This is a genomic window from Streptomyces sp. NBC_00090 (genome assembly GCF_045160815.1).
In the GTDB taxonomy this organism is placed as follows: Bacteria; Actinomycetota; Actinomycetes; order Streptomycetales; family Streptomycetaceae; genus Streptomyces.
Genome location: NZ_CP108224.1, coordinates 2115964 through 2341767 on the forward strand (window position 1 = coordinate 2115964; position 225804 = coordinate 2341767).

205 protein-coding genes, 1 tRNA gene, 2 rRNA genes, 1 pseudogene and 1 riboswitch (2 of these 210 cut by a window edge) are annotated in these 225804 nt (G+C 72.2%); of the genes and pseudogenes, 91 read left to right on the forward strand and 118 right to left on the reverse strand.

Annotated features, from left to right (window positions below):
* The 3 genes from OG361_RS09295 to OG361_RS09305 form a co-directional block, all read right to left on the reverse strand.
* Positions 1-60, reverse strand: a 23S ribosomal RNA gene (locus tag OG361_RS09295); it reaches 3059 nt to the left of the window's first position.
* A gap of 289 nt (positions 61-349) precedes the next feature.
* Positions 350-1875 (reverse strand): 16S ribosomal RNA (locus OG361_RS09300).
* Together the 16S and 23S rRNA genes form the textbook arrangement of a ribosomal RNA operon.
* Positions 1876-2400: 525 nt before the next feature.
* Positions 2401-3063, reverse strand: coding sequence for a DNA-3-methyladenine glycosylase (locus OG361_RS09305; protein WP_405852866.1), 663 nt, complete (start codon positions 3061-3063; stop codon positions 2401-2403).
* Positions 3064-3150: 87 nt separating this feature from the next.
* On the opposite strand from OG361_RS09305, the gene OG361_RS09310 reads away from it, so the two are divergent.
* The 3 genes from OG361_RS09310 (at position 3151) to OG361_RS09320 (ending at position 5202) form a co-directional block, all read left to right on the forward strand.
* A complete protein-coding gene (locus OG361_RS09310) occupies positions 3151-3933 on the forward strand; it encodes a sporulation protein (protein WP_405852867.1) in 783 nt (260 codons plus the stop codon).
* Positions 3934-3989: 56 nt separating this feature from the next.
* On the forward strand, positions 3990-4529 hold the full coding sequence (locus tag OG361_RS09315) for a YbhB/YbcL family Raf kinase inhibitor-like protein (protein WP_405852868.1): 540 nt from the start codon (positions 3990-3992) through the stop codon (positions 4527-4529).
* A 166-nt stretch (positions 4530-4695) separates the two neighbouring features.
* Positions 4696-5202, forward strand: a complete 507-nt coding sequence (locus OG361_RS09320) for an HNH endonuclease (protein WP_405852869.1) — start codon at positions 4696-4698, stop codon at positions 5200-5202.
* 72 nt (positions 5203-5274) lie between these two features.
* Here OG361_RS09320 and OG361_RS09325 read toward each other — a convergent pair whose 3' ends face one another.
* From OG361_RS09325 to OG361_RS09340, 4 genes are all read right to left on the reverse strand, one after another.
* Positions 5275-6048, reverse strand: a complete 774-nt coding sequence (locus OG361_RS09325; RefSeq protein WP_405852870.1) for a sulfite exporter TauE/SafE family protein — start codon at positions 6046-6048, stop codon at positions 5275-5277.
* Between the two features lie 92 nt (positions 6049-6140).
* Positions 6141-7082, reverse strand: a complete 942-nt coding sequence (locus OG361_RS09330) for an SPFH domain-containing protein (protein ID WP_384577441.1) — start codon at positions 7080-7082, stop codon at positions 6141-6143.
* 93 nt (positions 7083-7175) lie between these two features.
* Entirely contained in the window at positions 7176-7607 is a 432-nt protein-coding gene (locus OG361_RS09335) for an NfeD family protein (RefSeq protein ID WP_384577439.1), read from the reverse strand.
* Positions 7608-7683: 76 nt separating this feature from the next.
* A complete protein-coding gene (locus OG361_RS09340) occupies positions 7684-8481 on the reverse strand; it encodes an ABC transporter ATP-binding protein (RefSeq protein WP_384577437.1) in 798 nt (265 codons plus the stop codon).
* Between the two features lie 135 nt (positions 8482-8616).
* Between OG361_RS09340 and OG361_RS09345 the strand changes: the two genes are divergently transcribed.
* Positions 8617-9420: a hypothetical protein gene (locus OG361_RS09345; RefSeq protein WP_405852871.1), complete on the forward strand. Its 804-nt coding sequence runs from the start codon at positions 8617-8619 to the stop codon at positions 9418-9420.
* Positions 9421-9620: 200 nt separating this feature from the next.
* Here OG361_RS09345 and OG361_RS09350 read toward each other — a convergent pair whose 3' ends face one another.
* The 3 genes from OG361_RS09350 to OG361_RS09360 form a co-directional block, all read right to left on the reverse strand.
* Positions 9621-9863, reverse strand: a complete 243-nt coding sequence (locus OG361_RS09350; protein WP_328945375.1) for a chaplin — start codon at positions 9861-9863, stop codon at positions 9621-9623.
* 163 nt (positions 9864-10026) lie between these two features.
* Positions 10027-10671 carry a response regulator gene (locus OG361_RS09355; RefSeq protein ID WP_384577431.1) on the reverse strand — a complete coding sequence of 215 codons (645 nt, stop codon included), beginning with the start codon at positions 10669-10671 and terminating at the stop codon, positions 10027-10029.
* Positions 10664-11809 carry a GAF domain-containing sensor histidine kinase gene (locus OG361_RS09360; RefSeq protein ID WP_405852872.1) on the reverse strand — a complete coding sequence of 382 codons (1146 nt, stop codon included), beginning with the start codon at positions 11807-11809 and terminating at the stop codon, positions 10664-10666. Before OG361_RS09360 ends, OG361_RS09355 begins: the two co-directional genes overlap by 8 nt.
* 431 nt (positions 11810-12240) lie before the next feature.
* Here OG361_RS09360 and OG361_RS09365 point away from each other — a divergent pair, with 431 nt between their 5' ends.
* Complete coding sequence (locus OG361_RS09365; RefSeq protein ID WP_405852873.1) at positions 12241-13023, forward strand: transglycosylase SLT domain-containing protein; 783 nt, start codon at positions 12241-12243, stop codon at positions 13021-13023.
* An 86-nt stretch (positions 13024-13109) separates the two neighbouring features.
* Here OG361_RS09365 and OG361_RS09370 read toward each other — a convergent pair whose 3' ends face one another.
* The gene (locus OG361_RS09370) at positions 13110-15713 is read right to left on the reverse strand and encodes an FHA domain-containing protein (protein WP_405852875.1); all 2604 of its coding nucleotides are present in this window, start codon (positions 15711-15713) and stop codon (positions 13110-13112) included.
* A gap of 265 nt (positions 15714-15978) precedes the next feature.
* On the opposite strand from OG361_RS09370, the gene serB reads away from it, so the two are divergent.
* Positions 15979-17193 (forward strand): phosphoserine phosphatase SerB, encoded by a 1215-nt coding sequence (serB, locus tag OG361_RS09375; protein ID WP_384577423.1) that lies wholly within the window; start codon positions 15979-15981, stop codon positions 17191-17193.
* Between the two features lie 78 nt (positions 17194-17271).
* Here serB and OG361_RS09380 read toward each other — a convergent pair whose 3' ends face one another.
* From OG361_RS09380 to OG361_RS09395, 4 genes are all read right to left on the reverse strand, one after another.
* Positions 17272-17790 (reverse strand): SixA phosphatase family protein, encoded by a 519-nt coding sequence (locus OG361_RS09380; protein WP_405852877.1) that lies wholly within the window; start codon positions 17788-17790, stop codon positions 17272-17274.
* 35 nt (positions 17791-17825) lie between these two features.
* A complete protein-coding gene (locus tag OG361_RS09385) occupies positions 17826-18029 on the reverse strand; it encodes a hypothetical protein (RefSeq protein WP_405852879.1) in 204 nt (67 codons plus the stop codon).
* A 159-nt stretch (positions 18030-18188) separates the two neighbouring features.
* The gene (locus OG361_RS09390) at positions 18189-18305 is read right to left on the reverse strand and encodes an SGM_5486 family transporter-associated protein (RefSeq protein WP_366040753.1); all 117 of its coding nucleotides are present in this window, start codon (positions 18303-18305) and stop codon (positions 18189-18191) included.
* Positions 18306-18322: 17 nt separating this feature from the next.
* Entirely contained in the window at positions 18323-19768 is a 1446-nt protein-coding gene (locus OG361_RS09395; RefSeq protein ID WP_405852880.1) for a CynX/NimT family MFS transporter, read from the reverse strand.
* A 113-nt stretch (positions 19769-19881) separates the two neighbouring features.
* On the opposite strand from OG361_RS09395, the gene OG361_RS09400 reads away from it, so the two are divergent.
* Entirely contained in the window at positions 19882-20595 is a 714-nt protein-coding gene (locus OG361_RS09400) for a FadR/GntR family transcriptional regulator (RefSeq protein ID WP_405852882.1), read from the forward strand.
* Here OG361_RS09400 and OG361_RS09405 read toward each other — a convergent pair.
* The 3 genes from OG361_RS09405 to fabG all read right to left on the reverse strand — a co-directional run bounded on the left by OG361_RS09405 (position 20540) and on the right by fabG (position 22602).
* Positions 20540-20950, reverse strand: coding sequence for a hypothetical protein (locus tag OG361_RS09405; protein WP_405852883.1), 411 nt, complete (start codon positions 20948-20950; stop codon positions 20540-20542). The genes OG361_RS09400 and OG361_RS09405 overlap by 56 nt on opposite strands.
* Before the next feature lie 150 nt (positions 20951-21100).
* Positions 21101-21877: an enoyl-ACP reductase FabI gene (gene fabI, locus OG361_RS09410; protein WP_384577411.1), complete on the reverse strand. Its 777-nt coding sequence runs from the start codon at positions 21875-21877 to the stop codon at positions 21101-21103.
* Between the two features lie 5 nt (positions 21878-21882).
* Positions 21883-22602, reverse strand: coding sequence for a 3-oxoacyl-[acyl-carrier-protein] reductase (fabG, locus tag OG361_RS09415; protein WP_405852884.1), 720 nt, complete (start codon positions 22600-22602; stop codon positions 21883-21885).
* Positions 22603-22896: 294 nt separating this feature from the next.
* Here fabG and OG361_RS09420 point away from each other — a divergent pair, with 294 nt between their 5' ends.
* The 3 genes from OG361_RS09420 (at position 22897) to tyrS (ending at position 27245) form a co-directional block, all read left to right on the forward strand.
* Positions 22897-24420, forward strand: coding sequence for a TldD/PmbA family protein (locus OG361_RS09420; RefSeq protein WP_405852886.1), 1524 nt, complete (start codon positions 22897-22899; stop codon positions 24418-24420).
* 106 nt (positions 24421-24526) lie between these two features.
* On the forward strand, positions 24527-25918 hold the full coding sequence (locus OG361_RS09425) for a metallopeptidase TldD-related protein (protein WP_405852887.1): 1392 nt from the start codon (positions 24527-24529) through the stop codon (positions 25916-25918).
* Between the two features lie 52 nt (positions 25919-25970).
* On the forward strand, positions 25971-27245 hold the full coding sequence (gene tyrS / locus OG361_RS09430) for a tyrosine--tRNA ligase (protein ID WP_405852888.1): 1275 nt from the start codon (positions 25971-25973) through the stop codon (positions 27243-27245).
* 169 nt (positions 27246-27414) lie between these two features.
* Here the strand turns inward: tyrS and OG361_RS09435 are convergent, their stop codons facing one another.
* The gene (locus tag OG361_RS09435) at positions 27415-27690 is read right to left on the reverse strand and encodes a GlsB/YeaQ/YmgE family stress response membrane protein (protein ID WP_384576502.1); all 276 of its coding nucleotides are present in this window, start codon (positions 27688-27690) and stop codon (positions 27415-27417) included.
* 168 nt (positions 27691-27858) lie between these two features.
* Between OG361_RS09435 and OG361_RS09440 the strand changes: the two genes are divergently transcribed.
* On the forward strand, positions 27859-28203 hold the full coding sequence (locus OG361_RS09440; protein ID WP_405852889.1) for a DUF3099 domain-containing protein: 345 nt from the start codon (positions 27859-27861) through the stop codon (positions 28201-28203).
* A gap of 182 nt (positions 28204-28385) precedes the next feature.
* Positions 28386-28601, forward strand: coding sequence for a hypothetical protein (locus OG361_RS09445; RefSeq protein WP_055599883.1), 216 nt, complete (start codon positions 28386-28388; stop codon positions 28599-28601).
* Between the two features lie 12 nt (positions 28602-28613).
* On the opposite strand, the gene moaA is transcribed toward OG361_RS09445, so the two are convergent.
* From moaA to OG361_RS09460, 3 genes are all read right to left on the reverse strand, one after another.
* Positions 28614-29603: a GTP 3',8-cyclase MoaA gene (moaA, locus tag OG361_RS09450; RefSeq protein ID WP_405852890.1), complete on the reverse strand. Its 990-nt coding sequence runs from the start codon at positions 29601-29603 to the stop codon at positions 28614-28616.
* A gap of 164 nt (positions 29604-29767) precedes the next feature.
* Positions 29768-31408: a cation acetate symporter gene (locus OG361_RS09455; protein WP_405852891.1), complete on the reverse strand. Its 1641-nt coding sequence runs from the start codon at positions 31406-31408 to the stop codon at positions 29768-29770.
* Positions 31405-31779, reverse strand: a complete 375-nt coding sequence (locus tag OG361_RS09460; RefSeq protein WP_405852893.1) for a DUF485 domain-containing protein — start codon at positions 31777-31779, stop codon at positions 31405-31407. Before OG361_RS09460 ends, OG361_RS09455 begins: the two co-directional genes overlap by 4 nt.
* A gap of 273 nt (positions 31780-32052) precedes the next feature.
* Here OG361_RS09460 and OG361_RS09465 point away from each other — a divergent pair, with 273 nt between their 5' ends.
* Together OG361_RS09465 and OG361_RS09470 are read left to right on the forward strand one after the other, a co-directional pair.
* Positions 32053-33594 (forward strand): S8 family peptidase, encoded by a 1542-nt coding sequence (locus OG361_RS09465; protein ID WP_405852895.1) that lies wholly within the window; start codon positions 32053-32055, stop codon positions 33592-33594.
* A 94-nt stretch (positions 33595-33688) separates the two neighbouring features.
* On the forward strand, positions 33689-35017 hold the full coding sequence (locus OG361_RS09470) for a CoA transferase (protein ID WP_405852897.1): 1329 nt from the start codon (positions 33689-33691) through the stop codon (positions 35015-35017).
* Positions 35018-35111: 94 nt separating this feature from the next.
* Here the strand turns inward: OG361_RS09470 and OG361_RS09475 are convergent, their stop codons facing one another.
* The 8 genes and pseudogenes from OG361_RS09475 to OG361_RS09510 form a co-directional block, all read right to left on the reverse strand.
* Positions 35112-36155, reverse strand: a complete 1044-nt coding sequence (locus tag OG361_RS09475; protein WP_384576522.1) for a zinc-dependent alcohol dehydrogenase family protein — start codon at positions 36153-36155, stop codon at positions 35112-35114.
* Between the two features lie 18 nt (positions 36156-36173).
* A complete protein-coding gene (locus OG361_RS09480) occupies positions 36174-36845 on the reverse strand; it encodes a lysoplasmalogenase (RefSeq protein ID WP_405852899.1) in 672 nt (223 codons plus the stop codon).
* Positions 36842-37789: a sterol desaturase family protein gene (locus tag OG361_RS09485; RefSeq protein WP_405852900.1), complete on the reverse strand. Its 948-nt coding sequence runs from the start codon at positions 37787-37789 to the stop codon at positions 36842-36844. Before OG361_RS09485 ends, OG361_RS09480 begins: the two co-directional genes overlap by 4 nt.
* Positions 37790-37893: 104 nt before the next feature.
* Positions 37894-38619 carry a VIT family protein gene (locus tag OG361_RS09490; RefSeq protein ID WP_405852901.1) on the reverse strand — a complete coding sequence of 242 codons (726 nt, stop codon included), beginning with the start codon at positions 38617-38619 and terminating at the stop codon, positions 37894-37896.
* Between the two features lie 24 nt (positions 38620-38643).
* Positions 38644-39870 (reverse strand): amidohydrolase family protein, encoded by a 1227-nt coding sequence (locus OG361_RS09495; RefSeq protein WP_405852902.1) that lies wholly within the window; start codon positions 39868-39870, stop codon positions 38644-38646.
* Entirely contained in the window at positions 39867-41153 is a 1287-nt protein-coding gene (locus OG361_RS09500) for an amidohydrolase family protein (RefSeq protein WP_405852904.1), read from the reverse strand. The genes OG361_RS09495 and OG361_RS09500 overlap by 4 nt, the downstream gene beginning before the upstream one ends.
* Positions 41154-41261: 108 nt before the next feature.
* A pseudogene (locus OG361_RS09505) lies at positions 41262-42146 on the reverse strand (SDR family NAD(P)-dependent oxidoreductase); the annotation flags it as partial.
* The gene (locus OG361_RS09510; RefSeq protein ID WP_405852905.1) at positions 42146-42943 is read right to left on the reverse strand and encodes an acetoacetate decarboxylase family protein; all 798 of its coding nucleotides are present in this window, start codon (positions 42941-42943) and stop codon (positions 42146-42148) included. The gene OG361_RS09510 and the pseudogene OG361_RS09505, both read right to left, overlap by 1 nt.
* A 96-nt stretch (positions 42944-43039) precedes the next feature.
* Here OG361_RS09510 and OG361_RS09515 point away from each other — a divergent pair, with 96 nt between their 5' ends.
* The 6 genes from OG361_RS09515 to OG361_RS09540 all read left to right on the forward strand — a co-directional run bounded on the left by OG361_RS09515 (position 43040) and on the right by OG361_RS09540 (position 48627).
* Complete coding sequence (locus tag OG361_RS09515; RefSeq protein ID WP_405852906.1) at positions 43040-43717, forward strand: TetR/AcrR family transcriptional regulator; 678 nt, start codon at positions 43040-43042, stop codon at positions 43715-43717.
* On the forward strand, positions 43714-44706 hold the full coding sequence (locus tag OG361_RS09520) for a DEDDh family exonuclease (protein WP_405852907.1): 993 nt from the start codon (positions 43714-43716) through the stop codon (positions 44704-44706). The genes OG361_RS09515 and OG361_RS09520 overlap by 4 nt, the downstream gene beginning before the upstream one ends.
* Positions 44707-44769: 63 nt before the next feature.
* Complete coding sequence (locus OG361_RS09525; RefSeq protein ID WP_267042895.1) at positions 44770-45003, forward strand: hypothetical protein; 234 nt, start codon at positions 44770-44772, stop codon at positions 45001-45003.
* Positions 45004-45160: 157 nt separating this feature from the next.
* A complete protein-coding gene (locus OG361_RS09530) occupies positions 45161-46036 on the forward strand; it encodes an SURF1 family protein (RefSeq protein WP_405852908.1) in 876 nt (291 codons plus the stop codon).
* Between the two features lie 34 nt (positions 46037-46070).
* Positions 46071-47867 carry a glycoside hydrolase family 15 protein gene (locus tag OG361_RS09535; protein ID WP_405852909.1) on the forward strand — a complete coding sequence of 599 codons (1797 nt, stop codon included), beginning with the start codon at positions 46071-46073 and terminating at the stop codon, positions 47865-47867.
* A gap of 4 nt (positions 47868-47871) precedes the next feature.
* Entirely contained in the window at positions 47872-48627 is a 756-nt protein-coding gene (locus OG361_RS09540; protein ID WP_405852910.1) for an SDR family oxidoreductase, read from the forward strand.
* 80 nt (positions 48628-48707) lie between these two features.
* On the opposite strand, the gene amaP is transcribed toward OG361_RS09540, so the two are convergent.
* The 5 genes from amaP to OG361_RS09565 all read right to left on the reverse strand — a co-directional run bounded on the left by amaP (position 48708) and on the right by OG361_RS09565 (position 51072).
* Positions 48708-49295 (reverse strand): alkaline shock response membrane anchor protein AmaP, encoded by a 588-nt coding sequence (gene amaP, locus OG361_RS09545; RefSeq protein WP_405852911.1) that lies wholly within the window; start codon positions 49293-49295, stop codon positions 48708-48710.
* Between the two features lie 4 nt (positions 49296-49299).
* A complete protein-coding gene (locus tag OG361_RS09550; RefSeq protein ID WP_405852912.1) occupies positions 49300-49983 on the reverse strand; it encodes a DUF6286 domain-containing protein in 684 nt (227 codons plus the stop codon).
* Positions 49980-50324 carry an Asp23/Gls24 family envelope stress response protein gene (locus OG361_RS09555; protein ID WP_405852913.1) on the reverse strand — a complete coding sequence of 115 codons (345 nt, stop codon included), beginning with the start codon at positions 50322-50324 and terminating at the stop codon, positions 49980-49982. Before OG361_RS09555 ends, OG361_RS09550 begins: the two co-directional genes overlap by 4 nt.
* A 6-nt stretch (positions 50325-50330) precedes the next feature.
* A complete protein-coding gene (locus tag OG361_RS09560; protein ID WP_384576569.1) occupies positions 50331-50522 on the reverse strand; it encodes a hypothetical protein in 192 nt (63 codons plus the stop codon).
* 64 nt (positions 50523-50586) lie between these two features.
* Positions 50587-51072, reverse strand: a complete 486-nt coding sequence (locus OG361_RS09565; RefSeq protein WP_405852915.1) for an Asp23/Gls24 family envelope stress response protein — start codon at positions 51070-51072, stop codon at positions 50587-50589.
* A gap of 93 nt (positions 51073-51165) precedes the next feature.
* Here OG361_RS09565 and OG361_RS09570 point away from each other — a divergent pair, with 93 nt between their 5' ends.
* A complete protein-coding gene (locus OG361_RS09570) occupies positions 51166-51891 on the forward strand; it encodes a hypothetical protein (RefSeq protein ID WP_405852917.1) in 726 nt (241 codons plus the stop codon).
* A 35-nt stretch (positions 51892-51926) separates the two neighbouring features.
* Here the strand turns inward: OG361_RS09570 and OG361_RS09575 are convergent, their stop codons facing one another.
* The 3 genes from OG361_RS09575 to OG361_RS09585 form a co-directional block, all read right to left on the reverse strand.
* The gene (locus OG361_RS09575; RefSeq protein WP_405852918.1) at positions 51927-52727 is read right to left on the reverse strand and encodes an enoyl-CoA hydratase/isomerase family protein; all 801 of its coding nucleotides are present in this window, start codon (positions 52725-52727) and stop codon (positions 51927-51929) included.
* Positions 52728-52857: 130 nt separating this feature from the next.
* Entirely contained in the window at positions 52858-53079 is a 222-nt protein-coding gene (locus OG361_RS09580) for a helix-turn-helix domain-containing protein (RefSeq protein WP_024756249.1), read from the reverse strand.
* Positions 53080-53454: 375 nt separating this feature from the next.
* Positions 53455-55053: an ABC-F family ATP-binding cassette domain-containing protein gene (locus tag OG361_RS09585; RefSeq protein WP_384576581.1), complete on the reverse strand. Its 1599-nt coding sequence runs from the start codon at positions 55051-55053 to the stop codon at positions 53455-53457.
* A 265-nt stretch (positions 55054-55318) separates the two neighbouring features.
* Between OG361_RS09585 and OG361_RS09590 the strand changes: the two genes are divergently transcribed.
* On the forward strand, positions 55319-56209 hold the full coding sequence (locus tag OG361_RS09590; protein ID WP_405852919.1) for a neutral zinc metallopeptidase: 891 nt from the start codon (positions 55319-55321) through the stop codon (positions 56207-56209).
* A 68-nt stretch (positions 56210-56277) separates the two neighbouring features.
* Positions 56278-56679, forward strand: a complete 402-nt coding sequence (locus OG361_RS09595) for a VOC family protein (RefSeq protein WP_405852921.1) — start codon at positions 56278-56280, stop codon at positions 56677-56679.
* Between the two features lie 103 nt (positions 56680-56782).
* On the opposite strand, the gene OG361_RS09600 is transcribed toward OG361_RS09595, so the two are convergent.
* Positions 56783-58213, reverse strand: a complete 1431-nt coding sequence (locus tag OG361_RS09600) for a hypothetical protein (RefSeq protein ID WP_405852922.1) — start codon at positions 58211-58213, stop codon at positions 56783-56785.
* Positions 58214-58291: 78 nt separating this feature from the next.
* Positions 58292-59419 carry an alpha/beta hydrolase gene (locus tag OG361_RS09605; RefSeq protein WP_405852923.1) on the reverse strand — a complete coding sequence of 376 codons (1128 nt, stop codon included), beginning with the start codon at positions 59417-59419 and terminating at the stop codon, positions 58292-58294.
* Positions 59420-59861: 442 nt separating this feature from the next.
* Between OG361_RS09605 and OG361_RS09610 the strand changes: the two genes are divergently transcribed.
* The 7 genes from OG361_RS09610 (at position 59862) to OG361_RS09640 (ending at position 68441) form a co-directional block, all read left to right on the forward strand.
* On the forward strand, positions 59862-61133 hold the full coding sequence (locus OG361_RS09610) for an anion permease (RefSeq protein WP_405852925.1): 1272 nt from the start codon (positions 59862-59864) through the stop codon (positions 61131-61133).
* A 12-nt stretch (positions 61134-61145) separates the two neighbouring features.
* On the forward strand, positions 61146-61367 hold the full coding sequence (locus OG361_RS09615; RefSeq protein ID WP_405852926.1) for a hypothetical protein: 222 nt from the start codon (positions 61146-61148) through the stop codon (positions 61365-61367).
* A 105-nt stretch (positions 61368-61472) separates the two neighbouring features.
* A riboswitch (cobalamin riboswitch) is annotated at positions 61473-61625 on the forward strand.
* 32 nt (positions 61626-61657) lie between these two features.
* The gene (locus tag OG361_RS09620; protein WP_405852928.1) at positions 61658-62632 is read left to right on the forward strand and encodes a cobalamin biosynthesis protein; all 975 of its coding nucleotides are present in this window, start codon (positions 61658-61660) and stop codon (positions 62630-62632) included.
* The gene (locus tag OG361_RS09625; protein WP_405852930.1) at positions 62629-64137 is read left to right on the forward strand and encodes a cobyric acid synthase; all 1509 of its coding nucleotides are present in this window, start codon (positions 62629-62631) and stop codon (positions 64135-64137) included. The genes OG361_RS09620 and OG361_RS09625 overlap by 4 nt, the downstream gene beginning before the upstream one ends.
* A gap of 244 nt (positions 64138-64381) precedes the next feature.
* The gene (locus OG361_RS09630; RefSeq protein WP_405852932.1) at positions 64382-66439 is read left to right on the forward strand and encodes a putative cobaltochelatase; all 2058 of its coding nucleotides are present in this window, start codon (positions 64382-64384) and stop codon (positions 66437-66439) included.
* On the forward strand, positions 66439-67047 hold the full coding sequence (gene cobO / locus OG361_RS09635; RefSeq protein ID WP_317594120.1) for a cob(I)yrinic acid a,c-diamide adenosyltransferase: 609 nt from the start codon (positions 66439-66441) through the stop codon (positions 67045-67047). Before OG361_RS09630 ends, cobO begins: the two co-directional genes overlap by 1 nt.
* Positions 67041-68441, forward strand: coding sequence for a cobyrinate a,c-diamide synthase (locus OG361_RS09640; RefSeq protein WP_405852933.1), 1401 nt, complete (start codon positions 67041-67043; stop codon positions 68439-68441). The genes cobO and OG361_RS09640 overlap by 7 nt, the downstream gene beginning before the upstream one ends.
* A gap of 2 nt (positions 68442-68443) precedes the next feature.
* On the opposite strand, the gene OG361_RS09645 is transcribed toward OG361_RS09640, so the two are convergent.
* Positions 68444-69172: a ZIP family metal transporter gene (locus OG361_RS09645; protein ID WP_384570132.1), complete on the reverse strand. Its 729-nt coding sequence runs from the start codon at positions 69170-69172 to the stop codon at positions 68444-68446.
* Positions 69173-69196: 24 nt separating this feature from the next.
* On the opposite strand from OG361_RS09645, the gene cobC reads away from it, so the two are divergent.
* Complete coding sequence (gene cobC / locus OG361_RS09650) at positions 69197-70777, forward strand: Rv2231c family pyridoxal phosphate-dependent protein CobC (RefSeq protein ID WP_405852934.1); 1581 nt, start codon at positions 69197-69199, stop codon at positions 70775-70777.
* 165 nt (positions 70778-70942) lie between these two features.
* Here the strand turns inward: cobC and OG361_RS09655 are convergent, their stop codons facing one another.
* Positions 70943-71965: an SCO1860 family LAETG-anchored protein gene (locus tag OG361_RS09655; RefSeq protein WP_405852935.1), complete on the reverse strand. Its 1023-nt coding sequence runs from the start codon at positions 71963-71965 to the stop codon at positions 70943-70945.
* A gap of 310 nt (positions 71966-72275) precedes the next feature.
* The gene (locus OG361_RS09660) at positions 72276-72995 is read right to left on the reverse strand and encodes a siderophore-interacting protein (protein ID WP_405852936.1); all 720 of its coding nucleotides are present in this window, start codon (positions 72993-72995) and stop codon (positions 72276-72278) included.
* 89 nt (positions 72996-73084) lie between these two features.
* Between OG361_RS09660 and OG361_RS09665 the strand changes: the two genes are divergently transcribed.
* The gene (locus OG361_RS09665; protein WP_405852938.1) at positions 73085-75289 is read left to right on the forward strand and encodes a penicillin acylase family protein; all 2205 of its coding nucleotides are present in this window, start codon (positions 73085-73087) and stop codon (positions 75287-75289) included.
* Entirely contained in the window at positions 75286-75852 is a 567-nt protein-coding gene (locus OG361_RS09670) for a GNAT family N-acetyltransferase (RefSeq protein ID WP_405852940.1), read from the forward strand. Before OG361_RS09665 ends, OG361_RS09670 begins: the two co-directional genes overlap by 4 nt.
* A gap of 87 nt (positions 75853-75939) precedes the next feature.
* Here the strand turns inward: OG361_RS09670 and OG361_RS09675 are convergent, their stop codons facing one another.
* Together OG361_RS09675 and OG361_RS09680 are read right to left on the reverse strand one after the other, a co-directional pair.
* Positions 75940-77025 (reverse strand): amidohydrolase family protein, encoded by a 1086-nt coding sequence (locus tag OG361_RS09675; protein WP_384570151.1) that lies wholly within the window; start codon positions 77023-77025, stop codon positions 75940-75942.
* 52 nt (positions 77026-77077) lie between these two features.
* Positions 77078-78625 (reverse strand): FG-GAP repeat protein, encoded by a 1548-nt coding sequence (locus OG361_RS09680; protein WP_405852942.1) that lies wholly within the window; start codon positions 78623-78625, stop codon positions 77078-77080.
* Between the two features lie 228 nt (positions 78626-78853).
* On the opposite strand from OG361_RS09680, the gene OG361_RS09685 reads away from it, so the two are divergent.
* Entirely contained in the window at positions 78854-79954 is a 1101-nt protein-coding gene (locus OG361_RS09685; protein ID WP_405862165.1) for a pyridoxal-phosphate-dependent aminotransferase family protein, read from the forward strand.
* Between the two features lie 88 nt (positions 79955-80042).
* On the opposite strand, the gene OG361_RS09690 is transcribed toward OG361_RS09685, so the two are convergent.
* Positions 80043-81110 (reverse strand): alkene reductase, encoded by a 1068-nt coding sequence (locus OG361_RS09690; protein ID WP_405852943.1) that lies wholly within the window; start codon positions 81108-81110, stop codon positions 80043-80045.
* A 114-nt stretch (positions 81111-81224) separates the two neighbouring features.
* Between OG361_RS09690 and OG361_RS09695 the strand changes: the two genes are divergently transcribed.
* A complete protein-coding gene (locus tag OG361_RS09695; RefSeq protein WP_405852945.1) occupies positions 81225-81734 on the forward strand; it encodes a MarR family winged helix-turn-helix transcriptional regulator in 510 nt (169 codons plus the stop codon).
* 25 nt (positions 81735-81759) lie between these two features.
* On the opposite strand, the gene OG361_RS09700 is transcribed toward OG361_RS09695, so the two are convergent.
* From OG361_RS09700 to OG361_RS09715, 4 genes are all read right to left on the reverse strand, one after another.
* Positions 81760-82818, reverse strand: a complete 1059-nt coding sequence (locus OG361_RS09700; protein ID WP_405852946.1) for an aminotransferase class V-fold PLP-dependent enzyme — start codon at positions 82816-82818, stop codon at positions 81760-81762.
* Between the two features lie 106 nt (positions 82819-82924).
* On the reverse strand, positions 82925-83629 hold the full coding sequence (locus OG361_RS09705) for a DsbA family oxidoreductase (RefSeq protein ID WP_405852947.1): 705 nt from the start codon (positions 83627-83629) through the stop codon (positions 82925-82927).
* A gap of 65 nt (positions 83630-83694) precedes the next feature.
* Positions 83695-84189 (reverse strand): GNAT family N-acetyltransferase, encoded by a 495-nt coding sequence (locus OG361_RS09710; RefSeq protein ID WP_405852948.1) that lies wholly within the window; start codon positions 84187-84189, stop codon positions 83695-83697.
* A 96-nt stretch (positions 84190-84285) separates the two neighbouring features.
* Positions 84286-85200, reverse strand: a complete 915-nt coding sequence (locus tag OG361_RS09715) for an AraC family transcriptional regulator (RefSeq protein WP_384570166.1) — start codon at positions 85198-85200, stop codon at positions 84286-84288.
* Positions 85201-85301: 101 nt separating this feature from the next.
* On the opposite strand from OG361_RS09715, the gene OG361_RS09720 reads away from it, so the two are divergent.
* On the forward strand, positions 85302-86390 hold the full coding sequence (locus OG361_RS09720) for a zinc-dependent alcohol dehydrogenase family protein (RefSeq protein ID WP_405852950.1): 1089 nt from the start codon (positions 85302-85304) through the stop codon (positions 86388-86390).
* A 46-nt stretch (positions 86391-86436) separates the two neighbouring features.
* Here OG361_RS09720 and OG361_RS09725 read toward each other — a convergent pair whose 3' ends face one another.
* Positions 86437-87990: an aldehyde dehydrogenase (NADP(+)) gene (locus tag OG361_RS09725; RefSeq protein WP_405852951.1), complete on the reverse strand. Its 1554-nt coding sequence runs from the start codon at positions 87988-87990 to the stop codon at positions 86437-86439.
* Between the two features lie 150 nt (positions 87991-88140).
* Here OG361_RS09725 and OG361_RS09730 point away from each other — a divergent pair, with 150 nt between their 5' ends.
* Entirely contained in the window at positions 88141-88911 is a 771-nt protein-coding gene (locus OG361_RS09730) for an IclR family transcriptional regulator (protein WP_405852953.1), read from the forward strand.
* A 7-nt stretch (positions 88912-88918) separates the two neighbouring features.
* Here the strand turns inward: OG361_RS09730 and OG361_RS09735 are convergent, their stop codons facing one another.
* Positions 88919-89416 (reverse strand): cupin domain-containing protein, encoded by a 498-nt coding sequence (locus tag OG361_RS09735; protein ID WP_405852954.1) that lies wholly within the window; start codon positions 89414-89416, stop codon positions 88919-88921.
* Positions 89417-89614: 198 nt separating this feature from the next.
* On the opposite strand from OG361_RS09735, the gene OG361_RS09740 reads away from it, so the two are divergent.
* The 8 genes from OG361_RS09740 to OG361_RS09775 all read left to right on the forward strand — a co-directional run bounded on the left by OG361_RS09740 (position 89615) and on the right by OG361_RS09775 (position 101018).
* Entirely contained in the window at positions 89615-90610 is a 996-nt protein-coding gene (locus tag OG361_RS09740; RefSeq protein WP_405852955.1) for a hypothetical protein, read from the forward strand.
* The gene (locus OG361_RS09745) at positions 90607-91857 is read left to right on the forward strand and encodes a sensor histidine kinase (RefSeq protein WP_405852956.1); all 1251 of its coding nucleotides are present in this window, start codon (positions 90607-90609) and stop codon (positions 91855-91857) included. Before OG361_RS09740 ends, OG361_RS09745 begins: the two co-directional genes overlap by 4 nt.
* Before the next feature lie 50 nt (positions 91858-91907).
* Positions 91908-92522, forward strand: a complete 615-nt coding sequence (locus tag OG361_RS09750) for a response regulator (RefSeq protein ID WP_405862167.1) — start codon at positions 91908-91910, stop codon at positions 92520-92522.
* Positions 92523-92682: 160 nt separating this feature from the next.
* Positions 92683-94131 (forward strand): peptidoglycan D,D-transpeptidase FtsI family protein, encoded by a 1449-nt coding sequence (locus tag OG361_RS09755; protein ID WP_405852958.1) that lies wholly within the window; start codon positions 92683-92685, stop codon positions 94129-94131.
* Positions 94132-94296: 165 nt separating this feature from the next.
* Entirely contained in the window at positions 94297-94680 is a 384-nt protein-coding gene (locus tag OG361_RS09760; protein WP_405862169.1) for a hypothetical protein, read from the forward strand.
* Positions 94681-94789: 109 nt separating this feature from the next.
* Positions 94790-96184 (forward strand): MFS transporter, encoded by a 1395-nt coding sequence (locus OG361_RS09765; RefSeq protein ID WP_405852960.1) that lies wholly within the window; start codon positions 94790-94792, stop codon positions 96182-96184.
* Positions 96185-96213: 29 nt separating this feature from the next.
* Positions 96214-98286: a SpoIIE family protein phosphatase gene (locus OG361_RS09770; RefSeq protein WP_405852961.1), complete on the forward strand. Its 2073-nt coding sequence runs from the start codon at positions 96214-96216 to the stop codon at positions 98284-98286.
* Positions 98283-101018, forward strand: coding sequence for a SpoIIE family protein phosphatase (locus tag OG361_RS09775; RefSeq protein WP_405852962.1), 2736 nt, complete (start codon positions 98283-98285; stop codon positions 101016-101018). The genes OG361_RS09770 and OG361_RS09775 overlap by 4 nt, the downstream gene beginning before the upstream one ends.
* A gap of 46 nt (positions 101019-101064) precedes the next feature.
* Here the strand turns inward: OG361_RS09775 and OG361_RS09780 are convergent, their stop codons facing one another.
* Positions 101065-102198 carry a hypothetical protein gene (locus OG361_RS09780; protein ID WP_405862171.1) on the reverse strand — a complete coding sequence of 378 codons (1134 nt, stop codon included), beginning with the start codon at positions 102196-102198 and terminating at the stop codon, positions 101065-101067.
* Between the two features lie 92 nt (positions 102199-102290).
* Positions 102291-103223, reverse strand: coding sequence for a 5-dehydro-4-deoxyglucarate dehydratase (locus tag OG361_RS09785; RefSeq protein WP_405852963.1), 933 nt, complete (start codon positions 103221-103223; stop codon positions 102291-102293).
* Positions 103224-103464: 241 nt separating this feature from the next.
* Between OG361_RS09785 and OG361_RS09790 the strand changes: the two genes are divergently transcribed.
* Positions 103465-104274, forward strand: a complete 810-nt coding sequence (locus OG361_RS09790) for an NAD-dependent epimerase/dehydratase family protein (RefSeq protein WP_405852965.1) — start codon at positions 103465-103467, stop codon at positions 104272-104274.
* Between the two features lie 305 nt (positions 104275-104579).
* Here the strand turns inward: OG361_RS09790 and OG361_RS09795 are convergent, their stop codons facing one another.
* Entirely contained in the window at positions 104580-105557 is a 978-nt protein-coding gene (locus OG361_RS09795) for an AraC family transcriptional regulator (RefSeq protein WP_405852967.1), read from the reverse strand.
* A 54-nt stretch (positions 105558-105611) separates the two neighbouring features.
* Here OG361_RS09795 and OG361_RS09800 point away from each other — a divergent pair, with 54 nt between their 5' ends.
* Both OG361_RS09800 and OG361_RS09805 read left to right on the forward strand, forming a co-directional pair.
* A complete protein-coding gene (locus OG361_RS09800) occupies positions 105612-105851 on the forward strand; it encodes a hypothetical protein (protein ID WP_384570203.1) in 240 nt (79 codons plus the stop codon).
* A 36-nt stretch (positions 105852-105887) separates the two neighbouring features.
* Positions 105888-107117 carry a TerD family protein gene (locus OG361_RS09805; RefSeq protein ID WP_405852969.1) on the forward strand — a complete coding sequence of 410 codons (1230 nt, stop codon included), beginning with the start codon at positions 105888-105890 and terminating at the stop codon, positions 107115-107117.
* A gap of 48 nt (positions 107118-107165) precedes the next feature.
* Here OG361_RS09805 and OG361_RS09810 read toward each other — a convergent pair whose 3' ends face one another.
* The 4 genes from OG361_RS09810 to OG361_RS09825 form a co-directional block, all read right to left on the reverse strand.
* On the reverse strand, positions 107166-108185 hold the full coding sequence (locus OG361_RS09810) for a 1-aminocyclopropane-1-carboxylate deaminase (RefSeq protein ID WP_405852970.1): 1020 nt from the start codon (positions 108183-108185) through the stop codon (positions 107166-107168).
* Positions 108186-108233: 48 nt separating this feature from the next.
* A complete protein-coding gene (locus tag OG361_RS09815) occupies positions 108234-108989 on the reverse strand; it encodes a GntR family transcriptional regulator (protein WP_405852971.1) in 756 nt (251 codons plus the stop codon).
* Positions 108990-109105: 116 nt separating this feature from the next.
* The gene (locus OG361_RS09820; protein ID WP_405852972.1) at positions 109106-110554 is read right to left on the reverse strand and encodes an alkaline phosphatase PhoX; all 1449 of its coding nucleotides are present in this window, start codon (positions 110552-110554) and stop codon (positions 109106-109108) included.
* Between the two features lie 178 nt (positions 110555-110732).
* Positions 110733-112217, reverse strand: coding sequence for a hypothetical protein (locus tag OG361_RS09825; protein ID WP_405852973.1), 1485 nt, complete (start codon positions 112215-112217; stop codon positions 110733-110735).
* A gap of 228 nt (positions 112218-112445) precedes the next feature.
* Here OG361_RS09825 and OG361_RS09830 point away from each other — a divergent pair, with 228 nt between their 5' ends.
* The 3 genes from OG361_RS09830 (at position 112446) to dapA (ending at position 115903) form a co-directional block, all read left to right on the forward strand.
* Positions 112446-114284 carry an endonuclease/exonuclease/phosphatase family protein gene (locus OG361_RS09830; RefSeq protein WP_405852975.1) on the forward strand — a complete coding sequence of 613 codons (1839 nt, stop codon included), beginning with the start codon at positions 112446-112448 and terminating at the stop codon, positions 114282-114284.
* Positions 114285-114437: 153 nt separating this feature from the next.
* The gene (locus tag OG361_RS09835) at positions 114438-114881 is read left to right on the forward strand and encodes a GNAT family N-acetyltransferase (protein ID WP_405852977.1); all 444 of its coding nucleotides are present in this window, start codon (positions 114438-114440) and stop codon (positions 114879-114881) included.
* Positions 114882-115018: 137 nt separating this feature from the next.
* Positions 115019-115903, forward strand: coding sequence for a 4-hydroxy-tetrahydrodipicolinate synthase (gene dapA / locus OG361_RS09840; RefSeq protein ID WP_405852978.1), 885 nt, complete (start codon positions 115019-115021; stop codon positions 115901-115903).
* On the opposite strand, the gene OG361_RS09845 is transcribed toward dapA, so the two are convergent.
* Positions 115882-116100, reverse strand: a complete 219-nt coding sequence (locus tag OG361_RS09845) for a hypothetical protein (RefSeq protein ID WP_384570229.1) — start codon at positions 116098-116100, stop codon at positions 115882-115884. The two genes, dapA and OG361_RS09845, sit on opposite strands and share 22 nt — an antisense overlap.
* 80 nt (positions 116101-116180) lie before the next feature.
* Complete coding sequence (dapD, locus tag OG361_RS09850) at positions 116181-117164, reverse strand: 2,3,4,5-tetrahydropyridine-2,6-dicarboxylate N-succinyltransferase (RefSeq protein ID WP_405852979.1); 984 nt, start codon at positions 117162-117164, stop codon at positions 116181-116183.
* Positions 117165-117414: 250 nt separating this feature from the next.
* Between dapD and OG361_RS09855 the strand changes: the two genes are divergently transcribed.
* Entirely contained in the window at positions 117415-117972 is a 558-nt protein-coding gene (locus OG361_RS09855) for a TetR/AcrR family transcriptional regulator (protein WP_405852980.1), read from the forward strand.
* 112 nt (positions 117973-118084) lie between these two features.
* Positions 118085-119770, forward strand: a complete 1686-nt coding sequence (locus tag OG361_RS09860) for an alpha/beta fold hydrolase (protein WP_405852982.1) — start codon at positions 118085-118087, stop codon at positions 119768-119770.
* Between the two features lie 107 nt (positions 119771-119877).
* Here OG361_RS09860 and OG361_RS09865 read toward each other — a convergent pair whose 3' ends face one another.
* Positions 119878-120441 (reverse strand): TetR/AcrR family transcriptional regulator, encoded by a 564-nt coding sequence (locus OG361_RS09865; RefSeq protein WP_405852983.1) that lies wholly within the window; start codon positions 120439-120441, stop codon positions 119878-119880.
* The gene (locus OG361_RS09870; protein WP_405852984.1) at positions 120441-120761 is read right to left on the reverse strand and encodes a DMT family transporter; all 321 of its coding nucleotides are present in this window, start codon (positions 120759-120761) and stop codon (positions 120441-120443) included. Before OG361_RS09870 ends, OG361_RS09865 begins: the two co-directional genes overlap by 1 nt.
* Before the next feature lie 63 nt (positions 120762-120824).
* Between OG361_RS09870 and OG361_RS09875 the strand changes: the two genes are divergently transcribed.
* Positions 120825-121868, forward strand: a complete 1044-nt coding sequence (locus OG361_RS09875; protein WP_405852985.1) for an oxidoreductase — start codon at positions 120825-120827, stop codon at positions 121866-121868.
* A gap of 90 nt (positions 121869-121958) precedes the next feature.
* Here the strand turns inward: OG361_RS09875 and OG361_RS09880 are convergent, their stop codons facing one another.
* The 8 genes from OG361_RS09880 to OG361_RS09915 form a co-directional block, all read right to left on the reverse strand.
* The gene (locus OG361_RS09880; RefSeq protein ID WP_351794751.1) at positions 121959-122297 is read right to left on the reverse strand and encodes a metal-sulfur cluster assembly factor; all 339 of its coding nucleotides are present in this window, start codon (positions 122295-122297) and stop codon (positions 121959-121961) included.
* On the reverse strand, positions 122294-122764 hold the full coding sequence (gene sufU / locus OG361_RS09885) for a Fe-S cluster assembly sulfur transfer protein SufU (RefSeq protein ID WP_405852986.1): 471 nt from the start codon (positions 122762-122764) through the stop codon (positions 122294-122296). The genes OG361_RS09880 and sufU overlap by 4 nt, the downstream gene beginning before the upstream one ends.
* A gap of 9 nt (positions 122765-122773) precedes the next feature.
* A complete protein-coding gene (locus OG361_RS09890) occupies positions 122774-124042 on the reverse strand; it encodes a cysteine desulfurase (protein ID WP_405852987.1) in 1269 nt (422 codons plus the stop codon).
* Positions 124039-124806: a Fe-S cluster assembly ATPase SufC gene (sufC, locus tag OG361_RS09895; protein WP_024757174.1), complete on the reverse strand. Its 768-nt coding sequence runs from the start codon at positions 124804-124806 to the stop codon at positions 124039-124041. The genes OG361_RS09890 and sufC overlap by 4 nt, the downstream gene beginning before the upstream one ends.
* 7 nt (positions 124807-124813) lie before the next feature.
* Positions 124814-125131, reverse strand: a complete 318-nt coding sequence (locus OG361_RS09900; RefSeq protein ID WP_351896732.1) for a bifunctional 3-phenylpropionate/cinnamic acid dioxygenase ferredoxin subunit — start codon at positions 125129-125131, stop codon at positions 124814-124816.
* Complete coding sequence (sufD, locus tag OG361_RS09905; RefSeq protein WP_405852988.1) at positions 125131-126312, reverse strand: Fe-S cluster assembly protein SufD; 1182 nt, start codon at positions 126310-126312, stop codon at positions 125131-125133. The genes OG361_RS09900 and sufD overlap by 1 nt, the downstream gene beginning before the upstream one ends.
* A gap of 74 nt (positions 126313-126386) precedes the next feature.
* Entirely contained in the window at positions 126387-127802 is a 1416-nt protein-coding gene (gene sufB, locus OG361_RS09910) for a Fe-S cluster assembly protein SufB (protein WP_405852989.1), read from the reverse strand.
* The gene (locus OG361_RS09915) at positions 127799-128524 is read right to left on the reverse strand and encodes a helix-turn-helix transcriptional regulator (RefSeq protein ID WP_384570259.1); all 726 of its coding nucleotides are present in this window, start codon (positions 128522-128524) and stop codon (positions 127799-127801) included. Before OG361_RS09915 ends, sufB begins: the two co-directional genes overlap by 4 nt.
* A gap of 311 nt (positions 128525-128835) precedes the next feature.
* On the opposite strand from OG361_RS09915, the gene OG361_RS09920 reads away from it, so the two are divergent.
* The 3 genes from OG361_RS09920 to OG361_RS09930 all read left to right on the forward strand — a co-directional run bounded on the left by OG361_RS09920 (position 128836) and on the right by OG361_RS09930 (position 131573).
* On the forward strand, positions 128836-129762 hold the full coding sequence (locus OG361_RS09920) for an ABC transporter ATP-binding protein (protein WP_405852990.1): 927 nt from the start codon (positions 128836-128838) through the stop codon (positions 129760-129762).
* Positions 129759-130526, forward strand: coding sequence for an ABC transporter permease (locus tag OG361_RS09925; protein ID WP_405852991.1), 768 nt, complete (start codon positions 129759-129761; stop codon positions 130524-130526). The genes OG361_RS09920 and OG361_RS09925 overlap by 4 nt, the downstream gene beginning before the upstream one ends.
* Positions 130527-130601: 75 nt before the next feature.
* Entirely contained in the window at positions 130602-131573 is a 972-nt protein-coding gene (locus OG361_RS09930) for a COX15/CtaA family protein (RefSeq protein WP_405852992.1), read from the forward strand.
* A 100-nt stretch (positions 131574-131673) separates the two neighbouring features.
* Here the strand turns inward: OG361_RS09930 and OG361_RS09935 are convergent, their stop codons facing one another.
* From OG361_RS09935 to OG361_RS09945, 3 genes are all read right to left on the reverse strand, one after another.
* The gene (locus OG361_RS09935) at positions 131674-132780 is read right to left on the reverse strand and encodes an amidohydrolase family protein (RefSeq protein WP_405852993.1); all 1107 of its coding nucleotides are present in this window, start codon (positions 132778-132780) and stop codon (positions 131674-131676) included.
* 70 nt (positions 132781-132850) lie between these two features.
* Entirely contained in the window at positions 132851-133171 is a 321-nt protein-coding gene (locus tag OG361_RS09940) for a hypothetical protein (protein WP_376394968.1), read from the reverse strand.
* A 94-nt stretch (positions 133172-133265) separates the two neighbouring features.
* A complete protein-coding gene (locus tag OG361_RS09945; RefSeq protein ID WP_405852994.1) occupies positions 133266-134213 on the reverse strand; it encodes a heme o synthase in 948 nt (315 codons plus the stop codon).
* Between the two features lie 314 nt (positions 134214-134527).
* Here OG361_RS09945 and tkt point away from each other — a divergent pair, with 314 nt between their 5' ends.
* From tkt to pgl, 5 genes are read left to right on the forward strand one after another with little or no spacing between them, the layout of a single operon-like run.
* The gene (gene tkt, locus OG361_RS09950; RefSeq protein WP_405852995.1) at positions 134528-136615 is read left to right on the forward strand and encodes a transketolase; all 2088 of its coding nucleotides are present in this window, start codon (positions 134528-134530) and stop codon (positions 136613-136615) included.
* A gap of 36 nt (positions 136616-136651) precedes the next feature.
* The gene (tal, locus tag OG361_RS09955) at positions 136652-137767 is read left to right on the forward strand and encodes a transaldolase (RefSeq protein ID WP_405852996.1); all 1116 of its coding nucleotides are present in this window, start codon (positions 136652-136654) and stop codon (positions 137765-137767) included.
* A 5-nt stretch (positions 137768-137772) separates the two neighbouring features.
* On the forward strand, positions 137773-139305 hold the full coding sequence (gene zwf / locus OG361_RS09960) for a glucose-6-phosphate dehydrogenase (protein ID WP_384570282.1): 1533 nt from the start codon (positions 137773-137775) through the stop codon (positions 139303-139305).
* Entirely contained in the window at positions 139302-140372 is a 1071-nt protein-coding gene (opcA, locus tag OG361_RS09965) for a glucose-6-phosphate dehydrogenase assembly protein OpcA (RefSeq protein ID WP_405852997.1), read from the forward strand. Before zwf ends, opcA begins: the two co-directional genes overlap by 4 nt.
* Entirely contained in the window at positions 140369-141151 is a 783-nt protein-coding gene (gene pgl / locus OG361_RS09970) for a 6-phosphogluconolactonase (RefSeq protein ID WP_405852998.1), read from the forward strand. The genes opcA and pgl overlap by 4 nt, the downstream gene beginning before the upstream one ends.
* A gap of 38 nt (positions 141152-141189) precedes the next feature.
* Here the strand turns inward: pgl and OG361_RS09975 are convergent, their stop codons facing one another.
* The 14 genes from OG361_RS09975 to uvrC all read right to left on the reverse strand — a co-directional run bounded on the left by OG361_RS09975 (position 141190) and on the right by uvrC (position 158816).
* Entirely contained in the window at positions 141190-142743 is a 1554-nt protein-coding gene (locus OG361_RS09975; protein WP_405862173.1) for a PH domain-containing protein, read from the reverse strand.
* Between the two features lie 98 nt (positions 142744-142841).
* A complete protein-coding gene (locus tag OG361_RS09980; RefSeq protein ID WP_405852999.1) occupies positions 142842-143342 on the reverse strand; it encodes a PH domain-containing protein in 501 nt (166 codons plus the stop codon).
* A gap of 4 nt (positions 143343-143346) precedes the next feature.
* The gene (pgi, locus tag OG361_RS09985) at positions 143347-145002 is read right to left on the reverse strand and encodes a glucose-6-phosphate isomerase (protein ID WP_405862175.1); all 1656 of its coding nucleotides are present in this window, start codon (positions 145000-145002) and stop codon (positions 143347-143349) included.
* A 51-nt stretch (positions 145003-145053) separates the two neighbouring features.
* The gene (locus OG361_RS09990; RefSeq protein WP_405853000.1) at positions 145054-146277 is read right to left on the reverse strand and encodes an MFS transporter; all 1224 of its coding nucleotides are present in this window, start codon (positions 146275-146277) and stop codon (positions 145054-145056) included.
* A gap of 266 nt (positions 146278-146543) precedes the next feature.
* Positions 146544-146879 carry an RNA polymerase-binding protein RbpA gene (locus tag OG361_RS09995; RefSeq protein ID WP_071891222.1) on the reverse strand — a complete coding sequence of 112 codons (336 nt, stop codon included), beginning with the start codon at positions 146877-146879 and terminating at the stop codon, positions 146544-146546.
* 77 nt (positions 146880-146956) lie between these two features.
* Positions 146957-147187 (reverse strand): preprotein translocase subunit SecG, encoded by a 231-nt coding sequence (gene secG, locus OG361_RS10000; RefSeq protein WP_024758014.1) that lies wholly within the window; start codon positions 147185-147187, stop codon positions 146957-146959.
* Between the two features lie 97 nt (positions 147188-147284).
* The gene (tpiA, locus tag OG361_RS10005) at positions 147285-148064 is read right to left on the reverse strand and encodes a triose-phosphate isomerase (RefSeq protein ID WP_405853001.1); all 780 of its coding nucleotides are present in this window, start codon (positions 148062-148064) and stop codon (positions 147285-147287) included.
* Between the two features lie 7 nt (positions 148065-148071).
* Positions 148072-149283, reverse strand: a complete 1212-nt coding sequence (locus OG361_RS10010; protein ID WP_405853002.1) for a phosphoglycerate kinase — start codon at positions 149281-149283, stop codon at positions 148072-148074.
* Positions 149284-149387: 104 nt separating this feature from the next.
* Positions 149388-150398, reverse strand: a complete 1011-nt coding sequence (gene gap, locus OG361_RS10015) for a type I glyceraldehyde-3-phosphate dehydrogenase (RefSeq protein ID WP_405853003.1) — start codon at positions 150396-150398, stop codon at positions 149388-149390.
* A 217-nt stretch (positions 150399-150615) separates the two neighbouring features.
* Complete coding sequence (locus OG361_RS10020) at positions 150616-153567, reverse strand: M14 family zinc carboxypeptidase (protein WP_405853004.1); 2952 nt, start codon at positions 153565-153567, stop codon at positions 150616-150618.
* A gap of 200 nt (positions 153568-153767) precedes the next feature.
* Complete coding sequence (gene whiA, locus OG361_RS10025) at positions 153768-154757, reverse strand: DNA-binding protein WhiA (protein ID WP_017238652.1); 990 nt, start codon at positions 154755-154757, stop codon at positions 153768-153770.
* On the reverse strand, positions 154748-155773 hold the full coding sequence (gene yvcK, locus OG361_RS10030) for a uridine diphosphate-N-acetylglucosamine-binding protein YvcK (RefSeq protein ID WP_384570305.1): 1026 nt from the start codon (positions 155771-155773) through the stop codon (positions 154748-154750). Before yvcK ends, whiA begins: the two co-directional genes overlap by 10 nt.
* Positions 155770-156822, reverse strand: coding sequence for an RNase adapter RapZ (gene rapZ, locus OG361_RS10035; RefSeq protein WP_405853005.1), 1053 nt, complete (start codon positions 156820-156822; stop codon positions 155770-155772). The genes yvcK and rapZ overlap by 4 nt, the downstream gene beginning before the upstream one ends.
* The gene (uvrC, locus tag OG361_RS10040; RefSeq protein WP_405853006.1) at positions 156819-158816 is read right to left on the reverse strand and encodes an excinuclease ABC subunit UvrC; all 1998 of its coding nucleotides are present in this window, start codon (positions 158814-158816) and stop codon (positions 156819-156821) included. The genes rapZ and uvrC overlap by 4 nt, the downstream gene beginning before the upstream one ends.
* Positions 158817-158874: 58 nt before the next feature.
* Here uvrC and OG361_RS10045 point away from each other — a divergent pair, with 58 nt between their 5' ends.
* Complete coding sequence (locus OG361_RS10045; RefSeq protein ID WP_405853007.1) at positions 158875-159639, forward strand: SDR family NAD(P)-dependent oxidoreductase; 765 nt, start codon at positions 158875-158877, stop codon at positions 159637-159639.
* Between the two features lie 332 nt (positions 159640-159971).
* Here the strand turns inward: OG361_RS10045 and OG361_RS10050 are convergent, their stop codons facing one another.
* Positions 159972-160769, reverse strand: coding sequence for a hypothetical protein (locus OG361_RS10050; RefSeq protein ID WP_405862177.1), 798 nt, complete (start codon positions 160767-160769; stop codon positions 159972-159974).
* A gap of 5 nt (positions 160770-160774) precedes the next feature.
* Complete coding sequence (locus OG361_RS10055; RefSeq protein WP_384570317.1) at positions 160775-161362, reverse strand: papain-like cysteine protease family protein; 588 nt, start codon at positions 161360-161362, stop codon at positions 160775-160777.
* A 235-nt stretch (positions 161363-161597) separates the two neighbouring features.
* Between OG361_RS10055 and OG361_RS10060 the strand changes: the two genes are divergently transcribed.
* Positions 161598-162527 (forward strand): hypothetical protein, encoded by a 930-nt coding sequence (locus tag OG361_RS10060; protein WP_384570320.1) that lies wholly within the window; start codon positions 161598-161600, stop codon positions 162525-162527.
* Between the two features lie 216 nt (positions 162528-162743).
* Here the strand turns inward: OG361_RS10060 and OG361_RS10065 are convergent, their stop codons facing one another.
* The gene (locus OG361_RS10065; RefSeq protein ID WP_384578126.1) at positions 162744-163169 is read right to left on the reverse strand and encodes a Rieske (2Fe-2S) protein; all 426 of its coding nucleotides are present in this window, start codon (positions 163167-163169) and stop codon (positions 162744-162746) included.
* 123 nt (positions 163170-163292) lie between these two features.
* Positions 163293-166352, reverse strand: coding sequence for an excinuclease ABC subunit UvrA (uvrA, locus tag OG361_RS10070; protein ID WP_405853008.1), 3060 nt, complete (start codon positions 166350-166352; stop codon positions 163293-163295).
* A gap of 156 nt (positions 166353-166508) precedes the next feature.
* Here uvrA and OG361_RS10075 point away from each other — a divergent pair, with 156 nt between their 5' ends.
* From OG361_RS10075 to OG361_RS10085, 3 genes are all read left to right on the forward strand, one after another.
* Positions 166509-167204 carry a maleylpyruvate isomerase family mycothiol-dependent enzyme gene (locus OG361_RS10075; protein ID WP_405853009.1) on the forward strand — a complete coding sequence of 232 codons (696 nt, stop codon included), beginning with the start codon at positions 166509-166511 and terminating at the stop codon, positions 167202-167204.
* 69 nt (positions 167205-167273) lie between these two features.
* Complete coding sequence (locus OG361_RS10080) at positions 167274-167930, forward strand: MBL fold metallo-hydrolase (RefSeq protein WP_405853010.1); 657 nt, start codon at positions 167274-167276, stop codon at positions 167928-167930.
* Between the two features lie 167 nt (positions 167931-168097).
* Entirely contained in the window at positions 168098-169396 is a 1299-nt protein-coding gene (locus OG361_RS10085; RefSeq protein WP_405853011.1) for an MFS transporter, read from the forward strand.
* A 76-nt stretch (positions 169397-169472) separates the two neighbouring features.
* Here the strand turns inward: OG361_RS10085 and OG361_RS10090 are convergent, their stop codons facing one another.
* The 6 genes from OG361_RS10090 to OG361_RS10115 form a co-directional block, all read right to left on the reverse strand.
* Entirely contained in the window at positions 169473-170498 is a 1026-nt protein-coding gene (locus tag OG361_RS10090; protein ID WP_405853012.1) for a TerC family protein, read from the reverse strand.
* Between the two features lie 231 nt (positions 170499-170729).
* Positions 170730-172661, reverse strand: coding sequence for a TerD family protein (locus OG361_RS10095; protein WP_405853013.1), 1932 nt, complete (start codon positions 172659-172661; stop codon positions 170730-170732).
* A 13-nt stretch (positions 172662-172674) separates the two neighbouring features.
* Complete coding sequence (locus tag OG361_RS10100) at positions 172675-172824, reverse strand: hypothetical protein (RefSeq protein ID WP_405853014.1); 150 nt, start codon at positions 172822-172824, stop codon at positions 172675-172677.
* Between the two features lie 64 nt (positions 172825-172888).
* On the reverse strand, positions 172889-173467 hold the full coding sequence (locus OG361_RS10105) for a TerD family protein (RefSeq protein ID WP_384565514.1): 579 nt from the start codon (positions 173465-173467) through the stop codon (positions 172889-172891).
* A 139-nt stretch (positions 173468-173606) separates the two neighbouring features.
* Positions 173607-175745 (reverse strand): excinuclease ABC subunit UvrB, encoded by a 2139-nt coding sequence (gene uvrB, locus OG361_RS10110; RefSeq protein WP_405853015.1) that lies wholly within the window; start codon positions 175743-175745, stop codon positions 173607-173609.
* 71 nt (positions 175746-175816) lie between these two features.
* The gene (locus tag OG361_RS10115; protein WP_405853016.1) at positions 175817-176719 is read right to left on the reverse strand and encodes an MHYT domain-containing protein; all 903 of its coding nucleotides are present in this window, start codon (positions 176717-176719) and stop codon (positions 175817-175819) included.
* A 240-nt stretch (positions 176720-176959) separates the two neighbouring features.
* On the opposite strand from OG361_RS10115, the gene OG361_RS10120 reads away from it, so the two are divergent.
* Together OG361_RS10120 and OG361_RS10125 are read left to right on the forward strand one after the other, a co-directional pair.
* Positions 176960-177526, forward strand: a complete 567-nt coding sequence (locus OG361_RS10120; protein WP_384565522.1) for a methylated-DNA--[protein]-cysteine S-methyltransferase — start codon at positions 176960-176962, stop codon at positions 177524-177526.
* 138 nt (positions 177527-177664) lie between these two features.
* Entirely contained in the window at positions 177665-178957 is a 1293-nt protein-coding gene (locus OG361_RS10125; protein WP_405853017.1) for an MFS transporter, read from the forward strand.
* Between the two features lie 10 nt (positions 178958-178967).
* On the opposite strand, the gene OG361_RS10130 is transcribed toward OG361_RS10125, so the two are convergent.
* The 4 genes from OG361_RS10130 to OG361_RS10145 all read right to left on the reverse strand — a co-directional run bounded on the left by OG361_RS10130 (position 178968) and on the right by OG361_RS10145 (position 183521).
* Positions 178968-179966 carry a hypothetical protein gene (locus OG361_RS10130; protein WP_405853018.1) on the reverse strand — a complete coding sequence of 333 codons (999 nt, stop codon included), beginning with the start codon at positions 179964-179966 and terminating at the stop codon, positions 178968-178970.
* A 3-nt stretch (positions 179967-179969) separates the two neighbouring features.
* Positions 179970-181364 carry an MFS transporter gene (locus OG361_RS10135; protein ID WP_405853019.1) on the reverse strand — a complete coding sequence of 465 codons (1395 nt, stop codon included), beginning with the start codon at positions 181362-181364 and terminating at the stop codon, positions 179970-179972.
* Positions 181364-182731, reverse strand: a complete 1368-nt coding sequence (locus OG361_RS10140) for a discoidin domain-containing protein (RefSeq protein ID WP_405853020.1) — start codon at positions 182729-182731, stop codon at positions 181364-181366. The genes OG361_RS10135 and OG361_RS10140 overlap by 1 nt, the downstream gene beginning before the upstream one ends.
* 433 nt (positions 182732-183164) lie before the next feature.
* Complete coding sequence (locus OG361_RS10145; protein WP_405853021.1) at positions 183165-183521, reverse strand: cupin domain-containing protein; 357 nt, start codon at positions 183519-183521, stop codon at positions 183165-183167.
* 273 nt (positions 183522-183794) lie between these two features.
* On the opposite strand from OG361_RS10145, the gene OG361_RS10150 reads away from it, so the two are divergent.
* Both OG361_RS10150 and OG361_RS10155 read left to right on the forward strand, forming a co-directional pair.
* The gene (locus tag OG361_RS10150) at positions 183795-184844 is read left to right on the forward strand and encodes a pseudouridine-5'-phosphate glycosidase (RefSeq protein ID WP_405853022.1); all 1050 of its coding nucleotides are present in this window, start codon (positions 183795-183797) and stop codon (positions 184842-184844) included.
* A gap of 4 nt (positions 184845-184848) precedes the next feature.
* Positions 184849-185757: a carbohydrate kinase family protein gene (locus OG361_RS10155; protein ID WP_405853023.1), complete on the forward strand. Its 909-nt coding sequence runs from the start codon at positions 184849-184851 to the stop codon at positions 185755-185757.
* A 102-nt stretch (positions 185758-185859) separates the two neighbouring features.
* Here the strand turns inward: OG361_RS10155 and OG361_RS10160 are convergent, their stop codons facing one another.
* Positions 185860-186495, reverse strand: coding sequence for a uridine kinase (locus OG361_RS10160; protein ID WP_405862179.1), 636 nt, complete (start codon positions 186493-186495; stop codon positions 185860-185862).
* Positions 186496-186568: 73 nt separating this feature from the next.
* Here OG361_RS10160 and OG361_RS10165 point away from each other — a divergent pair, with 73 nt between their 5' ends.
* Both OG361_RS10165 and OG361_RS10170 read left to right on the forward strand, forming a co-directional pair.
* Entirely contained in the window at positions 186569-187321 is a 753-nt protein-coding gene (locus OG361_RS10165) for an SDR family NAD(P)-dependent oxidoreductase (protein ID WP_405853024.1), read from the forward strand.
* Positions 187322-187347: 26 nt separating this feature from the next.
* Positions 187348-187755 carry a MerR family transcriptional regulator gene (locus OG361_RS10170; RefSeq protein WP_405853025.1) on the forward strand — a complete coding sequence of 136 codons (408 nt, stop codon included), beginning with the start codon at positions 187348-187350 and terminating at the stop codon, positions 187753-187755.
* On the opposite strand, the gene OG361_RS10175 is transcribed toward OG361_RS10170, so the two are convergent.
* Complete coding sequence (locus OG361_RS10175; protein ID WP_405853026.1) at positions 187689-188183, reverse strand: cupin domain-containing protein; 495 nt, start codon at positions 188181-188183, stop codon at positions 187689-187691. The two genes, OG361_RS10170 and OG361_RS10175, sit on opposite strands and share 67 nt — an antisense overlap.
* A gap of 150 nt (positions 188184-188333) precedes the next feature.
* Positions 188334-189050 carry a winged helix-turn-helix transcriptional regulator gene (locus OG361_RS10180; RefSeq protein WP_405853027.1) on the reverse strand — a complete coding sequence of 239 codons (717 nt, stop codon included), beginning with the start codon at positions 189048-189050 and terminating at the stop codon, positions 188334-188336.
* Between the two features lie 91 nt (positions 189051-189141).
* On the opposite strand from OG361_RS10180, the gene OG361_RS10185 reads away from it, so the two are divergent.
* From OG361_RS10185 to OG361_RS10195, 3 genes are all read left to right on the forward strand, one after another.
* A complete protein-coding gene (locus tag OG361_RS10185) occupies positions 189142-190353 on the forward strand; it encodes a pyridoxal phosphate-dependent aminotransferase (RefSeq protein ID WP_405853028.1) in 1212 nt (403 codons plus the stop codon).
* A 108-nt stretch (positions 190354-190461) separates the two neighbouring features.
* The gene (locus OG361_RS10190) at positions 190462-190920 is read left to right on the forward strand and encodes a hypothetical protein (RefSeq protein WP_405853029.1); all 459 of its coding nucleotides are present in this window, start codon (positions 190462-190464) and stop codon (positions 190918-190920) included.
* A gap of 13 nt (positions 190921-190933) precedes the next feature.
* On the forward strand, positions 190934-191623 hold the full coding sequence (locus OG361_RS10195; RefSeq protein WP_384565559.1) for a DUF2293 domain-containing protein: 690 nt from the start codon (positions 190934-190936) through the stop codon (positions 191621-191623).
* Positions 191624-191670: 47 nt separating this feature from the next.
* On the opposite strand, the gene OG361_RS10200 is transcribed toward OG361_RS10195, so the two are convergent.
* The 3 genes from OG361_RS10200 to OG361_RS10210 all read right to left on the reverse strand — a co-directional run bounded on the left by OG361_RS10200 (position 191671) and on the right by OG361_RS10210 (position 196898).
* Complete coding sequence (locus OG361_RS10200) at positions 191671-192477, reverse strand: chaplin (protein WP_405853030.1); 807 nt, start codon at positions 192475-192477, stop codon at positions 191671-191673.
* A gap of 138 nt (positions 192478-192615) precedes the next feature.
* On the reverse strand, positions 192616-193917 hold the full coding sequence (locus OG361_RS10205) for an SWIM zinc finger family protein (protein WP_405853031.1): 1302 nt from the start codon (positions 193915-193917) through the stop codon (positions 192616-192618).
* Positions 193914-196898, reverse strand: coding sequence for a DEAD/DEAH box helicase (locus OG361_RS10210; protein WP_405853032.1), 2985 nt, complete (start codon positions 196896-196898; stop codon positions 193914-193916). Before OG361_RS10210 ends, OG361_RS10205 begins: the two co-directional genes overlap by 4 nt.
* Before the next feature lie 217 nt (positions 196899-197115).
* On the opposite strand from OG361_RS10210, the gene OG361_RS10215 reads away from it, so the two are divergent.
* Complete coding sequence (locus OG361_RS10215) at positions 197116-197451, forward strand: hypothetical protein (protein WP_405853033.1); 336 nt, start codon at positions 197116-197118, stop codon at positions 197449-197451.
* Between the two features lie 95 nt (positions 197452-197546).
* On the forward strand, positions 197547-197816 hold the full coding sequence (locus OG361_RS10220) for a DUF6343 family protein (protein WP_405853034.1): 270 nt from the start codon (positions 197547-197549) through the stop codon (positions 197814-197816).
* Positions 197817-197904: 88 nt separating this feature from the next.
* Here the strand turns inward: OG361_RS10220 and OG361_RS10225 are convergent, their stop codons facing one another.
* The 3 genes from OG361_RS10225 to OG361_RS10235 form a co-directional block, all read right to left on the reverse strand.
* Complete coding sequence (locus OG361_RS10225; RefSeq protein WP_384565576.1) at positions 197905-198273, reverse strand: tetratricopeptide repeat protein; 369 nt, start codon at positions 198271-198273, stop codon at positions 197905-197907.
* An 86-nt stretch (positions 198274-198359) separates the two neighbouring features.
* Positions 198360-198965, reverse strand: coding sequence for a dephospho-CoA kinase (gene coaE, locus OG361_RS10230; RefSeq protein ID WP_405853035.1), 606 nt, complete (start codon positions 198963-198965; stop codon positions 198360-198362).
* A 31-nt stretch (positions 198966-198996) separates the two neighbouring features.
* Entirely contained in the window at positions 198997-199935 is a 939-nt protein-coding gene (locus OG361_RS10235) for a PAC2 family protein (protein WP_405853036.1), read from the reverse strand.
* A gap of 220 nt (positions 199936-200155) precedes the next feature.
* Here OG361_RS10235 and OG361_RS10240 point away from each other — a divergent pair, with 220 nt between their 5' ends.
* Entirely contained in the window at positions 200156-201103 is a 948-nt protein-coding gene (locus OG361_RS10240) for a right-handed parallel beta-helix repeat-containing protein (RefSeq protein WP_405853037.1), read from the forward strand.
* 99 nt (positions 201104-201202) lie between these two features.
* On the opposite strand, the gene rpsA is transcribed toward OG361_RS10240, so the two are convergent.
* Complete coding sequence (gene rpsA / locus OG361_RS10245; protein WP_148004571.1) at positions 201203-202717, reverse strand: 30S ribosomal protein S1; 1515 nt, start codon at positions 202715-202717, stop codon at positions 201203-201205.
* A gap of 353 nt (positions 202718-203070) precedes the next feature.
* On the opposite strand from rpsA, the gene OG361_RS10250 reads away from it, so the two are divergent.
* A complete protein-coding gene (locus tag OG361_RS10250) occupies positions 203071-203922 on the forward strand; it encodes a class I SAM-dependent methyltransferase (protein WP_405853038.1) in 852 nt (283 codons plus the stop codon).
* 116 nt (positions 203923-204038) lie between these two features.
* Positions 204039-206630, forward strand: coding sequence for an ATP-dependent helicase HrpB (gene hrpB, locus OG361_RS10255; protein ID WP_405853039.1), 2592 nt, complete (start codon positions 204039-204041; stop codon positions 206628-206630).
* On the opposite strand, the gene OG361_RS10260 is transcribed toward hrpB, so the two are convergent.
* The 3 genes from OG361_RS10260 to OG361_RS10270 form a co-directional block, all read right to left on the reverse strand.
* Positions 206614-207591, reverse strand: a complete 978-nt coding sequence (locus OG361_RS10260; RefSeq protein WP_405853040.1) for a DUF3068 domain-containing protein — start codon at positions 207589-207591, stop codon at positions 206614-206616. The genes hrpB and OG361_RS10260 overlap by 17 nt on opposite strands.
* 10 nt (positions 207592-207601) lie before the next feature.
* Entirely contained in the window at positions 207602-207742 is a 141-nt protein-coding gene (locus tag OG361_RS10265; RefSeq protein ID WP_107105423.1) for an SPW_0924 family protein, read from the reverse strand.
* 192 nt (positions 207743-207934) lie between these two features.
* Entirely contained in the window at positions 207935-209770 is a 1836-nt protein-coding gene (locus OG361_RS10270; RefSeq protein ID WP_405853041.1) for a lytic transglycosylase domain-containing protein, read from the reverse strand.
* A 274-nt stretch (positions 209771-210044) separates the two neighbouring features.
* On the opposite strand from OG361_RS10270, the gene OG361_RS10275 reads away from it, so the two are divergent.
* Entirely contained in the window at positions 210045-211004 is a 960-nt protein-coding gene (locus OG361_RS10275) for a DUF4184 family protein (protein WP_405853042.1), read from the forward strand.
* A gap of 281 nt (positions 211005-211285) precedes the next feature.
* On the opposite strand, the gene polA is transcribed toward OG361_RS10275, so the two are convergent.
* On the reverse strand, positions 211286-214006 hold the full coding sequence (gene polA, locus OG361_RS10280) for a DNA polymerase I (protein WP_405853043.1): 2721 nt from the start codon (positions 214004-214006) through the stop codon (positions 211286-211288).
* A gap of 136 nt (positions 214007-214142) precedes the next feature.
* Between polA and OG361_RS10285 the strand changes: the two genes are divergently transcribed.
* The 7 genes from OG361_RS10285 to OG361_RS10315 all read left to right on the forward strand — a co-directional run bounded on the left by OG361_RS10285 (position 214143) and on the right by OG361_RS10315 (position 223358).
* Positions 214143-216425 carry an FdhF/YdeP family oxidoreductase gene (locus OG361_RS10285; RefSeq protein WP_405853044.1) on the forward strand — a complete coding sequence of 761 codons (2283 nt, stop codon included), beginning with the start codon at positions 214143-214145 and terminating at the stop codon, positions 216423-216425.
* Between the two features lie 68 nt (positions 216426-216493).
* Positions 216494-216997, forward strand: coding sequence for a PaaI family thioesterase (locus tag OG361_RS10290; protein WP_405853045.1), 504 nt, complete (start codon positions 216494-216496; stop codon positions 216995-216997).
* 523 nt (positions 216998-217520) lie between these two features.
* Positions 217521-218762 (forward strand): branched-chain amino acid ABC transporter substrate-binding protein, encoded by a 1242-nt coding sequence (locus tag OG361_RS10295; protein ID WP_405853046.1) that lies wholly within the window; start codon positions 217521-217523, stop codon positions 218760-218762.
* Positions 218763-218860: 98 nt separating this feature from the next.
* Positions 218861-219790 carry a branched-chain amino acid ABC transporter permease gene (locus tag OG361_RS10300; RefSeq protein WP_384565611.1) on the forward strand — a complete coding sequence of 310 codons (930 nt, stop codon included), beginning with the start codon at positions 218861-218863 and terminating at the stop codon, positions 219788-219790.
* A gap of 5 nt (positions 219791-219795) precedes the next feature.
* On the forward strand, positions 219796-221625 hold the full coding sequence (locus tag OG361_RS10305; protein WP_405853047.1) for a branched-chain amino acid ABC transporter permease: 1830 nt from the start codon (positions 219796-219798) through the stop codon (positions 221623-221625).
* Between the two features lie 3 nt (positions 221626-221628).
* A complete protein-coding gene (locus tag OG361_RS10310; protein ID WP_405853048.1) occupies positions 221629-222645 on the forward strand; it encodes an ATP-binding cassette domain-containing protein in 1017 nt (338 codons plus the stop codon).
* Complete coding sequence (locus tag OG361_RS10315; protein WP_384565620.1) at positions 222642-223358, forward strand: ABC transporter ATP-binding protein; 717 nt, start codon at positions 222642-222644, stop codon at positions 223356-223358. The genes OG361_RS10310 and OG361_RS10315 overlap by 4 nt, the downstream gene beginning before the upstream one ends.
* A gap of 96 nt (positions 223359-223454) precedes the next feature.
* Here OG361_RS10315 and OG361_RS10320 read toward each other — a convergent pair whose 3' ends face one another.
* Entirely contained in the window at positions 223455-224108 is a 654-nt protein-coding gene (locus OG361_RS10320; protein WP_056645833.1) for an ANTAR domain-containing response regulator, read from the reverse strand.
* Between the two features lie 93 nt (positions 224109-224201).
* Between OG361_RS10320 and OG361_RS10325 the strand changes: the two genes are divergently transcribed.
* A tRNA-Leu gene (locus tag OG361_RS10325) sits at positions 224202-224284 on the forward strand.
* An 84-nt stretch (positions 224285-224368) separates the two neighbouring features.
* Positions 224369-225157 (forward strand): helix-turn-helix domain-containing protein, encoded by a 789-nt coding sequence (locus OG361_RS10330; RefSeq protein WP_405853049.1) that lies wholly within the window; start codon positions 224369-224371, stop codon positions 225155-225157.
* A gap of 2 nt (positions 225158-225159) precedes the next feature.
* On the opposite strand, the gene pyk is transcribed toward OG361_RS10330, so the two are convergent.
* On the reverse strand, positions 225160-225804 hold the 3' portion of the coding sequence (gene pyk / locus OG361_RS10335; RefSeq protein ID WP_405853050.1) for a pyruvate kinase. The gene runs 783 nt beyond the window's last position; only the last 645 of its 1428 coding nucleotides appear in the window; its start codon lies off the right edge, out of view — the gene reads right to left on this strand; its stop codon occupies positions 225160-225162.

A 225804-nucleotide genomic window follows, 5' to 3' on the forward strand; every position in this document is an offset into this window, starting at 1 on the left:
CACGTCCTTCATCGGTTCCTGGTGCCAAGGCATCCACCGTGCGCCCTTAAAAACTTGGCCACAGATGCTCGCGTCCACTGTGTAGTTCTCAAACAACGACCAGCCACCCATCACCCCACCGGACAAGCCGATGAGTTCACTGGGGCCGGCATCACGAAGGCAACGACCATACGGCCGCACCCTCAGATACCCAACAACGTGCCAAGCGTGAGCCACCCACCGGACTCTTCTTTCCACGCCGAAGCAGTACTCGAAGAACCATCAGGTTCACTCACGCCAACTAATCAACGTTCCACCCATGAGCTGACCGTGCAGAACATTTGCCTGCAATCGGTACTGTGCTCCTTAGAAAGGAGGTGATCCAGCCGCACCTTCCGGTACGGCTACCTTGTTACGACTTCGTCCCAATCGCCAGTCCCACCTTCGACAGCTCCCTCCCACAAGGGGTTGGGCCACCGGCTTCGGGTGTTACCGACTTTCGTGACGTGACGGGCGGTGTGTACAAGGCCCGGGAACGTATTCACCGCAGCAATGCTGATCTGCGATTACTAGCAACTCCGACTTCATGGGGTCGAGTTGCAGACCCCAATCCGAACTGAGACCGGCTTTTTGAGATTCGCTCCGCCTCACGGCATCGCAGCTCTTTGTACCGGCCATTGTAGCACGTGTGCAGCCCAAGACATAAGGGGCATGATGACTTGACGTCGTCCCCACCTTCCTCCGAGTTGACCCCGGCGGTCTCCTGTGAGTCCCCATCACCCCGAAGGGCATGCTGGCAACACAGGACAAGGGTTGCGCTCGTTGCGGGACTTAACCCAACATCTCACGACACGAGCTGACGACAGCCATGCACCACCTGTATACCGACCACAAGGGGGGCACTATCTCTAATGCTTTCCGGTATATGTCAAGCCTTGGTAAGGTTCTTCGCGTTGCGTCGAATTAAGCCACATGCTCCGCTGCTTGTGCGGGCCCCCGTCAATTCCTTTGAGTTTTAGCCTTGCGGCCGTACTCCCCAGGCGGGGAACTTAATGCGTTAGCTGCGGCACCGACGACGTGGAATGTCGCCAACACCTAGTTCCCAACGTTTACGGCGTGGACTACCAGGGTATCTAATCCTGTTCGCTCCCCACGCTTTCGCTCCTCAGCGTCAGTAATGGCCCAGAGATCCGCCTTCGCCACCGGTGTTCCTCCTGATATCTGCGCATTTCACCGCTACACCAGGAATTCCGATCTCCCCTACCACACTCTAGCCTGCCCGTATCGGATGCAGACCCGGGGTTAAGCCCCGGGCTTTCACACCCGACGTGACAAGCCGCCTACGAGCTCTTTACGCCCAATAATTCCGGACAACGCTTGCGCCCTACGTATTACCGCGGCTGCTGGCACGTAGTTAGCCGGCGCTTCTTCTGCAGGTACCGTCACTTTCGCTTCTTCCCTGCTGAAAGAGGTTTACAACCCGAAGGCCGTCATCCCTCACGCGGCGTCGCTGCATCAGGCTTTCGCCCATTGTGCAATATTCCCCACTGCTGCCTCCCGTAGGAGTCTGGGCCGTGTCTCAGTCCCAGTGTGGCCGGTCGCCCTCTCAGGCCGGCTACCCGTCGTCGCCTTGGTAGGCCATTACCCCACCAACAAGCTGATAGGCCGCGGGCTCATCCTTCACCGCCGGAGCTTTTAACCAGCCTCCATGCAGAGGCCGGTGTTATCCGGTATTAGACCCCGTTTCCAGGGCTTGTCCCAGAGTGAAGGGCAGATTGCCCACGTGTTACTCACCCGTTCGCCACTAATCCACCCCGAAGGGCTTCATCGTTCGACTTGCATGTGTTAAGCACGCCGCCAGCGTTCGTCCTGAGCCAGGATCAAACTCTCCGTGAATGTTTACTCGGCCAGTAAATTAATACGGCCGGTGAGACACTCGCGTTGAGCGGGACAGTCATGCCGGAATAGGGCCGACTGTCCACAGCGTCCTCGCTGTAGTGTGCCACCCGGCTAGGGGTGGACTTTTTCAAAGGAACCTCGACCATCCGAAGATGGACGGGGTATCAACTAATCTGGCGTTGATTTTTGGCACGCTGTTGAGTTCTCAAGGAACGGACGCTTCCTTTGTACTCACCCTCTCGGGCTTTCCTCCGGGCTTCCCTTCGTTCTTGCGTTTCCGACTCTATCAGATCTTTCCGATCCGATTTCCTCGGTGCTTTCCGGTCCCATTCGCTTTCGCTTTGGGCCCTTCCGGCGTGGTCACTACTTTAGCTGATTTCCCCGGCGACTCATAATCGAGCCATTCGAAACGAATTTCGGGAATGCCGAAATACGCCCCTGCTGGGGATTCATCGTGAGTTAGTGGGTGGCCGCAACGGGGTGCTTGAACAAGCAGGCCCGTTTCCAGCGGCTCGGGCTACGTTAGGCGTTCGCGGGGCCCGAGTCAAGCCGCCGCTTCCTGGGTGTGTGGGCGCGGTACGGGCTGACCGTCGGGTCCTCCGTGATCCAGAAGCGCCAGGGGTGGGGGGCGCCGTCGCCGCCGACGCCCGTACGGGGGCCGCTGCTGACGCGGTCCGGGGTGGGTGGGGTGCCGGTGAGCAGGGAGAGCGGGGCGTGCGGGCCCTCGCAGGTGTCGGTGCCGTTCAGGGAGAGGGCGACGTCGAGGGCCGTGGCCAGGCGGGCCGGGCCCTTGGCCAGCTCGGTGTCGTAGCGGGCCGAGCGGCGGCGGGCGCGGGCCCGGTCGGTGCCCGCCAGAATTTCACCCGCTCGCAGGAGGACGCCGCTCGCCTCGCCCTCGGGACCGCAGACCAGGTTGAGGCAGTGCCACATGCCGTAGGTGAAGTAGACGTACGCGTGTCCGGGTGGGCCGAACATGACGGCGTTGCGTGCCGTGCGGCCACGGAAGGCGTGCGAGCCGGGGTCGATCGCGCCGGCGTACGCCTCCACCTCGGTGAGACGCAGCTCGATCCGTCCCTCCTCCGAGTTCCGGACGAGGGTGCGGCCCAGCAGGTCGGGGGCGACCTCCAGGACGGGGCGTTCGAAGAAGGCCCGAGGGAGCGGCGTGCGGGAGGGGCTCTCGCTCATGGCGCCCGAGCGTAGTGGGGTACGGCGGGGAACCGGTTACCGTCGTCGCGCGTATGTAGAGGTCAGGACTGAGAAGGAGTGGAAGTCATGGGATTCAAGAAGCTGCTCGCGAGCCTGGGTGCCGGTGGGGCCACCGTGGAGACCGTGCTCTCCGAGGAGAACGTGGTTCCTGGTGGGGTCGTCCAGGGTGAGGTGCGGATCCAGGGCGGCAGCGTCGACCAGCAGATCGAGGCACTCTCCGTCGGCCTGCAGGCACGGGTCGAGGTCGAGGGTGGCGACCAGGAGCACAAGCAGGACATCGAGTTCCTGAAGGTGCGGCTGGGTGGTGCCTTCGAGGTGAAGGCCGGCGCGGTGCACGTGGTGCCGTTCGGCCTGGAGGTTCCGTGGGAGACGCCGGTGACCTCGGTCGCCGGTCAGCAGCTGCGCGGCATGAACATCGGTGTGGTCACCGAGCTGGAGATCGCCCGGGCCGTGGACTCCGGCGACCTGGACCCGATCAACGTGCACCCGCTGCCGGCGCAGCAGGCGATCCTGGACGCCTTCATCGGTCTGGGCTTCCGCTTCAAGAGCGCGGACATGGAGCGGGGGCACATCCGGGGGACGCGGCAGAAGCTGCCCTTCTACCAGGAGATCGAGTTCTTCGCGCCGCAGCAGTACCGCGGGCTGAACCAGGTCGAGGTCACCTTCGTCGCCGACGAGCGCGAGATGGACGTCGTCCTGGAGATGGACAAGAAGCCCGGGCTGTTCGGTGAGGGCAGCGACTCCTTCCGTGCGTTCAAGGTGGGGCTGCACGACTTCCACACCACCGACTGGGCGGCGTACCTGAACCAGTGGCTCGCCGAGGTCGGCGGCCGCCGCAACTGGCTCTAGGCTCGGCCTGGAAAGGCTGCTGAGGCAGTAGCAACGGGCGATACGGAGGTTTCGACGTGTCCGAGGGCAAGAGGGCGCCGCTCCCCCACGACTTCCACCCGCCGGTGGCGGCGTTCACCGTGGTGAGCGACGACATCGCGCCGGGCGGGGTCCTGAAGGACGCTCAGGTGTACGCGGCGGGGAACACCTCGCCGCAGCTGCGCTGGGAGGGATTCCCGGCGGAGACGAAGAGCTTCGCCGTCACCTGCTTCGACCCGGACGCCCCGACGGGCAGCGGGTTCTGGCACTGGGTGCTCTTCGACATCCCGGTGTCGGTGACGGAGCTGCCCGTAGGGGCCGGCTCGGGGTCGTTCAAGGGGCTGCCGGCCGGGGCCGTGCACGTACGGAACGACTACGGCGCGAAGGAGTTCGGCGGCGCCGCTCCCCCGGCCGGGGACCCGGCGCACCGCTACGTCTTCACGGTGTACGCGGTGGACAGCGAGAAGCTCGGTCCCGACGGCGACGTGTCGCCGGCGGCGGTCGGCTTCAATCTGCGCTTCCACACGCTGGGGCGTGCCCAGTTGATCGGTGAGTACGCGGCTCCCGCGGCGGTCTGATCGTTCGTTTGTTGTTTGCCCGCTTCTGGTCTTGGAGAGATCAGAAGCGGGCATCTTTTGTTGCGCAGGAAAATTGCGTTGTCCGACCCCGGCCAGCCCGGCCATCGTTGATCCAGGCCCCACAGCCCCGCTCCGGGGCCGGGCCGGCACACGGGAGGTGGGCACAATGCGGGACACGCTGGTACTCAACGCGAGCTTCGAGCCGCTTTCGACGGTCACACTCAACCGTGCGGTGGTGCTCGTCCTGACGGACAAGGCCGTCGTCGAGCAGGCTCATCCCGATCTTCGGATGCGGGGCGCCGCCGTCGACCTTCCGGTGCCCCGGGTGATCAGACTCTGCCGCTACGTACGGGTGCCGTTCCGAAGACACGCTCCCTGGTCGAGGCGGGGGGTGCTGATCCGGGACCAACACCGGTGCGCGTACTGCGGGAAGAGGGCGACGACCGTCGACCACGTCGTGCCGCGGGCCCAGGGTGGTGGGGACAGCTGGCTGAATACCGTCGCTTCCTGCGCCGAGGACAACCACCACAAGGCCGACCGGACGCCGGAGCAGGCAGGGATGCCGCTGTTGCACGCCCCGTTCGTACCGTCGCCCGCGGACGCCATGCTGCTCGCGATGCGGGCGGGTGAGCGGTCCGAACTGCCGGAGTGGCTCTCCCACTCGGCCGCGTAGCGGACTCGTACGGCATGGGCCCGCCTCCCCCGGTGTGGGGAGGCGGGCCCCTCCGTCGTCCGGGCCGCCGCGCTACTTCAGGGTGAGCTGGAGGATCGCGACGACGCCGACCGCGATGATCACGCCGCGCAGGACGGCGGGCGGCAGCTTGCGTCCGACCTTGGCGCCGATCTGGCCGCCGATGGTGGAGCCGACGGCGATGAGGAGGACGGCCGTCCAGTCGAAGTCGGCGACGAAGAGGAAGAAGACGGCGGCGACTCCGTTGACGAGGGCGCCCAGGATGTTCTTGACCGCGTTGATCCGCTGCAGGGTGTCGTTGAGCAGCAGGCCCATCAGGGAGAGGTAGAGCACGCCCTGCGCGGCGCCGAAGTATCCGCCGTACATGCTGGCGAGGAAGAGGCCGGCGAGGAGGACGGGGCCGCCGTCGGGGTGGGCCTCGGTGCCCGTCTGTTCGCGGCGGCGCTTCACGGCCGCGGCGATGCGGGGCTGGAGGAGGACCAGCACGAGCGCGAGGCCGATGAGGACGGGGACGATCGCGTCGAAGGCGTCGGACGGCAGTGCGAGGAGCAGGATCGCGCCGAGGAGGCCGCCGAGGAGGGCCGCGATGCCGAGGCGGATGATGCGGGACTTCTGGCCCTTCAGTTCGCGGCGGTAGCCGATGGCTCCGCTGATCGAACCGGGCACGAGGCCGAGGGCGTTGGAGACGTTCGCGGTGATCGGAGGGAGTCCGGTCGCGAGGAGGACCGGGAACGTGATCAGCGTTCCCGATCCGACGATGGTGTTGATGGTGCCGGCGCCGATGCCGGCGGCGAAGACCGCCAGGGCTTCCCAGATGGACAACGCCATCTCCTTACATGGTCAGTGAGTCGCCTCCCCGCTCTGAGGTCGTCAGGGTCGAGGGGCTCGCACCGATCATGCACGAGATTTAGGTGTACGTGTCAGTCAACCGGGGGCTCTTCTCGCCGGTCGGACCGGCCGCCGTCCTTGGTGTTGAAGCCGGGGACGCCGCCGCCCATGTTGCCGAAGGCGCCGGAGAGGCCCTTGAGGGCGTCGCCGATCTCGCTGGGGACGATCCAGAGCTTGTTCGCGTCGCCCTCGGCGATCTTCGGGAGCATCTGGAGGTACTGGTAGGAGAGCAGCTTCTGGTCCGGGTCGCCGGCGTGGATGGCCTCGAAGACCGTACGGACGGCCTGGGCCTCGCCCTCGGCGCGCAGCGCGGCGGCCTTGGCCTCGCCCTCGGCGCGCAGGATCGCGGACTGCTTCTCGCCCTCGGCGGTGAGGATCTGGGACTGGCGGGTGCCCTCGGCGGTGAGGATCGCGGCGCGCTTGTCGCGCTCGGCGCGCATCTGCTTCTCCATCGAGTCCTGGATGGAGGTCGGCGGCTCGATCGCCTTCAGCTCGACGCGGTTGACGCGGATGCCCCACTTGCCGGTGGCCTCGTCGAGGACGCCGCGCAGGGCCGCGTTGATGTCCTCGCGGGAGGTGAGGGTCCGCTCCAGGTCCATGCCGCCGATGATGTTGCGCAGGGTGGTGACGGTGAGCTGCTCGATCGCCTGGATGTAGCTGGCGACCTCGTAGGTCGCGGCCCTGGCGTCGGTCACCTGGTAGTAGATGACCGTGTCGATGTTGACGACGAGGTTGTCCTGGGTGATCACCGGCTGCGGCGGGAACGGGACGACCTGCTCGCGGAGGTCGATCCGGTTGCGGATCGAGTCTATGAACGGGACGACGATGTTGAGCCCGGCGTTGAGCGTGCGGGTGTAACGGCCGAAGCGCTCCACGATCGCCGCGCTCGCCTGCGGGATGACCTGGATCGTCTTGATCAGGGCGATGAAGACGAGCACCACCAGAATGATCAGGACGATGATGACTGCTGACATCGTGTTCCCCGTGCCCTTCGATACCGGTTGAGTGCCGGATGGCCTTCGATGATCGAGTTTCCCAGACGGCGGAGCGTCATGGGCGAGGTTCGGTCACATGACGACGGCCGTAGCCCCGTCGATCTCCACGACGTCGACCTGGTCGCCCGGTTCGAAGGTCTGCCCGCTGTCGAGCGCGCGGGCGGACCAGATCTCACCGGCGAGCTTGATACGGCCCCCGCCACTGCCGTCGACCCGTTCCAGGACCACAGCCTGACGCCCCCTCAGGGCGTCGACGCCGCTGGCCAGTCGGGGCCGGTCGTCTCGGTGGCGGGCGGCGATCGGGCGGACCACCGCGATCAACGCCACGGAGACGACGGCGAAGACGATGACCTGGGCGACGACGCCGAAGCCGAGTGCCGCGGTCACCGCCCCGGCGATCGCTCCGACGGACAGCATGCCGAACTCCGGCATCGCGGTCAGGACCAGCGGAATGCCGAGCCCCACCGCGCCGATCAACCACCAGATCCACGCGTCGATGTCCACGTGGTCATGGTAGGGCGGTGGGGTCCCTCCGGGACAGGGCGCGGGCGGCTGTGCGGGACGCCGGCGCTCCGGTCCGCTACTTCAGCGGCAGGCCGTGGGCGGTCCAGCGGTCGCCGACGCGCTCGACGAGGAGCGGGAGGCCGAAGCAGAGCGACAGGTTGCGGGAGGTGAGCTCGGTCTCCACGGGGCCGGCGGCGAGGACCTTGCCCTGACGGATCATCAGGACGTGGGTGAAGCCGGGGGCGATCTCCTCGACATGGTGGGTGACCATGATCATGGAGGGGGCGTACGGGTCGCGGGCGAGGCGGCCGAGACGGCGGACGAGGTCCTCGCGGCCGCCGAGGTCGAGACCGGCGGCGGGCTCGTCGAGGAGGAGGAGCTCGGGGTCGGTCATCATCGCGCGGGCGATCAGCGTGCGCTTGCGCTCGCCCTCGGAGAGGGTGCCGAACTTGCGGTCCAGGTAGTCGTTCATGCCGAGGCGGTCGAGGAAGGCGCGGGCGCGCTCCTCGTCGACGGCGTCGTAGTCCTCGTGCCAGGTGGCGGTCATGCCGTACGCGGCGGTGAGGACGGTCTGCAGGACGGTCTGGCGCTTGGGCAGCTTCTCCGCCATGGCGATGCCGGCCATGCCGATCCGCGGGCGGAGTTCGAAGACGTCGGTGCCGACGCCGCCGAGCTGCTCGCCGAGGACCGTGGCGGTGCCCTTGGTGGGGAAGAGGTAGCTGGAGGCGATGTTCAGAAGGGTGGTCTTGCCGGCGCCGTTGGGTCCGAGGATCACCCAGCGCTCGCCCTCCTTGACCGACCAGGAGACCTCGTCCACCAGAGCCCGTCCGTCGCGGACCACGGATACGTCCACCAGCTCCAGTACATCGCTCATGAGCGCGTTGTCTCCCCTTGCGGTCGAGTCGAGTCGTCGCCTTGCACCGATGGGCGCGGCGTCCAGGGGAAAACCTACGTTATCGGTGGAGCGGGACAGTCCCTAGGGCTTCCTAAGAGTCCTTAGTCTGGGGGGATGCTTTCGGAACCACGCTCAGGACGCCTGGCCGCCTGGGGCAATGCCCTGCTGGCCGGGGCGGTGTCGCCGGACGACGCGGCACTGGCCATTGTCGGGGAGGACGCGGTGCACCGCGTCGAGGGGCTGCCGGGTGAGGCGGCCCCGGTAGGGCTGACGCTGGCGCTCGGCCGGCTGCGGCGGCTCGGGGTGACCGGGTGGCGGGTGGCGCTGCCGGCGCCGGGGCATCCGCTGGGGTTGAGCGGGCCGCCGGAGTTCAACGCGCTCGCCCTGGAGGCGGAGGAGGCCGTGGTGGGCTTCGGCGCGCCGTACGGCCTCGTGCCGGAGGTCTCGGAGGCGGGCCCGGTGGGTGACGTGCACGTCGAGGTGGTCTGGCGCTGCCTCTCGGTGCGGGCGGCCCCGCCGGCGGACGTCCCCTCGCTCGGCGAGGCGGAGCGGGAGCTGGCGGAGGCGCTGCGGGACGCGACGGCGGTGCTGACGCGGCTGGACGTGGCGGCCTCGGGTCCGGCTGCGGACGCGGCGCGGGAGGCGTACCGGGCGCGGGCGGAGGTGGGCCGCGAGGTGCTGGCCCCCGGGTACCCGCCGCGTGCGGTGCGGGTTCTGGAGCTGGCCCAGCGGGTGGGCCTGCTGGTGGACCTGGCGTACGACCACGGGCACGGGGGCGCGGTCAGTGCCTCGGAGATGGCGGCTCGGGGGGAGGCGCTGCGGCCGGTGGAGCGGGTGGCCCGGCGCGCGCAGGTCGCCGCGTACAACGCGTACGTGGAGGAGCGGGAACGCGAACGGGAGCGCGAGCGGGGGTTCTGACCCCTGGCCCGTGTCGCCGCCTCGGCGGACGGAGTCCGGCGCGGCGATCCGAAGCCCGGGAGGCCCGCAAGGGCCGAGCGGTGCGAGGAACGCGTAAGAAGAAGGTGCGCGAGCGGGGGTTCTGGACCCTCGCCCGTGTCGTCCGGGAAGGGGGCCGGCCCCCGGGGGGATCGTCCGGGGGCCGGTGGTTCTGGGGTGGCTCAGCCGTTGAGGGCGTGGTTGCCGAAGGCCGGGTTGAGCAGGCCGATCACGTTGACCGTGTTGCCGGAGACGTTCACGGGGACGTGGACCGGGACCTGCACCAGGTTGCCGGAGGCGACGCCCGGCGAGTTGAGGGCCTTGCCCGTGGCCTCGGCGCCGTGGGCGGAGGCGACACCCGCGCCGGCGGCGACGATGCCACCGGCGACCATGGTGAGGGCAGCGGCCTTCTTGAGGTTCTTCACTTGGTACATCCTCCTGGTCTCGGCTGCGGCCGGTCCGCCGCAGCACGCCATGGAGAACGCCGCCGGCCCCTTCGGGTTGCGCCGAACGGGGGACATACACACGACGGTATGAAGGACTGAACGGTCGTGCGCCCGGCGCGCAAGAGGCCCTCCAGGGGGCGTATCAGTCGGTGAGGCCGTTGCGGACCGCCCAGAGCGCGGCCTGGGTGCGGTCCGCGAGGTCGAGTTTCATCAGGATGTTCGAGACGTGCGTCTTGACCGTCTTCTCGGAGAGGACGAGCGCGCGGGCGATCTCGCGGTTGGACCGGCCGTCCGCGATGAGGCCGAGGACCTCGCGCTCCCGCTCCGTGAGGGTCGAGCCCCGTCCCGTACCGCCCTGGGAGTCGTCCTGGCTGAGGAGTGCGCCGGCGACCTCGGGCTGGAGCAGGATGTGTCCGGCGTGGACGGAGCGGATGGCGCCGGCGAGGGCGTCGGGGTCGACGTCCTTGTATACGTATCCGGAGGCTCCGGCGCGGAGCGCGGGGACGACCGTGCGCTGCTCGGTGAAGCTGGTGACGATCAGGACCCTGGCCGGGTTGGCGAGCTCGCGGAGCCGCTTCAGCGCCTCGATGCCGTCGGTGCCGGGCATCTTCACGTCCATGAGGACCACGTCGGGGCGGAGCTCCTCGGCGCGGGCGACGCCTTCGGCGCCGTCGGAGGCCTCCCCCACCACCTCTATGTCGTCCTGTACCTCGAGGAAGGTGCGCAGGCCTCGTCGGACGACCTGGTGGTCGTCGACCAGCAGGACACGGATCGGCTTGTCAGCCACCGGGAACCTCCATCTCGATCGTGGTGCCCCCGCCCGGGGCCGATGTCACGGTGAGCGATCCGCCGACGCCGCTCGCCCGGTCCCGCATGGAGACCAGGCCGAGGTGGCGTCCCGCACTGCGGACCGTACGCGGGTCGAATCCCTTGCCGTCGTCGGCGACCGTGAGCCGCGCGCCCGGGCCGCTGCGGGTGAGGGAGACGGTGACGAGCTCCGCGTCGGCGTGGCGCAGGGCGTTGTGCAGGGCCTCCTGGGCGACGCGGAGCACCGCCTCCTCCTGGGCGGCGGGCAGTGCTCGGATCCCGGGGCTCTCAAAGGTGACCCGGGCCGTGTGGGCACGGTCCAGGACCTGGATGTGGGTACGGAGGGTGTGGACGAGGCCGTCCTCGTCGAGGGCGGCGGGGCGGAGCTCGACGACGGCGGCGCGCAGCTCGTCGGCGGCCTCGGCGGCGAGTGCGGCGACCTGCTGGAGCTCGCCCTTGGCCCGGGCGGGGTCGCGGTCGACGAGGGCGGCGGCGGCCTGGGCGGTCAGCCGGAGCGAGAAGAGCTTCTGGCTGACGGCGTCGTGGAGCTCGTGGGCGAGGCGGGAGCGCTCCTCGGCGATGGTGAGCTCGCGGCTGCGCTCGTACAGCCGGGCGTTGGTGAGGGCGATGGCCGCGTGCTGGGCGAGGATCGAGAGGAGCTCCTCGTCCTCGGCGGTGAAGCCGCAGCCGCCGGTCTCCTTCGGGCAGCGCTTGTTGGCGAGGAAGAGGGCGCCGAGGATCTCGTCGCCGTCCCTGACGGGGAGGCCGAGGAAGTCGGACATCTCGGGGTGGGCGGCCGGCCAGCCTTCGAAGCGGGGGTCCTCGCGGACGTCGGCGAGGCGCTCGGGCTCGGCCTTGTGGAGCATCGCGGCGAGGATGCCGTGCTGCCGGGGCAGCGGGCCGATCGCCTTCCACTGCTCCTCGCTGACGCCGTCGACCACGAACTGGGCGAAGCCCCCGTGGTCGTCGGGGACGCCCAGGGCCGCGTATTCGGCGTCGAGCAGCTCGCGGGCGGAGGCGACGATCGTCTTGAGGACGTCGCGGACCTCCAGATGGCGGCTCATCGCCAGCAGGGCGGTGCTCACGGCGGCCAGGCCGGAGCTCGGTCGATGGCTCATGTCCTCACCGTACCGGCGACTGGTGACGGTCCGTATCCGTCCGGGGACCGCGTAGGAGGGGGACCGGGGACCTAGGTCGTAGTGCCCGGAGGCCGTTGTCCTCCGCTGGGAGGAGGGGGCTCACCGTGCGCATTGCTGGCGCAACGCCCGGTGAGTTCGTTACGTGGCCGATGTGAGCCCGGGCATAGGACCCAGGTCACTTACGAAGCCCCCTAGTGGACCTCCGGAGGGCGGTCAGGGTGGGGTGAGTCGGACATAAGGGCGCTTCTGTGGTCCGTGCACACGCCCCTGATCCACTACCCGGGATCGTACGTCACACCTTTGCCACGGGATTTTGCTGCCGCTAAGAATTGCCCTCGTCGCCGCCGAAGAAGGCGCAGCGCCGCCCCGGCCGAGCGACGACCCCCAGCGATTCGAAGAGGTAGTCCGTTATGTCTGCGAACACCCCTGGCCACATCCGTGGTCTGAAGAAGACCCACAAGGCCACGATCGCCGGTGTCGCCGCTCTGAGCGCCGCCGCGCTCACCCTCTCCCTGGTACAGGGCGGCGGGTCCACCGAGACCGAGCCGCAGGCTCTCTCCGGTACGCAGCAGGTGGCCTGGTCGTACAACGCCGCCAGCCCGCAGGCGAAGGCCCTCGCGGCCAGCGTGACCGAGCAGCACACCACCGTCGGCCTGAAGGCCAAGCAGGAGGCGGACGCGAAGGCGAAGGCCGCTGCCGCCGCCAAGGCGAAGGCGGACGCCAAGGCGAAGGCCGCCGCGAAGGCCCAGGCGGACGCCAAGGCCAAGGCCGCCGCCAAGGCGAAGGCCGCGGCGAAGGCCAAGGCCGACGCGAAGAAGCGCGCCGCGGCGAAGGCGGCCGCGAGCCGTTCCGTCGCCCGTACCCCGGTCTTCGCGAACAACCTCGACGGCTGGATCCGCGAGGCGCTGTTCATCATGGACAAGCACAACATCCCGGGCACGTACAACGGCCTGCACAAGAACATCATGCGTGAGTCCAGCGGCAACCCGCGGGCCATCAACGACTGGGACATCAACGCCATCAACGGCGTCCCGTCGAAGGGCCTGCTGCAGGTCATCTACCCGACCTTCAAGGCCTACCACATCCCGGGCACCAAGTTCGACCAGTACGACCCGGTCGCCAACCTCGTCGCCGCCGCCAACTACGCGGCCGACCGCTACGGCTCGATCGACAACGTCAACAGCGCGTACTGATCGCACTCGGTCCGCTGTCGTACGCCGAAGGGCGGCACCCCCCGCACTGGGGGTGCCGCCCTTCGGCGTACCGGTCGATCAGTCGGTCACTTGCGCATGACCTCGGGCTCGTGGCGGCGCAGCAGTCGCGCCACGACGACGCAGCAGACGACCGCCATGAGCAGCTGGACGCCGAGGTCGAAGCCCCACTGGCCGGCCGTGTGCTCCCACAGCGGGTCGGTGTCGGTGGGGTTCTTCGGGTCCCACGGCGGCATGAGGCGGGCCAGGTCGAGCGTGGTGCCGGCGCCGGCGATGCCCCAGCGGGAGGGCATCAGCCAGGCGAACTGCTCCAGGCCGGGCGAGCCGTACACCTGGAAGAGGATGCCGGTGAAGACGACCTGGATGATCGCGAACATGACCAGGAGCGGCATGGTCTTCTCGGCGGTCTTCACCAGCGCGGAGATGACCAGGCCGAACATCATCGAGGTGAGGCCCAGGGCGATGACCTGGATGCAGAGCTCGACGGCCGGGGGCATGAGGAGGCCCTCGGCGGGCAGCGCGCGGGTGGAGAAGCCGATGCCGCAGATGATGACGCCCTGGAAGGCCGTGATCACGCCGAGGACGATCACCTTGGACATCAGGTACGCGGAGCGGGAGAGGCCGGTGGCGCGCTCCCTCTCGTAGATGACCCGCTCCTTGATCAGTTCGCGGACCGAGTTGGCCGCGCCGCTGAAGCACATGCCGACCATGAGGATCAGCATGATCGTTCCGGCGTCGCCGTTGAAGCGGGACGGCGGTGTCGGCGAGCCGAGGCCGAAGTCGGCCGGGATGACGACCGAGACCGCGCCGAGGACGGCGGGCAGGATCACCATCAGGCCGAGGAAGCCCTTGTCGGAGGCGATCACCGAGACGTAGCGGCGGATCAGCGTCCACAGCTGGGAGCCCCAGCCCTGCGGCTTCGGCGGGCGGGCCATCGCCTGCTGCGGCATCTGGACGGGCTGCGCGGCGACGGCGTCGATGTCCGCGGCGTACATCTGGTAGTGCTGCGAGCCCTTCCAGCGGCCCGCCCAGTCGTAGTCGCGGTAGTTCTCGAAGGCGGAGAAGACATCGGCCCAGGTGGAGTAGCCGAAGAAGTTCAGCGCCTCCTCCGGCGGGCCGAAGTACGCCACCGAGCCGCCGGGCGCCATGACGAGGAGCTTGTCGCAGAGTCCGAGCTCGGCCACCGAGTGGGTGACGACGAGGACCGTGCGGCCGTCGTCGGCGAGGCCGCGGAGCAGCTGCATGACATCGCGGTCCATGCCCGGGTCGAGGCCGGAGGTCGGCTCGTCCAGGAAGATCAGCGAGGGCTTGGTGAGGAGCTCCAGGGCGACGGAGACGCGCTTGCGCTGGCCACCGGAGAGGGAGGTGACCTTCTTCTCCTTGTGGATGTCGAGCTTGAGCTCGCGCAGCACCTCGCCGATGCGGGCCTCGCGCTCGGCCGTGGCGGTGTCGCCCGGGAAGCGGAGCTTGGCCGCGTAGCGCAGCGCCTTCTGGACGGTCAGCTCCTTGTGCAGGATGTCGTCCTGCGGGACCAGACCGATGCGCTGGCGCAGCTCGGCGAACTGCTTGTAGAGGCTCCGGTTGTCGTAGAGGACGTCGCCCTCGTTGGCCGGGCGGTAGCCGGTCAGCGCCTTGAGCAGGGTGGACTTTCCGGAGCCGGACGGGCCGATGACACCGATCAGCGACTTCTCCGGGACGCCGAAGGAGACGTCCCTGAGGATCTGCTTGCCGCCGTCGACCGTGACCGTGAGGTGGCGGGCCGAGAAGGACACCGAGCCGGTGTCGACGAACTCCTCGAGCTGGCCGCCGACGATGCGGAACGTCGAGTGACCGACGCCGACGATGTCCTGCGGGCCGAGGACGGCCGTGCCGCCCTTGGGGATCGGCTGGCCGTTGACGTACGTGCCGTTGTGCGAGCCGAGGTCGCGGATCTCGAAGCGGCCGTCGGGCAGCGCGTGGAAGTCGGCGTGGTGCCGCGAGACCTGGAGGTCGGAGACGACCAGCTCGTTCTCGAGGGCACGGCCGATGCGCATGACGTGGCCGAGGGACAGCTGGTGGAACGTGGTGGGGCTGCGGTCGGCGTAGGCCGACGACGCCCCCGCGGCGGCGCCGGGGTGGCCGTGCCCCTGGTGACCGTGGGGGCCCTGGTGGCCGCCGCCCTGCTGGTGCGGCACCTGCGGCTGTACGGGCTGCTGGGCCTGCTGCGGCCAGCCCTGCTGCGGCGTCTGGTGCTGCGGCGGGGCCTGGTGCGTCGCCCAGTCGGCCTGGGCGCCGGCCTGCGCCGGTGCGGCCTGGTGGGCGGCGGCGGGCTGGGCCGTCGGAGCCTGCGCGTGGGCCTGCGGCTGGTGCGCCTGGTGCGCGGCCTGGGCTCCGGCGGCGAGATTCAGCCGCGGGCCGTCGGTCGCGTTGCCGAGGTGGACGGCCGAGCCGGGGCCGATCTCCATCTGGTGGATCCGCTGGCCCTGGACGAACGTGCCGTTCGTGGAGCCGTGGTCCTCGATGACCCAACTCCGGCCGCCCCAGCTGATGGTGGCGTGTCGCCACGAGACCCTGGCGTCGTCGATGACCAGGTCACCCTGCGGGTCGCGGCCAAGGGTGTACGACCTGGACGGATCGAGCGTCCAGGTCCTTCCGTTCAATTCCAGTACGAGTTCTGGCACTCCATGCCCCACTACTTGTCCCCCGATGTACCCCCGTCGCAGGGAGTCTAGGGATGGCGAACATCGTGGGGAACTATTTCAGGCCCGGTCCCCTCTCCGAAAGTCGGGCTGTGTGAGGACTCTGGAGAAGGGTCGGCTCGGCCCCTCGGCGGCACCCCGTGCGGGCCCTTCGGGGCACTCGTGCGGGCCTTCCGGGGCAAGGGCGCGACCACTCGGGTGTCCGCTACGCGGGACGGGGAGTCGTGTGGCACGCGGTGCCCGATACGGTGGAAGCACCATGAGCGCATCGCAGACCTCAGACGTTCCCACCCTTCTCGTCAAGATCTTCGGGAAGGACCGTCCCGGGATCACCGCCGGACTCTTCGACACTCTCGCCGCCTACTCCGTCGACGTCGTGGACATCGAGCAGGTCGTCTCCCGCGGCCGCCTCGTCCTGTGCGCGCTCGTCACCGAGCCGACCGTCGCCTCGCAGGGCGAACTGCGGGCGACCGTGCACAGCTGGGCCGAGTCCCTGAAGCTCCAGGCCGAGATCATCTCCGGTACGGGTGACAACCGTCCCCGGGGCGAGGGACGCTCGCACGTCACCGTGCTGGGCAACCCGCTCACCGCCGAGCAGACGGCGGCCATAGCGGCCAGGATCGCGGAGACCGGCGGCAACATCGACCGTATCTTCCGGCTCGCGAAGTATCCGGTGACCGCCGTGGAGTTCGCCGTCTCGGGCTGCGAGACCGAGCCGCTGCGGACCGCGCTGGCGATCGAGGCCCACACCATCGGGGTGGACGTGGCCGTGGTCTCCGCCGGACTGCACCGGCGGGCCCAGCGGCTCGTCGTCATGGACGTCGACTCGACGCTCATCCAGGACGAGGTCATCGAGCTCTTCGCGGCGCACGCGGGCTGCGAGGACAAGGTCGCCGAGGTGACGGCGGCGGCGATGCGCGGTGAGCTGGACTTCGAGCAGTCGCTGCACGCGCGGGTGGAGCTGCTCGCCGGCCTGGACGCGTCGGTGGTCGACAAGGTCCGCACCGAGGTGCGGCTGACGCCGGGGGCCCGGACCCTGATCCGTACCCTCAAGCGGCTCGGCTACCAGGTGGGGGTCGTCTCCGGCGGGTTCACCCAGGTCACCGACGACCTGAAGGAACGCCTCGGGCTCGACTTCGCCTCGGCCAACACCCTGGAGATCGTGGACGGCAAGCTCACCGGGCGGGTGACCGGCGAGATCGTGGACCGTGCGGGCAAGGCGCGGCTGCTGCGCCGCTTCGCCACGGAGGCGGGGGTGCCGCTGGCGCAGACCGTGGCCATCGGCGACGGCGCCAACGACCTGGACATGCTGAACGCGGCGGGGCTCGGGGTGGCGTTCAACGCCAAGCCGGTGGTGCGCCGGGCCGCCGACACCGCGGTGAACGTGCCCTTCCTGGACACCGTGCTCTACCTGCTGGGGATCACGCGCGACGAGGTCGAGGCCGCCGACGGCGGCGAGGACCTGCTGCACTGAGACAGAGGTACGGGAGAGGGCCCGGTCGTCGTAACGACGGCCGGGCCTTTCGCGTACGGGCGGGTCGGGAGCGGGGTGTCAGGCGTGCGGGGTCCAGAAGTCCACGAGCCGTGCCACGCCGTGCTCCACCGATTTCCAGGAGCCGTTGAACGCGAGGACGGCGAAGGCCGAGGTCGGGAAGCCGGTGCGGTTCATGCGCGACAGGACTTCTCCCTCGGCCCCGCCCGCGAGGGCGTCGGCGAGGCCGTGCATCCCGGGGTTGTGGCCGATGACCAGGAGATTGGACACCTCGTCCGAGGTCTCGTTCACCAGGGCGATGAGCTCGCCGAGCGAGGCCTCGTACAGCCGGTCCTCGTACACGGTCCTGGGGCGCTGCGGCAGTGCGTGCACGGCCAGCTTCCAGGTCTCACGGGTCCTGACCGCGGTCGAGCAGAGGGCCAGGTCGAAGCCGATGCCGGTCTCGGCGAGCCTGCGGCCCGCCACGGGGGCGTCCACGCGGCCTCGCTCGGCGAGGGGCCTCTCGTGGTCGGACGCCTCGTTCCAATCTGCCTTCGCGTGTCGGAGCAGCACGATCCTGCGGGGTGTGTCGACGCTCATGGTCAACAGCTTTGCACGAAACGGCTCGCGGTGACTCAGAGAGCGAGCGTTTGCTGGAGGTGCTCCAGGACCCGGTCGACCCCCAGGTCACCAGCGGTCGCGTGGGCCCCACCCGGCCCCGCTATGAGCAGCAGCAGGGCGACGAACGCGGCCACGGGGAGGGCCAGCGCCCACCAGGGCAGCCGGGTGTCGACGCCGGTCGGCAGGGGCCGGGTGCTGGGGTGCGTACGGGCCGACATGGCCGCCTCCGAGGGCTGGGGAACCGAGGGCTGGGCAACTGTTTTCCGCGTTGTTCCCAACGTACGGATCGGGCGTTCTCCGGCCCATCAGGTGATCCACCCAGTTCACCCTGACACTCACCCCCTAGGGGATGCGGGGGTTTTCCCCACCCCGGGGGTTCACGGTGAGGCGAAGGAGGCGATGACGGCGATGACCACCGTGATGCCGAGCATCGCGCCGAGCACGACGAGCAGCTTCTTCTGGCCGTTCTGGGGATTGGGTTCGAGGACTGGCATGGGGCCAGTCTCGCATCTCAGCATTCGTCCTCTACCGTCCGGTCCCTCCCCGCGAGGGTGCCGACGATCATCTGCGGCACCATCAGGCCGCCCATGAGCGCGATGGGGAGTCCCCAGCCGCCGCTGTGCTGGTAGAGCACGCCGACGAGGAGGGGGCCGGGGATGGAGATGAGGTAGCCGACGCTCTGGGCGAAGGCGGAGAGCCTGACGACGCCGGCGCCGGTCCGCGAGCGCATCCCGATCATGGTGAGGGCGAGCGGGAAGGCGCAGTTGGAGACGCCGAGCAGCACCGCCCAGGCCCAGGCTCCGGCGGCCGGGGCGAGGAAGAGGCCGGTGTAGCCGCCGAGGCCGCAGAGGCCGAGCGCGACGACGATCGGTCCCTGGTTCTTCATCCGGGTCGCGAGCCGGGGGATGACGAAGGCGAGCGGGACGCCCATGACCATGGTGACGGCGAGGAGCACGCCCGCGGTGGAGGCGGGGACGCCGGCGTCGCGGAAGATCTGCGGCATCCAGCCCATGGTGATGTAGGCGCTGGTGGCCTGGAGGCCGAAGAAGCAGCCGAGGGCCCAGGCGGTGCGGCTGCGGGTGACGCGCGGCGCGGCGGCGGCGTCGGCCGGGGCGGTGGCCCGGGGGGCGGCCGCAGCGGCGGTGGCCCGAGTGGCGGCCGCAGCGGCGGTGGCGGCCGCCTTCCCCGTACGGGGGGCGGCGGCGCGGTCGCGGTCTCGTACGAGCGGGATCCAGGGCAGGACGGCGAGCGCGGCGACGGCGGCCCAGACGCCGAGGCCGAGCCGCCAGTCCCCGAGGGCCTCGGTCATGGGGACGGTCGCCGCCGCCGCGACGGAGGTGCCGAGGGCGAGCGCCATGGAGTAGAGGCCGGTCATGGTGCCGATGCGGTCGGGGAAGTACCGCTTGACGATCACGGGCATCAGGACGTTGCTGACGGCGATGCCCATGAGGGCGAGGGCGCTGGCGGCGAGGAAGCCGGCCGTGCCGGAGGCGAGGGGGCGGACGGCGAGGCCCACGAAGATCGCCGCCATGCCCGCGCAGACGACGGCGGCGGGGCCGAAGCGGCGGGCGAGGCGCGGGGCGGTGATGCCGAAGACCGCGAAGCAGAGAGGGGGGACGGAGGTGAGGACGCCCGCGACGCTGCCGCTCATGTGGAGGCCCGCGCTGACCTCTTCGAGGAGCGCGCCGAGGCTGGTGATGGCGGGGCGCAGGTTGAGGGCGGCGAGGACGAGGCCGACGGTGACGAGCCCGAGGGTCCAGCGGGAGGCGGTACCGCCAGGGGAGGAGGAAGCGGCGAAACCGGTAAGGGGCGCGCGAGCCGCCGAGAACTCCGAGCCTGCCGGGGACCCCGGTACGGAAGAATTCCGGGCGCCGGCGGTCGGTGCGGAGATGGCTGCCCGCGTGGTGGTCCGGGCCGGTGATGCGGCGGGTTCGAGGGGCTTCGGCTCGTCAGGCATGAGGCCATCATAGAATCATGGGATGATTGGTTGTCCAATCGCGAACGTGTCCGTTTTCGAAGGTTCCGAAGGTTCCTAACGTTCCGACGTTCCGAACGAATGGAAGGTGCTCCATGGCCCTCGGCCACCCCCGGCGCGCAGGACTCTCCGATCAGGTGATCGCCGAGCTGCGGAACCAGATCACCTCCGGCGAGTGGCCGGTGGGTTCGCGCATCCCGACCGAACCCGAGCTGGTCGAGCAGCTGGGCGTGGCCCGCAACACCGTGCGCGAGGCGGTCCGGGCGCTCGCGCACAACGGGCTGCTCGACATCCGTCAGGGCTCGGGGACGTACGTCATCGCGACCAGCGAGCTGGCGGGCGTCATGCACCGGCGCTTCGCCGGCTCCGACCCCCGGCACGTGGCCGAGCTGCGCTCGACCCTGGAGTCCGCGGCGGCCCGCTTCGCGGCGGAGCGGCGGACGGACCGGGACCTGAGGCAGCTCGACGCCCTCCTCGCACGACGCGAGGAGGCCTGGGAGTCCGGTGACGCGGAGCGGTTCGTGACGGTCGACGCGGCCTTCCACCACGCGGTCGTCGCCGCTTCGGGCAACGACGTGCTGACGGAGCTCTACGCGGACCTGGGCGATCTCCTGCGGGAGTGGCTGCGCGGCGACGTCGGGCAGGAGCTGCGCCCGGAGAACCACATGGACCACGCGCGCCTGGTGGACGCGATCCGCGAGGGCGACGCGGGGCGGGCCGGGACGGAAGCGGCCGGCTACCCCTTCATGTGCCTCAAGAGCCCCGAACCGCCGTCGGCTCCGGATCCGGTTCCGCCGGCTGGTGCGTGACCCAGGCGGACCGGACCTCCTTCCAGCAGCGGCCGGTGACCTGGGCGTAGTCCGCGGGGCCGACGTCGACGGGGGCGCTGTCGGTGTCGACGTCCCACCAGCGGTCGCACTCGACGTGCAGCCGGACGCGGTCGGTGCGGGGGTACGGGTTCTGGCAGTGGGCGGTGACGCGGGAGCCCTGGACGACGGTGCGGCAGGAGGCCCCGAAGTTCTCCGGCTCCTCGGCCGCCGGGGCGGCGGCGGGGAGCTCCTCGGCCGGAGCGGGAGCCGCGCGCACCTCGGCGGCGACGGCGATCCCGGTGAGCAGAACGGCGACCGAGGCGAACGCGCCGAACCCGTGACGTATCGCGCGCATGCCCGTACCTCCTCCCCGTCAGCAGCAGAACATTACGCTCTGCCCCAGTCTGGGGTGATTCGCGCGACTTTTCGAGTCGGGGAACGGAGAGGGCCCGCGCGCCCCTCCCACCAGGGAAGACGCACGGGCCCTCGGCCGAGCCGCGAGTGCTTACGCGCCGATCGCGTGCAGACCGCCGTCGACGTGGACGATCTCGCCCGTCGTCTTCGGGAACCAGTCGGAGAGCAGCGCCACGACACCGCGGCCGGCCGGCTCCGGGTCGGCGAGGTTCCACTCCAGCGGGGAACGGCTGTCCCAGACCGCCGCGAGCTCGCTGAAGCCCGGGATGGACTTCGCGGCCATCGAACCGATCGGGCCCGCCGAGATCAGGTTGCAGCGGATGTTCTGCTTGCCCAGGTCACGGGCCATGTAGCGGCTGGTGGCCTCCAGGGCGGCCTTGGCCGGGCCCATCCAGTCGTACTGCGGCCAGGCGTACTGCGCGTCGAAGGTGAGGCCGACGACCGCGCCGCCCTCCGTCATCAGCGGCAGCAGCGCCGTCGTCAGCGACTTCAGGGAGAAGGCGGAGACGTGCATGGCCGTGGCGACGGACTCGAACGGCGTGTTGAGGAAGTTGCCGCCGAGGGCGTCCTGCGGGGCGAAGCCGATCGAGTGGACGATGCCGTCGAGACGGTCGCCCAGCTGCTCACGGACCTGGCCCTCCAGGCGCGCGAGGTGCTCGTCGTTGGAGACGTCGAGCTCCAGGACCTTCACGTTCTCGGGCTTGGGGAGCTTCTTGGCGATGCGCTCGGTCAGCGACGGCCGGGGCCAGGCGGTGAGAATGATCTCCGCGCCCTGCTCCTGGGCCAGCTTCGCGGTGTGGAAGGCGATGGAGGACTCCATCAGCACACCGGTGATCAGGATGCGCTTGCCCTCGAGAATTCCGCTCATGGTGATCAGTGACCCATGCCCAATCCGCCGTCAACCGGGATGACGGCTCCAGTGATGTACGAGGCGTCGTCGGAGGCGAGGAACTTCACCGCGGCGGCGATCTCCTCCGGCTGCGCGTAACGGCCCAGCGGCACCTGGGACACGATGCCCGCGCGCTGCTCGTCGGTGAGGACCGCGGTCATGTCGGTGTCGACGAAACCAGGGGCGACGACGTTGAACGTGATGTTGCGCGAGCCGAGCTCACGCGCGAGGGAGCGGGCGAACCCGACCAGGCCGGCCTTGGAGGCGGCGTAGTTGGCCTGGCCCGCGGAACCCAGCAGACCGACCACCGAGGAGATCAGGACGACGCGGCCCTTCTTGGCGCGCAGCATCCCGCGGTTGGCACGCTTGACGACCCGGAAGGTGCCGGTGAGGTTGGTGTCGAGGACGGACGTGAAGTCCTCCTCCGACATGCGCATGAGGAGCTGGTCCTTCGTCACGCCGGCGTTGGCCACGAGGACCTCGACGGGACCGTGCTTCTCCTCGATCTCCTTGTACGCCTGCTCCACCTGCTCCGTGTCGGTGATGTCGCACTTGACGGGCAGGCAGCCGAGTTCGACCAGGGCGGCCGGCGGCTCGCCGGAGCGGTACGTGATCGCGACCTTGTCGCCGGCCTCGGCGAACGCGCGGGCGATGGCGAGGCCGATGCCCCGGTTTCCTCCGGTGACGAGAACCGAGCGGCTCAACGGATCACCCTTTCGATAGCGGTCTGGTAGCCGAAAACCTATCGGTAAGGCTCCCGACATGAGGAATCGACCTCCGACAGTGGCGTAGGGGCGTCGCTGTCGGATCCCTACAGCTCGGCGGCGGTACGGGTGTGGCCTGCGGGTCCTCCGGGGAGAGCCCGCGGGTCCGGCCGGGAGCAACTCCGCGCGCGGCTCGCGACGCCACTCGAATGGGCCCACCCGGCCACCCGTCCCGTGATTGACTTCCGGGACAGCCCAACCCCCGTCTTCCGATCACCGAGAGCGAGGCCGCTCGTGGTCCATCAGATCGACCCTTCGTTCGTCGCGCTGCCCCTGCGGGCGCTCGCCGACGCGGCGCTCGCCCGGGCGCGCGCGCTCGGCGCCGAGCACGCGGACTTCCGCCTGGAGCGCGTGCGCAGCGCCTCGTGGCGACTGCGGGACGCCAAACCGTCCGGTTCCTCGGACACCACCGACCTCGGCTACGCGGTGCGGGTGGTGCACGGCGGGGCCTGGGGCTTCGCGTCCGGAGTCGACCTGACCATGGACGGGGCCGCGCGGGTCGCCTCGCAGGCGGTCGCCATGGCCAAGCTGTCGGCGAAGGTGATCGCCGCGGCGGGCTCCGACGAGCGGGTGGAGCTGGCGCCGGAGCCGGTGCACGCCGAGCGCACCTGGGTCTCCTCGTACGAGATCGACCCCTTCTCCATCCCCGCCGAGGAGAAGAGCGCGCTGCTCGCCGACTGGAGCACGCGGCTGCTGCGGGCGGAGGGCGTGGCGCACGTGGACGCCTCGCTGCTGACCGTCCACGAGAACAAGTTCTACGCGGACACGGCGGGCACGGTCACCACCCAGCAGCGCGTCCGGCTGCACCCGCAGCTCACGGCCGTCGCCGTCGACGAGACGACCGGTGAGTTCGACTCGATGCGGACGATCGCGCCGCCGGTCGGGCGGGGCTGGGAGTACCTGACGGGCACCGGCTGGGACTGGGACAAGGAGCTGGACGAGATCCCGGGGCTCCTGGCCGAGAAGATGCGGGCGCCGAGCGTCGAGGCCGGGCGGTACGACCTGGTCGTGGACCCGTCGAACCTCTGGCTGACGATCCACGAGTCGATCGGGCACGCCACCGAGCTGGACCGGGCCCTCGGCTACGAGGCGGCCTACGCCGGTACCTCCTTCGCCACCTTCGACCAGCTGGGCAAGTTGGCGTACGGCTCCTCGATCATGAACGTGACGGGCGACCGGACCGCCGAGCACGGGCTCGCCACCATCGGGTACGACGACGAGGGCGTCGAGGCGCAGAGCTGGGACCTGGTGAAGGACGGCACGCTCGTCGGCTACCAGCTGGACCGGCGGATCGCGAAGCTCACGGACCTCGGGCGCTCGAACGGCTGCGCCTTCGCGGACTCCCCCGCGCACGTGCCGGTGCAGCGGATGGCGAACGTCTCGCTCCAGCCGGACCCGGGCGGTCTGTCGACGGAGGACCTGATCGGCGGGGTCGAGCGGGGCATCTACGTGGTCGGCGACCGTTCGTGGTCGATCGACATGCAGCGCTACAACTTCCAGTTCACCGGGCAGCGCTTCTTCCGCATCGAGAACGGCCGGCTCGCCGGACAGCTGCGGGACGTGGCGTACCAGGCGACGACCACCGACTTCTGGGGCTCGATGGAGCAGGTCGGCGGCCCGCAGACGTACGTCCTCGGCGGCGCGTTCAACTGCGGCAAGGCCCAGCCGGGCCAGGTCGCCGCGGTCTCCCACGGCTGCCCCTCCGCCCTCTTCCGGGGCGTCAACATTCTGAACACGACGCAGGAGGCCGGACGATGAGCGCGAGCCACGGAATCTGCCGGGGGTCCGGCCCGCGGCGCAGCCGCAATCAGATGCAGTGTCCCCCGGGCAAGCACAGCCTGAACACGACGCAGGAGGCCGGACGATGAGCCGCGTCAGCAAGCCGTACGAGATCGTCGAGCGGGCACTTGAGCTGTCCCGGGCGGACGGGTGCGTGGTCATCGCCGACGAGGAGTCCTCGGCGAACCTGCGCTGGGCGGGGAACGCGCTGACCACCAACGGTGTCACGCGCGGCCGGACCCTCACCGTCATCGCGACCGTCGACGGCGCCCAGGGCACCGCCTCCGGTGTCGTCTCGCGGTCGGCCGTGACCGTCGACGACCTGGAGCCGCTGGTCCGGGCCGCCGAGGCCGCCGCGCGTGCCGCCGGGCCCGCCGAGGACGCGCAGCCGCTGGTCGAGGGCGTGCCCTCCTCCCCCGACTTCACGGACGCCCCGGCCGAGACCTCCTCCGCCGTCTTCGCCGACTTCGCCCCGGCGCTCGGCGAGGCCTTCGCCCGCGCCCGGGCCGGCGGCCGTGAGCTCTACGGCTTCGCCAACCACGAGCTGACCTCCGCCTACCTGGGGACGTCGACGGGGCTGCGGCTCCGCCACGACCAGCCCAACGGGACGCTCGAACTGAACGCCAAGTCCCCCGACCGTTCGCGCTCCGCCTGGGCGGGACGCTCGACGCGGGACTTCAAGGACGTCGACCCGGCCGCGCTCGACGCGGAGCTGGCGACCCGCCTCGGCTGGGCGGAGCGGCGGATCGAGCTGCCCGCCGGGCGGTACGAGACGCTGCTGCCGCCGACCGCCGTGGCCGACCTGATGATCTACCAGCTGTGGTCGTCCATGGCCCGGGACGCGGTGGAGGGCCGTACGGTCTTCTCCAAGCCCGGCGGCGGCACCCGGCTCGGCGAGACCCTCTCGCCGCTGCCGCTGACCCTGCGCAGCGACCCGAACGAGCCGGGCCTGGAGTCCGCGCCCTTCGTGATCGCGCACTCCTCCGGCGACGACTCCTCCGTCTTCGACAACGGTCTGCCGCTCGGGCCGATCGACTGGGTGAAGGCCGGGAGCCTGGCCCACCTGATCACCACCCGGCACACCGCCGGGCTTACTCACTTGCCCGTGGCGCCCGGGGCGGGGAACCTGATCCTGGACGGCGGCGGTGAGCGCTCCCTCGAGGAGATGGTGGCCTCGACGGAGCGTGGCCTGCTGCTGACCTGCCTCTGGTACATCCGCGAGGTCGACCCCGCGACGCTGCTGCTGACCGGACTGACCCGGGACGGCGTCTACCTCGTCGAGAACGGCGAGGTGGTCGGCGAGGTGAACAACTTCCGGTTCAACGAGTCGCCGGTGGACCTGCTGTCGCGGGCCACGGAGGCGGGCCGTACGGAGAAGACGCTGCCGCGCGAGTGGAGCGACTGGTTCACCCGGGCCGCGATGCCCGCCCTGCGGGTGCCGGACTTCAACATGAGCTCGGTCAGCAAGGGGGTCTGACCCACCTAGACTGAGTCGTCGTACCACCAACAACCTGAGGAGACTGACGGTCGTGACGGACATCGTCGACGAGCTGAAGTGGCGCGGGCTTTTCGCCCAGTCCACCGATGAGGACGCCCTGCGCAAGGCTCTCGCGGACGGTCCCGTCACGTTCTATTGCGGTTTCGACCCGACCGCGGCCAGTCTCCACGTCGGTCACCTGGTGCAGGTCCTCACCGTCCGCCGGCTCCAGCAGGCCGGGCACCGGCCGCTGGCGCTGGTCGGTGGGGCCACCGGCCAGATCGGCGACCCGCGGCCGACGGCCGAGCGCACCCTGAACGACCCCGAGACGGTCGCGAACTGGGTGAACCGGCTGCGCTCGCAGATCGAGCCCTTCCTCTCCTTCGAGGGGGAGAACGCGGCGGTCATGGTGAACAACCTGGACTGGACCGCCGGCCTGTCGGCGATCGAGTTCCTGCGGGACATCGGCAAGCACTTCCGGGTCAACAAGATGCTGACCAAGGACTCCGTCGCCCGGCGTCTGGAGTCCGAGCAGGGCATCAGCTACACGGAGTTCAGCTACCAGCTGCTCCAGGCCATGGACTTCCGGGAGCTGTACCGCCGCTACGGCTGCACGCTCCAGCAGGGCGGCTCGGACCAGTGGGGCAACCTGGTGGCCGGGCTCGACCTGATCCACCGTCTGGAGCCGGGCGCTGAGGTCCACGCGCTGGCGACCCCGCTGATGGTCAAGGCTGACGGCACCAAGTTCGGCAAGACCGAGGGCGGGGCCGTCTGGCTCGACCCGGAGATGACCACGCCGTACGCGTTCTACCAGTTCTGGCTGAACGTGGACGACCGGGACATCTCGACGTACATGCGGATCCTCTCCTTCAAGTCCCGCGAGGAGCTGGAGGAGCTGGAGCAGCAGACCGCCGAGCGGCCGCAGGCACGGGCCGCCCAGCGGGCGCTCGCCGAGGAGCTCACCACCCTGGTGCACGGCGCCGAGCAGTGCGCGGCCGTCATCAACGCCTCCAAGGCGCTGTTCGGGCAGGGTGACCTGGCCGAGCTGGACGGGGCGACGCTCGCCGCCGCCCTGTCCGAGCTGCCGCACGCGCGCGTGACCGAGCTGGGCCAGGTCGTGGACCTGTTCACCGAGGTCGGGCTCGCGCCGAGCAAGTCGGGTGCGCGCCGCACGGTGAAGGAGGGCGGTGCGTACGTGAACAACGTGAAGGTCACCGCCGAGGACGCCGAGGTGTCGGCGGAGGAGCTGCTGCACGGCCGCTGGCTGGTGCTGCGACGCGGCAAGAAGAACCTGGCGGCGATCGAGTTCGCCGGCGCGGAGGGCTGACTCGCCCGGTCCACGCACGGGAGGCCCGGTACGGCACTGAGGTGCCGTACCGGGCCTCCCGGTTTTTCCGGTGTCGCCTTCGGGCCTTCCGGGCTTCCCGGTCTTCCCGTCTCCCGTCTTCCCGTCTTCCCGTCTTCCCGTCGTCCGGTCTTCCGGTCCCCCGGCGGGGTCACGCTCGTTGTCTGTTGCCCTTGATCGAGGCCCAGAGCATGTCGCCCACCCCGACCACGGCGACGGCGCCGATCAGCTGGAGCAGGTGGCGGGTCCAGTCGATGCCCTTGGTCTCGTTGACACCGATCCAGGTTGCGACCGCGTTGCCGAGCACGCTGCCGAGAATGCCGAACACGGTCGTCAGCCAGAGCGGGATCTGCTGCTTCCCCGGCAGGATCGCCTTCGCGATCAGACCGAGGACGAATCCCACGATGATCGCCCACAACCAACTCATCGTCGCCTCCTTGTGCGCATGTGGGCCCAGTCTCGGCCCACCGGCCATACGGCGCATGTCGGGCGGCGCCGTCCGCGCCCCGGCCTCGTCGGCGCGGGAGGGCGGGCGTACGGTGGAGAGAGGTCCGGACCGGGGAGGGTCCGGCATGACCTGCGGGTGGTGACGGCGATGTCGAAGCGTGGTGGATCCGAGGTCTTCCGGATCACGGGGGCCCGTCAGGGGCTCACCGACGACGTGCGGGGACGACAGCGGCGGTACGTCATCTCGATGACCGTCCGAACGCTCTCCGTGATCGCCGCCGCCGTACTGTGGAACGTCGAACGGCACGTGGCGATCGTGGCGCTCGCCCTGGGAATCGTGCTCCCCTACATCGCCGTGGTCATCGCCAACGCGGGACGGGAGTCGACTCCCTCCCTTCCCTCCACCTTCGTCCCGACTCCGACACGCCCCGCTCTGGAGGCCCAGGAGGCTCCGGAGGACGCCACGGCGGAGCCCCCGCACGGCCGGAACTGATCACGGACAGTGGCCAGAAACCTCAGGAAAAGCTCAGATCAATCATGAAGTTCCAGTGCACCGCACCCCATGCTCCGTGACATACTGCCTACGCGCTCCGCATCCCCCGTCGGAGCGACGGACCGATGCCGGGCAGCTCCCCCCGTGGCTGCCCGGCATCGCCCTTGCTGGACAATGATCAGGTGAGCGAAGAGAAGCCGATCTGTTCCGCCAAGGGTTGCCGCGCCGACGCCGTCTGGGTCCTCGCGTGGAACAACCCCAAGCTGCACACGCCCGAGCGACGCAAGACCTGGCTCGCGTGCGAGGAGCACCGCGAACACCTCTCCCAGTTCCTGGGCGTACGGGGATTCCTCAAGGACGTCGTGCCGCTGGCCGACTGGGAGTCCTCCGAGGCCTGAGGCCTTCCTCGCTCAGCCGCCGATCGCCGACATCGGGCGGTCGGGCTGCAGGAAGCTGGGGTCGTCGAGGCCGGAGCCGGCCTTCTTGCCCCACATCGCCTTCTTCCAGATGTCCGCGACGTCCCCGTCCGTGGCGTCCGAGCGGAGCGCGGCCCGCAGGTCGGTCTCCTCGGTGGCGAAGAGGCAGGTGCGCACCTGGCCGTCGGCGGTGAGCCGGGTCCGGTCGCAGGCCCGGCAGAACGGGCGGGTGACGGAGGCGATGACGCCGACCGTGTGCGGCCCGCCGTCGACGACCCAGCGCTCGGCCGGAGCCGAGCCGCGCTCGTCGTCGCCCTCGGCGGTCAGGGTGAAGCGGGTGCGCAGCGACTCCAGGATGTCCCCGGCGGTGATCATGCCGTCGCGCTTCCAGCCGTGCTGGGCGTCGAGGGGCATCTGCTCGATGAAGCGGAGCTCGTAACCCTCCGCGATCGCCCAGGCGAGCAGGTCGGGTGCCTCGTCGTCGTTGAGCCCGGGCATCAGGACCGCGTTGACCTTGACCGGGGTGAGGCCGGCGTCCCGGGCGGCGGCCATGCCGTCGAGGACGTCCTGGTGGCGGTCGCGCCGGGTGAGGGTCTTGAAGACCTCGGGGCGCAGCGTGTCCAGGGAGACGTTGACCCGGTCGAGGCCGGCGGCCTTGAGGGCCGCCGCGGTGCGCTTGAGCCCGATGCCGTTGGTCGTGAGGGACATCCGGGGGCGGGGCTCCAGGGCCGCGCAGCGCTCGACGATCCCGACGAGGCCGGGGCGGAGCAGCGGCTCGCCGCCGGTGAAGCGGACCTCGGTGACGCCGAGGTCGGTGACGGCGATGCGGATCAGCCGGACGATCTCGTCGTCGGTGAGGAGATCCGGCTTCGCGAGCCACTGGAGGCCCTCTTCCGGCATGCAGTACGTGCACCGCAGATTGCAGCGGTCGGTGAGTGAGACGCGCAGGTCGGTGGCGACCCGGCCATAGGTGTCGATGAGCACTGTGGGCCCCCTCCCCGTCTTGCGGATGCGTGTGCTTCGAGACTACGTGAGCCCGACGACAACGAGCAGGGCAGATTGTCACGGGACCGAAGCGGCCGCGTCGTAGAACTCTACGACGCGGCCGGTGGATCGCTGCGGAACGTATACGGCCCGCTGCGCTCCGGTCAGTGCTTGACCGCGGCGGCCACACCGACTCCGGTGAGGGACTTGACCTCCAGCTCCGCGTACTTGCCCGCGTCCGGCTCCTCCTTGGAGAGCAGCGAGCCGAGCCAGCCGAGGAGGAAGCCGAGCGGGATCGAGACGAGGCCGGGGTTCTCCAGCGGGAACCAGTGGAAGTCCACGCCCTTGAACATCGAGGCCGGTCCGCCGGAGACGACCGGCGAGAAGAGGACGAGGACCACGGAGGAGATCAGCCCGCCGTAGATCGACCAGAGCGCGCCCTGGGTGGTGAAGCGCTTCCAGAAGAGCGAGTAGAGGATCGTCGGCAGGTTGGCCGAGGCGGCGACCGCGAAGGCGAGGGCGACCAGGCCGGCGACGTTGAGGTCGCGGGCGAGGGCGCCGAGCGCGATCGACACGATGCCGATGAGGACGGTCGACCAGCGGGCGGCCCGCATCTCCTCCTTCTCGGTGGCCTTCCCGCGCTTGATCACGTTCGCGTAGATGTCGTGCGCGAACGACGAGGACGAGGCCAGGGTCAGACCGGCGACCACCGCGAGGATGGTGGCGAAGGCGACGGCGGAGATGACGGCGAGGAGGATCGCGCCGCCGGTGGAGCCGGCACCGCCGCCGACCTCCAGAGCGGTGAGCGGGGCCGCCGTGTTGCCCGCCTTGTTGGACGCCTTGATGGTGTCGCCGCTGAGCAGGGCGGCGGCGCCGAAGCCGAGGACGATCGTCATCAGGTAGAACGCACCGATGATGCCGATGGCCCAGTTGACCGACTTACGGGCGGCCTTGGCGGTCGGCACCGTGTAGAAGCGGATCAGGATGTGCGGCAGGCCGGCGGTGCCGAGGACCAGCGCGATGCCGAGCGAGAGGAAGTCCAGCTTCGAGAGGGCGGTGGCGCCGTACTTGAGGCCGGGCTCCAGGAACGCGTCGCCCTTGCCGCTGTTGGTGGCGGCGGCGCCGAGCAGCTGCGAGAGGTTGAAGTCGAACTTCAGCAGGATGAGGAAGGTGATGAGGAGCGTGCCCGCGATGAGCAGGACGGCCTTCACCATCTGCACCCAGGTGGTGCCCTTCATGCCGCCGATCGTCACGTAGACGATCATCAGGACGCCGACGAGGGCGACGATCGCGATCTTGCCGCCGTCGCTGGTGATGCCGAGCAGCAGCGAGACGAGCACGCCCGCACCCGCCATCTGCGCGAGCAGGTAGAAGATCGAGACGACGATGGTGGAGGTGCCGGCGGCGGTCCTGACGGGCCGCTGGCGCATCCGGTAGGCGAGGACGTCGCCCATCGTGAACCGGCCGGAGTTGCGCAGCGGTTCGGCGACCAGGAGCAGGGCGACGAGCCAGGCGACCAGGAAGCCGATCGAGTAGAGGAAGCCGTCGTAGCCGTAGAGGGCGATGGCGCCGCTGATGCCGAGGAAGGACGCGGCGGACATGTAGTCGCCGGAGATCGCGAGGCCGTTCTGGAAGCCGGTGAACTGGCCTCCGCCGGCGTAGAAGTCGGCGGCGCTGCGGGTCTGGCGGCCGGCCCAGACGGTGATGATCAGGGTCGCGACGACGAAGGCGCCGAAGAGGGCGATGATCAGCGGCCGGTGCTCACTGGTGGCGTTGCCCGCCGCGAGCAGGACGGTGGTTCTCATGCGTCGCCCTCCATACGGGACTTGATGACCTCGGCCCGGGGGTCGAGGTTCTTCGCCGCGTGCCGCGAGTAGAGCCAGGCGATGAGGAAGGTGGTGAGGAACTGGCCGAGGCCCAGGACCAGGGCCACGTTGATGTTGCCGAAGAGCTTGGTCCCCATGAAGGCGCCCGCGTAGTTGGAGAGCAGCACGTAGAGCAGGTACCAGGCGATGAAGGCGATCGTGACGGGAAAAGCGAAGGAACGGTACGTACGGCGCAGTTCGCCGAATTCCGGGCTTTCCTGGACGTCGACGAACTCCTCCGTCGTGGGCCCGGCGGGACCGCGGTCGGTCTCCGTCCCGTTTCTGGGCGGCGGCGGTGCTTCGGTAGCCACGGAATCTCCTCGTGACGCGGGGGCGGACGGCATGGTCAAGGGGGCCTCACCAGGGGTGCGGGAACCGGGGCTCCGGGCGGAGCTCCTCCCCTGACCAACGGCACGGAGCCGGAAGCGAAGCGGTTCACGCGAGGGATTTCTTCGTACAGATCTCCATGAAGTCTTCTCAACTCATTGAAGGACCGGGAAGATCAGCGATAGCTTCACTCGTCATGCACCTGTCCGCGCGCAAACCCGCGCGTGGGCAGTACATACGGATGATGTGGAGAACCCATGGCTCATCTGGGATCGAGGCGCGGCCGAGCTCTTGCTCTGCCTGCTGGTCTCGCGCTCACGGCCTCGCTCGGCTTCCTTCCCTCCGGCGCCGCCTCCGCCGCGGAGCTGAGCGACGCACCGGCGGCAGCCGTCGTGGCGACGAACGGGCCGAAGCTCTCGTACGTCGTCAACGTCGCGGGTGGCCGCTGGACCGCCGCCTCGGTGAAGAAGGCGATCGCCGCCGCGGGCGGCGAGGTCGTCATCTCGTACGACCAGATAGGCGTGATAGTCGTCCACTCGCAGAACCCCGAGTTCGCGAAGACGATCCGCCAGGCGCGTGGTGTGGTGTCGGCCGGTTCGACCCGTACCGCCCCGCTCTCCGCCCAGACCGACACGTCGGTCGACGAGGGCGCCCAGTCGCTCTCCGCGGCCGAGGCCCAGGCCGCCGCGGCCACGGCGACGGACGCGCAGGACCCGCTGGAGCCCCTGCAGTGGGACCTGCCGGCGATCAAGGCCGACAAGGCCCACGAGAAGACGCTCGGCAGCAAGCGCGTGACCGTCGCGGTCATCGACACGGGTGTCGACGACACCCACCCGGACCTGGCGCCGAACTTCGACGTCGAGGCCTCCGCCAACTGCGTGTCCGGCAAGCCGGACACCACCGCCGGTTCGTGGCGCCCCAACCCGGGCGAGAGCGACCACGGCACGCACGTCGCCGGCACGATCGCCGCCGCCAAGAACGGCATCGGCATCACCGGTGTCGCCCCGGGCGTCAAGGTCTCCGGCATCAAGGTGGCCAACCCGGACGGCTTCTTCTACACCGAGGCCGTGGTCTGCGGCTTCGTGTGGGCGGCCGAGCACGGTGTCGACGTCACGAACAACAGCTACTACACCGACCCGTGGCTGTTCGCCTGCAAGAACGACGACGACCAGAAGGCCCTCATCGAGGCGGTCACCCGCGCGACCCGCTACGCGGAGCACAAGGGCACGGTCAACGTGGCGGCGGCCGGCAACTCGAAGTTCGACCTCGCGGCCGACTCGATCGTCGACAACAGCAGCCCGAACGACACCACGCCGGGCGACCGGGTCATCGACCCGAAGGTGTGCCTCGACTACCCGGGCATGCTGCCGGGTGTCGTCACGGTCTCCGCGACCGGAGCCAAGGACCTCAAGGCGTCCTACTCCAACTACGGTCTCGGTGTCATCGACATCGCCGCCCCCGGCGGTGACCGTACCGAGTACCAGACCCCGGACGCCCCGGCGGTCAACGGCCGCATCCTGTCGACCACGGTCAACGGCGGCTACAACTACAAGGCCGGTACGTCGATGGCGGCGCCGCACGCGGCGGGCGTCCTCGCGCTCATCAAGTCGACGCACCCCTACGCGAGCCCGGCGGCCCTCAAGGCGCTGCTGTACGCGCAGGCCGACGACCGCGCCTGCACCAACCCGTACGACATCGAGGGCGACGGCAAGATCGACGCCGTCTGCGAGGGTGGCAAGAACAAGAACGGCTTCTACGGGGCCGGTCTGATCGACGCGCTGGACGCCGTCCGCCGCTAGTCGCGACGGTCGGATGAACTCCGGTGCGTGAGGGCCCTGGTGTGGCGTGCCACACCAGGGCCCTCTGCATGGCACTGAGTGCCATAGTGCGGTCATGGAGAACGACATGGACAACACGGTGCGCACCGGTACGGAGTTGTTGTGGTCGGCCCTCGGCGGCGATCCCGCCCTGGTGGACCGCGTGACGTACGGCGGGACCTCCGGGCTGCTGCCCGCGCGGCTGCCCGTGATGGACCTGGCCCGGGCCTCGGTCGCGGTGGCCGGACTCGCGGCCGTGGAGCGGGCGGGGCTGCCGGGTCCGGTGCGGGTGGACGACGGTGCCGTCGCCACCGCCTTCGTGAGCGAGCGTCATCTGCGGGTCGACGGGCGGGCGCCGGTGAGCTTCGCGCCGCTGTCGCGGTTCTGGCGGGCGGCCGACGGCTGGGTCCGTACCCATGCCAACTACCCGCACCACCGGGCGGCGTTGCTCGCCGCTCTCGGGGCCGATGACTCCGCCGACTCCGCCCGCTCCGTCGAGGCGGTCGCGGCGGCGATCGGCGAGCGGAGGGCCGTCGAGGTCGAGAGCGCGGTGTACGCGGCCGGGGGCCTGGCCGTCGCCCTGCGCACGCCCGAGCAGTGGGCGGCGCACGAGCAGGGCCGGGAGGTGGCGGCGCGGCCGCCGCTGACCCGGGAGCGGCTCGACGAGGCCCCGCCCAGGCGCCGCTCCGGTCCCCTGCGGGTGCTCGATCTGACCCGGGTGATCGCCGGTCCCGTGGCGACCAGGACGCTCGCGCTGCTCGGCGCCGACGTGCTGCGGATCGACCCGCCGGGCAACCCCGAACTGCCCGACCAGCACGCCGACACGAACGTCGGGAAGCGGACGTCGGCGCTCGATCTGGACAGCCCCGCGGACCGCCGCGCCTTCGGCGAGCTGCTGGACGCGGCCGACGTCCTGGTGACCGGCTACCGCCCCGGCGCACTCGACCGCTTCGACCTCCACCGGCCCGGCCTGGTCACCGCACGGCTCTCCGCCTGGGGCGACTACGGCCCCTGGGGCGGGCGACGCGGCTTCGACAGCCTGGTGCAGGTGGCGACCGGGATCGCCGTGACCGAGGGCTCGGCGGAGGAGCCGGGGACGCTGCCCGCGCAGGCCCTGGACCACGGCACGGGCTATCTGCTCGCGGCGGCCGTGCTGCGCTCGCTGACCGAGCAGGACCGGGAGGGCGGGACCAGGCTCGTACGCCTGGCGCTCGCGCAGACGGGGCACTGGCTGACGCACGCGCTGCCGCGGTACGAGCCCGAGCGGTACGTCACCGAGACGGACGGCCCGCTGGGGCGGCTGCGGCACGCGCTGTCGCCCGTCGCGTACGAGGGCGGCCCGGCGGGCTGGTCGCGCCCGCCGGGCGTCGCGGGGGCCGACGCCCCCGCCTGGCTCACGGCCTGACGAGGGCTACGGATCGGCGAGTGCTCCGGCTCGACGAGTCGCTACGGCTCGACGAGGACTGCGGCTCGACGAGTCGCTACGGCTTGACGAGTCGCTACGGCTTGACGAGGACCTTGAGGGCGGTGCGCTCGTCCATGGCCTTGTAGCCGCCGGGGACGCCGTCGAGGCCGACGGTCAGGTCGAAGACCGGGGACGGGTCGATGGTGCCGTCGAGGACGTCCGGGAGCAGCTCCGGGATGTACGCGCGGACGGGCGCGACGCCGCCGCGCAGCGCGATGTTCCGGTCGAACATGACCGAGAGGTCGAGTCCGGTGCCGCTGCCGTGCGGGACGCCGACGTAGCCGATGGAGCCGCCGTCGCGGGCGATGGCGACGGCGGTGCGCATCGACTGCTCGGTGCCGACGGCCTCGATGACGGCGTGGGCGCCCTGGCCGCCGGTGAGCTCGCGGACGGCGGCCTCGGCGGCCTCGCCGCGCTCGGCGACGACGTCGGTGGCGCCGAAGGCGCGGGCGATATCGGTACGGGCGGTGTGCCGGCCGAGGGCGATGATCCGCTCGGCGCCGAGGCGCTTGGCCGCGAGGACGCCGCAGAGGCCGACGGCGCCGTCACCGACGACCGCGACGGTGGAACCGCGCGTCACGCCCGCGCCGAGGGCGGCGTGGTGGCCGGTGCCCATGACGTCGGAGAGGGCGAGCAGCGCGGTCAGCAGGTGGTCGTCGGAGGCGGCGTCGGCGGGGAGCTTGACGAGGGTGCCGTCGGCGAAGGGGACGCGGACGGCCTCGCCCTGGCCGCCGTCGGAGCCGACCGAGCCCCAGAAGCCGCCGCTCGGGCAGGAGGTCTGGAGCCCCTCGGCGCAGTACTCGCAGGTGCCGTCGGACCAGACGAAGGGGGCGACGACGAGGTCGCCCGCGGTGAAGCCGGTGACGTCGGAGCCGGTCTCCTCGACGATGCCGAGGAACTCGTGGCCGATGCGCTGGCCGGGCTGCCGGGCGGACTCGCCGCGGTAGGCCCACAGGTCGCTGCCGCAGATGCAGGCGCGCAGCACGCGCAGGACGACGTCGGTGGAGTCCTTGATCACGGGGTCGGGCACGTCCTCCACGCGCATGTCGAACGGAGCGTGGATGGTGGTGGCGCGCATGGCGGACGGTCCTTGCTGTCAGACGGTTGTACGACGTTCACCGTACATCGCGCCGAGCACTCCCGCCGTCAGCAGGTACTGCGCCGCGATGTAGGTCAGCATGACCCAGAAGTCGGGGGCCGGCAGCTGGGGCCACTCGGCGACACCGGTGGCGATGAGGGTGTCGGACAGCAGGAACAGGGCGCCGCCGAGGCCGGCCAGGAGCCCGAGGGAGCTCGCGCGGTAGGCCATCGCGGTGAGCAGCAGGGAGTACCCGGCGACGGGGATCCGCAGCTCGGCGGGGAGGTCGGGCCAGAGGAGCGCCACGGTGCCGACGAGGGCGGCCGCGTATCCGGCGCCGAGGAGTGGCGACGTACGCCGGCGCCCGAAGTGGACCAGGTAGCAGACGTGTCCGCCGGCGAAGGAGCCCATGCCGACGAGGAAGGCCCAGTCGGCGTCGGAGAGCAGGAAGACGTCGCCGCCCCAGCCGAAGAGGAGCGCGGCGGTCAGGAGCTTGGGGGCACCCCTGGTGACGGCGTACGCGGCGAGCAGGGGCATCAGGAGCGGTTTGGCGAGCTGGTGGCCGAGGTCGGCGCCGGCGAGCAGGGAGACCAGGTCGACGGCGGCGGCAAGCCCGAAGGCGGCGAGCAGGACGCGGGAGGCGGTCGGGACGGCGCCGGCGGCACGGACGGCCGTGGGGTCGGCGCTCACGCGGCGGCCTCCGGAGCGGCGCCGCCCTGGGGGGCCTGGGACTGGGGGGCCTGGGAGTGGGTGGCCTGGGAGTGGGTGGCCTGGGAGTGGGTGGCCTGGGGCTGGGTGGCCCGGTGTCCCGGCTGCCAGCCCGGGCCGCGGAAGACCCGTCCGGCGCGCTCGCGCCAGCCGCTCGCGGCCCGGAGGTCACGGGCGATGGCGGCGTACTCGTGGGTGGCGACGCGGAGCGGGTTGTACGTCTCGATGTTCTTGGTGAGGCCGTAGACGGGCCGGTCGGTCTCGCCGACCCAGGAGCCGAACATCCGGTCCCAGAGGATGAGGATCCCGCCGAAGTTCCGGTCCAGGTAGCCGCCCTGGGAGGCGTGGTGGACGCGGTGGTGCGAGGGGGTGTTGAGGACGTACTCGAAGGGGCGGGGCAGCTTCCCGACCCGCTCGGTGTGGATCCAGAACTGGTAGACGAGGTTGAGCGAGTAGCAGAAGGCGACGGCCGCCGGGTGCACGCCGAGGGCGATCATCGGCAGGTAGAACGGCCAGGAGGTCACGCTGGTCCACGGCTGGCGCAGGGCGGTGGTGAGGTTGAACTTCCGACTGCTGTGGTGGACGACGTGGCAGGCCCAGAGGATGCGGATGACGTGGTGTCCGCGGTGCTGCCAGTAGTAGAGGAAGTCCTGCGCGAGGAGCATCAGCGGGATCGTCCACCACAGGGCGGGGACGCGGAGCGGAGTGAGCTCGTAGACGGCGGTGTAGATCGCGACCACGGGGATCTTCCACAGCGCGTCGAAGGCGAGGCTCCCGAGCCCCATGCCGATGCTGGTGGCGGCGTCCTTGGTCTCGTATCCGGCGGCGTTCTCGTCGGGGTGGATCCGGTGGCTGACCATCTCCAGGACGGTGAGCAGGACGAACGCCGGTATGGACCAGAGCACGACATCGGGCAGGTTCGGCATGCCGTCGACGGTAGGCGCGGCGGGCGGTCACCCGCTAGACGTTGTTACCGACAAGTATGCGAGACGGCTTGTCAGCAAGCTTTGGCACCTTCCGACAACGGCTCCTACACCCCGGCCGCGCCGAGGAGCGAGCCCGCACCGTAGGTGATCGCCATCGCGAGGGCGCCGCCGCCCACGTTGCGGAGGATCGCGCGGCCCGCGGGGGCCTTGCCGAGACGGGCGCTCCACCATCCCGTGAGGGCGAGGGCCCCCAGGACCGAGACGACCGTGACCCAGAGGCGGGCCCAGGCCGGCGGCAGGACGATCGCGAGGAGGGGGAGCAGGGCGCCGACGGTGAAGGCGAGGAAGCTGGCGCCCGCCGCGTGCCAGGGGTTGGTGAGGTCGTCGGGGTCGATGCCCAGCTCCACGCGCGCGTGGGCGCGCAGCGCGTCGCGCTCGGTGAGCTGCTCGGCGGCCTCGCGGGCCACGTCCGCGGAGAGCCCGCGGGCGGCCAGGAGGCCGGCCAGTTCGTCGAGTTCGGCCTCCGGCCGCTCGCGCAGCTCGCGCTTCTCCTCGGCGAGCGCGGCCTTCTCCGAGTCGCGCTGGCTGGAGACGGAGACGTACTCCCCCGCCGCCATCGACATCGACCCGGCGAGCAGCCCCGAGAGGCCTGCGGTGAGCAGGGCCGCCCGGGACTCCGTCGCGCCGGCGACGCCCACGACGAGGCCCGCGGTGGAGACGACCCCGTCGTTGGCTCCGAGCACCGCGGCCCGGAGCCAGTTGAGACGGGAGCCGAGCCCTCCGCCGTGGGCCTCGTCGTGTGCCTCGTCCGGCACGGGGGGTGCTGTCACGTCAGGAGGGTCGCACCCGGCGGGTCACCAGACGCGCACCGACCCGCCCGTGGCGAAGGCCGGGCTGGTCGCGCCCGCCGGGATCTTCTCCAGGGGTGTGGCGACCTCCGCGACCTCCGGGCCGTGGACGGCGGCGAGCGGGTCGAGGAGGGCGAGGTCGAAGCCGTAGACGCGGGCCGCGTTGCCCCCGACCATGGCGGCGACCTCCTCCCTCGGCACGCCCGCGTAGGCGATGCGGAGGCCTTCGCGGGAGTACGGGGTGGTGCCCTCGTCGTGCGGGTAGTCGCTGCCCCACATGATCTTGTCGAGGCCGATCCGGTCGCGCAGCGGCACCTCGTGCGGGCGCATGAAGCTCGCCCCGACGAAGCAGTTGTCGCGCCAGACCTCGCTGGGGCCCTTGCCCATGGACTCCGCGAGCCCGGCGCCGAACTTGGACTCGGCGGTGGCGGCCCGCGAGGCCGCGGCGACCAGGCGTCCGTGGTAGTAGTCCAGCATCTCCAGGATCCCGGGAATCCAGCCGGAGCCCTGTTCCGTCAGGACGAGCCTGAGGTCCGGGTGACGGCGGAAGGCGCCGCCGAAGACGAGGTGCCACAGGGCCCGGTGGGAGAACCAGGTCGTCTCCACCATGAAGACGGCGCGGGCCGCCGGTTCGTCGCCGAGCGGTGGCGAGGCCGAGCCGCCGTGGTGGTTGACCGGCACGTCCAGCTCCGCGCAGACCGCCCAGATCGGGTCGTACGTCTCCGAGTACAGCTCGGGCACGCCCGAGCCGGGCGGGGTGCCCGGCAGCAGGATCCCGCCGGTCAGACCGGCCTCCTTGGTGCGGCGGATCTCGCGTACGGCCTCGTCGACGTCGTTGAGGAGGATCTGCGCCACGCCCGCCCGGCGGCCCGGCGCGTCGGCGCAGAAGTCGGCGAGCCAGCGGTTGTGCGCGCGCAGCCCCGCCCAGCGGAGCTCGTACTCCTCGCGGCTCGGCGCCGGGGCCATCAGGGAGGCGGAGGGGAAGAACGGCGGGATGGTGTTCGGGAAGACGACCTCGGCGACGATCCCGTCCGCCTCCAGTTCGCGCAGACGGCGCTGCGAGTTCCAGTTGCGGTCGGCGGTGTCCGCGAGCAGGTCCTCGTACGGGTTGACGTACGTGGCCGCCCAGGCGTCGAAGGCCTCGTGGTGCTTCTTCTCCAGGTACGGCCGGTAGTCGAGGAGGTCGGCGCCGGCGTGGCAGTCGGCGGAGATCACCGTGTAGCGGTCCGTCATGAGGTCACCCCGAGTACCGGGAAGTCGTGCTCCGTCAGCCAGTGGCGGCCGACCTCGCGGGACCGCGCCCAGGAGGCCTCCACGGCCGCCTGGTCGGCCGGCTGCCCCAGGTCGGCGGGGGTCGGGCCGATCCGGCGGGCGATCGGCTCGAGCGCGGGGACGTCGAAGCCGAAGACCTCCGCCGCCGCGAGCCCCAGCATCCGCCGGGTCTCCTCCACCGGGATGTCGTGGAAGGTGTTCCGCAGCCACGCGCGCGTGGCGGGCCAGGTCCCCTCCGGGTGCGGGAAGTCCGAGCCCCAGAGGATGTTGTCGACGCCGATCTCGTACCGCTGGGCGAGCTCGCGCCGCTTGGTGTTGGTCGCGCAGACGAAGACCTGCCGGTCCAGGTACTCGCTCGGCGGCCGCTTCAGCTCCGCGAACGGGGACAGCTTCTTGCCGCCGTGCGCGCCGAGGTAGAGCCGGTCCATGAACCAGAGCAGGTTGGGCAGCCACCAGCAGCCGGACTCGGCGACGCCGAACCGCAGACCGGGGTGGCGCTCGAAGACCCCGGACCAGAGCAGGAACCAGAGCGGCCTGGCCGGCCAGAAGGTGACCTCGGAGACGTAGATCCCGAGGTGGTCGCCGTACTCCTCGCGCGGCGCGGCGCCGGAGTGGGTGAGCACCGGCATGCGGGTCTCGGCGGCGGCCGCCCACACCGGGTCGTACCGCCGGTCGTGGTAGGGGGCCTTGTCCACCCACATGGAGGGGATCATGAGCGCGCCGAGGCCGGACTCCTTGGCCCGGTGGATCTCGGCGACGACCTCGCCGGGGTCGGCGGTGACGGGGAGCAGCGCGACCCCGCAGTGCCGCTCCGGATTCCGGCCGACGAACTCGGCGAGCCAGCGGTTGTGCGCCTTCGCGCCCGCCATGCCGAGCTCCGGGTCCTGGTCGCCGGAGAGACCGAGGCCGACGCCGAAGGGCGCGGCGGTCTGGCTGTCGACGGCGTCCGCGTCGGGGAAGACGACCTCGGCGGCGACCCCGTCGCCGTCGAGCTCCTTGAGCCGCTGGGCGGCGTCCCAGCCGCCGCGCAGGCCCTCCTCGTTGTCGTGGAACCACTTGTCGGCGAAGGCCTCGTTGCGCACCCCGAGCCGGGTCATCGCCTCCCGGCGCGCCTCCCGCCCGGCGAGGAACTCGTCGAAGGCCCGGTGGTGACGGGATTCCAGATAGGGCCGGTACTGCTCGGTGGGCAGTCCGGCATGACAGTCGGAGGAGATGATCAGATACGGATCCTCGTACGTCGTCATGTCCTGCGTCCCTCAGTCTCGGTCTCGGTCTCGGTCTCGGTCTCGGTCTCGGTCTCGGTCTCGGTCTCGGTCTCGGTCTCGGTCTCGGTCTCGGTCTCGGTCTCGGTCTCGGTCGAGGATGAAGCTCTCCAGGTAGGACGGGTTGGCGCGGTCGAGCATCGACCGCGAGCGCGCCCGGATCTGGCCGTCGCTGTGCTCGCTCTCCGGCAGCATCCAGAAGCGGTCGGCGCGGATGCCCTCGACGACCAGCTCGGCGACCTCCTCCACCGGGGTGAAGGCCACCTCCTGTCCGGCCTCCTTCATCGCCGCCTCCCACTGGTCGAGGCTGCGGTACGGGCTCCGGCGCGGGCGCTGTTTCGCGTACCGCTCGGGCCGGTTGCGGTGCGACTCCCACAGGCCGGTGCGGAGCATGTGCGGGCCGGGGAAGAGCACGGAGGCGCCCACGCGCGCGTGCTCGGCCCGGAGGTGGGCGTAGAGCGACTCGGTCATGGTGACGACGGCCGCCTTGGTGACCGCGTACACGGAGGCGGTGGGCAGCGGGGCGATGCCGCCGTCGGCGGAGGAGGTGTTGACGACGTGGCCGGGCTCACCGCTCGCGATCATGCGCGGGACGAAGGCCTGGATGCCGTGGAAGACGCCCCAGACGTTGACGGAGAAGGCCCACTTCCAGTCGTTCGGCTCGTGCTCCCACATCCGGCCCTCGGCGCCGGAGCCCACGCCCGCGTTGTTGCAGAGGACGTGGACGGCGCCGAAGGTCTCGTACGCCGCGTCCGCGAACGCCCGGACCTCGTCGGGGTCGGATACGTCGACCGTCCGGGCGAGGATCTGCGCCCCGCCCGCCATCAGCTCGTCGGCGGCCTCCGCGAGCGCGCCCGGCTCGACGTCCCCGAGGACGACGGCCATGCCCTCGGCGGCGAAGCGGCGGGCCATGGCGAGCCCGATGCCGCTCGCCGCGCCGGTGACGACGGCGACCTGTCCCGCCCGCAGCTCCATCAGACGCTCCCTTCCGGGGGGCCGTCGAGGATCTGCAGCGGGTCGTCGTACCGCTGGTGGATGTAGGGCAGCAGCGCCTGCGCGGAGACGCGTTCGGCGACCGTGCCCTTCTGGTCGGTGGTCTTCTCGCCGATCGTGATCTCGACGAGCCTGCGTACGGGGAGGTCGGCCACCGGGTCGTACATGGACTCGCGCAGGATCACGTCACCGGTGACCCGCTCCAGCTTCCGCACCTTCTCGTTGCGGACGCAGTGGACGAGGACCGGGTCGGCGTCGAAGCCGGAACCGTCCACGCCCGGAAGGAACTTGAAGTAGAAGTCGGTCTTCTCGACGGGCTCCGGCAGGGGCAGCGGGCCGGAGACCGCGCCGCGCACCTCGACGAAGGCGATGCCGTGCCGGGCGAGGGCCGCGCGGACGACGAGCCCGTCGCGCTCGACGGTGACCTCGCCGAGCTTCTTCGGTTCGCCGAAGACCTCGCGTCCGCCGATCAGGGCCCGCTCGTGGGTCATCGGCATGACCAGCGGGTACCAGCCCTCGCGGTCGCCGTAGGCGGCGGCGACGGCCACCGAGCCGGCGCCGAGGGGGTAGCCGGGCAGGTCGACCTGGCTGATGTTGGCGCGGACGAGCGGGCGTGCGGTGGGTTTCAGCGGGGGCGGCAGGACCGCCGCGACGACGTCCGGATCGGTCTCCCAGACGGCGACCACTCCGGTGGACCAGATGTCGGGAAGACGGGAGCTCCGCTCGCGGGCCGCCGCCGCCTCGGCCTCGCCGCGCGCCCCGTACCGTACTCGTGCCATGACGTACCACCCTTCAGGACAGTCGGTCTGTAACACAGTTACACCGTCACCGATGAAGGGTAAAGACCCGTGCACGCAGAGGAGTTGGGGGAAGCGATGGCACGCTCGGCGCTCAGCCGCGACGAAGTCCTGGACGCCGCGGCCGCCCTCGTGAGGGAGCACGGACCCGACGCCCTGACCATGCGCAGGCTCGCCGGCGAGCTGGGCACTGCGGTCACCTCGATCTACTGGCACGTCGGCAACCGCGAGTCGCTCCTCGACGCGCTCGTCGCCCGTACGGTCACCGACCTCGGCACCATCCACCCGCGCGGGACGACCCCCGCCGAGCGGATGGTCTCGGTCGCCCGCACCCTCCGCCGCGCGCTGCGCGAGCGCCCGCACCTGGTGGCGATGGTCCACGAACGGGGCCTGACGGAGCGGATGTTCCTGCCGGCCCAGCGCGCCCTCGTCCACGAGGCCCACGCGGCGGGCCTGCGCGGGGCACACGCGGCGCGGGCCGTCCGGGCGCTGCAGTTCCAGGTCGTCGGCTACGTCCTGGTGGAGCGCAACCGCGAGCGGGCGCCCGCCCAGTCCCCCGGCGAGGAGGAGCTGTGGCGCGAGGAGACGGCCGAGTCCGACCCCGGCCTGGCCCACGCCCTGGCCGCCCCGATCGACACGGAGGCCCTCTTCGTCGACTCCGTACGGGCCCTCGTGGACGGGCTGCTCGCCGGGGCGTCCGGGGACGGCGGGGACACCGGGGACGGCACTGTCGGTCGCGGGCCGTATTCTCATTGACCATGCTCGACGACCGTACGACAGCAGCGACGTGGCCGGCCGCCTACCCACAGGGGTACGCGGTCGTCGACGTGGAGACCACCGGCCTCGCCCGCGACGACCGGATAATTTCTGCTGCCGTCTACCGGCTGGACGCCCAGGGGAACGTCGAGGACCACTGGTACACCCTGGTCAACCCCGAGCGCGACCCCGGCCCGGTCTGGATCCACGGGCTGACCAGCGACGTCCTGGAGGGCGCCCCGCTCTTCCCGGAGGTCGCGGCGGAGTTCGCCGCCCGGCTCGACGGCCGGGTCCTCGTCGCGCACAACGCGATGTTCGACTGGCAGATGATCGCCAGGGAGTACGCGCGCGCCGAGCGGACCGCGCCCGTGCGGCAGCGCCTGTGCACGATCGCGCTCGCCAAGGAGCTGTCGCTGCCGCTGCCCAACCACAAGCTGGCGACGCTCGCCGCGCACTTCGGCGTCGTCCAGCAGCGCGCGCACAACGCGCTGGACGACGCGCGCGTCCTCGCCGAGGCGTTCCGGCCGAGCCTCCACGCGGCGGCCGAGCGGAACGTCCGGCTGCCGCTCCTGGAGTGCCGGCCGCTGACCGAGTGGGCCTCGTCCCCGGCGCAGCCCCGGGTCGGCCACCAGGGCGCGCACCCGGGCTCGGGCGCGTACCGCATGAACAGCTGGCGTCCCTCCCGGAAGCGCCCCGCCTGCCCGTACCCCAACCCCGGCCGGTACGCGATCGACAGACCGCTCAAGCAGGGCATGCGGGTGGCCTTCTCCGGTGACACCTCCATCGACCGCGAGCTCCTGGAGGACCGCACGGTCGAGGCCGGGCTGCACGTCGCCACCAGCGTCTCCCGGCTGACGAGCCTGCTCGTCACGAACGACCCCGACGCGGCCACCTCCAAGACGATCAAGGCGAAGTCCTTCGGCACACCGGTCGTCGACGAGGCGGCCTACACCCAACTGCTGCGGGACGTGGCCCCGGCAGACGGGTGACGCGCACGGCCAGGTGGGCGTGGCTCGCTGCGCCCGCCCGCCGGGAGCTCCACCCTGTGGCGCATGGCACGTTGTGAGGTCTGCGGAAACGATTACGGCATGTCCTTCGAGGTGCACGCGCAGGGCGCCGTGCACGTCTTCGACTGCTTCTCCTGCGCCATCCACCGCATGGCGCCCATCTGCGAGCACTGCCGGGTCCAGATCATCGGACAGGGCGTCGAGGTCGAGGGCAGCTGGTACTGCGGCGCCCACTGCGCCCGCGCGGAGGGAAAGGTGGGCATCGTCGACAGGGTGTGACCGGTCCGGGACTCCGGACCGCTGTACCGAGGCTGTACCGAGGTACCGCTCTACCGCCGTACCGAGGTGAGGAAACGATCCTGGCGGGGTGAGGCTCCCCCCGAGCGAGCCGAACCCCGCCGCGTGCACCCCATCGACCGAGTTGTACGGTCATGGGGTGTACCGCTTCCTGTTGTCCCGGCAGTGGGTGATCCTCACCCTCATCGCCCTCGTCCTCATCCCCACGATGATCGAGCTGGGCTTCTGGCAGTTCCACCGGCACGAACGCCGGGTGGCCCAGAACGCCCTGATCGCGGACAACCTCAAGGCGGAGCCGGTCCCGGTCGAGGAGCTCACCTCCCCCGGCCACACCGTCCCGCGCGCCGACTTCTGGCGGCAGGCCACCGCCACCGGCACCTTCGACACCGCCCACGAGGTGGTCGTCCGCCGTCGCACCAACTCCGACGACCGGGTGGGCGTGCTCGTCCTGACGCCGCTGGTCCTCCGGGACGGCCGGGTCGTCCTGGTCAACCGCGGCTGGGTGCCGGCCGCCGCCGACCAGCACTCGTACCCGCCGGTGCCCCCCGCGCCCAAGGGCGAGATCACCGTCACGGGCCGCATGAAGGCGGACGAGACGACCGGCGCCAGCGGCATCAAGGACCTGAGGGGCCTGCCGGACCGCCAGGTGATGCTGATCAACAGCGAGCAGCAGGCCGCGCTCATCGGCCGCGAGGTGCTCGGCGGCTACCTCGAGCAGATGACGCCCGCGCCCGCCGGAGACACCCCCGAGCTGATCCCCGAGCCCGACCACGACTCGATCGGCGCGCACATGGCGTACGCCGTGCAGTGGTGGCTCTTCACGGCCGGCGTGCCCGTCGGCTGGGTGATCCTCGTACGGCGCGAGAAGCGCGACCGGGAGGCCGCGGCGCGCGCCGGATCCGCGGAAGACGGCGGAGACGGCAGCGGGAACGGGGACCAGGACGGCGACGCCTCCGGAGCCCCTGTGGCCACGGCCGGGGACACGACTGCGGTCCGGGCCACACCGTCCCTTTGATTGACGGGCACCGCTTGCGGGAACAGCCCAAAGCGTGACGCAACGTATCGACGACTACGCCCTCATCGGCGATCTCCAGACCGCCGCGCTCGTCGGCCGTGACGGGTCGATCGACTGGCTGTGTCTGCCCCGCTTCGACTCGGCCGCCTGCTTCGCCGCGCTGCTCGGCGACGAGGACAACGGCCACTGGCGCATAGCTCCCAAGGGCGCCACGACCTGCACCACCCGCAGGTACGTCGAGGACTCCCTCGTCCTGGAGACCTACTGGGAGACCCGGACCGGCACCGTCAAGGTCGTCGACTTCATGCCGCAGCGGGACAGGTCCCCCGACGTGATGCGGATCGTGGAGGGCGTCAGCGGCACCGTCGAGATGAGCGCCGTCCTGCGGCTGCGCTTCGACTACGGCTCGATCGTGCCCTGGGTGCGCCGCTCCGACGGCCACCGGGTCGCGGTCGCCGGACCGGACTCCGTCTGGCTGCGCAGCGAACCGCCCGTGAAGACCTGGGGTCAGCAGTTCGCCACCTGCTCCTCGTTCACCGTCTCCGCCGGGGAGAAGGTGGCCTTCGTCCTGACCTGGCACCCCTCCCACGAGCCGCGCCCGGAGCTCGTCGAACCCTTCGAGGCCCTGGAGCAGTCCCTCGCGGACTGGCGGGAGTGGGTGGCCCGCTGCACCTACCGCGGCCCCCACCGGGAGGCGGTGCTGCGCTCCCTGATCACCCTCAAGTCGCTCACGTACGCCCCGACCGGAGGGATCGTCGCCGCCCCCACCACCTCCCTGCCGGAGGAGCTCGGCGGCGTACGGAACTGGGACTACCGCGCGTGCTGGCTGCGCGACTCCTCCCTCACCCTCGGCGCGCTGCTCGCCGCCGGGTACGTCGAGGAGGCCGCCGCCTGGCGGGACTGGCTGCTGCGCTCGGTCGCGGGCGATCCGTCCGACCTCCAGATCATGTACGGCCCCGCCGGGGAGCGGCGGCTGCCCGAGACGACCCTGCCCTGGCTCCGCGGCTACGCCGACTCGGCGCCGGTACGGACCGGGAACGCGGCCGTGGAGCAGTTCCAGCTCGACGTGTACGGCGAGGTCATGGACTCGCTCCACCGGGCGCGTGAGGCCGGGATCCCGGCGGAACGGCACTCCTGGAACCTCCAGTTGAGCCTGCTCGGCTTCCTGGAGTCGACCTGGCGGGACCCCGACGAGGGGCTGTGGGAGGTGCGCGGGCCGCGCCGCCACTTCACGCACTCGAAGGTGATGGCCTGGGTGGCCGCCGACCGGGCGGTGCTCACCCTGGAGGCGGACCCCTCGCTGCCGGGGGACGCGGCGCGGTGGCGGGCGATGCGGGACGAGATCCACGCCGAGGTGTGCGCGAAGGCGTACGACCCCGATCGGAACACGTTCACCCAGTCGTACGGCTCCCGGGAGCTGGACGCCGCCACCCTGCTCATCCCGCAGGTCGGCTTCCTGCCGCCGGACGACCCCCGGGTGGTCGGGACGGTGGACGCGGTGCGGGCCGAGCTGCTGCACGGCGGCTTCCTGCGCCGGTACAGCACTGCCGACGGCACTGGCACGGCGGCGGTGGACGGGCTGCCGGGGCAGGAGGGGACGTTCCTCGTCTGCTCCTTCTGGCTGGCGGACGCGCTGCTGCTGACCGGCAGGACCGAAGAGGCGCGCCGGCTCTTCGACCGGCTCGTCGCCCTCCGCAACGACGTGGGGCTCCTCGCGGAGGAGTACGACCCGGTGGCCGGCCGCCAGCTGGGGAACTTCCCGCAGGCCTTCAGCCACATCGGCCTGGTGGGCACCGCCCTCGCGCTGGCCGCCGAGGAGGCGGCAGGATAGGTCCATGGATCTTGGACTGAAGGACCGTGTGTACGTGGTGACCGGCGCGACGCGGGGGCTCGGCCGGGCCTCGGCGGAGGCGCTGCTCGCCGAGGGCGCGAAGGTACTGATCACCGGGCGCGAGGAGAAGACGGTCGCCCGGGCGGTGGCCGAGCTGGGCGCGGGCGCGGCCGGAGTCGCCGCCGACAACACCGACCCGGAGACCCCGGCCCGGCTGATCGCCGAGGCGCGGTCCCGGTTCGGCGGCTTCGACGGCATCCTGATCAGCGTCGGCGGCCCGGCGCCCGGCTTCGCGGCGGACAACACCGACGAGCAGTGGGCGGCCGCCTTCGACACGGTCTTCCTGGGGGCCGTGCGGCTGGCCCGCGCGGCGGCCAGGACGCTCACCGAGGGCGGCGTGATCGGCTTCGTCCTGTCCGGTTCGGTCCACGAGCCGATCCCGGGCCTGACGATCTCCAACGGGCTGCGCCCCGGCCTCGCCGGCTTCGCCAAGTCCCTCGCCAACGACCTGGGCCCGCGCGGGGTCCGGGTCGTCGGTCTGCTGCCGGCCCGGATCGACACGGACCGGGTGCGGTCCCTGGACGAGCTCTCCGGCGACGCGGACGCGGCCCGCGCGGCGAACGAGGGAACGATCCCGCTGCGCCGCTACGGCACCCCGGAGGAGTTCGGGCGCACGGCGGCCTTCCTGCTGTCGCCGGCCGCCTCGTACCTGACGGGGCTGATGCTCCCGGTGGACGGCGGGGCCCGCGGCGGCTTCTGACGCCGGATCGGGCGCGGCTGCCGAGTCCGGATCGGATCGGGGCGGGCCGGTTCAGGTTCAGGTCACGCGGCGGCCCCGGTTCAGGTGACGCGGCGGGCGCGGTGCTTCACGGCCCGCAGGCGTGCCTCCGTCGGCAGCGCGGTCAGGCCCGTGGACGTGCGGGCGTGCGCGAGCGCCTCGGTGCTGAGGGTGGTCAGGGCGCTTCCGGGGGAGGCGTACGGCTCCAGGAGGAGCGCGACGCGGGTACGGGGGGCGCCGCGGCGGCCCGTGAGGGAGACCTTGGCCCGGGCGACGCCGTCCAGGGCGCCGGCGTCCGCCTCCAGGACGGTCTCCAGCGCCCGGCCCCGGAGGATCGCCTCCTCGCCGTCGCCGGTGTCGACGACGACCTCGGCGAGCCGGGCCCGCCGGAACTGGACGAGCAGCCACCACAGGGCGAGCAGGACGACGAGCCCGAGGACCGCGATGACCACCGGCCACCACCAGCTCTCCTCGCGCCAGCGCTGCCGGTCGGCGGCGGAGAGCAGGACGTCGGAGGGGCCCGACCAGGGCCACCAGGTCGGTACGGGCAGGTCGAGGGCGGCGGCGAGGACGGCGCCGCCGCCGAGGACCAGGAGCAGTCCGGCGAGACCGAGCAGGACGCGGTTGACGCGTCGGAGGACGACGGTCACGGGTTCACCCCTTCTTGGGCGGCCGGGTCACCCGTACCGTCAGCGCGGGCGGATGGGCGAGGCCGAGTTCCTCGACACCGGTGGCGAGGACGGTCTCCACGTCGCCGCGGACCTCGTCGAGCTCCCGGAAGTGCGATTCCGCGCGGACGGCGACCTTGGCGCGGCCGACGCGCACCCGGACGGACCGCACGCCGGAGACCTCCATGGCGCGGTCGCGCAGGGCGAGGGCGGCGGCCTCCCGGTCGAGCCCGGCCCGGACGTCGGCGTGCTCGCGGCGCATGGGGAGGACGGCGCGCAGCCCCGGGGTGGTGGCCAGGATCAGGAGCCAGACGCCGATGAGGACGGCGAGGACGGCGCCGATGACGACCGTGGCGCCGTCGAGCGGCCGGGTCGCGAGCGCGTCGGCGAGCTCCCGGCGCCAGGCCATGGCGGAGCGTTCGGCCCGTACGGCCGACACGTCGTACAGCAGGAGCCCAGCCCCGCCGAGGACGACGGCCGCGAGCACGGCGGCGGGGATGCGCCGGACCGCCCAGAAGCGGCGTACGGGAGGCCCCGCGGTGTCGGCGAGGACGGGTACGGAGTCGGGGGTCGGGGCATCGACGGCGGTCGGGGCGCCGGACGGGCTCGGGGCCCCGGGGCGGGGCCGGTCGGGGTCCGGGGCCGCGCCGGGGGCCGGGGTGGTGGTCATGAGAGGCGGCCCCTCGGCGTGGTCTGGCGCGTGTGCGCGGAGTGGAGGCGTTCCACGTGGACGGCGACCTCGTGGACCTCCATGCCGACGAGGTGCTCCACACGGCTGCGGACCCGGCTCCGGACGGCCCCGCACTGGCGGCCGATGTCGGAGGGATAGTCGAGTTCGAGGCTCACCGAGACCCGTGCGACGTCCCGGTGGACGACGACCGAGGCGTGCGGCGCGGAGCCGCCCCGGGGGACGGCGTCCAGCGCCTCGCGCGCCGACCGGGCGGCGATCTTCGCGACGACCCGGTCGGCGATCGTGGTCGCCCCGCGGTCGCGTACCGGGCCCGCTGCCACCCCGGGTCACCGCCGCCGGTCGCCGCGCTCGCGGCCCCGGAACAGGTCGCCGGGTTCGAGGTCGCCGTCGAGGAAACGGCCGGCCACGAAGCCGATCACGCCCAAGGCCGCGACCAGGACAAACGCCCCGAAGCCGCCGAAGTACCCGGCGAAGCCGAGGGCCATGCCGGCCACGAGGCCGACCACCGCCATGCTCATTCCTGTCCCCTTTCGAGGCTTTTCGACGAATGTCGAGGCCGCTCGACGAACCGGCCGCCGAGGGCTACTGGAGCCTCGACTCCGGCTCGTCCTCCTCTTCGTCCGGGAGCTTCACATCGCTGACCGCGATGTTGACCTCGACGACTTCGAGGCCGGTCATCCGTTCCACGGCGGTGATGACGTTCTCCCTGACATCGCCGGCGACATCGGCGATGGAGACGCCGTAGTCGACGACGATCTCCAGGTCGAGCGCCGTCTGTACCTCGCCGACCTCGGCCTTCACCCCTCGGGTGGCGTTCGCCTTGCCGCCGCCTCCGCCCGGTACCCGGTCGCGTACGGCGCCGAAGGTGCGGGAGAGGCCGCTGCCCATGGCGTGGACGCCGACGACATCGCGTGCGGCGAGGCCGGCGATCTTCTCCACGACTCCGTCGGCGATCGTGGTCCGACCCCTGGAGGCCGGGGCGCCGCCACCGCGTTTGGTCACGGAGGTACGGCGCGGTTCTCGCGACTCGCCGGTCGTGATGTCGTCCGAGCGTGCGGTGTCCGTCATCGTGTTTCGCCCCTTCCGGGATATTTCGGGGTTCTTCGCCCACATTAAGGGCGGCTGCCCGTTCCCGCCCCAGGGATGCGGCAGGCTGGGGGAATGACGACGGGTGAGAGTTGGGCGGCGGCGGTGCGGGACCGCCTCGCGCCGGGCAGGCTGCTGCCGCTCGGGGCAGCGGCGGACGGGGCGTGGATCACGGAGCGCGCGGCGCGGAGGGTCTTCGACGCGGCCGCCGCGGCGGTACGGGGAGTGGTGCCGGGCGAGCTCAGGATCGGGCCCGATCCCGGCACCGAAGCGGAACAGGGGCCGGAGACGGTCTCGGAGAGCGAAACGGAGACGGCCCCGGTCCCGGAGACGTTTCCGGTGCCGCCGGGCGGGCTGCCGCCGGGGCCGCTGCGGATCTCGGCGAAGTTCGGCGCGGTCGCCGGGCACCCGCTGCCGGAGCTCGCCGCCGAGCTGCGCGCGGCCCTTCTCGCGGCGGCCGAGGACGGGCTCGGTCTCGTGGTGGCGGCCGTGGATCTGCGGGTGACGGAACTGGTCGACGCGGCACCGCGGAATTCCGGGCCCGCCGATCCGCCACCCGGGCGACCCTCCCCCGCGACGGACGAGCCCGCCGCGCTGGCGGCGCTGCGGGTCGAGGGCGTGGCGGGCGTGACGGACGCGCTGGGCCCGCCCGTCCACCGGGCCCCCGGCCGGGTGCGGGTAGAGCTGGCCGTGACGGCGGGCCACCGCCCCCTGGACGTGGCCCGCGCCGTACGCAGAGCCGTGACCGCCGCCGCCCAGGAGGCGACGACGGTCACGGTGGTGGTCTCGGAACTGCGGTAGAGCGCGGTGGGGAGCGGCGGGACGTGGTGAGGGCGTCAGTCGCCGAGGCCCGCGAGGTCGCGCAGGCGGCGGGCCTGGGCGGCGCGCTCGGCGGCGCGCTGCTCCTCGTACGAGCGACCGGAGACACCCTGGAGGAGCGCCTTGGTCTCGTTGACCGCGGCGCGCGGCGCCGCGAGCAGGGCGGCGCTCAGGTCGCGTACCGTCGCGTCGAGTTCGTCCGCGGGCACGGCGATGTTGGCGAGACCGATGCGCTCGGCCTCCTCCGCGTGGACGAAGCGGCCGGTGGCGCAGATCTCCAGCGCGCGGGCGTAGCCGACGAGCGAGGCGAGCGGGTGCGTCCCCGTGAGGTCCGGGACGAGACCCAGGCTGGTCTCGCGCATGGCGAACTGCACGTCCTCGGCGACGACCCGGAGGTCGCAGGCGAGGGCGAGCTGGAAGCCCGCGCCGATGGCGTGCCCCTGCACGGCCGCGATCGACACGAGGTCGCTACGGCGCCACCAGGTGAACGCCTCCTGGTACTCGGCGATCTCCGCGTCGAGGTCCTCGTCGGAACCGCGCGCGAGATCGAGGAAGGACGGCTCTCCGTCGAAGCCCTCGGGCGTGAACGCCTGCCGGTCGAGCCCTGCGGAGAAGGACTTTCCCTCGCCGCGCAGGACGACGACCCGCACGCTGCCGGGCAACGACCGGCCGGCTTCTGTCAACGCCCGCCACAGAGCGGGAGACTGAGCGTTGCGCTTCGCCGGGTTGGTCAGGGTCACCGTGGCAACGGCGTCCTCGACGGTGAGCCGTACACCGTCCTTGTCGAATACGAGCTCAGAGTCGTCGAGCGTAGTCATGGGGCGCCTCCGGTTCCGGTGCAGCACTTGAGCCGATGCTAAGTGACTGCACAGTAACCACCTGGCCGACCGCGAGGTCGACCGGGTGGCCACCGAGAGACCCGGTGGCCCTGTCGAGCCGCCCCGATGATCAGACCGAGGCCGCCTTCTTGCCCCGTGTCGCTCCGCCGCGTCCCCGCAGCGTGACTCCGGACTCGCTCAGCATCCGGTGGACGAATCCGTAGGAGCGGCCGGTTTCCTCGGCCAGCGCCCGGATGCTCGCACCGGAGTCGTACTTCTTCTTCAGGTCTGCCGCGAGCTTGTCGCGCGCGGCGCCGGTCACCCGGCTGCCCTTCTTCAGAGTCTCGGCCACCCGTGCCTCCTCATGGGAAGTGCGCTCTGGACTTCTCATGATCACCCCTCCCCGGCGTCCTGGCCACCCATTCGACAAGGTCCGTGCCTCCGGGTTTGTGGAGGAGTACGAGCTGGCCACTGCCGGAACCGTAGATTCCGCCCGGGTCGGAAGACGTCCACGAACCGCCGGGCGCGGGAAGTGCCAGGTCAGCGACGCGAGGGGAACACACGTACGGCGCGGGTCTGCCGGAAGGATTCGGCAGAGCACCGCGCCGGGGTGTACGAGACGCCCTCACTCAGATGAAGGATCACCCATGAGCCGAATGATCCAGCCCGGAATGATCACTTCGGGCTCCCGGAGGCCCCTGGGGCGCCTCCGGAGCCGTGAGCCGGGTCAGGCCAGGGCGACCAGGTCCGCGTAGTCCGCGCCCCACAGGTCCTCGACGCCGTCCGGGAGCAGGATGATCCGCTCCGGGTCGAGCGCCTCGACCGCGCCCTCGTCGTGGGTGACGAGGACGACCGCGCCCTTGTACGTCCGCAGGGCGCCGAGGATCTCCTCGCGGCTCGCCGGGTCGAGGTTGTTGGTCGGCTCGTCGAGGAGGAGCACGTTCGCCGAGGAGACGACGAGGGTCGCGAGCGCGAGACGGGTCTTCTCACCGCCGGAGAGCACCCCGGCCGGCTTGTCGACGTCGTCGCCGGAGAAGAGGAAGGAGCCGAGCGTCTTACGGACGTCGACGAGGTCGAGGTCGGGCGCGGCGGAGCGCATGTTCTCCAGGACGGTCCGCTCGGGGTCGAGCGTCTCGTGCTCCTGGGCGTAGTAGCCCAGCTTCAGGCCGTGGCCCGGGGTGACCTGGCCCGTGTCGGGCGTCTCGACACCGCCGAGGAGGCGCAGCAGGGTCGTCTTGCCCGCGCCGTTGAGGCCGAGGATGACGACGCGGGAGCCCTTGTCGATGGCGAGGTCCACATCGGTGAAGATCTCGAGCGAGCCGTAGGACTTGGAGAGCCCCTCGGCCGTGAGCGGGGTCTTGCCGCAGGGCGCGGGGTCCGGGAAGCGGAGCTTGGCGACCTTGTCGGAGGCGCGCACGGCCTCCAGGCCGGAGAGCAGGCGCTCGGCGCGCTTGGCCATGTTCTGCGCGGCGACGGTCTTGGTGGCCTTGGCGCGCATCTTGTCGGCCTGCGAGTTGAGGGCGGCGGCCTTCTTCTCGGCGTTCTGGCGCTCGCGCTTGCGGCGCTTCTCGTCGGCCTCGCGCTGCTGCTGGTAGAGCTTCCAGCCCATGTTGTAGACGTCGATCGTGGAGCGGTTGGCGTCCAGGTAGAAGACCTTGTTGACCACGGTCTCGACGAGGTCGACGTCGTGGGAGATGACGATGAAGCCGCCGCGGTAGGTCTTCAGGTAGTCGCGCAGCCAGATGATCGAGTCGGCGTCGAGGTGGTTCGTCGGCTCGTCGAGGAGGAGCGTGTCGGCGTCCGAGAAGAGGATCCGGGCGAGCTCGACGCGGCGGCGCTGACCGCCGGAGAGGGTGTGCAGCGGCTGGCTCATGACCCGGTCGGGCAGACCCAGGGCGGCGGCGATGGTGGAGGCCTCGGCCTCGGCCGCGTAACCGCCCTTGGTCAGGAACTCGGTCTCCTGGCGCTCGTACTGCCGCATGGCCTTGTCGCGGGTGCCGCCGCTGCCGGTCGCGATGCGCTCCTCGTTCGCCCGCATCTTCTTGAGGAGGGTGTCGAGGCCGCGGGCGGAGAGGATCCGGTCGCGGGCCAGGACGTCGAGGTCACCGGTGCGCGGGTCCTGCGGGAGGTAGCCGACCTCGCCGGAGCGGGCGATGGCGCCGGCGGCCGGCTGCCCCTCGCCCGCGAGGCACTTGGTGAGGGTGGTCTTGCCCGCTCCGTTGCGGCCGACGAGGCCGATGCGGTCGCCCTTGGCGACGCGGAAGGAAGCGGACTCGATGAGGACGCGGGCGCCGGCGCGCAGCTCGATGCCGGTGGCGGTGATCACGGACAGACTCCAGGGCGGTGGGAAACGGCGGAAGGACGACTGGTGAAGGGCTTCGACGCCGCTAATGCACGGGGAGAATGGCCATACGGCCAGTCTAACGGGCGCCTGCAACTGCTTTTAGGCCATGCGGGGTCCGGAGCCGAGATCGGAGCTATCTCACATTCCTCCGCATGATCCACAAAAGGGGCGAGAGGGGTTGGATCGGCAGATACTCGGCGCAGGGCGGCGGCCACTGCCGCGGCGGTGACGCGGAGGGTGGTGGACCGTGCGGTTCGACGACGACGCCGACCTGGACACCTCGGAGGTCAAGGACGTCCGGAGCGGCCGCGTCCCGGGCGGCAGGGCGACCGTCGGCGGCGGCATCATCGGCCTCATCGCGCTGATCCTGGGGGTGCTCTTCGGGGTCGGCCCGGACCAGCTGGGGCTCTCCTCCGGCGGTGACGAGCCGGTCGCGACCTCCTCCTCCGCGAACCAGGTGAACCAGACCTGCAGGAAGGGTTCGGACGCCAACACCCGCGAGGACTGCCGGATCGTCGCCGTCGTCAACAGCGTCCAGGACTTCTGGCGGAGCGAGTACGCCCGCCGGGGCGGGACCTACGGGAGCGCCGCCACCGTGATGTTCAGCCGGCGGGTCGCGACCGCGTGCGGCTCGGCGAGCTCCGCGGTCGGGCCCTTCTACTGCCCCGGCGACCGGCAGGTCTACCTGGACCTGGGCTTCTTCGAGGAGCTGCGCACCACGTTCGGCTCGACCGGCGGACCCTTCGCCCAGGCCTACGTGGTGGCGCACGAGTACGGCCACCACGTGCAGAACCTGATGGGGACGCTGAGCCGCGCGCAGGACGGGCGGACCGGCGCGAACTCCAACGCCGTACGGGTCGAGCTCCAGGCCGACTGCTACGCCGGGGTGTGGGCCCGGCACGCGACGGCCACTCCCGACGACAGGACGGGGCGGCTGCTGCTGACCCGGCTCACGGACGAGGACATCCGGGACGGCCTGGACGCGGCGGCCGCGGTGGGCGACGACCGGATCCAGGAGCGGTTCCAGGGCCGGGTGACCCCGGAGAACTGGACGCACGGCTCGGCGCAGCAGCGGCAGCAGTGGTTCCACCAGGGCTACCGGACCGGCGACATGGCCCAGTGCAACACCTTCCGCTGAGTTGTCGGCGGGGACTGCCAGACTGAGATCCAGGTCACATTCGGCTGAATCGAGAGGAAGTGATCGGGATGACTGAGGCACCCCACATCTGTCCGACGCTGACGTACGAGGACGCGAAGGGCGCGATCAAGCTGCTCACGGAAGCCTTCGGCTTCACTGCGAGCGCGGTGTACGAGGCCGAGGACGGGCGGATCGCGCACGCCGAGCTCACGTACGGGAACGGCATGGTGATGCTGGGCAGCAGAGGCACCGGCAGCGAGTTCGACAAGCTGATGACCGGCGCGGGCCCGGTCGGCGTCTTCGTGCACGTGGACGACGTGGACGAGCACCACGCGCGGGCCGTCGGCCACGGCGTCGAGATCGTGATGCCGCCCACGGACCAGGAGTACGGCTCGCGGGACTACATGGCCCGGGACGGAGAGGGCAACATCTGGAGCTTCGGGACGTACACGCCCGGCGCCGCGGAGTAGCCGGGCGCCGGGCCTGCCGGTCTTACGAGCTTCTTCCGGTCTTGCGAGCTTCTTCCGGGATTCCGGTTTCCGGTTTCCGGGATTCCGCCTGGCGCCCTCCGGGTCAGGCGCCGCCGGTGTGGACCTGGAAGGCGGCCCGGCGGACCGCCTTGGACAGCGCCGGGTCCGGATGGGCGGCGGCCAGGGCGACCAGGACCTGGACGGTCCGGGGGTGGCCGACGGCCCTGACCTCGTCGAGCAGCGCCGGGACGGTGCCCTGGACGGCGGATTCGAGGTGGCGGACGAGCAGCGCGCTCTCGCCGTGGTCGGCGACGGCCGCCGCGGTGTCCACCCAGAGCCAGGTGGCCTCCTCGCGGGTGAGCACCTCCTGGGCGTCGTCGGGGTCGGCGCCCTCGTACTCCGCGAGCCAGAGCAGCGCGTACGGACGCAGGGAGGGCTCGGCGACCGTGGCCCGCACCTCGGGCTCGGCGGGGGCCCCGACGACCCGGAGCGCCTCGAAGGCGAGGCCGCGCAGCAGGGCGTCCTCGCCCCGGGCGACGGCGAGGAGCTCGGCCACCGCGCTGGAGAGGGTGCGGGCCGCCAGCCAGGCGCGGTACTCGTCGCGGGCCGGGCCCGGGGTGAGCCGGGCGCAGCCGCGGAGCATGTCCTCCGCGGACTGCTCGATGTTGCCCGCGGGGCTCTGCGCGGCGACGCAGATCTGCTCCAGCTTGACCCAGACCGCCCAGTTGCCGAGCGGGGTCAGGGTGGCGTGACGCGCGTCCGCGCCGGGGTCGAGGGTGAGCGCGCCGACGGCCGCCAGGCCGTCGAGGGCCCAGTCGAGGAGGGCCGGGAGCCCGTCCGTGGCGGGGGCGTCCGTCGCCGTGGCGGTGACCTCCGCCGGCTCGGGGGTCGGTCCGGCCACGGGGACCTCGCAGCGCTCCTCGCGCAGCTCCTCGACCCGCTGGCCGAGCAGATCGAGGAGGGCCGGTACGAGGACCGGGCCCTGGGAGAGCTGGAGCAGCGAGAGCACCTGCGGGACCGCCTCGACGACCTCGGCGACGGCGCTCGGCGCGACGCCCTCGGGTGCCGGGTGGACCAGGGACCAGGCGTCGAAGAGGGCGACCCAGCCGCGCAGGACGGCGGAGTCGTCGCGGTCCCAGGCGTGCAGCCGCCAGCCGGGGCGGGCGGTGTCGCCGTGGAGCTCGACGAGCCCCGCGAGCCGGGCGCGGTCCCAGCCGGCCCGGATCTGGCCGGGTGTCAGGTCCAGTGCCGCCGCGGCCCGCTCCTGGGCGGGGACGGCCGGGGCAGCGGTGCCGAGGGCGGATTCGGGACCGCGCTCGACGGCGGCCCAGCGGGCGATCCGTACGGCGTCGGCGAGGACGTGCCGGGCCTGGCGGGCGAGCTCCGCGCGGGGCGGAGTGCCCTCGGGCGGCCGCGGCGCCGGCCGGGTGCGCCGGGTCGTCACGGCCCGTCGGGCGGTGGCCAGCGCCCGCGGGCGGACGAGTCGGAGTCTGGAGTTGCGCGCCAATGGTTCATCGGGCTTTCGAGACGTCACGGGGGCAGTCTTCCCGCTGACGGCCCGAAAGCCCAATCGGAATCCGCAGCCCCGTCAGAACGGCCGTCGGAGCGGCCGTCAGAGCAGGGGGGTGAGGAGGCGGCGCAGGGCCTCCTCGTACCGGACGGGGTCGGCGTTCCACATCGCCGCGTGCGGGGCGTGCCGGACCGTATGGAGGGTGACCAGATCGGGGCGGCGGGCGGCGAGTTCGACGGACGACTCCCAGGGGGCGATCGTGTCGTCGGGGCCGTGCAGGAGGAGGACCGGAACGCGCAGGGCGCTCGGTTCGGAGGCGGCCTGGAGGAGGTCGCCGTGCGGCCCCGTCCTGCCCTTGGCGGCGCGGACGGCGAGCGGGAGCAGCAGGCGGGGGACGTGCCGGGCCGCCGCGAGGTTGCGGAGGGTGGCCTCCCAGTCCAGCACCGGGGAGTCGAGGACGAGGCCGCTGATCCTGTCCCGTACGCCCGACTCGGCGGCGGCGCGCAGGGCCATCGAGGCGCCGGTCCCCCAGCCGTGCAGGACGACCTTGGACGCGCCACGGCGGACGGCGTAGCGGATGGCGGCGTCGACGTCCCGCCACTCGGAGTCGCCGAGGTGGGCGAGGCCGTCCGGGGAGGCGGGCGCCCCTTCGTCACCGCGGTAGGCGGGGACGAGCACCGGGATCTTGCGCCGGTGGAAGAAGGGGACGAGGTTCAGCGGGTGCTCGCGGGTGGTGCCGAGGCCGTGCAGCGCGATCACCCACGTGGTGCGCGGGCCGGCCACGAGCCAGGCGGGCAGGGGGCCGAGCTCGCCCGGGATCTCCACGTCCTCGTGGGCGAGCCCGAAGGCGCTGACCGGCGTGCCGACGTGCAGTTGCGGGGTGAGCCGGACGCGGGCGCCGGGGCCGAGGACGCCGAGCTCGACCCGTTCGAGGCGGCGGACGACGCTGTCGGCGGTGTGCGGGACCCGGTCGAGCACGGGTCCGAGGACGGCGTGCAGGCCGGGGGCCTCCACTCCGTACGTACCGGGGCGCAGCGAGGCGAGGCTGCGGGTGAGGGTGATCCGTTCGGTGCCCGTGGCGTGCACGGTGAGTCTGGGGTCTCCGGGCAGTGGTCGTCCGGACGGCGCCCTGAGGGCGACATCGCTGGCGTACCGGCCGGCCGCTACCGCGGCCGCGCCGACACCGATCAGAGTGGTGACGGCCGCTGCCGTCGCTGTAGCCGGGCGCACGCTTTCAGTGTCGGCAGGTCGGGGGCGGGCTGCCACCGGGCGGACCCGGCCGGGGGGTGTTCGCACCGGGGAGGGCGTCCGCACCAGGGGCGTTCGAGCCGAGGGGTGTCCGCCCTGGGGGCGCACCGCGGGAAGCGAGTCCCGTGACCCCCTGGCGAGTGACAAGGGTCTCCTCGGCGGGGTCCCCCGGTCGGATGGTCCGGTCCAGGGAACGGAACGGGGTGGCGGGGGAGGAACCGGGGCGGGTCGCCAGTACCCCTTGACAGCCCGGATTACCCGGGGCCCCGGGGTGACCGCATCGTGGACGCCATCCCGTCCGGGCCATAAACGGAATCCCTTGACACCGGATGGGGACACCATGCCGCCCGGCCCAGTTCACCTTCCGTTCACCCAGGTTGCTTACGTTCGTCGAGCCAACGACGTCAAACGATTGCCTGGGTAAATGGAACACATCACGCTGCTGCTCGCCATTGTGGTCGTGACAGCTCTAGTGTTCGATTTCACGAACGGTTTCCACGACACCGCCAACGCGATGGCCACGACCATCTCGACCGGTGCACTCAAGCCCAAGACGGCGGTGGCCATGTCCGCCGTGCTGAACCTCGTCGGAGCGTTCCTGTCCGTGGAGGTCGCCAAGACGATCTCCGGCGGGATCATCAACGAAGAGGGCATTCGTACAGAAGTGATCTTCGCGGCGCTCGTGGGCGCCATCCTCTGGAACCTGCTGACCTGGCTCCTGGGTCTGCCGTCCAGCTCCTCCCACGCCCTCTTCGGCGGCCTCATCGGCGCCGCGGTCATGTCGGCCGGCTGGTCCGCGGTGAACGGCTCGACCATCGTCACCAAGGTCCTCATCCCCGCGATCGCCGCGCCGATCGTCGCCGGCCTCGCCGCGATGCTGGCCACGAGGCTGACGTACAGGATCGGCGCCAAGACCGACGAGAAGCACACCGCCAAGGGCTACCGGGTCGGCCAGATCGCCTCCGCCGGTCTCGTCTCCCTCGCCCACGGCACCAACGACGCCCAGAAGACGATGGGCATCATCACCCTCGCCCTGGTCACCGGCGGCGTCCTCGCCCCCGGCTCCAACCCCCCGATGTGGGTCATCGTCGCCGCGGGCGTCGCGATCGCGCTCGGCACCTACCTCGGCGGCTGGCGCATCATCCGCACCATGGGCAAGGGCCTCACCGACCTCCGGCCGCAGCAGGGCTTCGCCGCCCAGACCAGCGCCGCCACGGTCATCCTCGCCTCCTCGAACCTCGGCTTCTCCCTCTCCACCACCCAGTCCTGCTCGGGTGCCGTGATGGGCGCGGGCCTCGGCCGCAAGGGCGGTGTCGTCCGCTGGTCGACCGCCACCCGGATGTTCGTCGCCTGGGGTCTGACCCTGCCCGCCGCGGGCCTGGTCGCCGCCGCCGCCGAGTTCCTCACCAAGCAGGGCCCCTGGGGCATCGCCGCCGTCGCGGTCCTCCTCGTCGCCGGCTCGGCCGTCATCTGGGCGCTCTCCCGCCGCAAGCCGGTCGACCACACCAACGTCACCGACGACGACCTCGACGCCCCGGCCGAGCCCGCGGGCGTGGTGACCACCGCGATCGCGGCCGTCACCCCGCCGCCGGCCGGTTCCGTCGCCGCCGTCGCGGACGAGGACCTCAAGACCACCATCCCGTCGCCGGCTCCCACCGACCCGGCCGCTCCCCCGGCCCCCGCCGCAGCGGTGTAAGGAACGAACGACATGAAGATCGACTGGGCAGCTCTCGGCTCCGTCTTCGGAGTCAGCCTCGTGGCGACCGTCGCCCTCGTGGGCCTCTTCACCCTCGGCATCGTCGGCCTCTCCAAGCAGGAGCAGGCCGCCGCACAGGGAGGCTCCGCCACCCTGGCCCGGACCGGCGCCTACGCCTGCTTCGCCCTGTGCGTGGCGGCCGTGAGCTACGGCATCTACCTGATCGTCGTCTGACGGTCCTCCCTTCCACGGCGGCCGGGCGGTCCGCACCCTCGGGTGCGGGCCGCCCGGCCGCCGTGTTTGTGGTGCTTCGCACAGTGACCTGTCGCAGGTCAAGGGTGAGTTGACGGGTGTTCGCGGGCCGTGGTGGACTGCCGAGGCCATTACGGCGGTAGCAGAGGAAGTCCGGTGTGAATCCGGCGCGGTCCCGCCACTGTGACCGGATCCGAAGGGTCCGGGAGTCAGGAACTCTCGCCGCCGGTCACGTCGACCCAGGGCGCGGACCCTGAGTGAGGACATGCGCCATGCCCGGTCGCATCAGAGCCAGCCGCCTTTCCCCGGACGGATTCGCGTACGGCGCGGCCCTCGGGCTCGCCGTCGACCAGCTCATCGGCGATCCCCGCCGCGGACACCCCGTCGCCGTCTTCGGCCGCGCGGCCGCCGCGGTCGAACAGCGCCTCCACCGCGACCACCGCGGGTGGGGCGCCCTGCACACCGCCGTCTGCGCCGGCACCACCGCGGCCGTGGGCGCGCTCGCCGCACGGGCCGTCCGGGACCGGCCGGCCGCCGCCGTGGCGCTGACCGCCGCCTCCGTCTGGGCCGTCGTCGGCGGTACGACCCTGGGGCGGGAGGCCCGCGCGATCGGCGGGGCGCTCGCCGTCGGGGACCTGGAGGTGGCCCGCGAGCGGCTGCCGCACCTCTGCGGGCGCGACCCGCACTCCCTGGACGGCCCCGCGATGGCCCGCGCGGTCGTCGAGTCGGTCGCCGAGAACACCTCCGACGCCGTCGTCGGCGCCCTCTTCTGGGGCGCGGTCGCGGGCGTGCCCGGTCTCGTCGGCTTCCGGGCCGTCAACACCCTGGACGCGATGGTCGGCCACAAGTCCCCGCGCCACCGCCGCTTCGGCTGGGCCTCGGCCCGCCTCGACGACGTGGCCGGCTGGCCCGGAGCCCGGCTGACCGCCGTGGCCGCGACGCTCGCCGGAGGGAATCCGCGCGGGGCCGTACGGGCCTGGCGGGCGGACGCGGCCCGGCACCCGAGCCCCAACGCGGGGCCCGTCGAGGCCTCCTTCGCGGGCGCCCTCGGCGTACGGCTCGGGGGGACCCTCTCGTACGGCGGGCGGGTCGAGCACCGGCCCGTGCTCAACGGGGACGGGCGGCCCGTCGAGGTCGCCGACATCGAACGGGCGGTCCGGCTCTCGCGCCGGGTGACCGCGCTGACCCTGGCCGCCTGTGTCGGCGGCCGCATGATCATCGGTGCCGTGAAGCGGAGGAACGCATGAGGGGTGGGGGGCTGCTCGTCGCCGGGACCACGTCCGACGCGGGCAAGAGCGTCGTGACGGCCGGCATCTGCCGGTGGCTGGTCCGCAAGGGGCTGAAGGTGGCGCCCTTCAAGGGACAGAACATGTCCCTCAACTCCTTCGTGACCCGCGAGGGAGCCGAGATCGGGCGGGCCCAGGCCATGCAGGCGCAGGCCGCCCGGGTCGAGCCGACCGCGCTCATGAACCCGGTCCTGCTCAAGCCCGGCAGCGACCGCTCCAGCCAGGTCGTCCTGATGGGCAAGCCGGTGGGCGAGCTGTCCGCCCGGGGCTACCACGGGGGGCGGCAGAAGGAGCTCTTCGAGCCCGTCCTGGCGTGCCTGGAGGAACTCCGGGGCATGTACGACGCCGTGATCTGCGAGGGGGCGGGCAGTCCGGCCGAGATCAACCTGCGGCGCACGGACATCGTGAACATGGGCATCGCGCGGGCCGCGCGGCTGCCCGTCGTGGTGGTCGGGGACATCGACAGGGGCGGGGTCTTCGCCCAGTTCTTCGGCACGACGGCGCTCCTCGCGCCCGAGGACCAGGAGCTGATCGCGGGCTACCTCGTGAACAAGTTCCGGGGCGATGTCACCCTGCTCGAACCGGGCCTCGACATGCTGCACGGGCTCACCGGACGGCGGACCTTCGGCGTCCTGCCGTACGCGCACGGGCTCGGCATCGACGAGGAGGACGGGCTCCGGGTCTCGCTGCGGGGCACCGTGCGCGAGTCCGTCGTCGCCCCGCCGGTCGGCGCGGACGTGCTGCGGGTCGCCGTGTGCGCCGTACCGCTCATGTCGAACTTCACGGACGTGGACGCGCTGGCCGCCGAGCCGGGCGTCGTCGTCCGGTTCGTGGACCGGCCGGAGGAGCTCGTCGACGCGGACCTGGTCGTCGTGCCCGGCACACGCGGCACGGTCAAGGCGCTCGCGTGGCTGCGGGAGCGGGGGCTCGCGGACGAGCTGGCCCGCCGCGCGGCCGAGGGGCGGCCGGTGCTCGGGATCTGCGGCGGCTTCCAGGTGCTCGGTGAGCACATCGAGGACGAGGTCGAGTCGAAGGCCGGGGCCGTGGACGGGCTCGGGCTGCTGCCCGTACGGGTGCGGTTCGCGCGCGAGAAGACCCTCGCGCGGCCGGTCGGCGAGGCGCTCGGGGAGCGGGTCGAGGGGTACGAGATCCACCACGGCGTCGCCGAGGTGGGCGGTGGGGAGCCGTTCCTGGACGGGTGCCGGGTCGGCTCCGTCTGGGGCACACACTGGCATGGCTCGCTGGAGAGCGACGGGTTCCGCCGGGCGTTCCTGCGGGAGGTCGCGGCGGCGGCGGGGCGGCGGTTCGTGCCGGCCCCGGACACGTCGTTCGGCACGCTGCGGGAAGAGCAGCTGGACCGGCTCGGCGACCTGATCGAGGAGCACGCGGACACGGACGCGCTGCTGCGGCTGATCGAGGAGGGGGCCCCGGCGGGGCTGCCGTTCGTGCCGCCGGGTGCGCCGTGACGGGGCGCGTGCGCGGCGTGGGCGGGGCGTTGCGTGGTGCGCGGGCGGGCCGCGCGGGACGTGTGCCCGGCCTCCGGCCGGGCTCGGGTTCCCACCCGCACCACCTGTGCGGATTTGAGAGTCATGTGCGGGTGGCCCCTGTGGGTGGTCGCTCGCCGTCGGCGGCCGTCGGGCCTGTGGGACACACCCCGGGCCGACCGGCCCGCTCGCATCAGCTGATCGAACTTGAAGGAGTGACCGCCCGATGAGCACCCGGTATCCGTTCACCGCCGTCGTCGGCATGGACGATCTGCGGCTCGCGCTGCTGCTGAACGCGGTCAGTCCGGCGGTGGGCGGTGTGCTCGTCCGGGGCGAGAAGGGGACCGCCAAGTCCACGGCCGTCCGGGCGCTCGCCGATCTGCTGCCGGCGGTACCGGTGGTGGCGGGCTGCCGCTTCAGCTGCGACCCGGTCTCGCCCGACCCCGGCTGCCCGGACGGGCCGCACGCCGACGTCCCCGGGACCGAACGGGGCGCTCGGATGGTCGAGTTGCCCGTCGGCGCCTCCGAGGACCGGCTCGTCGGCGCGCTCGACATCGAGAAGGCGCTCGCCGAGGGTGTGAAGGCCTTCGAGCCGGGGCTCCTCGCCGCCGCGCACCGGGGCATCCTCTACGTCGACGAGGTCAACCTGCTCCACGACCACCTCATCGACCTGCTGCTCGACGCCGCCGCCATGGGCTCCTCCTACGTCGAGCGCGAGGGCGTCTCCGTACGGCACGCGGCCCGGTTCCTGCTCGTCGGCACCATGAACCCCGAAGAGGGCGAGCTGCGGCCGCAGTTGCTCGACCGGTTCGGACTGACCGTGGAGGTCGCCGCCTCCCGCGTGCCCGAGCAGCGCGTGGAGGTCGTCCGGCGGCGGCTCGCCTTCGAGGACGACCCGGCCGCGTTCGCCGCGCGCTGGGCGGACGAGGAGAGCGCGCTGCGGGACCGGATCGTCGCCGCCCGCACCCTGCTGCCGAAGGTGGCCCTTGGCGACGCCGCTCTGCTCCAGATCGCCGCGACCTGCGCCGCTTTCGAGGTGGACGGCATGCGCGCCGACATCGTGATGGCGCGGGCGGCGACCGCCCTCGCCGCCTGGGCCGGGCGGACGGAGGTCACCTCCGAGGACGTGCGGCAGGCCGCGCTCCTGGCCCTCCCCCACCGGCGGCGCCGCAACCCCTTCGACGCGCCCGGCCTCGACGAGGACAAGCTCGACGAGACCCTGGAGCAGTTCAAGGGCGAGGAGCCGCGGACCGACCCCGACGAGGACCCCGAGCCCGACGGTCCGGGTGACGGTGGTCCCGGCGGGGGTGGCGGCATCCCGCCGCAGGGCGAGGGCCCGGCCCCCGAGACCGACGGCGTCCCGGAGGAGACCCCCGCCGAGGCCCCCGCGCCCGCCGAGGCCCCGGCCCCCGCTCCCCAGCGCTCCGGCGCCGGTGAGCGCGCCGCCGTCCAGGCGGCCGAGCCCTTCCGTACGAAGATGCTGAGCGTGCCCGGTCTGGGCGAGGGCGCGGCCGGGCGCCGTTCCCGGGCCCGTACCCAGCACGGCCGTACCACCGGAGCCGTCCGGCCCCGGGGCACGCTGACCAAGCTGCACCTGGCGGCGACCGTGCAGGCCGCCGCCCCGCACCAGAAGGCCCGCGGGCGGACCGGCACCGGTCTCGTCGTGCGGCGGGACGACCTGCGGCAGGCGACCCGCGAGGGGCGCGAGGGAAACCTCGTGCTCTTCGCCGTGGACGCCTCCGGGTCGATGGCGGCCCGGCAGCGGATGAGCGCCGTGAAGGGTGCCGTCCTCTCCCTGCTCCTCGACGCCTACCAGCGGCGCGACAAGGTCGGCCTGATCACCTTCCGGGGCCGTACCGCCGACCTAGCGCTGCCGCCGACCTCGTCCGTCGACGCGGCCGCCGCCCGCCTGGAGAAGCTTCCGACGGGCGGCCGCACCCCGCTCTCCGCCGGGCTGCTCAAGGCCCATGACGTCCTGCGGATCGAGCGGCTGCGGGACCCCTCGCGCCGCCCGCTGCTCGTCGTGGTCACCGACGGCCGGGCGACCGGCGGCGGCGCCGACCCGGTGGCCCTGGCCGCCCGGGCGGCACGGCTGCACGCCGCCGAGGGCACGGCCTCGGTCGTCGTGGACTGCGAGACCGGACCGGTGCGGCTCGGGCTCGCCGGGAGCCTCGCGCGGGAACTCGGCGGCACCGCCGTCACCTTGGACGAGCTGCGGGCCGACTCGATCGCCGGCCTCGTCAGGGACGTACAGGCAGAACAGACAACCAGGAGGGCCGCTTAATGCCGCAGGGACAGCCGACCGTCGTTCCCGACGACGGTCTCACCACCCGTCAGCGTCGTAACCGCGCACTGGTGATGGTGCACACGGGCGTCGGCAAGGGGAAGTCGACCGCCGCGTTCGGCATGGCGCTGCGCGCCTGGAACCAGGGCTGGCCGATCGGGGTGTTCCAGTTCGTCAAGTCCGCCAAGTGGAAGGTCGGCGAGGAGAACGCCCTCAAGGCGCTCGGCGAGACCGGCAAGGGCGGCACGGTCACCTGGAACAAGATGGGCGAGGGCTGGTCCTGGATCCAGCGCGAGGTCGCCGAGGGCGAGCAGTCGCACGAGGAGAAGGCCCGCGAGGGCTGGGAGCAGGTCAAGCGCGACCTCGCCGAGGAGAAGTACAAGTTCTACGTCCTCGACGAGTTCGCCTACCTGCTGCACTGGGGCTGGATCGACACCAAGGAGGTCGTCGAGGTGCTCCGCGACCGTCCCGGGCACCAGCACGTCGTCATCACCGGGCGCAACGCGCCGCAGGAGCTGGTCGACTTCGCCGATCTCGTCACCGACATGTCCAAGGTCAAGCACCCGATGGACGCCGGTCAGAAGGGCCAGCGGGGCATCGAGTGGTAGCACGTCTCGTCATCGCCGCGCCCTCCTCGGGCGCGGGCAAGACCACGGTCGCGACCGGTCTGATGGCCGCGTTCGCGGGCCGTGGGCTGGCCGTCTCCCCGCACAAGGTCGGCCCCGACTACATCGACCCGGGCTACCACGCCCTGGCGACCGGCCGGCCCGGCCGCAACCTCGACGCGTACATGTGCGGTACGGGGCTGATCGGGCCGCTCTTCGAGCACGGGGCGCGCGGCTGCGACCTGGCCGTGGTCGAGGGGGTCATGGGTCTGTACGACGGGGCCGCCGACCAGGGCGAGCTGGCGTCCACCGCGCAGGTGGCGAAGCTGCTCAAGGCGCCGGTGGTGCTCGTCGTGGACGCGTCCTCGCAGTCGCGGTCGGTGGCCGCGCTGGTGCACGGGTTCGCGTCGTGGGATCCGGAGGTGCGGATCGGCGGGGTGATCCTCAACAAGGTCGCGACGGATCGGCACGAGCATCTGCTGCGGGAGGCGCTCGGGGAGTCGGGTGTTCCCGTGCTCGGGGTGCTGCGGCGGGCGCCGGCCGTCGCGACGCCTTCGCGGCATCTGGGGCTTGTGCCGGTTGCCGAGCGGCAGGCGGCGGCGGTGTCCGCGGTGGCGGCGCAGGCGGAGCAGGTTCTGGCCGGGTGCGATCTGGAGGGGCTGCTGGCCCTTGCGCGGTCGGCGCCGCCGTTGCGCGCCGAGCCGTGGGTGCCTGAGGTCGTGGGGCGGCTGCACGCCGGTGGTCCCGTGGTGCCCACCCGTCCCGCCCTGCGGGACGATTGCCCACCACGGCGGGTCGCCGTCGCCGGTGGGGCGGCGTTCACGTTCTCGTACGCCGAGCATGCCGAGTTGCTGACCGCGGCCGGGGCCGAGGTCGTGACCTTCGATCCGCTCCGGGACGAGGCGCTGCCCGAGGGGACCTCGGGGCTCGTCATAGGCGGCGGGTTCCCCGAGATGTACGGCTCCGAGCTGTCCGCCAACGAGCCGCTGCGGAAGGCCGTCGCCGCGCTCGCCGCGACCGGGGCGCCGATCGCCGCCGAGTGCGCCGGGCTGCTGTACCTGGCGCGGTCCCTCGACGGCACGCCCATGTGCGGTGTCCTCGACGCGGACGCGCGGATGTCGGAGCGGCTCACGCTCGGGTACCGGGACGCCGTCGCCGTGAGCGACAGCGTGCTCGCTCCGGCCGGGGCGCGGATGCGCGGGCACGAGTTCCACCGGACCGTGATCGAGCCGGGCGCCGGGGCCACGGCCGCCTGGGGGCTGCGGCAGCCCGAGCGGCGCGTCGAGGGCTTCGTCCAGGGAGGTGTGCACGCCAGTTACGTGCACACGCACTGGGCGGGTGCGCCCGAGGCCGCCCTGCGGTTCGTCGAGCGGTGCGCGGGCGGTCCGGTCGCGTGAGATCAACCGCCGGAGGCACCCACCACGAGCCAGATGAAGGCCACGCCCGCGACCGTGCACAGCAGGGTCGAGCGGGCGGGGTGTTCGTGGTGGGCCTCGGGCAGGATCTCGGCGGCGGCGAGGTAGAGCAGGGCGCCGCCGAAGAAGCCGAGATAGCTGCCGAGGAGTTCCTCCGGAAGGGTGAACAGCAGAGTGGACGCCGCTCCGAGGACCGGGGCGACGGCGTCGGCGACGAGCATCCCGATGGCCTTGCGGCGGGCGTTCCCGTAAAGGCTCGTGATCGTGTACGTGTTGAAGCCGTCGGCGAAGTCGTGGGTGATGACGGCGAGGGCGACGGTGGCGCCCATCCCGCCGCCGACCTGGAAGGCGGCGCCGAGGGCGATGCCGTCCATGAGGCTGTGCAGGACCATCGCCGCGGCGGCGGTGAGGCCGACCTGCGGGACCCTCTCGTCGGCCCCGACCCCGTGTGCCGCACGGCGGACGGCGAGGAGCCGCTCCACCACGTGGGCGAAGAGGAAGCCGCCGACGAAGAGCAGCAGGGCCTTCGGGACGCCGAAGACCTCGTCCCCCGCGGCCTCCAGGGCCTCCGGCAGGAGGTCGAGTCCGACGACGCCGAGCATGAGTCCGCCGGCGAGGCCGAGGACGAGGTGGCGGCGGTCGGTGACGCGTTGCGCGACCCAGCCGCCGAAGAGCGTCATGAGGAACGCGCCGAGCGCGACGACCACAGCCATGGGCCTTTGCTATCGGATGGGGCGGTGTGCGCGCACCTCGGTGTCGGGGCCCGCTCGGGGGTTCCGGTGGACGAGGTGCTCGCGCTGGTCGACGCGGTGCTGCGGGAGGCGGGGCTGACCCGCGCGGCCGTGCGTTCGCTGGCCACGCTGGACACGCGGGCCGCGGAGCCGGGGGTCGCGGGCGCGGCCGGGGAGCTGGGGGTTCCGGTACGGGGGTTCACGGCGGAGGCGCTGGCCGCCGTCTCCGTACCGCATCCGTCGGCGCTGCCGCTGGCCGCGACGGGAACGGCGTCCGTGGCGGAGGCGGCGGCTCTGCTCACGGCGGAGGCGCGCCCCTGCCGGGGTGGTCCCGGTGCGGACGCGCGGCTCGTACTGCTCGTACCGAAGCGGAAAACTCGGCACGTTACGTGTGCGGTTGCCACCTGCGTCCCGGTTCGTCCGAACGAAGATGCCCCAGGCGCACGGTTGTTGCACCTGGCTCACGGGTACATCGCTGGCGAGCCTGGCTCACCCCCCACCATCCCCACCCCCCACACGACGGCGGCCATGGACACGCACACGCATTCCGACGCCCACGACCTGCGCCACCACGGTGACGCCGAGGTCCGGGACGAGAAGTTGATCGATCTCGCGGTCAACGTCCGGACGAACACACCCCCCGACTGGCTGCGGGAGCGGATCGCCGATTCGCTGACCGGCCTCGCCGCCTATCCCGACGGCCGGGCCGCGCGGGCCGCGGTCGCCGAGCGGCACGACCTGAGACCCAACCGCGTGCTGCTCACGGCCGGGGCCGCGGAGGCCTTCGTGCTGCTCGCGCGGGCGCTGCCGGCGCGCCGCCCGGTCGTGGTGCACCCGCAGTTCACCGAGCCGGAGGCGGCGCTGCGCGACGCCGGGCACGAGGTGGGCCGGGTGCTGCTGCGCGCGGAGAACGACTTCCGGCTGGATCCGGCGGCGGTGCCCGAGGACGCGGACCTGGTGGTGATCGGGAACCCCACGAACCCGACCTCCGTGCTGCATCCCGCCGCCTCGATCGCCGCCCTGGCCCGGCCCGGGCGGACGCTGGTGGTGGACGAGGCGTTCATGGACGCGGTGCCGGGCGAGCGGGAGTCGCTGGCCGGGCGGACCGACGTGCCGGGGCTCGTGGTGCTGCGCAGCCTCACCAAGACCTGGGGGCTCGCGGGCCTGCGGATCGGGTACGTGCTGGCCGAGCCGGAGACGGTCGCGGCGCTGGAGCGGGCGCAGCCGCTGTGGCCGGTGTCGACGCCGGCGCTGGTGGCGGCGGAGGCCTGTATGTCGCGGGTGGCGCTGGCGGAGGCCGAACACGCGGCGCACCGGATCGGGGTGGAGCGGGCGCATCTGCTCGCCGGCCTCGCGGAGTTCGACGAGGTGCGGACGGTGGCGGGGGCGGAGGGCCCCTTCGTCCTGGTCAGGATCGACGGGGCGGACGCGATCCGGGACCGGCTGCGGCTGCTGGGCTTCGCGGCCCGCAGGGGCGACACGTTCCCGGGGCTCGACCGGAACTGGCTGCGGCTCGCGGTCCGGGACCGGGCGACGACGAACCGATTCCTCCAGGCATTGGACCAGGCGCTCCTGCTGGGCGGCTGAGCCCCGAGCGGGACGCGTACACCCGGACTCGCACGAGGGGCGTGGGGTGGGCGATGTCGTCACCATCGCCCACCCCACTCCCCCGCTCCCCCCCGTTCCCCCACACCCCCGCTTCCCCCTGCTCCCCTACTCCTCCGGCGCCCCCGGCGCCTCCCCCTCGGGCTGTCAGCCGCGCGAGCGGGCACGCGAGCGGGTGAGCGCCAGTGCGCCGCCGCCGGCCACCAGGAGGGCGAGCGCGCCCGCCGCGATGTACGAGGTGGCGGAGGAGCCGCCGGTCTCGGCGAGGTTCTCGGTGGGGGTGGTGCCGCCGTTGTTGGTCTTCACGCCGCCGTCGCCGCTCGGCTGGGCGGAGGGCTGCTGCGAGGGCTGCTCGGAGGGCCGCTCACTCGGCTCCTGCGTGGGCTGCTCGGTCGGCTTCTCGGTCGGCCGCTCCGTGGGCTTCTCGGTGGGCTGCTCGGTCGGGGCCGGGCCCTTCGGCGTCTCGCAGGTCGCCTCGGCGAGCGTCACGGTGCCGTTGACCTCGGCCACACCCAGCTTCAACGGGTCGACCTCCACCTTGAGTTCGAGGGCCGTGGCCGCCGCGGTGCGGGAGGTCGTGGAGGTACGGGAGAGGTCCAGGGTGACCTTGCCGACGCCGGGCACGCTCACCTGGGTCCGGCCGCCGGCGGACAGGGTGGTCTTCTTGCCGAAGACGATCACGTGCCCGAGGACGTTGGACTCGGCGACCGGCTTCTTCCCCACCTCACACAGCGCCTTGGAGGTGACCTTCTGGACCTCGACGAGGGAGAGCGCGGGAATGCCGGGGACGTGGACCTGGGCCTTGACCAGGTTGACGTACCCCTCGGCCTTCCTCTCGTCCACGGTGGCCGTCGAGGTGGCGACATCGGCGGCGAGGATGTCGATCGGCTGACCGCCCTCGGCCCCCTGCACCTTCACGGTGAGCGCGGTCTCGCTCTCGCTCTCCGGCGCCTTGACCTCGTTGAGGGAGGCGCGCACCGGCACGTTCACCGTCTTGCCGAGGAGGGAGACGTCGAGACCGGTCCGCAGGACGACTGCGGTGGCGCGCCCTTCGCCGCCCGTGGCGTGCGCCGCCGGGGCCGCGAGCAGCACGGGACCGACGGCCAGGGCGGCGACGGTCGCGGCGGCGGCGGAGCGGCGTACGGGCGTGCGGAAGGTGTTGCTGTTCAAGATGGTGGAACCCCCACAAGAGACATGGCGTCGCCGGCCGCTCACCACGGGGACGGTGGGTCGGCGCGGCCTCGGCGACTTGAGACACCGGAATCTTTACGCACGGAGAGTGAACCCACAGTCGCCTGACGTGAGTTCACTCCAAAGGGGGGTTTCCGTGTTCATTTTCGAATCTTCTCGACACAACCGTTCCCGCACGCCCCGCGTCTTTCGTACGAGCGGACGCGTGCGGGAACGCGCGCGAGAGGTGAGAACGACCGGTCACGGGTCCGGGTAACGGATCGTCAACATGCCGCCGTCCCGGCCGCGATCAGCTCGCGCGCCAGTACCCGAGGGCGTGGACGCGCTCCTTGGGGAGGGCCAGCTCCTTGCGGGCGTACGTGGCGAGGGTGCGGGTCGTCGCCGTGTCGCAGGCGATCCAGACGTAGGAGGCCGCGTCCGCGAGCTCGGGCAGCTCGGCCTTGACCCGGGCGACGAGTTCGGCGCCGCCGCCCTGGCGCGGGACCCGGCGCAGCTCGTGGCACGCGGGGTCGAGCCGGACCGGCAGCTCCTCGTCGGAGGCGTGCTGCGTCTCGAACCAGACGGTGGCGGGCACCCCCGGGAGCGCGTCGAGCAGGGAGTTGACGGCGGGCAGCGAGGCCGGGTCGCCGACGACGAGCAGCCGCCCGGGGGTCGGGTCGGGGGCCTCGAAGCCGGTGCCCTGGAGCGTGGCCTCCACGGTGTCGCCGGGGGCGCAGGCGCGGGCCCAGCGGCTGGCGATGCCGTCGTGGAGGGCGAATTCGAGGCTGAAGGTGCCCGCGGCCAGGTCGGGGTCGACCAGGGTGTAGGCGCGCTGGTGCGGCTTGCCCGCGTCGTCGAACCAGAGGCGCACCCACATCGTCGGGTGGATCCCGGCGGCGGCGAGCAGGCCGCCGTCCGTGAAGTGCACCCTGCGGTAGTCCTCGGTGACCTGCTCGGCCCCCGTCACGGTGAACGTGAAGTCCTTGCCGCGAAACAGCTTGAGGACCGCCCCCTGCCAGCCATGACCCACTGTGATCTCCTCCCCTGGACTCCTGTAGATTTACTTAGGTCAGCCTAACCTAAGGTTCTGGAAAAGATACGGACGGGATCGGGGTCTCCGTGAGCATCGAGGTCTACCGGGACGCCTGGGGCGTCCCTCATCTGCGCGCCGCGGACCCGGAGGAACTCGCCTTCGCCCAGGGGCGCGTCACCGCCCGCGACCGCGCCTGGCAGCTGGAGGTCGAGCGGCACCGGGCGCGGGGCGGCACGGCCGCCTTCCTCGGCGCCGCCGAACTCGGCTGGGACACCTTCGCCCGGCGGGCGCGGCTCGCCGACACCGCCCGCCGCTGCTACGAGCGGCTCGAACGCTCCGACCCGCCGACCGCCGCCTGGGTCCGGGCGTACGTGGACGGCGTCAACGACGGCATGGCCGACGGGGCGCGGCGGGCGCCCGAGTTCACGGAGACCGGCCTCACGCCCGGGCGGTGGGAGCCGTGGACCCCGCTCGCCGTCTGGCTCTCCACCCACATCCTCTTCGCCGGCTTCCCCACCAAGCTGTGGCGGGAGCAGGTCGCCACGCGGCTGGGCGAGGAGTGGACGGAGCTCTTCGCCACGGACGGCCCCGGCACCGCGGGCTCCAACGGCTGGGTGGTGTCCGGCGAGCGGACCGCGAGCGGCGCGGCCCTGGTGGCCGGCGACCCGCACCGGTTCATCGAGGCGCCGGGCGTCTACCAGCAGATCCGGCTCGCCTGCCCCGCGTACGACGTCGTGGGCATCGCCGTGCCCGGCATCCCCGGACTCGCCCACTTCGGCCACACCGGCTCGGTGGCCTGGGCGATCACCAACGCCATGGCCGACTACCAGGACCTGTACCGGGAGCGGCTCCGCCGGCTCCCCGGAGGCGGCGTCGAGGCCCTCGGCCCCGAGGGGTGGCGCCCCGCGGCGACGCACACCGAGACGATCGAGGTCGCGGGCGGGGAACCCGTCGTGATCGAGGTGGTCGAGACGGAGCGCGGTCCCGTGATCATCGGAGCGGACGACGAGCCCGGGAGCGGCTCCCCCGAGTGGGAGGCCGTCGCCCTCCGGTACCCGCCCCGGGTCACCGGGGAGCTCGGCTTCGGCGTCCTGCCCGGGCTGCTGCGCGCCCGGACCGTCGCGGACGTGGACGCGGCCCTCGACGGCTGGGTCGAGCCCGTGAACGTCGTCCAGGCCGCCGACACCCGGGGCGGGCTGCTGCACCGGGTCGCCGGCCACGTACCCGTACGCCACCGGGCCAACTCCCTGCGCCTCGTCCCCGCCTGGGAGCCCGCGCACGCGTGGGAGCCGGAACCGGCTCCGCTGCCCCGGGCCGAGGTCCGCGGCCACGCCGTCATGGCCAACGCCCGGGGGCTCGCCGCGCCCCTCGGCGTCGAGTTCGCCCCGCCGCACCGGGCGGCCCGGATCGACGAGCTCCTCGGCGCCTCGGCGGACTGGACCCCGGAGACCACCGCCGCCGTCCACACGGACACCGACAACCCCTCGGCGGCCCGTCTCCTCGCGAAGGTGGAGCGGGCCGGGGGCGGCCTCGACGGGGGCGGCTTCTCCGGAGACGGCGTCGACCGGGACGGCCTCGACGGAGACGGCCTCGGCCGGGGCGGCCTCGACCTGAGCGGCCTCTCCCCCGCCGCCTCCGCCGTGCGCGAGCGGCTCCTCGCCTGGGACCGGCGGATGGCGGCGGAGAGCACCGACGCCGGCCTGTACGCCGCCGTGCGCGGGGCCGTGGTGCGCCGGCTCGCCGGACACGAGGCCTTCGCGGCGCTGCGCGAACCCGCCCCGTACCCCGAGCTGTTCCGCCCCTGGCTGGCCCTCGGGCCGCGCGTCGCCTTCGCCCTGGAGACCCTCCTCACGGCCGGACCCGTGCCGGCCGCGGACGTCGACCGGATCGTGCGCGAGGCCCTGGAAGAGGTCGGGGCAGGTGAACCGCCCGCCGCCTGGGGCGTGACCCACCGCCTCGCCCCCTGGCAGGCCCTCCCCGACCCCGACGACGCCCAGTGGCCGGGGCTCGCGGGGGACCACGACTGCGTCCTGTCCACCTCCAGCGTGCCCGGGTGGACCGACCGCAGCGCGCGCGCCTCCGCCGCCCGCTACGTCTGGGACCTCGCCGACCGCGAACGGAGCCGCTGGATCGTGCCGTTCGGGGCGTCCGGGGTGCCCGGCGATCCGCACCACCGCGACCAGCTCCCCCTGTGGCTGCGGGGCGAGCTCGCCCCCGTCACGACCGACTGGAACCTGCTCACCGAAGAGCGCACCGAGAAGCACACCGAAAAGCACGAGGAATCACGATGACCACCGCCACCGCTGTGTACGAACAGGCCGTCGAGGGCTTCGGCACCGTCCGCGTCGTCCCTGTCGACCCCGACCGGGACGCCCCCCTCATCCACGCCTGGGTGAACGAGGAACGGGCCCGCTTCTGGGGCATGGGCGGGACCAGCGTCGAGCAGGTGCGCGAGATCTACGCGCACCTCGACTCGCTCACCACCCACCACGGCTACCTGGTCAGCCGGGACGGGGAGCCGGTCGCCCTCTTCCAGACGTACGACCCCGAGGCCGACCGGGTCGGCGAGTGCTACGAGGTGCTGCCCGGCGACATCGGCGTGCACCTGATGCTCGCGCCGATCGCCTCCCCCGAGCCGGGCTTCTCGGGCCGGCTGCTCGGGACGCTGGTGGAGTTCGTGCTGCGCGACCACACCCGGGTCGTGGTCGATCCGGACGCCGCCAACGAGAAGGCGATCGCCCGGATGGTCCGGGCCGGGTTCGAGCCGGGCCCGGAGGTCGTCCTGCCCGAGGTGGACCTTCCGGAGGTCTTCATCCCGGAGAAGAAAGCACGGCTCGCCTTCCTGACCCGCTGACCGGCCCGTCGGTCGGCCGGGTGGTCCGCTGACCTGACCGGCCCGTCAGGTCGGCCGGGTGGTCGGCTGGCCTGACCGGCCCGTCGGTCAGCCGACCACCCTGCCGTTGACGACGACCCGGCGCGGCGCCGCGAGGACGCGGACGTCCGCGCGCGGGTCCTCGCCGTAGACGACGAGGTCGGCGGGGGCGCCCTCCTCCAGGGAGGGGCGGCCCAGCCAGGACCTGGCTCCCCAGGCGGTGGCCGAGAGTGCGTCGATCGGCGGGATGCCGGCCCGGGTGAGCTCCTCGACCTCCTCGGCGACGAGTCCGTGGGCGAGGGAGCCGCCCGCGTCGGTGCCGACGAAGACGGGGACGCCCGCGTCGAAGGCGGCGCGGACGGTGTCGTAGCGGCGCTCGTACAGCCTGCGCATATGGGCCGACCAGCGCGGGAACTTCTCCTGGCCGCCGTCGGCGAGGTGCGGGAAGGTCGCGATGTTCACCAGGGTCGGGACGATGGCCACGCCCCGCTCGGCGAAGAGCGGGATCGTGTCCTCGGTGAGGCCGGTGGCGTGCTCGATGCAGTCGATGCCTGCCTCGACCAGGTCGCGGAGCGAGTCCTCGGCGAAGCAGTGCGCGGTGACCCGGGCCCCGAGCCGGTGCGCCTCGGCGATGGCCGCCTCGACCTCGGCGCGCGGCCAGCAGGCGGTGAGGTCGCCCGCGTCGCGGTCGATCCAGTCGCCGACGAGCTTGACCCAGCCGTCTCCGCGCCGGGCCTCCCTGCCGACGTACGCGACGAGGTCGGCGGGCTCGATCTCGTGGGCGTAGTTGCGGATGTAGCGGCGGGTGCGGGCGATGTGCCGGCCGGCGCGGATGATCTTGGGGAGGTCCTCCCGCTCGTCGATCCAGCGGGTGTCGGAGGGCGAGCCCGCGTCGCGGATGAGCAGGGTGCCCGCGTCCCGGTCGGTGAGGGCCTGCTTCTCGCTGGTCGCCTCGTCGACGGGGCCGTGCCGGTCGAGGCCGACGTGGCAGTGGGCGTCGACGAGTCCGGGCAGCGCCCACCCCTCGACGGTGACCGCCTCGGCGGCGGGCCGGTCGAAGGTGATCCGCCCGTCGACGCACCACAGTTCGTCCCGTACGTCCTCGGGGCCGACGAGCACCCGTCCCTTCACATGCAGCACCGCGCGATCGCTCATGTGTGCACTGTACGAGGGCGGGTGCCCGGCCGGGACCCCCGATCGGGGGGGGTCACTCGTCGATCGCGGCCCCGTAGCGGGCGTCGAGGTACGGGCCGCCGAAGGTGCCCGCGTTGACGGTCCACGAGCCGGTGGCGGTGAGTCCGCCCGTACCGGCCGAGAAGACCCAGACGCAGCCGTCCTCGGTGTCCTCGCCGGGGGCGGCGGTGAGGAGGCCGAAGCGGCCGTCGGCGTTGGGATCGACGAGCCGGACCTGGCCGCCGAACTTGTCGCCCTTCTCGACCGTGCCCGGTACGGAGGGCGAGTTCTGGGTCCAGGAGGCGGCGCCGGTGCCGGTCAGGCCCCGGGCGGTGCCGCGCAGGACGGTGACCATGCCGGCGTCGGCGACGGTGCCGTTGTCCTCGCCGGGGGCGCCGATCGCGAGGTCGGCGTAGCCGTCGCGGTCGGTGTCGCCGAGGGAGAGGTCGGCGCCCCAGCCGTCACCGCGCTCGGAGTCGCCCGGCACTCCCGGGGAGTTCTGGGTCCACCACTGCGGCGGGGTGCCGACGCCGGTGGCTCCGGCGGGGCCGTTCGGGCCGCCCCGGTAGACGCCGACGAGGCCGCCGGTCATGGTCTCGCCGCCGTCGTCGGGGCTCTGCGGCTCGCCGGTGACGAGGTCGTCGTAGCCGTCGCCGTCGATGTCGCCGGAGGCGGCGACGGGGCCGCCGCGCAGCTCGCGCTGGTAGACGAGGGAGTCGGTCTGCCCGGCGAGGTACCAGGACCAGCCGTGGCCGGGTTCGGCTCCGGTGGTGACTCCGGTGATCACCAGGTCCGCGAAGCCGTTCTTGTCGTAGTCGCCGGTGGTGACGGACTTCGCGACGAGGTCGCGGGGCGGCGGCGGCTCCTCGGCGGTGCGGGCCCCGCTCCGTACGACGGCGGTGCGGTCGAGCGCCCTCTTGCTGTGCGAGCGGGGGTGGGTGTCGATGCGGGGCTCGCCGGGCCGGGGCAGGGAGCCGAACTGGTGCCACTCCGTGTACCGGCGGTCGAGGACGACGAGCTGGTCCCCGGGCGTCTCGGCGGTGAACCGCGCGGCAGCGAGGGCGGAGCCGAAGCGGGCCCCGGCCACCGGGCCGAGGAGGCTGTCGACCCAGAGGCTGTCGGTGCCGACGAGTCCGTGCGGGGAGCCCCACAGGATGATCACGCCGCCGACGTCGGCGGCGGTGCCGATGTCCTCCCCGGGGGCGCCGATCACGGCGTCGTCGTAGCCGTCGCCGTCGAGGTCGCCGGTGGCGACGGCGGCGCCGAAGGAGTCGCCGGTCTCGGCGGCGCCGGGCACCCCGGTGGTGTTCTGGCTGACGACCGTGGCGGCGCGGGTGTCGATGCCGTGCGGCGAGCCGTACTGGACGGTGACGAGACCGGCGCCCCGTTTGCCGCCGACGGCCGCGCCGGGCGCGCCGACGAGGACGTCGTCGAAGCCGTCGCCGTCGAAGTCGCAGTTGCGGTCGTCGGCGCGGGTGCCGCCGGGCACCCCGGCCCAGGCGGCGGGGGCGGTCGCGGTCCCCGCACCGGTCAGAAGGAGGAGCGTCGCCGCGGCGAGGGCGGCGGAACGGTGCTTGCGCATGGAGCGGCTCCTGGTGTCGGAGGGTTCCGGGCGGCTGCGGGGGGTGCGCCGGACGGGGCCCGTGCCCGGTCCGTCGTCCTGTTGGACACCTGATGTCCCTTGACGGTTGTACCGGAACGAAGATCCCTTTTGTGCAGGTGGTACAAGGGGTGGCGGGGTCGCCCGTCGGTAACCTGATCGGGAGTTTCGCCCGCACCGAACCGAGTCGAAGAAGGCACCGCCGTGACCGTGACACATCCGCTCCTGGACCTGGCCCCGCTGACCGCCGCGCACTTCGCGTCCATCGAGCGACGGGTGGCAGCGCTGCTCTCCACGGAGCAGGACGTGGTGATCACCCAGGGCGAGGCGCTGCTTCCGCTGGAGGGGTGCATCCGCAGCGGGGCGCGGGCCGGTTCGACCGCGCTGAACGTCGTCACCGGTCCGTACGGGCAGACCTTCGGGAACTGGCTCCGGGACTGCGGGGCGACCGTCGTCGACCTGGAGGTGCCCTTCCACACCGCGGTGACGGCCGCCCAGGTGGAGCGGGCGCTCGCCGAGCACCCGGAGATCGACTTCGTGTCGCTCGTCCACGCGGAGGCGGCGACCGGGAACACCAACCCGGTCGCGGAGATCGGCGAGGTCGTGCGGGCGCACGGCGCGCTGTTCTACCTGGACGCGGTGGCCTCGATCGGCGCGGAGCCGGTGCTGCCGGACGCGTGGGGCGTGGACATGTGCATCATCGGCGCGCAGAAGGCGATGGGCGGTCCCGCGGGCGTCTCGGCGGTGTCGGTGAGCGCGCGTGCCTGGGAGCGGTTCGCCGCGAACCCGGCCGCGCCGCGCCGCTCGTACCTCTCCCTCCTGGACTGGAAGGAGCGGTGGATCGACGGCGGCCGGAAGGCGCTGCTGCACGCTCCGGCGCAGCTGGAGATGCTGGCCCTGGAGGCCTGTGTGGAGCGGATCGAGGCGGAGGGTCTGGACGCGCTGATGGCCCGGCACGCCTCGGCCGCGGCGGCGACCCGGGCGGGCGCGCTGGCCCTGGGCGGCGGTCTGGAGCCGTACGTGTACGAGGCGAAGGACGCGGCTCCGGTCGCGACGACGCTGCGCGTACCGACCGGGGTGGACGCCTCGGAGCTCGTGTCGAAGGCGCTGGCCGCCGACCCGTCGCTGCCGCTGATCGCGGGGGGCGGGGCGCTGGCCAAGGAGATGATCCGGGTCAACCACTACGGGGTGGACGCGACCCCGGGCGCCGTGCAGTCCTCGCTCGCGGCGCTGGGCGCGGCGCTCGGCGACGCGGGCCGCACGGTGGACCCGGAGGGCGCGCGGCGCGCGGTCACGGAGACCTGGAAGTAGGGCGGTCGGCGTGTGCGAGGGGGCGGGGGGCCGGGTGCCGGCCCCCCGCCCCCTCGCGCATCTCTCTTCCCTCTTCTCTCTTCTTCTCTTACAGCGCCGGGTAGTCGGTGTAGCCGCGCTGGTCGCCGCCGAAGTAGGTGGCCGTGTCCGGGGTGTTGTACGGGCCGCCGGCCTGCAGCCGGGCGGGCAGGTCGGGGTTGGCGAGGAACAGCGCCCCGTACGCGACGAGGTCGGCGGTGCCGTCCTCGATCAGGGCCAGGGCGTCGGGCCCGGTCGGCCCTTCGGTGGCCGGGTTCAGGATGAAGGTGCCGGAGAAGGCCTTGCGGAGTGCGAGGGTCAGCTCGCGGATCTCGGGCGCGGGCTCGGTGACGTGCAGGTACGCGATGCCGATCGGGTCGATCGCCTCGACGAGGGCGGGGTAGATCTCCGCGGTGTCGGTCTCGGTGATGTCGTTGTAGGTGTTGGCCGGGGAGATGCGCAGGCCGGTGCGCTCGGGGCCGATCTCGGCGGCGACGGCCTTGACGACCTCGACGGCGAGGCGGATGCGGTTCTCGACCGGGCCGCCCCACTCGTCGGTGCGGTGGTTGGAGCCGGTGGCGAGGAACTGCTGGATCAGGTAGCCGTTGGCTCCGTGGATCTCGACGCCGTCGAAGCCGGCCTCGACGGCGTTGCGGGCGGCCGCGGCGAAGCCGGCGATCGTCTCCCGTATCTCGTCGGCGGTGAGCTCGCGCGGGGCGACGAAGTCGATGAGTCCGGAGCCGGCGAAGAGCTGTCCGGCCGGGGCGACCGCGGAGGGGCCGACGGGGTGGAGGCCGTCGCCGAGGACGGTGGGGTGGCTGATCCGGCCGGCGTGCATCAGCTGGACGAAGATCCGGCCGCCCCGCTCGTGGACGCCGTCGGTGACCTCGCGCCAGGCGGCGATCTGTTCGGCGCTGTGCAGGCCGGGGGTGTTGGGGTAGCCCTGGCCGACGGCGGTCGGCTGGGCGCCCTCGGTGATGATGAGGCCGGCGGAGGCGCGCTGGGCGTAGTACTCGGCGACGAGCGCGGTGGGGGTGCGGCTGGTGCCCTCGGCCCGGCTGCGGGTCATGGGGGCCATGGCGATGCGGTTGGCGAGACGGGTGCCGGCGAGGTCGACGGGGTCGAAGGCGGTGGTCATGGCGGTTCCCTCACATCATTATGTGGTCGGCCAACTAAATGGGCCGTTGTCACTGTAACCCATTGATTGGCCGACCAAGGTAATCTGGGGGAACACCCTCAGGAGGAGCCCGCGATGTCAGGAACCGACCCCGTCTGTACCGAGGCGGTGACGTCCGCCGCCCACGGCGGGCCCGTCGGCGTCGCGCTGGCCCGCGTGGCCCGGCTGCACCGGATCGCCGCCGGACGGCGGCTGCGGGAGCTCGGCCTCTACCCGGGCCAGGAAATGATGATGATGCGGCTCTGGAACTGCGGGCCGGTCCGCCAGTCCGAGTTGATCCGCTCCCTGGGCCTCGACGCCTCCACGGTGACCAAGATGCTCCAGCGCCTGGAGCAGTGCGGCCATGTCCGCCGCGGACCGGACCCGGCCGACCGGCGCGCGGTCCTGGTCGAGGCGACGGACGAGGGACGGTCGCTGCGCGAGGGCGTCGAGGGCGTCTGGTCGGACCTGGAGCGGCTCTCCCTGGGCGGGCTCTCCCCGGACGACCGGGCGGAGCTGGCCCGGCTGCTCGGCCTAGTGGCGGAGAACCTGCACGAGGAGACGGACGAGGCGGGCGACTGCCCGCCGCCGCCGGGAGTCTGCTGAGGGCGGCGGGCCCGCTCGGACCGGATCAGCCCGCCAGCACGTCCAGGACCCGGTCGACGTCCGCCGCCGTGTTGTACAGGTGGAACGAGGCCCGCAGGTTGCCCGCGCGCGAGGAGAGCAGCACGTCGGCCTCCCGCAGCGCGTCCGCCCGGTCCCCGAGGCCGGGGACCGCGACGACCGTCGAGTCGTCCATGACCGGCGTGTGGCCGAGCGCGACGAGCCCGGCGCGGAAGCGGGCCGCGAGCCCCTTGTCGTGGGCCTCGATGCGGTCGATGCCGATCTCTTCGAGCAGCGCGAGCGAGCGGGCCGCGCCGTGGTACGAGAAGAAGGCCACGGGCTCGTCGAAGCGGCGCGCTGAGCGGGCCAGTTCGCGGACCGGGCCGTAGCTGTTCACCCACAGCTCCTCGCCCGTGACCCAGTTGGCGTGGATCGCGAGGAGCGAGTCCTGCGCCTCCTCGGTGACGGTGAGGAAGGACGCCCCGCGCGGGCAGAGCAGGTACTTGTACGCACCGGCGACCGTGTAGTCCCACTCCCCCGCGTGCAGCGGCAGCCAGCCCGCCGACTGCGTCGCGTCCAGGAGCGTCCGGGCGCCGTGGGCGGCCGCCGCGGCCCGTACCGCCGCGAGGTCGGCCGTGCGACCGTCCGCCGACTGCACGGCGGAGAAGGCGACGAGCGCGGTCTCGGGGCGCACGGACTCGGCGAGCTGCTCCAGGGGCACGAAGCGGGTCTTGAGGTCGCCGCGGATCGTGAAGGGGGTGATGACGGAGGAGAAGTCGCCCTCGGGGAAGAGGATCTCGGCGCCCGCGGGCATCGACTGGGCGATCATTCCGCAGTGCACGGCGACCGAGCTGCCCACGGCGACCCGCTCGTGCGGGACGTGGGCCAGCCGCGCGAAGGCGGCCCGGGCCTCATCGACGATCGTGAAGCTGCCCGCGCCGTCGGAGCGGCCGTCGGCGGTCTCCTCCGCGAGGAGCGTGACCGCCTCGATGGTCCGGCGGGGCAGCAACCCGCAGGCGGAGGTGTTCAGATAGGTCTTCTTCGGCGCGAACTCGGCGCCGCCGAGCGGCTGGTCCAGGGAATCCATGCCCCCACCCTGGATTCCCCACGATCACCCGTCAATGGGGATAGATCGCGGGGAAACCCCAAGCAGCACTTATCTCCGCAGGTCAGCGCGGTGACGATGGAGGGCGTCAGGCCTGCGGGACCTCGCAGCCCTCCGGACCGCAGCCCTCGGCGTCCCCGCCGACCGGCTGGAGGGCGCGGCCCTGCCAGGCCTGCTCCAGGGCCTGGGTGAAGACCTCGGCGGGCTGGCCGCCGGAGATGCCGTAGCGGCGGTCGAGGACGAAGAACGGCACGCTGTTGGCGCCGAGTTCGGCGGCCTCGCGCTCGTCCTCCCGTACGGCGTCGGCGTAGGCCGATCCGTCGGCGAGGACGGCCCGGACCTCGGTCTCGTCGAGACCGGCCTCGACGCCGAGCGTCACCAGGGTCTCGGCGTCGAAGACGGAGCGCTCCTCGGCGAAGTTGGCGCGGTAGGCCAGGTCGAGCAGCTCGTTCTGGCGGCCGCGCTCCTTGGCGAGGTGCAGCAGCCGGTGGATGTCGAAGGTGTTGCCGTGGTCGCGGCCGTCGGTGCGGTAGCCGAGGCCCTCGGAGTGCGCGTTCGAGGCGACGTGCGCCTCCATGGCGCGGGCCTCGTCGAGCGTGCGGCCGTACTTCTTGGCGAGCATCTCCAGGACGGGGCCGGTGTCGCCCTTGGCGCGGTTCGGGTCGAGCTCGAAGGAGCGGTGCACGACCTCGACGTCGTCGCGGTGGGCGAAGGCCGCGAGGCCCTTCTCGAAGCGGGCCTTGCCGATGTAGCACCACGGGCAGGCGATGTCGCTCCAGATCTCGACGCGCATGTGACTTCTCTCCGAGGGGTTGCCGGTGCGGGTGTTCGTCGACGGGAACGCCCCACCCGCCCGGTTCATTCCGTTTCCGGCCCCAGTGTGAGGCGGAGCACCAGGTGGTTGCCGGAGCGCGGGGACTCCGGGTCCGGGGTCCAGCCGTGGGCCGCGTAGAAGGCCTGGGCGCGCTCGTTCTTCTCGAAGACCTCCAGACGGGCGGTGGTCACGCCGGCCGCCCGCCAGGCCTCGGCGCAGGCGGCGTGGAGGGCGCCGCCGACGCCCCGGCGCCAGTGGGCGGGGGCCACGTGCAGCTGGCTGAAGTACATGAGGCCGTCGCGTTCGCCGTACGCGGCTATCCCGGCGACCTCGCCTTCGACCTCGCCTCCGAGCTCGGCGCAGAGCACGGCCCCGCGGTCGATCGCGCCCGCCCAGCCGGTCCGGGAGCGGGCCAGCTCCTCGGGGCCCGCGTAGTCGGACTCGGGGAGGTGGCCGCGGTAGTAGGTGGCCCGCGCCTCGGCGTGGAGGACGGTGACGGCGTCGAGATCGTCGGCGGTCGCGTATCGGATCCTGATCATGAACCTTCAGGACGCGGCGGCCCGGTCGCCGGTTCCGGCGGCCGCGGTCCGGCCCTGGCCTCGCTGCGCCTGCCGGGCCGCCGGGCCCGACCGAGCTCAGGCGCCCTTGCGGTACTGCCCCGGGGCCACCCCGTACTCCCGCTTGAAGGCCTTGGCGAAGGCGAACTCCGAGGAGTATCCGGAGCGTTGGGCCACCACGCGGAGCGGGAGGTCGTCCGAGCGGAGGAGGCGGCCCGCCGTCGTCATGCGCCACCAAGTGAGGTATGCGAGGGGGGAGCGGCCGACGAGGGCGGTGAAGCGGCGGGCGAAGGCGGCGCGGGAGAGGCCGCCGAGGGCGCCGAGCTCCTCGACCGTCCAGGCGCGGGCCGGGTCGTCGTGGAGGGCGCGGAGGGCGCCGGCGACCACCGGGTCGCTCAGGGCGGCCGACCAGCCGGTGGACCGGTCGGCGCACTCGGTGAGCCACCAGGTGCGCAGCAGGTAGAGCAGCAGGGTGTCGAGCAGGGCGGGCACGATGGCGTCGGAACCCGGCTGGGGTTCGGCGAGTTCGGCGCCCAGCAGGTCGACGGCGGCCCGGAGCCGGGGGTGGGCGCCGACCCGGGCGGGGAGGTGGACGTACGGGGGGAGTTCGGTGAGCAGGGGGTGCGCGCGGGCCCGGCTGAGCTGGTAGGCGCCGCAGAGGAGCAGGGTCTCCTCGGCGCCGACCGGCCCCCGGTCGGGCGCCGTGGGCCAGGAGCCGTCGGGGGCCGGCAGTGCTTCGACGAGCGGGGTGTCGGGACGGTCGGCGAGGCCGTGGCCGGTGCCGTGGGCGAGGAGGAGGACGTCGCCGGGGCAGAGCCGGACGGGGGCGCCGTCGTCCGGGGGCAGCAGCCAGGCGGTGCCCTGGAGGACGACGTGGAATCCGGCGCCCCTGCTCGGGGGGAAGCGCAGGCCCCAGGGCGCGAAGCGGACCGTGCGGGAGGAGTGCGGGCGCCCGGTGCGCATGGCGGCGATGGCATCGCTCAGTACGTCCATTCCGTCACCGTACCGCTCGCACCTCCCGTCGAGACGATCGGACATGACGGGGAGCCAGACGGATATGGATCGTCTCACCGCCCGCCCCTACGGTCGAAGACATGACGACGAACACGACGACGGACACGACCACGGGCACGACTACGGGCACGACTACGGACACGCCGACGGGCACGGCCACAGGCACGGCAGCAGGCCGGACGACCAGGGCGGTTCTCTTCCACGAGACCGGCGGCCCCGAGGTGCTGACCGTGGAGGAGGTGCCGCTCCCGGCCCCCGGGCCCGGGGAGGTGCTCGTACGGGTCGAGGCGATCGGGCTCAACCGCGCCGAGGCGCTGTTCCGCACGGGCACCTACTACTACCCGGCGACGCTGCCCGGTTCGCGGCTCGGCTACGAGGCGGCGGGGGTGGTCGAGGCGGTCGGCGCGGGGGTGACCGCGTACGCCCCGGGCGACCCGGTGATGGCGGCGGCCAACTTCGACTTCGGGATCCACGGCGTGTACGCGGAGCGGGTGGTGCTGCCGGAGGAGTACGTGGTGGCCCGGCCCGAGGGCGTGGACGCGGTGACGGCGGCGGCGGTCTGGCTGACGTACTTCACCGCGTACGGCGGGATGGTCCTGACCGGCGGACTGCGCCCCGGCGACCACGTGGTGATCACGGGGGCGTCGAGCGGGGTGGGGACGGCCGCGATCCAGACGGCGCTGCGGATCGGGGCGGTGCCGATCGCCACCACGCGCGGCGAGGCCAAGCGGAAGCGGCTCCTGGAGCTGGGGGCCGCGCATGTGATCACCACGGACACCGAGGACCTGGTCGGCGAGGTGCGCCGGATCACCGGCGGGGCGGGCGCGGAGCTGGCCTTCGACGCGATCGGCGGGCCCGGTTTCGCGCGGCTCGGCGACGCGCTGCGGCCCGGCGGCACGGCCGTCCTGTACGGCTGGCTGGACCCCCGGCCGGTCGAGCTGTCGATGAACTGGCCGCAGACCGTGCACACGTACGCCAACGGGGCGCTCGCGCGGACCGAGGAGGGCCGGCGCCTTGCGGCCGGGTTCATCGGCTCCGGGCTGCGCGACGGCTCCCTGGCGCCGGTGATCGCCGAGACCTTCGAGGGTCTGGAGCGGATCACCGACGCCCATCGGCTGATGGAGTCCAACGCGCACCTCGGGAAGATCGTGGTGCGCGTGCGGCACTGAGCCCCGGGGAGGGGTCAGCGGGTCAGCGGGTCAGCGGGTCAGCGGGTCAGCGGCGGGGTACCCCGAGCGGGTTGCCGTCGCGGAGCTCCGGCGGGAGGAGGTGCTCGGGGGTCGACTGGTAGGTGACCGGGCGCAGCCAGCGCTCGATCGCGGTCGCGCCGACCGAGGTGGAGGTGGAGGTGGTGGCCGGGTAGGGGCCGCCGTGGTGCTGGGCGGCGGCGACGGCCACCCCGGTGGGCCAGCCGTTGACGAGGACGCGGCCCGCCAGCGGGGTGAGTTCGGCGAGGAGCGAGGCCGCGTCGCCGTCCTGGTCCCGCTCGGCGATGTGCAGGGTGGCGGTGAGGTTGCCGGGCAGCAGGCCGAGGGCGGCGGTGACCTCCGCGCGGGAGGAGTAGCGGGCGACGACGGTGACGGGTCCGAAGCACTCCTCCAGGAGGAGGCGGTGGCCGCCTCCGGCACCGTCCCCGGCACCGCCCGCGTCCCCGGCACCTTCCCCGCCGCCGCTCCCGATGAGCCGCTCGGCGTCGACGGCGAGGACACCGGCGCTGACCGTGTGCTCGCCGCCCGCGCCCGGGGTGACGGGGGTCCGCACCCCGTCGAGCGCGGCGCGCTCGGCGACCCCGGCGACGAAGGCGTCCCGCATGCGGTGGTCGAGCATCACGCCCGGTTCGGTCTCGCTGACCCCGGCGGTGAGCGCGGCGAGGAAGCGGTCGCCCGCCTCGCCCCGGGGGGCCAGGACGAAGCCGGGCTTGGTGCAGAACTGGCCCGCACCCAGGGTCACGGAGCCGGCCAGGCCGGTGCCGAGGTCCTCGGCGCGCTCCTCGACGGCGGCCGGGGTGATCACGACCGGGTTGAGGGAGCCGAGCTCGCCGTGGAAGGGGATCGGTACGGGCCGGGCGGCGGCCGCGTCGAAGAGCGCCCGCCCGCCGCGTACCGAACCGGTGAAGCCCGCCGCCGCGACGAGCGGGTGCCGGACGAGCTCCACGCCGGCGTCGAAGCCGTGGACGAGGACGACGACGTCCTCGGGGAGGCCCTCCTTGGCGGCGGCCCGGCGCAGCAGGGCGGCGCAGAGCTCGGCGGTGGCCGGGTGATCGGGGTGGGCCTTGATCACCACGGGGCAGCCGGCCGCGAGGGCGCTCGCGGTGTCGCCGCCGGGGACCGAGAAGGCGAGGGGGAAGTTGCTGGCCGCGTAGACGGCGACGACGCCGAGCGGGATCTTCCAGCGGCGCATGTCGGAGCGGGGCGGGGTGGCCCCGGGGTCGGGGAGGTCGATCCGGACGTCGAGGTAGGAGCCCTCCGTGACGACCTCGGCGAAGCTCCGCAACTGGGCGGTGGTCCGGGCGAGTTCGCCGGTGAGGCGGACGGGGCCGAGGGCGGTCTCGGCGTCGGCGGCCTCGATGACGTGCGCGCGCGCCTCGTCGAGGAGGTCGGCGGCGGTACGGAGGAAGGCGGCCCGCACCGTGCGGTCGGCGAGGGCGTCACGGGCGGCGTGCGCGGCCCGGACGGCCCGGTCGACCTCCCCTGCTGTGGCCTCCACCGCAACCTGCTCGCGCGGCTTCCCCGTCCGGGGGTCCACACTCCACACTGGTTCTGCCGCCACCGCTACGCCCCTGTTCGCTATTCTGAACGTTGTTCCCGTAGATGAACGATCTGCGAGGGACTCTATTGACGGCCCGGCCGTCTCCACAAGGGGCCCCGCTCAGCCGGGGCGGCCACCGGACGGCCGGACAACGGAAGAGGGGCGAGGGTCATGGTGACTGCTGACGCGGGTGGGGCACAGGTGAAGTCCGCGGTGCGGACCGTGGAGCTTCTCGAGTACTTCGCGGGGCGGCCCGGGATGCATTCGCTCGCCGCCGTGCAGGAGGCCGTCGGCTACCCCAAGTCCAGCCTGTACATGCTGCTGCGCACCCTGGTCGAGCTGGGCTGGGTGGAGACCGACGCCACCGGCACGCGGTACGGCATCGGGGTGCGGGCGCTGCTCGTCGGCACCTCGTACATCGACGGCGACGAGGTCGTGGCCGCCGCCCGGCCGACCCTGGACCGGCTCTCCGACGACACCACGGAGACCATCCACCTCGCGCGGCTCGACGGCACCAACGTCGTCTATCTGGCGACCCGTCAGTCCCAGCACTACCTGCGGCCGTTCACCCGGGTCGGCCGCCGGCTGCCCGCGCACTCCACCTCGCTCGGCAAGGCGCTGCTCGCCACCCACACCGACGAGCAGGTGCGCAAGCTGCTCCCCGAGACCCTCCCGGCGCTGACCGAGCACACGATCACCGACCGCGAGAAGCTCATCGAGGAGCTGCACGTCATCCGCGAGCAGGGCTTCTCGGTGGACCGCGAGGAGAACACGCTCGGGCTGCGCTGCTTCGGGATCGCGATCCCCTACCGGACCCCGGCGCGGGACGCGATCAGCTGCTCGGTGCCGGTGGCGCGACTCACCCCGGCGCACGAGCAGATGATCAAGGACGCGCTCTTCGACGCGCGGGACCGGCTGACGCTGGCGACCCGTCGCCTCTGATCGGCGATCAGCCGCGCTCGGCGAGGGCCTTCTGCCACACCGGGCTGTCCACGTAGTGGTTGTCGTACTGCTCCGAGGAGGCCTTGATCTCCTCGAAGCTCGCCTCGCCGCGCATGACCCGGCCGAGCAGTCGCAGGTAGTCGAAGCGGGCCATGCCCGGGGTGAAGACGAAGAGGACGTCGGCCTCGGCGCCGGGCGCCGCCGCGAAGGCGTGCGGGGTGTGCGGCGGGACGAGGAGGAAGTCGCCCTGCTCCAAGACGGTCAGCTCTTCGCCAACGAGAACCTGAAGCGAGCCACCGAGGACGAAGAACATCTCCGAGGCCTTGGTGTGGAAGTGCGCCGGGGCGCCGACCGCGCCCTTCGCGAACGAGGAGCGGTAGCTCGTGAGCTGCCCGCCGGTGGTGTCGGAGTCGGCGAGGAGCGTCATCACGCTGCTCGGGTCGGCGGTGGTCTCGGCGGTGGCGGCGCGGGTCAGGAGCGGGGCGAAGGTCGCGATCTCGTTCATGATCACTACTGTAGTGGGCCATTGACCCGGGGAAATGGGTCAATCGATCACAGGAATCATGGGTCAATTCCGCTCCGGCCGAGGCGGGAGGATGCCCTCCCGGCCGAGGCGGGGAGGAGGCCCTCTCCCCCGCGCGGCGGAGACGGTTCACCACACGGCAGGACGTGGCACCGGTGCCCCGCGCGGGAGCGTGGAGCCATGACATCGACCGCGCACTCCCTCACACCGGCGCCCTCCGCCGCGTACCGTCCCACCGTCCTCCGCCGGGTGCTGCGCGTCCTCGCGATCCTCGCCTGCCTCCCGTACATCTCGCTCAAGGTCGTCTGGGTGGCGGGCGGCGAGATCGGCATCCCGGCCGGGAGCGTGCTCCTGGAGCACCGGACGCTGCTGGCCGTCGCCAACTCGCTCTCGGTCCTCGCCGACGCCGCCGTCATCGTCCTCGCCCTGCTGCTCACCCAGGCGTGGGGCCTCCGGGTACGGGCCTGGCTGCTCGCCTTCCCCATGTGGGCGGCGACCGGACTCCTCGCCCCGATCATGGCCGGGTACCCGGCGCAGCTCGCGGTCGCGCTCCTCACCGGTGACGATCGGGCGGCCGCCCCCAGCGAACCCTTCCTGGACGGCTGGGTCTTCGCCGTCGTCTACGGGGGCTTCATCCTCCAGGGCCTCGCCCTCGGCACCCTCTTCGTCCTCTACGCGCGGGACCGCTGGGGCCGTGTCTGGCGCGGCCGGCTCGGCGAGGTCGCCGCACGCGTCTCCGGGCCCGGCGTACGGGCCGTCGCCCTGGCCGGCGCGGTGACCGCGCTCCTCCCCGCCGCGGTCCAGCTGATCTGGCTCTCCGGCTCGGCCAGGGGTCTCTCCGCCCAGCGGGCCGCCGAACGGGACGCCGACTTCTACGTCCTGAGCGCCATCCAGCTCGCCTTCCTCGTCGCCGCCGTCGTCTTCACCCTCGTCCTCGTCCTGCGGCGGCCCGCGCGGCTCGGGGTGCGGCCCGTCCTCGCCCTGGCCTGGGTCTCCACCGGCGCGGCGGGCTGCTGGGGCGCGTACATGTCGCTGGTCGCCCTGATGCCGGAGACCGATCCGGCCAAGCAGGTCACGGGCCTCGCACAGCTGTCCTACGCTGGCGAGATGATCACCGGGTTCCTGCTGGCCGCGTGCGTGGCCGTCTTCCTGCGGCGGCGGAGCGCCGAGGCGTGAGGCGGTGCGCGGCCGCCCTGTTCGGGCAGCGCGCCAGGCTGCGCTGGGTCCATCTGATCCTGGGCGGCGCCCTGTTCATGCCGTACTGGCTGGTCGGCACCGTCGTCCTCGGGGTCTTCCTCGACTCGCCGGGCATGTTCGCGGGCAGTCTCACCGTGCAGTTCGGGGCGTACGCGGTCGGGCTGCCGCTCGCCGCGGTCACCGCGCTGTTCCCGCTGGCCCGGCCGATGTCGGTGGCGGTGGCGAGGGCGCTGTGCGGGGTGGCGGCGGACCGGTTCGCGGACGGCCCGGCCCGCGGCCGGGACGCGAAGGCCCGGACGGCCGGCTGGTTCGTCCTGCACGTGGGCGCGGGGGCGCTGGTCAGCGGGGCGTCCCTGGCCCTGCCGCCGTTCGCCGTGTCCGTGATGGCCCTGCCCTTCTCGTCGGCGCTCCGGGAGTCGGAGCTCGGCCGGTACTGGGGGCTCGACCGGGCCTGGTGGGTCTGGGCGGCGCTCCCGGCGGGCCTGCTCATGCTGCTGGCGCTCGCCGCCGGTGCCGCCGCGGCCGGGGCGCTGCTCGCCGGTCTGGCGCCCCGGCTGCTCGGGCCGAGCCCGGCGGACCGGCTCGTGGCGGCCGAGCGGCGCGCGGCGGAGGCCGAGTCGCGCAACCGGCTCGCCCGCGAGCTGCACGACTCGGTCGGCCACGCCCTGAGCGCGGTCACCCTCCAGGCGGGCGCGGCGCGCCGGGTCCTCGGCACCGGCGACCCGGCCGACCTGGACTTCGTCCGGGAGGCGCTCACCGCGATCGAGGAGACCACCCGGCGCACGGTCGGGGAGCTGGACTGGGTCCTCGGCCTGCTGCGGCAGGGTGAGGAGGCGGTCGGGGCGGCGCCGGGCCCCGGGCCGGGGCTCGACGCCCTGGACGCCCTCGTGCGCGGCGCCGGACCGCGGGTGGCGCTGACCGTGAACGGGGCCCTCGACCCCGTACCGGAGGCGCTGTCGCGGGAGGCGTACCGGATCGTCCAGGAAGGGCTGACGAACGCGGCCCGGCACGCGGGCGGCACGCCCGTCACCGTACGGCTCGACGCCCGTACCGAGGAGTTGGAGATCACCATGGAGAACCCCCTGCCCGAGCGGCCCCCGGTCGCCCGCCCGCACGGCGGGCGCGGCCTGCGCGGGATCGGCGAACGGGCCCGGCTGGTCGGCGGCACCGCCGAGGCGGGTCCGGTGGACGGCGTGTGGCGCCTCGCGGTCAGGATCCCGCGGTGAGCGCGGGGGTTCGCACGGCGATTCGGGTGGTGCTCGCCGACGACGAGCGGATGGTGCGGACGGCCCTGCGGGTCATCCTGGACGCCGAGCCCGACCTGGAGGTCGTCGGCGAGGCCGCCACCGGCGCCGAGGCGGTGTCGGTGGTGCGGGCGACGCTGCCGGACGTGGTGCTGATGGACGTGCGGATGCCGGAGATCGACGGGATCCAGGCCACCGAGCAGATCCTCGCGGGGATGGCGGAGCCGCCCCGGATCGTGGTCGTGACGACCTTCGAGAACGACTCCTACGTGTACGACGCGCTGCGCGTGGGCGCGGCCGGGTTCCTGCTGAAGCGGGCGGCGGCGGAGGAGCTGGTGGGCGCGGTCCGGCTGGTCGCGCGGAGCGACTCGCTGCTCTACCCGGCGGCGGTCCGGGGCCTGGCCGCCGAGCACGCCCGGCGCGCTCCGGCGGCGGCGCCCTGGGTGGCGCGGCTCACCGAGCGGGAGGCGGAGGTGCTGCGGCAGATGGCGACGGGCCTGACGAACGCCGAGATCGCCGAGCGGATCGGCGTCGGCCCGGCGACGGTCAAGTCCCACGTGGCGGCGGTCCTGGCGAAACTGGGCGCCCGGGACCGGACGCAGGCGGTGATCCTGTCGTACGAGTCGGGGTTCGTGCGGGCGGGCTGAGTACCGGGCGGGCGGGCTGAGTACCGGGACGGACGGGGTCGGCCCCGGCCGAACGGTCGCCGCCCCCTGTCCGGCGCGCCTCCCGCCGAGATGAAGGTTCACTGAGAAACGGACCACATCCGGAACGTCCCCCACCGGCCCGTTCGTCCCCCCAAGTGCGATGAACAAGACGATCAGGCACACGTCGGTCTTCGTCCTGGTCCTGGTGCTCGCCCTGCTGGGCCGGGCCACCTGGGTACAGGCGTACGAAGGCAAGGCGCTCGCGGACGACTCGAAGAACCGGCGGAAGACCATCGCGCAGTACGCGCAGCCGCTCGGCAACATCGTCGTGGCCGGCTCGCCGGTCACCGGCTCGAAGAGGACGGAAGGAGGCGATCTCGCGTACAAGCGCACGTACACGGACGGCGAGCTCTACGCGGCGGTCACCGGTTACAGCTCGCAGGCGTACGGCGCGACGCAGCTGGAGGGCATCTACGACAGCGTCCTCGACGGCACCGACGACCGGCTGAAGAACCCGGTCGACGCCGTCACGCGCAAGCAGCAGGAGCCGGGCACGGTCGTCACCACGATCGACCCGGACGTGCAGAAGGCCGCCTACGAGGCGCTCGGCGACACGAAGGGCGCGGCCGTCGCCGTCGACCCCGCCACCGGCCGGATCCTGGGCATGGTCTCCACCCCGTCCTACGACCCGTCGAAGATCGCCGGGACGACCGACGGTGCCGCCTGGAAGGAGCTGACCACCGACGAGGACAAGCCGATGGTCAACCGGGCCCTGCGCCAGCCGCTCCCGCCCGGCTCCACCTTCAAGCTGGTCGTCGCGGCGGCGGCCCTGGAGGACGGCCTGTACGGCTCGGTGGACACGGCGACGAAGAGCCCCGACCCGTACACGCTGCCGAACACCCGGACCGTCCTGAAGAACGAGAACGCCTCGGCGCCCTGCGAGAACGCCACGATCCGCACCGCGCTCCAGTACTCCTGCAACAACGTCTTCGCCAAGATGGCCGCCGACCTGGGGCAGGACAAGGTGAAGGCGATGGCGGAGAAGTTCGGCTTCAACGACGACGAGCTCGACGTCCCGGTCCGCGCCTACCCGAGCGTGTACCCCTCCGGCATGGACAAGGCGCAGACGGCGCTCACCGGCATCGGCCAGTTCGACGTGACCGCCACCCCGCTCCAGATGGCCATGGTGTCGGCGGCGATCGCCGCCGACGGCCTCCTGGCGGCCCCGCACATGGTCTCGGAGGTCGTCGACTCCGACGGCGACGCCCTGACCACCTACGAGGACGGGGACACCACGCGGGTCGTCTCCTCCTCGACGGCGGAGCAGCTGCGCAGCGCCATGCGGACGGTCGTGGACAAGGGCACCGGCACCAACGCCGCGATCGCCGGGGCCGAGGTCGGCGGCAAGACGGGCACGGCGCAGCACGGCGAGAACAACAGCAAGACGCCGTACGCCTGGTTCACCTCCTACGCGAAGGACCCGACGACCGGGAAGCAGGTCGCCGTCGCGGTGGTGATCGAGGACTCGGGCGCGGCCCGCTCCGAGGTCAGCGGCAACGGCCTGGCCGCTCCGGTGGCGCAGAAGATGATGGCGGCGGCGCTGAAGTGACGCGTCCGGGGGCCCGATTGGCTCTGGGCCCCCGGCACGCGATATGCAAGGTCACGCTCACGTCCGAGCACGTATTCGAGTCACGTCACGACTCGCGTCACGCCCTGAGCTACGACCTCGCGGAGGACCGCCGTGCGCCTGCCCCGTTCCCTGTCCGGCTGGACCATGGCGGTCTTCGGCGTGCTCGCCGCCGCGCTCGGCGTGGTGGGCCTGGTCGCCCCTGACGCCCTGCTCACGGTCATGGGCTTCCGGCCGGTCCCCGAGGGCGGGCGGGCGGACGGCGACCACACCCTCGTCTTCCTCACGGCCTCCTCGATGGCGGCGCTCAACATGGGCGTCTACTACGTCCTCGCCGCGCTCGCCGACTGGAAGCCCTTCTTCCGCTGGACGGTTCCCTTCCGGCTCCTCACCTGCGCGGTCTTCACCCTCGCGGTCGTCACCGGCCGCGCCCCGGCCGGCTTCCTCGGGGTGGGCCTGTGGGAGGGGCTGGGCGCGGTGGTGACGGGGGCGGCGCTGCGGTACGAGAAGCGGGGCGGCGAGCGCGGCTGAGCCCGCCGGGACGCCTCCCTCCACGTCCGGTCCCTCACCCCGCCGGACATGCCCTCCCTAAGGCAGGTGACCGATCCGCGGGGGCCTCCTCAGAGGTCAGGCTGCGTCCATGCGTTGGTATCTGACAGGCATCGTCGTGTCCGGATTCGGGACGACGGCCATGTGGCTGGTCTCCGGAATCTGGGTGAAGTCCCTGACCGGGTCGGACAGTCTGGCGGCGCTCGCCGCCTTCGCCCTGTGGGCGCCCGTCCTCCTCGGGCCGCTGCTCGGCACGCTCGCCGACCGGGTGCGCCGGCGGCCGCTCCTCGTCGCCCTGAACGCGGCGATGGCGCTCCTGCTGCCGCTGCTCCTGTGGGTGGAGTCGGCGGACCGGGTGTGGCTGCTCTTCGCGGTGCTCGTGCTGTACGGGACGCAGGGGACCGTCCACGAGGCCGCCGAGCAGGCGCTCGTGGCGACGGCGCTCGACGAGCGGCGGCTCGGCACCCTGAACGGGCTGCGGATGACGGCGAACGAGTCGATGAAGCTGATCGCCCCGCTGGTGGCGGCGGGGCTCTTCGCCCGGTACGGGGGCGGCCCGGTCGCCCTCCTGGACGCGGCGAGCTTCGCCGTCGCGGCGGCGGTGTTCGCGCTGATGCCGGTCCGGGAGGCCCGCCCCGTCCGGTCCGCGGACCGGCACTGGTGGCGGGAGACGGCCGAGGGCGTACGGCTGCTGCGGGGCTCGTCGGTGCTGCGGCCGCTGGTGGCGACGGGCGCGTTCACGATGCTGCTCGCCGGGATGAACGGGGCGGCGATCTACGCCGTGGTGGACCGGGGGCTCGGGCACGACCCCGCGTACGCCGGTGTGCTGTACGCGGTCCAGGGCGCGGGTTCGGTCCTCGCGGGCCTCGTCGCGGGCCCCCTGCTGCGGAAGGTCCCGGAGCGGGCCGTCGCCGCCGTCGGCCTCGCGCTGTTCGCGGTGGCGGTGGGGGTGCGGGCGCTGCCGTACGAGGCGACGGCCCTGGCGGCGAGCGCGGTGATCGGGCTGGGGCTGCCGTGGGTCCTCGTCGCCACCGTGACGGCGGTCCAGCGGGAGGCTCCGGCGGAGGCGCTGGGCCGGGTCGCGGCGACCGCGAACACCCTGGTCCTCGCCCCGAACGCGCTCGCCCTGGCACTCGGCGCCGGGCTGGTCGCGGTGATCGACGTCCGGGTCCTGCTGCCGGTCCTCGCGGTGGCGGGGACGGCTTGGGCGGCCGGGCTCGCGATCCGTAGCCGCCGCACGGGCGCGGGCGCGGCCACGGAACCGGGCGATCCGGGCGCGGCCATGGAGCCGGGCGGGGACAGGGATCCGGGCGACCCGGGCCGAGCCACGGAGCCGGGCGCGGCCACGGAACCGGGCGACCCGGGCCGAGCCACGGGCCCGGGCGGGGACAGGGATCCGGGCGGAGCCACGGGACCGGGCGGGGAGACGGACACGGGCGCGGAGCTCGCGGTGCGGGGCGGGCGGGGGGCGGGGAGCATGGAGTAAGGCGCTCAGCGCGGCGGGAGGAGGGCAGTGTGACGGCAGGTTCCTTCCCGGGGACGGTGGGGCGGGCCGGTGTGCCGTTCGACGGCAAAGGGCTCCTCGACGTCCTCGGGGTCGCGGCCGTCGTCATCGACGGACGCGGCCGTATCGTGCTGTGGAGTCCGCAGGCGGAGAACCTCTTCGGCTACCGCGCGGACGAGGCCCTCGGCCGGTACATAGCCCGCCTGATCGTCGGCGCGGAGCACCGCGAGGAGGCGATTCGCCTCTTCGGCGAGGTGCTGCGCGGCGGCTCGACCTGGGCGGGCATCTTCCCCGTACGGCACAAGGACGGCACCACCCGGGACGTGGAGTTCCGCAACATGCGGCTCACCGACGACCTCGGCGGTCTGTACGCGCTGGGGATCGCCGCCGACCGCTCCGTCGTCGAGCGCGTCGAGACGGAGCTCGCCCTCTCCGACCGGCTGGTCTCCCAGTCCCCGATCGGTCTCGCCGTCCTGGACACCGCGCTGCGCTACGTCCTCGTGAACCCGGCCCTGGAACGGATCAACGGCGTCCCGGCCGCGCTGCACCTCGGCCGGCGGGTCGGCGACATGCTGCCGCGGGTCGACGGCGAGGCGCTGGAGGCGGCGCTGCGCACGGTCCTCGCCACGGGTGAGCCGCTGCTCAACCACCAGACGGTGGGACGGACCCCCGCGGACCCGGACCGCGAACACGCCTGGTCGGTGTCCTTCTACCGACTGGAGGGGGCCGAGGGCCGGGTCCTGGGGGTCGCGGCCTCGGTGATCGACGTGACCGAGCGGCACGACGCGGACACCGAGGCGGACCGGTCCCGGCGGCGGCTCGCGCTCGTCGCGGACGCCTCGACCCGGGTCGGCACCACCCTGGAGGTGGACCGGACGGCCGCCGAGCTGGCCGGGGTCGTGGTGCCGGAGCTCGCGGACATCGCGGCCGTCGACGTCCTCGACTCCGTCCTGGCACTGCGCAGGCCCGGTGCCCCCGTGGAGGTGGAGGGCCCCGAGCTGTTCCGCGCGCTCGCGGTGAAGGCCTCGGGCCCGACGGAGGCGCTGCCGGCCGCGGACCCGCCCGGGGCGGTCGCGATGTACGGGGCGGACCGGCTGGTCACCCGCTGTGTGCACACCGGTCGGCCGGTCCTGGTGGAGCACATCGGCCCCGGCGACCTGTCCCGGATCGCCCGCAGTCCCGAGGCGGCGGAGCTCCTCGGGCGGGCCGGGGTGCACTCGTACCTGGCGGTCCCGCTGATCGCGCGCGGCGAGGTGCTCGGCGCGCTCGACCTCAAGCGGGACCGCAATCCGCTCCCCTTCGACGGGGACGACGTGCTGCTCGCGACGGAGCTCGCGGCCCGGGCGGCGGTGAGCATCGACAACGCGCGCTGGTACCAGAGCATGCGGAACTCGGCGGTGACGCTCCAGCGCAGTCTCCTGCCGGGCACGCCGCCGGAGCGGCCGGGCCTCGAGGTCGCGGTCCGCTACCAGCCGGCGCAGGCGTCGAGCGAGGTCGGCGGCGACTGGTACGACGTGATCCCGCTCCCGGACGACAAGACGGCGCTCGTCGTCGGGGACGTGATGGGCAGCGGGATCGACGCGGCGGCGACGATGGGGCGGCTGCGCACGGCGACCATCGCGTTCGCGGACCTCGACCTCCAGCCGGCCCAGGTCCTGCGGCATCTGGACCGGATCACGGCGGGTCTTGAGCACTACATCGCGACCTGTCTCTTCGCCGTGCACGACCCGCACCGGGGCAGGTGCCGGATCGCGAACGCGGGCCATCTGCCGCCCGTGCGGGTCCCGGCGGACGGGCCGGCCGAGCTGGTGCGGCTCTCGACGGGAGTGCCGCTGGGCGTGGGCGGCGGCACCTTCCGGACGGCCCGGGTCCCCTTCCGCCCCGGGGACACGCTCGTGCTCTACACGGACGGTCTGGTCGAGACCCGTGACGCGGCGATCGACGACCGGCTCGCGGTGCTCGTGGGCCTGCTCGACAAGGCGCGGGGGCCCCTGGAGGAGACCTGCGACCTGCTGCTCCGGGCGCTGCGGCGGCCCGGTGCGCAGGACGACGTGGCCCTGCTCATCGCCCGGAGCACGGGATGACGGCCCGGGACCGCAGGACGGGGCTGCGGAGCGTAGCCGGTCAGGTGTTCGCCCTGGAGGCGTTGATCGCCCTCCTGGTGATCGCGGCGGCGGTCTTCGTCATCTTCCACCAGGCGCAGCGGGACACCGAGCGGGACGCCCGGATCCGTTCGCTCGCGGTCGCCGAGGCCTTCGCGAACGCCCCGGGCGTCGACGACGCGCTCACGTCCCCCGATCCGACGGCGGCGCTCCAGAACCGGGCCGAGGCCACCCGCCGGGCGACCGGCGTCGACTTCATCGCGGTCCTGAGCCCGGCCGGGGTGCGGTACACCGACTCGGAGCCGGAGCTGATCGGCCGCACGGCGACCGGGGACCTCACGCGCGCGACGGTGGACGGCGAGTCCTTCACCGAGCTCTTCCGGGGCGCGCCGAACGACGCGGTACGGGCCGTGGTCCCGGTCGTGAACGAGCAGGGCCGGATCGTCGGCCTGGTCAGCAGCGGCATCGAGGTGCAGAGCATCTCGGACGCGGTGCAGGGGCGGCTGCCGCTGCTCGCCGGCGCCGCGGCGGGCGCGCTGGTGCTCGCCGTGGGCGGGGCGGGTCTGGTGAGCCGGCGGCTGCGGCGGCAGACGCACGGCCTCGGCCCGGCCGAGATGACCCGGATGAAGGAGCACCACGAGGCGGTCCTGCACGCCGTGCGCGAAGGGGTCCTGATCGTGGGCCCCGACCACCGGCTGCTGCTCGCCAACGACGAGGCGCGCCGGCTGCTCGGTCTGTCGGCGGAGGCGGAGCGGCTGCACGTCTCGGAGCTCGGCCTCGACCCCCGTACGGTCGAACTCCTCACGTCGGGGCGGTCGGCCACGGACGAGGTGCACCCGGCGGGCGACCGGCTGCTCGCGGTGAGCGTGCGCCCCACGCTCCCCGACAACGACGAGTCCGGATGCGTCATGACGATGCGGGACACCACCGAGCTGGCCGCCGTGACCGGCCGGGCGGCGGTGGCCCGCGGCCGGCTCCAGTTGCTGTACGAGGCGGGGGTGCGGATCGGGACGACGCTGGAGGTCGTGAGGACCGCGGAGGAGCTGGCGGAGGTGGCGGTGCCGCGGTTCGCGGACTTCACGACGGTGGAGCTGCTCGAACCGGTGCTGCGCGGGGAGGAGCCCCCGCAGGCGACGGCGGAGATGACGGAGATGCGGCGGACGGCGCTGAGCGGGCTGCGGCCCGACCAGCCGCTCCAGCCGGTCGGGGACACGATCCGCTTCGAGGTGGCCGGCGCCCCGATGGCGACGGCCCTGTCGGCGGGGCACGCGGTGGAGATGGAGCTGGCCTCGGCGAAGGGCTGGCGGGCGCAGGACCCGGAGGGCGCGGCGCAGGCGCTCGCGTACGGGATGCACTCGCTGCTCACCGTGCCGCTGCTGGCCCGCGGGGTGGTCCTCGGCATGGCCAACTTCTGGCGGGCGGACACCCCGGAGCCCTTCGGGGAGGAGGACCTGTCGTTCGCGGAGGAGCTGGCGGCGCGGGCCGCGGTGGCGATCGACAACGCGCGCCGGTTCACGCGGGAGCACGCGATGGCGGTGACGCTCCAGCGGAGCCTGCTGCCCCGGGTGCTGCCGGAGCAGAGCGCGGTGGACGTCTCGTACCGCTATCTCCCGGCGAAGGCGGGGGTGGGCGGCGACTGGTTCGACGTGATCCCGCTGCCGGGGGCGCGGGTGGCGCTGGTGGTGGGCGACGTGGTGGGGCACGGGCTGCACGCGGCGGCCACGATGGGGCGGCTGCGCACGGCCGTGCACAACTTCTCGACGCTCGACGTGCCCCCGGACGAGCTCCTCGGGCACCTCGACGAGCTGACGGGCCGGATCGACCACCGGGACGCGGAGGGCCCGGAGGTCGACGGGCGTCGGCGGGACGAGGGCATCACGGGCGCGACCTGTCTGTACGCGATCTACGACCCGGCTTCCGGGCGGTGCACGGTGGCGAGCGCGGGGCACCCCGGTCCGGCGCTGGTGGGTCCGGACGGCCGGGTCGAGTTCCCCGAGCTGTCGCCGGGGCTGCCGCTGGGTCTCGGTCTCGGCGACGTGCCGTTCGAGACGACGGAGCTGTGGCTGCCGGAGGGAAGCAAGCTGGTGCTCTTCACGGACGGGCTCCTGGAGGACCGGGACCGGGACCTGGACACGGGTCTCACCCTGTTGCGGTCCACGCTGGCGCGCCCGGACCGGAGCCCGGAGCAGACCTGCGCGGACGTGCTGGCGACGCTGCTGTCGCCCTCGCCGCGCGATGACATCGCGCTGCTCGTGGCGCGGACCCGGCTGCTCGACCGGGAGCGGATCGCGGAGTGGGAGGTGGCGCGCGATCCGTCGGCGGTCGCGCCGGTGCGGAACGCGGCGGCGGAGAAGCTGGCGGACTGGGGGCTCGACGGGCTCGCGTTCAACGCGGAGCTGGTCCTCAGCGAGCTGATCACGAACGCGGTGCGGTACGGGGCCGATCCGGTGCGGGTGCGGCTGCTCCACGACCGGGCGCTGATCTGCGAGGTCTCGGACGGCAGCAGCACGTCCCCGCACCTGCGGCACGCGGCGATCACCGACGAGGGCGGGCGCGGGCTGTACCTGGTGGCGCAGTACGCGGAGCGCTGGGGCACGCGGTACGGCCGGCGCGGCAAGACGATCTGGGCCGAGCTGCGGGTGGACGACGCCGGGGAGGCGCCGCAGGCGGTGGCCGTGCCGGATCTGGACGCGCTGGAGGATCTGGCCTGGTGAGGGCCGTCCCCAGGGGGTGTCCCACGACACCCCCTGGCCCACCTCCCTAACCCAGCTTCCGCAGGGCCGTGCGGACCGCGTCCAGGTCACCGTCCGAGGCCAGTCCCGCGTGGTAGAGCCGCAGCTCGGTCGCGCCCGCCTCGCGGGCCCGTTCGGCGTCGCGGGCCAGGTGCTCGGGGGCGCCCCCCATGCCGGTGACGACGGACAGGTTGGCGGCGACGACCGTGTCGGGGCGGGCGTGGGACGCGAAGGCGGCGACCTTCGGGGGGCGGGCGACCACGCCGTCCGCGAGGGCCAGGACGTGTGCCGGGTCCGTGCCGGCGTCGGCGCCGCAGCGGTACGGGTCCGGGTCGGCGTGCAGCAGGACGCGGAAGCCGGGCGGGGCGGCGGCCCGTACGGCCGCCACGGCGGCCTCCTGGAAGGAGCGGGCGGTCCCGGCGCGCCAGGCCAGGGCGGGGGCCTCCAGGTCGCCGAGCCCGCCCGCCGGGCCGGAACCGGCCCAGACGGGTTCCAGGGCCCGGCGGACGGCGGCGGCCAGTTCGTCGGGGTCGGCGCCCCCGTTCCCGTACCCCTCGCGGCAGGAGGGGCAGAAGCAGAGGGACATCAGGTACTGCTCGCGGTCACCGAGCGGGATCCCGGAGGTCTTGTCGTGGGCGTGCAGGTGGGCGAGGCCGTACCAGCCGCAGGACTCCAGTTCGGTGCCGGCCGCGCCGGGGCGTACGGCGGCCTCGGCCGCCAGGTCGACGAGGAGGGCGCGGACGTCGGGGCGGGCGACGCAGGGGGCCCAGGGGTAGCGGTCGCCGTACGCGTTGACGACGGAGGTCTCGGGGTGTTCGGCGCCGAGGCGGGAGTTGTGGGCGAGGGCGACCCAGCTGTGGACGTCGAGTCCGGTGCCGGCGAGGGCCTCGGCGGCCCGGCCGTAGGAATCGCCTGGGGCCCACTCCCCCGCCGGGTACGGGCGGAGCGCGCGGCCCGCCCAGCGGTCCGGGTCCGGCGGGTAGAGCACGGCGGCGTGCTCGGCGGTGACGATCCGGTGGGCCGGGTGGCGGGGGCTGAGCGCCCGGGTGGAGTGGTAGGCGGCGGCGAGCGTGACCTGCGCGACGCCCAGTTCAGCGAGGAGTCCGGGCGCGGCGGGATCGCCGTCGACGTCCCAGGGGTAGAGGAAGACCCCGGCCCGCAGGCTCCGGGCCTCCGCGCTCCCGCCGGCGCCCGGGGTCTCCGCGCCCTGCCCTGCCACGCTCCCGCTCACGCCCCGGCCTTCCGCGCTCCCGCTCACGCCCCCGCCTCCTTCAGGAGGGCCCGGCCGCGCTCGATGAGCAGGGCGAGTTCCGCGAGGTGTTCGGGGGCGGGCTCGCTCAGCGGCGGCCGTACCTCTCCGACCTCCAGTCCCCCCATCCGTACCGCCGCCTTGACGAGCGAGACGGCGTACCCCCGGCCCTGGCCGCGGAGCTCGACGAGCGGCCGGTAGAAGCCGTCGACGAGCAGGTCCACGGTGGTGTCGTCGCCGGTGGCGAGGGCGCGGTGGAAGGCGAGGGCGAGGTCGGGCGCGAAGCAGAAGACGGCGGAGGAGTAGAGGGTGACGCCGATGCCCCGGTAGGCCGCGCAGGTGAGCTCGGCGGTCGGCAGGCCGTTGAAGTAGAGCAGGTCGAGGCCCTCGGTGCGGACGGCGCTGACGATGCGCTGCATGAGGTCGAGGTCGCCGAGGCCGTCCTTGAGCCCGATGATCCCGTCGGTGCGGGCGAGGGCGACGGCGGTCCCGGGGGTGAGGATCGCGTTGTCTCGCTGGTAGACGATCACGTCGAGCGAGGTGGCCGCGGCGAGCTCGGTGTAGTGGCGGAGCAGCCCCGCCTGGTCGGCCACGACGAGGTACGGGGGCATGGCGAGGAGTCCGTCGGCGCCGGCCTCCTCGGCGAGTCGCGCGTACTGGATCGCGAGCGCGGTGCCGTAGCCGGCTCCGGCGACGACGGGGACGCGGCCGGCGGTCTCCTCGACGGCGGCGGCGACGCAGACCCGGAACTCCTCGGGGGTGAGTGCGTGGAACTCGCCCGTGCCACAGCAGGCGAACACGGCCGCGGCGCCCGCGTCGACGCCGGCCCGGACGTGGGCGCGGAAGGCGTCGAGGTCGAGGGAGTCGTCCGGCCCGAAGGCGGTGACGGGAAAGAAGAGCAGGCCGTCGAGCCGGCCGGCGAGCGGGGCAGTGGTCACGGGCGCTCCCAGGGAAGTCCGTCGCGTACAGCCACCACCATGCACGGTCGTGCACGGTTCTGACTGTCATCCATATTCTTGAACACCGACGTGCTGCACGCTAGAACAGCGCGGAAGGGCCGGTCAAGGAGGGAACACGCCGCATCGCACACTCTTGACGCTCCATCGACCCGCTCCCTACCGTGTCCACGGTTGTGAACAGCGCTCAGCTCCATGGCACTCGACGGAGGAGAACCACTCCATGTCCGCACCCCGCACCGTCCTGCTCACCGGCGCCGCCGGCGGCGTCGGCACGCTGATGCGGGAGCTGTTGCCCCCGTACGGCTACGAGCTCCGCCTCCTGGACGTCGCCCCCGTGCAGGGCGCGCCGGACGCGATCGTCGCCGACCTCGCGGACCGCACGGCGCTGCGCGAGGCGGTCCGGGGCGTCGACGCGATCGTGCATCTGGCGGGCATCTCCCTGGAGGCCGACTTCGAGAAGATCATGGCCGCCAACATCGCCGGGACGTACAACCTCTACGAGGCCGCCCGCGAGGAGGGCGTCCGGCGCGTGGTCCTCGCCTCCAGCAACCACGCCGTCGGGTTCACCCGCCGCCCGCGCGAGGGCGAGCCGGTCGTCCCGGTCGACACCCCGCACCGCCCCGACACCTTCTACGGCCTCTCCAAGTGCTTCGGCGAGGACCTGGCCCAGCTCTACTGGGACCTGCACGGCATCGAGACGGTCTCCGTGCGCATCGGCTCCTGCTTCCCCGAGCCCACCTCGGTGCGGATGCTCTCCATGTGGCTCAGCCCCGGGGACTGCGCCCGCCTCCTGCACGCCTCGCTCACCGCCGGGTCCGTGGGCCACACCGTGGCGTACGGCTCCTCCGCCAACACGCGGCTCTGGTGGGACCTCTCCACGGCCCGCGCGCTCGGCTACGACCCGCGGGACGACTCGGAGGTCTACGCGGAGAAGCTGATCGCGGACCGGGGCCTCCCGGAGGAGGGCAGCGCCGACGATCTCTACCTGGGCGGCCACTTCTGCGTGGACCCGCCGCGCTGGCCGCACTGACCCGGTCGGACCGCCACGACAGAACTGCCCCGGCCGGACGGAGCGGGCGTCCGGCCGGTCGGCCCGGGCAGGGCTGCGCAGGACCCGGCCGGACTTAGTACGGGGGAGCCGGCCGGGGCCCGGGTCACGGGTGCGCGCTGGCAGACCGGACGAGTCCACGGTAGGCGCGGACGAAGATCATCGCGAGCCGCGGAACGCGGTGTCTGTCCGGATTGCGCGACGGGTTGGCGCACGGAAGCACGAGACCGCGCGCACCGGACGCGAGCACCGGCACGCGTCACGCGCGCGGCCGCTCACAGACCCGCTCACCCGCCCGCCCGCAGGGTGCGGGACGGGGACTCGCCGAACTTCTCCCGGTAGCGCGCCGCGAACCTGCCCTGGTGGGCGAAGCCCCAGCGCCAGGCCACCTCGCTCACGCTCACCTCGTCCGGCGCGGCCGCCCGCAGCTCCTCGCGGACCCGGTCGAGGCGGACCTCCCGTACGTACGCCATCGGCGACATCCCCACGTACTCCCGGAAGGACTCCTGGAGGCGGCGCACGCTCACCCGGGCGAGGACCGCGAGTTCGGTGGTCGTGAACGGGTGCTCGGGGCGCTCCCGCACCGCGTCCATCGCCCGCTTGACCGGGGCCGGGCGGCGCGCCTCCCCCGGGTGGGCGAGCGCCTCGCGCCAGGGGTGCTCGGCGGCCAGGAGCAGCCCGTTGAGCAGCGCCTCCTGGAGGGGCCGCGCGACCAGCTCGTGCTGGGCGAGCCCCTCCCCCGCGAGCGCCTCGTAGGCGACCTGGCGGGCGAAGCGGACCCAGCTCAGGCCGGGGCCGCGCGAGATGTCCAGCCGGGGCGCGAAGGTGAGCGGGCCGCTCACCGGCCGGCCGAGCAGCCGCTCCAGGCGGTCGCGCAGCTCGGCCGCCCCGACCTTCACGGACAGGGTCCGGCAGTCTCCGCTCCAGCGGTCCAGGAAGGTGTCCCCCGCCGGGTCGAGCAGCAGCGCCTCGGTGGCCGTCGCGACGACCGGGGGGCCGCCGCCCTGGCGCATCTCCATCGTTCCGCTCAGCGGCGCGTTCAGGTGGTAGGCGCCGAGCTCGCCGAAGCTCATCCGCACGTCGGCCCCGCAGCTGAGGTCCCCGATGACCAGCGGCCCGAGCCCGACGGTGTCGAAGCGCGCCTCGAAGGGTCTCCGCTGCCGTTCGACGACGTCCATCCGGTTCGCGTAGTAGCGCGCGTCGAGCTCCTCACGCGCCTCGTCGACGTCCCCCGTGCGGAACGAAACCCCACCCACTGCACCCATGGCCGAAAGAATATTCATATGACGGATCTGACCGGGAACGGCAGGATGCCCGCCATGCCGAGACCCCAGGGATTCACGTACGAGCGGCGCCGTGACGGCTCCGTCGCCCTCACCCACCACGGGCGCGCCGCGGGTGTGCTGCGCGGCGGCCGCGCCGAGAAGTTCCTCGCGGAGGTGGAGTCGGGGGACGCCCAGCTGGTCATGGCCCGCTGGACGGGCGCGTACCGCTTCGGCAACGAACGGCAGGCCAGGAACCATCCGCGTAACCAAGGTGGCCGAACCGGGCGAGGGTAAGGGAACGGCAAAGCCGTCCGGATCGTTACCCCTGGCATGACCGCTATGACCCCCGGCTCGAACATCCCTCTCACCGCCGCGCGCGTGGCGGTGGACGTCGCCGCCCCGGTGCGGCTCGACGTCTCGGGCCTGCTGCTCGGCGCCAACGGCAAGGTGCGCTCGGACGACGACTTCATCTTCTACAACCAGCCCGCCGGGCCCGGTGTCACCTACCGCTCGGGCGGCGGCACCGCGCCCGACGCGATCGTGGTGGACACGGGCGCGCTCCCGGCCGGCATCGAGAGGATCGTCGTCACGGCGAGCCCCGACGCCGCGGGCCAGACCTTCCAGGGCGTCGAGCCCACGGCGACCCTTCGCAACGCGGACGACGGCACCGTCCTCGCCACCTTCACCCCGCCGCAGCTGGCCACCGAGACCGCCCTGGTGGTCGTCGAGATCTATCTGCGCAACGGCGCGTGGAAGGCCCGCGCCGTGGGCCAGGGGTACGCGAACGGGCTGGCCGGCATCGCGACGGACTTCGGCGTCTCCGTGGACGACGAGCCCGCCGCCGCCCCGACGCCCGTCGCCGCCGCCCCCGTCGCGCCGCCGGTCCCCCCGGCGCCGCCCGCCGCGGCTCCCGTGGACCCGCGGATCGCGGCCTCGTCGACCCCGGCACCGTCCGCTCCCCCCGCCGCCCCCGCCCCCACCGGCAAGATCAACCTCGACAAGGGCCGGGTCAGCCTCCAGAAGAACCAGACCGTCTCCCTGGTCAAGGGCGGCCGGCCGCTGCTCTCCCAGGTCAAGATGGGCCTCGGCTGGGAGCCCGCGTACCGGGGCAAGGACATCGACCTGGACGCCTCCGTCATCGCGTACGGGCCGCAGCGCAACCACCTGGACAGCTGCTACTTCGGCAAGCTGTCGATCCTCAACGGGTCGATCAAGCACTCCGGCGACAACCTCACGGGTGAGGGCGCGGGCGACGACGAGGTGATCGTCGTCGACCTCGGCCGGCTGCCCGCCGACGCCACCGGCCTGGTGTTCACGGTCAACTCCTTCTCCGGGCAGAAGTTCACCGAGGTCGCCAAGGCCTACTGCCGGCTGATGGACGCCGCGACCGGCGAGGAGCTGGTCCGCTTCGACCTGACCACCGCCGAGCCGCAGACCGGCGTGATGATGGCCAAGCTGATCAAGCAGTTCACCGGCGAGTGGGAGATGACGGCGATGGGCGAGTTCGTGAAGTCGCGGACGGTCCGGGGCATGGTGAAGCCGGCCGCCCAGTCGCTCTGAGCGGCGAGCTCCCCCGCCCGGCTCCCCCGCCCTCAGCTCCCCCCGCCCTTACGAGAACAGGGCGCTGTAGGCGTTGAGGGCGGGCTGGCCGCCGAGGTGGGCGTAGAGCACGGTCGAGTCCCGGCCGATCTCGCCCCGCTCCACCAGGTCGACCATGCCCGCCATCGACTTCCCCTCGTACACGGGGTCGGTGACCATGCCCTCGGTGCGGGCGGCGAGCCGCATCGCGTCGAGGGTGGCCTCGTCCGGGAGGCCGTACACCCCGGCGTGGTAGCGCTCGTCCAGCTCGACGTCGGCCGCCGTCACCTCGCGCTCGACACCGATGAGGGCGGCGGTGTCCCGGGCGATCCGGGTGATCTGCTCGTGCGTCGGACCGGGCTTCGCCGAGGCGTCGATGCCGACGATCCGGCGGGCCGGTCCGCCCTCCTCCGCCAGTGCGGCGAAGCCCGCGACCATGCCGGCCTGGGTGGAGCCGGTCACCGAGCAGACCACCACGGTGTCGAAGAAGACGCCGAGCTCGCGCTCCTGCTCGGCCACCTCGTACGCCCAGTTCGCGAAGCCGAGACCGCCGAGCCGGTGGTCGGAGGCGCCCGCCGGGATCGCGTACGGCTTGCCGCCCGCCTCCTCGACCTCCCGCAGGGCCTGCTCCCAGCTCTCCTTGAAGCCGATGCCGAAGCCCGCCCGCACGAGGCGCACGTCGGCGCCGGCGAGGCGGCTGATCAGGATGTTGCCGACCTTGTCGTAGACGGGGTCCGGCCAGTCGACCCAGCTCTCCTGCACGAGGACGCAGCGCAGTCCGGCGCGGGCGGCGACGGCGGCGACCTGGCGGGTGTGGTTGGACTGGACCCCGCCGATCGAGACGAGGGTGTCGCAGCCCTGGGCGAGGGCGTCGGCGACCAGGTACTCCAGCTTGCGGGTCTTGTTCCCGCCGTACGCGACACCGGAGTTGCAGTCCTCGCGCTTGGCCCAGAGCGTGGCCCCGCCGAGGTGGTGGGTGAGCCGTTCGAGGGGGTGGACCGGGGAGGGTCCGAAGAGGAGCGGGTAGCGGTCGAAGTCGTTGATCGGCAAGGCTGCTCCCGGTGGATGAGGGCTGCTGGTCGGCGGTCCTGGACGCGCTTACGGGACGGTGGACGCCGTGACCGCGGGGACCGAAATGCCGATGACCTCGGGGACCGAAATGCCGGTGACCTCGGGGGCCGGGATGCCGGTGACCTCGGCCACCTCGACGGCCTCGTCCGCGAGCTGTTCGAGCGCCGCCCAGATCTCCGTGGTGATCCGTACGGCCGCCTCCGCGTCCCCGCTCGCGCACGCGTCGATCAGCCGGGCGTGCAGCTCGGCCGATCCGCAGCTCCCGGCGTCGCCGAAGAGCCGTCGCTCGACGCGGCGGATCAGCGGGGTGTAGCGGGCGATGGTGGCGGCGGCCGCGTGGTTGCCGCTGGCGACGACGAGGACCTGGTGGAGCTCGTCGTCGGCGCGCAGGGCGGCCTCCACGTCGTTGGCGCGGACGGCTTCGGAGAAGCGCTGGTTGGCCTCGCGCATGGCCCGGACCCCGTCGGGGCCGAGCAGCGGCACGCCGGTGCGGGCGGCGAGTTCGTGCATCACGCGTACGACCGACGCGGCGTCGCGGACCACGCGGCTGACCGGCCGGGTGACCCGGGTGTAGCTCTGCGGCTTGGTCTCGACGAGCCCCTCGTCGCAGAGCCGGGCCAGGGCCTCGCGCACGGGTGCGCGGGAGAGCCCCAGCGCGTCGGCGAGGTCGGCGTCCTTGAGCGCGGCGCCGGGGGCGAGGTCGCCGCGCACGATGGCCTCGCGCAGCGCCTCGTACGCGCGGTCGCGCAGCAGGGTCCGGCCCACGGGCTGTAATGCGTCCATGGACTGACATGTTAGATGTCAGTCCATGGAGCTGACCAGGGGTCAGAAGGGCAGTCCCGGACGGGCCGGAAGGGCAGCCCCGGTGGGGGCCCGTCCGGTGGGGCCCGTCCGGTGGCTCAGCGGCGGGGCTGGCGGCGCCAGGGGCCGGTGATCGCGACGAGGATGCCCGGGTCCTGGATGCTGGCGAACAGCGTGTCGCCGTCGGGCGAGAAGCAGACGCCGGTGAACTCGCTCCCGTTGAGGTCGTTGCGGGCGATCGGGTACGTACGGCCGGAGTCGGTGGCGCCGAAGAGGTGCTGGACGCCCTCGCCGTCCTCGGCGATGACGATACCGCCGTACGGCGAGACGGTGATGTTGTCGGGGCCGTCGTAGGCGCCGTCCTCGTCGGGGGCCGCGTTCACGCCGAGCAGCACCTTGAGGGTGAGGGTGCGGCGCTTGGGGTCGTAGAACCAGACCTGGCCGTCGTGCGCGGCGCCGGGGCTCTCCTCGCGGGCGTAGGAGGAGACGACGTAGGCACCGCCGTCGGCCCACCACATGCCCTCCAGCTTGCGGGCGCGGGTGACCTGGCCGTCCGTGAACTGCTTGCGGACGGACGTGGTGCGGCCGTCCCGGTCGGGGACGTCGACCCAGTCCACGCCGTAGACGGTGCCGATCCGGCTCGCCCGGGAGAGGTCGTCCACGAAGCGGCCCGAGGAGTCGATGCACTTGGCGGCCTGGAGGACGCCGGCGTCGTCGGCGAGGGTACGGAGCTTGCCGCGGCCGTGCTCGAAGCCCTTCGGCGGCACCCAGCGGAAGAGCAGCCCGTTGGGGTTGGAGGCGTCCTCGGTGAGGTAGGCGTGGCCGCGCCGGGGGTCGATGACGACGGCCTCGTGGTCGTACCGGCCGAAGGCCTTGATCGGCTTCGGGTCGCGGTTGGCGCGCCGGTCGCGCGGGTCGACCTCGAAGACGTACCCGTGGTCCTTGGTCATGCCGTTGACGCCGGCGCGGTCGGAGTTCTCCTCGCCGGTCAGCCAGGTGCCCCAGGAGGTGCTGCCGCCCGCGCAGTTGGTGGAGGTGCCGGCGATGCCGACCCACTCGGCGACGGTGCCGTCGCGGTGGACCTCGACGACGGTGCAGCCGCCGGCGGCGGCCGGGTCGTAGACGAGGCCCTCGGTGAGCGGGACCGGGTGCGCCCACTTGGATCGGGCGCCCTTGAGCTCGTGGTTGTTGACCAGGTACGTGGTGCCGCGCGGGCCGGCGAAGGCCGCGGTGCCGTCGTGGTTGGACGGCGTGAACTCGCCGCTCTCCAGGCGGGTGACACCGCTGTGCGTGATGACGCGGTACGAGAACCCCGCCGGCAGGGCGAGGACCCCCTCGGCGTCGGCGACGAGCGGCCCGTACCCGAGCGCGTGGCCGTGGCCGTGCCCGTTGCCGTGCCCCTGGCCGTCACCGGCCCCGTACGCCTCCGGCTCGTCGGAGGCGAGCGCCTCGGGCGCGGTGGCGAGAGCGCCGACGACGCCGGTGAGGGCGAGCCCCGCACCGGCGACTGCGGACTGCTTGGTGAACTCTCTGCGGTTGAGAGGCATGGTGTGCGGGTCTCCCTGTGACGGCCGGATCTCGCCGGTCACCCTCCCGTGCCCCCACGAACACCAGCTGAACGGCGCGGGAACGCCCGCCGGGCAACACGGGATCGGGAGCCGGCCGACGGACGTCGGCCGCTCGGGTGCGGGGGCGCCGGCGGAAGGAGCCCGGGGTCCTGGGCGGTCAGGAGCCCTGCCGCGAACGGGCCTTGAAGGCCGACTTGCGGGCCTCCTTCGCCGCCGTCTTGTCCCGGTGCAGCCGGCCCATCGCCTCCAGGACCTCCGCCGTCGCCGGGTGCTCCACCCGCCACGCCGCCTCGAAGAAGCCGCTGTGGCGGCCCGTGAGGCCCTCGATCAGCTCCTGGAGCTCCTGCAGGTCACCGTCCGCGTCGAGCTGCGCCGCGATCGTGTCGATCGCCAGCCAGAAGATCATCGACTCCGGCGGCGCGGGCACGTCCGCCGCGCCCCGCTCCGCGAGCCAGACCCGCGCCAGGCCGCCGAGCTCCGCGTCGTCGAGGACCTCCCGGACCGCGGGTTCCGCCTCCGCGCCCACGAGGGAGAGCGCCTGCTGGCAGTGGAGGCGGCGGAGCGGCGAGCCCGCGTCGGCGCCCCGGGCCGCGTGCAGCAGCTCCCGTGCCGCGGTCACCGCGTCGCGGCCGGCGAGCCAGCCGGCGGTCTCGGCGCGCGCGGCGGACTCCGGGTAGCCGGCGATCCCGCCGAGCAGTGCGTCGGCGCCCTTCTCGGCGAGGTCTCCGACGGCGGGCGCGTCCACGCCGGCCTCCAGCATCCGGGCCCGGACGCCGTAGAGCCCGAGCGGGGTGAGCCGGACCATGCCGTACCGCGTGACGTCCTCGTCGTCGACCGGCGGTGCGGGCTCCTCGCCCTCCTCGGCCATCAGGGCCTCGTCGACGGGCTGGTACTCGACGAGTCCGAGCGGCTCAAGGAGCCGGAACTGCTCGTCGAGCCGCATCATCGCGTCCGAGACCTGCTCCAGGACGTCGTCGGTGGGCTCGCCCATGTCGTCGGGGACGACCATCGACGCGGCGAGCGCGGGCAGCGGCACGGGCCCTTCGCCGGCTCCGCCCTCGCTGACGGTCAGCAGGTAGAGGTTGCCGAGTACGCCCTCAAGGAACTCGGCCTCCGCCTCCGGGTCCCATTCGAGCGACTCGAAGTCGATCTCGCCGTTCTCGCCGACGATCGCGTCCAGGTCGTCGAGGACGGGGGCGACGGCGTCGGCGAAGACCGCGTCGAAGCCGTCCAGCCAGAGCCCGAGGACGTCCTGGGGGGAACCGGCCGTGATCAGCGCCAGGTTCTCGCCGGGCGCGGCACCGCCGGGGGTGTCGTCGTCCGCCCCGTCCTCGACCTCGACGAGGCCGGTGTCGACCGCGAGCCGCCAGGCGTCGCCCGCCAGGATCTCGGCCTCCTCGACGGCTTCCTCGACGGCCTCGGCGTCCTCGCCGTCCGTCGTCACGAGGAGGTCCAGGACGTCCACGGCGTCCGGGAGTTGCTCGTCGACGAGCTCGCCGCCCGTGCCGACCCGGGTCTCGGGCCCGGCCCAGCGGGCGAGCCGTACGGCACGGGCGAGGAGGGGGGCGGCCAGGGCGTCCCGCGCCAGCTCCGCGTCCGCGGGAAGCCGAACGGGGGGAAGGGTGGGCTGCTCCGCTGACATGTGGGCTGTCTCCTCGACGCGAACGGGTGTGACGGGGGGCGGGTGAAGTGGCGGGGGTGAGGCGAAAGAGCGGTACTCAGCGTAGACGCATCCGGGCCCACGTCCGCCGGTTCACGGATCCGTCAGCCTTCGTACACCCGTCGACTCTTGACAAGTTCCCCACTCTCACAAGAGATTGACGCGCGTAGATTCATCTGCCGATCCTCCAAGCACCCCCCGGAGTCCCTGATGCCTTCCTCCATACCGAGATTCGCCGCCGTCTCCGCCGTCGTCGCCGCCGCACTCGCCGCCGGGCTGCTCGCCGGCTCGTCGAGCGCCGCCGCCGAGGACAGCGCCGCCGGCGTCCGCATCCACGACATCCAGGGCACGACCCGCGTGTCCCCCCTCGTGGGCAAGCAGGTCACCGGCGTCACGGGCATCGTCACCGGCGTCCGCACCTACGGCTCGCGCGGCTTCTGGATCCAGGACACCGAGGGCGACGCGAACCCGGCCACCAGCGAGGGCCTGTTCGTCTTCACCAGTTCGGTCCCGACCGTCGCCGTCGGCGACGCGGTCAGCCTGAACGGCACCGTCACCGAGTACGTCCCGGGCGGCCTGAACTCCGGCAACCAGTCCCTGACCCAGCTCTCGAAGCCGGTCGTCACGGTGGTCTCGAAGGGCAACCCGGTCCCGGCCCCGGTGACGATCTCCGCCTGGTCCGTCCCGGACGCGTACGCGCCCGAGGGCGACCCGGCCGCGGGCGGCTCGGTCAACGGCCTGACGCTGGACCCGGAGACGTACGCCCTGGACTACTACGAGTCCCTGGAGGGCACCAACGTCCGGATCGGCTCCTCGCGGGTGGTCGGCGCCACCGACCCGTACGCGGAGCTGTGGGTGACGGTGAAGCCGTTCGAGAACCGCAACTGGCGCGGCGGCACGGTCTACGGCTCGTACGAGTCCCAGAACACCGGCCGGCTCCAGATCCAGTCCCTGACCCCGCTCGCCCAGCAGCCCTTCCCGAAGGCGAACGTGGGCGACCGGCTGACCGGCACGACCGAGGGCCCGCTCGACTTCAACCAGTTCGGCGGCTACACGCTGACCGCGCGGACCCTGGGCACGGTCGAGGACTTCGGCCTGGAGCGCGAGACCACGGACAAGCAGCACAAGAACGAGCTGGCCGTGGCCACGTACAACGTCGAGAACCTCGACCCGAGCGACCCGCAGGAGAAGTTCGACGCGCTCGCGAAGGCGGTCGTCGAGAACCTCGCCTCGCCCGACGTCATCGCCCTGGAGGAGATCCAGGACAACAACGGCGCCAAGAACGACGGCACGGTCGCCGCCGACCAGACGGTGAAGAAGTTCACGGACGCGATCGTGGCGGCCGGCGGCCCGGCGTACGAGTGGCGCTCCGTCGACCCGGAGAACAACAAGGACGGCGGCGAGCCCGGCGGCAACATCCGTCAGGTCTTCCTCTTCAACCCCGAGCGGGTCTCCTTCACGGACCGCACGGGCGGCGACGCCACCACCGCCACCACGGTGACGGGCGAGAAGGGCCACGCCGCGCTGACCCTCTCCCCCGGCCGGATCGACCCGGCGAACACCGCCTGGGAGAGCAGCCGCAAGCCGCTCGCGGGCGAGTTCGTCTTCCGCGGCCGGACGGTCTTCGTGATCGCCAACCACTTCGGCTCGAAGGGCGGAGACGAGTCCATCGTCTCCCACCACCAGCCGCCGAACCGTTCCTCCGAGGCGAAGCGACTGCTCCAGGCGCAGGCCGTCAACGCCTTCGTGAAGGAGATCATCGCCGTCGAGAAGCAGGCCGACGTGCTGGTCGTCGGCGACATCAACGACTTCGAGTTCTCCGGGACGACGCAGGCGCTGACGGACGGCGGCGCGCTGTACCCGGCGGTGAAGTCGCTGCCGCGCGGCGAGCGCTACTCGTACGTCTACCAGGGCAACAGCCAGGTCCTCGACCAGATCCTGACGAGCCCCGGCGTGCACCACTTCGAGTACGACAGCGTGCACATCAACGCGGAGTTCGCCGACCAGGACAGCGACCACGACCCGCAGGTGCTGCGCTTCCGCCCGTAAGCGAACCCACCCCCGGTACACGCCCGCGCCGAGACCCGGCGCGGGCGTGTACCGCCGCACCGGGCTGCGGACGGACCCGGGGAAGCGGGTCGAGGACGCGGGTGCCGTCGGTGGAGACGTGGGTCCGCACGAAGTCCTGCGAGACTCGGCGTCGTGATCCTTCGCCCCGCCACCCGCACCGAACTGCCCGCCGTCCTCGCCCTGCTCGCCGACGAGGAGAAGGTCGTGGACCCCGGCTCGGTGGTCGTCACCGAGGCGTACGAGCGGGCCTTCGCGGACATCGCGGGCGACCCGCGCAACGAGCTGCTGGTCCTCGTGGACGGCGAACTCGTCCTGGGCTGCCTCCAGGCCACGTACATTCCGGGCCTGGGCAAGGGAGGCGCCGAGCGGGCCCTGATCGAGGCGGTACGGATCAGGGCCGACCGGCGGGGCGGCGGTCTCGGGCGGGACCTGATGGAGCGGGCCGTGGCGCGGGCGCGCGAGCGCGGCTGCGCGCTCGTCCAGCTGACCAGCGACAAGCGACGGACGGATGCCCACCGCTTCTACGCCTCGCTGGGCTTCGCGCGCAGCCACGACGGCTTCAAGCTGCCCCTCTGAGCTCATGCCGTAGTGCTCTCCATGCCCCCTGTCGCGCCCGCCGATCACACCGGACGGCCATCGTTCAGCAGAACTGAATTCTCCGGCCAAGAAGAAATAAGTGGACCTTCACGGACATGCGCGCACAGACTTTCCGGATGAGCACTGAACGCCCTTTCGGCCGCGCACTCTGCGCCATGATCACGCCGTTCTCCCCCTCCGGCGAGCTCGACCTCGACCGGGCGGGCGAGCTGGCCGCGCACCTGGTCGCGGAGGGCTGTGACGGACTCGTCCTCAGCGGTACGACGGGCGAGTCCCCGACCACCTCCGACGCCGAGAAGGCCGCCCTGGTCCGGGCCGTCCGGGCGGCGGTGGGTCCGGGCCCGTCGCTCCTCACGGGCGTCGGCACGGCCGACACCCGGCACACGGTGGAGCTGGCCCGGCAGGCCGAGGAGGCGGGCGCCGACGGACTGCTCGTCGTCACCCCGTACTACAGCCGTCCGCAGCAGTCGGCCGTCGAGGCGCACTTCCTCAAGGTCGCGGACGGGACCGGCCTTCCGGTGATGGTCTACGACATCCCGGGCCGCACCGGGACCCGGATCGAGCCGGCGACGATGCGGCGCCTCGCCGAGCACCCGCGGATCGTGGCGGTGAAGGACTGTTCGTACGACCTCCTGGCCTCGACCCGGCTGATCGCGGAGACCTCGCTCGCGTACTACTCGGGCTGCGAGGAGACGAACCTGCCGCTGTACGCGGTCGGCGGCGCCGGCTACGTCAGTACGGTGGCGAACGTGGTGCCCCGTCAGCTGCGCGCGGCCCTCGACGCCTTCGACGCCGGGGACACCGCGGGGGCGGCCCGGCTCAACGCCCTGACGCTGCCGCTCGCCGAGCTGATGATGGCCTCGGGCCTGCCGGGCACGGTCACCGCCAAGGCGCTGCTCGGCGGGCCGGTCCGGGAACCACTGCAGCCCGCCGACCGGGAGACGGTCGACGGGCTGCGTACCGCGCTGGAAGCGCTGCTTCAGGCGGAGTCGGTCGTGTAGGTCCGGCCCAGGATCGCCGCGTGCTCCAGGACGTCCTCCAGCGGGTCGTCGATCTGCCCGGTGTGGAGCGAGAGGCTGGGTCCGTTCGTGACGGTCGGTCCGTTGTGCGTGTGCGTCTCGTCCGCCTGGGCGGTACCGGCCGGCAGCAGCACCGCCACCGCCGTGAGCACTCCGGCGATCGTGGGCTTCGTCCTCATGTCGACTCCTCGCCTTGTCTGCGTACAGTGACTCTGCGTTCTGTTAACGCAGAGTCACCGCATCAGTTGTGGCTACCGGGTCAGTTGTGGCTGTGGAGGATGTCGTTCAGCCCGCCCCAGACCGCGTTGTTCGGGCGGGCCTCGACGGCGCCGGTCACCGAGTTGCGGCGGAACAGGATGTTCGAGCCGCCGGAGAGCTCGCGGGCCTTGACGATCTGGCCGTCGGGCATGGTGACCCGGGTGCCGGCCGTGACGTAGAGACCGGCCTCGACGACGCACTCGTCACCGAGGGCGATGCCGACGCCCGCCTCCGCACCGATCAGGCAGCGCTCGCCGATCGAGATGACGACGTTGCCGCCACCGGAGAGGGTGCCCATGGTGGAGGCGCCGCCGCCGATGTCGGAGCCGTTGCCGACGACGACGCCGGCGGAGATCCGGCCCTCGACCATCGAGGTGCCGAGGGTGCCGGCGTTGAAGTTGACGAAGCCCTCGTGCATGACGGTGGTACCGGCGGCGAGGTGGGCGCCGAGGCGCACGCGGTCGGCGTCGGCGATGCGGACCCCGGCGGGCACGACGTAGTCGGTCATGCGCGGGAACTTGTCGATGCTCGTCACGGCGAGGTGCAGGCCCTCGGCGCGGGCGTTGAGCCGCACCTTCTCGATGTCGTCCACGGCGACCGGGCCGAGCGAGGTCCAGGCGACGTTGGTGAGGAGGCCGAAGACGCCGTCCAGGCTCTGGCCGTGCGGCTTGACCAGCCGGTGGCTGAGCAGGTGCAGGCGGAGGTAGGCGTCGTGCGCGTCGAGCGGCTTCTCGTCGAGCGAGGCGATGACGGTGCGGATGGCGACCACCTCGACGCCCCGGCGGGCGTCCACGCCGAGGGCCTTGGCGGCGCCCTCGCCGAGGGCGTTCACGGCCTCGTCGGGGGTGAGCCGCTCGGTGCCGGCGGGGCCGGGCGCGTCGGTCAGCTCGGGGGCGGGGAACCAGGTGTCGAGAACGGAGCCGTCACCGGCGATGGTGGCGAGGCCGGCGGCGACGGCGCCGGTGGTGCGAGGAGCAGTGGTCATGACGGAAAACCTAACGGGCGCGCCCCCGCGCGGGCCAACCGGTCTCAGGTGCCGGTCGAGTCGCGGGCCGGTTCCGGCGGAACGGCCGAAGGCGAAGGCGATGCGGTCGGAGGTTCCCACCGGGCATCGGGGGTCCCACCGGGCATAGGGGGTTCCCGCCGGGCATCGGGGGTTCCCTCCCGGCATCGGGGTTCTCACCCGGATCCGGAGAGGGGTTGAAAGAATATGTAGATCGGTCTACTTTGACGTCATGGGACAGAAGGGCGCCGAGACGCGGGACCGACTGCTGGACGCGACGCAGGAGCTGGTGGAGACAGCGGGGTACTTCGGCACGGGGCTCAACCAGGTCGTCGCGGTCAGCGGCGCACCCCGCGGCTCGCTCTACTTCCACTTCCCCGGCGGCAAGGACCAGCTGGTCGGCGAATCCGTCCGGCGGGCGGGACAGGCGATCGGCGACGCCCTGGGAGAGGCGGCCGGCACCAGCCCCTCGCCGGCGGAGTTCGTCGAGGGAATGCTGCGCCAGCTGGGCGACCGGCTCGCGGAGTCGGGCTGGCGCAAGGGATGCCCGGTGGCCACGGTGGCCCTGGAGACGGCCGCCGTCAACGACCCGCTGCAGGAGGTGTGCTCGGAGGTCTACGCCTCCTGGGAGGCGGCTCTGCGCACACGGCTGGCGAGCCGTCCGGACGCCGACGACCTCGCCGTCACGGTCCTGGCCCTGGTGGAGGGGGCACTCCTGCTGGCCCGCGCGCATCGCAGCAGGGACCCGCTGGAGCGCGTCGCCCGCCAGATTCACGCCCTCCTGGGCTGACCCAGGGGGCGACCCCGGCCACGATCCGCCGGACACCCCCGAGGCCCGCCGGTCGACGGCGGGCCTTCTTCCTGCCCAAAAAATATGTAGACCGATCTATTTAAGGAGTCCCATGGACGCGATCGTCTTCGGCGCGACCGGCTTCATCGGCCGCTCCCTCGTCGCCGAGCTGCTCACCCGGGGCCGGCGGGTGGCGGCAGCCGTACGCAAGGACACCCTCACCCCCTGGCTGGCCTCCCAGGGCGTGGACACCGCCGGGCTGGAGATCGTCACCGCCGACATCACCCGACCGCTTTCGGGGCTGCCCGAGGTGCGGGACGTCTACAACGCCGCCGCCCGCTTCGCCTTCGGCCTCGGCGCGGAGGAGGCGCGGGCGACCAATGTCACCGGGGCGCTCCACGTGCTCGAATGGGCCGCCTCGCTGCCCGGGCTGCGGCGCCTGGTGCACATCAGCGGCTATCGGGTGAGCGCGGCCGGCGGCCAGGCCGACTACGCCGCTCTCGGCGCCTACGAGGCATCCAAGTTCGAGGCCGATCTCGCGGTGCGCGCCCGGGCCCGCGAGCTGGGGGTCCCGCTGACGATCGCCAATCCCAGCACCGTGATCGGGCCGGGCCAGTACGTCGGCCTCGCCTCCCTCGTCGAGGACCTGTGGCGGGGGCGGCTCCCCGCGCTGCCCGGTGGCCCCGACACGTTCCTGCCGATCGCCACGATCGACTACTTCGCGCGGTTCCTGGCGGAGGTCCCCGCGGCGCCCGCGGGTGAGCACTACTGGGTGCTCGACGACAGCACGCCGCTCCTGCCCGACCTGATCCGTACGATCGCCGAGCACACCGGCGTACGCGCCCCTCGCCGGACCGTCCCCGTCGGCCTGCTGCGGCGCCTGCCGCGCACGCTGACCGGTGCCGATCCCGAGACGCTGTCCTTCCTGTCGAGCGACCGCTACCCGACGGCGTCCGCCCGCGCCTTCGCCGCGAGCGCCGGCCTGGAGATGCCTCCGGCCGCCGACGCCCTGCGCGCGTGGGCCGACGACCTGGTGGCGGCGCGATTCGGTGGGGCCTCGCCCTGGCTTCGCCCGTACGGCTTCCACGCCGTGGCGGGCAGCCGTACCTGGGTGACCGGAGAGCGGCACCGCCCCGCCCACGTCCTGCTGCACGGACTGCCGATGAACGCCGACCTCTGGGCGCCCCTCGCCGCCCACCTCCCCGGCCCGGTCCTCGCCCCCGACCTGCCGGGCCTGGGTCGTTCGGCCGCCACGGACCGGCCGGTGGACGCGTGGCTGGCCGACCTGTTGAGCCCGGTGGCGACCCGCCCCGTGCTGGTCGCGCACTCCGCGGCCTGCGGACCCGCGCTCCGCTTCGCCGTCGACCACCCGGAACGCCTCAGCGGGCTCGTCCTCGTCTCCCCGGCGTTCCTGCAGGCACCCGCGGCGCGGCTCGCCCGCTCGGGCCTGGCCGCGCCGATGCTGCGCCGCGTGTCCGCCGCTCGGCTGGCCCGGACGCTGGGTGTTCCCGAGGGGGCGGAGGTGGAGAGCGCGGCGGCCGACCTGGGCCGTCGCGGGGTGGCGCGCCGGGTGGCCGCGGCGCTGCGCACGGACGTCGCCGAGCGCCGGCGGTCGCGGACGCTGCTGGACCGGGTGGAGGTCCCGGTCCGGATCGTCGTGGGCTCGGCGGACCCGCTGGTCACGGCCGTCGATCACCCGGTGACCGAGATCGCCGGGGCCGGCCACTACCCCCAGCTGACGCATCCCTCCCAGCTGGCCCACCACCTCGGCGCCGACTCCGCCCCGGACCGCGGATGAGCCGAGGCGGATGAGCCGACCACGGATAAGCCGACGGCGGATGAGCCGACGGCGGGGTCCCGCACGGTGGAGTCCCGCACAGCGGGGTCCCGCACAGACACGCGCACCTACAGGGGCGGGCCCTCCGCCGGTCCCAGGATCCGGGCCAGCATCTCGCGCGCGTACTCCTCGTCGTACGTGCCGTCGGTGAGCAGCACCTGGAGGCAGATGCCGTCCATGAGGGCGACCAGGGCCCGCGCGGTGGCGGGGTCGGTCCGGGCGGAGAGCGCGGCGACGACGGTCTCGGTCCACTCGGCGGCGACCGGGCGCAGGGCGGGGCGGCGCAGGGCGGCGAGGTAGAGCTCGTACTCCAGCTCCACGCCGGAGCGTTCGCCGCCCAGCCACTCCCCCAGGAGCCGGGCGAGCGCGGCGGCGGGGTCGCCGGCCGGTGCGGCGAGGGCGGGGCTCTCGCGGAGCTTCCGCCCGAAGCCCTCGTTGGCCTTGCGCAGGGCGGCGACGAGGAGTTCGTCGAGGGAGGCGAAGTGGTACGTCGTGGAGCCGAGCGGCACGTCCGCCTCGGCGGCGACGGTGCGGTGGCTCAGCCCGGCGATGCCGGACCGTCCGACGACCCGGAGGGCCGCGTCGACGATCCGCTCGCGCCGCTCGGGGTCGTAGCGGCGGGCGCGGGCCATCAGTGCGCGCCGCCGAGGTTGAGGACGGCGACCCCGGCGACGATGAGGACGATCCCGGCGACCTTGGCGAGGCTGAGGGTCTCGCCGAGGAAGAGGATGCCGATCGTGGCGACGGCGGCGGTGCCGACCCCGGACCAGATCGCGTACGCGGTGCCGACCTGGAGCGTCTTGAGCGCCTGGGCGAGGAGGGCGAAGGCGACCAGATAGCCCGCGCCGGTGATCAGCGAGGGCCAGAGCCTGGAGAAGCCTTCGCTGTACTTCATCGAGGTGGTGGCGAGGATCTCCGCCACGATGGCGCCCGCCAGCAGTCCGTATCCCATGCGTACAAGCGTACACAGCACTGCGTACGACCGTACACAACGGCTACCGATACGGTGTCCCGCATGACGTTTCCCCCTGGCCCGCCGCCCTACGGCTACGGCTATCCGCCACCGCCCCCGAGACCCGGGGTCATACCCCTGGCGCCGCTCACCCTCGGCGCGATCCTCGGCGGCGCCTTCAGCGCCCTCGGCCGCCACTGGAAGCAACTGCTCGGCGTCACCGCCTCCGTCTACGGCACGGCGCTCCTGTTCGTGGGAGCGGCGATCGGCATCGCGTACGCGGCCGTCGGCGACCTCTTCCCCGCCGTGTTCGACCTGCCACCCGGCCAGAAGCCGCGCTGGGACGACGTCCAGCCGCTGATCGTCGCGTTCGTCCTCGTCTGGATCGCCGGCCTGATCGCGATCCTCAGCGCCAACGCCGTGATGGCCGCGGCCTGCCCGGCCGTGATGCAGGAGGCCGTCCTCGGCCGCCCGACCACTTTCGGCGCCCTCTGGCACCGCGCCTGGGCCCGGATGCCGGCCGTCCTGGGCACGGTGATCCTGACGAGCCTGCCGATGCTGCTCATGGTCGTGGTGTTCGCGGCGACGTTCATCGCCCTGCTGGCAAGCTTCAATGGCGGCAGCCCGATATCCCTGGTGATCACGGCCTTCGTCGGCGCGGGGCTCGCCGCTCTGCCCCTCACCCCCCTCGTGCTCTGGCTCTGGGTGAAGTTCAGCCTGGCCCCGGCGACGGCGGTGATGGAGGGTCAGGGCGTGATCGCCTCGATGCGCCGCTCCTCGGCCCTGATCCGCGGCTTCTGGTGGCGCTCCTTCGGCATCCTCCTGCTGGTCGGACTGATGGCCACCGTCGTCGGCTGGGTGATCCAGCAGGTCCTCTCCATGCTGATGTCGGCGCCGCTGGCGGCCATCGACTTCACCGCCGGCGACGAGGGAGCGGTGATCGCCGCCTTCGCGGTGATCTTCGCGTTCCTGCTCGCCGGACAGCTGGTCAGCCAGATGGTCGTCGCCGTCTTCCCGCCGCTCGTGGCGGCGCTGGTCTACGTCGACCTGCGCATCCGCAAGGAGAACCTGGCTCCGGAGCTCACCCGGGCCGCCGGCCTCCTCTGAGGACGCCGCCGGGCACGCGAACACGTACCCGAGCGCATACGCGAAACGGCCGTGCCCCGAAGGGCACGGCCGTTCACACGTGGTCGGATCTCAGACGTTGAAGCCGAGCGCGCGCAGCTGCTCGCGGCCGTCGTCCGTGATCTTGTCCGGACCCCACGGCGGCATCCAGACCCAGTTGATCTTCAGCTCGTTGACGATGCCGTCCGTCGCCGACCTCGCCTGGTCCTCGATCACATCGGTCAGCGGGCAGGCCGCCGACGTCAGGGTCATGTCCAGCGTCGCGACGTTCGAGTCGTCGATGTGGATGCCGTAGATCAGCCCGAGGTTGACCACGTCGATGCCCAGCTCGGGGTCGACGACGTCGTACAGCGCCTCACGGACTTCTTCCTCGGAGGCCGGCTTCATCGTGGCCTCGGCGTTCTCGGTCATGCCGACTTCCTCACAGACTTGTCGGAGTCTCCCAGCGCCTGGGCGGTCGCGTCCTTCCACGCCATCCAGCTGAGCAGCGCGCACTTCACACGGGCGGGGTACTTGGAGACGCCCGCGAACGCGACCGCGTCCTCCAGGACCTCCTCCATCGCGTCGTCGGGCTCGATCTGGCCCTTGGACTGCATCAGCTCCAGGAAGGTGCCCTGGATCTTCTGCGCCTCGGCCAGCTCCTTGCCGACGAGCAGCTCGTTCAGGACCGAGGCCGAAGCCTGGCTGATCGAGCAGCCCTGACCCTCGTACGAGACGTCCGCGATGCGCGTGCCCTCGTACTTCACGCGGAGCGTGATCTCGTCGCCGCACGTCGGATTGACGTGGTGCACCTCGGCATCGCCGTCCCGAAGACCGCGCCCGTGGGGGTGCTTGTAGTGGTCCAGGATGACGTCCTGGTACATCGAATCCAGCTTCACGACCAACCCCTACCCGAAGAAGTTCCGTACGTGCTCCAGACCCGCGACCAGGGCGTCGACCTCGGCCGGGGTGGAGTACAGATAGAACGACGCCCGCGTGGTCGCAGGAATTCCGTACCGCAGGCAGACCGGCCGCGCGCAGTGGTGGCCGACCCGGACCGCGATGCCCTCCTCGTCGAGCACCTGACCCACGTCGTGCGGGTGGATGTCGCCGAGCGTGAAGGAGATCGCCGCGCCGCGGTCCTCGGCCGTGGTGGGGCCGATGATCCGCAGGTCCGGGACCTCCTGGAGGCGTCGGACGGCGTACTCGGTGATCGCGTGCTCGTGGCGCGCGATGTTCTCCATGCCGATCGCCGACAGGTAGTCCACGGCCGCGCCGAGGCCGACGGCCTGGGCGATCGGGGGCGTACCCGCCTCGAACTTGTGCGGGGCCGGAGCGTAGGTCGAGGAGTGCATCGAGACGGTCTCGATCATCTCGCCGCCGCCGAGGAAGGGCGGGAGGTCCTCCAGGAGCTCCTGCCGTCCCCACAGCACGCCGATGCCGGTCGGGCCGCACATCTTGTGACCGGTGAAGGCCACGAAGTCGGCCTGGAGCGCCTGTACGTCCAGGACCATGTGCGGGGCCGCCTGGGAGGCGTCGATGCAGACGAGCGCACCGACCTCCTGGGCGCGGCGGATGATCGTCTCGACCGGGTTGATCGTGCCCAGCAGGTTCGAGACCAGCGTGAAGGAGACGATCTTGGTCTTCTCGGTGATGACCTCTTCGATGTTCGAGAGGTCGAGACGGCCGTCGTCGGTGAGGCCGAACCACTTCAGCTTCGCGCCCGTGCGCTGCGAGAGCAGCTGCCACGGCACGATGTTGGAGTGGTGCTCCATCTCCGTGATGGCGATCTCGGTCTCGTGGTCCACGCGGTAGGGCTCGTCGGCCCAGCCCAGCATGTTGGCCACGAGGTTGAGCGACTCCGAGGCGTTCTTGGTGAAGATCACCTCGTCGCGGCTCGGCGCGTTGATGAAGGCCGCGACCTTGTCACGGGCGCCCTCGTAGAGCGCCGTCGCCTCCTCGGCGACCGTGTAGACGCCGCGGTGGACATTCGCGTTGTGCCGCTCGTAGTACGTGTTGAGCGCGTCGAGCACCTGGCGCGGCTTCTGCGAGGTCGCCGCGGAGTCCAGGTACACGATCTTCTTGCCGTCGTGGACCACGCGATCCAGGAGCGGGAAGTCCTTGCGGATCGCCTCGGTGTCGAGGAGGCCGGAGAGCCCCTGATGGGCAGTTGTCACGCGGATGCGCCACCCTTCGTGCTGTAGGCCTCGTAGCCCTCGTTCTCCAGCTTGTCGGCGAGCTCGGCGCCGCCGGACTCGACGATGCGGCCCTCGGAGAAGACGTGAACGAAGTCGGGCTTGATGTAGCGCAGGATGCGCGTGTAGTGCGTGATCAGCAGGGTGCCGACCTCACCGGTCTCGCGGACGCGGTTGACGCCCTCGGAGACCTGGCGCAGCGCGTCGACGTCCAGGCCGGAGTCGGTCTCGTCGAGGATCGCGATCTTCGGCTTGAGGAGCTCCAGCTGGAGGATCTCGTGGCGCTTCTTCTCACCGCCGGAGAAGCCCTCGTTGACGTTGCGCTCGGCGAAGGCCGGGTCCATCTGGAGCTGCTCCATCGCGGACTTGACCTCCTTCACCCAGGTACGCAGCTTGGGGGCCTCGCCGCGGATGGCGGTGGCGGAGGTGCGCAGGAAGTTGGAGACCGAGACACCGGGGACCTCGACCGGGTACTGCATGGCCAGGAAGACACCGGCGCGGGCGCGCTCGTCGACCGACATCTCCAGGACGTCCTCGCCGTCGAGGGTGACGGTGCCGCCGGTGACCGTGTACTTCGGGTGGCCGGCGAGCGAGTACGCCAGGGTCGACTTGCCGGAGCCGTTGGGGCCCATGACGGCGTGGGTCTCGCCCTGCTTGATGGTCAGGTCGACACCCTTGAGGATCTCGCGGGGGCCGTTCTCGGCCTCGACGGAGACGTGCAGGTTGCGGATTTCAAGCGTTGCCATGGGTGACTCAGGACTCCTGGGTGACGGAGACGAGCACATCGTCCCCTTCGATCTTGACGGGGTAAACGGGCACGGGGCGCGTCGCGGGAAGGCCGGAGGGCTTCCCGGTACGGAGGTCGAAGCTCGACCCGTGCAGCCAGCACTCGATGGCGCAGTCCTCGACCTCGCCCTCCGAGAGGGAGACGTTCGCGTGCGAGCAGATGTCGTTGATCGCGAACACCTCGCCCTCGGTGTGCACGACCGACACCGGCGTGCCGTCGACCTCGACCCGCTTCGGGGTGTCGGCCTCCAGCTCGCTCAGTGTGCAGACTCGGACGAAGGCCATCAGACGGAGGCCTCCAGCTCGGCCTCGATCTTGGCGAGGAGGCGCTCCTGGACGTCCGGCAGACCGATCTGCTGGACCAGCTCTGCGAAGAAGCCGCGGACGACGAGGCGGCGGGCCTCGGTCTCCGGGATACCGCGGGACATCAGGTAGAAGAGCTGCTCGTCGTCGAAGCGACCGGTGGCCGAGGCGTGACCGGCGCCGGCGATCTCGCCGGTCTCGATCTCCAGGTTCGGCACGGAGTCGACCCGGGCGCCGTCCGTGAGGACCAGGTTCCGGTTGAGCTCGTACGTGTCGGTGCCCTCGGCGGCGGCCTGGATGAGCACGTCACCGATCCAGACGGCGTGCGCGTCCTGGCCCTGCAGCGCGCCCTTGTAGGCCACGTTGGACTTGCAGTGCGGGGTGTTGTGGTCGACCAGGAGGCGGTGCTCCTGGTGCTGGCCGGCGTCGGTGAAGTACAGGCCGAAGAGCTCGGCCTCGCCGCCGGGGGCCGCGTACGACACACGGGGGTGGATGCGGACGACGTCGCCGCCGAAGGTGACGATGACCGACTTGAAGGAGGCGTCACGGCCGACCAGCGCGTTGTGCTGGGCGACGTGGACGGCCTTCTCGTCCCAGTCCTGGACGGAGACGACGGTCAGCTTGGCGCCGTCACCGAGGACGTAGTCGACGTTGGCGGCGAGCACCGCGTCACCGGTGTGGTCGATGACCACGACGGCCTCGGCGAAGGCGCCGAGCTCGATCACCTGGTGGGCGAAGGCGACCCCGCCCTCGCCGTGTACCGCGATGCGGATCGGCTCGGTGAGGACGGCCTCCTTGGCGACGGTGACGACCGAGGCCTTCTCGAAGGAGGAGTACGCCTGGGCGGCGACGCGGTCGACGGGCGTGCCGGCCTTGCCGAGACGCTCGTCCTCGCGGCCGACGGTCTCCACGGTGACGCCCTCGGGGGCCTCGATCTCGACCTTGACGCCCTCGCCGGACGCGACGGCGGTGCCGTCGTGGAGGCCGCGCAGTCGCGCCAGCGGCGTGAACCGCCACTCCTCCTCGCGGCCGTGCGGGACGGGGAAGTCCGCGACGTCGAAGGACGGGGGCGCGCTCATGCGCGTGGCGACGGTGGACTCGGCGGCCACCGCGATCGAGCCGGCGGTGGTGGAGCCCGCCGGGATGTTCTGAGCCTCAGCCATGGCTGTCGTGTTGCTCTCTTCCTGCGTACGTGGAAATCGGTCGCTGCGGGTGCGGGGGCGGGGCCGGGAAGGCCTTAGCCGACCGCGCCTTCCATCTGCAGCTCGATCAGCCGGTTGAGCTCAAGGGCGTACTCCATCGGGAGCTCCTTGGCGATGGGCTCGACGAAGCCGCGGACGATCATCGCCATGGCCTCGAACTCGGTGAGGCCGCGGCTCATCAGGTAGAAGAGCTGGTCCTCGGAGACCTTGGAGACGGTGGCCTCGTGGCCCATGGAGACATCGTCCTCGCGCACGTCCACGTAGGGGTACGTGTCCGAGCGGGAGATCGTGTCGACGAGCAGCGCGTCGCAGAGCACGTTGGACTTGGAGCCCGGGGCACCTTCCCCGATCTCGATGAGACCGCGGTAGGAGGTGCGGCCGCCGCCTCGCGCCACCGACTTGGAGACGATGTTCGAGGAGGTGTTCGGGGCCATGTGCACCATCTTGGCGCCGGCGTCCTGGTGCTGGCCCTCGCCCGCGAAGGCGATGGACAGGGTCTCGCCCTTGGCGTGCTCGCCCATGAGGTAGACGGCCGGGTACTTCATGGTGACCTTGGAGCCGATGTTGCCGTCGACCCACTCCATGGTGGCGCCCTCGTAGGCGACGGCGCGCTTGGTCACCAGGTTGTAGACGTTGTTCGACCAGTTCTGGATCGTCGTGTAGCGGCAGCGGCCGCCCTTCTTCACGATGATCTCGACGACGGCGCTGTGCAGCGAGTCGGAGGAGTAGATCGGGGCGGTGCAGCCCTCGACGTAGTGGACGTAGGCGTCCTCGTCGACGATGATCAGCGTCCGCTCGAACTGGCCCATGTTCTCCGTGTTGATACGGAAGTAGGCCTGGAGCGGGATCTCGACCTGCACGCCCTTGGGCACGTAGATGAACGAGCCGCCGGACCACACGGCCGTGTTCAGGGAGGCGAACTTGTTGTCGCCGACCGGGATGACGGTGCCGAAGTACTCCTTGAAGAGCTCCTCGTGTTCCTTCAGCGCGGTGTCGGTGTCGACGAAGATGACGCCCTGCTCCTCCAGGTCCTCGCGGATCTGGTGGTAGACGACCTCGGACTCGTACTGGGCGGCGACACCGGCGACGAGGCGCTGCTTCTCCGCCTCCGGGATGCCGAGCTTGTCGTACGTGTTCTTGATGTCCTCCGGCAGGTCCTCCCAGGACTCGGCCTGCTTCTCGGTGGACCGCACGAAGTACTTGATGTTGTCGAAGTCGATGCCGGAGAGGTCGGAGCCCCAGGTCGGCATGGGCTTCTTGGCGAAGAGACGCAGACCCTTGAGACGCAGCTTCAGCATCCACTCGGGCTCGTTCTTCTTCGAGGAGATGTCGCGGACGACGTCCTCGTTCAGACCGCGCTTGGCGGTGGCACCGGCCGCGTCCGAGTCGGCCCAGCCGTACTCGTACCGACCCAGGCCCTCAAGCTCGGGGTGGCTGATCTCGGTGGTCATGCGGGGTTCCTCCCGGCCGTACTGACGGATGCTGATGGTGTGGTCTGTGGGGCGCTGTGCGGGATGAACGTCGTGCAGACGCCGTCACCATGCGCGATGGTGGCCAGACGCTGGACGTGCGTTCCCAGGAGGCGGGAGAAGAACTCCGTCTCCGCCTCGCACAGCTGTGGGTACTGCTCGGCGACGTGGGCGACCGGGCAGTGGTGCTGGCAGAGCTGCTCGCCGACCGGCGCGTTCCGCGCAGTGGCAGCGTACCCGTCGACTGTCAGGGCCTTGGCAAGCGCCTCGGTCCGCCGGGCGGGGTCCGCCGACTCGACGGCCTCCCGGTACGTGTCGCCCTGGGCCTCGATCCGATCGCGGGCGAAGGCCGCGACGGCCGCCTCCCCTCCCGCGTTGCGCTCGATCCAGCGGAGCGCCTCGACGGCCAGGGAGTCGTACGACTGGTCGAACTCGTCCCGGCCGCAGTCGGTGAGCGCGAAGATCTTCGCGGGGCGGCCACGGGCGCGGGTCCCGTAGACGCGCTTCTCGCGGGCCTCGACGACGTTCTCCGCGACCAGCGAGTCCAGGTGGCGGCGGACGGCCGCCTGGGTGAGGCGGAGCCGCTCGGCCAGATCGGCGACGGTCGAGGGACCGTGGTCCAGGATCGACCGCGCCACCCGGTTGCGCGTGGAGCGCTCACGGGTCGCGAGTTCCTCCACCGGAGCCGCGCCAACGTTTTTCACAACGCCATTGTTGCGTAATTAATCGAGGAGTGACAAGCGGCGTCCACGGAGGCGACGGTGCCGTGCGTCACTCAGGTAAGGCTTACCTGACCTGCGGAAATGATCATTCGTAGGACGAATCCAAGCCCCTCGGCCGGGCCGGCCCGGACCGCCCCGCGAACCCGTACGCGCAGGCCACGAGCCCTCCACGGCCCACGACGACACCGCCGAAACCATGCCCACCGCCACGGGTGAAGCGCACGTGACGTCCCGGTTCGAGGGACCCCGCCCCGCGCCGGAAGGACCTTCCGCGCCTCTCTAGACTTCCGCCCATGGGAAATGAGTCCGTCGTCCAGGTCCGGGGCCTGGTCAAGCGGTACGGAAAGAAGACCGCCGTCGACGGCCTCGACCTCGACGTGCGGGCGGGCACCGTCACCGCCGTCCTCGGCCCGAACGGGGCCGGCAAGACCACCACGATCGAGACCTGCGAGGGCTACCGCCGGCCCGACGGCGGCACCGTCCGCGTCCTCGGCCTCGACCCGGTCGCCGACGCCGCCGCCCTGCGCCCCAGGATCGGCGTGATGCTCCAGTCCGGCGGCGTCTACTCCGGCGCCCGAGCCGACGAGATGCTCCGCCACATGGCGAAGCTGCACGCCCACCCGCTGGACGTGGACGCCCTGATCGAGCGACTCGGCCTCGACTCCTGCGGCCGCACCACCTACCGCCGGCTCTCCGGCGGCCAGCAGCAGCGCCTCGCGCTCGCCATGGCCGTCGTGGGCCGCCCCGAGCTCGTCTTCCTCGACGAACCGACCGCCGGACTCGACCCGCAGGCCCGCCGCGCCACCTGGGACCTCGTACGGGAACTGCGCGCCGACGGCGCGACGGTCGTCCTCACCACCCACTTCATGCACGAGGCGGAGGAGCTCGCCGACCACGTCGCCATCGTCGACGCCGGCCGGGTCGCCGCCCAGGGCAGCCCCGAGGAGCTGTGCCGCGGCGGAGCCGAGAACACCCTGCGCTTCACCGGACGCGCCGGGCTCGACCTGGGCTCCCTGCTCAAGGCGCTGCCCGACGGCACGGCCGCGGCGGAGCCCCTCCCGGGCACGTACCGGATCACCGGCGCCGTCGACCCGCAGCTGCTCGTCACGGTCACCAGCTGGTGCGCCCAGCACGGCGTCATGCCCGAGGGCATCTCCGTCGAGCGCCACACCCTCGAAGACGTCTTCCTGGAACTCACGGGCAAGGAACTGCGGTCATGAGCACGGGTACCTACTCCCCCAAGCCCGGCGCGGCCCCCGTCGGCCGGATGATCGCGGCGCAGACGGCCCTGGAGACCCGGATGCTGCTGCGCAACGGCGAGCAGCTGCTCCTCACGGTGATCATCCCCTCGCTGCTCCTCGTGCTCTTCTCCACCGTCGACATCGTCGACACGGGTGCCGACGAGGCCGTCGACTTCCTCGCCCCCGGCGTCCTCGCGCTCGCCGTGCTCTCCACCGCCTTCACCGGCCAGGCCATCGCGACCGGTTTCGAGCGGCGGTACGGGGTGCTCAAGCGGCTCGGCGCCTCACCGCTCCCCCGCTGGGCGCTGATGACCGCCAAGACGCTCGCCGTCCTCGTCACCGAGGTGCTCCAGGTCGCGCTCCTGACCGCGATCGCCCTGGCGCTCGGCTGGTCCCCGCAGGGCGGCCCCTTCTCCGTCCTGCTGCTCCTGGTCCTCGGCACGGCCGCCTTCTCGGGCCTCGGGCTGCTCATGGCGGGCACGCTCAAGGCGGAGGCCACCCTGGCCGCCGCCAACCTGGTCTTCCTGCTGCTCCTGGTCGGCGGCGGGGTCATCGTGCCGCTGGAGAAGTTCCCCGAGCCTGCCCGCTCGCTCCTGGAGCTGCTCCCGATCTCCGCCCTCTCGGACGGTCTGCGGGACGTCCTCCAGAACGGCGCGGCGATGCCCTGGGGCAACGCCCTGATCCTGGCGGTCTGGGCGGTGCTCGGCCTGGGAGCGGCGGCGAAGTTCTTCCGCTGGGAGTAGTCGAAGAGGTTCAGAGGGTGACGTTTCCTGACAAGACACCCCCCTCGTGAAAGCGTGCACAAGCCCCGTCCTACGATGGGGCGCGTGCTGACCCCCCTCGCCTACATCGCCCAGCGCTGGACCCCGTCCCCCCGGACGCTCCGGCGCGCCGCGCTCTCCGCCGTCGTGATGAGCGTGTTCATCATCGTCACGGGTGGCGCGGTCCGGCTGACCGGTTCCGGTCTCGGCTGCGACACCTGGCCGAAGTGCACGGAAGACAGCCTCATCGTCACGCCCGAGCAGGGCTACCGCGGCCTGATCGAGTTCGGCAACCGGCTGCTGACGTACGTCCTTTCGGCGGCCGTCGGCTGGGCGATCATCGCCGCCCGGTCCACCAAGCCGTGGCGCCGGAACCTCACCCGCTGGGCCTGGGCGCAGTTCTGGATCGTGATGAGCAACGCCGTCATCGGTGGCATCACGGTGTGGATGGGCCTCAACCCGTGGACGGTCGCCGGCCACTTCCTGGCCGCGAACGCCCTGCTCACGGTGGCGGTCATCACCTGGCACCGGGCCGGCGAGGGCGACACCGCCCCCCGGCCGCGCGTACCGGGCCCGGTCCGCAAGCTGTCCTGGGCGATCACGATCACCTCGGGTCTGCTCATCGCGCTCGGTACGACGGTGACCGGCGCCGGCAAGCACGCCGGTGACAGCAGCGAGGTCCCGCGCATGCCGTGGGACTGGACGAACGCCGCCCACGTCCACGCCATCGCCGCCTGGGTCGTCTGCGCGCTCGCGCTCGCCATGTGGCTGGTCCTGCGCGTGGTGGACGCCCCGGACGACACCCGGGCCCGCGCCCGCGACCTGCTGATCGTGCTGCTCGCCCAGGGCGGGATCGGCTACGTCCAGTACTTCACGGGGGTCCCCGAGGTCCTGGTCGCCGTCCACATGCTCGGCTCCTCGCTGATGTGGATCGCGGTGCTGCGCCTCGCCCTGAGCATGCGCGAGCGCCCGGTGCCCACCGCCGGCATCCCGGCCCAGGCCGACCCGGAGCTCACGACCACGGTCTGACCGGCCAGCGACCGCAGGCCGGTCCGGGACCGTCGGCCCATCCAGGAGCTCCGGCCGATCGAGGACCTCCGGCCGGTCCGAGCCCCCCGGCCGGTCCGGGCTACCGGCCCAGCCCGTAGACGCGGCGGGCGTTGCCCGCCGCGATCATCGTGGCGACGCGCTGGGCGTCCGCGTGGGACCAGGCGCCCTCCACGACCCACTCCCCGAGCACCCGCGTGAGCGCCGAGCGGAAGACGCCGGCGGCGACCACATGGAGCTCGGGCAGCCCGCGCGCGCCGCTGGAGAACAGCAGCTTGCCGAACGGCGCCAGTTCCAGGACCTCGGCGAGGACGGCCGCCGCGCGGGCCCCGGTGTGGGCGAGGACCGGGCCGAGGTCCGCGTAGACGTGCGGATGGAGGCCGGTCAGGCGCGCGGCTCCGCGGTGGTGCGGGTAGCCGTGCAGCAGGACGAGGTCGGTGCCGAGCCCCGTGGTGGCGGCGGCGAAGCCGGCGAGGACCGCCGGGTCCCGGTCCCCCGTGTGCAGCTGGAGCGGGCGCCCGGCGGTGACCGCGATCCAGAGCAGGTGCCGCAGCAGGACGGGGTCGGTGAGCCGCCCGCCCGCCGGGCGTCCTGCCAGCCAGCGCCCAGCGGCCCCGCGCACCTCCCCCGGTCCCGGTGGTTCGGGCGCCGTCGCGAGCCCCCGGCCCACCCCCGCCACCGAGGTGAAGGCCACGGCGTCGGCGGCGGCCCCGTGGACGGCCTCGGCGAGGTTGGCGAGGAAGGCCTCGACGGTCCCCGAGGTGTCGGCGACCTGCTCGGCGAGGGGTTCGAGGCGGACGATCTCATGGGCCTCGGCGTCACCCGCGGCGGCGATCTCGGCGGGCCGGGTCAGGTCGCCGGTGAGCCCGGTGTCGACCAGATAGGTGGAGATCCCGGAGGCCCGGAGGAGCCGGCGGCCCGCCTCGGCGACGCCGAGTTCGCGGCGGCGGGCGAGGTAGCGGGCCGGCGGGCAGTGCGGTTCGAGGCCGAGGAGCGGCGGGCACCAGCGGCGTACCGCGAAGCCCGTCTGCGTGTCGAAGAAGGTCGTACCGGCGGCGGGCAGCACGGGAGGCCCACCGGGCCGGTCGCCGAGGTGCGCGCCGAGGTGGGTCTCGAAGGTGCCGAGGCCGAGCTCCGTACGGAGCACCCCGTGGCAGTACTGGTCCACCAGGCTCGGCATGTCGATCATCTCGGGGGGCTCCCTGTGTGGACGTGTCTCCACACGTCCTAACGGGTGAGCCCCTCGCGAGGTTGTCCCCTCAGCTGTTGGAAGGGCCGCCGATCTGGATGCCGGCCATGCGGCTCCACTCGTACGGTCCGGTGACGACCTTGGCGGCGAACTCGCCGTCGAACTCGTCGTGGAGGGTCAGACCGGCCTTCTCGGCGGCCTGCTGCGCGATCGGGTATGTGGGGGCCACCAGGTCGCCCCAGCCGCCGTCCGTGCCGACGAGGACGATCCGGGTGCCCGCCTGGCCGATGTGGGCGAGCTGCCCCTCGGCGCCGCCGTGCTCCGCGGAGAACGCCCGGATCTGCTTCGCGAGCCTGGCCGCCCTGCGCTCTTCCTGCTTCGTTTCTGCCATGACAACGATGCTACCGAGGGGTAGATGTACTGGCGACGGCCGGGCCACGTGGTCTTTCCCACGTGGCCCGGCCGTCGTCCGTACGTCGTGTCCTCTACCTGAGGAAGGGGTCCACCGCGACCGCCACGAAGAGCAGCGAGACATAGGTGATGGACCAGTGGAAGAGGCGCATCTCCTTGAGCTTCGCGCCGGTCGCGCCGGACTTCGCGCGGTTGAGCAGCGCGTGCGCCTCCCAGAGCCACCAGCCGCCGGTGAGCAGCGCCACGGCCAGGTAGAACCAGCCCGTGTAGCCGAGCGGGGTCAGCAGCAGCGAGACGGCGACCATCACCCAGCTGTAGGCGACGATCTGCTTGGCCACGACCTTGTTGGAGGCGAGGACCGGGAGCATCGGCACGCCGGCGCGCGCGTAGTCGTCCTTCACCTTCATCGACAGCGGCCAGTAGTGCGGCGGCGTCCAGAAGAAGATGACGAGGAAGAGGATGACCGCGGCCCAGGACATCGAGTTGGTCACGGCGGACCAGCCGATCAGCACCGGCAGGCAGCCGGCGATGCCGCCCCAGACGATGTTCTGCGCGGTCCGCCGCTTCAGGATCATCGTGTAGACGACCACGTAGAAGAGGAGCGCGCCGAGCGAGAGCGCGGCGGAGAGCCAGTTGACCAGCAGGCCGAACCAGAGCGTGGAGACCACCGCGAGGGTGAGGCCGAAGACGAGGCCCTCACGCGGCGTGAGCACGCCGGTGACCAGCGGGCGCTGGGAGGTGCGGTCCATCAGGGCGTCGATGTCGCGGTCGATGTACATGTTCAGCGCGTTGGCGCCGCCCGCCGACAGGTAGCCGCCGAAGCAGGTGGCGAGTACCAGCCACAGGTTCGGCACACCCTGTTCGGCGAGGAACATCACCGGAACGGTCGTGATGAGCAGAAGCTCGATGATCCGCGGCTTGGTCAGTGCCACGTATGCCTTGACGCGGGCCCCGAACGGCCGATGGCCCCCCGGGCTGGGAGTCAAGACGACCCCTGCGGGTCGGGACTCGACGGCCGTCACGCACACCCCTGACAGAGAAATTCCCAGCAAGCTCCCCGGATGAAGACGGGGTGAAGCTTGCGCGTACCACGCCACTGTAGACGTTGCCCAGACGCCGATCTTCGCGGGGGTGGGGTCGTGTTGGAGGGGTGTGTCCCAAGGCGTGGACACCGTTCGGGAGGCGAACTCACACAGCCACCGGCACTCTTGCTCTGTCCGCTCATTTGAGGGGCCTGCACACGAAAAGAGGGGGCTCCGACGGGGGTAGGCTCGACACCGCCGGTACACCCTCAGTCACCGGCTTCAGAACATGTGGAGAGGAGCCCTGACTCAGGGTGAGCACTAAGCCGACCACCACAGACCTCGAGTGGACCGAATTGGACCAGCGGGCTGTCGACACCGCCCGCGTCCTGGCCGCGGACGCCGTACAGAAGGTCGGCAACGGCCATCCTGGTACGGCGATGAGCCTTGCGCCCGCCGCGTACACCCTCTTCCAGAAGGTGATGCGGCACGACCCGGCCGACCCCGAGTGGGTCGGGCGCGACCGGTTCGTCCTCTCCGCGGGCCACTCGTCCCTGACCCTCTACACCCAGCTCTACCTGGGTGGCTTCGGTCTCGAGCTGGACGACCTGAAGGCCTTCCGCACCTGGGGCTCGAAGACCCCGGGCCACCCGGAGTACGGCCACACCGCCGCCGTCGAGACGACCACCGGCCCGCTGGGCCAGGGTGTCGCCAACGCCGTGGGCATGGCGATGGCCGCCCGCTACGAGCGCGGTCTGTTCGACCCGGAGGCGGCCCCCGGCACCTCCCCGTTCGACCACCGGATCTACGCGATCGCCGGTGACGGCTGCCTGCAGGAGGGCATCTCCGCCGAGGCGTCCTCGCTCGCCGGCCACCAGAAGCTCGGCAACCTGATCCTGCTGTGGGACGACAACCACATCTCGATCGAGGGTGACACCGAGACCGCCGTGTCCGAGGACACGATGAAGCGGTACGAGGCGTACGGCTGGCACGTCCAGCGCGTCGAGCCGAAGTCCAACGGCGACCTGGACCCGGCCGCGCTGTACGCGGCGGTCAGGGCCGCCGAGGCCGAGACCGAGCGCCCGTCGTTCATCGCGATGCGCTCGATCATCGCCTGGCCCGCCCCGAACGCGCAGAACACCGAGGCCTCGCACGGCTCGGCGCTCGGCGACGAGGAGATCGCGGCCACCAAGCGTGTCCTGGGCTTCGACCCGGAGCAGACCTTCGAGGTCACCGACGAGGTCATCACCCACACCCGCGCGCTCGGCGACCGTGGCCGTGAGGCCCGCGCCGCGTGGGAGAAGTCCCTCGCGGAGTGGCGTACGGCCAACCCGGAGCGGGCGGCGGAGTTCGACCGCATCCAGGCGAACGAGCTGCCGGCCGGCTGGGAGGAGAAGCTCCCGGTCTACGAGCCGGGCAAGGGCGTCGCCACGCGTGCCGCCTCGGGCCAGGTCCTCCAGGCGCTCGGCGCGGTCATCCCCGAGCTGTGGGGCGGCTCGGCCGACCTGGCGGGCTCGAACAACACGACGATCGACAAGACCTCGTCGTTCCTGCCCGAGGGCAACCCGCTGCCGGAGGCCGACCCGTACGGCCGCACGATCCACTTCGGCATCCGCGAGCACTCGATGGCCGCCGAGATGAACGGCATCGCGCTCCACGGCAACACGCGCGTCTACGGCGGCACCTTCCTGGTGTTCTCCGACTACATGCGGAACGCCGTTCGTCTGTCGGCCCTGATGCACCTGCCGGTGACGTACGTCTGGACGCACGACTCGATCGGTCTGGGCGAGGACGGCCCGACCCACCAGCCGGTGGAGCACCTCGCCTCGCTGCGCGCCATCCCGGGCCTGAACGTGGTCCGGCCGGCCGACGCCAACGAGACGTCGATCGCCTGGCGCGAGATCATGAAGCGTCACACCAAGGTCTTCGGCAAGGGTGCCCCGCACGGTCTCGCCCTCACCCGTCAGGGTGTGCCGACCTACGCGCCGAACGAGGACGCGGCCAAGGGCGGCTACGTGCTCTTCGACGCCGAGGGCGGCCCCGCGGAGCTCGTGCTCATCGCGACCGGCTCCGAGGTGCACCTGGCCGTCGAGGCCCGCGAGCAGCTCCAGGCCGCCGGTGTCCCGACCCGCGTGGTCTCGATGCCGTCCGTCGAGTGGTTCGAGGAGCAGGACCAGGCGTACAAGGACTCCGTCCTGCCGCCGTCGGTCAAGGCCCGGGTCGCGGTCGAGGCCGGCATCGGTCTCACCTGGCACCGGTACGTCGGGGACGCCGGCCGGATCGTCTCGCTGGAGCACTTCGGTGCCTCGGCGGACGCGAAGGTCCTCTTCCGCGAGTTCGGGTTCACGCCGGAGGCCGTTGTCGCCGCCGCGCGGGAATCTCTCGACGCCGTCGCGCGCTGACGCGAATACGTACGACTTAATGGAGATGCAACTCTCATGACAGACGCTCTCAAGCGCCTCTCCGACGAAGGCGTCGCGATCTGGTTGGACGACCTCTCGCGTCAGCGGATCACGTCCGGCAACCTGGCCGAGCTCCTCGACCAGAGCCACGTGGTCGGCGTGACCACGAACCCGTCGATCTTCCAGAAGGCGATCTCCGAGGGGCACGGCTACGACCAGCAGCTCGCCGACCTCGCCGCCCGCAAGGTGACCGTCGACGAGGCCATCCGCATGATCACGACGGCGGACGTCCGTGACGCCGCCGACATCCTGCGGCCGGTCTTCGACGCGACCGACGGCCAGGACGGCCGGGTCTCCATCGAGGTCGACCCCCGTCTCGCCCACGAGACCACCGCCACCATCGCGGAGGCCAAGCAGCTGGCCTGGCTCGTGGACCGCCCCAACACGCTCATCAAGATCCCGGCCACCAGGGCGGGTCTGCCGGCGATCACCGAGGTCATCGGCCTCGGCATCAGCGTCAACGTCACGCTGATCTTCTCGCTGGAGCGCTACCGCGCGGTCATGGACGCCTACCTGGCGGGTCTGGAGAAGGCCCGCGAGCGCGGCCTCGACCTCTCGAAGATCCACTCGGTGGCCTCCTTCTTCGTCTCCCGCGTGGACTCGGAGATCGACAAGCGCCTGAACGGCATCGGCACCGACGAGGCCAAGGCGCTCAAGGGCAAGGCCGCTCTGGCCAACGCCCGCCTGGCCTACGAGGCGTTCGAGGAGACGTTCAGCGGCGAGCGCTGGGCGGCCCTCGACAAGGCGCAGGCCAACAAGCAGCGTCCGCTGTGGGCCTCGACCGGCGTCAAGGACCCGGCGTACAAGGACACGCTGTACGTCGTGGACCTGGTCGCCCCGGGCACCGTCAACACCATGCCGGAAGCCACCCTGGAGGCCACCGCCGACCACGGCGAGGTCACCGGTGACACCGTGCGCGGCACCTACGACCAGTCCCGCGCGGAACTGGCGGCCATCGCCGAGCTGGGCATCAGCTACGACGACGTCGTGCAGCTCCTCGAGGACGAGGGCGTCGAGAAGTTCGAGGCGTCCTGGAACGACCTTCTCAAGTCGACCGAGGCGGAGCTCGCGCGCCTCGCACCGGAGGCGTAAGCACATTGAGCGCAGTCGACGGAGCCAACCCGCTCCGTGACGCAGCAGACCGACGGCTCCCGCGTATCGCGGGGCCGTCGGGCCTGGTGATCTTCGGCGTCACGGGCGATTTGTCCCGTAAGAAGCTGATGCCCGCCGTCTACGACCTGGCCAACCGCGGCCTGCTGCCGCCGGGCTTCTCGCTCATCGGCTTCGCCCGCCGCGAGTGGCAGGACGAGGACTTCGCGCAGGAGGTCCACGAGGCCGTCAAGCAGCACGCGCGCACCCCGTTCCGCGAGGAGGTGTGGCAGCAGCTGATCCAGGGCATGCGGTTCGTCCAGGGCGACTTCGACGACGACGAGGCCTTCGAGAAGCTGAAGTCCACCGTCGAGGAGCTGGACAAGGCGCAGGGCACCGGCGGCAACTTCGCCTTCTACCTCTCCGTGCCGCCGAAGTTCTTCCCCCTGGTCGTCCAGCAGCTCAAGAAGCACGGCCTGGCCGACCAGAAGGACGGCTCCTGGCGCCGCGCGGTCATCGAGAAGCCCTTCGGCCACGACCTGACCTCTGCCAAGGAGCTCAACGAGGTCGTCCACGAGGTCTTCCCGCCCGACGCGGTCTTCCGCATCGACCACTACCTCGGCAAGGAGACCGTCCAGAACATCCTGGCGCTCCGCTTCGCCAACACCCTCTTCGAGCCGATCTGGAACCGGTCGTACGTCGACCACGTCCAGATCACCATGGCCGAGGACATCGGCATCGGCGGCCGCGCCGGCTACTACGACGGCATCGGCGCCGCCCGTGACGTCATCCAGAACCACCTGCTCCAGCTGCTCGCGCTGACCGCGATGGAGGAGCCCGCCTCCTTCGACGCCGACGCGCTCGCCGCCGAGAAGACCAAGGTCCTCGGCGCGGTGAAGCTCCCCAAGGACCTGGGCGAGACCACGGTCCGCGCCCAGTACGCGGCCGGGTGGCAGGGCGGCGAGAAGGCCGTCGGCTACCTCCAGGAAGACGGCATCGACCCCCAGTCGAAGACCGACACCTACGCGGCCGTGAAGCTGGAGATCGACAACCGCCGCTGGGCGGGCGTCCCCTTCTACCTCCGTACGGGCAAGCGACTGGGCCGCCGCGTCACCGAGATCGCGGTCGTCTTCCAGCGCGCCCCGCACTCCCCCTTCGACCACACCGCGACCGAGGAGCTCGGCCGCAACGCCATCGTGATCCGGGTCCAGCCGGACGAGGGCGTGACGGTGCGGTTCGGCTCCAAGGTGCCCGGCACCCAGATGGAGATCCGGGACGTGTCGATGGACTTCGCGTACGGCGAGTCCTTCACGGAGTCCAGCCCCGAGGCGTACGAGCGGCTCATCCTCGACGTCCTGCTCGGCGACTCGAACCTCTTCCCGCGCGTCGAGGAGGTCGAGCTGTCCTGGAAGATCCTCGACCCGATCGAGCAGTTCTGGGACAAGCACGGCAAGCCCGCGCAGTACCAGGCCGGGACCTGGGGCCCGGTCGAGGCGGACGAGATGCTCGCACGAGACGGACGGAGCTGGCGCCGGCCATGAAGACCGACCTGACGGACACCACGTCATCCAAGATCAACAAGGCGCTGGTGCTCGGGCGGCGGGCGATCGGCACGCCGGCCGTCGGCATGGTGCTCACTCTCGTCATCGTCACCGACGAGGAGAACGCCTACGACGCGCTGAAGGCGGCCAACGAGGCGTCCCGCGAGCACCCCTCGCGGACCCTCGTCGTCATCAAGCGGGTCTCGCGCTCCCCGCGGGACCGTGCCAAGGCGCGGCTCGACGCCGAGGTCCGCCTCGGCGCCGACGCCAGCACCGGCGAAACGGTTGTCCTCCGGCTGTACGGCGAGGTCGTCGACCACGCCCAGTCGGTGGTTCTGCCGCTGCTCCTCCCGGACGCCCCCGTCGTCGTCTGGTGGCCGGTGAACGCGCCGACCGACCCGGCGAACGACCCGCTGGGCGCGCTCGCCCAGCGTCGGGTGACCGACACGTACGCCGCCGAGCAGCCCATCCAGGAGCTGACGGCACGGGCGGACACGTACACCCCGGGCGACACGGACCTCTCGTGGACCCGGATCACCCCGTGGCGCTCGATGCTCGCCGCCGCGCTCGACCAGGTCGTGTGCGAGGTCACCTCGGCCGAGGTGGAGGGCGAGGAGTTCAACCCGAGCGTCGAGCTGCTCGCGATGTGGCTGTCCGAGCGGCTGAAGGTGCCGGTGCGGCGCTCGAAGTCGACGGGGCCGGGTCTCACCTCCGTACGGATGGAGACCAGCTCCGGACCGATCGTGCTCGACCGGCCGGACGGCTCGCTCGCGACGCTCTCCATCCAGGGGCAGCCGGACCGCGGCGTGGCGCTCAAGCGCCGCGACACGGCCGAGCTGATCGCGGAGGAGCTGCGCCGGCTCGACCCGGACGACACCTACGCGACGGCGCTCAAGTTCGGTCTCGAACGGCTCGACGAGGAGGCGGCGACCACCGCACCCGAGCCGGAGACCGTCGTCGAGGCGGTCGCGGAGCCGGCCGTGGAGCCGGCCCAGGCCGAGAAGACCGCCGCGGCCGAGAAGCCCGCCGCGAAGAAGGCCCCGGCCAAGAAGGCGGCGACCAAGTGAGCACCCCTCAGCTGGTCGTCCACCGCGACAAGGAACTGATGGCGCAGGCCGCGGCGGCCCGGCTGATCACCCGGATCGTGGACGCCCAGACCGCCCGCGGCTCCGCCTCGGTGGTGCTGACCGGCGGACGCAACGGCAACGGCCTGCTGGCGGCGCTCGGTTCGGCGCCCGCCCGGGACGCGATCGACTGGTCGCGGCTCGACCTGTGGTGGGGCGACGAGCGCTACCTCCCGGAGGGCGACCCCGAGCGGAACGTCACCCAGGCCCGTGAGGCGCTGCTCGACGGGGTGCCTCTCGACCCGGCCCGGGTGCACGCGATGCCCGCCTCGGACGGACCGTACGGCGCCGATGTCGACGCCGCCGCCGCCGCGTACGCGGAGGAGCTGGCCGCCGCCGTGCGTCCCGGTGACCACGGCGGGGTGCCGACCTTCGACGTGCTGATGCTGGGCGTCGGCCCGGACACGCACGTGGCCTCGCTCTTCCCGGAGCTGCCCGCGGTCCGCGAGACCGAGCTGACCGTGGTCGGCGTGCGCGGCGCGCCCAAGCCGCCGCCGGTCCGGATCTCACTGACCCTTCCGGCGATCCGGGCGGCGAAGGAGGTCTGGCTGCTCGCGGCCGGTGAGGACAAGGCGAAGGCCGCGGCGATCGCGCTGTCGGGCGCGGGCGAGGTGCAGGCCCCCGCCGCGGGCGCCTACGGCCGCTCGCGCACGCTGTGGCTGCTCGACTCGGCAGCCGCCTCGGAGCTGCCGCGGAGCCTGTATCCGCCGGCTTCCGCCTGATTGCCTGATTCCGCGACCCGCACGCCCGGAGGCCCGGTTCACCCCTCGGTGGACCGGGCCTCCTGCGTGGGTACGGGCTCAAGGAAGGGCGCGAGGAGCTCCGGTACGGCCTCGGCGGCGAAGCTCAGGCCCTGGCTCTCGCCCGCGTCGTAGATGTCGTACGCACCCGCGCCGGCCGCCGTCGTGGCGGTCAGCGTCAGGATGCCGGCGCGGCGCTGGAAGTACGACTGCTTGACGGTCCAGCCGATGACACCGGAGCGCTGGAGGGCGACCGTGGCGCGCCGGACCGTGCCCGAACGGGTCACCAGATAGGCGCCGCTGACGCCGTGTCCGAGTCCGCGGTAGGCGTCGAGGGCGAGGAGCACGGCGACCGGGGTGAGGACGACGGCGCAGCCCGCCGCCACGTAGAGCAGGACCGGGGTGACGAGGAGTCCGAGGACGGCGAGGACGGCGACCGGGACGGCGACGGACCACAGGGCCCAGGCAAGTCGGCGGGTGCGGGCGGCGCGGGGGTGGGCGGCGAGCGGCGCCCCGGTGGGCGGCTCGGGCTCGCGCAGGACCTGGGCGGCGACGCGGTCGGCGATCTCCCGGGGCGCGGCCGGCAGCAGGGTCTTGAGGTCGGAGTGCTTGTCCCCGTCGTCCTTGGCGAGGCCGGTGGCGACGGCGTCGACGCGGGCGGCCCCGACCAGGCGCACCCCCAGCGGCTCGACGACCTCGATCCCGCGCAGCCGGCGCTCCTCGATGGAGACCGAGCGGGCGGTGAGGAGGCCGCGGCGGACGCGCAGGGTGCCGCCGGGCTCGCGCTCCAGGCGGTGGTTCCACCACATCTCGACCCAGAGGCCGAGGGCGCCGACGGCTCCGACGACGGTGGCGATGAGGATCAGGTCGACGATCATCCAGGTGACGGAGACGTCCCGGAAGCGGTCCCCTATCCAGTCGATGACCTCCGCCTGGGCGCCGAACCACTCGCTGACCTGCATGACGGCTCCGGCCGCCGCTCCGCCGAGGGCCGGGGCGACGAAGGAGACCGGGGCGTAACGGATCCAGCGCGGGTCGACGGCGGCGAGGGCGCCCTCGTGCGGAAGGTCCCCGGGGTCGGTGGCGCGGGCGAGGAGCTCGTGTCGGAGACGCTCGCCCTCGGCGCGGGTGACCAGGTCGAGTTCGAGGGTGGACTCGTCGCCGCCGGTGCTCTCGCCGGTGCCGATGCGGACCTTGACGAGGCCGAGGACGCGCTGGAGGGGGTTGGCGGTGAGGTCGACGCTGCGGACGCGCTCGCGGGCGAGGGAGCGCCGTTTGATCAGCAGGAGCCCGGTGTGGAGTTCGACCCGCTCGGGGCCGATCCGGTAGCGGGTGCGACGCCAGCGGACGTAGTCGACGACGGTGCCGCCGAGGACGAGGAGGAAGGCTCCGGCGAGGACCCAGGCGAGGGCCTGCCACAGCGGCCTGGATCCGGCGAGGCCGGCCGTCGTGGGCAGACCGGCGCCTCCGGCCACGCCGCACAGGACGGCGGCGGTGGCCAGGAGCATCCGCCGGTCGAGACGCCGCCACTCCTCACCGGGGCCCTCCACGGCCGGCCCGCCGGCGCCATGCATGTCCGCGGCACGCGGGGCCTCGCCCCGTATGTCCCCGGTGCGCGGGTCCTCGGCTTCCATGTCAGCCGTGCGCGGGGCCTCGCCGTGTCCGGCCCCGTTCACGTGGCGTCCCCGGGGGTGGCCTGGGTGAGGGCCGTCAGCCGCTCGCCGAGCTCGGCGGCGAGCTCGTGGTCGAGGCCCTCGATCCGGATGGCGCCCTTGGACGAGGCGGTGGTCACGGTGACCGTGGCGAGCTTGAAGAGCTGCTCCAGCGGGCCCCGTACGGTGTCGACGGTCTGGATCCGGGACATCGGGGCGATCCGCCACTCCTGCCAGAGGGCCCCGGTACGGACGTAGACGGCGTCGTCGGTGACCTCCCAGCGGTGGACCCGGAACCACCAGCCGGGGAAGAACGCGGTGCAGGCGAGGCCCAGGGCCGCGACGGTCCCGGCCACGAGCAGCAGCCAGAACCGGGCGGGCCCGATGAGCGCGCCGAGGACGGCGAGGACCACCACCGGCACGGCGGTGGTCACCAGGAGCTGGCTCCGCCACCAGGCGACGGCCCGCTCGTCCACGGCGTTCCTCGGCGGCCTGAGCCGCACCGCGTTCTCCCCCGTCATGCGGTCAGCCCCGGTCGCGCAGTGCGCGGTAGGCCGACACGAGCCCTGCGGTCGAGCTGTCGAGCCGCTCGGCGCCCTCGCCCTCCGTCAGGACCGGTTCGATCCTCTTGGCGAGGACCTTGCCGAGCTCGACGCCCCACTGGTCGAAGGAGTCGATGTTCCAGACCGCGCCCTGGACGAAGACCTTGTGCTCGTAGAGCGCGATCAGCTGGCCGAGGACGGACGGGGTGAGCGCGTCGGCCAGGATCGTGGTGGTCGGGTGGTTGCCCTGGAAGGTCTTGTGCGGGACGAGCTCCTCGGCGACTCCCTCGGCCCGTACCTCTTCGGGCGTCTTGCCGAAGGCGAGTGCCTGGGTCTGGGCGAAGAAGTTGGCCATGAGCAGGTCGTGCTGGGCGACGAGGCCGGGGAGCAGGTCGGCGACGGGCCGGGCGAAGCCGATGAAGTCGGCCGGGATGACCTTGGTGCCCTGGTGGATCAACTGGTAATAGGCGTGCTGCCCGTTGGTGCCGGGGGTGCCCCAGACGACGGGGCCGGTCTGCCAGTCGACCGGGTTGCCCTCGCGGTCCACCGACTTGCCGTTGGACTCCATGTCGAGCTGCTGGAGGTAGGCGGTGAACTTGGACAGGTAGTGGGAGTAGGGCAGGACGGCGTGCGACTGGGCGTCGAAGAACGCGCCGTACCAGACGCCGAGGAGACCGAGCAGCAGCGGCGCGTTCTCCTCGGGCGGGGCGGTGCGGAAGTGCTCGTCGACGAGGTGGAAGCCGTCGAGCATCTCGCGGAAGTGCTCCGGGCCGATGGCGATCATCAGGGAGAGGCCGATGGCGGAGTCGTAGGAGTAGCGGCCGCCGACCCAGTCCCAGAACTCGAACATGTTGGTGGTGTCGATGCCGAACTCCTCGACCTTCTCGGCGTTGGTCGAGAGGGCCACGAAGTGCTTCGCGACGGCCTCCTGGCCGGCTCCGAGACCGGCGAGGAGCCAGTCGCGGGCGGAGGTGGCGTTGGTGATCGTCTCGATGGTGGTGAAGGTCTTCGAGGCGACGATGAAGAGGGTCTCGGCCGGGTCGAGGTCGCGGACGGCCTCGTGGAGGTCCGCGCCGTCCACGTTGGAGACGAAGCGGAGCGTCAGGTCCCGCTGGGTGAAGGAGCGCAGGACCTCGTAGGCCATGGCGGGACCGAGGTCGGAGCCGCCGATGCCGATGTTCACGACGTTCTTGATCGGCTTGCCGGTGTGGCCGGTCCACTCGCCCGCGCGGACCTTGTCGGCGAAGGCGCCCATCCGGTCGAGGACCGCGTGCACGGCGGGGACGACGTTCTCCCCGTCGACCTCGACGACGGCCTCGCGAGGGGCGCGCAGCGCGGTGTGGAGGACCGCGCGGTCCTCGGTGGTGTTGATCTTCTCCCCGCGGAACATGGCGTCGCGCAGCTCGGCCACGCCGGTGGCCGCGGCCAGTTCGCGGAGCAGGGTCAGCGTCTCGTCGGTGACGAGGTGCTTGGAGTAGTCCAGGTAGAGGTCGCCGACCCGCAGGGTGTGGTCGGTGCCGCGCGCCGGGTCCGCGGCGAAGAGCTCGCGCAGGTGGGTCTCGCCCAACTGCTCACGGTGCTTGCCGAGGGCAGCCCACTCGGGCAGCCGGTTCAGCCTGGTGCGGCCTTCGTTGTTCATCTCGGACATCGCCCACTTCTTCTCGTATGTCTGCCCCGCTGCCCCTCCAACTTAATTGATCAGAGGAGTCAACGACGCTACGGCTAGCGCGAACAACGCCGCCGCGAGGAGGGCGGGGGTGTGCGGTCCCCAGCCGGCGGCCGCGGCGCCGCCGAGAAGGGCCCCGAGCGGAGCACCCGCGACGGCGAGGGTGCGGAAGGCCGCGGCGATGCGGCCCAGCATCCCCTCGGGTGCGCGCTCCTGCATGAAGGTCGTCTGGTTGACGTTCCACACCGTCCCCATGAAGCCGAACGCCGCCATGGCCGCGATCGATACCGCGAGGGCGGGGACGGCCCCCATCAGGACCAGACAGCCCGTCTGGACCGTCCCGGCCAGGAGCACCGCGCGTATCCGTCCCGTCCGCTCGGCGATGCGGCGGGCGAGGAAGCCGCCCGCGACGCCGCCCACCGCGAAGGCGGAGATCGTGGCCGCATAAGCCGTGTTTCCGGCGGTTCCCACCGGGCGGCCGTCCGTGACGTGGACGACGAGGGTGGCGATGAGGGCGCCCATGCCGATGTTGCAGAGGGTGGTGGCGGTGCAGAGCCACCGCAGGGTCCGGTCGCGCCGGAGGGTGGCGAGCCCTTCGGCCATCTCCTTGCGGAGAGTTGACCCGCCCGGGCGGGGCGGCCGCTCGGGCGCCCCGGTCCGGAGGGAGGCGATGAGGAGCGCGGCGAGGGCGTAGGTGGCGGCGTCGGCCACGTACGGCACGGCGTCCCCTGCGAGGAGCAGGGCGGGCACCAGGGGCGCGGCGAGAAGGCCGCCCGCGAACTGCTGACCGGTCATCAGGCGGGCGTTGGCCGCGGCCAGGGCCTCGGCGGGGACGAGGGCGGGGAGGAGCGCGGTGGCCGCGTTGTCGAAGAGGGTCTGCAGGGTCGTGAGGGCGAAGGCGAGCACGAGCAGCAGGGCGATGGTGGCGTGTCCGAGCGCGACGGCGACGGCGAACGAGGCCATGAGCGCGCCGCGGAGGAGGTCGACGGCCCACATGGCCCGCCGTTGGTCGACCCGGTCGGCGACCGCGCCGCCGAGGAGCCCGAAGAGCAGCCAGGGCAGGAAGCCGCAGGCGGTGACGGAGGCGATGAGGAGGGGGTCGTCGGTGAGCGAGGCGGCGAGCAGGGGCAGGGCGGCGGTACGCAGCGAGTCGCCGAACCGGGAGACGACCGCGGCCATCCACAGCCGCCCGAAGCCGCCCCGCCAGTCGGGTACGGCCTTGGCCGCCACTGCTTGCGTCGCCGTCACGGCGCCCCCCTGCGTCGGTGATCCCCCTGCCCGACCGACCGTAGAGGACGCCTCTGACAACGCCGGTTCGCACGAGTCCAGTCCTGCTGATCGTGGACTGCCTCTACGCGCGTATGGCACAGCTGACGTACGGGAGGCGACCTCCCTCGCGCTCACCGACGGCCACCGCCGACGAGCGGCTAGGGGGTGTCCGGAGACGACGAAAGGGCCTCGTCCGCGAACCGGGTTCGCGGGCAAGGCCCTTCTGTCACATCGTCACACCACGCTCAGATCTCGCCGCGCAGTTTGGCCAGCGCCTCGGCGAGGATCGCCTCGCCGTCCGCGTCGCTGCGCCGCTCCCGCACATAGGCGAGATGGGTCTTGTACGGCTCCGTGCGCGGCGGGTCCGGCGGGTTGTCCCGGTCCTGACCGGCCGGGAAGCCGCACCGGGGGCAGTCCCAGGTCTCCGGGATCGCCGCGTCGCTGGCGAAGCTCGGCTGCGTCTCGTGCCCGTTCGAGCACCAGAAGGAGATGCGGGCTCGCGGCGCCGATTCGCCCCGCTCGGCCTCGCCCATCGGCCCCGCGCCGACCCGGCTTCCCCGGATCGCGTTGCCACTTGCCACGGTCGTAACTCCCTGCGTGATGGTGCTCGAAGGTGCCCCAGTCTACGTAAGGCCCAACGCGCGTCCAGTGATTGGAGTTACCCGTCCAACTTCATCAGCAGACCAAGTACGACAATGCAGGCGAACCAGAGCAGACCGACCACAACCGTGATCCGGTCCAGGTTGCGCTCGGCGACCGAGGAGCCGCCGACGGACGACTGCATGCCACCACCGAACATGTCGGAGAGACCGCCGCCCTTTCCCTTGTGCATCAGTACGAGCAGCATCAGCAGCCCGCTGAAGACGAGCAGGGCGATCGAGAACCCCATAACCACGGCTGGACCAACTTCCTCGGACTTATACGGACGGGGGCCGGGCACCTGCCCGACCCCCGCAAGGGTACGACGTAACTCCGCTACCGCATACTCACTGGTCGCGGAAGCGCGCGATCTTGACGAACTCGTCGGCGTCCAGCGCCGCGCCGCCCACCAGGGCGCCGTCGACGTCCGGCTGCGCCATGATCGCGGCGACGTTGCCGGACTTGACCGAGCCGCCGTACTGGATGCGGACCTTGTCGGCCAGCTCCTGGGAGTACAGCTCCGCGAGACGGCCGCGGATCGCCCCGCAGACCTCCTGCGCGTCCTCGGGGGTGGCGACCTCGCCGGTGCCGATGGCCCACACCGGCTCGTACGCGATCACGATGGTCTCGGCCTGCTCGGCCGGGACGTCCTTCAGGCCGCCGTCGAGCTGGGCGAGCGTGTACTCGACCTGCTGGCCGGCCTTGCGGATGTCCAGGCCCTCGCCGACGCAGAGGATCGGGGTGATGCCGTGCTTGAAGGCGGCCTTCACCTTGGCGTTGCAGACCTCGTCGTTCTCGGCGTGGTACTGGCGGCGCTCGGAGTGGCCGACGGCCACGTAGGCACACTTCAGCTTGGACAGCATGAGGCCCGAGATCTCACCGGTGTAGGCACCGGAGTCCTGCGCCGAGAGGTCCTGGGCGCCGTACTTGATCTTGAGCTTGTCGCCGTCGACGAGGGTCTGTACGGACCGCAGGTCGGTGAAGGGGACCAGGACCGCGACCTCACAGGCGTCGTAGTCCTTGTCGGTCAGGGCGAAGGCGAGCTTCTGGACGTGGGCGATGGCCTCGAGGTGGTTGAGGTTCATCTTCCAGTTGCCCGCCATCAGCGGGGTGCGGGTGCTGCTCATGAAAGGGTCAGTCCTCCAGTGCGGCGAGGCCGGGAAGCGTCTTGCCCTCGAGGTACTCGAGGGAGGCGCCGCCGCCGGTCGAAATGTGGCCGAATGCCTTCTCGTCGAAGCCCAGGATGCGCACGGCGGCGGCGGAGTCGCCACCACCGACGACCGTGAAGGCCGGGGAGTCGACGAGCGCCTGGGCGACGGCCCTGGTGCCCTCGGCGTAGTCGGGGTGCTCGAAGACGCCCATCGGACCGTTCCAGAAGACGGTCCCCGCGTCGGCGAGCTTCGAGGCGTAGAGCTTACGGGTCTCCGGACCGATGTCCAGGCCCATCTGGCCGGCAGGGATGGCGTCCGCGGCGACCGCCTCCGGGTGTGCCGGGGCCTTGGTCTTCATGTCGGGGAATTCGGCCGAGACCAGGACGTCGACGGGGAGCACGAACTCCACGCCGCGCTTCTTCGCACGCGCCAGATATTCCTGGACCACCGGGATCTGGTCCTCCTGGAGCAGCGAGGTGCCGACCTCGTGGCCCTGGGCCTTGAGGAAGGTGAAGACCATGCCGCCGCCGACGAGGATGCGGTCGGCCTTCTCCAGGAGGTGGTCGATCACGCCCAGTTTGTCGGAGACCTTGGAACCGCCGAGCGCGACCACGTACGGCCGCTGGACGTCGTCCGTGAGCTTCTTCAGGACGCCGACCTCGGTGGCGATGAGGTAGCCCGCGGCGTGCGGCAGGCGCGCCGGGAGGTCGAAGACCGAGGCGTGCTTGCGGTGCACGGCGCCGAAGCCGTCACCGACGTAGACGTCGGCGAGCGCGGCGAGCCGGTCCGCGAAGGCGCCGCGCTCGGCGTCGTCCTTCGAGGTCTCGCCGGCGTTGAACCGGAGGTTCTCGATCACGGCGACCTGGCCGTCGGCGAGGCCCGCGACGGTGGCGGTGGCGGAGTCGCCGACCGTGTCGGTCGCGAAGGCCACGTCGGCACCGAGCAGCTCGCCGAGGCGCGCGGCGGCCGGGGCGAGCGAGAACGCCGGGTCCGGGACGCCCTTGGGGCGGCCCAGGTGCGAGGCGACCACGACCCGGGCGCCGGCGTCGGCGAGCGCCTTGACCGTGGGGACGACGGCGCGGATGCGGCCGTCGTCGGTGATGGTGGTGCCGTCGAGCGGCACGTTGAGGTCGGCGCGGACGAACACCCGCTTGCCGGCGACGCCTTCGGCGAGAAGCTCGTCGATCGTCTTCATCTGTCACAGACTCCTTGGTACGCGGTGGAGCACACAAACAGGGCTCGCACAGCGCCGCGTTGCGCTGCCCGAGCCCTGCTCACATCGAAAGCCCGCCCTGAAGTCTAGAGCTGGCCGCCGACGAAGACGGTGAGGTCGACGAGACGGTTGGAGTAGCCCCACTCGTTGTCGTACCAACCCAGGATCTTCACCGTGTTGCCTTCCTGGACCATCGTCAGGGAGGCGTCGAAGGTGCAGGAGGCCGGGTCGCCCACGATATCCGAGGACACGATCTGGTCCTCGGTGTAGAACAGGATGCCCTTGAGGTCGCCGTCGTCGGCGGCCTTCTTGAACGCGGCGTTGACCTCGTCCTTGGTGACCTCGCGGTCGAGCGTCACGACCAGGTCGGTGGCGGAACCGGTCGGGACCGGGACGCGCATGGCGATGCCGTCGAGCTTGCCCTTGAGCTGCGGGAGGACCAGGGCGGTGGCCTTGGCGGCACCCGTCGTGGTCGGGATGATGTTCTCCGCGGCGGCGCGGGCGCGGCGCAGGTCGGAGTGCGGGAAGTCCAGGATGCGCTGGTCGTTGGTGTACGCGTGGACCGTGGTCATCAGGCCCTTGACGATGCCGAAGTTCTCGTCGAGAACCTTGGCCATCGGCGCGACACAGTTGGTCGTGCAGGACGCGTTCGAGATGACGTGGTGCTGGGCCGCGTCGTACTTGTCCTGGTTGACGCCCATCACGATGGTGATGTCCTCGTCCTTGGCCGGAGCCGAGATGAGGACCTTCTTGGCGCCACCGGCGATGTGCTTCTCGGCGTCGGCCTTCTTGGTGAAGATGCCGGTCGACTCGATGACGATGTCGACGCCCAGCTCACCCCAGGGGATGTCGGCCGGGTTGCGCTCGGAGAGCACCTTGATGGTGCGGCCGTCGACGGTGATGGTGTCGGCGGTGTGGGTGACCTCGGCCTTGAGGCGTCCCAGGATGGTGTCGTACTTCAGCAGGTGGGCCGTGGTCGCGGTGTCGCCCAGGTCGTTGACAGCCACAATCTCGATGTCAGCACCCTGCTCAAGGAGTGCGCGAAAGTAGTTCCGGCCGATGCGGCCAAAGCCGTTGATGCCTACGCGGATCGTCACGAACCGATCTCCTCGTTAGGTACGCCGGTGTGTTCGACGCCGGCGAGATTTTTGTTTTAGGGATGTCCCCGACCGCTTACGACCCTACCTCCCCAGGGGCCCCCGAGTGACATCCAGCGCAGCCGCGCGAGCCCGGAAAGTGAGGGAAAACGGCCGACGGCCCGTACCTACCAACGGGTACGGGCCGCCGTGGGACCTTTGTCCCCACTACTCTCCGTCAGCGGCGGAGCGCCGCGAGGGCGCGGCCGAGGAGCCGGCCCCGCTCCGTCGCACCGGGCACGTGCTCCAGGCCGTAGCCGAGGAGGACGGTGTCACGCGTGGTGACCGCGGCCTGGGAGTGGAAGAGCGCCGGGGAGCGCGTCCAGTCCGCGCCGTTGCCGGGGCTGCCGGCGGGCGCGCCCGGTACGGACCAGGCGCCGAGGCCGGTCTCGAAGCCCTCGGCCTCGGTGGTGGTGCCGGTGACGAGACGGGTGTCGTCGACGAAGGCGCCCGTCTCTCCCGTACCGGGGTCGGAGACGTACGAGATCGAGAGCTCTACCCGCTTGCCCGCCCAGGCGCTCAGGTCGACGGAGGCCTGCCGCCAGCCGTTGGAGGGGCCGGTGAAGGCGTTCCAGGAGCCGGTGGTGCCGGTGGCGGCGCAGCCGTCCTCGCCGACGGTGAGGTAGTGGGAGAGGAAGGGGTGGCCGCGAACGTAGTAGCCCTCGCCGCAGTCGGCCGGCGGCGCGGTGGAGGTGCCGCCGTTGCGGTCGGGCAGTGTCGTCCAGTCGTCCTGGCCGACGGTGTGGGCCTCGACGACGAGGTTGTCGTAGCCGGGCTCGGTGTCGTAGCTGACCTGGAAGTCGAGGCGCGGCGCGGCCGCGGCGCCGACGCCGGTGAGGTCGACGGTCCTGCTGAGCCGGGCCCAGGTGCCGTCGGCGTGCTTGACGGCCGCGAAGGTCGTGCCCTCGGCCGGCTCGAAGGGGGTGCGGATGCCCGGGTAGTCACCGGCGGAGGCGCTGCTCGCGAACTGCGGGAACTCCTCCGGCTTCAGCGTGTCCGAGGTGACGGTGTACGCACCGGCGTTGTCGAGCGGGTTGCCGGCTGCGGCGCCGAGGCTCGCGCCGACGCCCGCGAAGGCGCCGGTGCCGGCGAAGGCGGGCGGCTGCCCGAGGCCGGCCCGGTGGTAGGCGCCGAGGTAGTACTGGGCGAAGTCGTTGGTCTCGGCCCGGCCGACCTCGGTGAGTCCGCCGGACTTCTCGCCGGCGTTGATCAGCTTGCCGCCCTCGTTGAGGTAGGCGCGGACCGCGAGCTGGGTGGCGCCGGAGGGCCGCTCGGCGCCGGTGTACCAGATGACGATACGGAAGTGGGAGAGCACGCCGAGGGCGTCCGGGGTGCCCTGGGTGGCGACGTCCCAGACAGCGGCGGAGCGGCCGTTGTCGGCGAGCGCCTTCACGTACGCGGCGGTGTGGCGTGCCGCGGTGGTGCCGCCCTCGTCGGCGAGGACGAGCACGTCGCCGCGGGGGCGCTCGGCCACCTTGTAGGTGAAGGGGGCGGAGGCGGTGGTCCGGCCCTCCCGGGTGCGGGCCGTGAACCAGACCTCGACGGAGTCGCCGGGCCGGGCGTCCTCGACCTCGGCACGGTACTCGTCGAAGTAGAGGTTGTCCTCGCCGCCGTAGGTCTCGCCGCCCTTCCAGGCGTCGAGCTCCTCGCTGTGGGTGCGGCCGCCGTTGATCCGGTACTTCAGGGTCTTGCCGCGCAGGGACTTGCGCGCGGTGACGGCGACCTCCTGCTCCCCGCCGCGGGCGTAGGAGGTGGTGAAGGCGGCCGGGGTGAAGTCGGGGGCCTCGATGCCGACCGGGGAGACGGGCCGGTCCGGGCGGGCGGCGCTCTCGGCGACGGCGAGCGCGAAGGGGATGTTCTTGGCGAACTCGGCCTGGATCAGCTTCTCGTCGTCCGGGAAGGTGAAGACGGAGGCGCAGTCGGCCGGGTTCCAGGCGTCGTTCGGGTCGACCCGGGACGCGGTGGCGCAGGTTGACATCTCCGGGGTGAACATCTGCATCCCGTTGACGTTGGCCGCGTGTCCGTCGGCCTCGCCGTTGGTGATGTACAGCTCCGAGGAGACCTGCGGCCGGTAGCCGGGCACGGCCGAGTTCTGCGGGGTGCCGGCGAGGGACCTGAGGGCCACGTCGTCGGGGGTGTCGGTGGCGACCTGCCAGCCGACGCCGTACAGCAGGAGCTGGGCGGCCGAGTGGTAGTTGATGCCGTACGAGAAGCCGATGCGCTTCTGGAAGGCGTCCAGGGCCTTGGTCTCGGGCTCCGACATGGGGCCGGTGCCGCGGAAGGTCTCGTCGGCCGGGTCGGGGGACGAACCCTCGTTGTCGTAGCCCCACTTGTAGGCGAAGTTACGGTTGAGGTCGACGCCGTCGCCCGGCGCGATCCGCCCGTCGCCGTCGTTGTCGCGGAGGTTCTTGCGCCACTGCCGGTTGTCGGGGTCGGCGTGGGTGAAGTCGTAGCCGTCCGGGTTGGCGGAGAGCACGAACCACAGCTCGGTGGTGTCGACGATCCGGGTGATCCGCTCGTCCTTGCCGTAGCCGTCGACGTAGTGGTGGAGCAGCCTCCGGGTCATCTCCGGGGTGATCCACTCGCGCGCGTGCTGGTTGGACAGGTACAGCGTGGCGGGCTTCGATCCGTCCTTGACCCGGGTGGCGCCCTTGCTGACCTTGAGGGCGAGGATGTCCTGGCCCTTGAGGGTCTTGCCGATCGAGACGACCTTGGTGATGCCGGGGTTGGCCCGGGCGGTGTCCAGGATCTCCTGCTTGAGGCCGTTCGGGCCGCTGTACGGCCGGAAGACGCCGTCCCCCGCGGCGGCGACCCGCTGCTCGGCCCGCTCGGTCAGCGTGTGCTCGGTGAGCTCGACGCCCTGGCCGCGCAGCTGCCCGGCCTGCCTGTCGGTGAGGAAGAGCTCGACCGTCGCGGAGCCCTGGTCGGGCACCTGCTCGGTCATCTCGTGGGCGTCGGCGCCGGCCTCGAGGAGCAGCGGAACCTGCTCCTTGCTGACCTCGGCACGCCATACGGTGAGGGCGTCGCCGCCGTCCCGGTCGTTCGGCTGCGCTCCGGCGACGGGTGCCGCCGCCACGCCGGCGATCAGCAGTGAAGCCGCGGCGAGGATCGATCTCGTTCTGCGTCTCATGAGCCCCCCTTGCTATTGCCTGTCACGAAGGTGATCAGACGCCAGGCTCATGGGCGCCCATGGACCTGTCAAGGGTGCCTCCGGCGCGTCGCGCGAGTCGGGAAGGGAACCCCGAAGGCAGCCGGGAAACGGAACTGCCGGTACCTCAGAAAGGCACCGGCAGTTCGGAGTTGACGAGCGACACCGACGAGCGGGACGGCTCAGCCGACGAGGCTGTCGTCGAGCTCCTCGGTCAGGTTGGACTCGGTCCCGGGAATGCCCAGGTCCTGTGCCCGCTTGTCGGCCATCGCGAGGAGACGACGGATCCGCCCGGCCACCGCGTCCTTCGTCAGCGGCGGGTCGGCGAGCGCGCCCAGCTCCTCCAGCGAGGCCTGCTTGTGCTCCATGCGGAGCCGGCCGGCGGCGGCGAGGTGCTCGGGCACCTCCTCGGCAAGGATCTCCAGGGCGCGCTGCACCCGGGCCCCGGCCGCGACCGCGGCGCGGGCCGAGCGGCGCAGGTTGGCGTCGTCGAAGTTGGCGAGGCGGTTGGCGGTGGCGCGGACCTCGCGCCGCATCCGCCGCTCCTCCCAGGCGAGCACCGACTCGTGCGCGCCGAGCCGGGTCAGCAGGGCGCCGATCGCGTCGCCGTCGCGGACGACGACCCGGTCCACGCCCCGTACCTCGCGGGCCTTGGCCGCGATGGAGAGCCGGCGGGCCGCGCCGACCAGCGCCAGGGCGGCCTCCGGTCCCGGGCAGGTGACCTCCAGGGACGAGGACCGGCCGGGCTCGGTCAGCGAGCCGTGGGCGAGGAAGGCGCCGCGCCAGGCCGCCTCCGCGTCACAGGTCGCGCCTGAGACCACCTGCGGGGGAAGACCCCGGATGGGGCGGCCCCTGCCGTCCACGAGACCCGTCTGGCGGGCCAGCTGGTCGCCGCCTGCCACCACGCGCACCACGAAGCGCGAGCCGCGCCGCAGCCCGCCGGGGGCCATCACGATCAGTTCGGAGCTGTGCCCGAAGATCTCCAGGATGTCCCGCTTGAGGCGACGCGCCGCCATCGCCGTGTCCAGCTCCGCCTCGATCACGATGCGGCCGCTCACCAGGTGCAGCCCGCCCGCGAACCGCAGGATCGACGAGACCTCTGCCTTCCTGCAGCAGGTCCGGGTGACGGGAAGCCGGGAGATCTCGTCCTTCACCGCTGCCGTCATCGCCATGGGCCGATCCTTCCATGCATCCGAAAAATACGGTCGTACGCGGCGGCCAACAGCTCCGGGTCATGCTTCGCGGAGCCGTCGGGCCCGGCCACCGGCGCCAGCTCGACCGCGGCACCGAGCCGCTTGGCGGCTTCGGCGAGGGACTCGCGGTCGGGCACGGCTGCCTCGTCGGCGAGCACCACGTCCAGGGCGAGTTTAGGGGCGTGTCGTCCCAAAACCTCCAAATGACGCTGCGGAGAGAAGCCCTCTGTTTCTCCGGGTTGCGGAGCGAGGTTCAGCGAGAGCACCTTCCGGGCCTTGGTCTCGGCCAGGGCGTCGAGGAGTTCGGGCACGAGAAGGTGCGGGATCACCGAGGAGAACCAGGAGCCGGGACCCACGACGACCCAGTCCGCGTCGAGCACCGCCGCGACGGCCTCGGGCACGGCGGGCGGGTCGTGCGGCACGAGGTGCACGGACTGCACCTCGCCCGGGGTGAGCGCCACCGTCGCCTGGCCGCACACGGTGTCCACGTCGTCCGGGCGCTCCGGGTCGTGCCCCTTGACCAGGGCCTGGAGCTCCAGCGGTACGGCGGACATGGGCAGCACGCGGCCCTGGGCGCCGAGCAGCCTGCCCACCAGGTCCAGGGCCTGGACGGGGTCGCCGAGCTGCTCCCAGAGGGCGACGATCAGCAGATTGCCGACGGCGTGGCCGTTGATCTCGCCCTTGGACTGGAAGCGGTGCTGGATCACCCGGGCCCAGGTCTGGCCCCAGTCGTCGTCCCCGCAGAGCGCGGCGAGCGCCTTGCGCAGGTCGCCGGGGGGCAGCACGCCGAGCTCCTCCCGGAGCCGGCCGCTGGAGCCCCCGTCGTCGGCGACGGTGACGACGGCGGTGAGGTCGCCGGTGATCCGACGGAGGGCGGCGAGGGAGGCCGACAGGCCCATTCCGCCGCCCAGCGCGACGACCTTCGGCTGGGCGCCCCGTCGACGGAGCGTGCGCCGCACGGACAGGGTGGAGGCGCGGCGACGGTACGGCTTCACTCGCGCCCCATGTCCCTGTGTACGACGACGGTCTCGACCCCTTCGGCGGCGATGCGGGCGGCGAGCCGCTCGGCGGTCGCGACGGAGCGGTGCTTGCCGCCCGTGCAGCCCACGGCGATGGTCACGTACCGCTTGCCCTCGCGGCGGTAGCCCGCGGCGATCAGCTGGAGCAGCTCCGTGTAGCGGTCCAGGAACTCCTTGGCACCGGGCTGGTTGTAGACGTAGTTCGACACCTCCTCGTTGAGGCCGGTGAAGGGGCGCAGCTCGGGGACCCAGTGCGGGTTCGGCAGGAAGCGCATGTCGACGACGAGGTCGGCGTCGACCGGCAGGCCGTACTTGAAGCCGAAGGACATGACGGTGGCCCGGAGCTCGGGCTCCTCGTCCCCGGCGAACTGGGCGTCCATCTTGGCGCGCAGCTCGTGGACGTTGAGGCTGGAGGTGTCGATCACCAGGTCGGCGTCGCCGCGCAGCTCGCGCAGCAGGTCGCGCTCGGCGGCGATGCCGTCGGTGATCCGGCCGTCGCCCTGGAGCGGGTGCGGCCGGCGGACCGACTCGAAGCGCCGGACCAGGGCGTCGTCGGACGACTCGAGGAAGACGATCCGGCGGGTGACCTGCTTGGAGTCCAGATCGGCGAGGGACTCTCTGAGGTTGTCGAAGAACTGCCGGCCGCGGACGTCCACGACGACGGCGATCCGGGCGACGTTGCCCTGGGAGCGGGCGCCGAGCTCCACCATGGTGGGGATCAGCGCGGGCGGCAGATTGTCCACGACGAACCAGCCGAGGTCCTCCAGACACTTCGCCGCGGTGGACCGGCCGGCTCCGGACATGCCGGAGATGATCACCAGCTCGGGAATGGCCGCCTCGGCGCCGTTGTCGCCGGGGGTCTCCTTCGTGCCCGTACTCACGTGTCCTGCTCCGTCTTCTCGGTCGTGCTCGTCTTGCGGGTGGTGCTGGTCGCTCTGGTCCTGCTGGTCGGTCTGGCCCTGCTGGTCGCTCTGGTCGGTCTGGTCGTGCTGGTCGGTCTGGTCGTGCTGCTCGTGCGCGGTCATGCCGTGCCGCCCCCGTCGTCTTCCATGATCTCTCCTGTCGCCGTGTTCACGGCGGGTGCGGCCGGGGCCGCCTGGGCGAGGGCCACGACGACCGCCTCCGCGGTCTTCCGGCCCATGCCGGGGACCTCGCAGATCTGCTCGATTGTCGCCTGTCGGAGCCGCTTCACCGAGCCGAAATGCTTGATCAACACCTGTTTCCGGGTGTCACCGAGGCCGGGGACCGCGTCCAAGGGGCTGGTCCGGATGCGTTTCGTCCGCTTGGAGCGCTGGTAGCGGATCGCGAAGTCGTGAGCCGTATCACGTACCCGCTGGAGCAGGTACAGGCCCTCGCTGGAGCGGGGCAGCACCACCGGGTCGTCGTCACCCGGCAGCCACACCTCCTCCAGGCGCTTGGCGAGCCCGCAGACCGCGATGTCGTCGATGCCGAGCTCGTCCAGGGCGCGCCGGGCGGCGGCGACCTGCGGCTGCCCGCCGTCGACCACGACGAGCTGCGGCGGGTACGCGAAGCGCTTGGGCCGGCCGTCGTCCTCACCCGGGGTCTCGGCGGGGACCTCGCCCCCGGCCGCGTCCCCGTCGACCCAATCGCCGGTCTTCTCCTTCTCGGCGAGATAGCGCTTGAAGCGGCGGCCGATCACCTCGTGCATCGAGCGGACGTCGTCCTGGCCCTCGAAGCCCTTGATCTGGAAGCGGCGGTACTCGCTCTTGCGGGGCAGTCCGTCCTCGAAGACGACCATCGAGGCCACGACGTCCTCGCCCTGGAGGTGCGAGATGTCGAAGCACTCGATCCGCAGCGGCGCCGAGTCCAGGTCCAGGGCCTCGGCGATCTCCTCCAGCGCCCGGGAGCGGGTGGTCAGGTCGCTGGCGCGCTTGGTCTTGTGCAGGACGAGCGCCTGCTGCGCGTTGCGCGCGACCGTCTCCATCAGGTCCTTCTTGTCGCCGCGCTGCGGGATCCGCAGCGAGACGTTGGACCCGCGGCGGCCGGAGAGCCACGCGGTGACGGCTTCGGCGTCCTCCGGCAGCGCCGGGACCAGCACTTCCTTGGGGACCGCGTCGCCGCTCTCCTCCCCGTACAGCTGCTGGATCGCGTGCTCGACGAGCCCGGCCGTGTCGACGGCCTCGACCTTGTCGGTGACCCAGCCGCGCTGGCCGCGCACGCGTCCGCCGCGCACGTGGAAGATCTGGACGGCGGCCTCCAGCTCGTCCTCGGCGAGGGCGATCAGGTCGGCGTCTGTGGCGTCGGCGAGGACGACCGCGCTCTTCTCCATGGCCCGGCGCAGCGCCTCTATGTCGTCGCGGAGCCGGCCGGCCTTCTCGTACTCCATGTCCGCGGCGGCGATCATCATCTGCTTCTCGAGGCGGCGGATGTACGTGCCGGTGCGGCCGGCCATGAAGTCGCAGAACTCCTCGGCCAGTTCACGGTGCTCCTCGGGCGTGACCCGGCCGACGCAGGGCGCCGAGCACTTGCCGATGTAGCCGAGGAGGCAGGGCCGGCCCGCCGAGGCCGCGTTCCGGAAGACGCCGGCCGAGCAGGTGCGGACGGGGAAGACCCGCAGCATCAGGTCGACGGTCTCGCGGATCGCCCACGCGTGCGCGTACGGGCCGAAGTAGCGCACGCCCTTCTTCTTGTGGCCGCGCAGGACCTGGACGCGCGGGATCTCCTCGTTCAGCGTGACCGCGAGGTACGGATAGCTCTTGTCGTCCCGGTACTTGACGTTGAACCGGGGGTCGAACTCCTTGATCCAGGAGTACTCCAGCTGGAGCGCCTCGACCTCGGTCGAGACGACGGTCCACTCCACGGAGGCGGCGGTGGTCACCATGGTGGCCGTGCGTGGATGCAGGCTCACGAGCGGCTGGAAGTAGTTCGCCAGCCGCTGTCGCAGGGACTTCGCCTTCCCCACGTAGATCACCCGGCGGTGCTCGTCGCGGAATTTGTAGACCCCCGGCGAGTCGGGGATCTGCCCCGGCTTGGGGCGGTAGCTGGAGGGGTCTGCCATGGTCCCCACCCTACTGGCGGGGACCGACACTCCGGCCTCGCGCGCTCGTTGGCGAAGCATGGCGAATCAGGTGGCGGGACGGGCCGCGGGGCGGCTGGCGGACCGGGTGTGCGTGATCACGGGCGCGGCGAGCGGGATCGGGCGGGCGACGGCGGAGCGGTTCCTCTCCGAGGGGGCGCACGTGGTGGCCGCGGACCTCGACGGGGAGCGGCTGGCGACGCTGGCGGGCGCGGTTCCCGTGGTGGGCGACGTCTCCCGGGAGGAGGACGCCCGGCGGATGGTCGCCGCGGCGGTGGAGCGCTTCGGACGGCTTGACGTGCTCGTCGCGAACGCGGGGGTGATCCCGCTGCTCGACATCACCGAGGCGGAGCCGGCGGACTTCGACGCGGTCATGGCCGTCGACGGCCGGGGCATGTTCCTGACCTGCAAGTACGCGATCGAGGCCATGCTCGTCTCGGGTGGCGGGGCGATCGTGTGCACGTCGTCGATCTCGGGGGTGGCCGGTCAGGCCCGGCAGGCGGTCTACGGCCCGGCGAAGTTCGTGGCGACGGGGCTCACCAAGCACCTGGCGGTGGAGTGGGCGGAGCGCGGGATCCGGGTGAACGCGGTGGCCCCCGGCACGATCGAGACGGAGCGCGTCGCCGCCGCCCGTGTGGAGCCCGGCGGCCCGGAGTACCTCTCCGACATCGTCCGGGCCCACCCCATGGGCCGCTTCGGCACGCCTGAGGAGGTGGCCGCGGCGATCCTCTTCCTCGCCTCCGACGAGGCGTCCTTCATCACGGGCGCGGTCCTGCCGGTGGACGGGGGGTACCTGGCGCGGTGACCGCGCCCCCGCCCCGCCGGAGTCGGCGCCCCGCCGGGCGTTGCCCACCCCCGTGCGGGCAATCGTCCCGCGCCCCCGCCCTCCGTTGTGGGCATTCGTTCCGCTGGGGCGGAACGGGTGGGCACAACGGACGGCACCCTTGCGGGTGCCTCCGCCCCCTGCCCCTACCCGCACCACCGGCACGGCGCACGAGTGGTGCGGGTCCAGGCCCGGAAACCTAGGCCCGGCAAGGGGCGCCGTCCCGTTGTGCCCACCCGTCCCGCCCAGCGGGACGATTGCCCACACGGGCGGGGGGAGGCGACGCGGCCCGTGCCCGGCCACGGGGTGGCGGCTCAGGTCTCCCGGGCGACGCGTCGGCGGCGTATCGCCGTCGTGGCGATCAGGGCGAGGGCCACGCCGGCACCCACGCCCGCCGCGGTGGACGCCACCGTGACGGCGGGCTCCTCGTGGGCCGTCGCCGCACGGGGCGCGGGCGCCGGTACGGAGGCCTGCGGTGCGTAGCCGCCCGCCGCGCCCTTCTTCGCGTACGCCGTGCCGGGGAGCTTGTCCCCGTACGCCTCGGCGACCCGCTCCCGGTACGCGGCGAGGCTCGTCCCGTTCCTGCCGACGGCCCGTACCGCGTCCTCGTCCAGCGGGAGCACCTTCGCGCCCTTCTGGACGTACCAGGCGTCGATCTGCGGCTCCCGGAAGACGAGACCGCCGGGCAGCACGCGCCCGCCCTGCTCGGCGTACCGGATCTCGTCGTCGCCGGTGGCGATGTTCACCACCTGCCAGCCGCCCGGCTGCTTCACCGTCCACAGCGAGGCCTTCCGGCCGTCCGAGGCCACGGCCCTGCTCGCCCGGAACTCGACGCGGGCGACCGGCGCCCCCGCCTTCCCGGCGACGAAGTCCGGGGAGAGGATCCGTACCGGCACGGACCCGCCCTCGATGCGCGGGGCGGCCGCCGAGCGGGCGAGCGCCCCGTCCCGGGCGAAGAACCGGGAGAGGGTGTCCAGGGTCTGCGGCGCGGAGGCGGCCTGTTCGGGGGTGGGCGCGGGCGGCAGGCTCTCCGCGGCGGCGGCCGGGAGCGCCCCGAGGGCGACGAGGGCGGCGGTGGTCGCGAGACCGGCGCCGATGGCACGTCCGTTCATCGTCGTCACGCCCCGATCCGGTAGAGCGAGTGGGTCCAGGAGAAGGAGTTGTTGTTGACGTACCAGGCGTGCGAGGCCCAGTTGTAGCGGTCACTGGAGGGCCAGGGGTCGCCCCAGTAGACCCAGCTGTCGGCGTCGTCGTAGCCGTAGATCACGTGCATGTGGCCGCCGCCGCTCGACCACTGGATGCGGGTCTCGATCGGCCTGTCGGCGTTGATCTCGGTCTGCACGGTCGAGTAGCGCAGCCAGCCGGTGACGTACGAGCCGGGGCTGACGCCGGCCCAGCTCAGTCCGGTCTGGACGTTGCCGAGGGTGGCCTGGTTGTTGGGGCAGTCGTAGCCCTGCTGGCGGTTGAAGGCGGCGTTGCAGAACTGGTTCTGGCTGTAGTTGCGGCCGAACCAGGTGGCGATGGTGTTGCCGGCCGCCGCCCAGCACCAGTTGGTCTTCTGCTGGGCCTGCATGGTGATGTTCAACCGCTTGGAGCCGAGGGCGGCGGCGTCCTCACCGGCGGGCGCGGCGGACGCCGAGGTGGTGGGGACGAGGAAGAGGGCGGCTGCGGCGAGTGCCGCGAGGGACAGTCTTCTGCTGCGCATCGCGTTCCTCCCATGACGGGGGGTGGGGATGTGGGGAGTGGAGGAGCGCGTCCGGACGCTGGTCAGGAGCATCGGCCGTTGTCGGGATCGGGTCAACACGCTTCAATGCGGGGTGACATCGGACTGTGAACGGTGTGACCCGGGTGTGAACGGACGCCCTCGGCCCACCTGCCCGCCCACCGCTCGCGGCGCGACGGTCCGCTCCCCCGTCGTGAATGTTCACTGAGGAGCCCTCGTGAGCCACACCGAGGCCGATCTGGTGCAGCTGCTGCACACCGGCCCCTTCCACCTGGCGCTGCGCACCGCGCTCGCCGTGCGCGGGCTGCCGCTCCAGCGGGTCCAGCACCATCTGGCGCACCGGGGCATCAGGGTCGGGGTGACGAGCCTGAGCTACTGGCAGCAGGGCGCCCGCCGCCCGCAGCGGCCGGAGTCCCTGAAGGCCGTGCGGGCTCTGGAGGAGGTGCTCCAGCTGCCCGGGAACTCGCTCCTCCGGCTCCTGACGGAGGACGCGGCCGGCCGGGCCGACGTGGAGCGCCCGGCGGCCCGCTCGTACCGCTCGCTGGTGGAGGCGTCCGGCTCGGTCGAGGAGCTGCTGGCGGAGCTGGAGTCCCCGGCGGACGGCGGGCTGCACACGGTGGGGCACCACGAGCGGGTACGGATCGGGGCGGCGCGGGAGCTGGTGGGGCGCGAGTCGCAGCACATCGTGCGGGCGCACCGGGACGGCGTCGACCGCTATCTGGCCATCCACCACGGGGACCCGGGGTGCGATCCGTCCCGGGTGGTGGTGCGGGCCGTGGAGAACTGCCGCACGGGGCGGGTGCGGTGGCACTCCGGGACGGGGGTGGTGGTCGCGGAGCTGCTCTTCGACGCGCGGCTGCGCGCCGGGGACACGCATCTGTTCTCGTACGGGTTCGAGGACGGCACGGCGGGGTCGAGCGGGGAGTACGTGCGCGGGTTCAGCTTCGCCGGCGGGCAGTACGTGCTCCAGGTGCACTTCGACGAGGCGGCGCTACCGGTGCGGTGCCGGAGGTTCGCCCAGTCCTCGGCGGGGGCGCCGCGCGGAGGCCGTGCGGAGCTGACGCTGAGCGGCCGGCACCGCACGGTCCACGTCGTGGAGCAGGGGGTACGCCCGGGGATCCTGGGGATCGACTGGGACTGGGCCTGAGGGCCGGGGCCAGGGGCCCTGGGATCAGAGGCCGGGGGCTGGGCCCCGGGGGTCAGAAGCCGGGGTCCCGGGGCTTGGGGTCCCGGGGCTTGGGGTCAGAAGCCGGGGTCCCGGGGCTTGGGGTCCCGGGGCTTGGGGTCAGAGGGCTTGGGGTCAGAAGCCGGGGTCCCGGGGCCTGGGGTCCCGGGGCCGGTGGTCAGAGGCCGGGGGCCGGGGTTACGCCTCCGGGCCGGCGACCAGCTTGCCGTTCTCGACGCGGACCGGGACCTCGGGAAGCGGGACGGTGGCCGGGCCCTTGAGCGCCTTGCCGGTCGTCACGTCGAAGCGGCTGCCGTGGCAGGGGCAGTTGCCCTCGTTGTCCTCGATCTTGTCGAGGACGCAGCCGGCGTGGGTGCACTGGGCGCTGAACGCCTTGTACTGGCCCTTGGCCGGGCAGCTCACCAGGACCCGCTGCTCGCGGTAGAGCTTGGCCCCGCCGACCGGGATCTCGTCCGGGGCACCGAGCGCGACCGGGACGGTCGGGGTCGGGACCCCGGCGTGACCGAGCTTCGACTCGGTGGAGCAGGCGGCGACTCCCAGCCCGGCGGCACCGGCGAGGGCGGCACCCTTCAGTACGGTGCGGCGGCTGGACTGGCCGGACATGAGCACTCCACGGTGGGATCGGGGCAAGGCATGACCGAACCGACGATACCGGCGGGCTTCCGTGGGGCGTCGCCCGGGCCCGACGCGAGGCGGGGCCCCCGGTACTGGGACCCCGCCTCGGCGTCACGCCTTGCGGGCGCGGGTGGCCGTCTTCTTGGCCGTGGCCTTGGTGGCGGTGGCCTTGGTGGCCGCCGCCGCCGTGGCCGTGGCCTTCGTGGCCGCCGCCTTCGTGGCCGTCTTCTTCACCGGGGCGGCGGTCTTCGTGGCGGGGGCCTTCTTCGCCGCCGTCTTCTTCGCTCCGCGTGCCGCCGGGATGCTCCCGGCGGCGTCGCTGATCCGGTCGGCGCCGAGGATCTCGCGGAGGAACTTGCCGGTGTGGCTGGTCGAGACCGAGGCCACCTCCTCCGGCGTGCCCTCGGCGACGACCAGACCGCCGCCGTTGCCGCCCTCGGGACCCATGTCGATGAGCCAGTCGGCGGTCTTGATGACATCGAGGTTGTGCTCGATGACGATCACCGAGTTGCCCTTGTCGACCAGGCCGGAGAGGACCTTGATCAGCTTCGAGATGTCCTCGAAGTGCAGACCCGTGGTCGGCTCGTCCAGGACGTAGACCGTGCGGCCCGTCGAGCGCTTCTGGAGCTCGGAGGCGAGCTTCACGCGCTGGGCCTCACCGCCCGAGAGCGTCGGCGCGGACTGTCCGAGGCGGACGTAGCCCAGGCCCACCTCGTTGAGCGTGCGCAGGTGGCGGGCGATCGTCGGGACGGCCTCGAAGAAGCCGAGGGCCTCCTCGATCGGCATGTTCAGGACCTCGGCGATGGACTTGCCCTTGTAGTGGACCTCCAGGGTCTCCCGGTTGTACCGGTCGCCGTGGCAGACCTCGCACGGGACGTAGACGTCCGGGAGGAAGTTCATCTCGATCTTGATCGTGCCGTCGCCGGAGCAGTTCTCGCAGCGGCCGCCCTTGACGTTGAAGGAGAACCGGCCGGGCAGGTAGCCCCGGACCTTGGCCTCCATCGTCTCGGCGAAGAGCTTGCGGACGTGGTCGAAGACGCCGGTGTACGTCGCCGGGTTCGACCGCGGGGTGCGGCCGATCGGGGACTGGTCGACGTGCACGACCTTGTCGACGAGGTCGTCGCCGTCCACGCGCGTGTGGCGCCCGGGCACCGACTTGGCGCCGTTCAGCTCGCGCGCCAGGTGGGTGTAGAGGATGTCGTTGACCAGGGTCGACTTGCCGGAGCCGGAGACGCCCGTGACCGCCGTGAGGACACCGAGCGGGAAGGAGACGTCGATGTCCTGCAGGTTGTTCTCACGGGCGCCGTGCACGGTGAGCCGGCGCCCGGGGTCCACGGGGCGGCGGAGGTCCGGCGTGGGGATCGCCCTGCGGCCGGAGAGGTACTGCCCGGTCATCGACTCCTTGTTGGCGAGGAGCTCCTTCAGGGGCCCGGAGTGGACGACCTTGCCGCCGTGCTCGCCCGCGCCGGGGCCGATGTCGACGACCCAGTCCGCGACCTTGATGGTGTCCTCGTCGTGCTCGACGACGATGAGCGTGTTGCCCATGTCCCGGAGGCGGACGAGGGTCTCGATGAGGCGGTGGTTGTCGCGCTGGTGGAGGCCGATGGAGGGCTCGTCGAGCACGTACAGCACACCGACCAGGCCGGAGCCGATCTGGGTGGCGAGCCGGATGCGCTGGGCCTCACCGCCGGAGAGGGTGCCGGCGGCCCGGTTGAGGGAGAGGTAGTCGAGGCCGACGTCGACGAGGAAGCGCAGCCGCTCGTTGACCTCCTTGAGGACCCGCTCGGCGATCTTCTTGTCGCGGTCGTTGAGCGTGAGCCGGGAGAGGAACTCGGCGCAGTCGCTGATGGACATCGCGGAGACCTCGGCGATGGACCGGTCCATGACCGTGACCGCGAGGACGATCGGCTTGAGGCGGGTGCCCTCGCAGGTGGGGCAGTGCACCTCGCGCATGTAGCCCTCGAAGCGCTCGCGGCTGGAGTCGCTCTCGGCCTCGCCGTGCCGCCGCTTGACGAAGGAGACCGCTCCCTCGAACGCGGGGCTGGTCCAGGCGCGCTCCCGCCCGTACCGGTTGCGGTAGCGGACCTCGATCTGGGTCTTGTGGCCGTACATGAGGGCCTTCTTGGCCCGCTGCGGAAGACCGGCGAACGGAATGTCGGTGCGGAAGCCGAGGGCCTGGGAGAGGCCGTCGATCATCCGGCCGAAGTACTCCTTGGTGTGCCCGTGCGACCAGGGGTGGATGGCGCCCTCGTCGAGGGACTTCTCCTCGTCCGGGACGATCAGCTCGGGGTCGACCTCCATGCGCGTGCCGATGCCGGTGCAGTCGGGGCAGGCGCCGAAGGGCGAGTTGAAGGAGAAGGAGCGCGGCTCCAGCTCCTCGAAGGAGAGGTCGTCGTACGGGCAGTAGAGGTGCTCCGAGTACATCCGCTCGCGCTCGGGGTCGTCCTCGGCGAGGTCGACGAAGTCGAGCACGACCATGCCGCCGGAGAGTCCGAGCGCGGTCTCGACGGAGTCGGTGAGGCGTCGCTTGGCGCTGTCCTTCACGGTGAGGCGGTCGACGACTACCTCGATCGTGTGCTTCTCCTGCTTCTTCAGCGTCGGCGGTTCGCTCAGCTGTACGGTCACGCCGTCGACCCGGGCTCGGCTGTAGCCCTTGGTCTGGAGGTCGGCGAAGAGGTCGACGAACTCGCCCTTCCGCTCGCGCACGAGCGGGGAGAGGACCTGGAAACGGCTGCCCTCGGGGAGCTCCAGGACCCTGTCGACGATGGCCTGCGGCGACTGCCGGGAGATCGGCCTGCGGCACTCGGGACAGTGCGGCTTGCCGATGCGGGCGAAGAGCAGGCGGAGGTAGTCGTAGACCTCGGTGATGGTGCCGACCGTCGAGCGCGGGTTGCGCGAGGTCGACTTCTGGTCGATGGAGACGGCGGGCGACAGACCTTCGATGAAGTCGACGTCCGGCTTGTCCATCTGACCGAGGAACTGCCGGGCGTAGGAGGAGAGCGACTCGACGTACCGGCGCTGCCCCTCGGCGAAGATCGTGTCGAACGCGAGGGAGGACTTGCCCGACCCCGAGAGCCCGGTGAAGACGATCAGGGAGTCACGCGGGAGGTCGAGCGAGACGTTCTTGAGGTTGTGCTCACGAGCGCCACGGACGATGAGACGGTCGGCCACGCCGGTCCGCACCTTTCTTGAGAGAGCGGATGTGCCTGACACACCCAACAACCAAGGATGCCGGATGCTTCCGTCGAGCCTATAGCACGCACATTCGATTTCCGGCCTCGCGGAGACCGCTTCACCCGAATGAGTGGCGGCGCTAGGGTCGGCGCCATGATCGACCACGAACGTGATCTCGCCTCCGTACAAGAAGCGACCGATCGGCTGCTGAACGCCGCCGCCTCCTGGGACAACGCGGTGACGGCCGAGCCGTCACGGCTTCCCGGCTGGTCGCGTGGCCATGTGCTGGCCCACATCGCCCGCAACGCCGACGCTCTGGTGAACGTCCTCCAGGGCCGACCCATGTACGCCGACGCCGCCACCCGCGACGCCGACATCGAGCGCGACGCCGACCGCCCTCTCGCCGTCCAGCTCGCCGACGTGCGCGAGAGCGCCGAGGGGTTCCGTGCCGCGGGCGCGGAGCCCGCGGACTGGAGCCGCACCGTCGAGCTCCGCAACGGCGTCACGGACAGCGCCTCCCGGATCCCCTTCCGACGCTGGGTCGAGGTGGCCCTGCACCACGTCGACCTGGGTGTCGGCTACGAGCTCGAGGACCTCCCCGAGGAGTTCGTCCTGCGGGAGATCGACTTCCTCGCGGAGCGCTTCACGGGCAACGCGGGCGTGCCGCCGACCCGGGTCGTGGCCGCGGAGGGCACGGGGACCTGGACCACCGGCTCGGCCGAGGGCACCGGGGCGGCCGTGACCGTGACCGGCCCCGCCCCCGAGCTCCTCGGCTGGCTCGCCGGCCGCCGCGACGGCTCCGCGCTCAAGACCGAGGGCGGCCCGCTCCCGGAGCTCCCGCCGCTCTAGGGAGTGTCCGGCCGACGTCCAGCGGCCGGACACGCGCCCGCTGTCGGCGGGCGGAGCTAGGCTGAGCGCATGACGTACAGCGGAGTGGTGAAGGTCGGCGGAGCAGCGGACGTGCACGAGCTGACGGACCTGATGATCTCGAAGGTCGCGGTCGGCCCGATGGACAACAACGCCTATCTGCTGCGCTGCCGGGCGACCGGCGAGCAGTTGCTGATCGACGCGGCCAACGACGCCGACACCCTGCTCACGCTGATCGGTGACGACGGCATCACCGCCGTCGTCACCACCCACCGGCACGGCGACCACTGGCAGGCCCTCGCGGAGGTCGTCGCCGCGACCGGCGCCCGCACCTACGCGGGGGCGTACGACGTGGAGGGCATCCCGGTCGCCACCGACGTGCCGGTCGCGGACGGCGACACGGTCCGGGTGGGCCGGGTCGAGCTGACCGCCCGCCACCTGGTGGGCCACACCCCGGGCTCGATCGCCCTCGTCTACGACGACCCGCACGGCCACCCGCACGTCTTCACCGGCGACTGCCTCTTCCCCGGCGGGGTGGGCAACACCTGGAAGGACCCGGAGGCCTTCGCGAGCCTGATCCACGACGTGGAGACCAAGCTCTTCGCCGCCCTGCCGGACGAGTCCTGGATCTACCCGGGGCACGGCAAGGACACCACGCTCGGTGACGAGCGCCCGCACCTCGCGGAGTGGCGCGAGCGCGGCTGGTGACCCACGCCGTACCGACGGCGCGCGGTCCACGGGCCGCGCGCTTCCGCACGCCCCCGTAACCGGGACGGCCGGCGGGTAGTTGGCGCCACATGTGCCCCAGTAACTCTCCGTCGCCACCCGCTCCTCCGGCCTTGCCGGCTCCCCCCGTTTCCCCCTCTCCCCCTTCGATGACCCGGCTCGCCACCGCCTCGCTCGTCGGCACCGCCATCGAGTTCTTCGACTTCTTCGTCTACGGGACCGCCGCCGCCCTGGTCCTCGGGCCGCTCTTCTTCCCGACCTTCTCCCCGCTCGCCGGGACCCTGGCCGCCTTCGGCACCTTCGCCGTCGGCTTCGTCGCCCGGCCGCTGGGCTCGGTCCTCTTCGGCCACGTCGGCGACCGGTACGGCCGCCGACCGGTCCTCTTCGCCTCGCTGCTCCTGACCGGCTGCGCCACCGTCGCGGTCGGCTGCGTCCCCACGTACGCGACGCTGGGCATCGCCGCGCCCCTGCTGCTGCTCGCCCTCCGCTTCCTCCAGGGCCTCGGCCTGGGCGGTGAGTGGGGCGGCGCCGTCCTGCTGACCGCCGAGCACGCGCCGGCGCACCGGCGTGCGCTGTGGGCGAGCTTCCCGCAGATCGGACCGGCGGTCGGCTTCCTCCTCGCGAACGGGGTGATGCTGGCGCTCACGGCGGGCCTGAGCGACGCCGAGTTCCGCTCCTGGGGCTGGCGGGTGCCGTTCTGGGCGGCGGGACTGCTCGCGGCGGCCGGGCTGCTGCTGCGCTCCTCGCTGGCGGAGACCCCGCAGTTCGAGGAGCTGTCGGCCTCGGGGCGGCGGGCGAGCGCTCCGCTGGCCGAGGTCGTGCGCGGCCACTGGCGGCTGGTGCTGCTGACGGCAGGGGCGCTCGCCGTCGGGTACGCGGTGTTCTACACGGTCTCCACCTGGGCGCTGACCTACGGCACGGAGCGGCTCGGGGTGAGCAGCACGGTCATGCTGACCTGTGTGATGGCGGCGGTGGCGGTCAAGGGCGCGACCACCCCCTTCGTGGCGCTGCTCGCCGACCGCTGGGGCCGGCGCCCGCTGTGCCTCGCGGGGTGCGCGGCCTCCGCGCTCTGGACGTTCCCGATGGTGGCCCTGCTGCACACCGCGGAGCCGCTGCTGATGTTCCTCGGCTTCCTGGGCTCGCTGCTCGCCTTCATCACGATGTTCGCGGTGGTCGCCGCGTACCTCCCGGAGCTCTACGAGCCCCGCGTCCGCTGCACCGGCGCGGCCGTCGGCTACAACCTCGCCGGGGTCCTCGGCGGCGCCCTCACCCCCATCGTCGCCACCACCCTCTCGGACGGCGGTTCGGGCCCGCCCTGGGGTGTCGCGGCCTATCTGACGGTCGTCGCCCTCATCAGCCTGGGCTGCTTCGCGCTCCTCCCGGAGACCCTGCCGGCCCGCTCGGAGGCGGCGGATGCGGTGGAGGCGGTGGAGGGGGCGGCCGTCTAGGGAGGCGGGAGGGCAGGGAACGGCGAGGGCCGGCCCGGGGCGGTGCCCCCGGCCGGCCGTCGCCGTGTGTGACGCGTCAGGCGCCGATGCTGTCCTTCTCGGCACCGTCCGCGTCGGCCACACCGTCCGCGTCGGCCACGCTCTCGGCCGCGGCTCGCTCCGACTGCCTCTTGGAGGCGATCAGGCTGGTGATCGTGGTGATGACCAGGACGCAGCCGATGAACGCGAGCGAGAACGGGATGGAGATCTCCGGGACGTGCACCCCGGACTCGTGCAGCGCGTGCAGCACGAGCTTCACGCCGATGAAGCCGAGGATCACCGACAGGCCGTAGCTGAGGTGGACCAGCTTCTTCAGCAGGCCGCCGATCAGGAAGTACAGCTGCCGCAGACCCATGAGGGCGAAGGCGTTGGCGGTGAAGACGATGTACGGGTCCTGGGTCAGGCCGAAGATCGCCGGGATGGAGTCCAGGGCGAACAGGACGTCCGTGGTGCCGATGGCGAGCATGACGACCATCAGCGGGGTCATCACCCGCTTGCCGTTGACGCGGATGAAGAGCTTCGTGCCGTGGTACCTGTCGGCGACGCCGAACTTCTTCTCGACAGCCTTGAGGAGACGGTTCTCCTCGAAGTCCTCCTCCTCGTCGCCGGAGCGCGCCTCCTGGATGAGCTTCCAGGCGGTGTAGATCAGGAACGCGCCGAAGATGTAGAAGACCCACGAGAAGCTCGCGATGATCGCGGCGCCGGCGGCGATGAAGATCGTGCGGAGGATCAGGGCGATCACCACACCCACGAGCAGCACACGCTGCTGGAGGTGCGAGGGCACCGCGAACTTCGCCATGATCAGGACGAAGACGAAGAGGTTGTCGACACTGAGTGACTTCTCGGTGATGTAGCCGGCGAAGAACTCCCCGGACGCCTGGCTGTTCCCGGACAACAGCAGGCCGAGTCCGAAGAGCACGGCGAGCACGATCCAGACGATCGTCCAGATGCCGGCTTCCTTGACCGAGACGTCATGGGGCTTCCGCCCGATGAAGAAGTCGGCTCCGATGAGGGCGACCAGACCAAGAATGGTCAGCACCCACAGGGTCATTGAAACGTCCACTGCGCCTCCGGCGTCGTACGGCTACTGATCAGCGTCGTCGCTGCCGGAGGTCTCTTCCACCCGAGCGGCTCGCACCGCGGCCGGGCCGACGCCCCGGGATCGGATCGATGATGATCCGTCCGTATTGACGGGTACGCCGCACATGGGGAGTACTCCCCTCCGCGCCATGAACACTACCCGAAAGACCAAGAGAAGGTAAAGGAGAGGGTAAAGGGCCACCAAGAGGCCAGGTCAGGGCCGCTTCGCCGGGCCGGCGTCCGCGACCTCCGCGAGGACCTGACGGAGGATCCGGCTGCCCGGCGGGAGGAGCGGGGGCTCGTACGACCACGCGTGGCCGACCCACGGGTCGGCGAGGTGGTCGTCGGGTACGGGAGTGAGGCGCAGCAGCGAGCGCCACAGGGGGTCGAGCACGGGCCCGTACGCGGCGGCGTCCTCCCGGTCGGCCACCATCAGCAGATGGACGCCGACGCCGGGCCCCTCGTCCGCCAGGTACCGGAGCCGGGTGACCGCCCGGTCGTCGAAGCCGTGCGGGAAGTCGTGCACGATCAGGAGCTGCCGGGCCGTGTCCAGGCCGGGCGGCAGCGCGTCGACGGCGCCGTTCCGCAGCGCCATCTGGAGCAGGTCGACCCGCTCGGTGAGCTGCTCCAGCACCGCGGAGACACCGGCCGCACCCCGGGCCGGCGGGGCGGCGAGCACGCCGGTGTCCACGAGCGGCGCGAGCGCGGCGGCTCCGGCACCGGCCGCGTCGACGACGTGGACCGCGAACCCGCCCGCCGGGTGGACCGCGAGCAGCCTCGCCGCGTGCGCGACCGCGCTGTCCAGGGCGAGCCGTCGCAGCTCGGTCTCGTCGAGGAGACCGGCCGCCTCCGAGCGGCCGCGGCCGCTGTCCACCCAGAGTCCGCGCTCCAGCGGAAGCCGGACGAGCATGGGGATCCGCAGGTCGGCGCGCTCGGGCAGGTGGAGGTCGCCGAGGCGTACGGCCATCGGCTCCTCCGTCGGGGGGCGGTAGGCGTGCCAGACCGGGTTGTCCCAGCGGGCGTAGGCGGGCGGCAGGGCCGGCTCGACGACCCCGGACTCGACGGCGAGCTGGGCGAGGTCCCGGTCCAGGACCTCCTTGGCCCGCTCCACGAGTTCGTCGTGGCGGACACGGGCGGCCGACCGGGCGGCGTCGCCCGCGCCGCCGATCCGGGCGCGGGGGTCGGAGAGCACCTCGTCGAGCTCCCGGTCGAGCCGGGACTCGGCGAAGTCGCAGGCGCTGCGGTAGGCGGCGGCGGTACGGGCCAGGTCCTCGAACATGCCCCACACCTGGTTGTACAGGCGCTCGTCCATGGACCAGCCCGCGGCGTCGCCGGCGACGGGGACGGGCGGGCCCTGCGGGGGCTGTGTCGGCCTGGGCGCCTGCGCGGGCGCCGGATCCGGGGTGGTGGGCCTACGCCGGGGGTGGGCGTAGTTGATCGGGCCGCCCGAGCTCGGCGCCGGGGTGGAGGCCTCGGCAGGCGGTGGTGTCACGGGCACGACGGGCGCCCGGACGGCCGGGGCCGGGGCCGGGTCGGCGGGCGCCTGGGCGGCCGGATCCGGCATGGTCGCCGGTGCCGGGTGGAGTGCCCCCTCCGCCTTCGGGATCGACGCGGCCAGGATCGACGCGGCGAGGTCGGCGGGACACTCCAGGCCCTGGTCGCCGAGCAGGGCGGCGAGTCCGCCCTGGTACCCCTGGCCCATGGCGCGGACCTTCCAGGCGCCCTGGCGGCGGTACAGCTCCACGGCGACGACGGCGGACTCGCTGTCGAGTCCGGTGATCGTGTAGCTGGCGATCTCGGCGCCGTCGGGGCCGGTGACGGCGACGAAGGGCGCGGCGACCGTGCCGAAGGAGGTCGGTCCGCCCGCGCCCACGGGCAGCGCCAGGAGGACGGAGACACGGTGGACGGCCTCGGGGACCGCCGCCAGGTCGACGGCGAGGTGCTGGTCGGCGGCGGCCTGTCGGGGGACGTCCACACCGGGGAGTGAGGGCGAGACGGGGTGGGCGATCCACTCCACGCCCGGGACTCTGCCCCGTTCGTCGCCGAGGGTGGCTCCGGCGACGACCGGATGACCGGCCGACACCCTGATCTCCAGTCGGGTGTCGGGCAGGGGGTGGTTCTGCCCCCGGACCAGCTCGGCCGTCATCGGCTCTGTCCCCTCAGCGATCCCCGGTGCGGGTGATGCGAATGATGCGAATGGTGTGGGTGGTGCGCGTGGTGCGGATGGTGTGGGTGGTGCGCGTGGTGCGGATGGTGTGTGCGGTGCGGATGGTGTGCGTGGTGCCGATCGCGCGGTGGGCGCGGATCATGCGGGACAGCTCCCGGCGGCCTGCTGCCTCCGGGAGCTGTGGGTGCGTACCGCGCCGGGCCTGCCTACAGGTGCGGCAGGATCGCGGGCATCAGGTCCTGGAAGGTGCGCCCGTTGGCCGGGTTGCCCAGGGCGGTCATCTGCCAGCCGGAACCGACCCGGTGCACCTTCGCCATGATCTGGGCGGTGTAGTTGCCGCCGCCGTCGAGGGTGTAGCGCGCGAGCTCCTGGCCGTTCGTCTCGTCGACGAGACGGCAGAAGGCGTTCTGCACCTCCTCGAACGTCTGACCGGTGAAGGAGTTCACGGTGAAGACGATCGTGTCGATGTGGACCGGAATCCGCTGCAGGTCGACGAGGATCGCCTCGTCGTCCCCGCCCTGCCCCGCGCCGCCGACCAGGTTGTCGCCGGTGTGCTTGACCGAGCCGTCGTCGCTGACCAGGTGACGGAAGAAGACCACGTCGACCGGCTGCTTGTCCGCGAAGAGGACGGCCGAGGCGTCCAGGTCGATCTCGCGGGTGCGCTTGCCGAAGAGACCGCGGCGCGGCGCCGCCTGCCAGCCGAGCCCCATCCGCACCTGGGTGAGGCTGCCCCCGCCCTGCTTCTCCAGGCTGATGGCCTGACCCTTGGTCATGTTGACCGTCACGCGTTTGCCCCTCTCGTTACGTTCCCCGCGCCCGCTGTCTCGTGCGTGCGGTTGTCCAGCACCTTACGCAGAGGCACGGACACCACAGGGCCGCGGTCCGGATTTGTGTCGGTCTTGCAACACACCGGACCGCGTCCGGTCAGGCGATTCCCGCCTCCTTCATCTGGCGCAACTCCTTCTTCAGCTCTCCCACTTCGTCGCGGAGCCGGGCCGCCACCTCGAACTGCAGCTCGGCGGCGGCGGCGCGCATCCGCTCGGTCATCTCCTCGATGATCGCGGCCAGTTCGGTGGCCGGCCGGTCGCCGAGCTGGACCGTCGAGCCCGCCTGACCCGCCCTGCCCCGGCCCTTGGTGCCGTGCGCGGCGAGCGCGGGGACCGGCGCCTTGGCGGCCTTCCCGTCCTTCGTCTGGCGGTAGCCGCTGCCGAGCAGTTCCTCGGTGTCGACCTCCTCGCGCGCGATGGTCGCGACGATGTCGTTGATCTTCTTGCGGAGCGGCTGCGGGTCGATGCCGTTGGCCGTGTTGTACGCGACCTGCTTCTCACGGCGCCGGTTGGTCTCGTCGATGGCCTGGGCCATCGCCGGGGTGATCCTGTCCGCGTACATGTGGACCTGGCCCGAGACGTTTCGGGCGGCGCGGCCGATGGTCTGGATCAGGGAGGTCCCGGAACGCAGGAAGCCCTGCTTGTCGGCGTCGAGGATGGCGACGAGGGACACCTCGGGGAGGTCGAGGCCCTCCCTCAGGAGGTTGATGCCGACGAGGACGTCGTACTCCCCGGCGCGCAGTTCGCGCAGGAGCTCGATGCGGCGCAGGGTGTCGACGTCGCTGTGCAGGTAGCGCACCTGGATGCCGAGCTCCAGGAAGTAGTCGGTGAGGTCCTCGGCCATCTTCTTGGTGAGGGTGGTGACGAGGACCCGCTCGTCCCTCTCGGTGCGCAGCCGGATCTCGTGGACCAGGTCGTCGATCTGGCCCTCGGTCGGCTTGACGACGACCTCGGGGTCGACGAGCCCGGTGGGGCGGATGATCTGCTCGACGAAGCCGTCGCCGCGGGAGAGTTCGTACGTCCCGGGGGTCGCCGACAGGTAGACCGTCTGGCCGATCCGCTTCTGGAACTCCTCCCACTTCAGCGGGCGGTTGTCGAGGGCGGACGGGAGCCGGAAGCCGTGGTCGACGAGGGTCCGCTTGCGGGAGGCGTCGCCCTCGAACATGGCTCCGATCTGCGGCACGGTGACGTGCGACTCGTCGATGACGAGCAGGAAGTCCTCGGGGAAGTAGTCGATGAGGGTGTTGGGCGCGGAGCCGGGCTCGCGGCCGTCGAAGTGCATCGAGTAGTTCTCGATGCCGGAGCAGGAGCCGATCTGGCGCATCATCTCGATGTCGTACGTGGTCCGCATGCGCAGGCGCTGGGACTCCAGGTGCTTGCCCTGCTTGTCGAGCTCGGCGAGCCGGCCCTCCAGCTCGCGCTCGATGTCGTTGACCGCCCGCTCCATGCGCTCGGGGCCCGCGACGTAGTGGCTGGCGGGGAAGACGTACAGCTCCCGGTCCTCGCTGATGACCTCGCCGGTGAGCGGGTGGAGCGTGGAGAGGGCCTCGATCTCGTCGCCGAACATCTCGATGCGGACGGCCAGCTCCTCGTACACCGGGAAGATCTCGATGGTGTCGCCGCGGACCCGGAAGGTGCCGCGGGTGAACGCCAGGTCGTTCCGGGTGTACTGGATGTCGACGAAGCGGCGGAGCAACTGGTCGCGGTCCATCTCCTCGCCGACCTTGAGCGGGACCATCCGGTCCACGTACTCCTGCGGTGTGCCGAGGCCGTAGATGCAGGAGACGGAGGCGACCACGATGACGTCCCTGCGGGTGAGCAGGGAGTTCGTCGCGGAGTGCCGGAGCCGCTCCACCTCCTCGTTGATCGAGGAGTCCTTCTCGATGTAGGTGTCCGACTGCGGGACGTACGCCTCGGGCTGGTAGTAGTCGTAGTACGAGACGAAGTACTCGACCGCGTTGTTCGGCAGGAGCTCGCGGAACTCGTTCGCCAGCTGGGCGGCCAGGGTCTTGTTCGGCGCCATCACCAGGGTGGGGCGCTGGAGCTTCTCGATCATCCAGGCGGTGGTGGCGGACTTGCCGGTGCCGGTGGCGCCGAGGAGCACGACGTCCTTCTCGCCCGCGCGGACGCGCCGCTCGAGCTCGGCGATCGCCGTGGGCTGGTCGCCGCTGGGCTGGTAGGAGCTGACGACCTCGAAGGGCGCCACCGAACGTTCGATCTTGGAAACGGGCCGCATGCAACCACCGTACGACCCGGCACTGACACTCGGGCGGTGATCGGCTCACCGCCGGGTCCCCGAGTGTCCTCTCACCAGTCCTGGGAGCGGTGACCGCCCCGGGGGACGCTGCGGCGGGCGGCGCGGCCGGCGGGTCGGGCCGTCCAGTTGGCGGGCTCGCCGTAGGACGGCACGTGGCGCGGGGCGGGTACGCCGGGGCGGTGCACGCTGCGGGCGGCGGGCCGCTGCCAGTCCGGGTCGCCCATCACGAGCAGCGGGTCGAACATGACGACCACGGCGGCGAGGATGAGGAAGACCGCCGGGCCGATCAGCATCGGCAGGAGGAGCGAGGTCGCGGTGTCGCCGGTGCCGACGGCGGCTCTCTCGGTGGCCTGGAGGTGGACGCTGACGGCGGCCATGGCGGTGTAGTGCATACCACTGACGGCGCCGCCCATCACCAGGCTGGCACCGAGGCTGGCCAGAAATCCATGGACGGAGACGGCTGCCCAGAGGGCGGCCGTGGCGGCCACGACGGCGATGACCACGGAGAGCGCGACGGTGAGCGTGTCGTACTCGATGCGGCCGTGGAGGCGCATTCCCGCCATGCCGAGGTAGTGCATCGTGGCGACGCCGAGGCCGGTGATCGTGCCGCCGGTGACCAGGGTGAGGGCGGTGGCTCCGCGGTAGCCGACGATGAAGATCCCGATGCCGACCATGAGGACGGCGACGCCCAGGCTGGCGAAGGTGATGGGGCGGTCGTAGGTGACGGGCGCCTGCTGGACCGAGAAGCCCATCATGGCGATGAAGTGCATCGTCCAGATGCCGGTGCCGATGGAGGTGGCGCCGAGGGCGAGCCAGCCCGCCTTGAAGGAGTCGCGGTGGCGGAGCGACCTGGTGGTGCACCTCAGACCGAGGGCGCCGCCGAGACAGGCCATGATAAAAGCGGCCACCGGCGTGACGAGCCCGTAGCTGAATCCGTCGACCGTGCCCTGCATGAGCGTATGCCCTCCACCCCTGGTGCAACGTCGTCCGAAAACAGTCGGTACCGCTGGGTAGTACTACCGGGCGAGATTATGGCGCGCCGGGGGGTCCGCGACCACGTGACCGGGGAATTTCCGCTCGTGAGACCGGAGCGAGACCGGTCCGTGATCTTGGCGGCGGCTCTCCGCCCCTCTTCGTGACCGGCGGACCCGTTCCCGACCGCGCTGTCGGTGGCGGGTCGTACCGTGGGCGGCATGGACATCGAAACGGAGCCGACGGGCGGGGAGCCGGCCGTCGCGGTGGAGTGGACGGTCGTGGAGAGCGACATCGGTCCGCTCTTCCTCGCCGCGACCGGGCGGGGCCTGGTGCGGGTCGAGTTCCACGCCGACCCGGCGCGGCGGGAGCGGATGCTCGACCGACTGGCGGGGCAGCTCGGGGCGGAGCCGGTGGAGTGCGCCTCCGGGCTGCTCGCGGAGGCGATACGCCGGCTGGACGGGTACTTCGCGGGCGACTCGCGCGCGTTCGACCTGCCGCTGGACTGGAGTCTGACGACCGGCTTCAACCGACAGGTCCTGCGCGAGCTGGCGACCGGCGTGCCGTACGGCACGGTCGTCGGGTACGGGGAGCTGGCGCGGCGCGTGGGGCAGCCGGGCGCCGCACAGGCCGTCGGAGCGGCGATGGGCGCCAATCCGCTGCCGGTGGTGGTGCCGTGCCACCGTGTGGTGGAGAGCGACGGCGGACTCGGCGGGTTCGGGGGCGGGCTGGAGACCAAGCGGCAACTGCTCGCCCTGGAGGGCGTGCTGCCCGCGCCGCTGTTCTGAGCAGGGGCGGGCGAGTGTGCCGAACAGGGGCGGGCACGTGTTCCGAACGGGGGCCCGCGAGCGGGAATGACGAGGGTGGGGGGTGTTCCGCCGAGGTGGGCGTTCCCATGGGGTGGGACGACTGGCAGACTCACGTAAGTGACACACACCCCCGGTGCCCCTGACGCCATCCTGCCCGACGAGATAACCTCCCCCGTCACCGCCGCCGAACTGCCGGCACTGCGGCGGCGGATCCAGGCCGTCCTGATCACCACACAGATCCTCGGCGGCCTCGGCATCGCCATCGGCGTCGCGCTCGCCGCCGTCCTCGCGAAGGACGTCAGCGGCACGGAGGCGCTCTCCGGACTGGCCTCCACGGCGACGGTGGCCGGTCCCGCGCTGCTCGCCATGCCGCTGGCCGCCCTGATGGCCTCGCGCGGGCGCCGGGCGGGGCTCGTCCTCGCGTACCTGCTCGGGGCGCTGGGTGCCGTCGTGGTGGTGCTCGGCGCGGCCCTCGGCAGCTTCCCGCTGCTCCTCGTCGGACTCGTCGGCTTCGGCGCCGGGTCCTCGGCCAACCTGGCGGCCCGCTTCGCCGCCGCCGACCTGGCCGAACCGGACCGCAGGGGCCGGGCCATCTCCACCGTGGTGTGGGCGACCACGATCGGGGCGGTGCTCGGACCGAACATCGCCGCACCCGCCGGGAAGAGCGTCTCGGGTCTGGGCATACCGGCCACGGCGGGCCCCTTCGTCTGGGCGGCCGGCGTCTTCGTCGTCTCGGCGGTCGTGGTGGCCCTCCTCCTCCGCCCGGACCCCCTCCTCACCGCCCGCGCGCTCGCGGATCCCGGGGCGGGCGAGCAGGCGGAGAGCCGCTCCCTGCGCGCCGGCATGCGGGCGGTACGGGAGTCCCCGCAGGCCCGCCTCGCCCTCGTCACCGTCGCCGCCTCGCACACCGCCATGGTCTCGATCATGTCGATGACGCCGGTGGCGCTGACCCACCACGGCGCGGGCATCCAGCTGATCGGTCTCGTGATCAGCGGGCACATCGCGGGCATGTACGCCTTCTCGCCCCTGATGGGCTGGCTGTCCGACCGACTGGGCCGGCTGTCGGTGATCGGGCTCGCGGTCGGTCTCATCTCCGTGGCGGCGCTCATCGCGGGCACGGCCGGACCGAGTCACACCCAGACCGCCCTGGGGCTCTTCGTCCTGGGTCTCGGCTGGTCGGCCGGGCTGGTGTCCGGCTCGGCGCTGCTCACGGACTCGGTGCCGCAGGCCGCGCGGGCGGCCGTCCAGGGCCTCTCCGACTTCGTCATGAACACGGCCGCCGGGCTCGGCGGGCTCGCGGCGGGCCTCATCGTCTCGCAGGCGGGCTACGGGCCGCTCAACGCGATCGCCGCGTGTCTGCTGCTGCCGATGGCGGCGCTCGCGGTACGGGGCGCCCTGCGGAAGGCCTGAGCGTCATCCGTCAGCGCGGCGCCGCCGGGGACGAGGCCCCGGCCGCCAGCCGTCGCGGGGCTCCCTTGCCGTCGGCGGGTACGGACCAGACGGCTCCCCCGTATCCGTACGCGAGCGTGTCCGGGTCCGTCCACAGCGCCTGGTCGTCGATACCGCGCCGCTCGGCGACCGGGTGTTCGCGGCCGGAGCGCAGGTCGTACACGTACAGCCGCCACGGTTCGCGCGGGCCGTCGGACACCCGCTTCTTGAAGGCGATCCGGGTGCCGTCCGGGGAGAGCGAGGGGCATTCGACGTTCTCCCGCAGGGCCTTGGCCGACCAGTTCCTCATGTCGCCCTCGACGAGATGCGTGCGCCCGCCCGTCGAGACCGTGGCGAAGAAGCGGTTGTCGTCGGCGGCGAAGGAGACGCCCCAGTAGTTGACGTCGGGTGCGTGGTACCTGTGTCCGCCGAGGGTGAGCGGGATCTGCTCCATGTTCTTCACCAGGTACCCGGTGCGCAGGTCGAGGATGGACGTGCGGGTCGAGAAGGACGAGCGCGCGTAGGAGTCCCCGGTCGCGAACATCGTCCAGGAGAGCATCTGTCCCGAGGCGGAGACGCGGGCCCTGCTCGGGATGCCCGGCAGGGAGATGCGGCGCACCTCGCGCAACCGCCGGTCGAGCACGAGGGCGTACGAGCGGGCCGGGACGCCCGGCCTGCGGCGGAGGCAGAGGGCGGTGGGCCCGGCCGCGTGGAAGCGGTCGCAGGAGGGCCCGCCCGCCACGCGGCCGCCGGGCGCGGACGGGTCCACGCGCGCGACGCGCCCGGTCGCGGTGTCCCTGACGTGGAGCGCGCCGGGCCGGCCGCCGTCGAGGGTGAAGCCCGGTTCCGCGGTGCCGGTGGCCCCGGCCTGCCGCCCAGAGGCCGCCCGCAGGGTGTAGGCGGTGGCTCCGCCGCCCAGGAGCAGGAGGGCGAGAACGAGGATCCACGCGCGCGCGTGGCGGGACAGGCGGACATCGGTCACGGCGTGCATGGGTCAGTCCTCTCGGAGGGACGAGGGTGCGGCGGGCGGGACACGGGGGTCGGGGTGGGCTCGGGTGGCGGGCCGGACACAGGGGTCGGGGAGGGCTCGGGCGGCGGGCAGCAGACGGGCGGCGGCGCACAGGGCCGCCGCGAGGGCCAGGAGCGCCGCCACGAGAGCCGTCCGGGGCCCGCTCGCCGTCCAGACGGCACCGAACGCGACGGCCGCGCCGAGCCGGGCGAGCGCCTGCGCCGTCTGCACGACCGCGAGGCCGGCGGCCTGGCGCCCCTCGGCGAGGAAGGGGCCGGTCAGCGCCATCAGGACGCCGTCGGTGGCGGCGTAGAAGGTGCCGATCAGCACGAGGACGCCCGTGAGGAGCAGGGCGTCCGGTGCGGGGGCGAGGAGCAGTCCGTAGGCGAGGAGCAGCGCCCCGTGCCCGTACAGGAGCGGCCCGCGCCGCCCGGTGCGGTCGGCGAGGCGACCGGCGGGGACGGCGAGCAGCAGGTAGACGGCCGCGGCGCCGAGCGGCAGGAACGGGAACCAGGTGGCGTCGAGTTCGAGCCGCTGCTGGAGCAGCAGGTACAGGAAGGCGTCGCCGACGGTGGCGGCTCCCAGGAGGGCGGCGCACAGCAGGATCCGCCGGTACGCGGGCGAGTTCAGCGCCGCGAGGACCCCGCCACGCGCGCGTGGCGCCGCTTCGGCGGCCGGCCGGGCATCCGGTGCCTCCGGCCGCCCCCGCCCCACCACGCGTCCCCGCCCCGCCGCACTTCCCCGCCCCGCCGCACGTCGACGCCCCGGGACGAGCAGCACCCACAGCAGGACGCCGAACACCCCGACGCAGAAGCTGACGGCGAAGACCGCCTCGTACGCCTCGGCCGTCGCCCACAGCAGGGCGAAGGCGGCCAGCGGGCCGAGGAGGGCGCCGGTGGTGTCCATGGCACGGTGGGTGCCGAAGGCGCGGCCCAGCTCCTCCGGCGGGCTGTGCAGGGTGATGAGCGCGTCGCGCGGGGCCGTACGGACGCCCTTGCCGAGCCGGTCGGTGGCGAGCGCGGCGGCGATCCCGCCGGCCGAACCACCCGCGAGGAGGAGACCGAGCCGGGAGCAGGCCGAGAGGGCGTAACCGAGCCCGGCGACCTGTTTGTGGCGTCCTCCGCGGTCGGCGGTGGCGCCGCCGAGGATCCGGACGAGCGCGGTGGCGCCGGTGGAGACCCCGTCGAGCAGCCCGAACTGGAGCGGGGAGAGGCCGAGTCCGACGACGAGGTAGAGCGGCAGCACGGCGGTCACCATCTCCGAGGAGACGTCCGTGACGAGGCTGACCGCGCCGAGCGCGAGGACGGTGCCGGGGACGCGCCGCCCACCCCGTGAGGGGGCGGGCGGCGCACCGCGGCGACCGGTGGTCGCGAGGTACATCAGTGGCAGGTGTAGGTCGGACCGGAGTCCTTGACCTGGTCGTCGGTACCGACGTACTGCCAGGTGTAGGTGGTGTCGGTGAGGTCCAGCTTCAGCACGCCGTACGGGCCGCTGATCCGCTTCTGGCTGTTCGGCTGGACCGTCTCGATGTCGTAGGGCTCGGCTCCGCCCATGCCGCCGACGATCTCGACGATGCCGTCGGCGGTGGCGCGCCCGTTCGGGTCCTGTGGGGCGAACCGCTCGTAGTGGTGGTCGTGTCCGTTGAGCACCAGGTCGGCCTTGGCGCCGTACAGGATCTGCCAGACCGGCCGGGAGACGGGGTCGTTGCCGTGGCCGCCGGAGGAGTACAGGGGGTGGTGGAAGTAGGCGGCGAGGCAGCCCTTGGTGTTGCGCGCGAGGTCGTCCTTGAGCCACTGGATCTGGGCGGGGTCGTCGAAGGAGTTGGAGTCGAGGGCGACGAAGTGCCAGTTGCCCTGGTCGTAGCTGTAGTAGGGCTTGCCCTGCGGGTAGGCGATCGCGCCGAAGTACGCCTTGTAGCCGGCGAGGGAGCCGGCCGGGTCGTAGGTCTCGTGATTGCCGGGGACCGGTCGGGTCTTCGCCTTGAAGGCGCCCCAGGTCTTGTCGTAGTAGGCGCGGAAGTCGGAGAGCAGGGCGTCGTCGTACTGGTTGTCACCCATCGTCAGGTAGAAGGACGGGGCGATCCGCTGCGCCAGGGCGGCGGTCCTGGGATGGGCGCAGGAGCTGCTGGAGGCCGTGCACTGGGCGGCGATGTCCCCGGCCGCGACGACGGTGAAGGCGCCGGTGGGCGGGGGCGTGGTGCCGGTCGTGCCGTACACCTCCACCGCGAAGAGTGAGTAGCCGTACGAGGTGCCGCGCGCGGTCCCGTACACGCGCAGGTGACGGCCCTTGCCGGTGAGGCCGGTCCAGTCGTCCGTGCCTCCGTTCCCCGCGGTCTCGGTGGCGAGGCGGGTCCAGGTGGTGCCGTCCTCGGAGATCTCGACGCGGTAGGCCTTGGCGTAGGCGGCCTCCCAGACGAGACGGACGCGGGAGACGGTGGCCGCGGGGCCGAGGTCGACCCGGATCCACTGGGGGTCGGAGCCTTCGGCGCTGGCCCAGCGGGTGGTGGAGACGCCGTCGAAGGCTTTCTCCGGGCCGAAGGTGCTGTCCTCGACGGAGGAGGACGTGGCCGGCCGGCCCTGTGAGATCAGCGGATCGGCGGCGGCGCCTGCCCGGTCCGGGTGGGCGAGCAGCAGTCCGCCGACGAGCAGCAGGACGGCGGTGAGGACGAGGGTCAGTCGGGTGGTGGTGCGGGGGGTGGTGGAGTCGGTGGGGGTGCTGCGCGGTGGTGTGGAGGCGTACAGGCGCATACCTGGGCTCCCTGGCCTGAGGGGTCGGCGAGAGCTGGACACCGGTGCGGAGCACGACGGCCCGGCCGCGCGGCACGGTCCGGGTGCCCGCGCCGCGTGACGCGGCCGGGGGAGACCGCGCCACGTGGTGCGGTCACGGGCGGCCGGCCGGGTGGCGATTCGGGCGCCACGCGGCGGGGTGGTGCTCAGCGGCCGGGTCAGAGCTCTCGCTGAGCGCGTCACACCCGTGGGGACGGGTGCCGCGCCGAGCCGCTGCCCGGATGCTAGCCGATAGGAAGGTTTCCTACCAGACTTTCAACTCCCGTCGAGCCCCATGGAGTTCGGCGGACCCACCGAGTTCGGCGGACCCACCAATTCGGCGAGCCCTACGGAGTTCGGCGACCAGCGGAGCTCGGGACCTCGTACCCCGGAACCAACCTGGGGCGACACGGCCTCAGAGGCTGATGTGGTACGCCTTGCGCAGGGTCTCGTGCACGGTCCAGGTCGTCCGGTCGCCCTCGCGCAGCACGCAGGCGTCGCCGGGGCCGATCTCCAGCGTCTCCCCGCCCTCGACGGCGACCGTCGCCCGCCCGCTGACCACCACGAAGAGCTCGTTGGCCTCGGTGTCGGTGACGACGCCGGGCGTGATCTGCCAGATGCCGCGCAGCTGCTTGCCGTCGGCGGACTCCCACAGCACCTTGCCCGTCACCTCGGGCGTGCCGGAGACGATCTGGGCGGGGTCGAGGGGCTCCACTTCGAGCTCCGCGTCGGAGATGTGCACGGCGAAGGAAGGCACGTCATGTGTCGTCATGGGCGGTGACTGTAGCGGGGGTCCGGAGCGGCCCGAGGGCCGGGACCAGGTGGAATTGTTCACTCCGCTTCGGCTCCTACCAGGCGACTTACCCGAACGCGACGGCGACGACGAATTCCGCACCCCGCTCCGGGCGAGGTGCGCCAGGGGCCCGCGACCCCCTTCGGCGGCGGGACCGGAGACACCGTCACGGATTCCGCAGGAGCCCCCGGGAGCGTGGCAGGAGGTCGCCGGCGAGGTTTGCGGGGCACGCGGTCGCGCCAGGAATGGGACATGTCCACACAGGTGTCCGAAGAGGTACGGGAGGCGCTCCACGAGGGCCGCCCCGTCGTCGCGCTGGAATCGACGATCATCGCCCACGGCCTGCCGCGCCCGCGCAACCTCGCCGTGGCCCTGGAGCTGGAGCAGCTCGTCCGGGCCGGCGGCGCCGTCCCCGCGACCGTCGCGGTGATCGACGGCACCGCCCGGGTGGGCCTGGACCGGACGGCGCTGACCCGGATCGCGGAGGACCCGACGGTACGGAAGCTGGGACACCGCGATCTGGCTCCGGCCCTGGCGACCGGGGCGACGGGCGCGACGACGGTCTCGGCGACGGCCTGGCTGGCGGACTCCGCGGGCGTACGGGTGTTCGCGACCGGCGGCCTCGGCGGCGTGCACCGCGAGTGGAGCGAGACACAGGACGAATCCGCCGACCTGCGGCTGCTCGCCCGGGTCGGGGTCACGGTGGTGTGCGCCGGGGTCAAGTCGATCCTCGACGTGCCGGCGACGCTGCAGCGCCTGGAGACGCTGGGGGTGACGGTCGTCGGCTACGGTACGGAGCACTTCCCCGGTTTCTACCTCTCCTCGTCGGGCGAGCCCGTCGACTGGACCCTGCGGAGCCCGGAGGAGGTGGCGGGGGTGATACGGGCGCAGGACGCGCTCGGCGGGCCGAGGACGGCGCTCGTCGTGGCCAACCCCGTACCGGAGGCGGAGCAGTTGGACCCCGCGCTCCACGACCGGGTCCTCGCGCGGGGGCTCGCGGCGGCGAGGGAGAAGGCGATCACGGGGCAGGCGGTGACGCCGTTCCTGCTCGAATACCTGACGGTGCACACGGACGGTGCCTCCCTGGAGGCGAACCTCGCGGCGGTGCGGGGCAACGTGCGGCTCGCGGCCCGGATCGCGGGGGCGTACAGCTCGGGTGCGTCCGGCTCGGGTGCGTCCGGCTCGGGTGCGCACGGCCCGGGTGCGCACGGCCCGGGTGCGCACGGCTCGGGTGCGTCCGGCTTGGGTACGTACGGCCCGGGTACGTACGGCGCCGGGGCACCCGGCGCGGGCGGCCGGTGAGCCGGTGAGCTCGCGGAGGCGCGCGCTGTTGGTCGTCGGGGACGTGGTGACCGACGTCGTCGCCCGGCACCGGACGCCCCTCGCACCCGCGACGGACACGGCGGCGGAGATCCGGACCCTCCCGGGTGGCGCCGGGGCCAACGCGGCCTGCTGGGCCGTGCGTTCCGGATGCGAGGACGTGCGACTGCTCGGCCGGGTCGGGACGGACGCGGCGGACTGGCACGAGCGGGCGCTGCGGCGGGCGGGGGTGCGCCCGCTGCTTGTGACGGACGCGGAGGCGCCGACGGCCACCGTGATCGCGCTGGTCGACGCCTCGGCGGAGCGGACCTTCCTCACCGACAGCGGCGCGACGCTGCGCCTCTCCCCCGCCGACTGGTCGGCCGGGCTGCTCGACGGCGTGGCCGCGCTGCACCTGTCCGGCTATTTGTTCTTCGCCCCGGCGAGCCGCGAGACGGCCGCCCGGACCCTGCGGGACGCACGCGAGGCGGGGATCCCGGTGAGCGTGGACCCCGCATCCGCCGGGTTCCTCGCGGGGCTGGGCATGGACGGGTTCCTGGCCGCGACGGCGGGCGTCGAGGTGCTGCTGCCCAACGCCGACGAGGCCCGGATGCTCACCGGCGGGCGTGAACCGGAGGCGGCGGCCGCGGAGCTGAGCCGACGCCATCCGCTGGTGGTGGTCACCCTCGGAGCGGCGGGCGCGCTGGTCGCCGAGGGCGGCGCGGTCACGGCGCGGGTGGCGGCGCCCCCGGTGCCGCCGGCGAAGCGGGTGGACTCCACGGGTGCGGGCGACGCGTTCACCGGGGCGTTCCTGGCGGCCCGGCTCGCGGGCGCGGACGCGGTGCGGGCCGCGGAGGCGGGCTGCCGCGCGGGCGCGGAGGCGGTCACCGTCGTGGGCGGCAGACCCCCGGCCTGACCGAAGGAACGCCCCTGGACCGGCAGCACACCCCGAGAAACCCCAGGAACCCCCAGGAACCCCAGGAACCTCAGAAGCCCCAGAAGCCCTAGAAGCCCCGAGTTAGCCCGCGAGCCCGGTCCAGGCCGGGTGGCGCGGGTCGTCGGCGCGTACGACGGCGTCGGCGCTCGCGGCCGGGTCGACCTCCGTCTCGTACCGGGCGAAGGCGGGAAGCGTCCAGGACTCCTCGGTGCGCCGGGCGAGGGCACCGGCCGAGAGCCGCAGGTGCACGGTGAGGTCGAAGGGGAACCAGTGGCCGAGGAGGAACGGCCCGTGCACCACGAGCACCCCACCGGGCGGCAGCGTGACGTACGGGCTGCGGGTCGCTCGGTCCGTGGCCGGATCCCACAGATCGGGCAGTACGCGACCGGTGCCGCCGGGCTCCAGCGGGCCGAAGACCTCGCGCCAGAGGGCCCCGGTATCGGTCCACCCGTCGTAGTACGCGTCCGGGTCCCGCTTCCCGTACTCGTACCGGAGCGATGCCGGCCGCAGGAAGCCGCCGGTACCGACCACATGGACCGCGCGCCCGCGCGCCCGCAGCGCCTCGGCGAGGAGCCCGGCGAGTTCGCCGCCGGGTGCGGCGGGCGGCCCGTCGATGCCGACCTTGAGCCATGCGCCGCCGTCGCCGGGCGTGGCCGCGTCAAGGTGCCCGGCGAGCGTGCCGGCCAGCCGTTCCCAGGTGATCGCCTCGTATCGCATTCCGCTCATCCTGCCCCCTTCCCGCGCCACGGCTTGACCTTGCCACTGGCGTCACTGTTCGACCATCCGACGCATGGACATCACCACACCCACCAGGGTCGTCGTCGTCACCGGCGCGGGCACCGGCATCGGCCGGGCCACCGCGCGCGCCTTCGCCGGACAGGGGGCGACCGTCGTCGCCGTGGGCCGCAGGAAGGAGCCGCTGCTGGAGGCGGCCGAAGGGCACCCCGGGATCCGTCCGTTCGTCGCGGACGTGACGGCGGAGGGCGCCGCCGAGGAGATCGTCCGGGCCGCGGTGACCACGTACGGCCGCCTCGACGTCCTCGTCAACAACGCCGGGATCTCCACCGGCGGCCCGCTCGGCACCCTCGACCGCTCCGTGATCACCCCGCTCCTGGAGACGAACCTCGTCGCCCCCGTCCTCCTCACCCAGGCCGCCGTCCCCGCGCTCAGGGAGTCCAGGGGCGTGGTGGTGAACGTGTCGACGGCGATCGGCCAACGCGGCTGGCCGGCCAACTCCGTCTACCCGGCGACCAAGAGCGCCCTGGAGACCCTGACCCGCTGCTGGGCGCTGGAGCTCGCGCCCGACGGCGTCCGGGTGGTCGCCGTCGCTCCCGGCGCGATCGAGACGCCGATCGCGGAGCACCTGGGCCTCTCCCCCGAGCGGCTGGCGGCGCTGCGGACATGGCAGCTCGCCCACACCCCGCTGGGCCGCATCGGCAGGCCCGAGGAGGTCGCCTGGGCGATCACCTCGCTCGCCGCGCCGGACGCCGGCTTCCTGACGGGCACCGTCCTGCCCGTCGACGGGGGCGGGCTGGTCACGTGATACGACTGCGTGAGGAGGTGGCGCCCTTGCGCATCGGTGAACTGGCCCGGCGGACGGGGGCGTCGCCCCGCGCGCTGCGCCACTACGAGCAGGCGGGACTGATCACGTCGGGCCGCGCGGCCAACGGATACCGGGTGTACGAGGAAGGCGCCGTCGCGCGGGTGGCGAACATCCGGTACCTGCTGGACGCCGGGCTCACCCTGGACGACGTGTCCGCGTTCCGCTCCTGCCTCGACGGGGACGTCCCCTCGGCCGCGCCGTCCGACCTCGGGCTGCGGATCGCGCGCGAGCGACTGGCCGTCCTCGACGCGCGGATCGCGGCGCAGACCGCGGCCCGGGACCGGCTGGCGGCGGCCCTTGCGGGCGCTCAGCCCTGGGCGCAGGCCGGGGCGGGCTCGTCGACCGAGAACGGCGCCCCCTTGGGCATCAGGTAGGTCACGTACAGGACGACCGGCTCCGTGCCGAGGTTCCGTCCGACGTGGACGTGCTTCCCGCCCGAGGGCTCGACGAACGCCTGGCCCGCCGAGTTCACTTCGACCGAGCAGTCGCCGAAGGTCCGGGTGAGCGTGCCGGTCTGGACGACGCCGATGAGCTGTCCGGGGTGGTGGTGCCAGCCGGTGGAGCCGCCGGGGGCGATCGTGATGGTCCGGACGACCACGTCGGTGTCGCCCGTGGGCGGCTCGATCCTCAGCCTGCCGTCCGAGGTGCCCCTGGCGAGCACGTTTCCGCTCACTCCGCTGCCGGGCGTGGCCGGCGCGGCGGACGGCACGGCCGCCACCGTGGCGACCGCGCCCGCGACGGGAAGTGTTCTGCGCCGTCGCGCGCCGCGCGCCGCCTCACGTATTCCCAGCCCCAGCCCCATGGACATCCCCTCCGCGTTCGTGGAGCGGCCGTACGTTCCACGGCCGCCGAAACGGCCATACGCTACCCGGAAGGGGGAGGCCCCGGACGGGAATTCGATCAAGGAACGTGATCAAGGAACTCGGTCGAGGAACTCGGTCAAGGAACTCGGTCAGTGGGCCTCCGCGGCCAACGCCGGGCGCGCAGAAGCGGATCGCTCCAATCCGAGGGTGGCGCGCCCCTCTTCGAGGGTGGCCCGCCCCGACTCGATCGCCTCGGCCAGCGTCAACTCCCCCTCGGCGACGGCGCGGCAGGTCGCCGTGTCGGTCCGCAGCCGGGCGTCGGGACCACCGGACCCGCCACCCTCGTACGCCCCACCCTCGTACACGCCGTCCCCGTACACCCCGTCCCCGTACTCCACGCTCCCGTCGCCACCGACCCGTACGTGGAACTCCCCCTCGTCCAGGCTCACCTGGACCACCCCGGCGCCCAGCTCCGCGAGCGCCCCGAGGAGCGGGATCGCGTACCAGTGCGCGCGGACGGCGTCGGTCGGCCGCGGTTCACCCAGGTCGGGCGCACCCCAGGCGGCGAGCGAGCGCAGCACGGGCAGCAGATCCCGGCCGCGCGGGGTGAGTTCGTACACGGACGCCGAGGCGGGCGGCGGGAGCCGGCGCCGGGTGACGAGCGCGGCGCCCTCCATGTCCTTGAGCCGGCCGGCGAGCATGTCCGTGCTGACGCCGGGCAGGTCGGCGTGGAGGTCGGTGTAGCGGCGCGGCCCGGCGAGGAGTTCGCGGACCACGAGCAGGGTCCAGCGGTCGCCGACGAGGTCGAGGGCGCGCGCGGCGGCGCAGTGCTGGTCGTAGCTGCGGCGGCGTGGCTGACGTGGCATGCGACGCAGTCTAGACATGTTGTTGGACTTTCCAAGCTCTAACTTGGTAAAACCAAGCAACACTCATTCCGGGGACCTGGGGAGGTCGGACATGGAGTTCCGGCAGTCGAGCAAGCTGAGCGAGGTCTGCTACGAGATCCGCGGCCCGGTGATCGAGCACGCCAACGCACTGGAGGAGGCGGGCCACAGTGTCCTGCGCCTCAACACCGGCAATCCCGCGCTCTTCGGCTTCGAGGCGCCCGAGGAGATCGTCCAGGACATGATCCGGATGCTCCCCAGGGCCCACGGCTACACGGACTCCCGCGGCATCCTCTCCGCCCGCCGCGCCGTCGCCCAGCGCTACCAGGCCATGGGCCTGCCCGAGGTCGACGTCGACGACGTCTTCCTGGGCAACGGCGTGTCGGAGCTGGTCTCCATGGCCGTCCAGGCGCTCCTGGAGGACGGCGACGAAGTCCTGATCCCCGCCCCCGACTTCCCCCTCTGGACGGCGGTCACCACCCTCGCGGGCGGCAAGGCGGTGCACTACCTCTGCGACGAATCGGCCGACTGGTACCCGGACCTCGACGACATGGCGTCGAAGATCACCGACCGGACCCGGGCCGTCGTCATCATCAACCCCAACAACCCCACCGGGGCGGTCTACCCGAAGGAGATCGTCGAGGGCATCCTCGATCTCGCCCGCCGTCACGGCCTGATGGTCTTCGCCGACGAGATCTACGACCAGATCGTCTACGACGAGGCCGTCCACTACCCCGCCGCCTCCCTCGCCCCCGACCTGGTCGTCCTCACCTTCGGCGGCCTCTCCAAGACGTACCGGGTGGCGGGCTTCCGCTCCGGCTGGCTGGTCGTCAGCGGCCCGAAGCAGCACGCCAGGAGCTATCTGGAGGGCCTCACCATGCTGGCCTCCATGCGGCTGTGCCCCAACGCCCCCGCCCAGTACGCCATCCAGGCCGCGCTCGGCGGCCGGCAGTCGATCCACGAGCTCACCGCCCCCGGCGGCCGGCTGCGCGAACAGCGCGACCGGGCCTGGGAGAAGCTCAACGAGATCCCCGGCGTCTCGTGCGTGAAGCCCAAGGGCGCCCTGTACGCCTTCCCGCGCCTCGACCCCGCCGTGCACAAGATCCACGACGACGAGAAGTTCGTCCTCGACCTGCTGCTGCGGGAGAAGATCCAGGTCGTCCAGGGAACGGGCTTCAACTGGCCGCGCCCGGACCACTTCCGCATCCTGACCCTGCCGTACGCCGACGACCTCGACGCCGCTATCAGCCGCATCGGCCGCTTCCTGAGCAGCTACCGCCAGTGACGTCCCACCCTCCGGCTGTCATGATCTGAGGGTCCGAAGGATCTTCGGGTACGGACGAGCGAATCGGCCGAGGACTTCGGCCGAGGAAACGGGGAGGGCCGACCGGTCATGGATGTGGCGCTGATAGCCGTGATGGGAACGCTGTTGGGTGTGGTCGCCACGCACTGGTTCCAGGGCCGGGCCACCGAGCGCACGGCCGCGCTCGCCCGGACCGAGCAGCTCCGCCAGGAGCGGATCGAGACGTACAGCGCCTTCGCGGGCGCGGTCGTCGACTACCGGCACAGCCAGAACGACCGCTGGTTCCGGGCCGCCGCCAAGCCCGGATCGAAGGAGGCGGAGGAGTCGCGCCACGCCTCCTACCGGCAGCGCACCGCCGCCCGACAGGCCCTCTTCCGCGTCCAGTTGGTCTGCGACGAACCGGAGACCCGGCGCCTCGCCGAGGCGGCCTTCGTGGAATCCCACTGCATGCACGACGCGGTGGACGAGGCTGACCGCGCCCGCCGGTCGGAGAGGGCGAAGGAGGCACTCGCCACCTTCATCGCCGCCGCCGCGCCCGGCGTCCGCTGAGGGGAGACCGGACGTGGACCTCGTCGCGCCCGTCGTCGTCGAACCGCTCCGGCGCCGCCGCTGTTCCGAGTGTCACCGGGGGCCGCTGGAGCGGATGGTCGTCGAGTACAACGCGCCGGTCTGTCTGGACTGCGCCGATCTCGGACACCTGGTCTTCCTGCGCCGCGGCGACACGGCGCTCACCCGGCGGGCCAGGGAGGGCAGCACCCTCTGGGCCGTGGTGGTACGGCACAACCGGCGCCGTACGCGGTACGAGCGTCAGGGACTGCTCGTCGAAGAGCCGGCGCTGGCCCGGGCTGAGGCGGCCTGCCTGGCGGACGCGGAGGCGCGGGCCAGGCGGCGGGCCAGGGACGCGGTGCGGCGCGCGGCGCTCGACGCCGAGATCACCGCGACGCTGAGGGCCGAGATCCTCCGCCTCTTCCCGTCCTGCCCGGACGACCGGGCCACGGAGATCGCCGAACACGCGTCGACGAAGGGCAGCGGCCGGGTGGGGCGCACGGCCGCGGGCCGGTCCCTCGACCGGGGCGCCGTCACCGCCGCCGTACGAGCCTCCGTACGACATGTCGACACCCCGTACGACGGCCTGCTGATGCAGGGGGTTCCCCGGCACCAGGCCCGGACGACGGTCGCTCCCGCCATCGAGACGGTGCTCCGGGCCTGGCGCCACGGCGCCGAGAACACGCGCGGCCCGGGACGCCGCTGACAGCTCGGGCGTCAGCGCGCGTCGGTCGGTACGCGAAGGCAGGACCCTCAGGCCTGGTCTCCGGCGCGGCGGGCGCGACGGTACATCAGAGCGCCGCCGAGCAGCAGCGCGGCGCTCGCCGCTCCGGCGTATCCGATGGTGTCCGCGCCCGTGGCGGCCAGCGCGACCGACTCGGACTCGCCCTGCGGCGCCGGGGCCGGGGCGGGTACGGGGGCGGGCTTCTCGGTCTCGTCGGTGCGCGGAACCGGCACGTTCCGCACGGGGGTCTGCGGGCGCGGCGTCGGCTTCTCGATCGGCTGCGCGGGCTTGCCGGGGCCGTTGACCGCGGTGTTGCCGATGGCAGGGTTCCCGACGCCGACCACGTTGACCGAGTTCCCGGTGAGGTTCACGGGGAGGTCGATCGGCAGCTGGAGGCCGTTGCCGGAGAGGATGCCGGGGGAACCCTCGGTGTGGGTCTCGGCCGTGGCCCCACCGCCGTTGGAGGAGCCGCCGGTTGAGGAGCCGCCGCCGTGGGAGCCGCCCTGCTCGCCGCCCCGCGGGGTGCCGGGCAGGTCCTTGTGGGAGCGGCCGCCGCCGTCCTCCTCGCCGTAGCCGCCGGGCTCGGGCGCGGCCGACTTGTTGGCACAGCTGTTGCCGGCCGCCGGGTTGAGCAGTCCGACGACGTTGACCGTGTTGCCACAGACGTTGACCGGCACGTGGACGGGCAGCTGGACGGTATTGCCGGAGATCACTCCCGGCGAACCGACCGCGGCGCCCTGGGCGCCGGCGTCGGCGTGCGCGGCGCCCGCCGAGAGTGCGAGCGCTCCACCCGTGACCATCAGTGTGGCCAGACCACTTCGGCGAATCTGCCTCATGGCTTCCTGCCTTCCGGAGTTGTACACGGGCAAGCGCCCGTACCGGAATCAACGCGACAAACACGAATGCCGGATCCGGCGGTGGCGGGATTCACTCCTTCGAGTGGGGAGCCGTTCGAGTGTCGGTTCACGCTCTGCTCACCTTCCCAGCAGGTCGGTGAGGGTGCCGACCGGGTCCGGGTCGGGGTCGCCGCGCGGCCACCAGTCCTCGCGCCCGGTGTCCGACTCATAGCCGTACCAGAGGCCGTCCCGGCCGAGCCGGAGCTGGAGGGATTCGGTGGAGAGACGGTTGCGCCAGGGCCGGAAGGCGGGGAAGTCGGCGGCGAGCAGCGCGGGCCGGGCCCGGTCGAACGGGCCCGCCGGCGGGTCCCAGGGCTCCTCCAGGACGGCGAGGCCCGCGGCGCCGCCCTGCCGCCAGGCCGCGACGGCACGGGCGAGGTCCGTGGGCGTGCGGTCGAGCGCGTACGCCAGGTCGCGGTAGAGCGCGCGGGTCGAGGCGGTGAGCCCGGAGCCGGGGTGCGCGGCGGCCAGCCGTACCGCGTCCTGCCAGGGGGTGAGCGCGGCGACCGGGTCGTGCCCCGTCGCGAGGAAGGTGTGGGCGCGGACGGCCGCCTCGCTCGCGAGGAGGTCGAGGGCGAGCGGGTCGGGGGCCTCGGGGTCGGGCGGGAAGACGGCAGGCCTGCCGGGCCGGTCGGGGAGCGGCAGTGGGGGCGGCAACGCAAGCAGCCCCGCACCGGGCGCACCGGACGCACCGGGCACACCGGGCGCCGTCGCGGCGAGCGCGGCGCGGGCCGGGACCGTGGGCATCGGCGGTGCGGCGGCGGTCGTCTCGGCGGCGGAGCGGGCCGCGTTGCGCCGGGTGAGCTCGGCGAGCAGCTCCTGCTCGCCGCGGCCGCGCATCAGGAAGAGGACGAACGGGTCCTCGTCCAGGAGCCGCGCCGCCTGGTAGCAGAGGGCGGCCGCGTGCTTGCAGGGGTAACCGTCGTCCGGGCAGGAGCAGTCGGGGACGAGGTCCCCCGGCGCGGGCAGCAGGCCGGTGACGGCCTCCAGGGCGTGCGGCACGTCCTTGTCGAGCAGGGCGGCGATGTGCTCGGGGCGCGCGGTGGCCTCGTCGAGGAACCGCTCCCAGCCGTCGTCGCCGAGGGTACGCATCCTGATCTCGGTGCGGTACGGGCGGGTGCGGCTGCCGTGGACGTAGGCGACGACCCGGCCGGGGGTGACGGTGATCGCGTCGACGTGCCCGCGCCCGGCGTACGCCTTGCCGCGGGCGAGGCGGGCCGGGTCGAGGGCGGTGTCCTCCAGCGCCTCCACCCAGGCGTTGCCCCACCAGGTGGCGGCGAACCGTCCGTCGGGTGCCTCGCGGGGCGCGACCTGCGGGAAGCTGCGGCGGCGGTCGTCGTGTCGGGGGGCGGCCCCGCGGGTGCCGCGTGCGTGGTTCACGAGGGCCTCCTCAGGGACACCAGATCGGCCAGCTCACGGTCGGTCAGTTCGGTGAGGGCCGCCTCGCCCGAGCCGAGGACGGCATCGGCCAGGGCCCGCTTGGCGCGGAGCATCTCGGCGATGCGGTCCTCGACCGTGCCCTCCGCGACGAGGCGGTGGACCTGCACGGGCTGGGTCTGTCCGATCCGGTAGGCCCGGTCGGTGGCCTGCTCCTCGACCGCCGGGTTCCACCAGCGGTCGTAGTGCACGACATGGCCGGCCCGGGTGAGGTTGAGGCCGGTGCCCGCGGCCTTGAGCGAGAGCAGGAAGACGGGGATCTCGCCGGCCTGGAAGCGGTCGACCATCCGCTCGCGCTCGGCCACCGGGGTGCCGCCGTGGAGCAGTTGGGCCTGGATGCCGCGCGCGGCCAGGTGGTCGGCGAGGAGCCTGGCCATCGACACGTACTGGGTGAAGACGAGCACGGATCCGTCCTCGGCGAGGATCGTGTCGAGGAGCTCGTCGAGCAGGGCGAGCTTGCCGGAGCGGCCGGACAGCCGGGCGGTGCCGCTGCCGCGCGGGGCCTCCTCCTTGAGGTACTGCGCGGGGTGGTTGCAGATCTGTTTGAGGGAGGTCAGCAGCTTCATCACGAGGCCGCGGCGGGCCATGCCCTCGGCGTCCTCGATCTGCCCCATGGTCTCGCGGACGACCGCCTCGTAGAGCGAGGCCTGTTCCCTGGTGAGGGAGACGGGATGGTCGGACTCGGTCTTGGGCGGGAGCTCGGGGACGATGCCGGGGTCGGACTTGCGGCGGCGCAGCAGGAAGGGCCGTACGAGCCGGGCGAGCCGCTCGACGGCCTCCGCGTGCTCGATCTCCTCGTTGTTCTCCACGGCCCGGGCGTGGCGGGAGCGGAACGCCTTGAGCGGGCCGAGGAGACCGGGGGTGGTCCAGTCGAGGAGCGCCCAGAGTTCGGAGAGGTTGTTCTCCACGGGTGTGCCCGTCAGGGCGACCCGCGCGGGTGACGGGATCTCGCGCAGCGCCCTCGCGGTCGCCGAGAACGGGTTCTTGACGTGCTGGGCCTCGTCGGCGACGACCATCCCCCATTCCTGCGCGGCCAGCCGGGCGGCGCTGGTGCGCAGGGTGCCGTAGGTGGTGAGGACGAAGCCGCCGTCCCCGTCGAGGTCCCGGTCGGCGCCGTGGAAGCGGCGCACCGGTGTGCCGGGCGCGAACTTCTCGATCTCCCGCTGCCAGTTGCCGAGCAGGGAGGCCGGGCAGACGACGAGGGTGGGGGCGCGGCGGGCACGGCGCAGATGGAGGGCGATGAGCGTGACGGTCTTGCCGAGGCCCATGTCGTCGGCGAGGCAGCCGCCGAGGCCGAGCGAGGTCATCAGGTCCAGCCAGGCGAGGCCGCGGAGCTGGTAGTCGCGCAGGGTGGCGGTCAGGCCGGGCGGGGCCTGCACGGCCTCGGGGCCGGCCATGAGCCGGTCCCGGAGGGCGGCGAGCGCCCCCACGGGAACGGCGGGGACGGTCTCGCCGTCCACCTCCGCGGTGCCGGTGAGGGCGACGGCGAGGGCGTCGACCGGTTCCAGCAGGCCCAGTTCGCGCTTGCGGGCCTTCCGGACGAGGTCGGGGTCGACGACGACCCACTGGTCGCGCAGGCGCACGACGGGCCGGTGGGCCTCGGCCAGTTGGTCCATCTCTCGCTCGGTGAGCGGATCGCCGTCGAGTGCCAGCTGCCAGTTGAACCGCAGGAGCTCCTCGCTGTCGAAGAAGGCCGTCCCCTCGGTCGCGGAGCCGGGCGCGGTGAGGGCGGGGCGGACGACGGCCGAGGCGCTGAGCGAGCGGGCGAGTTCGCGCGGCCAGTGGACGGCGACCCCGGCGTCGGCGAGCCGGGCCGCGGCGGGGCCGAGGAGTTCGTACAGCTCGTCCTCGGAGAGGGAGAGGACGTCGGGGACGTCCCGCTCCAGGAGCCGGGCCAGCGGGGGCCAGACGCGGGCGGCCCGGCGCAGGGCGAGGACCGCGTCGATCCGGGCGCGCGGCCCGAAGTGCTCGCCCTCCCCCGCCCAGAGGGCCAGGGCGTCGATGACGAGGGTCGGGTCGGCGAGGCTGTGGATCTGAAGGATCGCGGCGGCGGCCCGGCGCGTGTCGCCGCCCTGTCCGGAGGCGGTGTCCTCTCCGTTCCCTCCGGAGGCGGTGTCGGTGGTGTCGGCGGTGTCGAAGAGTTCGTACCCCGACAGATCGAGGCGGAGCGAGACCCGTACCCCCGCGTCCATGCCGGCCGCCGCCTCCGCGGCCCAGGCGCGCGCTCGGGGCAGGTGCTGGGGGGCACGGGCCGCGAAGGGCGCGCCGACCGCGTGGGCCGCGGCCGGCGTACGGGGCAGGGTGTCGGCGACCGCGTCGAGGAAGGCCCGCACGAGGGCCTCGGGCTCGGGCAGCCGGAGGGGGCCGCGCCCGGGGACGGGCACGGCGTGCGCCTCGTACGGCATGGCCGCGGCGACGGCCCGCAGGTGGGCGATGTCGTCGGCGTCCAGCGGGCCGGCCCGCCAGGCGTCCAGGTCGTCGGCGGTCAGTCCGGGCAGCAGTCGGCCTCGGGCGGCCAGCTGCAGGGCGTGCAGCGCGGCGGCTCCCCAGCAGGCGGTGGCGGGGTGCGCGGCCGCGTGGTGGCGGGCCGCGACCAGATGGGGCAGGGCCTCGGCGACGGGGAGGGCCACGGCGGGGACGACCCGGGTGCGCACCCCGCTTCCGTGCCGCCGGACGACGGTCAGCTCCACACGCTCCGGGCCTTCGGGGGCGCCGGGATCCGCATCGGCGGAAGAGGACGCGGAATCGAACTGAGGCTGGGGTTGGGGCTGGGGTTGGGAGGCACCGCCGCCTCCGGAGGCACCGCCGGACGTGCCCAGGTCCGGCAGCGCACCTCCGTCGGGGGCCCAGAAGGCGACCCGGCCCTCGCGGGGAAGGGCGGCCGGGAGGAAGACGGCGGCGCTGGTGATCCAGGTGTGGGGCACGGCTCTCCTCTCCTCCCGCTGGGTGACGGTCTTGGGCGGGTTCTCCGCCTGGATCTCCGACCTTACGGGTGGGGTCTGACAACGGGGCTCAGGTCCGTTCGCCCGGGCGGCCCATCAGCGGATGACAGGGGTTCCGGCAGACGGCATGGTGGCCTGGACCGGGGTGGATCCGGGGTGCTGCCGACCGCCGCCTTCGTACGACAGAAGAGGAACCGCCATGTCCGTTCGCCGGCGTCTCACGACGGCCACCGGGGCCGTCCTGCTCACTCTCGCGGTCGCCGGCTGCTCGGGCCTCGGCCGCAGCGCCGTGGGCACGATCTCGTACGAGACGGAGCGCGAGTTGGTGGTGTCCGTGACGAGCCCCTCGGTGAACGGCTGCCACCGGCTGGCGCCGTCCGGTGTGACCAGGATCGTGAACGACACCCTGAACGACCTCAGGCTGTACACGACCCGCGACTGCCGGGGACAGTCCAACATCTACCTGCCCAGCAACACCAACGACGAGATCGTGCCGGACACCCTGCCCTGGCGCAGCTACACCGTCGTCCACTAGGCACACCCGGCCTCGGCGCCTGAGCCCTACCCCTTCGCCCGCCGTGGGTCCATGCTGGAAGTGGATCGGGGGCCCCGACGGGAGGGCCGACCGTCATGCGTACCGGGAACGAGCCGGCCAATGCGCGCAGTGCCCTGCGGCTGCGGTTCTGGCTGAGTGTGTGGGGGCTGGTCTGGGCCGTCTTCGGCACGACCGTGTTCTCTCTGGTGGGCCGCCCGGGCTGGGCCGCGGCCTGCGGGGTGCTGTTCCTGGTGGTCACGGTCGATCTGGCGATGGTGCTGCGCCATATCCACCAGGGCCCGCACTGGCAGCCGGGCCGGGACATCCCGCCGTACGAACCCGACCACGGCGGCACGGGCCGCTGAGCGGTCGTCCCCGAACCGCCCCGCGGTCCTCGGCCCTGCGATCGGCCCTCGGCCGGCCTTGTGGTCAGCCCCGCGACCGGTCCTGCCGTCAGCCCCGCGAGTCGAAGCCCGCCGCCTGGAGGTACTCGGGCTTCGGGTCGAGCGCGGCGGCGAGCCGGAAGTGGCGGGTGGCCTGGGCGGTGAGTCCGGAGCGCTCGAAGGTGCGGGCCAGCGCGAAGTGGGCGAACGCGTTGTCCGGCTCGCGCTCCAGGACCAGCTCGAACTCCAGCTGCGCCGGACGCAGCTGGGCGGCGGCGAAGAACGCCCGGGCGCGCAGCAGGCGCGCCGCCGTGTTCTCGGGATGGGCGGCGATCACCGAGTCCAGCAGCTTCACGGCGCCACGCGGGTCCCTCGCGGCCAGCAGGTGCTCGGCGGCGCGGAAGTCGATGACGTGCGTTTCCGGGTTCCTGTCGGCCACGATGGCATCCTTCCCTCGTTCCGCTGAAGGAACACCGAACCCGGCGACGGCATTCCGCCGACGGCGGCCGGGCGTCCGGGGACCTCTCAGGCGGCGGACGCGGCCAGGCGCTCCAGCTCGTCCCAGACCTTCCGCACCTGCGGTTCCAGCGCTTCGAGCGGACCGTCGTTGTCGATCACGAGGTCCGCGACGGCCAGCCGCTGTGCGCGCGTGGCCTGGGCCGCCATCCGGGCCCGGGCCTCGGACTCGACCATGCCCCGGAGCCGTACGAGCCGGTCGAGCTGGGTCTCCGGGGAGGCGTCCACGACCACGACCAGGTCGTAGAGCGGCGCAAGCCCGTTCTCGGACAGCAGGGGTACGTCGTGGACGACGACGTCCCCGGCGCCCGCCCGGCTCTCCAGCTCCGCCGACCGTGCCCCGACCAGGGGGTGGACGATGGCGTTCAGGGTGGCCAGCCGGTCGGCGTCGGCGAACACGATGGTGCCGAGCTTCGGCCGGTCGAGGGCCCCGCTCCTGGTCAGGACGTCTTCCCCGAAGGCCTCCACGACGGCCGCGAGCCCCGGCGTGCCGGGCTCGACGACCTCACGGGCGATCCGGTCCGCGTCGATCAGCACGGCCCCGTACGAGACGAGCAGCCGCGACACTTCGCTCTTGCCGGCGCCGATCCCGCCGGTCAGGCCCACCTTCAGCATGAGCGGCAGCTTAGGGCCTGGTCCGGGAGGGCTATGCGTCGCCCTCCCGCTCCGCGAGGAAGCGCTCGAACTCGCGGCCCAACTCGTCGGCCGACGGCAGGTCGACGGGCTCGGCGACCAGGCTGCCGCGGGTCTCGGCGCCGGCCACGGCGTCGTACTGGTGCTCAAGGCCCTGCACGAGCGCGACCAGCTCCTCGTCGCCCTCGCCGATCTGGCGGTCGATCTCGGTCTGGGTGCGGCGGGCCTCCGTCCGCAGCGCGTGGGCGACGCCCGGGAGCACGAGGCCGGTGGCGGCGGTGACTGCCTCCAGCACGGTCAGGGCGGCGTCCGGGTACGGCGAGCGGGCCACGTAGTGCGGGACGTGGGCGGCGACGCCGAGCGTGTCGTGGCCGGACTCCGAGAGCCGGTACTCGACGAGGGACTCCGCGCTGCCGGGAACCTGGGCCTCGTCGAAGGGACTGCGGTGCCCCGGCATGAGGTCAGTGCGGCTGCCGTGCGGGGTGAGGCCGACGGGGCGGGTGTGCGGCACGCCCATGGGGATGCCGTGGAAGTTCACCGCGAGGCGGACGCCGAGGCGCTCGACGATCTGCCCGACGGCGGCGGCGAACCGCTCCCATTCCACGTCGGGCTCGGGGCCGGAGAGGACCAGGAAGGGCGCGCCGGTGGCGTCCTGGACGAGGCGGACCTCGATGGAGGGCGTCTCGTACGCGGACCAGCGGTCCCGCCGGAAGGTCAGCAGGGGGCGGCGGGCGCGGTAGTCCACGAGACGGTCGTGGTCGAAGCGGGCCACCAGCTGGTGAGGGAGGGTGTCGAGCAGCCGGTCGACGATCTGCTCACCCGTCTCGCCCGCGTCGATGTAGCCCTCGAAGTGGTACAGCATGACCAGCCCGGCCGACTCCTGCGCCAGGGCCAGGTCCACGACGGCCAGGCCCTTCGGGTCCCATTCGTACAAATCCTGGGGATCAAGCACGATTACCGCTCCTCCTCGTGTTCTCTCTGGCAACGCCGGGCGCCGCGGTGCCATTCCCGCGCGTGCCGATCTTCCGGTCCAGGAGTGTGGCGTACTCCGGCCACTGGTCCAGACCTTGACATGCCCACAGCCGCTCCCTACCGTCTCGGGACAGCATCGCGTTCAGCATCCCGACCATCGTGCACATACACGAACCGCCCTCACTCGGAAGGCCTCCGCCATGCGCACCCGAACGCTGCTCCTCCCCCTGCTGCCTGCGCTCCTCGCCGTCCCCCTCGCCACGACTCCGGCCGCCGCGGCGACCGTCGAGGTCTCGACCGCCGCCCAGCTCAAGACGGCCCTCACCAACGTCCGCCCGGGCGACACGATCCACCTCGCGGACGGCACGTACACGGGCAACTTCAAGGCCCTGACCGCGGGCACCGCCTCGGCCCGCATCACCCTGACCGGCTCCTCGCGCGCGGTACTGACCGCCGGCGGCGGTTACGGGCTGCACCTCAACGGAGCCTCGTACTGGACGGTCTCGGGCATCACCGTGACCGGCGGCCAGAAGGGGATCATGGCCGACGCCGCGAACGGTGTGGTGATCGACGGGGTGACGGTGCACGACCTGGACATGGAGGGCGTGCACTTCCGCAACTCCAGCAAGAACGGCGTACTCAGGAACTCGCGGATCTACGACACCGGGAACGACGGGCGCGGCATGGGCGAGGGGGTGTACGTCGGAACGGCGAACGCCCTCACCGACCGCAGCGACAACGCGCAGATCCTGAACAACGTCATCGGGCCCGACGTCGGCGGGGAGAGCGTCGACATCAAGGAGGGCACCACGGGGGCGCGGATCGCCGGCAACACCTTCGACGGGCGCGGGCTGACCGGCGCCAACTACGACGACTCCTGGGTCGACGTGAAGGGCAACGGCGTCCTCGTGGAGAACAACACCGGCGTGAACACGACGAACAACGGCTTCGAGACCCACAGTCAGCAGAGCGGCTGGGGCTGCGGCACGGTCTTCCGGGGCAACCGGTCGGACCTGACGGGTGCGACCGGATCGAATCGGCTCGCGATCAACGTCACCAACCAGAGCGCCGGCTGCACGACCACGGTGTACGCCTCGAACACGGTGACCGGCGGCTACGGCCTGACGAACATCGCCGTCACGCCCTGAGCGGGACGGGAGAAGGGCCGCGGAAACGACCGAGGCCCGCTCCCCCGAAGGGGAGCGGGCCTCGATTCGCTAGCGACTAGCGCTCAGCGGAGAGCCTGTTCAGCTCTGGCCGCCGGCCAGCTTCTCGCGCAGGGCGGCGAGCGCCTCGTCCGACGCCAGGGCGCCGGAGTTGTCGTCCGACTCCGAGGAGTACGAACCACCCGAGATGCCCGCACCGGCGTTGCCACCGGCGGCCGGGGCGGCAGCGCCCTCGGCAGCGGCGGCCTCGTCGGCCTCGCGGGACTTGATGACCTGAGCCTGGTGCTGCTCGAAGCGGGTCTGCGCCTCGGCGTACTGGGTCTCCCAGGCCTCGCGCTGGGTCTCGAAGCCCTCGAGCCAGTCGTTGGTCTCGGGGTCGAAGCCCTCGGGGTAGATGTAGTTGCCCTGGTCGTCGTAGGACGCGGCCATGCCGTACAGGGTCGGGTCGAACTCGACCGAGGCCGGGTCGGCACCGAAGGACTCGTTGGCCTGCTTCAGCGAGAGGCTGATGCGACGACGCTCGAGGTCGATGTCGATGACCTTGACGAAGATCTCGTCGTTGACCTGGACGACCTGCTCCGGGATCTCCACGTGGCGCTCGGCCAGCTCGGAGATGTGGACCAGACCCTCGATGCCCTCGTCCACGCGGACGAACGCACCGAACGGAACCAGCTTGGTGACCTTACCCGGGACGACCTGACCGATCTGGTGCGTCCGGGCGAACTGCTGCCACGGGTCCTCCTGCGTCGCCTTCAGCGACAGGGAGACACGCTCGCGGTCCATGTCGACGTCGAGAACCTCGACGGTGACCTCCTGGCCGACCTCGACAACCTCGGAGGGGTGGTCGATGTGCTTCCAGGACAGCTCGGAGACGTGCACGAGGCCGTCGACGCCACCCAGGTCCACGAAGGCACCGAAGTTGACGATCGAGGAGACGACGCCGGAGCGGACCTGACCCTTCTGCAGGGTGGTGAGGAACGTCTGGCGAACCTCGGACTGGGTCTGCTCGAGCCAGGCACGGCGGGACAGGACCACGTTGTTGCGGTTCTTGTCCAGCTCGATGATCTTCGCCTCGAGCTCCTTGCCCACGTAGGGCTGGAGGTCGCGGACGCGACGCATCTCGACGAGGGAGGCCGGCAGGAAGCCGCGGAGGCCGATGTCGAGGATGAGACCACCCTTGACGACCTCGATGACGGTACCGGTGACGATGCCGTCTTCTTCCTTGATCTTCTCGATGGTGCCCCAGGCGCGCTCGTACTGGGCGCGCTTCTTCGAGAGGATCAGGCGGCCTTCCTTGTCCTCCTTCTGGAGAACCAGGGCCTCGATCTCGTCGCCGACCTTGACGACCTCGTTCGGGTCGACGTCGTGCTTGATCGAGAGCTCACGGCTCGGGATCACGCCTTCGGTCTTGTAACCGATGTCGAGCAGGACCTCGTCCCGGTCGACCTTCACGATGACGCCGTCGACGATGTCGCCGTCGTTGAAGTACTTGATCGTCTCGTCGATCGCGGCGAGGAAGGCTTCCTCGTTACCGATGTCGTTGACCGCAACCTGCGGGGTGGTGCTGGTGGCGGTGGTCTCGGTGCTGCTCGTCATGTGGGAAAGGGCTCCGGTTACGGACAGAAAGTCGTAGGTACTGCTACGCCGAGAGCCCGTATCGCACCAAGAAGCCGGACAGCCAATGAAGCCCCTGCCCGTGAACGGGAGGTGCCTCGAAAACCGAGGGGACATACAACAGGTACGAGCGCGGCCTGCTCCGTCTGAGGCGCGCAGGCCCGCAGCGCAACCTTTAGCATACGGGGACGGCCGGACAGGGTCAATGCGCGAAGCGCGCACCCGGGGCAGATCCGTGCAAACCCGGCACTAATTCGTGTCTTTCCGCGCGTCCACGCCACATCGGCGGGTCGGCCGCGCGGCGACACTGAGCGCAAACTACATCGGCGGGCGAGATGAACCAAGAGTACGAACAGCACGACCGGCGTGACCTGGCCGAGGACGGGGCCCAGGACGAGGCCGAGGCGACCCGGCGTGACGCGGGGGACGCGGAGAGCAGCCGGGCGAGCCGTGGCTGGTGGGACCGGAACGCGGACGAGTACCAGAGCGAGCACGGGGCCTTCCTCGGCGACGACCGGTTCGTCTGGGGTCCCGAGGGGCTCGACGAGGCCGAGGCGGAGCTGCTCGGGCCGGCCGGTTCGCTGAAGGGCCGTGACGTCCTGGAGATCGGCGCGGGGGCGGCGCAGTGCTCGCGCTGGCTGGCGGCACAGGGGGCCCGGCCGGTGGCCCTCGACCTCTCGCACCGGCAGCTCCAGCACGCGCTGCGGATCGGCGGGGGCGTCCCGCTGGTGGAGGCGGACGCCGGGGCGCTGCCCTTCCGGGACGGCTCCTTCGACCTGGTGTGCTCGGCGTACGGCGCGGTGCCGTTCGTCGCCGATCCCGTGCGGGTCTTCCGTGAGGTGCGCCGGGTGCTGCGGCCCGGTGGCCGCTGGGTCTTCTCGGTGACGCACCCGATCCGCTGGGCGTTCCCGGACGAGCCGGGGCCGGAGGGTCTGTCGGTGGCGGCCTCGTACTTCGACCGCACCCCCTACGTCGAGCAGGACGAGCAGGGGCGGGCCGTGTACGTGGAGCACCACAGGACGCTCGGGGACCGGGTGCGGGACGTGGTGGCCGGCGGATTCCGGCTCGTGGACCTGGTCGAGCCGGAGTGGCCCGCCTGGAACAGCCAGGAGTGGGGCGGCTGGTCCCCGCTCCGGGGAAACCTGATCCCGGGCACGGCGATCTTCGTCTGCGAGCGCGAGGACTAGAGGACTAGGGGACGTGGGGACGAGAGGACGGGAGGACGGGGGGATTAGTCGTACAAGAAGGTGGGGGCTGTGGACAGCCGCCCTCACCACTTCTCCCCTCGTACGAAACTGAGTGCGTGATCCGATACGACGCACTCGACCTGCTTCCCGTCCGCCATGCCGTCCCCGAGCTGCTGACCGCGCTCGCGGAGCGCGGCACGGCGGTGCTGCACGCGCCGCCCGGCACCGGCAAGACGACGCTGGTGCCGCTCGCGCTCGCGGGACATATAGGGGACGGGCCGAAGCGCCGGGTGCTGGTGGCCGAGCCTCGCCGGATGGCCGTGCGGGCGGCCGCCCGGCGGATGGCGTGGCTGCTCGGCGAGGAGGTCGGCGGGGCGGTCGGCTTCTCGGTGCGCGGGGAGCGGCGGGTCGGCCCCTCGACCCGGGTCGAGGTGGTGACGACCGGCGTCCTGCTCCAGCGGCTCCAGCGCGATCCGGAGCTGGCGGGCGTGGACGTGGTGCTGCTCGACGAATGTCACGAGCGTCATCTGGACGCGGATACCGCCCTGGCCTTCCTGGTGGACGTGCGGGCGGCGCTGCGGCCTGAGCTGAAGCTGATCGCCGCCTCGGCGACGAGCGACGCGGAGGCGTGGGCGCGGCTGCTCACGGTCGTGGACGGCAGCGGACCCGCTCCGATCGTGCGGAGCGAGGGAGAGGGGCACGGGTACGCGGTCCGGTTCGCCGCGCCGCCGGCCGGGATCCGTCCCGCGCACGGCACCTGGGTCGATCCGGCACTGCTGCGTCATGTGGCGGCGACGGTCCGGCTGGCGATGGAGCGGCACGAGGGCGACGTCCTCTGTTTCCTTCCGGGTACGGGGGAGATCGCCCGGACGGCCGGGCTGCTCGCGGGCGTGGACGCGGAGGTGCTCCAGTTGCACGGTCGGGCGCCGGCGGCGGTGCAGGACGCGGTGCTGCGGGGTACCGAGCCGGGCGGGCGGCGCCGGGTGGTGCTGTCGACCTCGGTTGCGGAGTCGAGCCTGACGGTGCCGGGGGTCCGGATCGTCGTGGACTCGGGGCTCGCGCGGGAGCCGCGGATGGATCACGCGCGGGGGCTGGGGTCGCTGGCGACCGTGCCGGTGTCGATCGCGGCGGCCACCCAGCGGTCCGGACGCTCGATGCGCGAGGGCTTCGGCGTGGTCTACCGGTGCTGGGCGGAGGCCGAGGACGGGACCCGGGTGCGGTTCCCCTCCCCCGAGATCAGGATCGCCGATCTCGCGGACTTCGCCCTGCGGGTCGCGTGCTGGGGCGACCCGACGGCGGAGGGGCTCGCGCTGCTCGACGCTCCGCCCGCCGGGGCGATGGCGGCGGCCCGGTCCGTGCTGACCGCGGTCGGCGCCGTGGACGAGGAGGGCCGGGCCACCGAGCGCGGCGGGCGGCTGTCCCGGCTGGGGCTCCATCCCCGGCTGGGCCGGGCGCTCCTGGACGGTGGAGCCGAGGTCGGCGTCCGGCGGGCGGCGGAGGTGGTGGCGCTGCTCAGCGAGGAGCCGCCCCGGGAGTACGGGGACGACCTGGCGGCGGCCTGGCGGTCGGCCCGTCGGGGCGGGGACGGCTACGCGGCGCGGTGGAAGGCGGAGGCCCGGCGGCTGGAGCGCTCGGCCGGAGAGACGGCCGGAAGGACGGCGGGAGAGAAGGCGGGGGCGGGGCGAGGGCAGGGGAAGGACACCGGGCAGGGGGCCGTGGCCGGGGGTGAGGACGCGGTGGCCGGTTTGGTGACCGCGCTGGCCTTCCCGGAGCGGGTGGCGAGGGCCCGGGAGCAGGGCGGGTTCCTGATGGTGTCGGGGAGCGGGGCACGGCTCGCCGAGGGCTCGGGGCTGCGTTCCACCGCGTGGCTGGCCGTGGCGGTGGCGGACCGTACGGCGCGGGACGCGACGGCGCGGGTGCGGCTCGCGGCCGTGGTGGACGAGGACATCGCGCGGCGGGCCGCCGGCCATCTGCGGGCCACGGGCGAGGAGGTCCGCTGGGAGGACGGGGACGTGGTCGCGCGTTCGGTGGACCGGCTGGGCGCGGTCGAGCTGACCGTCCGGCCGCTCGGGTCCGGGGCGGATCGGGCTCTCGTGCGGGAGGCGCTGCTCGACGGCCTGCGGCGCGAGGGGCCCGGGCTGTTGCGGTGGAGCCGGGAGGCCTCGGAGCTGCGCGAGCGGCTCGCCTTCCTGTACGCGGAGCTGGGGGATCCCTGGCCGGACGTGGCGGACGGGGCGCTGGTCGACCGGGCCGGGGAATGGCTGGAGCCGGAGCTGTCCCGTGCCTCGCGCCGGGCAGATCTGGGGCGGATCGACGCCGGGGCGGCCCTGCGGCGGCTGCTGCCCTGGGCGACGGGCGAGGCGGGCCGGCTGGACGAGCTCGCCCCGGAGCGGATCGAGGTGCCGAGCGGTTCGCGGATCCGGGTCGAGTACGGCGGTGAGCGGCCGGTGCTCGCGGTGAAGCTCCAGGAGATGTTCGGCCTGGCGGAGACTCCGCGGGTGGCGGGGGTGCCGGTGCTGGTGCACCTCCTCTCCCCCGCCGGTCGGCCGGCGGCCGTCACCGCCGACCTGGCGTCGTTCTGGCGGGAGGGCTACCGCGCGGTGCGGGCGGAGCTGCGTGGGAGGTACCCGAAGCATCCGTGGCCGGAGGACCCTTCCGTGGCGGAGCCCACCCGGCACACCAGCGCGCGGCTCAGACGGGAGCGGTGACGGGCTCGGGTGGGGCAGCCCGGCGGCGGGAGCGGGACTCCAGCCAGAGGGCGAGGGAGAGGAGGGTCAGGGCGAGGACGGTGAGGCTCCAGGGCATGTAGGAGACGAGCATCATGACCATCAGACGGTTCGAGCCGACCATCTCGACGATGCTGTCGACGTAGTCGCCCCGCATCTTCACGTGCCCCTCGAAGACGGTGACGGAGTCCTGGCCCATGAGCGCCTTGGCGTTGCGGAGCTCCTCCCGGTGGATCTCCTCGCCGTTGACGGGGGCTCCGGTGACCGGCTCGACCCAGAACATGCGCTTGGTGGTGTACCAGCGGGTGAGGCCCGAGTCCGCGAGGATCTGCGGGGTGATGCCCTTGACCGGCATGGTCTTGGGCATGGGGACCTGGGTCCAGGGGATGGTCTGCTCGAAGTAGTAGACCTCCAGGCCTCGGAAGGTCTGGGTGCCCTTGTAGTGGATGGGGGCCGAGGTGCGGGTCTGGGCGTCGAAGTACTGGTAGTCCCGCTTCTCGGTGAGGAAGGGCCATTTGAACTCGATGCCCTCGCGCCGCACCGGGTCGCCGTCGACCATCTCGCCGGTGGCGTGGACGGGGTCCTGGGTGTGGGCGTCGAAGATGTACCGCTCGGGCACCTTGGAGACCATCTTGCCGTCGGGGCCCGTGACGTAGGCGAGGGCGTCCCAGACGACGACGTCGCGCCCGGCGTCGCGCTCGATCCGCTTCGACTCCTCCACGTTGCCTTTGAGGGTCTGGATGATCGTGAGTTTCTCGACCTTCTCGGCCTTGAGGGTGGAGTAGTTGAGGAGGGTGGCGGGCCGGGCCTCCAGGACGGTCTCCTGGTACTGGTTGGGCGGGATCTTCGCCAGGCGGGGGAAGGCGTACCAGCGCAGGATCGGGGCCATCGCGGCGCAGCAGACGGCGAGGGCGAGCAGGACGAGGCTGGCTCGGCGGCGCACGGTCGCCCCCCTACTTCTTCGGGCCGGGATCGGCGGTCAGCAGCGGCTTGGGCGAGGTGGGCCCGTCGGGCGGCAGATCGACCAGGGAGACGAGAAGGACGAAGAGGAGGACTGGGGCGAGTCCGATGGCGACGGCGACGAGGGCGCGCATGGTCGGCCTCCCGGTGCTCGATCTGATAGGGCGTCAGGGCGGTGGCACCGTAGCAACGCGACCGCGAGATGAGAACACGTTGCACCCGGGTAACGCCGAACGCCGCCCCGCCGTCCGGTGCGGACGGCGGGGCGGCGCGGGGCGTACGTGACGCGGAGCGGACCGCGGTCGAGCCTTCGGCCCTGATGTCGCTCAGGCCGAGGGCGAGGGCGAGGCCGTGGTCTCGGGCGAGTCGGTCCCGGAGGGGGTCGGCTCGGGGGTCGACGGCTCCGGGGTGGGCGTGGGCGCCGTGACCGTGAGCTCGACGAAGGTGGTGCCGCCGCCGGGCGCGGTCAGCTGGAGGTAGTACGTGCCCGCCTTGTCACCCGCGAGGAGCGAGTCGGGGTCGAGGGTGACCAGACCGCTGGCGTCGGTCTCGAGGACCAGGGTCCGGGCCGTCGTGCCGGCCTCTCCCTTGAAGTACGGGCCCTCGGTGCTCTCCTCGGGCTCCGTCTTGGAGGTGACGACCATGGCGGTGACGAGGACACCGGGGGCGAGCACGCCCTTGTCGGTGGCCTTCACCTCCAGCCGCTGGGCGAAGCCGCCGCCGGTGGTGGCGGTCAGGGCCTCGCCGTCGACCCGGGCGAGGGTGTCCGCCTCGCGGGCGGTGACCGTCGCGGTGAACTCGGCGGCGGGCAGGGTGACGCCCACGACGGTGGCCCTGACCGTGAACGTCCCGGTCTTGTCGCCCGCCCGGAGCGCGGGAGAGGCCGCCAGGCCGGTCGAACCGGTGGTGACGGTGGCCGTCGTCGTACCGTCGGCGAAGCGGGTGCCGGTGGTTCCGCCGATCTCGAAGCGGATGCTCACGCCCTTGACCGGCGCGCCCGAGGAGTCGAGCGCCGCGACCGTGGGGGCCTTGGCGAAGGCGTTCCCGGTGGTGGCCGTCAGCGGCCCGGTGGCGACGGTCGAGAGCCGCGAGACCTTGACGGCCGGCGGGACGGTGGGCGGCGTCGTCGGCGGAGTGGTCGGCGGGGTGGTGGGCGGCGTCGTCGGCGGAACGGTCGGCGGCGGGGTCGTGGGGGGCACGCCCGGCTCGGACGGCTTCGGCTTCGGCGTGCCCGGCTGCGGCGCCGGGGTCGTCGGCGCGGGAGTCGTCGGGAGGGGCGAGAGCGGCGGGGTGGGCGTGGGGCGGTTGCCCCGGCCGCGGTTGTCGCTGCGGTCGACCGGCAGTACTCCGGTGCCGTCCGGGATCTGGTGGCTGCCGCGCTTGTAGTACTCGAACCAGGACAGGACCGTGTTCAGGTACTCCGTCGAGCGGTTGTAGCTGAGGATCGCGCGGTCGAGGTCGGCCCTGACGGCGAGGTTCCGCTCGTTGGCGCAGAGGTAGAGACCGGCGGCCTGCGCGGCGTCGTAGATGTTGTTCGGGTCCTTCTTCCCGTCGCCGTTGGCGTCCTGACCCCAGGTGGCCCAGGTCGACGGGATGAACTGCATCGGACCGACGGCACGGTCGTGGATGGCGTCGCTGTCGTAGGCGCCGTCGTCGGTGTCCGAGATGTTGGCGAACCCGACGCCGTTGAGGACGGGGCCGAGGATCGGCGAGAGGGTGGTGCCGTTGGCGTCGACCCGGCCGCCGCGCGCCTGCCCGGACTCGACCTTGCCTATGCCGGCGAGCAGCTGCCACGGCAGGTTGCAGCCGGGGTCGGTCGAGCGGATCGACGCCTCGGCCCGCTTGTAGGCGGAGAGGACGGACGCGGGTATACCGGCCTCGGCGGGCCCGGTGACCACCGGCAGATTGGTGGGCGCCCCGGGCTTGTTCGGGGTGTTCAGCGGCGGCAGGTCGGTGTAGTACGGGGAATCACCGGTCGCCGAGCCGTCACTCGGCGGCGTCGCGGTGTCCCCGGCGCCGATCGCCCGGTCGCCGCCGGCGTTGTCCGCGGCCGGCGGGATCGTGTCCGGCGCCTGCGAAGCGGCGAGCGCCGCGACCGCCGCGGCGACCACAGCACCGCTGGTGGCCCCCCTGCGCAGCCGACGGCCCAATTGCGCTGACATACCTGTGATCCCCTCCCCATCGACTGCGGTCGCACGCTCCCCGCGCGTGACCTCTGGCGACCCTATGCCAACTCACGACCACCGGGCACTGGCGCCTGACCGTGTTTCACGGTTTCGACACCTCTCGGCCTCCTGCCGACCGGAGACGGACGGGTGGCCTCCCCACCTCGACCGGAGCGGAACGGGAACCGGCCGGCGGCTCCGGCACCTCTTGCAGTGCGGCCGTCCCCGACCGTCGGCCGCCACCGCCGCCGAAACCGAGGGGGAGCTCCCTTTGCCGTTCACGCTGAGCCATGCCGCTGCCGTGCTGCCCGGGCTGCGCCGTGACGGGACGGCACGCGGACCGCTGGTCGCCTCCGCTCTCGTCGCCGGCTCGTTCGCACCCGACATGACCTACTTCGCGGCCACGGCGGTGCCCGGGGCGATGGTCTTCGGCGACGTCACCCACTCCCCCGTCGGGCTCGTCACCGTCGACGTGCTGATCGCGGCGGCGCTCGTGGCCCTGTGGCTGGTGGTGCGCGAGCCGCTCGTCGCGCTGCTGCCCGCCCGGTGGCGCGGGCGGGTGTACGGGCTCGTGCGCGGCCGTCCCTGGCGAGACCGGCACACGGCGGCGCTCGCCGGCTGGTTCTTCCTCTCCGCGGTGCTCGGTTCGACGACCCACGTGGTGTGGGACTCCTTCACCCACATCGACCGCTGGGGCACCCGGGTGATCCCCTTCCTCGGCGAGATCGTGGCCGGGTTCCCCGTCTACCTCTACGCGCAGTACGGGGGTTCCGCGCTGGCCCTGGGGCTCCTCTGCCGGTTCACCGCGCGGGCACTGCGCTCCACCGCGCCGGGCGGGGAACTGCCGGCGCGGGTGCCGGTGCCCGGCCGGCGCGGGCGGCTCGTCGCCGCCGGGCTGATCGGTGGCTGCGTCCTCGCCGGTGTCGCCCACCGGGTGCTGCGCTGGGCCGCGTACTGGGGCTGGGACCGCATCGAGACGCCCCTGGACGTCATTCCGACGGCCTGCTTCGGGGCCGGCGCGGGGCTCGCCGTCGGGCTCGTGCTGTACGGGACGGTGGCGCGGCTGCGGGGAGCGCCGCCGACTCCGGCGGCTCCGACCACGTCGGCCCCGGCCACGCCGGCCCGGGCCACGCCCCTCCCGGCCCCGGAGGGAGAAAGCCCGGAGGGGGAGAGCCCAGTGGGAGAGAGTCCGGCCCGTCGGGCGGAACGCTCCCGTCAGGGGTCTCGCTGATCCTGCCCTCCGGGGTGAAGCCACGGGCCGCCGCGCCGCCCGCGAGTTCGCGGTGCACGGCGAGGGCGACCCCCTCCAGGGTGCGCACTCCGTACCGCATGGTGGGGTTGTCGTGGCTCAGGAGGGCCCGGCAAGGGGCGCCGTCCCGTGCGCCCACCCTCCCCCAGAGGAGGACCCCCAGCCTGCGGGACGCTTGCCCACACGGGGGTGGGCGGGGCGGGAGCCGCAGTGGAACGAACGCCTGCGACGGCGGAGGGTGGGCCGCCCTCCGCCGTTGTGCGTCAGTGCGCGGCGGAGTCCCAGTCCGGGCCCACCCCGACGGAGACGTCGAGCGGGGCGCGCAGGTCCGCCGCGGCGGACATCTGCTCGCGGAGCAGGGCCTCGACCCGCTCGCGCTCACCGGGGGCGAGTTCGAGCACGATTTCGTCGTGGACCTGGAGGAGCATCCGGGAGGCGAGGCCCGCCTCCGTCAGCGCCCGGTCGACGTTGAGCATGGCGACCTTGACGATGTCGGCGGCCGTGCCCTGGATCGGGGCGTTGAGCGCCATCCGCTCGGCGGCCTCGCGGCGCTGCCGGTTGTCGCTGTTGAGATCGGGCAGGTACCGGCGGCGGCCCAGCATGGTCTCGGTGTATCCGGTGGCGCGGGCCTCGTCGACGACCCGGCGCAGATAGTCCCGGACCCCGCCGAAGCGCTCGAAGTAGGTGTCCATCAGGCCGCGGGCCTCGCCCGGGTCGATGTTCAGCTGCTGCGAGAGGCCGAAGGCGGAGAGGCCGTAGGCCAGGCCGTACGACATGGCCTTGATCTTGCGGCGCATCTCGGCGTCGACGGCGGACCGCTCGACGCCGAAGACCTGGGAGGCGACCGTGGTGTGCAGGTCCTCGCCGGAGGTGAAGGCCTCGATGAGCCCCTCGTCCTCGGAGAGGTGGGCCATGACCCGCAGCTCGATCTGGCTGTAGTCGGCGGTCATGAGGGCCTCGTAGCCCTCGCCGACGACGAAGCCGTGCCGGATGGCCCGGCCCTCGTCCGTGCGCACCGGCACGTTCTGCAGGTTCGGGTCGGTGGACGAGAGGCGCCCGGTGGCGGCGACCGTCTGGCTGAAGGTGGTGTGGATCCGGCCGTCGGCGGCGACCGTCTTGATCAGGCCCTCGACGGTGGAGCGCAGCCGGGCCTGCTCGCGGTGGCGGAGCATGATCACGGGCAGCTCGTGCTCGGTCTGGCCGGCCAGCCAGGCGAGCGCGTCGGCGTCCGTCGTGTACCCGGTCTTGGTCTTCTTGGTCTTCGGCAGGTTGAGCTCGCCGAAGAAGACCTCCTGGAGCTGCTTGGGCGAGCCGAGGTTGAACTCGTGGCCGACGGAGGCGTGCGCCTCCTTCACGGCCTGCTGCACGGCGGCGGCGAACTGCTGCTCCATGGCCTCCAGATGGTCCCGGTCGGCAGCGATGCCGTGCCGCTCCAGACGGGCGAGGAGGGCGGAGGTGGGCAGCTCGACGTCGTGGAGGAGCTCGCGGGCCCCGACCTCGCCGAGCCGCTCGTCGAAGGCGCCGGCGAGGTCGAGGACCGCCCGGGCCTGGCTCATGAGGGCCTCGGCCTCGGCGGTGTCGTCGGCGCCGAAGGCGAGCTGTCCGTCGGCGGCGGCCGCCGGGGCGAGCTCGCGCCCGAGGTACTCGACGGAGAGCGCGTCGAGCGCGAAGGAGCGCCGGCCGGGCTTGACCAGATAGGCGGCGAGGGCGGTGTCCATGGTGACGCCCGCGATGCTCCAGCCGTGCTCGGGGAAGACCCGCATGGCGCCCTTGGCGTTGTGCATGACCTTGGGGCGGGCCGGGTCGGCGATCCACGCCGCCCAGGCCTGCTCGTCGGCCTCGTCGAGGGCGCTGGGGTCGAACCAGGCGGCGGCCCCTCCGGCGGCGGCGAGGGCGATCTCGCTCACGTTCCCCGTGCCGAGGGCCCAGCTGTCGACGGTGGCGATGCCGAGGGGCTCGCCGCCGTGCTCGGCGAGCCAGGGGGCGAGCTCGCCGGCGCCGAGGACGGTGGTGTCGAGCTCGACGCCCGCGGCGGGGGCGGGGGCGACGTCCTCCGCGGCGCCGGGGTCGACGGCGAGGAGCCGCTCGCGCAGCGAGGGGTTGCGGATCTCCAGGGTGTCGAGGACCAGCGCGACGGCCCCGCGGTCGTACGGCTCGCGGGCGAGGTCCACCACGGTCTTCGGCAGCTCGACGTCCCGGACCATCTCGGTCAGGCGGCGGTTGAGCTTGACCGACTCCAGGTGGTCGCGGAAGTTCTGCCCGGCCTTGCCCTTGACCTCCTCGGCGCGCTCGACCAGCTCGGCGAAGGAGCCGAACTGGTTGATCCACTTGGCGGCGGTCTTCTCGCCGACGCCGGGGATGCCCGGGAGGTTGTCGGACGGGTCGCCGCGCAGGGCGGCGAAGTCGGGGTACTGCGAGGGGGTCAGGCCGTACTTCTCCTGGACCTTCTCCGGGGTGAAGCGGGTCAGCTCGGAGACGCCCTTGGTCGGGTAGAGCACGGTGGTGTGCTCGGTGACCAGCTGGAACGAGTCCCGGTCACCGGTGACGATCAGGACCTCGAAGCCCTCGGCCTCGGCCTGCGTGGCGAGGGTCGCGATGACGTCGTCGGCCTCGAAGCCGTCGACCGCGAAGCGCGGCGCGTGCATCGCGTCGAGGAGCTCGCCGATCAGCTCGACCTGCCCCTTGAACTCGTCGGGGGTCTTCGAGCGGTTCGCCTTGTACTCGGGGAACTCGTCGGACCGCCAGGTCTTGCGGGACACGTCGAACGCGACCGCGAAGTGCGTGGGCGCCTCGTCGCGGAGGGTGTTCGCCAGCATCGACGCGAAACCATAGATCGCGTTCGTCGGCTGCCCCGTCGCGGTGGTGAAGTTCTCCGCGGGCAGCGCGAAGAACGCGCGGTACGCCAGGGAGTGCCCGTCCATGAGGAGGAGTCGCGGGCGGTCCGCTTCGGTCTTCTCGGTCTTCTTCGATGCTGTCTCGGCCACGGAACGATCCTCCCACGGCCCACTGACATTCCCGGTCGCACCTGCTCCGTCGCCCTGCCCGGCCCGCCCCTCCGTCGGTGGCGCGTGACAGGATCGGAGACGTACGCCGCAGGATTACCGCTCAAGGGAGAGCGCGATGGTCAGCAAGCCCCCGGCCGGTGACCCGGTACAGGACGCACCGCAGGTCACGCCGCCGCAGCACGCCGCAGCAGGCCTGCCCGCCATCGGGCACACCCTGCGGATCGCGCAGGAGCAGATGGGGCTGCGGCGCACCGCGCGCACCCTGCTCAAGGTCAACCAGAAGGACGGCTTCGACTGTCCGGGCTGCGCGTGGCCGGAGGAGGACAAGCGGCACGTCGCCGAGTTCTGCGAGAACGGGGCGAAGGCGGTCGCCGAGGAGGCGACGCTGCGCCGGGTGACCCCCGGGTTCTTCGCCGCGCACCCGGTGGCGGACCTGGCGACCCGCAGCGGGTACTGGCTGGGCCAGCAGGGCCGCATCACCCAGCCCATGCTGCTGCCGGAGGGCGGGGAGCGGTACGAGCCGGTGACCTGGGAGCGGGCCTTCGCGATCATCGCCGAGGAGCTCCGGGCCCTGGCCTCCCCCGACGAGGCACTCTTCTACACCTCGGGGCGGACCAGCAACGAGGCCGCGTTCCTGCTCCAGCTCTTCGCCCGCGAGTTCGGCACGAACAATCTGCCGGACTGCTCGAACATGTGCCACGAGTCCTCGGGGTCCGCGCTGACGGAGACCATCGGCATAGGCAAGGGCAGCGTCTCCCTGGAGGACCTGCACCGGGCGGACCTGATCGTCGTGGCGGGGCAGAACCCGGGCACGAACCATCCCCGGATGCTCTCGGCCCTGGAGAAGGCGAAGGCCGCGGGCGCCCGGATCATCTCGGTGAACCCGCTGCCGGAGGCGGGTCTGGAGCGGTTCAAGAACCCGCAGACCCCGCAGGGCATGCTCAAGGGCGCGGCGCTCACCGACCTGTTCCTGCAGATCCGGATAGGCGGCGACCAGGCCCTCTTCCGGCTCCTCAACAAGCTGGTCCTGGAGACACCCGGGGCGGTCGACGAGGAGTTCGTACGGGAGCACACCCACGGGTACGAGGAGTTCACCGCGGCGGCGCGGGCGGCCGACTGGGACGAGACGCTCGCCGCGACCGGGCTCGACCGCTCCGAGATCGAGCGGGCCCTGGAGATGGTGCTCGCCTCGGAGCGGACGATCGTCTGCTGGGCGATGGGCCTCACCCAGCACAAGCACTCCGTGCCGACCATCCGCGAGGTGGTCAACTTCCTTCTGCTGCGCGGCAACATCGGGCGGCCGGGCGCGGGCGTGTGCCCGGTGCGCGGCCATTCGAACGTGCAGGGCGACCGGACGATGGGGATCTTCGAGCGCCCCGCGCCCGCCTTCCTCGACGCCCTGGACAAGGAGTTCGGGATCGTCTCGCCGCGCCACCACGGCTACGACGTGGTCCGCTCGATCCAGGCGCTGCGCGACGGCGAGGCGAAGGTCTTCTTCGCGATGGGCGGGAACTTCGTGGGGGCGACGCCCGACACGGACGTGACGGAGGCGGCGATGCGGAACGCGCGCCTGACCGTCCACGTCTCGACGAAGCTGAACCGCTCGCACGCGGTCACGGGCACGCGCGCGCTGATCCTGCCCACGCTCGGGCGCACCGACAAGGACGTGCAGAAGAGCGGTCGGCAGATCGTGACGGTCGAGGACTCGATGAGCCTGGTGCACGCCTCGCGCGGCAATCTGCCGCCGGCGAGCCCGCACCTGCTGTCCGAGCCGGCGATCGTGGCGCGGCTGGCGCGGGCCGTCCTCGGGGCCGGATCGGCCACGCCCTGGGAGGAGTTCGAGGCCGACTACGCCACGATCCGGGACCGCATCGCGCGCGTGGTGCCCGGTTTCGAGGACTTCAACGCCCGTCTCGCGGCGAACGCGGGCGGCTTCGCGCTGCCGCACGGCCCGCGTGACGAGCGCCGCTTCCCCACGACGACCGGCAAGGCCAACTTCACGGCCGCGCCCGTCGAGTACCCGAAGGTGCCGGAGGGCCGGCTGCTGCTCCAGACGCTGCGCTCGCACGACCAGTACAACACCACGATCTACGGCCTGGACGACCGCTACCGGGGCATCAAGGGCGGCCGCCGGGTCGTCCTGGTGCATCCCGAGGACGCGGCGGCGTTCGGCCTCGCCGACGGGGCGTACACGGATCTGGTGAGCGAGTGGACGGACGGGAGCGAGCGGCGGGCGGAGGGCTTCCGGGTGGTGCACTATCCGACGTCCCGGGGCTGCGCGGCGGCCTACTACCCGGAGACGAACGTCCTCGTGCCGCTGGAGTCCACCGCGGACGTCAGCAACACCCCCGCGAGCAAGTCCGTGATCGTTCGTCTGGAACAATCGCACTCCGCCTAAGCGTTTGCTCAGGCACGATCAAGCGAGTACGCGATCAGCAGCCGTACGAAGACGAACGGAGCCGGGCCATGGGTGAACAGCAGCACGTGAAGTTCCCGCAGGAGGTCATCGACGAGTACGCATCGCTCGGTGTCGATCTGCCCGCGCTCTTCTCGGCCGGGCACCTCGGCAACCGGATGGGCGTGCAGATCCTGGAGGCCTCGGCCGAGCGGGTCGTCGGCACGATGCCGGTGGAGGGCAACACGCAGCCCTACGGCCTGCTGCACGGCGGCGCCTCGGCGGTGCTCGCCGAGACGCTGGGCTCCATCGGCTCGATGCTGCACGGCGGGGTCTCCAGGATCGCGGTCGGCGTCGACCTGAACTGCACCCATCACCGCGGGGTGCGCAGCGGTCTGGTGACCGGCGTGGCGACCCCGGTGCACCGCGGGCGGTCCACCGCCACGTACGAGATCGTGATCACCGACGAGGAGGACAGGCGGGTCTGCTCGGCGCGGCTGACCTGCCTGCTGCGCGAGGTCACGGCCAAGGACGCGGGGAACCTCCCGGACGCGGGGGCGACCGCGAGCGCCTGACCGGCCACGGATCACGAGGGGGCGGCACCTACGGGTGCCGCCCCCTTCGGCATCCCCGACTGCCCCCACCACCCTCTTCGTCACGCTGCGTAACGCACACAGGGGTGTGCGGCGGGGGAAGCGGAGCGGCCGGTTCGTCCGCTCAGGTTTCAGCCGTTGTCCGATATCCGGAGAGTCCGCTGAGCGGACCGTCAGTACCAAGAATGCTCAAGCCCCTTAGCGGAACTGCAGGTTCTCACTATGTGAACACCGCATTACCGACCCCTTTGTCCCGATTTTCCCTCTCGCTGCGCACACCATTTACCCGTCGGCATAACAAGACAGTCACATCCTGTCCTCCGCGCTCCCCGACCCTCCCCACCTGCGCTTAGAGTCACCGCCAGTCACCGCGCCGCCGGGCGCGTCCTACGGCACGGCCTTGTACCAACTCAGTACGGCCCGGCGTTCGACAACGGCACCCCTCGCTCCGCAGCTTCACGGCACCGCCTCATCCGAGGGGGCCGCGCCAGGGAAAGGACCCTTCGTGCGAAACCGTTCGTTGCTCATACTCACCACCGCGGTCACCGCGGGTGCACTCACCCTCACCGCCTGCGGCTCGCGCGACGACAAGGGCGGCGCCGCCGAGAACGGCGACAGCGGCAACGTCACCGTGACCATCGGTCTCGACGCGCCGCTCACGGGTGAGCTGTCCGCGCTCGGCCTCGGCATCAAGAACTCGGCCGACCTCGCGGTCAAGACGGCCAACAAGAAGTCGTACGTCAAGGGCGTGACCTTCAAGCTGGAGTCCCTGGACGACCAGGCCCAGCCCTCCGCCGGTCAGCAGAACGCGACCAAGTTCGTCGCCGACAAGGGCGTCCTCGGCGTCGTCGGCCCGCTGAACTCCTCCGTCGCCGAGTCGATGCAGAAGGTCTTCGACGACGCCAAGCTGGCCCAGGTCTCCCCGGCCAACACCAACCCGGCCCTGACCCAGGGCGTCGACTGGAGCACCGGCGACAAGAAGCGCGGCTACAAGTCGTACTTCCGTACCGCCACCACGGACGCCATCCAGGGCCCGTTCGCCGCGCAGTTCGTCTTCAACGAGGCCAAGAAGACCAAGGCCTTCATCATCGACGACAAGAAGACCTACGGCGCCGGCCTCGCGGGCACCTTCAAGGGCGAGTTCGAGAAGCTCGGCGGCAAGGTCCTCGGCACCGAGCACATCAACCCGGACACCAAGGACTTCTCCGCGGTCGCGACCAAGGTGAAGAGCTCCGGCGCCGACGTCGTCTACTACGGTGGCGAGTACCCGGCCGCCGGCCCGCTGGCCAAGCAGATCAAGGAAGCCGGCGCGAAGGTCACCGTCGTCGGCGGTGACGCGCTCTACAGCCCCGAGTACGTGAAGCTGGCGGGCGCCGCGGCGGCCAACGGCGACATCGCCACCTCCGTCGGTGCGCCGATCGAGTCCCTCGCCTCGGCCAAGGAGTTCCTGGCCGACTACAAGACCGGTGGCTACAAGGAGGCCTACGAGGCCTACGGCGGCTACGCGTACGACTCGACCTGGTCCATCATCGAGGCCGTCAAGAAGGTCGTCGACGGCAACGGTGGCAAGCTCCCCGACGGCGCGCGCGCCAAGGTCGTCGAGGCCCTGCAGGGCGTCTCCTTCGAGGGTGTGACCGGCAAGGTCTCCTTCGACGAGTTCGGTGACACCACCAACAAGCAGCTGACGGTCTACAAGGTCGAGGGCGGCGCGTTCAAGCCCGTCAAGTCCGGCACCTTCGGCGGCTGATCCACCCCACCACTCACGCACCACCTTCACCGCGCGGGGGGCCGCACCAGGCTCCCCGCGCGGTGTCACATCCGTCGAAAGTCTCGGAGGACAATGCGGTGAACGAACTGCCGCAGCAGCTGGTCAACGGCCTGCTACTGGGATCCATGTACGGGCTCGTCGCCGTCGGCTACACGATGGTCTACGGCATCGTCCAGCTCATCAACTTCGCCCATGGCGAGATCTTCATGACCGGCGGCTTCGGGGCCCTCACGGTCTGGCTCATCCTGCCCGGCGGCACCACCATGTGGGTCGCACTGCCCCTCATGATCATCGGTGCCGTGCTCGTCGCGACCACCATAGCCATCGGGGCGGAACGGTTCGCCTACCGTCCGCTGCGCGGTGGCCCCCGCCTGGCCCCGCTCATCACGGCCATCGGTCTCTCGCTCGCCCTGCAGTACGCCGTATGGGTGTGGTACCCGGAGGCGAAGTCCGCCCGGACCTTCCCGCAGATCCCCGGCGGCGCGATCGAGCTCGGCCCGATCACCATCCAGACCGGTGACGTCTTCCTGCTGATCGCCGCCCCGATCTGCATGGCCTTCCTCGCCTTCTTCGTCATGCGCACCCGCACCGGTCGCGGCATGCAGGCCACGGCCCAGGACCCGGACACCGCGAAGCTCATGGGTGTCAACACGGACCGGATCATCGTGATCGCGTTCGCCCTCGGTGCCGCGATGGCCGCCGTCGGCGCCGTCGCCTACGGCCTGAAGTACGGCGTCGTCGACTACAAGATGGGCTTCCTCCTCGGACTCAAGGCCTTCACGGCCGCGGTCCTCGGCGGTATCGGCAACATCTACGGAGCCATGATCGGCGGAGTCGTCCTCGGTATCGCCGAGACCATGGCGACGGCGTACATCAGCCACATCCCCGGTATGGAGCAGCTCGGCGGCCAGTCCTGGGCCGACGTCTGGGCCTTCGTACTCCTCATCGTCGTACTCCTCGCCCGGCCACAAGGCCTTCTCGGCGAGCGCGTCGCGGACAGGGCGTGAGCACCATGACCACCATCTCCGAGAACCCCAAGGCAGCCGCGGCCCCCGCGGCCGAGGCGACCGGCCTGATCAGCTTCGTGCCGGCCAAGGCCGCCCGCGCCCTCACCCTGGGCGGCGGCGCGCTCACCATCGCCAGCTGCTTCCTCGCCTGGACCTGGACCCCCCGCTTCCCGGGCGACCTCACGTTCTACGGCTCCCCCGGCGGCCTCCAGATGCAGGTCCTGGTCACGGGCCTGCTCACCGTCCTCTTCACCGTCTCCTCGTACGGCGTCAAGGGCACCCGCTGGCTCACCCCGGCCGGCGGCGACGCGGCCCTCAAACTCGCCGCGCTCGCCAACTTCGCCATCACCTGGTTCACCGTCGGCGCCATCAGCATCGAGCTCGGCGGCCCGGTCAACCTGGAGCCGGGCGGCGCGATCGTCGCGATCGCCTCCCTGCTTGCCCTCCTCGGCGCCCTCGCCCTCCCCTACGAGCGGCCGAAGCTGCTGCCCGTGGACCCCGAGGACACCTCCTGGGACCAGTTCAAGCACCGCGCCGGCAACGGCTGGACCTCCTTCACGGCGGCCTTCGCCTCCACCGGCACCGCGCGCCGACTGCCCGCGATGCACTCCTCCCTCGAGATCCTGATCATCGCGGGCGTCCTCGCCGTGGCCCTCGGCGTCTTCACCTACGGTGTCGGCACCGAGTACGACGAGCTGTTCCTCGGCTTCCTGATCACCGCCGGCGTCGGCTTCGCCGCGGTCAACAAGTCGGGCCTCATGGCCCAGGCCACCCAGCTCACCAAGAAGCACCAGAACCTCTCCATCGCGGGCGCGTTCACCGCCGCGGCGCTCTTCCCCTTCACCCAGACCGACGACCAGTACGCGACGCTCGGCGTCTACATCCTGATCTTCGCCACGGTCGCCCTGGGCCTGAACATCGTCGTCGGCCTCGCCGGTCTCCTCGACCTCGGTTACGTCGCCTTCCTCGGCGTCGGCGCCTACGCGGCCGCCCTCGTCTCGGGCGCCCCGACCTCACCGTTCGGCGTCCACCTCCCCTTCTGGGCCGCCATCCTGGTCGGCGCCGGTGCCTCCCTGGTCTTCGGTGTCCTCATCGGCGCCCCGACCCTGCGGCTGCGCGGCGACTACCTCGCCATCGTCACGCTCGGTTTCGGTGAGATCTTCCGCATCGCGGTGATGAACACCGACGGCACCTCCGGCCCCGACATCACCAACGGGTCCAACGGCATCGCGTCGATCCCGAACCTCAGCATGTTCGGCTTCGACTTCGGCGCCGAGCACTCGATCGCCGGCTTCACCATCGGCCGCTTCGCGAACTACTTCTTCCTGATGCTGCTGATCATGGCGGTCGTCGTGCTGGTCTTCCGGCGCAGCGGCGACTCCCGCATCGGCCGCGCCTGGGTCGCCATCCGCGAGGACGAGACCGCCGCGCTCGCCATGGGCATCAACGGCTTCCGGGTCAAGCTCATCGCCTTCGCACTCGGAGCCTCGCTCGCCGGTCTCGCCGGCACCGTGCAGGCCCACGTCACCTACACGGTGACCCCGGAGCAGTACCTCTTCGCCGGACCCATCCCGCCCAACTCCGCCTTCCTGCTCGCGGCCGTCGTCCTCGGCGGCATGGGCACGATGAGCGGCCCCCTGGTCGGTGCCTCGCTGCTCTTCCTCATCCCCAACAAGCTCCAGTTCATGGGCGAGTACCAGCTCTTCGCCTTCGGCGTCGCGCTGATCCTCCTCATGCGCTTCCGCCCGGAAGGCATCATCGCCAACCGGCGCAACCAGCTGGAGTTCCACGAGAAGGACGAGACGCCCGCCACGCTCGCCAAGGCAGGTGCCTGAACCATGACGACCACCACGAAGACCGCCGACGCCACCACCGCGCCGGCCGCAGGCGAGACCGTTCTCGACGCGCGCGGGGTCACCATGCGCTTCGGCGGCCTCACCGCCGTGCGCGATGTGAACCTGACCGTCAACAGCGGCGAGATCGTCGGCCTCATCGGCCCCAACGGCGCCGGCAAGACCACCTTCTTCAACTGCCTCACCGGCCTCTACGTCCCCACCGAGGGTGAGGTCCGGTACAAGGGCAAGGTCCTGCCGCCCACGTCCTACAAGGTCACCGACGCCGGCATCGCACGTACCTTCCAGAACATCCGCCTCTTCCACAACATGACCGTCCTGGAGAACGTCCTCGTCGGACGCCACACCCGGATGAAGCAGGGCCTCTGGTCCGCACTGCTCCGCCTGCCCGCCTTCAAGAAGGCCGAGGCAGAGGCTTCGAAGCGGGCGATGGAGCTCCTGGAGTTCATCGGTCTCCAGGACAAGGCGCAGCACCTCGCCAAGAACCTCCCGTACGGCGAGCAGCGCAAGCTGGAGATCGCCCGCGCCCTCGCGAGCGACCCCGGTCTCATCCTGCTCGACGAGCCCACCGCCGGCATGAACCCGCAGGAGACGCGGGCGGCGGAGGAACTCATCTTCGCCATCCGGGACATGGGCGTCGCCGTGCTCGTCATCGAGCACGACATGCGGTTCATCTTCAACCTCTGCGACCGGGTCGCCGTGCTCGTCCAGGGCCAGAAGCTGATCGAGGGCGACAGCCAGACCGTCCAGAGCGACGAGCGGGTCATCGCCGCCTACCTGGGCGAGCCCGTCGCGGAGGACGCGCCGGCCGTGGAGGCCCCCGCGAAGGAGACCCCCGCGAAGGACGCGCCCGCCGAGGAGGCTCCGTCGGAGGACGCATCGTCCGAGGACGCGCCCGCCGAGGACGCCCCTTCCGAGGACGCCCCGGAGGCCACCGACGCCCCGGAGGCCTCGGAGGACACCCCGCACGACCCTGCTTCGGGCAAGGAGAACGACGCATGACCGCACTGCTCGAAGTCGAGGACCTGCGCGTCGCCTACGGAAAGATCGAGGCCGTCAAGGGCATCTCCTTCTCCGTCGACGCCGGTGAGGTCGTCACCCTCATCGGCACCAACGGCGCCGGGAAGACCACCACCCTGCGGACCCTCTCCGGGCTCCTCAAGCCGGTCGGCGGCCAGATCAAGTTCGAGGGCAAGTCCCTCCGCAAGATCCCCGCTCACAAGATCGTCTCGCTGGGTCTGGCCCACTCCCCCGAGGGCCGGCACATCTTCCCCCGGATGACGATCGAGGAGAACCTCCTCCTCGGCGCCTTCCTCCGGAAGGACACCGCGGGCATCGCCAAGGACGTCCAGCGCGCCTACGACCTCTTCCCCATCCTGGGCGAGCGTCGCAAGCAGGCGGCCGGCACGCTCTCCGGCGGTGAGCAGCAGATGCTCGCCATGGGCCGGGCGCTGATGTCCCAGCCGAAGCTGCTCATGCTCGACGAACCCTCCATGGGCCTCTCGCCGATCATGATGCAGAAGATCATGGCGACCATCTCCGAGCTGAAGGCCCAGGGCACCACCATCCTGCTCGTCGAGCAGAACGCCCAGGCCGCGCTCGCCCTGGCGGACCACGGTCACGTCATGGAGATCGGCAAGGTCGTGCTCTCGGGCACCGGACAGGACCTGCTCCACGACGAGTCCGTCCGCAAGGCATACCTCGGCGAGGACTGAGCCACCGGGTCCGCACCAAGGACCGAAGGCCCGCCCCACAGTGACGTGGAGCGGGCCTTCTTCCGTCTTCTTCCGTCTTCTGCCGTACGGGCGCGCCTACTGGCCCTTGGCCGCCTTCTTCTCCTCGGCGTCCTCGATGACCGCCTCGGCGACCTGCTGCATCGACATGCGCCGGTCCATGGAGGTCTTCTGGATCCAGCGGAACGCGGCCGGCTCGGTCAGCCCGTACTGGGTCTGCAGGATGGACTTGGCGCGGTCCACCAGCTTGCGGGTCTCCAGGCGGAGGGAGAGGTCGGCGACCTCCTTCTCCAGGGCGCGCAGCTCGGCGAAGCGGGAGACTGCCATCTCGATGGCCGGCACCACGTCGCTCTTGCTGAACGGCTTGACCAGGTACGCCATGGCGCCGGCGTCCCGGGCCCGCTCGACGAGCTCGCGCTGCGAGAAGGCCGTCAGCATGAGGACCGGGGCGATGGACTCGCCCGCGATCTTCTCGGCGGCCGAGATGCCGTCGAGCACGGGCATCTTCACGTCGAGGATGACGAGGTCGGGGCGGTGCTCGCGGGCGAGCTCGACGGCCGTGGCGCCGTCTCCGGCCTCACCGACGACCGTGTAGCCCTCTTCCTCCAGCATCTCTTTGAGGTCGAGGCGGATGAGCGCCTCGTCCTCTGCGATGACGACGCGGGTCGTCAGCGGCGGGACGTGCGACGGCTCGGCGTCGTCGGCGGGCTGGGGCGACTCGGGGGCGGTCACGGGGGCTCCTCGTTGCGGGGCAGTGCGCTGCACTGAGAAGCCTACCTAGCTGCTGACCAGACCGGTGACCGGGTACACTCCGATTGGCGATCTGCCGGGTTGGTGGAATGGCATACACGGATGTCTCAAACACATCTGCCCGTGAGGGCTTGCGGGTTCGAGTCCCGCACCCGGCACAGCTCCTGAAGCGGACGTTCACCTTCGCGTGAATGTCCGCTTTTTGCTGCGCATGGCGACGAGTCATTGCACAGAGTAATCGCATGAACTTTCACGGCACAGAAGTGCGACAGCGGGCGCTCGCGCTGCTGCGCGGCGGCGCTAGGAACGCGGACGTGGCGCGCGAACTCAGCGTCCCCGGGGGCACGATCAGCTACTGGAAGCACGAGGACCGCGCGAAGCGTGGCGAGTGCCCAGGCAGGCGCAGCCCCTTGTGTCCACGGTGCGACGGGCGCGAGCTCGACGAAGTCGCGTACGCGTACCTGCTCGGGCTCTACCTCGGTGACGGCCACATCGCCCAGAGCCGGGCTATGCGGGTTCCGAGCCTTTCCATCTCGTGTACCGACACCTGGCCAGGGCTCATCGACGCGTGCGTGCGGGCCATGCAATCCGTCCTGCCTGGCAATCATGCGTCGAAGGTCCAGAGACAGGGGTGCTTAGAGGTCAAGATCTGCTCCAATCACCTCGGATGCCTCTTCCCGCAACACGGGCCCGGCAAGAAGCACGAGCGTCGCATCGTCCTCGAAGCCTGGCAGCAGGAGATCGTCGATGCCCACCCGTGGGACTTCATTCGGGGACTCATCCACTCCGACGGGAGCCGAATCACGAACTGGACGACCCGGCTCGTCGGCGGCGAGCGGAAGCGGTACGAGTACCCCCGCTACTTCTTCACCAACTCGTCCGCCGACATCATCGGGCTCTTCACCGACGCCCTCGACCGCGTGGGTGTCGACTGGAAGCCCACGAACCAGTCGCGCACCGCGCAGAACATCTCCGTCGCCCGCAAGGCCTCCGTCGCGCTCATGGACCTTCGCGTAGGGCCCAAGCACTGAAGCTACGTCAGGGGCTCTCCGATGTGGTGGACCCGGACGAGGTTGGTCGAGCCGGCGACACCCGGCGGGGAACCGGCCGTGATGACCACGATGTCGCCCGGCTGACAGCGGCCGATCCGCAGCAGCTCCTCGTCGACCTGGGCCACCATCGCGTCCGTGGAGTCGACGTGCGGGCCGAGGAAGGTCTCGACGCCCCAGGTGAGGTTGAGCTGCGAGCGCGTCGCCGGGTCCGGGGTGAAGGCGAGCAGCGGGATCGGCGAGCGGTAGCGGGAGAGCCGCTTGACCGTGTCGCCGGACTGGGTGAAGGCGACGAGGAACTTGGCGCCGAGGAAGTCGCCCATCTCGGCGGCGGCGCGGGCGACGGCGCCGCCCTGGGTGCGGGGCTTGTTGCGCTCGGTCAGCGGGGGCAGGCCCTTGGCGAGGACGTCCTCTTCCGCGGCCTCGACGATCCGGCTCATGGTGCGGACCGTCTCGATCGCGTAGCGGCCGACGCTGGTCTCGCCGGAGAGCATCACGGCGTCGGTGCCGTCGATGACGGCGTTGGCGACGTCGGAGGCCTCGGCGCGGGTGGGCCGGGAGTTGTCGATCATCGAGTCGAGCATCTGGGTGGCGACGATGACCGGCTTGGCGTTGCGCTTGGCCAGCTT

Bases quoted from the DNA above. Each gene is read 5' to 3' on its own strand.
- OG361_RS10175 (WP_405853026.1), bottom strand. From the start codon at position 188,183: ATGGGGCTGGGGCTGGGAATACGTGAGGCGGCGCGCGGCGCGCGACGG.
- sufD (WP_405852988.1), bottom strand. From the start codon at position 126,312: ATGGCTGAGGCTCAGAACATCCCGGCGGGCTCCACCACCGCCGGCTCG.
- OG361_RS09550 (WP_405852912.1), bottom strand. From the start codon at position 49,983: ATGACCACCACCCCGGCCCCCGGCGCGGCCCCGGACCCCGACCGGCCC.
- OG361_RS09900 (WP_351896732.1), bottom strand. From the start codon at position 125,131: ATGGCCTTCGTCCGAGTCTGCACACTGAGCGAGCTGGAGGCCGACACC.
- OG361_RS09385 (WP_405852879.1), bottom strand. From the start codon at position 18,029: ATGTCGGCCCGTACGCACCCCAGCACCCGGCCCCTGCCGACCGGCGTC.
- OG361_RS09855 (WP_405852980.1), top strand. From the start codon at position 117,415: ATGGGACAGAAGGGCGCCGAGACGCGGGACCGACTGCTGGACGCGACG.
- OG361_RS10020 (WP_405853004.1), bottom strand. From the start codon at position 153,567: ATGAGACGCAGAACGAGATCGATCCTCGCCGCGGCTTCACTGCTGATC.
- whiA (WP_017238652.1), bottom strand. From the start codon at position 154,757: ATGGCGATGACGGCAGCGGTGAAGGACGAGATCTCCCGGCTTCCCGTC.
- OG361_RS09930 (WP_405852992.1), top strand. From the start codon at position 130,602: ATGGGGCGCGTGCTGACCCCCCTCGCCTACATCGCCCAGCGCTGGACC.
- OG361_RS09755 (WP_405852958.1), top strand. From the start codon at position 92,683: ATGAACAAGACGATCAGGCACACGTCGGTCTTCGTCCTGGTCCTGGTG.
- OG361_RS09710 (WP_405852948.1), bottom strand. From the start codon at position 84,189: ATGATCAGGATCCGATACGCGACCGCCGACGATCTCGACGCCGTCACC.
- OG361_RS09500 (WP_405852904.1), bottom strand. From the start codon at position 41,153: ATGACGACGTACGAGGATCCGTATCTGATCATCTCCTCCGACTGTCAT.
- OG361_RS10075 (WP_405853009.1), top strand. From the start codon at position 166,509: ATGATCGACCACGAACGTGATCTCGCCTCCGTACAAGAAGCGACCGAT.
- OG361_RS09470 (WP_405852897.1), top strand. From the start codon at position 33,689: ATGGAGAACGACATGGACAACACGGTGCGCACCGGTACGGAGTTGTTG.
- secG (WP_024758014.1), bottom strand. From the start codon at position 147,187: ATGGGGTTCTCGATCGCCCTGCTCGTCTTCAGCGGGCTGCTGATGCTG.
- OG361_RS09495 (WP_405852902.1), bottom strand. From the start codon at position 39,870: ATGACGGACCGCTACACGGTGATCTCCGCCGACTGCCACGCCGGCGCC.
- OG361_RS10190 (WP_405853029.1), top strand. From the start codon at position 190,462: ATGGATGTGGCGCTGATAGCCGTGATGGGAACGCTGTTGGGTGTGGTC.
- OG361_RS10050 (WP_405862177.1), bottom strand. From the start codon at position 160,769: ATGAACGGACGTGCCATCGGCGCCGGTCTCGCGACCACCGCCGCCCTC.
- OG361_RS09455 (WP_405852891.1), bottom strand. From the start codon at position 31,408: ATGAGAACCACCGTCCTGCTCGCGGCGGGCAACGCCACCAGTGAGCAC.
- OG361_RS09800 (WP_384570203.1), top strand. From the start codon at position 105,612: ATGCCGAGACCCCAGGGATTCACGTACGAGCGGCGCCGTGACGGCTCC.
- OG361_RS09680 (WP_405852942.1), bottom strand. From the start codon at position 78,625: ATGCGCAAGCACCGTTCCGCCGCCCTCGCCGCGGCGACGCTCCTCCTT.
- OG361_RS10200 (WP_405853030.1), bottom strand. From the start codon at position 192,477: ATGAGGCAGATTCGCCGAAGTGGTCTGGCCACACTGATGGTCACGGGT.
- cobO (WP_317594120.1), top strand. From the start codon at position 66,439: ATGCCGCAGGGACAGCCGACCGTCGTTCCCGACGACGGTCTCACCACC.
- OG361_RS09565 (WP_405852915.1), bottom strand. From the start codon at position 51,072: ATGACGGACACCGCACGCTCGGACGACATCACGACCGGCGAGTCGCGA.
- OG361_RS10290 (WP_405853045.1), top strand. From the start codon at position 216,494: ATGGGTGAACAGCAGCACGTGAAGTTCCCGCAGGAGGTCATCGACGAG.
- OG361_RS09435 (WP_384576502.1), bottom strand. From the start codon at position 27,690: ATGAGTTGGTTGTGGGCGATCATCGTGGGATTCGTCCTCGGTCTGATC.
- OG361_RS09610 (WP_405852925.1), top strand. From the start codon at position 59,862: ATGGAACACATCACGCTGCTGCTCGCCATTGTGGTCGTGACAGCTCTA.
- OG361_RS09760 (WP_405862169.1), top strand. From the start codon at position 94,297: ATGGCGGTCTTCGGCGTGCTCGCCGCCGCGCTCGGCGTGGTGGGCCTG.
- OG361_RS09625 (WP_405852930.1), top strand. From the start codon at position 62,629: ATGAGGGGTGGGGGGCTGCTCGTCGCCGGGACCACGTCCGACGCGGGC.
- OG361_RS09775 (WP_405852962.1), top strand. From the start codon at position 98,283: ATGACGGCCCGGGACCGCAGGACGGGGCTGCGGAGCGTAGCCGGTCAG.
- OG361_RS09405 (WP_405852883.1), bottom strand. From the start codon at position 20,950: ATGCGCGCGATACGTCACGGGTTCGGCGCGTTCGCCTCGGTCGCCGTT.
- OG361_RS10220 (WP_405853034.1), top strand. From the start codon at position 197,547: ATGCGTACCGGGAACGAGCCGGCCAATGCGCGCAGTGCCCTGCGGCTG.
- OG361_RS09320 (WP_405852869.1), top strand. From the start codon at position 4,696: ATGCGGGACACGCTGGTACTCAACGCGAGCTTCGAGCCGCTTTCGACG.
- OG361_RS09570 (WP_405852917.1), top strand. From the start codon at position 51,166: ATGACGACGGGTGAGAGTTGGGCGGCGGCGGTGCGGGACCGCCTCGCG.
- OG361_RS09880 (WP_351794751.1), bottom strand. From the start codon at position 122,297: ATGACCGAGAACGCCGAGGCCACGATGAAGCCGGCCTCCGAGGAAGAA.
- OG361_RS10145 (WP_405853021.1), bottom strand. From the start codon at position 183,521: ATGACGACACATGACGTGCCTTCCTTCGCCGTGCACATCTCCGACGCG.
- OG361_RS10330 (WP_405853049.1), top strand. From the start codon at position 224,369: ATGAACTTTCACGGCACAGAAGTGCGACAGCGGGCGCTCGCGCTGCTG.
- OG361_RS09390 (WP_366040753.1), bottom strand. From the start codon at position 18,305: ATGCCAGTCCTCGAACCCAATCCCCAGAACGGCCAGAAGAAGCTGCTC.
- sufB (WP_405852989.1), bottom strand. From the start codon at position 127,802: ATGACCACCGAGATCAGCCACCCCGAGCTTGAGGGCCTGGGTCGGTAC.
- OG361_RS09920 (WP_405852990.1), top strand. From the start codon at position 128,836: ATGGGAAATGAGTCCGTCGTCCAGGTCCGGGGCCTGGTCAAGCGGTAC.
- OG361_RS09695 (WP_405852945.1), top strand. From the start codon at position 81,225: ATGTCAGGAACCGACCCCGTCTGTACCGAGGCGGTGACGTCCGCCGCC.
- tal (WP_405852996.1), top strand. From the start codon at position 136,652: ATGACAGACGCTCTCAAGCGCCTCTCCGACGAAGGCGTCGCGATCTGG.
- sufC (WP_024757174.1), bottom strand. From the start codon at position 124,806: ATGGCAACGCTTGAAATCCGCAACCTGCACGTCTCCGTCGAGGCCGAG.
- OG361_RS10120 (WP_384565522.1), top strand. From the start codon at position 176,960: ATGGACATCGAAACGGAGCCGACGGGCGGGGAGCCGGCCGTCGCGGTG.
- OG361_RS09360 (WP_405852872.1), bottom strand. From the start codon at position 11,809: ATGAGCCATCGACCGAGCTCCGGCCTGGCCGCCGTGAGCACCGCCCTG.
- OG361_RS09485 (WP_405852900.1), bottom strand. From the start codon at position 37,789: ATGCCGAACCTGCCCGATGTCGTGCTCTGGTCCATACCGGCGTTCGTC.
- OG361_RS10180 (WP_405853027.1), bottom strand. From the start codon at position 189,050: ATGCCACGTCAGCCACGCCGCCGCAGCTACGACCAGCACTGCGCCGCC.
- OG361_RS09345 (WP_405852871.1), top strand. From the start codon at position 8,617: ATGCTTTCGGAACCACGCTCAGGACGCCTGGCCGCCTGGGGCAATGCC.
- OG361_RS10065 (WP_384578126.1), bottom strand. From the start codon at position 163,169: ATGTCCGGCCAGTCCAGCCGCCGCACCGTACTGAAGGGTGCCGCCCTC.
- OG361_RS09515 (WP_405852906.1), top strand. From the start codon at position 43,040: ATGGCACGCTCGGCGCTCAGCCGCGACGAAGTCCTGGACGCCGCGGCC.
- OG361_RS10185 (WP_405853028.1), top strand. From the start codon at position 189,142: ATGGAGTTCCGGCAGTCGAGCAAGCTGAGCGAGGTCTGCTACGAGATC.
- fabI (WP_384577411.1), bottom strand. From the start codon at position 21,877: ATGAGCGGAATTCTCGAGGGCAAGCGCATCCTGATCACCGGTGTGCTG.
- OG361_RS10270 (WP_405853041.1), bottom strand. From the start codon at position 209,770: ATGTCAGCGCAATTGGGCCGTCGGCTGCGCAGGGGGGCCACCAGCGGT.
- OG361_RS09975 (WP_405862173.1), bottom strand. From the start codon at position 142,743: ATGCATGGCGCCGGCGGGCCGGCCGTGGAGGGCCCCGGTGAGGAGTGG.
- OG361_RS09365 (WP_405852873.1), top strand. From the start codon at position 12,241: ATGTCTGCGAACACCCCTGGCCACATCCGTGGTCTGAAGAAGACCCAC.
- OG361_RS09935 (WP_405852993.1), bottom strand. From the start codon at position 132,780: ATGATCGACATGCCGAGCCTGGTGGACCAGTACTGCCACGGGGTGCTC.
- OG361_RS10265 (WP_107105423.1), bottom strand. From the start codon at position 207,742: ATGCGCGCCCTCGTCGCCGTCGCCATCGGACTCGCCCCAGTCCTCCTC.
- OG361_RS09765 (WP_405852960.1), top strand. From the start codon at position 94,790: ATGCGTTGGTATCTGACAGGCATCGTCGTGTCCGGATTCGGGACGACG.
- OG361_RS10045 (WP_405853007.1), top strand. From the start codon at position 158,875: ATGGCGAATCAGGTGGCGGGACGGGCCGCGGGGCGGCTGGCGGACCGG.
- OG361_RS10150 (WP_405853022.1), top strand. From the start codon at position 183,795: ATGTCCACACAGGTGTCCGAAGAGGTACGGGAGGCGCTCCACGAGGGC.
- OG361_RS10010 (WP_405853002.1), bottom strand. From the start codon at position 149,283: ATGAAGACGATCGACGAGCTTCTCGCCGAAGGCGTCGCCGGCAAGCGG.
- OG361_RS09735 (WP_405852954.1), bottom strand. From the start codon at position 89,416: ATGAACGAGATCGCGACCTTCGCCCCGCTCCTGACCCGCGCCGCCACC.
- OG361_RS10095 (WP_405853013.1), bottom strand. From the start codon at position 172,661: ATGACGGCCGAGCTGGTCCGGGGGCAGAACCACCCCCTGCCCGACACC.
- OG361_RS09670 (WP_405852940.1), top strand. From the start codon at position 75,286: ATGACCACCGCCACCGCTGTGTACGAACAGGCCGTCGAGGGCTTCGGC.
- OG361_RS09310 (WP_405852867.1), top strand. From the start codon at position 3,151: ATGGGATTCAAGAAGCTGCTCGCGAGCCTGGGTGCCGGTGGGGCCACC.
- OG361_RS09700 (WP_405852946.1), bottom strand. From the start codon at position 82,818: ATGGATTCCCTGGACCAGCCGCTCGGCGGCGCCGAGTTCGCGCCGAAG.
- OG361_RS09525 (WP_267042895.1), top strand. From the start codon at position 44,770: ATGGCACGTTGTGAGGTCTGCGGAAACGATTACGGCATGTCCTTCGAG.
- OG361_RS09560 (WP_384576569.1), bottom strand. From the start codon at position 50,522: ATGAGCATGGCGGTGGTCGGCCTCGTGGCCGGCATGGCCCTCGGCTTC.
- OG361_RS09715 (WP_384570166.1), bottom strand. From the start codon at position 85,200: ATGGACGTACTGAGCGATGCCATCGCCGCCATGCGCACCGGGCGCCCG.
- OG361_RS09805 (WP_405852969.1), top strand. From the start codon at position 105,888: ATGACCGCTATGACCCCCGGCTCGAACATCCCTCTCACCGCCGCGCGC.
- OG361_RS09620 (WP_405852928.1), top strand. From the start codon at position 61,658: ATGCCCGGTCGCATCAGAGCCAGCCGCCTTTCCCCGGACGGATTCGCG.
- OG361_RS09740 (WP_405852955.1), top strand. From the start codon at position 89,615: ATGACATCGACCGCGCACTCCCTCACACCGGCGCCCTCCGCCGCGTAC.
- OG361_RS09705 (WP_405852947.1), bottom strand. From the start codon at position 83,629: ATGCGCGTCGAGATCTGGAGCGACATCGCCTGCCCGTGGTGCTACATC.
- OG361_RS09465 (WP_405852895.1), top strand. From the start codon at position 32,053: ATGGCTCATCTGGGATCGAGGCGCGGCCGAGCTCTTGCTCTGCCTGCT.
- OG361_RS10100 (WP_405853014.1), bottom strand. From the start codon at position 172,824: ATGATCCGCGCCCACCGCGCGATCGGCACCACGCACACCATCCGCACC.
- OG361_RS09630 (WP_405852932.1), top strand. From the start codon at position 64,382: ATGAGCACCCGGTATCCGTTCACCGCCGTCGTCGGCATGGACGATCTG.
- OG361_RS09925 (WP_405852991.1), top strand. From the start codon at position 129,759: ATGAGCACGGGTACCTACTCCCCCAAGCCCGGCGCGGCCCCCGTCGGC.
- OG361_RS10315 (WP_384565620.1), top strand. From the start codon at position 222,642: ATGACCGCACTGCTCGAAGTCGAGGACCTGCGCGTCGCCTACGGAAAG.
- OG361_RS09425 (WP_405852887.1), top strand. From the start codon at position 24,527: ATGAGCCGCGTCAGCAAGCCGTACGAGATCGTCGAGCGGGCACTTGAG.
- OG361_RS10250 (WP_405853038.1), top strand. From the start codon at position 203,071: ATGAACCAAGAGTACGAACAGCACGACCGGCGTGACCTGGCCGAGGAC.
- dapD (WP_405852979.1), bottom strand. From the start codon at position 117,164: ATGACCACTGCTCCTCGCACCACCGGCGCCGTCGCCGCCGGCCTCGCC.
- OG361_RS09940 (WP_376394968.1), bottom strand. From the start codon at position 133,171: ATGGCAGAAACGAAGCAGGAAGAGCGCAGGGCGGCCAGGCTCGCGAAG.
- OG361_RS10165 (WP_405853024.1), top strand. From the start codon at position 186,569: ATGGACATCACCACACCCACCAGGGTCGTCGTCGTCACCGGCGCGGGC.
- OG361_RS09595 (WP_405852921.1), top strand. From the start codon at position 56,278: ATGACTGAGGCACCCCACATCTGTCCGACGCTGACGTACGAGGACGCG.
- OG361_RS10140 (WP_405853020.1), bottom strand. From the start codon at position 182,731: ATGCGCCTGTACGCCTCCACACCACCGCGCAGCACCCCCACCGACTCC.
- serB (WP_384577423.1), top strand. From the start codon at position 15,979: ATGAGCGCATCGCAGACCTCAGACGTTCCCACCCTTCTCGTCAAGATC.
- rpsA (WP_148004571.1), bottom strand. From the start codon at position 202,717: ATGACGAGCAGCACCGAGACCACCGCCACCAGCACCACCCCGCAGGTT.
- OG361_RS09825 (WP_405852973.1), bottom strand. From the start codon at position 112,217: ATGTCAGCGGAGCAGCCCACCCTTCCCCCCGTTCGGCTTCCCGCGGAC.
- OG361_RS09510 (WP_405852905.1), bottom strand. From the start codon at position 42,943: ATGGCACGAGTACGGTACGGGGCGCGCGGCGAGGCCGAGGCGGCGGCG.
- OG361_RS09330 (WP_384577441.1), bottom strand. From the start codon at position 7,082: ATGTCAGCAGTCATCATCGTCCTGATCATTCTGGTGGTGCTCGTCTTC.
- OG361_RS10115 (WP_405853016.1), bottom strand. From the start codon at position 176,719: ATGCAGGGCACGGTCGACGGATTCAGCTACGGGCTCGTCACGCCGGTG.
- OG361_RS09340 (WP_384577437.1), bottom strand. From the start codon at position 8,481: ATGAGCGATGTACTGGAGCTGGTGGACGTATCCGTGGTCCGCGACGGA.
- OG361_RS09720 (WP_405852950.1), top strand. From the start codon at position 85,302: ATGACGACGAACACGACGACGGACACGACCACGGGCACGACTACGGGC.
- OG361_RS09870 (WP_405852984.1), bottom strand. From the start codon at position 120,761: ATGGGATACGGACTGCTGGCGGGCGCCATCGTGGCGGAGATCCTCGCC.
- OG361_RS09475 (WP_384576522.1), bottom strand. From the start codon at position 36,155: ATGCGCGCCACCACCATCCACGCTCCGTTCGACATGCGCGTGGAGGAC.
- OG361_RS09645 (WP_384570132.1), bottom strand. From the start codon at position 69,172: ATGGCTGTGGTCGTCGCGCTCGGCGCGTTCCTCATGACGCTCTTCGGC.
- OG361_RS09790 (WP_405852965.1), top strand. From the start codon at position 103,465: ATGTCCGCACCCCGCACCGTCCTGCTCACCGGCGCCGCCGGCGGCGTC.
- OG361_RS09820 (WP_405852972.1), bottom strand. From the start codon at position 110,554: ATGCCTCTCAACCGCAGAGAGTTCACCAAGCAGTCCGCAGTCGCCGGT.
- OG361_RS09325 (WP_405852870.1), bottom strand. From the start codon at position 6,048: ATGGCGTTGTCCATCTGGGAAGCCCTGGCGGTCTTCGCCGCCGGCATC.
- OG361_RS10130 (WP_405853018.1), bottom strand. From the start codon at position 179,966: ATGCACGCCGTGACCGATGTCCGCCTGTCCCGCCACGCGCGCGCGTGG.
- OG361_RS09575 (WP_405852918.1), bottom strand. From the start codon at position 52,727: ATGACTACGCTCGACGACTCTGAGCTCGTATTCGACAAGGACGGTGTA.
- OG361_RS09440 (WP_405852889.1), top strand. From the start codon at position 27,859: ATGTCGAAGCGTGGTGGATCCGAGGTCTTCCGGATCACGGGGGCCCGT.
- OG361_RS09305 (WP_405852866.1), bottom strand. From the start codon at position 3,063: ATGAGCGAGAGCCCCTCCCGCACGCCGCTCCCTCGGGCCTTCTTCGAA.
- OG361_RS10285 (WP_405853044.1), top strand. From the start codon at position 214,143: ATGGTCAGCAAGCCCCCGGCCGGTGACCCGGTACAGGACGCACCGCAG.
- OG361_RS09400 (WP_405852882.1), top strand. From the start codon at position 19,882: ATGGCCCTCGGCCACCCCCGGCGCGCAGGACTCTCCGATCAGGTGATC.
- tpiA (WP_405853001.1), bottom strand. From the start codon at position 148,064: ATGAGCAGCACCCGCACCCCGCTGATGGCGGGCAACTGGAAGATGAAC.
- OG361_RS09395 (WP_405852880.1), bottom strand. From the start codon at position 19,768: ATGCCTGACGAGCCGAAGCCCCTCGAACCCGCCGCATCACCGGCCCGG.
- OG361_RS10160 (WP_405862179.1), bottom strand. From the start codon at position 186,495: ATGCGATACGAGGCGATCACCTGGGAACGGCTGGCCGGCACGCTCGCC.
- OG361_RS09875 (WP_405852985.1), top strand. From the start codon at position 120,825: ATGACGTTTCCCCCTGGCCCGCCGCCCTACGGCTACGGCTATCCGCCA.
- OG361_RS10080 (WP_405853010.1), top strand. From the start codon at position 167,274: ATGACGTACAGCGGAGTGGTGAAGGTCGGCGGAGCAGCGGACGTGCAC.
- OG361_RS09675 (WP_384570151.1), bottom strand. From the start codon at position 77,025: ATGAGCGATCGCGCGGTGCTGCATGTGAAGGGACGGGTGCTCGTCGGC.
- dapA (WP_405852978.1), top strand. From the start codon at position 115,019: ATGAGCACTGAACGCCCTTTCGGCCGCGCACTCTGCGCCATGATCACG.
- rapZ (WP_405853005.1), bottom strand. From the start codon at position 156,822: ATGACCGCGCACGAGCAGCACGACCAGACCGACCAGCACGACCAGACC.
- OG361_RS09540 (WP_405852910.1), top strand. From the start codon at position 47,872: ATGGATCTTGGACTGAAGGACCGTGTGTACGTGGTGACCGGCGCGACG.
- OG361_RS09380 (WP_405852877.1), bottom strand. From the start codon at position 17,790: ATGAGCGTCGACACACCCCGCAGGATCGTGCTGCTCCGACACGCGAAG.
- OG361_RS10240 (WP_405853037.1), top strand. From the start codon at position 200,156: ATGCGCACCCGAACGCTGCTCCTCCCCCTGCTGCCTGCGCTCCTCGCC.
- OG361_RS09830 (WP_405852975.1), top strand. From the start codon at position 112,446: ATGCCTTCCTCCATACCGAGATTCGCCGCCGTCTCCGCCGTCGTCGCC.
- OG361_RS09980 (WP_405852999.1), bottom strand. From the start codon at position 143,342: ATGACGGGGGAGAACGCGGTGCGGCTCAGGCCGCCGAGGAACGCCGTG.
- uvrC (WP_405853006.1), bottom strand. From the start codon at position 158,816: ATGGCAGACCCCTCCAGCTACCGCCCCAAGCCGGGGCAGATCCCCGAC.
- OG361_RS09750 (WP_405862167.1), top strand. From the start codon at position 91,908: ATGGTGCGGACGGCCCTGCGGGTCATCCTGGACGCCGAGCCCGACCTG.
- OG361_RS09845 (WP_384570229.1), bottom strand. From the start codon at position 116,100: ATGAGGACGAAGCCCACGATCGCCGGAGTGCTCACGGCGGTGGCGGTG.
- OG361_RS09615 (WP_405852926.1), top strand. From the start codon at position 61,146: ATGAAGATCGACTGGGCAGCTCTCGGCTCCGTCTTCGGAGTCAGCCTC.
- coaE (WP_405853035.1), bottom strand. From the start codon at position 198,965: ATGCTGAAGGTGGGCCTGACCGGCGGGATCGGCGCCGGCAAGAGCGAA.
- OG361_RS09860 (WP_405852982.1), top strand. From the start codon at position 118,085: ATGGACGCGATCGTCTTCGGCGCGACCGGCTTCATCGGCCGCTCCCTC.
- OG361_RS10085 (WP_405853011.1), top strand. From the start codon at position 168,098: ATGACCCGGCTCGCCACCGCCTCGCTCGTCGGCACCGCCATCGAGTTC.
- pgi (WP_405862175.1), bottom strand. From the start codon at position 145,002: ATGAACAACGAAGGCCGCACCAGGCTGAACCGGCTGCCCGAGTGGGCT.
- OG361_RS09795 (WP_405852967.1), bottom strand. From the start codon at position 105,557: ATGGGTGCAGTGGGTGGGGTTTCGTTCCGCACGGGGGACGTCGACGAG.
- OG361_RS09865 (WP_405852983.1), bottom strand. From the start codon at position 120,441: ATGGCCCGCGCCCGCCGCTACGACCCCGAGCGGCGCGAGCGGATCGTC.
- OG361_RS09690 (WP_405852943.1), bottom strand. From the start codon at position 81,110: ATGACCACCGCCTTCGACCCCGTCGACCTCGCCGGCACCCGTCTCGCC.
- opcA (WP_405852997.1), top strand. From the start codon at position 139,302: ATGAAGACCGACCTGACGGACACCACGTCATCCAAGATCAACAAGGCG.
- OG361_RS10135 (WP_405853019.1), bottom strand. From the start codon at position 181,364: ATGTACCTCGCGACCACCGGTCGCCGCGGTGCGCCGCCCGCCCCCTCA.
- uvrB (WP_405853015.1), bottom strand. From the start codon at position 175,745: ATGCGGCCCGTTTCCAAGATCGAACGTTCGGTGGCGCCCTTCGAGGTC.
- OG361_RS10055 (WP_384570317.1), bottom strand. From the start codon at position 161,362: ATGCGCAGCAGAAGACTGTCCCTCGCGGCACTCGCCGCAGCCGCCCTC.
- OG361_RS09815 (WP_405852971.1), bottom strand. From the start codon at position 108,989: ATGGACGCATTACAGCCCGTGGGCCGGACCCTGCTGCGCGACCGCGCG.
- OG361_RS10305 (WP_405853047.1), top strand. From the start codon at position 219,796: ATGACCACCATCTCCGAGAACCCCAAGGCAGCCGCGGCCCCCGCGGCC.
- OG361_RS10310 (WP_405853048.1), top strand. From the start codon at position 221,629: ATGACGACCACCACGAAGACCGCCGACGCCACCACCGCGCCGGCCGCA.
- OG361_RS09730 (WP_405852953.1), top strand. From the start codon at position 88,141: ATGGTGACTGCTGACGCGGGTGGGGCACAGGTGAAGTCCGCGGTGCGG.
- OG361_RS10215 (WP_405853033.1), top strand. From the start codon at position 197,116: ATGTCCGTTCGCCGGCGTCTCACGACGGCCACCGGGGCCGTCCTGCTC.